The sequence below is a fragment of the Vibrio sp. SNU_ST1 genome, assembly GCF_030563405.1.
GTDB lineage: Bacteria > Pseudomonadota > Gammaproteobacteria > Enterobacterales > Vibrionaceae > Vibrio.
Map to the genome: position 1 here is coordinate 576,714 of NZ_CP130749.1, position 230,686 is coordinate 807,399.

Annotated in this window: 204 protein-coding genes, 9 tRNA genes and 4 pseudogenes (2 of these 217 only partly in view); 124 read left to right on the top strand and 93 right to left on the bottom strand. The window is 43.0% G+C overall.

Annotation, left to right across the window (positions count from 1 at the left end; translation table 11 throughout):
- Positions 1 to 900, bottom strand: partial view of an AraC family transcriptional regulator gene (locus Q5H80_RS16915; protein ID WP_304570568.1) — the 5' portion only. It extends 204 nt beyond the left edge of the window; 900 of the gene's 1,104 nt are visible here — the first part of the coding sequence; the start codon lies at positions 898 to 900; the stop codon falls past the left edge of the window.
- Positions 901 to 920: 20 nt separating this feature from the next.
- On the opposite strand from Q5H80_RS16915, the gene Q5H80_RS16920 reads away from it, so the two are divergent.
- Positions 921 to 2,927 (top strand): TonB-dependent siderophore receptor, encoded by a 2,007-nt coding sequence (locus tag Q5H80_RS16920; protein WP_304570569.1) that lies wholly within the window; start codon positions 921 to 923, stop codon positions 2,925 to 2,927.
- Between the two features lie 220 nt (positions 2,928 to 3,147).
- On the opposite strand, the gene Q5H80_RS16925 is transcribed toward Q5H80_RS16920, so the two are convergent.
- The 6 genes from Q5H80_RS16925 to Q5H80_RS16950 all read right to left on the bottom strand — a co-directional run bounded on the left by Q5H80_RS16925 (position 3,148) and on the right by Q5H80_RS16950 (position 9,128).
- Positions 3,148 to 4,092, bottom strand: a complete 945-nt coding sequence (locus tag Q5H80_RS16925) for an ADP-ribosylglycohydrolase family protein (protein WP_304570570.1) — start codon at positions 4,090 to 4,092, stop codon at positions 3,148 to 3,150.
- Positions 4,093 to 4,284: 192 nt separating this feature from the next.
- Positions 4,285 to 5,211: an amino acid ABC transporter permease gene (locus Q5H80_RS16930; RefSeq protein WP_304570571.1), complete on the bottom strand. Its 927-nt coding sequence runs from the start codon at positions 5,209 to 5,211 to the stop codon at positions 4,285 to 4,287.
- 177 nt (positions 5,212 to 5,388) lie between these two features.
- Entirely contained in the window at positions 5,389 to 6,198 is an 810-nt protein-coding gene (locus Q5H80_RS16935; RefSeq protein ID WP_017093706.1) for a transporter substrate-binding domain-containing protein, read from the bottom strand.
- A 12-nt stretch (positions 6,199 to 6,210) separates the two neighbouring features.
- Complete coding sequence (locus tag Q5H80_RS16940; RefSeq protein ID WP_304570573.1) at positions 6,211 to 7,008, bottom strand: amino acid ABC transporter permease; 798 nt, start codon at positions 7,006 to 7,008, stop codon at positions 6,211 to 6,213.
- A complete protein-coding gene (locus tag Q5H80_RS16945; protein WP_304570574.1) occupies positions 7,008 to 7,754 on the bottom strand; it encodes an amino acid ABC transporter ATP-binding protein in 747 nt (248 codons plus the stop codon). The genes Q5H80_RS16940 and Q5H80_RS16945 overlap by 1 nt, the downstream gene beginning before the upstream one ends.
- Before the next feature lie 225 nt (positions 7,755 to 7,979).
- On the bottom strand, positions 7,980 to 9,128 hold the full coding sequence (locus tag Q5H80_RS16950) for an iron-containing alcohol dehydrogenase (RefSeq protein ID WP_304570575.1): 1,149 nt from the start codon (positions 9,126 to 9,128) through the stop codon (positions 7,980 to 7,982).
- Between the two features lie 193 nt (positions 9,129 to 9,321).
- On the opposite strand from Q5H80_RS16950, the gene Q5H80_RS16955 reads away from it, so the two are divergent.
- From Q5H80_RS16955 to Q5H80_RS16980, 6 genes are all read left to right on the top strand, one after another.
- The gene (locus Q5H80_RS16955) at positions 9,322 to 10,206 is read left to right on the top strand and encodes an AraC family transcriptional regulator (RefSeq protein ID WP_304570576.1); all 885 of its coding nucleotides are present in this window, start codon (positions 9,322 to 9,324) and stop codon (positions 10,204 to 10,206) included.
- A gap of 649 nt (positions 10,207 to 10,855) precedes the next feature.
- Positions 10,856 to 12,103: a RidA family protein gene (locus Q5H80_RS16960; RefSeq protein ID WP_304570577.1), complete on the top strand. Its 1,248-nt coding sequence runs from the start codon at positions 10,856 to 10,858 to the stop codon at positions 12,101 to 12,103.
- Positions 12,104 to 12,318: 215 nt separating this feature from the next.
- Entirely contained in the window at positions 12,319 to 12,732 is a 414-nt protein-coding gene (locus tag Q5H80_RS16965; protein WP_304570578.1) for a lysozyme inhibitor LprI family protein, read from the top strand.
- A gap of 101 nt (positions 12,733 to 12,833) precedes the next feature.
- Positions 12,834 to 13,190, top strand: a complete 357-nt coding sequence (locus tag Q5H80_RS16970; protein WP_304570579.1) for a hypothetical protein — start codon at positions 12,834 to 12,836, stop codon at positions 13,188 to 13,190.
- A gap of 94 nt (positions 13,191 to 13,284) precedes the next feature.
- The gene (locus tag Q5H80_RS16975; RefSeq protein ID WP_269334780.1) at positions 13,285 to 13,434 is read left to right on the top strand and encodes a hypothetical protein; all 150 of its coding nucleotides are present in this window, start codon (positions 13,285 to 13,287) and stop codon (positions 13,432 to 13,434) included.
- A 292-nt stretch (positions 13,435 to 13,726) separates the two neighbouring features.
- The gene (locus Q5H80_RS16980) at positions 13,727 to 14,203 is read left to right on the top strand and encodes a GNAT family N-acetyltransferase (RefSeq protein WP_304570580.1); all 477 of its coding nucleotides are present in this window, start codon (positions 13,727 to 13,729) and stop codon (positions 14,201 to 14,203) included.
- A 105-nt stretch (positions 14,204 to 14,308) separates the two neighbouring features.
- On the opposite strand, the gene Q5H80_RS16985 is transcribed toward Q5H80_RS16980, so the two are convergent.
- A complete protein-coding gene (locus tag Q5H80_RS16985) occupies positions 14,309 to 14,755 on the bottom strand; it encodes a DUF417 family protein (RefSeq protein ID WP_304570581.1) in 447 nt (148 codons plus the stop codon).
- Between the two features lie 249 nt (positions 14,756 to 15,004).
- Between Q5H80_RS16985 and Q5H80_RS16990 the strand changes: the two genes are divergently transcribed.
- On the top strand, positions 15,005 to 15,367 hold the full coding sequence (locus Q5H80_RS16990; protein WP_304570582.1) for a RidA family protein: 363 nt from the start codon (positions 15,005 to 15,007) through the stop codon (positions 15,365 to 15,367).
- Between the two features lie 144 nt (positions 15,368 to 15,511).
- Here the strand turns inward: Q5H80_RS16990 and Q5H80_RS16995 are convergent, their stop codons facing one another.
- Positions 15,512 to 17,098, bottom strand: coding sequence for a BCCT family transporter (locus Q5H80_RS16995; RefSeq protein ID WP_304570583.1), 1,587 nt, complete (start codon positions 17,096 to 17,098; stop codon positions 15,512 to 15,514).
- Between the two features lie 450 nt (positions 17,099 to 17,548).
- Here Q5H80_RS16995 and Q5H80_RS17000 point away from each other — a divergent pair, with 450 nt between their 5' ends.
- Positions 17,549 to 20,707 (top strand): glycosyl hydrolase family 18 protein, encoded by a 3,159-nt coding sequence (locus Q5H80_RS17000; RefSeq protein ID WP_304570584.1) that lies wholly within the window; start codon positions 17,549 to 17,551, stop codon positions 20,705 to 20,707.
- A gap of 291 nt (positions 20,708 to 20,998) precedes the next feature.
- A complete protein-coding gene (locus tag Q5H80_RS17005; RefSeq protein WP_304570585.1) occupies positions 20,999 to 22,462 on the top strand; it encodes a sensor domain-containing diguanylate cyclase in 1,464 nt (487 codons plus the stop codon).
- Between the two features lie 90 nt (positions 22,463 to 22,552).
- Here Q5H80_RS17005 and Q5H80_RS17010 read toward each other — a convergent pair whose 3' ends face one another.
- Positions 22,553 to 22,807 carry a YgjV family protein gene (locus Q5H80_RS17010; protein ID WP_009845500.1) on the bottom strand — a complete coding sequence of 85 codons (255 nt, stop codon included), beginning with the start codon at positions 22,805 to 22,807 and terminating at the stop codon, positions 22,553 to 22,555.
- Between the two features lie 268 nt (positions 22,808 to 23,075).
- Here Q5H80_RS17010 and Q5H80_RS17015 point away from each other — a divergent pair, with 268 nt between their 5' ends.
- From Q5H80_RS17015 to Q5H80_RS17025, 3 genes are all read left to right on the top strand, one after another.
- Positions 23,076 to 23,660: a DUF4136 domain-containing protein gene (locus Q5H80_RS17015; protein ID WP_304570586.1), complete on the top strand. Its 585-nt coding sequence runs from the start codon at positions 23,076 to 23,078 to the stop codon at positions 23,658 to 23,660.
- Between the two features lie 178 nt (positions 23,661 to 23,838).
- Positions 23,839 to 25,023, top strand: a complete 1,185-nt coding sequence (locus Q5H80_RS17020; RefSeq protein WP_304570587.1) for a D-alanyl-D-alanine carboxypeptidase family protein — start codon at positions 23,839 to 23,841, stop codon at positions 25,021 to 25,023.
- Between the two features lie 205 nt (positions 25,024 to 25,228).
- Entirely contained in the window at positions 25,229 to 25,522 is a 294-nt protein-coding gene (locus tag Q5H80_RS17025) for a YkgJ family cysteine cluster protein (RefSeq protein ID WP_369809724.1), read from the top strand.
- Positions 25,523 to 25,711: 189 nt separating this feature from the next.
- On the opposite strand, the gene Q5H80_RS17030 is transcribed toward Q5H80_RS17025, so the two are convergent.
- The 6 genes from Q5H80_RS17030 to Q5H80_RS17055 form a co-directional block, all read right to left on the bottom strand.
- Positions 25,712 to 27,394 carry a pseudouridine synthase gene (locus tag Q5H80_RS17030; RefSeq protein ID WP_304570588.1) on the bottom strand — a complete coding sequence of 561 codons (1,683 nt, stop codon included), beginning with the start codon at positions 27,392 to 27,394 and terminating at the stop codon, positions 25,712 to 25,714.
- A gap of 151 nt (positions 27,395 to 27,545) precedes the next feature.
- A complete protein-coding gene (locus Q5H80_RS17035) occupies positions 27,546 to 28,166 on the bottom strand; it encodes a glutathione S-transferase family protein (protein WP_304570589.1) in 621 nt (206 codons plus the stop codon).
- 34 nt (positions 28,167 to 28,200) lie between these two features.
- Entirely contained in the window at positions 28,201 to 29,232 is a 1,032-nt protein-coding gene (locus Q5H80_RS17040) for an NADP-dependent oxidoreductase (RefSeq protein ID WP_304570590.1), read from the bottom strand.
- A gap of 135 nt (positions 29,233 to 29,367) precedes the next feature.
- On the bottom strand, positions 29,368 to 29,958 hold the full coding sequence (locus tag Q5H80_RS17045) for a TetR/AcrR family transcriptional regulator (protein WP_304570591.1): 591 nt from the start codon (positions 29,956 to 29,958) through the stop codon (positions 29,368 to 29,370).
- Positions 29,959 to 30,172: 214 nt separating this feature from the next.
- Positions 30,173 to 30,646 (bottom strand): FKBP-type peptidyl-prolyl cis-trans isomerase, encoded by a 474-nt coding sequence (locus tag Q5H80_RS17050; protein WP_304570592.1) that lies wholly within the window; start codon positions 30,644 to 30,646, stop codon positions 30,173 to 30,175.
- 42 nt (positions 30,647 to 30,688) lie between these two features.
- Entirely contained in the window at positions 30,689 to 31,315 is a 627-nt protein-coding gene (locus Q5H80_RS17055) for a thioredoxin domain-containing protein (protein WP_304570593.1), read from the bottom strand.
- A gap of 271 nt (positions 31,316 to 31,586) precedes the next feature.
- On the opposite strand from Q5H80_RS17055, the gene Q5H80_RS17060 reads away from it, so the two are divergent.
- A complete protein-coding gene (locus tag Q5H80_RS17060) occupies positions 31,587 to 32,180 on the top strand; it encodes an OmpA family protein (RefSeq protein WP_304570768.1) in 594 nt (197 codons plus the stop codon).
- Between the two features lie 106 nt (positions 32,181 to 32,286).
- Here Q5H80_RS17060 and Q5H80_RS17065 read toward each other — a convergent pair whose 3' ends face one another.
- Positions 32,287 to 32,646, bottom strand: a complete 360-nt coding sequence (locus Q5H80_RS17065; protein ID WP_065679986.1) for a glutaredoxin — start codon at positions 32,644 to 32,646, stop codon at positions 32,287 to 32,289.
- 89 nt (positions 32,647 to 32,735) lie between these two features.
- A complete protein-coding gene (gene norR / locus Q5H80_RS17070) occupies positions 32,736 to 34,328 on the bottom strand; it encodes a nitric oxide reductase transcriptional regulator NorR (protein WP_304570594.1) in 1,593 nt (530 codons plus the stop codon).
- A 349-nt stretch (positions 34,329 to 34,677) separates the two neighbouring features.
- Here norR and hmpA point away from each other — a divergent pair, with 349 nt between their 5' ends.
- Complete coding sequence (hmpA, locus tag Q5H80_RS17075) at positions 34,678 to 35,874, top strand: NO-inducible flavohemoprotein (RefSeq protein ID WP_304570595.1); 1,197 nt, start codon at positions 34,678 to 34,680, stop codon at positions 35,872 to 35,874.
- A gap of 141 nt (positions 35,875 to 36,015) precedes the next feature.
- Here the strand turns inward: hmpA and Q5H80_RS17080 are convergent, their stop codons facing one another.
- Both Q5H80_RS17080 and clcA read right to left on the bottom strand, forming a co-directional pair.
- Positions 36,016 to 36,996, bottom strand: a complete 981-nt coding sequence (locus Q5H80_RS17080; RefSeq protein WP_304570596.1) for a TDT family transporter — start codon at positions 36,994 to 36,996, stop codon at positions 36,016 to 36,018.
- A 300-nt stretch (positions 36,997 to 37,296) separates the two neighbouring features.
- Positions 37,297 to 38,703 (bottom strand): H(+)/Cl(-) exchange transporter ClcA, encoded by a 1,407-nt coding sequence (clcA, locus tag Q5H80_RS17085; RefSeq protein WP_304570597.1) that lies wholly within the window; start codon positions 38,701 to 38,703, stop codon positions 37,297 to 37,299.
- A 542-nt stretch (positions 38,704 to 39,245) separates the two neighbouring features.
- Here clcA and Q5H80_RS17090 point away from each other — a divergent pair.
- The 3 genes from Q5H80_RS17090 (at position 39,246) to Q5H80_RS17100 (ending at position 42,483) form a co-directional block, all read left to right on the top strand.
- Positions 39,246 to 40,229, top strand: a complete 984-nt coding sequence (locus Q5H80_RS17090) for a GTP-binding protein (protein ID WP_304570598.1) — start codon at positions 39,246 to 39,248, stop codon at positions 40,227 to 40,229.
- A 182-nt stretch (positions 40,230 to 40,411) separates the two neighbouring features.
- Positions 40,412 to 41,698, top strand: a complete 1,287-nt coding sequence (locus Q5H80_RS17095) for a DEAD/DEAH box helicase (RefSeq protein ID WP_012600498.1) — start codon at positions 40,412 to 40,414, stop codon at positions 41,696 to 41,698.
- A 164-nt stretch (positions 41,699 to 41,862) separates the two neighbouring features.
- Positions 41,863 to 42,483, top strand: a complete 621-nt coding sequence (locus Q5H80_RS17100; RefSeq protein WP_304570599.1) for a LysE family translocator — start codon at positions 41,863 to 41,865, stop codon at positions 42,481 to 42,483.
- A gap of 263 nt (positions 42,484 to 42,746) precedes the next feature.
- Here Q5H80_RS17100 and Q5H80_RS17105 read toward each other — a convergent pair whose 3' ends face one another.
- Positions 42,747 to 44,774: a PhoX family phosphatase gene (locus Q5H80_RS17105; protein WP_304570600.1), complete on the bottom strand. Its 2,028-nt coding sequence runs from the start codon at positions 44,772 to 44,774 to the stop codon at positions 42,747 to 42,749.
- 252 nt (positions 44,775 to 45,026) lie between these two features.
- Between Q5H80_RS17105 and Q5H80_RS17110 the strand changes: the two genes are divergently transcribed.
- On the top strand, positions 45,027 to 45,368 hold the full coding sequence (locus Q5H80_RS17110) for a YggL family protein (protein WP_004731398.1): 342 nt from the start codon (positions 45,027 to 45,029) through the stop codon (positions 45,366 to 45,368).
- 267 nt (positions 45,369 to 45,635) lie between these two features.
- On the opposite strand, the gene Q5H80_RS17115 is transcribed toward Q5H80_RS17110, so the two are convergent.
- Both Q5H80_RS17115 and Q5H80_RS17120 read right to left on the bottom strand, forming a co-directional pair.
- On the bottom strand, positions 45,636 to 46,109 hold the full coding sequence (locus tag Q5H80_RS17115; RefSeq protein WP_304570601.1) for an exoribonuclease R: 474 nt from the start codon (positions 46,107 to 46,109) through the stop codon (positions 45,636 to 45,638).
- A gap of 151 nt (positions 46,110 to 46,260) precedes the next feature.
- On the bottom strand, positions 46,261 to 47,190 hold the full coding sequence (locus Q5H80_RS17120) for a DMT family transporter (RefSeq protein WP_304570602.1): 930 nt from the start codon (positions 47,188 to 47,190) through the stop codon (positions 46,261 to 46,263).
- 149 nt (positions 47,191 to 47,339) lie between these two features.
- On the opposite strand from Q5H80_RS17120, the gene Q5H80_RS17125 reads away from it, so the two are divergent.
- Positions 47,340 to 47,798, top strand: coding sequence for an Lrp/AsnC family transcriptional regulator (locus tag Q5H80_RS17125; RefSeq protein ID WP_009845472.1), 459 nt, complete (start codon positions 47,340 to 47,342; stop codon positions 47,796 to 47,798).
- A gap of 235 nt (positions 47,799 to 48,033) precedes the next feature.
- Here Q5H80_RS17125 and Q5H80_RS17130 read toward each other — a convergent pair whose 3' ends face one another.
- Positions 48,034 to 48,276 (bottom strand): hypothetical protein, encoded by a 243-nt coding sequence (locus tag Q5H80_RS17130; RefSeq protein ID WP_017062621.1) that lies wholly within the window; start codon positions 48,274 to 48,276, stop codon positions 48,034 to 48,036.
- Positions 48,277 to 48,545: 269 nt separating this feature from the next.
- The gene (locus Q5H80_RS17135; RefSeq protein WP_304570603.1) at positions 48,546 to 49,121 is read right to left on the bottom strand and encodes a hypothetical protein; all 576 of its coding nucleotides are present in this window, start codon (positions 49,119 to 49,121) and stop codon (positions 48,546 to 48,548) included.
- A gap of 96 nt (positions 49,122 to 49,217) precedes the next feature.
- Between Q5H80_RS17135 and Q5H80_RS17140 the strand changes: the two genes are divergently transcribed.
- From Q5H80_RS17140 to Q5H80_RS17165, 6 genes are all read left to right on the top strand, one after another.
- On the top strand, positions 49,218 to 49,898 hold the full coding sequence (locus tag Q5H80_RS17140; protein ID WP_304570604.1) for an SH3 domain-containing protein: 681 nt from the start codon (positions 49,218 to 49,220) through the stop codon (positions 49,896 to 49,898).
- Between the two features lie 567 nt (positions 49,899 to 50,465).
- Positions 50,466 to 51,206, top strand: coding sequence for an SDR family oxidoreductase (locus tag Q5H80_RS17145; protein WP_304570605.1), 741 nt, complete (start codon positions 50,466 to 50,468; stop codon positions 51,204 to 51,206).
- A gap of 26 nt (positions 51,207 to 51,232) precedes the next feature.
- Positions 51,233 to 52,444, top strand: a complete 1,212-nt coding sequence (locus Q5H80_RS17150) for an acetyl-CoA C-acetyltransferase (protein ID WP_304570606.1) — start codon at positions 51,233 to 51,235, stop codon at positions 52,442 to 52,444.
- Between the two features lie 131 nt (positions 52,445 to 52,575).
- Positions 52,576 to 52,923 (top strand): phasin family protein, encoded by a 348-nt coding sequence (locus Q5H80_RS17155; RefSeq protein WP_304570607.1) that lies wholly within the window; start codon positions 52,576 to 52,578, stop codon positions 52,921 to 52,923.
- Positions 52,924 to 52,997: 74 nt separating this feature from the next.
- Positions 52,998 to 54,809, top strand: a complete 1,812-nt coding sequence (phaC, locus tag Q5H80_RS17160; RefSeq protein ID WP_304570608.1) for a class I poly(R)-hydroxyalkanoic acid synthase — start codon at positions 52,998 to 53,000, stop codon at positions 54,807 to 54,809.
- A 258-nt stretch (positions 54,810 to 55,067) separates the two neighbouring features.
- Complete coding sequence (locus Q5H80_RS17165) at positions 55,068 to 56,030, top strand: DUF2860 domain-containing protein (RefSeq protein ID WP_304570609.1); 963 nt, start codon at positions 55,068 to 55,070, stop codon at positions 56,028 to 56,030.
- A 180-nt stretch (positions 56,031 to 56,210) separates the two neighbouring features.
- Here the strand turns inward: Q5H80_RS17165 and Q5H80_RS17170 are convergent, their stop codons facing one another.
- The 12 genes from Q5H80_RS17170 to napF form a co-directional block, all read right to left on the bottom strand.
- Entirely contained in the window at positions 56,211 to 57,518 is a 1,308-nt protein-coding gene (locus tag Q5H80_RS17170) for a HAMP domain-containing sensor histidine kinase (RefSeq protein WP_304570610.1), read from the bottom strand.
- 2 nt (positions 57,519 to 57,520) lie between these two features.
- Complete coding sequence (locus Q5H80_RS17175; RefSeq protein ID WP_304570611.1) at positions 57,521 to 58,201, bottom strand: response regulator transcription factor; 681 nt, start codon at positions 58,199 to 58,201, stop codon at positions 57,521 to 57,523.
- On the bottom strand, positions 58,191 to 61,346 hold the full coding sequence (locus tag Q5H80_RS17180) for an efflux RND transporter permease subunit (protein WP_369809731.1): 3,156 nt from the start codon (positions 61,344 to 61,346) through the stop codon (positions 58,191 to 58,193). The genes Q5H80_RS17175 and Q5H80_RS17180 overlap by 11 nt, the downstream gene beginning before the upstream one ends.
- A complete protein-coding gene (locus tag Q5H80_RS17185) occupies positions 61,336 to 62,562 on the bottom strand; it encodes an efflux RND transporter periplasmic adaptor subunit (RefSeq protein ID WP_304570613.1) in 1,227 nt (408 codons plus the stop codon). Before Q5H80_RS17185 ends, Q5H80_RS17180 begins: the two co-directional genes overlap by 11 nt.
- Before the next feature lies 1 nt (position 62,563).
- Positions 62,564 to 63,772, bottom strand: a complete 1,209-nt coding sequence (locus tag Q5H80_RS17190) for a TolC family protein (protein WP_369809732.1) — start codon at positions 63,770 to 63,772, stop codon at positions 62,564 to 62,566.
- Between the two features lie 406 nt (positions 63,773 to 64,178).
- Positions 64,179 to 65,378 (bottom strand): HD-GYP domain-containing protein, encoded by a 1,200-nt coding sequence (locus Q5H80_RS17195; RefSeq protein ID WP_304570615.1) that lies wholly within the window; start codon positions 65,376 to 65,378, stop codon positions 64,179 to 64,181.
- A gap of 578 nt (positions 65,379 to 65,956) precedes the next feature.
- Positions 65,957 to 66,094, bottom strand: a complete 138-nt coding sequence (locus Q5H80_RS17200) for a TIGR02808 family protein (RefSeq protein WP_304570616.1) — start codon at positions 66,092 to 66,094, stop codon at positions 65,957 to 65,959.
- Positions 66,095 to 66,105: 11 nt separating this feature from the next.
- Entirely contained in the window at positions 66,106 to 66,687 is a 582-nt protein-coding gene (locus Q5H80_RS17205) for a NapC/NirT family cytochrome c (RefSeq protein ID WP_304570617.1), read from the bottom strand.
- Between the two features lie 29 nt (positions 66,688 to 66,716).
- The gene (locus Q5H80_RS17210) at positions 66,717 to 67,178 is read right to left on the bottom strand and encodes a nitrate reductase cytochrome c-type subunit (RefSeq protein ID WP_004731324.1); all 462 of its coding nucleotides are present in this window, start codon (positions 67,176 to 67,178) and stop codon (positions 66,717 to 66,719) included.
- A 125-nt stretch (positions 67,179 to 67,303) separates the two neighbouring features.
- Positions 67,304 to 69,793, bottom strand: coding sequence for a periplasmic nitrate reductase subunit alpha (gene napA / locus Q5H80_RS17215; RefSeq protein WP_304570618.1), 2,490 nt, complete (start codon positions 69,791 to 69,793; stop codon positions 67,304 to 67,306).
- Positions 69,790 to 70,095, bottom strand: a complete 306-nt coding sequence (locus Q5H80_RS17220) for a chaperone NapD (protein WP_304570619.1) — start codon at positions 70,093 to 70,095, stop codon at positions 69,790 to 69,792. Before Q5H80_RS17220 ends, napA begins: the two co-directional genes overlap by 4 nt.
- 23 nt (positions 70,096 to 70,118) lie before the next feature.
- Positions 70,119 to 70,598: a ferredoxin-type protein NapF gene (gene napF / locus Q5H80_RS17225; protein ID WP_304570620.1), complete on the bottom strand. Its 480-nt coding sequence runs from the start codon at positions 70,596 to 70,598 to the stop codon at positions 70,119 to 70,121.
- A gap of 253 nt (positions 70,599 to 70,851) precedes the next feature.
- On the opposite strand from napF, the gene narQ reads away from it, so the two are divergent.
- Both narQ and Q5H80_RS17235 read left to right on the top strand, forming a co-directional pair.
- Entirely contained in the window at positions 70,852 to 72,582 is a 1,731-nt protein-coding gene (narQ, locus tag Q5H80_RS17230) for a nitrate/nitrite two-component system sensor histidine kinase NarQ (RefSeq protein ID WP_304570621.1), read from the top strand.
- A complete protein-coding gene (locus tag Q5H80_RS17235; RefSeq protein ID WP_017076057.1) occupies positions 72,569 to 73,201 on the top strand; it encodes a response regulator in 633 nt (210 codons plus the stop codon). The genes narQ and Q5H80_RS17235 overlap by 14 nt, the downstream gene beginning before the upstream one ends.
- 221 nt (positions 73,202 to 73,422) lie before the next feature.
- On the opposite strand, the gene dcuC is transcribed toward Q5H80_RS17235, so the two are convergent.
- The 3 genes from dcuC to Q5H80_RS17250 all read right to left on the bottom strand — a co-directional run bounded on the left by dcuC (position 73,423) and on the right by Q5H80_RS17250 (position 76,936).
- Positions 73,423 to 74,790, bottom strand: coding sequence for an anaerobic C4-dicarboxylate transporter DcuC (gene dcuC / locus Q5H80_RS17240; protein ID WP_009845449.1), 1,368 nt, complete (start codon positions 74,788 to 74,790; stop codon positions 73,423 to 73,425).
- Positions 74,791 to 75,226: 436 nt separating this feature from the next.
- Positions 75,227 to 75,517, bottom strand: coding sequence for a putative quinol monooxygenase (locus Q5H80_RS17245; protein WP_304570622.1), 291 nt, complete (start codon positions 75,515 to 75,517; stop codon positions 75,227 to 75,229).
- Between the two features lie 276 nt (positions 75,518 to 75,793).
- Positions 75,794 to 76,936: a fatty acid desaturase gene (locus Q5H80_RS17250; protein WP_304570623.1), complete on the bottom strand. Its 1,143-nt coding sequence runs from the start codon at positions 76,934 to 76,936 to the stop codon at positions 75,794 to 75,796.
- A gap of 166 nt (positions 76,937 to 77,102) precedes the next feature.
- Between Q5H80_RS17250 and Q5H80_RS17255 the strand changes: the two genes are divergently transcribed.
- Positions 77,103 to 77,648 (top strand): GNAT family N-acetyltransferase, encoded by a 546-nt coding sequence (locus Q5H80_RS17255; RefSeq protein ID WP_304570624.1) that lies wholly within the window; start codon positions 77,103 to 77,105, stop codon positions 77,646 to 77,648.
- Between the two features lie 185 nt (positions 77,649 to 77,833).
- On the opposite strand, the gene ylqF is transcribed toward Q5H80_RS17255, so the two are convergent.
- The 3 genes and pseudogenes from ylqF to Q5H80_RS17270 form a co-directional block, all read right to left on the bottom strand.
- On the bottom strand, positions 77,834 to 78,769 hold the full coding sequence (gene ylqF / locus Q5H80_RS17260) for a ribosome biogenesis GTPase YlqF (protein WP_139684926.1): 936 nt from the start codon (positions 78,767 to 78,769) through the stop codon (positions 77,834 to 77,836).
- A 611-nt stretch (positions 78,770 to 79,380) separates the two neighbouring features.
- A pseudogene (locus Q5H80_RS17265) lies at positions 79,381 to 79,640 on the bottom strand (transposase); the annotation flags it as partial.
- Positions 79,636 to 79,781 (bottom strand): annotated as a pseudogene (locus Q5H80_RS17270) (IS110 family transposase); the annotation flags it as partial. The pseudogenes Q5H80_RS17265 and Q5H80_RS17270, both read right to left, overlap by 5 nt.
- 116 nt (positions 79,782 to 79,897) lie before the next feature.
- Between Q5H80_RS17270 and Q5H80_RS17275 the strand changes: the two are divergent.
- Positions 79,898 to 80,557, top strand: a complete 660-nt coding sequence (locus Q5H80_RS17275; protein ID WP_304570625.1) for a hypothetical protein — start codon at positions 79,898 to 79,900, stop codon at positions 80,555 to 80,557.
- Between the two features lie 95 nt (positions 80,558 to 80,652).
- On the opposite strand, the pseudogene Q5H80_RS17280 reads toward Q5H80_RS17275, so the two are convergent.
- Positions 80,653 to 81,087, bottom strand: a pseudogene (locus tag Q5H80_RS17280) (transposase); the annotation flags it as partial.
- Positions 81,088 to 81,177: 90 nt separating this feature from the next.
- Between Q5H80_RS17280 and Q5H80_RS17285 the strand changes: the two are divergent.
- Positions 81,178 to 81,504 carry a hypothetical protein gene (locus Q5H80_RS17285; RefSeq protein ID WP_304570626.1) on the top strand — a complete coding sequence of 109 codons (327 nt, stop codon included), beginning with the start codon at positions 81,178 to 81,180 and terminating at the stop codon, positions 81,502 to 81,504.
- A gap of 205 nt (positions 81,505 to 81,709) precedes the next feature.
- Here Q5H80_RS17285 and Q5H80_RS17290 read toward each other — a convergent pair whose 3' ends face one another.
- The 10 genes from Q5H80_RS17290 to Q5H80_RS17335 form a co-directional block, all read right to left on the bottom strand.
- Positions 81,710 to 82,024 (bottom strand): cytochrome c, encoded by a 315-nt coding sequence (locus tag Q5H80_RS17290; protein WP_304570627.1) that lies wholly within the window; start codon positions 82,022 to 82,024, stop codon positions 81,710 to 81,712.
- 351 nt (positions 82,025 to 82,375) lie between these two features.
- Positions 82,376 to 83,059, bottom strand: a complete 684-nt coding sequence (locus Q5H80_RS17295) for a response regulator transcription factor (RefSeq protein ID WP_304570628.1) — start codon at positions 83,057 to 83,059, stop codon at positions 82,376 to 82,378.
- A gap of 95 nt (positions 83,060 to 83,154) precedes the next feature.
- The gene (locus Q5H80_RS17300) at positions 83,155 to 84,036 is read right to left on the bottom strand and encodes a hypothetical protein (RefSeq protein WP_304570629.1); all 882 of its coding nucleotides are present in this window, start codon (positions 84,034 to 84,036) and stop codon (positions 83,155 to 83,157) included.
- A complete protein-coding gene (locus Q5H80_RS17305; protein WP_304570630.1) occupies positions 84,026 to 86,518 on the bottom strand; it encodes a fimbria/pilus outer membrane usher protein in 2,493 nt (830 codons plus the stop codon). The genes Q5H80_RS17300 and Q5H80_RS17305 overlap by 11 nt, the downstream gene beginning before the upstream one ends.
- Positions 86,502 to 87,188 carry a molecular chaperone gene (locus tag Q5H80_RS17310; RefSeq protein WP_304570632.1) on the bottom strand — a complete coding sequence of 229 codons (687 nt, stop codon included), beginning with the start codon at positions 87,186 to 87,188 and terminating at the stop codon, positions 86,502 to 86,504. Before Q5H80_RS17310 ends, Q5H80_RS17305 begins: the two co-directional genes overlap by 17 nt.
- A 2-nt stretch (positions 87,189 to 87,190) precedes the next feature.
- Positions 87,191 to 87,916, bottom strand: a complete 726-nt coding sequence (locus Q5H80_RS17315; protein WP_304570633.1) for a molecular chaperone — start codon at positions 87,914 to 87,916, stop codon at positions 87,191 to 87,193.
- A 112-nt stretch (positions 87,917 to 88,028) separates the two neighbouring features.
- The gene (locus Q5H80_RS17320) at positions 88,029 to 88,526 is read right to left on the bottom strand and encodes a hypothetical protein (RefSeq protein ID WP_017076027.1); all 498 of its coding nucleotides are present in this window, start codon (positions 88,524 to 88,526) and stop codon (positions 88,029 to 88,031) included.
- Between the two features lie 78 nt (positions 88,527 to 88,604).
- On the bottom strand, positions 88,605 to 89,129 hold the full coding sequence (locus tag Q5H80_RS17325; protein WP_304570634.1) for a hypothetical protein: 525 nt from the start codon (positions 89,127 to 89,129) through the stop codon (positions 88,605 to 88,607).
- Between the two features lie 764 nt (positions 89,130 to 89,893).
- Complete coding sequence (gene ltaE, locus Q5H80_RS17330) at positions 89,894 to 90,898, bottom strand: low-specificity L-threonine aldolase (protein WP_304570636.1); 1,005 nt, start codon at positions 90,896 to 90,898, stop codon at positions 89,894 to 89,896.
- 39 nt (positions 90,899 to 90,937) lie between these two features.
- On the bottom strand, positions 90,938 to 91,453 hold the full coding sequence (locus tag Q5H80_RS17335; protein ID WP_304570638.1) for an NUDIX hydrolase: 516 nt from the start codon (positions 91,451 to 91,453) through the stop codon (positions 90,938 to 90,940).
- A gap of 553 nt (positions 91,454 to 92,006) precedes the next feature.
- Here Q5H80_RS17335 and Q5H80_RS17340 point away from each other — a divergent pair.
- The 6 genes from Q5H80_RS17340 to Q5H80_RS17365 all read left to right on the top strand — a co-directional run bounded on the left by Q5H80_RS17340 (position 92,007) and on the right by Q5H80_RS17365 (position 95,826).
- Positions 92,007 to 93,662, top strand: coding sequence for an ATPase RavA domain-containing protein (locus Q5H80_RS17340; RefSeq protein ID WP_304570640.1), 1,656 nt, complete (start codon positions 92,007 to 92,009; stop codon positions 93,660 to 93,662).
- A 12-nt stretch (positions 93,663 to 93,674) separates the two neighbouring features.
- Complete coding sequence (gene viaA / locus Q5H80_RS17345; protein ID WP_304570641.1) at positions 93,675 to 95,120, top strand: ATPase RavA stimulator ViaA; 1,446 nt, start codon at positions 93,675 to 93,677, stop codon at positions 95,118 to 95,120.
- A 198-nt stretch (positions 95,121 to 95,318) separates the two neighbouring features.
- Positions 95,319 to 95,392, top strand: a tRNA-Cys gene (locus Q5H80_RS17350).
- 52 nt (positions 95,393 to 95,444) lie between these two features.
- Positions 95,445 to 95,520, top strand: a tRNA-Gly gene (locus Q5H80_RS17355).
- An 80-nt stretch (positions 95,521 to 95,600) separates the two neighbouring features.
- Positions 95,601 to 95,687: transfer RNA gene (locus tag Q5H80_RS17360), tRNA-Leu, on the top strand.
- A gap of 65 nt (positions 95,688 to 95,752) precedes the next feature.
- A tRNA-Cys gene (locus tag Q5H80_RS17365) sits at positions 95,753 to 95,826 on the top strand.
- A 74-nt stretch (positions 95,827 to 95,900) separates the two neighbouring features.
- Here the strand turns inward: Q5H80_RS17365 and Q5H80_RS17370 are convergent.
- Entirely contained in the window at positions 95,901 to 96,689 is a 789-nt protein-coding gene (locus Q5H80_RS17370; protein ID WP_304570642.1) for a lipase, read from the bottom strand.
- Positions 96,690 to 97,038: 349 nt separating this feature from the next.
- On the opposite strand from Q5H80_RS17370, the gene Q5H80_RS17375 reads away from it, so the two are divergent.
- The 5 genes from Q5H80_RS17375 to Q5H80_RS17395 all read left to right on the top strand — a co-directional run bounded on the left by Q5H80_RS17375 (position 97,039) and on the right by Q5H80_RS17395 (position 97,713).
- Positions 97,039 to 97,125: transfer RNA gene (locus Q5H80_RS17375), tRNA-Leu, on the top strand.
- Positions 97,126 to 97,207: 82 nt separating this feature from the next.
- Positions 97,208 to 97,281, top strand: a tRNA-Cys gene (locus tag Q5H80_RS17380).
- 51 nt (positions 97,282 to 97,332) lie between these two features.
- A tRNA-Gly gene (locus Q5H80_RS17385) sits at positions 97,333 to 97,408 on the top strand.
- A gap of 80 nt (positions 97,409 to 97,488) precedes the next feature.
- A tRNA-Leu gene (locus Q5H80_RS17390) sits at positions 97,489 to 97,575 on the top strand.
- 64 nt (positions 97,576 to 97,639) lie between these two features.
- Positions 97,640 to 97,713: transfer RNA gene (locus Q5H80_RS17395), tRNA-Cys, on the top strand.
- A 79-nt stretch (positions 97,714 to 97,792) separates the two neighbouring features.
- On the opposite strand, the gene Q5H80_RS17400 is transcribed toward Q5H80_RS17395, so the two are convergent.
- Both Q5H80_RS17400 and Q5H80_RS17405 read right to left on the bottom strand, forming a co-directional pair.
- Positions 97,793 to 98,980: a hypothetical protein gene (locus tag Q5H80_RS17400; RefSeq protein WP_304570643.1), complete on the bottom strand. Its 1,188-nt coding sequence runs from the start codon at positions 98,978 to 98,980 to the stop codon at positions 97,793 to 97,795.
- Between the two features lie 206 nt (positions 98,981 to 99,186).
- Positions 99,187 to 101,142 (bottom strand): hypothetical protein, encoded by a 1,956-nt coding sequence (locus Q5H80_RS17405; protein WP_304570644.1) that lies wholly within the window; start codon positions 101,140 to 101,142, stop codon positions 99,187 to 99,189.
- A 203-nt stretch (positions 101,143 to 101,345) separates the two neighbouring features.
- Between Q5H80_RS17405 and Q5H80_RS17410 the strand changes: the two genes are divergently transcribed.
- From Q5H80_RS17410 to Q5H80_RS17430, 5 genes are read left to right on the top strand one after another with little or no spacing between them, the layout of a single operon-like run.
- A complete protein-coding gene (locus tag Q5H80_RS17410) occupies positions 101,346 to 102,419 on the top strand; it encodes a cytochrome-c peroxidase (protein WP_304570645.1) in 1,074 nt (357 codons plus the stop codon).
- Positions 102,406 to 103,572 carry a cytochrome-c peroxidase gene (locus tag Q5H80_RS17415; RefSeq protein WP_304570646.1) on the top strand — a complete coding sequence of 389 codons (1,167 nt, stop codon included), beginning with the start codon at positions 102,406 to 102,408 and terminating at the stop codon, positions 103,570 to 103,572. The genes Q5H80_RS17410 and Q5H80_RS17415 overlap by 14 nt, the downstream gene beginning before the upstream one ends.
- Positions 103,569 to 104,153: an arsenate reductase (azurin) small subunit gene (locus Q5H80_RS17420; protein WP_304570647.1), complete on the top strand. Its 585-nt coding sequence runs from the start codon at positions 103,569 to 103,571 to the stop codon at positions 104,151 to 104,153. Before Q5H80_RS17415 ends, Q5H80_RS17420 begins: the two co-directional genes overlap by 4 nt.
- Positions 104,154 to 106,880 carry an arsenate reductase (azurin) large subunit gene (locus tag Q5H80_RS17425; RefSeq protein ID WP_304570648.1) on the top strand — a complete coding sequence of 909 codons (2,727 nt, stop codon included), beginning with the start codon at positions 104,154 to 104,156 and terminating at the stop codon, positions 106,878 to 106,880. It abuts the gene before it with no gap.
- Between the two features lie 9 nt (positions 106,881 to 106,889).
- Complete coding sequence (locus tag Q5H80_RS17430) at positions 106,890 to 107,333, top strand: CopD family protein (RefSeq protein ID WP_304570649.1); 444 nt, start codon at positions 106,890 to 106,892, stop codon at positions 107,331 to 107,333.
- A gap of 174 nt (positions 107,334 to 107,507) precedes the next feature.
- On the opposite strand, the gene Q5H80_RS17435 is transcribed toward Q5H80_RS17430, so the two are convergent.
- Positions 107,508 to 107,963 carry a plastocyanin/azurin family copper-binding protein gene (locus Q5H80_RS17435; RefSeq protein WP_304570650.1) on the bottom strand — a complete coding sequence of 152 codons (456 nt, stop codon included), beginning with the start codon at positions 107,961 to 107,963 and terminating at the stop codon, positions 107,508 to 107,510.
- A gap of 565 nt (positions 107,964 to 108,528) precedes the next feature.
- Between Q5H80_RS17435 and nirB the strand changes: the two genes are divergently transcribed.
- The 4 genes from nirB to cobA all read left to right on the top strand — a co-directional run bounded on the left by nirB (position 108,529) and on the right by cobA (position 113,471).
- Entirely contained in the window at positions 108,529 to 111,102 is a 2,574-nt protein-coding gene (gene nirB, locus Q5H80_RS17440; protein WP_304570651.1) for a nitrite reductase large subunit NirB, read from the top strand.
- 14 nt (positions 111,103 to 111,116) lie between these two features.
- Positions 111,117 to 111,440 carry a nitrite reductase small subunit NirD gene (nirD, locus tag Q5H80_RS17445; RefSeq protein WP_304570652.1) on the top strand — a complete coding sequence of 108 codons (324 nt, stop codon included), beginning with the start codon at positions 111,117 to 111,119 and terminating at the stop codon, positions 111,438 to 111,440.
- A 123-nt stretch (positions 111,441 to 111,563) separates the two neighbouring features.
- Positions 111,564 to 112,379, top strand: coding sequence for a formate/nitrite transporter family protein (locus Q5H80_RS17450; RefSeq protein WP_304570653.1), 816 nt, complete (start codon positions 111,564 to 111,566; stop codon positions 112,377 to 112,379).
- Between the two features lie 315 nt (positions 112,380 to 112,694).
- The gene (cobA, locus tag Q5H80_RS17455) at positions 112,695 to 113,471 is read left to right on the top strand and encodes a uroporphyrinogen-III C-methyltransferase (RefSeq protein WP_304570654.1); all 777 of its coding nucleotides are present in this window, start codon (positions 112,695 to 112,697) and stop codon (positions 113,469 to 113,471) included.
- A gap of 68 nt (positions 113,472 to 113,539) precedes the next feature.
- On the opposite strand, the gene Q5H80_RS17460 is transcribed toward cobA, so the two are convergent.
- Positions 113,540 to 114,136, bottom strand: a complete 597-nt coding sequence (locus Q5H80_RS17460; protein ID WP_304570655.1) for a DUF4174 domain-containing protein — start codon at positions 114,134 to 114,136, stop codon at positions 113,540 to 113,542.
- A gap of 195 nt (positions 114,137 to 114,331) precedes the next feature.
- Here Q5H80_RS17460 and Q5H80_RS17465 point away from each other — a divergent pair, with 195 nt between their 5' ends.
- The 3 genes from Q5H80_RS17465 to Q5H80_RS17475 all read left to right on the top strand — a co-directional run bounded on the left by Q5H80_RS17465 (position 114,332) and on the right by Q5H80_RS17475 (position 116,933).
- Complete coding sequence (locus Q5H80_RS17465; protein WP_304570656.1) at positions 114,332 to 114,805, top strand: NYN domain-containing protein; 474 nt, start codon at positions 114,332 to 114,334, stop codon at positions 114,803 to 114,805.
- 80 nt (positions 114,806 to 114,885) lie between these two features.
- Positions 114,886 to 115,551 (top strand): response regulator transcription factor, encoded by a 666-nt coding sequence (locus Q5H80_RS17470; RefSeq protein WP_304570657.1) that lies wholly within the window; start codon positions 114,886 to 114,888, stop codon positions 115,549 to 115,551.
- Positions 115,548 to 116,933: a sensor histidine kinase gene (locus tag Q5H80_RS17475; protein ID WP_304570658.1), complete on the top strand. Its 1,386-nt coding sequence runs from the start codon at positions 115,548 to 115,550 to the stop codon at positions 116,931 to 116,933. Before Q5H80_RS17470 ends, Q5H80_RS17475 begins: the two co-directional genes overlap by 4 nt.
- A 194-nt stretch (positions 116,934 to 117,127) precedes the next feature.
- On the opposite strand, the gene Q5H80_RS17480 is transcribed toward Q5H80_RS17475, so the two are convergent.
- A complete protein-coding gene (locus Q5H80_RS17480) occupies positions 117,128 to 118,432 on the bottom strand; it encodes a dicarboxylate/amino acid:cation symporter (RefSeq protein ID WP_304570659.1) in 1,305 nt (434 codons plus the stop codon).
- A 558-nt stretch (positions 118,433 to 118,990) separates the two neighbouring features.
- On the opposite strand from Q5H80_RS17480, the gene Q5H80_RS17485 reads away from it, so the two are divergent.
- The 7 genes from Q5H80_RS17485 (at position 118,991) to Q5H80_RS17515 (ending at position 126,218) form a co-directional block, all read left to right on the top strand.
- Positions 118,991 to 121,120, top strand: coding sequence for a TonB-dependent siderophore receptor (locus Q5H80_RS17485; protein ID WP_304570660.1), 2,130 nt, complete (start codon positions 118,991 to 118,993; stop codon positions 121,118 to 121,120).
- Between the two features lie 178 nt (positions 121,121 to 121,298).
- On the top strand, positions 121,299 to 122,066 hold the full coding sequence (locus Q5H80_RS17490) for a DUF3450 domain-containing protein (RefSeq protein WP_304570661.1): 768 nt from the start codon (positions 121,299 to 121,301) through the stop codon (positions 122,064 to 122,066).
- Entirely contained in the window at positions 122,066 to 123,442 is a 1,377-nt protein-coding gene (locus tag Q5H80_RS17495) for a MotA/TolQ/ExbB proton channel family protein (protein WP_304570662.1), read from the top strand. Before Q5H80_RS17490 ends, Q5H80_RS17495 begins: the two co-directional genes overlap by 1 nt.
- Positions 123,442 to 124,002 (top strand): MotA/TolQ/ExbB proton channel family protein, encoded by a 561-nt coding sequence (locus Q5H80_RS17500; protein WP_304570664.1) that lies wholly within the window; start codon positions 123,442 to 123,444, stop codon positions 124,000 to 124,002. The genes Q5H80_RS17495 and Q5H80_RS17500 overlap by 1 nt, the downstream gene beginning before the upstream one ends.
- Positions 123,999 to 124,403 carry a biopolymer transporter ExbD gene (locus Q5H80_RS17505; RefSeq protein ID WP_004731145.1) on the top strand — a complete coding sequence of 135 codons (405 nt, stop codon included), beginning with the start codon at positions 123,999 to 124,001 and terminating at the stop codon, positions 124,401 to 124,403. The genes Q5H80_RS17500 and Q5H80_RS17505 overlap by 4 nt, the downstream gene beginning before the upstream one ends.
- Positions 124,404 to 124,422: 19 nt before the next feature.
- On the top strand, positions 124,423 to 125,043 hold the full coding sequence (locus Q5H80_RS17510; protein ID WP_304570669.1) for an energy transducer TonB: 621 nt from the start codon (positions 124,423 to 124,425) through the stop codon (positions 125,041 to 125,043).
- Positions 125,040 to 126,218, top strand: a complete 1,179-nt coding sequence (locus Q5H80_RS17515; RefSeq protein ID WP_304570670.1) for a lipopolysaccharide assembly protein LapB — start codon at positions 125,040 to 125,042, stop codon at positions 126,216 to 126,218. Before Q5H80_RS17510 ends, Q5H80_RS17515 begins: the two co-directional genes overlap by 4 nt.
- Positions 126,219 to 126,406: 188 nt before the next feature.
- Here the strand turns inward: Q5H80_RS17515 and Q5H80_RS17520 are convergent, their stop codons facing one another.
- Positions 126,407 to 126,724, bottom strand: a complete 318-nt coding sequence (locus Q5H80_RS17520) for a hypothetical protein (protein ID WP_304570671.1) — start codon at positions 126,722 to 126,724, stop codon at positions 126,407 to 126,409.
- A gap of 369 nt (positions 126,725 to 127,093) precedes the next feature.
- Here Q5H80_RS17520 and Q5H80_RS17525 point away from each other — a divergent pair, with 369 nt between their 5' ends.
- The 9 genes from Q5H80_RS17525 (at position 127,094) to Q5H80_RS17565 (ending at position 133,865) form a co-directional block, all read left to right on the top strand.
- Complete coding sequence (locus tag Q5H80_RS17525) at positions 127,094 to 127,723, top strand: PepSY-associated TM helix domain-containing protein (RefSeq protein WP_304570672.1); 630 nt, start codon at positions 127,094 to 127,096, stop codon at positions 127,721 to 127,723.
- A 70-nt stretch (positions 127,724 to 127,793) separates the two neighbouring features.
- A complete protein-coding gene (locus Q5H80_RS17530; protein WP_065680035.1) occupies positions 127,794 to 128,312 on the top strand; it encodes a DUF2271 domain-containing protein in 519 nt (172 codons plus the stop codon).
- Positions 128,313 to 128,425: 113 nt separating this feature from the next.
- Positions 128,426 to 129,262 carry a DUF4198 domain-containing protein gene (locus Q5H80_RS17535; RefSeq protein WP_304570673.1) on the top strand — a complete coding sequence of 279 codons (837 nt, stop codon included), beginning with the start codon at positions 128,426 to 128,428 and terminating at the stop codon, positions 129,260 to 129,262.
- 115 nt (positions 129,263 to 129,377) lie between these two features.
- Positions 129,378 to 129,713, top strand: a complete 336-nt coding sequence (locus tag Q5H80_RS17540; RefSeq protein WP_304570674.1) for a hypothetical protein — start codon at positions 129,378 to 129,380, stop codon at positions 129,711 to 129,713.
- A complete protein-coding gene (locus Q5H80_RS17545) occupies positions 129,710 to 130,270 on the top strand; it encodes a hypothetical protein (protein ID WP_304570675.1) in 561 nt (186 codons plus the stop codon). The genes Q5H80_RS17540 and Q5H80_RS17545 overlap by 4 nt, the downstream gene beginning before the upstream one ends.
- Before the next feature lie 124 nt (positions 130,271 to 130,394).
- Complete coding sequence (locus Q5H80_RS17550) at positions 130,395 to 131,330, top strand: metal ABC transporter solute-binding protein, Zn/Mn family (RefSeq protein WP_304570676.1); 936 nt, start codon at positions 130,395 to 130,397, stop codon at positions 131,328 to 131,330.
- Positions 131,330 to 132,064: a metal ABC transporter ATP-binding protein gene (locus Q5H80_RS17555; RefSeq protein ID WP_304570677.1), complete on the top strand. Its 735-nt coding sequence runs from the start codon at positions 131,330 to 131,332 to the stop codon at positions 132,062 to 132,064. Before Q5H80_RS17550 ends, Q5H80_RS17555 begins: the two co-directional genes overlap by 1 nt.
- Positions 132,064 to 132,939 (top strand): metal ABC transporter permease, encoded by an 876-nt coding sequence (locus Q5H80_RS17560; protein ID WP_012600593.1) that lies wholly within the window; start codon positions 132,064 to 132,066, stop codon positions 132,937 to 132,939. The genes Q5H80_RS17555 and Q5H80_RS17560 overlap by 1 nt, the downstream gene beginning before the upstream one ends.
- A gap of 2 nt (positions 132,940 to 132,941) precedes the next feature.
- Positions 132,942 to 133,865, top strand: a complete 924-nt coding sequence (locus tag Q5H80_RS17565) for an ABC transporter substrate-binding protein (protein WP_304570678.1) — start codon at positions 132,942 to 132,944, stop codon at positions 133,863 to 133,865.
- 126 nt (positions 133,866 to 133,991) lie between these two features.
- On the opposite strand, the gene Q5H80_RS17570 is transcribed toward Q5H80_RS17565, so the two are convergent.
- A complete protein-coding gene (locus tag Q5H80_RS17570) occupies positions 133,992 to 134,222 on the bottom strand; it encodes a DUF2986 domain-containing protein (RefSeq protein ID WP_304570679.1) in 231 nt (76 codons plus the stop codon).
- A 97-nt stretch (positions 134,223 to 134,319) separates the two neighbouring features.
- On the opposite strand from Q5H80_RS17570, the gene Q5H80_RS17575 reads away from it, so the two are divergent.
- Both Q5H80_RS17575 and Q5H80_RS17580 read left to right on the top strand, forming a co-directional pair.
- A complete protein-coding gene (locus Q5H80_RS17575) occupies positions 134,320 to 134,835 on the top strand; it encodes a GNAT family N-acetyltransferase (protein WP_304570680.1) in 516 nt (171 codons plus the stop codon).
- A 2-nt stretch (positions 134,836 to 134,837) separates the two neighbouring features.
- The gene (locus Q5H80_RS17580) at positions 134,838 to 135,233 is read left to right on the top strand and encodes a nitrous oxide-stimulated promoter family protein (protein WP_304570681.1); all 396 of its coding nucleotides are present in this window, start codon (positions 134,838 to 134,840) and stop codon (positions 135,231 to 135,233) included.
- Positions 135,234 to 135,353: 120 nt separating this feature from the next.
- Here the strand turns inward: Q5H80_RS17580 and Q5H80_RS17585 are convergent, their stop codons facing one another.
- Entirely contained in the window at positions 135,354 to 136,751 is a 1,398-nt protein-coding gene (locus tag Q5H80_RS17585) for an MATE family efflux transporter (protein WP_304570682.1), read from the bottom strand.
- 50 nt (positions 136,752 to 136,801) lie between these two features.
- Between Q5H80_RS17585 and Q5H80_RS17590 the strand changes: the two genes are divergently transcribed.
- The 3 genes from Q5H80_RS17590 (at position 136,802) to Q5H80_RS17600 (ending at position 138,697) form a co-directional block, all read left to right on the top strand.
- On the top strand, positions 136,802 to 137,695 hold the full coding sequence (locus tag Q5H80_RS17590; RefSeq protein WP_304570684.1) for a helix-turn-helix domain-containing protein: 894 nt from the start codon (positions 136,802 to 136,804) through the stop codon (positions 137,693 to 137,695).
- 144 nt (positions 137,696 to 137,839) lie between these two features.
- Positions 137,840 to 138,190: a winged helix-turn-helix domain-containing protein gene (locus tag Q5H80_RS17595; protein WP_369809726.1), complete on the top strand. Its 351-nt coding sequence runs from the start codon at positions 137,840 to 137,842 to the stop codon at positions 138,188 to 138,190.
- A gap of 171 nt (positions 138,191 to 138,361) precedes the next feature.
- On the top strand, positions 138,362 to 138,697 hold the full coding sequence (locus Q5H80_RS17600) for a helix-turn-helix domain-containing protein (RefSeq protein WP_304570688.1): 336 nt from the start codon (positions 138,362 to 138,364) through the stop codon (positions 138,695 to 138,697).
- A 155-nt stretch (positions 138,698 to 138,852) separates the two neighbouring features.
- Here the strand turns inward: Q5H80_RS17600 and Q5H80_RS17605 are convergent, their stop codons facing one another.
- Positions 138,853 to 140,004, bottom strand: a complete 1,152-nt coding sequence (locus Q5H80_RS17605; RefSeq protein ID WP_304570689.1) for an MFS transporter — start codon at positions 140,002 to 140,004, stop codon at positions 138,853 to 138,855.
- On the opposite strand from Q5H80_RS17605, the gene Q5H80_RS17610 reads away from it, so the two are divergent.
- Entirely contained in the window at positions 140,004 to 140,189 is a 186-nt protein-coding gene (locus Q5H80_RS17610) for a hypothetical protein (protein WP_304570690.1), read from the top strand. The two genes, Q5H80_RS17605 and Q5H80_RS17610, sit on opposite strands and share 1 nt — an antisense overlap.
- A gap of 226 nt (positions 140,190 to 140,415) precedes the next feature.
- On the top strand, positions 140,416 to 142,065 hold the full coding sequence (locus tag Q5H80_RS17615; RefSeq protein WP_304570691.1) for a GMC family oxidoreductase: 1,650 nt from the start codon (positions 140,416 to 140,418) through the stop codon (positions 142,063 to 142,065).
- A gap of 131 nt (positions 142,066 to 142,196) precedes the next feature.
- On the opposite strand, the gene trxC is transcribed toward Q5H80_RS17615, so the two are convergent.
- Positions 142,197 to 142,631, bottom strand: coding sequence for a thioredoxin TrxC (gene trxC / locus Q5H80_RS17620; protein WP_304570692.1), 435 nt, complete (start codon positions 142,629 to 142,631; stop codon positions 142,197 to 142,199).
- A gap of 122 nt (positions 142,632 to 142,753) precedes the next feature.
- On the opposite strand from trxC, the gene Q5H80_RS17625 reads away from it, so the two are divergent.
- The 4 genes from Q5H80_RS17625 to Q5H80_RS17640 all read left to right on the top strand — a co-directional run bounded on the left by Q5H80_RS17625 (position 142,754) and on the right by Q5H80_RS17640 (position 146,298).
- The gene (locus Q5H80_RS17625; protein WP_304570769.1) at positions 142,754 to 143,851 is read left to right on the top strand and encodes a ketoacyl-ACP synthase III; all 1,098 of its coding nucleotides are present in this window, start codon (positions 142,754 to 142,756) and stop codon (positions 143,849 to 143,851) included.
- A gap of 120 nt (positions 143,852 to 143,971) precedes the next feature.
- The gene (locus Q5H80_RS17630; protein ID WP_304570693.1) at positions 143,972 to 145,204 is read left to right on the top strand and encodes a glycosyltransferase; all 1,233 of its coding nucleotides are present in this window, start codon (positions 143,972 to 143,974) and stop codon (positions 145,202 to 145,204) included.
- A 201-nt stretch (positions 145,205 to 145,405) separates the two neighbouring features.
- Positions 145,406 to 145,867: a YeeE/YedE family protein gene (locus Q5H80_RS17635; protein WP_304570695.1), complete on the top strand. Its 462-nt coding sequence runs from the start codon at positions 145,406 to 145,408 to the stop codon at positions 145,865 to 145,867.
- Positions 145,867 to 146,298 (top strand): YeeE/YedE family protein, encoded by a 432-nt coding sequence (locus Q5H80_RS17640; protein ID WP_304570696.1) that lies wholly within the window; start codon positions 145,867 to 145,869, stop codon positions 146,296 to 146,298. Before Q5H80_RS17635 ends, Q5H80_RS17640 begins: the two co-directional genes overlap by 1 nt.
- Before the next feature lie 97 nt (positions 146,299 to 146,395).
- Here Q5H80_RS17640 and Q5H80_RS17645 read toward each other — a convergent pair whose 3' ends face one another.
- Positions 146,396 to 147,274 (bottom strand): endonuclease/exonuclease/phosphatase family protein, encoded by an 879-nt coding sequence (locus Q5H80_RS17645; RefSeq protein ID WP_304570697.1) that lies wholly within the window; start codon positions 147,272 to 147,274, stop codon positions 146,396 to 146,398.
- Positions 147,275 to 147,577: 303 nt separating this feature from the next.
- Here Q5H80_RS17645 and nrdD point away from each other — a divergent pair, with 303 nt between their 5' ends.
- A complete protein-coding gene (gene nrdD, locus Q5H80_RS17650) occupies positions 147,578 to 149,698 on the top strand; it encodes an anaerobic ribonucleoside-triphosphate reductase (RefSeq protein WP_304570698.1) in 2,121 nt (706 codons plus the stop codon).
- Between the two features lie 171 nt (positions 149,699 to 149,869).
- Entirely contained in the window at positions 149,870 to 150,340 is a 471-nt protein-coding gene (nrdG, locus tag Q5H80_RS17655; RefSeq protein WP_304570700.1) for an anaerobic ribonucleoside-triphosphate reductase-activating protein, read from the top strand.
- A 161-nt stretch (positions 150,341 to 150,501) separates the two neighbouring features.
- Here nrdG and Q5H80_RS17660 read toward each other — a convergent pair whose 3' ends face one another.
- The gene (locus tag Q5H80_RS17660) at positions 150,502 to 151,887 is read right to left on the bottom strand and encodes an MATE family efflux transporter (RefSeq protein ID WP_304570701.1); all 1,386 of its coding nucleotides are present in this window, start codon (positions 151,885 to 151,887) and stop codon (positions 150,502 to 150,504) included.
- A 132-nt stretch (positions 151,888 to 152,019) separates the two neighbouring features.
- Between Q5H80_RS17660 and Q5H80_RS17665 the strand changes: the two genes are divergently transcribed.
- The 4 genes from Q5H80_RS17665 to Q5H80_RS17680 all read left to right on the top strand — a co-directional run bounded on the left by Q5H80_RS17665 (position 152,020) and on the right by Q5H80_RS17680 (position 156,890).
- A complete protein-coding gene (locus tag Q5H80_RS17665; RefSeq protein WP_304570702.1) occupies positions 152,020 to 152,856 on the top strand; it encodes an AraC family transcriptional regulator in 837 nt (278 codons plus the stop codon).
- Positions 152,857 to 153,110: 254 nt separating this feature from the next.
- The gene (locus tag Q5H80_RS17670) at positions 153,111 to 154,295 is read left to right on the top strand and encodes an amino acid aminotransferase (protein WP_304570703.1); all 1,185 of its coding nucleotides are present in this window, start codon (positions 153,111 to 153,113) and stop codon (positions 154,293 to 154,295) included.
- An 11-nt stretch (positions 154,296 to 154,306) separates the two neighbouring features.
- Complete coding sequence (locus Q5H80_RS17675) at positions 154,307 to 154,990, top strand: RimK/LysX family protein (RefSeq protein WP_304570704.1); 684 nt, start codon at positions 154,307 to 154,309, stop codon at positions 154,988 to 154,990.
- 292 nt (positions 154,991 to 155,282) lie between these two features.
- Positions 155,283 to 156,890, top strand: coding sequence for an ABC-F family ATPase (locus Q5H80_RS17680; protein ID WP_369809727.1), 1,608 nt, complete (start codon positions 155,283 to 155,285; stop codon positions 156,888 to 156,890).
- A 250-nt stretch (positions 156,891 to 157,140) separates the two neighbouring features.
- On the opposite strand, the gene Q5H80_RS17685 is transcribed toward Q5H80_RS17680, so the two are convergent.
- The 3 genes from Q5H80_RS17685 to Q5H80_RS17695 form a co-directional block, all read right to left on the bottom strand.
- Complete coding sequence (locus Q5H80_RS17685) at positions 157,141 to 159,027, bottom strand: methyl-accepting chemotaxis protein (protein ID WP_304570705.1); 1,887 nt, start codon at positions 159,025 to 159,027, stop codon at positions 157,141 to 157,143.
- Between the two features lie 256 nt (positions 159,028 to 159,283).
- Positions 159,284 to 159,808: a hypothetical protein gene (locus Q5H80_RS17690; protein WP_304570706.1), complete on the bottom strand. Its 525-nt coding sequence runs from the start codon at positions 159,806 to 159,808 to the stop codon at positions 159,284 to 159,286.
- Between the two features lie 112 nt (positions 159,809 to 159,920).
- A complete protein-coding gene (locus Q5H80_RS17695; RefSeq protein ID WP_304570707.1) occupies positions 159,921 to 160,334 on the bottom strand; it encodes a YgiW/YdeI family stress tolerance OB fold protein in 414 nt (137 codons plus the stop codon).
- A 262-nt stretch (positions 160,335 to 160,596) separates the two neighbouring features.
- On the opposite strand from Q5H80_RS17695, the gene Q5H80_RS17700 reads away from it, so the two are divergent.
- The 4 genes from Q5H80_RS17700 to modC are packed head-to-tail and all read left to right on the top strand — an operon-like array spanning position 160,597 to position 164,690.
- Positions 160,597 to 162,063 (top strand): cobyric acid synthase, encoded by a 1,467-nt coding sequence (locus tag Q5H80_RS17700; protein ID WP_304570708.1) that lies wholly within the window; start codon positions 160,597 to 160,599, stop codon positions 162,061 to 162,063.
- A gap of 57 nt (positions 162,064 to 162,120) precedes the next feature.
- Positions 162,121 to 162,879, top strand: a complete 759-nt coding sequence (gene modA, locus Q5H80_RS17705) for a molybdate ABC transporter substrate-binding protein (RefSeq protein WP_304570709.1) — start codon at positions 162,121 to 162,123, stop codon at positions 162,877 to 162,879.
- Positions 162,880 to 163,578 carry a molybdate ABC transporter permease subunit gene (gene modB / locus Q5H80_RS17710; RefSeq protein ID WP_012600622.1) on the top strand — a complete coding sequence of 233 codons (699 nt, stop codon included), beginning with the start codon at positions 162,880 to 162,882 and terminating at the stop codon, positions 163,576 to 163,578. It abuts the gene before it with no gap.
- Positions 163,579 to 163,583: 5 nt separating this feature from the next.
- A complete protein-coding gene (modC, locus tag Q5H80_RS17715) occupies positions 163,584 to 164,690 on the top strand; it encodes a molybdenum ABC transporter ATP-binding protein ModC (protein ID WP_304570772.1) in 1,107 nt (368 codons plus the stop codon).
- A gap of 469 nt (positions 164,691 to 165,159) precedes the next feature.
- On the opposite strand, the gene Q5H80_RS17720 is transcribed toward modC, so the two are convergent.
- Positions 165,160 to 165,597 (bottom strand): DUF3069 domain-containing protein, encoded by a 438-nt coding sequence (locus tag Q5H80_RS17720; RefSeq protein ID WP_304570710.1) that lies wholly within the window; start codon positions 165,595 to 165,597, stop codon positions 165,160 to 165,162.
- 152 nt (positions 165,598 to 165,749) lie between these two features.
- Between Q5H80_RS17720 and Q5H80_RS17725 the strand changes: the two genes are divergently transcribed.
- Together Q5H80_RS17725 and Q5H80_RS17730 are read left to right on the top strand one after the other, a co-directional pair.
- Positions 165,750 to 166,700 (top strand): diguanylate cyclase, encoded by a 951-nt coding sequence (locus Q5H80_RS17725; protein ID WP_304570711.1) that lies wholly within the window; start codon positions 165,750 to 165,752, stop codon positions 166,698 to 166,700.
- Between the two features lie 101 nt (positions 166,701 to 166,801).
- Positions 166,802 to 167,788, top strand: a complete 987-nt coding sequence (locus tag Q5H80_RS17730) for a Solitary outer membrane autotransporter beta-barrel domain (RefSeq protein ID WP_369809733.1) — start codon at positions 166,802 to 166,804, stop codon at positions 167,786 to 167,788.
- Between the two features lie 81 nt (positions 167,789 to 167,869).
- On the opposite strand, the gene Q5H80_RS17735 is transcribed toward Q5H80_RS17730, so the two are convergent.
- Positions 167,870 to 169,111, bottom strand: a complete 1,242-nt coding sequence (locus Q5H80_RS17735; protein WP_304570712.1) for a GGDEF domain-containing protein — start codon at positions 169,109 to 169,111, stop codon at positions 167,870 to 167,872.
- Between the two features lie 392 nt (positions 169,112 to 169,503).
- Here Q5H80_RS17735 and Q5H80_RS17740 point away from each other — a divergent pair, with 392 nt between their 5' ends.
- From Q5H80_RS17740 to Q5H80_RS17780, 9 genes are all read left to right on the top strand, one after another.
- Positions 169,504 to 169,872: a late competence development ComFB family protein gene (locus Q5H80_RS17740; RefSeq protein WP_009845358.1), complete on the top strand. Its 369-nt coding sequence runs from the start codon at positions 169,504 to 169,506 to the stop codon at positions 169,870 to 169,872.
- 38 nt (positions 169,873 to 169,910) lie between these two features.
- Positions 169,911 to 170,192: an HlyU family transcriptional regulator gene (locus tag Q5H80_RS17745; protein WP_012600627.1), complete on the top strand. Its 282-nt coding sequence runs from the start codon at positions 169,911 to 169,913 to the stop codon at positions 170,190 to 170,192.
- A 391-nt stretch (positions 170,193 to 170,583) separates the two neighbouring features.
- The gene (gene pntA / locus Q5H80_RS17750; RefSeq protein ID WP_304570713.1) at positions 170,584 to 172,131 is read left to right on the top strand and encodes a Re/Si-specific NAD(P)(+) transhydrogenase subunit alpha; all 1,548 of its coding nucleotides are present in this window, start codon (positions 170,584 to 170,586) and stop codon (positions 172,129 to 172,131) included.
- Between the two features lie 10 nt (positions 172,132 to 172,141).
- A complete protein-coding gene (pntB, locus tag Q5H80_RS17755; RefSeq protein ID WP_304570714.1) occupies positions 172,142 to 173,539 on the top strand; it encodes a Re/Si-specific NAD(P)(+) transhydrogenase subunit beta in 1,398 nt (465 codons plus the stop codon).
- A 345-nt stretch (positions 173,540 to 173,884) separates the two neighbouring features.
- Positions 173,885 to 175,357: a sensor histidine kinase VxrA gene (vxrA, locus tag Q5H80_RS17760; protein ID WP_017101861.1), complete on the top strand. Its 1,473-nt coding sequence runs from the start codon at positions 173,885 to 173,887 to the stop codon at positions 175,355 to 175,357.
- Complete coding sequence (gene vxrB / locus Q5H80_RS17765; RefSeq protein WP_009845363.1) at positions 175,332 to 175,991, top strand: response regulator transcription factor VxrB; 660 nt, start codon at positions 175,332 to 175,334, stop codon at positions 175,989 to 175,991. The genes vxrA and vxrB overlap by 26 nt, the downstream gene beginning before the upstream one ends.
- Positions 175,991 to 176,869 carry a DUF2861 family protein gene (locus Q5H80_RS17770; protein ID WP_304570715.1) on the top strand — a complete coding sequence of 293 codons (879 nt, stop codon included), beginning with the start codon at positions 175,991 to 175,993 and terminating at the stop codon, positions 176,867 to 176,869. Before vxrB ends, Q5H80_RS17770 begins: the two co-directional genes overlap by 1 nt.
- Before the next feature lie 59 nt (positions 176,870 to 176,928).
- Positions 176,929 to 178,083, top strand: coding sequence for a conjugal transfer protein TraF (locus Q5H80_RS17775; RefSeq protein WP_304570716.1), 1,155 nt, complete (start codon positions 176,929 to 176,931; stop codon positions 178,081 to 178,083).
- Between the two features lie 41 nt (positions 178,084 to 178,124).
- Positions 178,125 to 178,277, top strand: coding sequence for a YoaH family protein (locus Q5H80_RS17780; protein ID WP_004731009.1), 153 nt, complete (start codon positions 178,125 to 178,127; stop codon positions 178,275 to 178,277).
- Between the two features lie 708 nt (positions 178,278 to 178,985).
- Here the strand turns inward: Q5H80_RS17780 and Q5H80_RS17785 are convergent.
- Positions 178,986 to 180,263, bottom strand: coding sequence for a GGDEF domain-containing protein (locus Q5H80_RS17785; protein ID WP_304570717.1), 1,278 nt, complete (start codon positions 180,261 to 180,263; stop codon positions 178,986 to 178,988).
- Positions 180,264 to 180,670: 407 nt separating this feature from the next.
- On the opposite strand from Q5H80_RS17785, the pseudogene Q5H80_RS17790 reads away from it, so the two are divergent.
- The 6 genes and pseudogenes from Q5H80_RS17790 to Q5H80_RS17815 form a co-directional block, all read left to right on the top strand.
- Positions 180,671 to 180,862 (top strand): annotated as a pseudogene (locus Q5H80_RS17790) (hypothetical protein); the annotation flags it as partial.
- Positions 180,859 to 181,017: a hypothetical protein gene (locus tag Q5H80_RS17795; protein WP_155494328.1), complete on the top strand. Its 159-nt coding sequence runs from the start codon at positions 180,859 to 180,861 to the stop codon at positions 181,015 to 181,017. The pseudogene Q5H80_RS17790 and the gene Q5H80_RS17795, both read left to right, overlap by 4 nt.
- Before the next feature lie 517 nt (positions 181,018 to 181,534).
- Positions 181,535 to 181,720, top strand: coding sequence for a hypothetical protein (locus Q5H80_RS17800; protein ID WP_304570719.1), 186 nt, complete (start codon positions 181,535 to 181,537; stop codon positions 181,718 to 181,720).
- A 473-nt stretch (positions 181,721 to 182,193) separates the two neighbouring features.
- Positions 182,194 to 182,466 carry a hypothetical protein gene (locus Q5H80_RS17805; RefSeq protein ID WP_304570720.1) on the top strand — a complete coding sequence of 91 codons (273 nt, stop codon included), beginning with the start codon at positions 182,194 to 182,196 and terminating at the stop codon, positions 182,464 to 182,466.
- A gap of 236 nt (positions 182,467 to 182,702) precedes the next feature.
- Positions 182,703 to 184,412, top strand: coding sequence for an ATP-dependent endonuclease (locus tag Q5H80_RS17810; RefSeq protein WP_304570721.1), 1,710 nt, complete (start codon positions 182,703 to 182,705; stop codon positions 184,410 to 184,412).
- 8 nt (positions 184,413 to 184,420) lie between these two features.
- Complete coding sequence (locus Q5H80_RS17815; RefSeq protein WP_304570722.1) at positions 184,421 to 186,028, top strand: UvrD-helicase domain-containing protein; 1,608 nt, start codon at positions 184,421 to 184,423, stop codon at positions 186,026 to 186,028.
- A gap of 171 nt (positions 186,029 to 186,199) precedes the next feature.
- Here Q5H80_RS17815 and Q5H80_RS17820 read toward each other — a convergent pair whose 3' ends face one another.
- The 4 genes from Q5H80_RS17820 to Q5H80_RS17835 all read right to left on the bottom strand — a co-directional run bounded on the left by Q5H80_RS17820 (position 186,200) and on the right by Q5H80_RS17835 (position 189,282).
- Positions 186,200 to 186,622, bottom strand: coding sequence for a phage protein (locus Q5H80_RS17820; protein ID WP_304570723.1), 423 nt, complete (start codon positions 186,620 to 186,622; stop codon positions 186,200 to 186,202).
- Positions 186,623 to 186,945: 323 nt separating this feature from the next.
- Positions 186,946 to 188,292: an ISNCY family transposase gene (locus tag Q5H80_RS17825; RefSeq protein WP_304570774.1), complete on the bottom strand. Its 1,347-nt coding sequence runs from the start codon at positions 188,290 to 188,292 to the stop codon at positions 186,946 to 186,948.
- A 302-nt stretch (positions 188,293 to 188,594) separates the two neighbouring features.
- Positions 188,595 to 188,906: a stress response translation initiation inhibitor YciH gene (yciH, locus tag Q5H80_RS17830; protein WP_304570724.1), complete on the bottom strand. Its 312-nt coding sequence runs from the start codon at positions 188,904 to 188,906 to the stop codon at positions 188,595 to 188,597.
- Between the two features lie 4 nt (positions 188,907 to 188,910).
- Positions 188,911 to 189,282, bottom strand: a complete 372-nt coding sequence (locus Q5H80_RS17835; protein ID WP_304570725.1) for a DUF3319 domain-containing protein — start codon at positions 189,280 to 189,282, stop codon at positions 188,911 to 188,913.
- Between the two features lie 100 nt (positions 189,283 to 189,382).
- Here Q5H80_RS17835 and Q5H80_RS17840 point away from each other — a divergent pair, with 100 nt between their 5' ends.
- Entirely contained in the window at positions 189,383 to 190,351 is a 969-nt protein-coding gene (locus Q5H80_RS17840; protein ID WP_304570726.1) for a tyrosine-type recombinase/integrase, read from the top strand.
- Between the two features lie 158 nt (positions 190,352 to 190,509).
- Here Q5H80_RS17840 and Q5H80_RS17845 read toward each other — a convergent pair whose 3' ends face one another.
- Together Q5H80_RS17845 and Q5H80_RS17850 are read right to left on the bottom strand one after the other, a co-directional pair.
- A complete protein-coding gene (locus Q5H80_RS17845) occupies positions 190,510 to 191,505 on the bottom strand; it encodes a D-alanine--D-alanine ligase (protein WP_304570727.1) in 996 nt (331 codons plus the stop codon).
- A gap of 179 nt (positions 191,506 to 191,684) precedes the next feature.
- On the bottom strand, positions 191,685 to 192,248 hold the full coding sequence (locus tag Q5H80_RS17850; RefSeq protein WP_304570728.1) for an SPOR domain-containing protein: 564 nt from the start codon (positions 192,246 to 192,248) through the stop codon (positions 191,685 to 191,687).
- A 216-nt stretch (positions 192,249 to 192,464) separates the two neighbouring features.
- Between Q5H80_RS17850 and Q5H80_RS17855 the strand changes: the two genes are divergently transcribed.
- Positions 192,465 to 195,146, top strand: coding sequence for a bifunctional acetate--CoA ligase family protein/GNAT family N-acetyltransferase (locus Q5H80_RS17855; protein ID WP_304570729.1), 2,682 nt, complete (start codon positions 192,465 to 192,467; stop codon positions 195,144 to 195,146).
- Here the strand turns inward: Q5H80_RS17855 and Q5H80_RS17860 are convergent.
- The gene (locus Q5H80_RS17860; protein ID WP_304570730.1) at positions 195,138 to 196,025 is read right to left on the bottom strand and encodes a LysR family transcriptional regulator; all 888 of its coding nucleotides are present in this window, start codon (positions 196,023 to 196,025) and stop codon (positions 195,138 to 195,140) included. The two genes, Q5H80_RS17855 and Q5H80_RS17860, sit on opposite strands and share 9 nt — an antisense overlap.
- Positions 196,026 to 196,249: 224 nt before the next feature.
- Between Q5H80_RS17860 and Q5H80_RS17865 the strand changes: the two genes are divergently transcribed.
- Positions 196,250 to 198,388: a TonB-dependent hemoglobin/transferrin/lactoferrin family receptor gene (locus Q5H80_RS17865; RefSeq protein ID WP_304570731.1), complete on the top strand. Its 2,139-nt coding sequence runs from the start codon at positions 196,250 to 196,252 to the stop codon at positions 198,386 to 198,388.
- A 425-nt stretch (positions 198,389 to 198,813) separates the two neighbouring features.
- On the opposite strand, the gene galE is transcribed toward Q5H80_RS17865, so the two are convergent.
- The gene (gene galE, locus Q5H80_RS17870; protein WP_304569431.1) at positions 198,814 to 199,827 is read right to left on the bottom strand and encodes a UDP-glucose 4-epimerase GalE; all 1,014 of its coding nucleotides are present in this window, start codon (positions 199,825 to 199,827) and stop codon (positions 198,814 to 198,816) included.
- Positions 199,828 to 200,278: 451 nt separating this feature from the next.
- Between galE and Q5H80_RS17875 the strand changes: the two genes are divergently transcribed.
- The 3 genes from Q5H80_RS17875 to Q5H80_RS17885 all read left to right on the top strand — a co-directional run bounded on the left by Q5H80_RS17875 (position 200,279) and on the right by Q5H80_RS17885 (position 202,910).
- Entirely contained in the window at positions 200,279 to 201,022 is a 744-nt protein-coding gene (locus Q5H80_RS17875) for a 5-oxoprolinase subunit PxpA (protein WP_304569432.1), read from the top strand.
- A 177-nt stretch (positions 201,023 to 201,199) separates the two neighbouring features.
- Positions 201,200 to 201,967 carry an allophanate hydrolase subunit 1 gene (locus tag Q5H80_RS17880; RefSeq protein ID WP_304569433.1) on the top strand — a complete coding sequence of 256 codons (768 nt, stop codon included), beginning with the start codon at positions 201,200 to 201,202 and terminating at the stop codon, positions 201,965 to 201,967.
- Positions 201,960 to 202,910 (top strand): biotin-dependent carboxyltransferase family protein, encoded by a 951-nt coding sequence (locus Q5H80_RS17885; RefSeq protein WP_304569434.1) that lies wholly within the window; start codon positions 201,960 to 201,962, stop codon positions 202,908 to 202,910. The genes Q5H80_RS17880 and Q5H80_RS17885 overlap by 8 nt, the downstream gene beginning before the upstream one ends.
- Positions 202,911 to 203,055: 145 nt before the next feature.
- On the opposite strand, the gene Q5H80_RS17890 is transcribed toward Q5H80_RS17885, so the two are convergent.
- The 3 genes from Q5H80_RS17890 to Q5H80_RS17900 all read right to left on the bottom strand — a co-directional run bounded on the left by Q5H80_RS17890 (position 203,056) and on the right by Q5H80_RS17900 (position 208,157).
- Entirely contained in the window at positions 203,056 to 204,510 is a 1,455-nt protein-coding gene (locus Q5H80_RS17890; RefSeq protein ID WP_304569436.1) for an FAD-dependent oxidoreductase, read from the bottom strand.
- 532 nt (positions 204,511 to 205,042) lie between these two features.
- Positions 205,043 to 207,481: an ABC transporter permease gene (locus tag Q5H80_RS17895; protein ID WP_304569437.1), complete on the bottom strand. Its 2,439-nt coding sequence runs from the start codon at positions 207,479 to 207,481 to the stop codon at positions 205,043 to 205,045.
- 1 nt (position 207,482) lies between these two features.
- Positions 207,483 to 208,157: an ABC transporter ATP-binding protein gene (locus tag Q5H80_RS17900; RefSeq protein WP_102572472.1), complete on the bottom strand. Its 675-nt coding sequence runs from the start codon at positions 208,155 to 208,157 to the stop codon at positions 207,483 to 207,485.
- On the opposite strand from Q5H80_RS17900, the gene Q5H80_RS17905 reads away from it, so the two are divergent.
- The 5 genes from Q5H80_RS17905 to mrdA all read left to right on the top strand — a co-directional run bounded on the left by Q5H80_RS17905 (position 208,156) and on the right by mrdA (position 216,059).
- Positions 208,156 to 208,773, top strand: a complete 618-nt coding sequence (locus Q5H80_RS17905) for an arylesterase (protein WP_065679012.1) — start codon at positions 208,156 to 208,158, stop codon at positions 208,771 to 208,773. The genes Q5H80_RS17900 and Q5H80_RS17905 overlap by 2 nt on opposite strands.
- 81 nt (positions 208,774 to 208,854) lie before the next feature.
- On the top strand, positions 208,855 to 210,054 hold the full coding sequence (fabV, locus tag Q5H80_RS17910; RefSeq protein ID WP_304569438.1) for an enoyl-ACP reductase FabV: 1,200 nt from the start codon (positions 208,855 to 208,857) through the stop codon (positions 210,052 to 210,054).
- A 178-nt stretch (positions 210,055 to 210,232) separates the two neighbouring features.
- Positions 210,233 to 212,140 (top strand): GGDEF and EAL domain-containing protein, encoded by a 1,908-nt coding sequence (locus Q5H80_RS17915; RefSeq protein ID WP_304569439.1) that lies wholly within the window; start codon positions 210,233 to 210,235, stop codon positions 212,138 to 212,140.
- A 118-nt stretch (positions 212,141 to 212,258) separates the two neighbouring features.
- On the top strand, positions 212,259 to 213,920 hold the full coding sequence (locus Q5H80_RS17920; protein ID WP_304569440.1) for an ABC-ATPase domain-containing protein: 1,662 nt from the start codon (positions 212,259 to 212,261) through the stop codon (positions 213,918 to 213,920).
- Positions 213,921 to 214,160: 240 nt separating this feature from the next.
- Complete coding sequence (mrdA, locus tag Q5H80_RS17925; RefSeq protein WP_304569441.1) at positions 214,161 to 216,059, top strand: penicillin-binding protein 2; 1,899 nt, start codon at positions 214,161 to 214,163, stop codon at positions 216,057 to 216,059.
- 184 nt (positions 216,060 to 216,243) lie between these two features.
- On the opposite strand, the gene Q5H80_RS17930 is transcribed toward mrdA, so the two are convergent.
- Both Q5H80_RS17930 and Q5H80_RS17935 read right to left on the bottom strand, forming a co-directional pair.
- Positions 216,244 to 216,864: a DNA-J related domain-containing protein gene (locus Q5H80_RS17930; protein ID WP_304569442.1), complete on the bottom strand. Its 621-nt coding sequence runs from the start codon at positions 216,862 to 216,864 to the stop codon at positions 216,244 to 216,246.
- 301 nt (positions 216,865 to 217,165) lie between these two features.
- The gene (locus tag Q5H80_RS17935; protein ID WP_041473100.1) at positions 217,166 to 218,005 is read right to left on the bottom strand and encodes an isopenicillin N synthase family oxygenase; all 840 of its coding nucleotides are present in this window, start codon (positions 218,003 to 218,005) and stop codon (positions 217,166 to 217,168) included.
- A 199-nt stretch (positions 218,006 to 218,204) separates the two neighbouring features.
- Here Q5H80_RS17935 and Q5H80_RS17940 point away from each other — a divergent pair, with 199 nt between their 5' ends.
- Entirely contained in the window at positions 218,205 to 218,813 is a 609-nt protein-coding gene (locus tag Q5H80_RS17940; RefSeq protein WP_304570775.1) for a DUF2238 domain-containing protein, read from the top strand.
- A gap of 74 nt (positions 218,814 to 218,887) precedes the next feature.
- Here the strand turns inward: Q5H80_RS17940 and Q5H80_RS17945 are convergent, their stop codons facing one another.
- From Q5H80_RS17945 to Q5H80_RS17965, 5 genes are all read right to left on the bottom strand, one after another.
- Positions 218,888 to 219,139 carry a hypothetical protein gene (locus tag Q5H80_RS17945; protein WP_304569443.1) on the bottom strand — a complete coding sequence of 84 codons (252 nt, stop codon included), beginning with the start codon at positions 219,137 to 219,139 and terminating at the stop codon, positions 218,888 to 218,890.
- Between the two features lie 21 nt (positions 219,140 to 219,160).
- Positions 219,161 to 220,069 carry a DMT family transporter gene (locus tag Q5H80_RS17950; RefSeq protein WP_304569444.1) on the bottom strand — a complete coding sequence of 303 codons (909 nt, stop codon included), beginning with the start codon at positions 220,067 to 220,069 and terminating at the stop codon, positions 219,161 to 219,163.
- A gap of 30 nt (positions 220,070 to 220,099) precedes the next feature.
- The gene (locus Q5H80_RS17955; RefSeq protein WP_304569445.1) at positions 220,100 to 221,791 is read right to left on the bottom strand and encodes an SgrR family transcriptional regulator; all 1,692 of its coding nucleotides are present in this window, start codon (positions 221,789 to 221,791) and stop codon (positions 220,100 to 220,102) included.
- 154 nt (positions 221,792 to 221,945) lie between these two features.
- Positions 221,946 to 222,179: a DUF3389 domain-containing protein gene (locus Q5H80_RS17960; RefSeq protein ID WP_009845322.1), complete on the bottom strand. Its 234-nt coding sequence runs from the start codon at positions 222,177 to 222,179 to the stop codon at positions 221,946 to 221,948.
- A gap of 73 nt (positions 222,180 to 222,252) precedes the next feature.
- Positions 222,253 to 222,678 carry a hotdog fold thioesterase gene (locus tag Q5H80_RS17965; RefSeq protein ID WP_304569446.1) on the bottom strand — a complete coding sequence of 142 codons (426 nt, stop codon included), beginning with the start codon at positions 222,676 to 222,678 and terminating at the stop codon, positions 222,253 to 222,255.
- Between the two features lie 221 nt (positions 222,679 to 222,899).
- Between Q5H80_RS17965 and Q5H80_RS17970 the strand changes: the two genes are divergently transcribed.
- Positions 222,900 to 223,688, top strand: coding sequence for a M48 family metallopeptidase (locus Q5H80_RS17970; protein ID WP_304569447.1), 789 nt, complete (start codon positions 222,900 to 222,902; stop codon positions 223,686 to 223,688).
- Positions 223,689 to 223,803: 115 nt separating this feature from the next.
- Here the strand turns inward: Q5H80_RS17970 and Q5H80_RS17975 are convergent, their stop codons facing one another.
- Positions 223,804 to 224,886, bottom strand: a complete 1,083-nt coding sequence (locus Q5H80_RS17975; RefSeq protein WP_304569448.1) for a site-2 protease family protein — start codon at positions 224,884 to 224,886, stop codon at positions 223,804 to 223,806.
- 357 nt (positions 224,887 to 225,243) lie between these two features.
- Between Q5H80_RS17975 and Q5H80_RS17980 the strand changes: the two genes are divergently transcribed.
- The 3 genes from Q5H80_RS17980 (at position 225,244) to Q5H80_RS17990 (ending at position 229,733) form a co-directional block, all read left to right on the top strand.
- Complete coding sequence (locus tag Q5H80_RS17980; protein WP_012600660.1) at positions 225,244 to 226,503, top strand: outer membrane protein transport protein; 1,260 nt, start codon at positions 225,244 to 225,246, stop codon at positions 226,501 to 226,503.
- Positions 226,504 to 226,516: 13 nt separating this feature from the next.
- Positions 226,517 to 228,955 carry a VolA/Pla-1 family phospholipase gene (locus Q5H80_RS17985; RefSeq protein WP_304569449.1) on the top strand — a complete coding sequence of 813 codons (2,439 nt, stop codon included), beginning with the start codon at positions 226,517 to 226,519 and terminating at the stop codon, positions 228,953 to 228,955.
- Between the two features lie 220 nt (positions 228,956 to 229,175).
- Positions 229,176 to 229,733, top strand: coding sequence for a PhnA domain-containing protein (locus tag Q5H80_RS17990; RefSeq protein WP_009845316.1), 558 nt, complete (start codon positions 229,176 to 229,178; stop codon positions 229,731 to 229,733).
- A gap of 80 nt (positions 229,734 to 229,813) precedes the next feature.
- Here Q5H80_RS17990 and Q5H80_RS17995 read toward each other — a convergent pair whose 3' ends face one another.
- Positions 229,814 to 230,686, bottom strand: the 3' portion of a protein-coding gene (locus Q5H80_RS17995; protein WP_304569450.1) for a DEAD/DEAH box helicase. It continues 414 nt past the right edge of the window; 873 of the gene's 1,287 nt are visible here — the last part of the coding sequence; its start codon lies off the right edge, out of view — the gene reads right to left on this strand; its stop codon occupies positions 229,814 to 229,816.

Below are 230,686 nucleotides of genomic sequence, written 5' to 3' on the forward strand. Positions count from 1 at the left end.
AATGTTGGATACACTCATCGAAAAGTGTTCAGCAAGCATTTTTAGACTCAGTTCTTGATCTAAGTGGATTTCAATAAAGCAGATTATTGCTTCAATCCGTTCGTCATAACTTTGATGTTCAATCATAGCTGCCCGCGAGGTTGAGCTTGTGGCTTTTTGTTTAGTTTGGTATGCATAACAGCATGTCTGTGGTAGTTGGCATAGAGAATTAGCAAGGATCTGCTGAGTTAAGGATTCTATATGTAGCTTCTGATGGAAGTTATTTGGTGAAGAACAAGTCGTCAATTCTTGTGTAAGCTTCAAGATTTGTTCCGTCACTTCTAATTGGTAGTTGGCATTATGGGTATTGATGAAATTTCGGCAGGTACACTCTTCGGTCACTCGAGACTCGAACCATTTCGGTTTAACTAAAATGTTAATTTTGTTGAGTTGATTATTTGCTGACATCACTCGGCGGAAATTAGCGGGTTTGGTGAGGTTTACCACCACGCCTTGAGGTTGATGGGTTGCATCGAGATTAAATTCGAGATCATCGTAACCAAATGACAGCTTACCTTCCAAAAGAATTGTGATCAGAACTGAAGCGTGGGCTGTAGAGATTAGCTTGGTATCTACGAGCTCAATACAGCGGCCGCCGTGGATAAATATTAGTTCATTATATTGATAAGAAAGAAATTTCCCTTCAGCCAGTGACGTCTGTTTAGTCTGACCTTGTGTCACAATAACTTGCTTTTCTGTTTGCTCTAACTTTTTAGTCAGAGTGACTTTGCCAATTTTAGCGTGTTTAGAAGCTACTTCACTCATTTGACCGTTCCTAATAACAGCTGTGCGTTTTTGCATAAGCAAATCATCTGTGCATTTATAGGCTACAACTCTATCATGATTGATAATTATTATCATTTACAACTAGGATTGAATTTATGGAAAGCCCAGTTAGCTCAACAATTAAGCTTTCAGCCCTCTGCATTGCAATTGCCAGCGCGTTTAGTAGCTCCGTTATTGCTGAAGAAAATACATCGCACTTCGATGAAGTTGTGGTGTGGGGAACGAAAGTATCAAGCAACACTGAATCGATCATTGCCGATGACATGTCACTCAAGCAAGCTGACCATATGTCAGATCTGCTGCGTGAAATCCCCGGTGTTGATGTTGGGGGAACACACTCGGTCAACCAACGAATTACTATCCGAGGGTTAAGTGAAACTGATTTAGACATTCGATTAGATGGCGCTTCTCAGCACGCGAACATGTTCCATCATATTGGTAACTTGACACTTAACCCCGACATATTGAAATCAGCTGATATCCAAGTGGGTAACAACTCGGTGACGCAAAATGGACTGGGCGGTTCAGTACTGTTTGAAACCAAAGATGCGAAAGATCTACTGCGTTCCGATGAAAGTTTTGGCGCTCGCGTTTATGGTGGCTATGCGACTAATGCAAGCCAGCAAGGTTCATTAACAGTGTACGGTTTGTTGTCAGATAACGTTGATGCCATGCTTTACAGCCATTACATGAGCCGTGATAACTTTGAAGACGGTGATGGTAAGGAAACCTTTGGCTCAGAAGGGGATGTATACAATATTTTAGGTAAGATTGGTTTTGAGCCAAGTGACTTGCACCGTTTTGAACTCTCTTATGATTTATATCGTGATAGCGGTGATTACAGCCCACGTCCTGATATGTCGGGTGGTACGAATGTAGGTTTGTCGAAAAACATCCTCATTCCTACCGATTACGACCGTGACACTATAACGGCTAGCTATGAGCTGCGTGGCGAAAGTCATCAAGGTAACGTGACTCTATACAACACGGAAACAGAGATTAAGCGTGATGAAAGTGTAATGGCACCACGTTGGCCATCTAATCGCTTATCCAAAAACACGGCTAAAAACCAAAACTTTGGTCTTAATGCAAAGTTCCAATCAGATTACCGCCTGATGTCGTTTGACAATACCGCGACCTATGGCTTTGACTACATGGACAAGTCGTCGAGCAGCTATTATGGCAGCAGTAAGTTTATGGATGAGTCGGCTATCTCTACCGCTCTTTTTGTTGAAGACCAGTTCTACTTTACTCAAGCATTTTCGGTTACAGCGGGGCTTCGTTTTGATGATTACCAACGCAAAGCCGCGATCGGTAACGATGACTTTGACGACGTAACTTGGTCTCTGGCAAGCCAATTGGACGTGACTCAAGATTGGACGCTCTTCGCGAGCACACGTTCGTTGTTTAAAGGTCCAGAGTTGATGGAGAGCTTTATTGCTTATCAAGATGTCGCTTATTTGGCTAACGATCTGAAGGCAGAGACTGGTCAGAACACGCAAGGTGGTGTCCGTTTCGACAAACGTTTAGATAACCACTTTATTGGTGCCAACCTGACCGTGTTCCAAACCAATATCGATGATTACATTGCCGAAAAGTACCAACGTGCGAGTAAGAGTTATTTGATTTATAACTTAGGTGACGTTGAGATAAAGGGCTTTGAGGCAAGCTTATCTTATGGCTACGAGATGTTTAACAGCAAACTCTCTTATGCACGCTCAGATACCAAAAATAAAGACACAGGCGGCGCTGTCGCTGGCGGAAATGGCCGCAGTATTGATATGGGTGACAGCATCACGCTAACGTTGGATTATCAGTCAGAAGCCCTTGAAACGATCTTTGGTTGGAACTCTATGTTTGTTAAAGACGAAGACAACGTATTCGATGGCCAGCCAATCAAAGAAGGTTATGATGTTCATAACCTCTACGCACAGTGGGTGCCTTCGAATCTTGATGGATTGTCTGTCACCTTTGGTATCGATAACGTGTTTGATGAGCAATACACCTCACACGCTTCTCGTTCGGGCACGGCGAGAGGATTTACCTTGGATGACTATGAACCAGGCCGTAACTACAAGCTTTCTGCTGCTTATCAGTTCTAGAGAAGGCTTTAGCGTTTAGGTTTGGTTAGCGCAATAAACTGGCGGTCGTAGGGATCCGCAAAGTTTAGCGCCCAAAGCTGAAACTATCCGTTTAAGTCGGTCGTTTAAAGCATTCATTTAAGTCATTCTTTTTAGTGATTACTTTAAGTGATTAGTGAAAGAAAAGCGCCTCTCAAGCAAGGAATCGAGAGGCGCTTTAGTTTTATTATTATTGTTTGAATCACTCAATAGGCAAAGACAATACACCGCCATTGAGTTCGACTTGTTTTAGCCATTCGGTTGGAATTCTGTCATCTTCTTCGTAGAAACACGCCGCTAATACCGCGCCAATCACAATCGCACGCCCGCAGCTGTCACCACCACATAAGATGTTGTCGCGAATGCCTTGTTTGTAATTCTGAGCACCCGCAATGATGCGAATCAGCAGTGGAAACGCGGCACTTAGTTCACAATGCAATCCGAACTTTTTCGCGGCATCTGTTATTGAAAGCTCGGGATCAGCCAGAGCCATGTCGATTTGGTCGTGTATAAACTTGCTACAGGTTTGTCGCACCATCTCTACCGACAGCAATGGCGAGTTGCCTTGAATCGCTGCTTGAATCAACAGGGTGATGGCTTGCGCCCATTCCACGGCTTTGTCGTTATTGTTAGTAACTCGTACCGCACTCTCTACCATGGCAGGCAAAGTGTGAGAGGTGTAAGTACAGGCTACTAATGGAATGATCTTTGAAACTGCGGGGAGCTGCGTATCGTCTGCGCCACAGGCAGTAATCGAGGCGCCCTCTAGTTCTAATTGATGGATGTTCAGCAAGCTCATGCGCGTCGCTTTATCAATGTAGCCTTGCCAACTACCACCGAAATCAAACCAGTTGCGGAAATGTTGAATATAGCTCGCTTCATCATATTTTTGATTGTCGACTAAACTGTCGACCATCGCCAATAACTGAGCACCGTATTGCGATTGCTCACCGGACGTTTTTCCTTGGTGAGCAAAGTAGCCTTTGTCTTGATAATCGAACTGATTCGGTGAGCGAAATTCTGGCTCGAAACCAGCCACGTGTAAGATCCTCTCTTGGTCATACAGCCAGTGCAGCCCCATGGAAGCGGCGTCTCCAACCAATGCGCCAACAACGGCGTAAAAAGCTCTTTCTTTATGATTGTCCATGTTGAGTGATGTCCTTGAGAAGAGTCAACGTAGTTCGATACTTTAAGTATAGTGATTCGGCGAGTATTTTGCTGTGTTTCTAAGAAGGAATATAAAGGGATAAATCCTGATTGGTCAATAACTTAAACCAATCAGGTGGAATTGATAAGGGCAATGAATGGTCGGGCGAGTCGATACTTTTGATTAATGGTGTTACTGATGGTTAAGGTAGGCGCTAGAACGCTGCTCAATCACTTTGAATAGACGCGAAAGTGCAAAGCACAAAGTAAAATATACGAAGCCAACAATCAGCCAGATCTCGAAGATCAAACCTGAAGAGTTTGCCATCTCTGTGCCAACAAACGTCATCTCTTGGATCGAAATCAGAGACACAATCGACGTGTCTTTAACCAAGGAGATTGCTTGGCCAGCCAATGGTGGGGTGATGGCAGTTAACACTTGTGGGCCCACCACAAATCGATACTTAGACAATGCAGACAAGCCAAGCGAATCGGCCGCTTCCCATTGGCCTTTAGGAATACCTTCTAAACCCGCTCGAATCACTTCCGCAATATAAGCCGAAGAGAGCAAACCAATACAAATAACACCAGACGCTAAGTTTTCCCAAAGGTTAGCTGGGCCGAACAGGAAATCTTGAACTGCGTTAATCTCACCATTGTGTTCACGTAAGATACTTTCTAAACCAAGTAATGGAATCAGTTGGTTAGAAACAAAGAAATAGAAGATGAATACAAACACCAGTGGCGGAATATTTCGAACTAACTGGATAAAAATCAGTGCAGGCGTTCTGAAGAAAGCGATTTTAGAGTGTCTTGCGATACCGAGTAATGTCCCAAAAGAAAGAGCTAACACCATGCTCCAGACACTCAAGCGCAGTGTAGCGATCAAGCCTTGGAAAAAGTAGGGAATACTGCCTTGAGAAGGTGGAATGAAAATTAGGGTAAACGCATCTTCCCAGCGCCACTGGTAGTTAATACCAACAGCGGAACGATAATAGAGCCAGCCAGCAAACGCACAAATGACGGCGAGTAACACGCCATCTAAAAGAGTAAGACGTTGATACCAAGGCTTCATATGAATGTTGGGCTTAGGTGTTGTTAATGCGCTAGTACTACTCACGTCATTCCTGTTTGAACATTAATTATTATTGGGTTGTTGCTTGGATCTAAAACAAATCAAATAAAGCTATTTAAAAAGGCTACTTAAATCGTCGATGAGAAGGCAGTGCAAACAGTGCACTGCCTTGATTTAGATTCACAGAATAGCTCATATTAGCAAAGTGAGCTCAACTTCAGATTACTGACCTTGAGCTATCTGGTCTTGCCAATCTAGAGTAGAGAACCAGTACTCGTAACGCTCTTTCAACCAACCGTCTTCAGTACGTGCTTTGATCCATTCGTTGAAGAATTCTGCCTTGTCAGTTTCACCTAGGCGAACTGCAAATGCTTCGTTACCTTTGGATAGACGCTCTTCAAATGGAATAAATAGCGTGTCTGCGTTTTTTATCGCTTCATGTTCTGGTTTCGGGCTAGACGCGATAACTGCGTGCGCGTTGCCGTTTAACACTTCTTGGAATGCTTGAGCATCGTCATCGAACTGTAGAACTTTCGCTTTAGGAAAGGTTTCACGAGCCACTTGAACTGTGAACGCACCACGACGAGCAGCAATTTTCACGCGACGAGAATCAAAATCAGAGATCTGAGTAAAACCTTCCGCTAGCTCTTTATTAGCGGCCAGTTGAACACCAGAGTGCGAGTAAGGTTCAGTGAACAGTACGCTTTTGGCACGAGCTTCAGTAATAGACATACCGCCGATGATCACATCAAATTTCTTCGACAGTAGAGAAGGGATGATTCCGTCCCATGCTGTGGGTACAAATTCGACTTTCCAACCAGAATCTTCGGCAAGGCGTTTCGCCACGTCGATTTCAAAGCCAACGAGATCACCTTGTTTGTTACGCATCGCCCAAGGAACAAATGTCGACATACCAACGCGCAGTGAGCCACGTTCGTTGATTTTATCGAGGTTAGGCGTTTCAGAAGCAAGTGCAGGCAAACTTACGGCAAGCGCAAGTAGGGCTGTAATTGCGGTTTTAAATAGCTTCATGCTGATAAATCCTTATTGTGTTCGCCAGTTAGCCCCGAGCTTATGCTCAAGCCAAGCAGCAACGGCAGAAAGTGAAAGTGTAAGAGCAAGATAAATGATCGCCACAGAGAACCAGATCTCGAATGGCATCGCGGTTTCAGAAACGATGTTTCTGGCTTCAGTCGTCAGGTCAAAAATAGCCATGACACTCACAATTGAAGAATTTTTAATAAGAGAAATCACTTCATTGCTCAAAGGTGGCAAGGTTCGTTGCACCACCTGAGGGAGAATCACATCCCAGTAAGTATAGATCTTTGATAAGCCCAAGGATTGAGCTGCTTCAAATTGCCCTCTCGCAATACCATTTAAACCGGCACGAAATATCTCGGCAGTGTAAGCGCCTTGGAAAAGTGCCAAGGCTAAAACGGCAGTACTAAAGCGATCCAGCCCCAGTACAGGGCCAAACACAAAATAGAGCAAATAAATTTGTACTAATAACGGCGTGTTACGAATCAACTCGACATAGCTGGTGGCTAAGGTGCGACCGACTACTGAATTGGAGTTACGTAATAGGGCTGTGGTTAAGCCAATCACCAGTGTTGCAACTAAAGAAATCAGAGAGATATTGATGGTAACGAGTAGTCCCTCCATCAATTCTGCAGGCCACCATTCACCATCTTCATAGAAAGCGATGTAGTCAGGTACTCGATCCCATTGCCAGCTGTATCCCATCGCCTGTGCACCAGAATCGAGGACCCAAACAACGGCTGCCGCAAGCACCACAATTTGTACTAAGGCAGATAGGGCGGGTTTAATAATTCGAATCAACATCAATAAGTCAGGATCTGATTTAGGAACGCTTGAGTACGTTCATGTTGAGGATTTTCAAAGAGCGCTTGTGGGGTATTCGATTCCACAATTTGTCCTTCATCCATGAAGATAACTCGATCAGCCACTTGCTTCGCAAAGCCCATTTCGTGGGTAACACACACCATAGTGATGCCTTCGCTCGCTAGTTCAACCATCACGTCGAGCACTTCGTTGATCATCTCCGGATCAAGCGCTGAAGTCGGTTCATCAAAAAGCAGTAATTCAGGCTTCATGCACAGTGAACGGGCGATAGCCACTCGTTGTTGTTGGCCACCAGAAAGTTGTACAGGATACTTGTTGGCTTGTTCTGCAATGTGCACACGCTCGAGGTAATGCATTGCTATCTTCTCTGCTTGTTGTTTGCTTTTTTTCAGCGTACGTATTGGAGACAGAGTCAGGTTTTCAAGCACAGTAAGATGGGGGAACAAATGGAAGTGCTGAAACACCATTCCGACTTGACCTGGTGTGTTGAACCTGCACGGAAGCGCTTGTTCTAGCACGGAAAGCTCACCACTTTCGAAGGGTTCTAGCTGATTGATACAGCGGATCAAGGTTGATTTACCTGAACCAGACGGCCCGCAAATCACCACTATCTCTCCCTGTTCAATATTTAAGTCGATATCCTTTAGGGCATGAAAATCACCATACCACTTGTTAAGTGACTTAAACTTAACCATTTCCTTGAGATTGTTCAAATCGTTATTCATACCTAGTAAAGAGACAGGTTTACCTTAACAATATGGAAATATGATTGCACATAAAATTAGGGACTTAAGAGAATTTAATAGCATCTTGTCGGGCCAATTAAAAAGCAGCGCCCAAAATGAACGCTGCTTCTGTTGTACGAAAGAAAAAAGCAATAGGTTCAGTCAGATGTGAAAATTCATCTTTGTATGACCGCTACCTTTGCTTTCTCTCTATGTTAGCGGCTCTTATTGAATCGCAGACTCCAGAATCTCACGTGTTTTCTCTGGCGTAATTGCCTGGTTCTCACCAAGTTGCAGGTAACCGTGTGATTCAAGCTGAGCAACAACGTTGTCGATTGCTGCCGCTTTGGTTGCTTCGTAGCCGTCGAACATAGTTGCAACGTCTAGGCTGTGGTAGAACGCTTCGATTGCATCGATAGTACGCTCTGCTAAGTCAGCACCTGCTTCTAGGCCAAATACGTTACGACCCATTTGCTCTAACTTGCCACGCTTCGCTTCTATTTGGTTGCGAAGTAGTGAAGGTTGAACAATCGCAAGTGAACGTGCGTGGTCTACGTGCCATAGTGCTGTGAACTCATGGCCAATCATATGTGTTGCCCAATCTTGAGGAACACCTGTGCCAATCAGACCGTTAAGTGCTTGGTTTGCTGTCCACATTAGATTTGCACGCCATGCGTCGTTATCACGCTCGTCGTATTGCTCACCCAGTACAAGTAGGTTTTTCAGTAGTGTTTCTGAGTAACCGTCTTGAACCATCGCGTTAGCAGGCATAGTGATGTATTGCTCACACACGTGGACCCAAGCATCAACTAAACCATTTACTAATTGGCGCTCTGGTAGAGACTTCATTACATCTGGGTCCATAACCGCAAACTTAGGCTGTACCGCAGGGTTCATGAATGCCAGTTTCTCTTGAGTCTCTTTACGAGTGATTACCGCACCCATGTTAGATTCAGAACCCGTCGCAGGAAGTGTCAGTACTGCACCAATAGGAGTTGCTTCAGTTACTTGGTGTTTGCCCGCTAGGATATCCCAACCATCGCCGTCGTATTTAGCCGCTGCAGCAACGTATTTAGAACCATCGATTACCGAACCACCGCCAACAGCGATAATAAATTCTACGTTTTCTTCTTTAACAAGAGCGACTGCTTTATCTAGCGTCTCTTTCGTTGGGTTAGCTTCAACACCAGCGAACTCAATCCAAGCGTGATCTTTTAGAGAAGCGACAACTTGGTCGTAAACACCGTTGCTTTTGATTGAACCGCCACCGTAGATGACTAGTACTTTCTTCGAAGTATCAACCGCTTGGCTGATAGCGTTAATTTGGCCTTGGCCGAAGTGGATAACTGTAGGGTTAACATAAGTGAATTGCATTAGAGATTCCTTGTGTAAAGCTCAATTTGTTATTTTATTTGATTGCTCAATTTCTATATTTGCATATTAGTACAGTAACCTAGGGTGATGAAGAGCTGATCCTCCAAATAAATTGCCTATTTCTACAAACTTGATATTCTTTCTCTGCTTTAGCTTACTTACTCCTAGCACTTGGAATGGAAAGTCGCCACTTATGAAAACACTCGCGCAGTTATTACAGTCTTATGTAGAACACAAAGGTTGGGATGATCTCGAAGGGATCAGAGAAACAGAGATTGAAGGCGTGTGGTTGTATAGAAGCAGTGGCGGGAATCAGCGTCAGCCATTCACTTACCAGTCGGGTATTATCATGCTCGGGCAGGGCAAAAAGAATATCTACATTGGCGACAGACCCGTTACTTACGCTGCAGGTGATTACCTTGTGGTAGGTGTACCAATGCCATTGGAATGTGAAGCCTTGCCTGTAAATGGCGAACCTTTGCTTGGTTTATCTATCAATATTGACTCTCAACGTTTGCACAGCTTGGTAAAAAAGTTAGAAGACCAAGGCTTTCTTGAGAGCTACTGCAATAAGCACAAACAGAATTCTAGCGGCTTAGAGTCCACGCCGATGGAAGAGCAAATGCTAGAAAGTTTTACTCGATTGGTGAAAATGCTGCATTGCGACATCGAAGCCAACATATTGGGTGATGCCATGGTCACCGAAATTGTCTACCGCGCCCTAACCGGTACAGAAGGGCGAGTGCTGTTTGATTTGGCCCATCATGACGGCCATTACGCACGTGTCGCTAAAGCGCTGTCCAAAGTGCATGAAGAGTACGACCAAACCATTACTGTTCAATCGCTTGCCTACGAAGCAAACATGAGTGTGTCTGCCTTCCACAATGCATTCCGTAATGTCACCTTTGAATCACCTCTTCAATATTTGAAGAAGGTAAGACTCAACAAAGCCAAAGAACTGATTCAACTAGAAGGCCTGCGAATTAGCGATGCTGCACGCCGAGTCGGCTACTCCAGCCCATCCCAATTCAGTCGTGAATTTAAGCGCCACTTCAATATAACCCCAAGAGCGGTTTAGTTCTTCTTTCAACGAAACTATGTGTTGAGAGCTATGGTGCCAAAAGCTATGGCGTCTCGTTCATCGTTGACGCCATCGTGATTCCTGAAAGTCCCATTTCTTGGCTGAACAACCATACTTATGATGTCATCACCCCTGAGCCTCATATTTGTTGAATTATATGAGTAAATGTATCTAATAATAGGCATTGTCAGATTGTAGGTATTTGATTCTCGAATATATTATTAACGTACTTATATAAAATAAGCTCTCGAAAATAATTAATTAAATAGCCTAAGAGTTTATGCACGGGTATAAGGGGTAAAGTTACTAACCTAGCTAGTAACGGAGTTTTAGTGTGAACAACCTATCAAATATCATCTAAATTTGGGGAATTATCCTTCCAATTATCTGAGAGAGTATTCAGGATTATTGAATAGACTTAAAAATAAAGAGAATTTAGCAGTTGATAAAGCCAAGTGTGACGGATAATTAGTCGTTTGATGACTAATTATTCTGTAACTTGCTGATTTATAGTCAACTGAGAGTCTGATGGATATCACGTTTACCCTCAAATAATTCACTTAACATTGCGCTACTTTAATCATTCTTTCCAATACGATTGTTAAATATAAATACGTATTCCTATATTATTAAAAGGATAATTCCGATGAGTAGCGATATCATTAAAATTTCAAGAAATACTGAAAACGCACCAATAAACTCTGTATCTACACAAACGGTCGCTTTTTCTCATTATAATAACTTTTCTGCTCAATTGCCTGTAGATCCTAAAACAGGTGAAGTAGTGATTGGTGATATTAAAGACCAAGCAGTACAATGCTTAAATAATATTAAGGCCATTGTTGAAAGCATCGACCATGTTATGGATGATGTCGTAAAGATTAATATTTTCGTTAAGAATATTTCTGATATCGATGCTATTGATGAAGTTTACACAAGCTTCTTCAACAACAGCCTGCCGACACGTACAGTCGTGGGTGTAGCTGCACTGCCAAATAGCGATGCGCTAGTTCAAATGGATGCGCTTATTTCAAACGGCGAAGGTACTAAACCACAAGCACCTTGCGCACTAGTTAAGGTCTCAAGAAATACGGATAATGCGCCTCAAAGTGCTGTGTCCACTCAGACTGCGGCTTTTTCTCACTACAACAATCTTTCAGCTCAGTTACCTATAGATGTAACCACAGGTGAGTTGGTTGATGGTGGTATCGAAGTGCAAGCGGCACAATGTCTATCAAACATTAAAGCGGTTCTAGAAAGCATCGGTCATGTCATGAATGATGTGGTTAAAACGACTATCTACGTAAAAAATATCGCAGATGCGGAAGTGGTAAATGAAGTATGTACTAAATTCTTCCCAAGCTACGTTCCTGCTCGTACCGTTGTTAACGCAGCTGAATTACCAATGGGCGCTTTAATTCAAATTGATACATCCGTTTCACATGGCGACGGCACACCGCCGCAATTACCAGAAGACACTCGCTTACTGGTTATTGAAACCAATAACACTGGTGCCGCACCATTCATGCCTTATTCGCATACTGTTGCTTTTTCTCACTACAATCATATCTCAGGCCAATTACCTTTAGACCCGAAAACAAATCAAGTGGTTGCTGGTGGTGTAAAAGAGCAAGCTGAACAATGTTTGAAAAATATTAAGGCGATCATTGAAAGTGTTGATCATAGTATGGACGATACAGTGAAGATCAATATTCAACTTAAAAATGTTTCAGACATTGATGCGGTGAACGAAGTTTATACCACATTCTTTAACGCTGACTTACCAGCAAGAACGGTGGTTGGGGTTTCAGAGATCCCTATGAATGCTCTGATACAAATTGATGCAGTCGTTTCTAACTGCGAAGGAACACCACCACAAGACCTTACTGTGTAAACAAAGTTAAACCCACTTCAAGCTAAGCGATCAGATTGTCGGTGATGATCTGATCTGCTCCTTCTTTAAATTGTTGGCTTGTACAGCACATTCTCATACCGTTAGAAATAATTAGTTAAACGTTTGGCTAGCCTGAGCCCGAAGAAATGATCAATACTGGTGATTCGAACTACTGCTTGTAGAGTAGATATCGCAGATTTTGAACTGTATTGGAGGTGCTTTTGAAAAAGTCATTAATTGTACTGGCGTTAGTTACTACATCTTCTTTCGCTGTTGATGATGAAGACCCTTGTAACGTTGAAGGTGGAGGGGTTACTGCGGGTTATCTGTGTGTCGAAGAGAAAATGAAACTAGCAAACATCGATCTCAATAAAACATATCAAGAAGCCATTATGCGAATAGCCGAGGAAGAAGCCGAATTGCAAAAAATCGAGTTTCAAATCGATCTAGAAGAACCTTTCCGGAGAGCTCAACAAGCTTGGTTGAAATACAGAGACGCAGATTGTGAATTTATTGGTCAAGCGTATACGCCTTCTCCTTGGGCCGGGGTTCAAATCGAAGAGTGTAAGCTAAGGATGATTTTAGAGCGTATCGAGTATTTTAAAGGTACATATTCAGTTCCAGATTGAAGAAGCTTAAACTTGATTCTGGGTAATTAAGTTGGGGTTCATAGAAGCGATGTACCAAGAACCGAAAATAGAATTAGAATGCGAGAAAGAAAATTAAGTGTATGAAATTTCGAGTTATTTTATTGTTGTGCCTAGCGATAGTGGGGTGTTCATCCAATCAAGAGCTAACACCTGATCCGACAACTATCACGCTTTTTTATGGTGAGACGTCGATCTCGGCGGGTGTGTTAGAAGATAAAACATTTAATTCGGTTCTAGCCGATAGAAAAGAGAGTGTTACTTTCTCGGGCTCACTATCAAAGCAAAACTCAGGTTACTTAGTTGATATGTTAGTAATCAGAGAAAATAGAGCACCACGTTCAAAGCGCCAATTAAACACCTTACTTCTTATGAAGCCGGGCGAGTTAGTGGATGTTGGCGGTGTGAACAATGATGTGTTCAGAGTCATTCTAGAGTAACAATCCCGAAGTAATCAATTAATGTAAAATTTTTCTTTACCTCAACCTAACTTCAAGTCTTAAGCTTCTCTTACCCAATAAGAAGGAGCTTATTATGCAAAATAACTACGTAAAAGAACTCGCCGTTAAAACTTACCAAGAAGAACTTCAGAAAGAGTACGTTAAATCTAAAGCTAGACCATTCCACGGCCCGAGTTTTATCGGTGGCGTACTGCTGTCAGTCGTGTTGGTTGGACTGTTTTAGCTATCAGGTTCATGGAATCTTTGATCCACTACCAACTCTCTTTCTTACAATTTGCTTGTACTTAATTGCTTACGGCACAATTGCTTAGGTTGATATATGGTGTTGATGTTAGAGGAAGTATGGCAAGCCAAGAGTATTAAAAGCGCAGATTACTGATATTACCTGTGGTGAGAATGTCACTGTCATCGAGCCAAGAAATTAACAGGTTTACCATAGGTTAAAAGAGACAAGCTTGCTGTTGATGATTCATAATATATGGCATCAATAGTGGTTGTTAAAAAGAGAGTTACTTATGAACATTGTGACAGTCTATAGTGGTAATCAGCAGGTATATGCGAATTTGTATCAGGGCTATGCGGCCGAATTTTCAAAGATCATCGGCGATAAACCTGATGAGTACGGCTTGTTCGAGATTTATCCGACGCTTGGCGATACCGTAACGGGCTATTTACTCTACATTGATGGTGTCCCTGCTGCGTTAACAGCCATTGAAACCAAAGCGCCAAGCGAGTTTGAGATTTGCGACTTCTATGTGGTGCCTTATTTTCGAAAAAACAAAGTAGGAAAACGGTTCATCTCTGAACTGTTTGAACATCTAAAAGGCAGTTGGGAGATCAAGCAAGTAGTGGGTGCAGACCATGCTGTTAAGTTCTGGAGAGAGGTCGTTAACGACTACACCTCAGGTAACTACGTGGAAGACCAATATCAGGACGAAAAATGGGGCTTGGTAACGAGACAATGCTTCAATCACGGTGCTAGTGCCGAGTAAAAGCTTATATATTGAAGCTGGCAGCGTCCTTCTAGCCAGCTTCGAGTCTTTTTATTTCAAGGTTTAAGGTTACTTATAGATTTGCGGTGACTTTTAGATTTACGGTTACTTCTGAGATTTATTACGTTCGATTACGCTAATAGCGATCGCCAAAAATAGAATATCTTTCACTAGGAAGAAGTTAGTGACTAAGATGCCATCCGATACTTTCCAAGCGTTTGGCGTTGTAATTAGGAAGCTAAGTGTCACAACAAAGATAGCCGCTGCAGCAATGCCTGAATAGAAAGCAATTGTCGGTTTCTTAAATCCAACGATCAGTCCAATCGCGACAATAATCTCCGCGGCACCCACCATGTTAGAGACAGCTTGTACTGAGAACAGATTGTAAAGCCAGTTCATTGCAGGATGATTCGCGATTAGCGGTTCAATGAGCATCGCTTCGGTTGGCGTAAACTTATAAATACCAATCCAAGCTAGCACTAGTGCTACGCCAACCACACCAAGGTTATACCCCATATTACTCTGTTTTAAATCATAGGTTTGAACATGCATAAAAGTACTCCATTTAATAAAATCTCTGAATATGACCGCAAGAGTTCAATTTAAATTTCGCGTTGAGAATAATACTTAATCTTTTTAGCGAATTCAGGTTCGAGCTCTGAAAAATCGAGTCGCAAGATGCTTGGTAGAGAAGGGGAGATTTTGTACAAGAAGAGGTGGTTTCTAATTTTTGTTTTCAATATTAGGAATTTGGATTAGATTACGTTGACGTAAATCCTAATTATAAGAAGAGAATCGCTCGTGAAAATCCATAGAATTAACCCGACCAAACGTTGGTCAGATGTAACTGTATTTAATGGTATCGCAAGTTTTGTTGAGGTACCAGAGACGGATACATCTGCAGGAATTAAGAGTCAGGTTCAGCAAATCTTCGAACAAGCTGAAGAAATGATGAGTTTGGTAGACAGCGATAAATCTCGTGTATTGTCAGTGACTATTTACCTAACGGATTTCGCTAACTTTGATGCACTAAATGAAGTGTGGGAAGCGTGGTTCCCTGAAGGCTGCGCGCCAAGCCGTGCATGTGTGAAAGCAGAACTTGCTAACCCTGAGCTATTGGTTGAGATGTCTTTCATGGTTGCTGCTGGTGAAAAGTTTCAATAAGCCGAAATATCGGTAGATATAAGCGCTAGTCGACGTAACTATTAATAGAGTCGACAGCGAACAGATAAAACAAAGCCACTCAGGTGAATCACTTGAGTGGCTTTTTAGTGTTCTACGCTATCCGAAACTAAATCGGATTAGGTATTAAGCGAGGCCTTGATCTCTTGCCATCTGCTTCGCGATCTTAGGTGCATGCCATAGACATGGCAGCAAGATAAACGAAACAGGAACGGCAGTGATGACAATGAACGACTGCAAAGCTGAGATACCGCCAGAGCCCATTGAGATAAGCGCGATAGCCACTGCCCCCATAATGACGCCCCAGAATGTTCTAACTGCTGAGTTAGGTTCTGTTGTACCAGTCATTACTACACTGATGGTGTAGGTCATTGAGTCACCTGTGGTCACGATAAACGTGGTCGTCAGGATAAGGAACAGGATTGCAATCAGAGTCGGGAACGGTAGTTGCGAAGTAATAGCCAGTAGTACAGCAGGAAGGTTGAAACCTTCGAATGCGCTAGATATTACGCCTGGGTTCTCTAATTCAAACGCTAAGCCACTACCACCAACAATGCTGAACCAAAAACAAGTCACTAGCGGTGCAACGATGCTGATAGAAACGATCATTTGGCGAATAGTTCGGCCACGTGAGATGCGAGCAATGAAGATAGCCATCATTGGGCCGTAACCTAAGAACCAGCCCCAGAAGAATACTGTCCAGCCACCTAGCCACGCAGTATCTTGGCGGTATAGTGCCATTGGAATGAAGTTGTCGACCATTTCACCGATGCCTTGTAGGTAACCATCAATGATAAAGCTGGTTGGGCCAACAAGGAGAATGTAAACGATTAGGCACACCGACAAGATGATGTTGTAACGACTAACCAGTTGGATGCCTTTACTTAGACCACTTAATGCCGACAGCGTATACATTGCAATAGCGAATAGAATAACGACGCTTTGGGTAGCAAAGCTGTCAGGAATTCCAAACAGTTCGCTCAGTGCGTAGCTGATCTGTAGGCCAAGGAAGCCGATAGGGCCGATTGTACCTGCGGCTACGGCCACAATGCTGCACGCATCAACGACGTTACCAATCCAGCTGTTGATTGCCTTGTCGCCCAGTACCGGGTAAAGCAGGGTGCGTGGCTTAAGAGGAAGGCCTTTTTCGTAGTGCAAGTACATAAGCACAATCGAAGAGAGACCACCCAAGATTGCCCATGCAAGGAAACCCCAGTGCATGAAAGATTGTGATAGTGCATTGAATGCCATCGCTTGAGGGTCTGCGTTGCCATACAGTGGTGGAGCTGAAACAAAGTGAGCAATTGGCTCTGCTGCTGCCCAGAACACGCCACCACCCGCAAGGAGTGTACATAGGACGATAGACATCCATTTAAACGTGGTCATTTCTGGTAGGGCAAGCTTCCCTAAACGAACATGGCCTGTGCGACTTAGTGCAAGCACTAAACCGATAATGAAATTGAGTAGAAGTAGAACCTGCCAGAAAGCACCGAACCATTTAGTTGAGTAACTAAAGCCGATGTTGACAAGTTCGGACAATACGGAGGTGTTGGTGAAAGCAAGGATGACAAAGAGGGTCAGGAAACTGCCACTCAGCCAAAAGACTGGGTTTCCGAGTTCCAGTTTTTCACCCAAAGATTGAGCTTTATTGAAATCGATAGAAGTAGATTCTGCGTTGATGTTTTCGTTGGCGACTTGCGTCAAGTTGGACATTATTTCTTCGCTATATTTGGCTCTTTCAAGCCTATGTATTTCTCCCACATTCGGATAAAAATGTGAGGCTCGTCAAAAAAGCCGCTGATACTAACATATCTGTTATCAAAAAGTGGGCGATTTCATAAAATAATCCCAAATCGCCAATAATTCCCTACTTTTTGGTTAGTTTTGATACGAATTCTCATCGAATCTAAATCATATTTCTAAATTTTTAGACACTATTTTTTTAGCTTTCCGAAATAAATTAATATTAGTTGTTGGTGCAAAATAAGTGTCGAGTCATTGCATGCTATAAACAAATTAATGCGAGTCATTTTATAAATAAAGAATATTTTAGGTGTTTAATTGACACTGTTACCTACAGTTGTTTTGCGAAGGAATTTAAGTGGCGGAAAAAGTGTCATTTACTTTAAATATCTTAAAACAACAACTTAAGGGACTGCTAACATGCACCTAAATCAAGGAAGAGTGGCCAAAAAGGTTTTTACACTCAGTACTCTCACTGCGTCATGCTTAATGGCGTTCAATAGTTATGCGGCTGTTGATTGTTCAACATTAGAAGCGTGGGATTCTGCCACGGTTTACACTGGTGGCGATCAAGTTTCACATGACGGTAGTGCTTACAAAGCCAATTATTGGAATCAAAATAACAACCCTAACCAATTCGAAGGTGACCATGCACAATGGAAGAAGGTTGATGTGTGTAGCGGTGGTGGTACGCCCAATGAAGTGCCAACGGCTTCGTTAACGACTCCATCAGCCTCTGACATGATCACTGAAGGCGATAACGTGATGTTGAGTGCAACGGCGCTAGATTCCGACGGCAGTGTTACTTCGGTTGAATTCTTCATTGATGGAACTTCAGTCGCGGTTGTTACAGCTGCACCTTTCGAAGCGACTTGGGCTGCAACGTCTGGTAACCATCAGGTTTCGGTTGTTGCTACGGACAATCAAGGCGCGGCTAGCTTAGCGAGCGCGGTCTCTATTTCTGTCGATTCAGTTACACCTGGAAATGAAGCGCCGACAGTTTCGGTTGCGCTTTCAGCAGCTTCGGTCGATGTTGGTGGTGTGATAACGCTTACCGCAACGGCAGCAGACAGTGATGGCACGGTTGATAAGGTTGATTTCTATGTGGCAGGTTCTCTTGTTGGCACTGCTGCAACTAGCCCTTACACGTTAGATTACAAAACGACTCAAGCCGGCACGTTATCTGTTTACGCTAAAGCAACAGACAATCAAGGGGCGACAGCAGACTCAGTGCTAGCTTCTGTGACAGTAAATGGCGCCCCAACAGTGAGTACATGTCGTCCTGATGGCTTGTATCAAACTCAAGGTGTCGATGTCCCTTATTGTACGATTTACGATGATGAAGGCCGTGAAAAAATGGGCGCCGATCATCCACGTCGTGTTATTGGTTACTTCACAAGTTGGCGTGCAGGGGAAGACCCACAGGCCGCTTATTTGGTTAATGACATTCCTTGGGAACAACTCACACACATTAACTACGCTTTCGTAAGCATTGGCTCTGATGGCAAAGTAAACGTGGGTGATGTAAACGATCCAAATAACGCCGCGGTTGGTAAAGAGTGGCCGGGAGTAGAAGTTGATCCTGCATTAGGCTTCAAAGGTCACTTCGGTGCGTTAGCGACAGCGAAGAAAAAACACGGTGTGAAAACGTTAATCTCTATTGGTGGTTGGGCTGAAACCGGTGGTCACTTCGCGACTGATGGTAGCCGAGTTGCTGATGGTGGTTTCTATACCATGACCACTAATGCCGATGGCTCTATTAACCATCAAGGTATCGAAACATTTGCGACTTCAGCGGTTGAAATGCTTCGCAAGTACCAATTTGACGGTCTTGATATTGATTACGAATACCCGACCTCTATGGCGGGCGCAGGTAACCCATACGACAAAGACTTTATGGAACCACGTCGTCAATACCTGTGGGCTTCGTACCAAGTGTTAATGAAAGTGCTACGTGAGAAGCTTGACGCAGCATCTGCGCAAGATGGTAATCACTACATGTTAACGATCGCGGCGCCTTCGTCTGGTTACCTACTGCGCGGTATGGAAACATTCGACGTAACCAAATACCTCGATTACGTAAACATCATGTCTTACGACCTTCATGGTGCGTGGAACGATCACGTAGGTCATAACGCAGCCCTGTTTGATACAGGTAAAGATTCTGAGTTAGCACAGTGGAACGTATACGGCACAGCGGCTTACGGCGGTATCGGTTATCTGAATACGGATTGGGCCTACCACTACTTCCGTGGTTCTATGCCAGCAGGTCGTATTAACATCGGTGTGCCTTACTACACACGTGGTTGGCAAGGTGTAACTGGTGGTGAGAATGGTCTTTGGGGGCGAGCAGCACTGCCAAACCAAGCTGAATGCTCAGCAGGTACTGGTGAAGGCGAGAAGAACAACTGTGGTCATGGCGCAATTGGTATCGATAACATGTGGCACGATACTGATCCGAAAGGCAACGAAATGGGTGCAGGTTCAAACCCAATGTGGCATGCGAAGAACTTAGAAAAAGGCATTTGGGGTTCTTATGCAGCAGCTTACAAGCTTGATCCTGTTAACGATCCTTCAGATGTTCTAACGGGGACTTACACGCGTAACTATGACAGCGTGGCTGTTGCTCCTTGGTTGTGGAACGCAGAGAAGGGCGTATTCCTTTCAACGGAAGATAAAGATTCTATCGATGTGAAAGCCGATTACGTTATCGACAAAGAAATCGGTGGCATCATGTTCTGGGAACTAGCAGGGGATTACAACTGTTACGTACTCGATGCGAACGGTAACCGAACTTCAATCGATACAACCGAACAGGCGTGTAATAGTGGAAACGGTGAGTTCCACATGGGTAACACTATGACGAAAGCTATCTACGATAAGTTTAAGTCAGCTACTCCATATGGAAACAAGGTTGCAACGGGTGCTATCCCAACGGAAGCATTAGATATTACTGTCTCTGTAGGCGGCTTTAAAGTCGGTGATCAAAACTATCCAATTAACCCTAAGATCACGTTTACAAACAATACAGGTCAAGCGCTTCCTGGTGGTACTGAGTTCCAGTTCGATATCCCAGTGTCTGCACCTGATAACGCAAAAGATCAATCGGGTGGTGGTTTATCCGTTATTGCTTCTGGTCACACTCGTGCCAATAATATTGGTGGTCTAGATGGCCCGATGCACAGAGTAGCGTTTACGTTACCTGCATGGAAAGACCTTCCTGCTGGTGGTGTGTATGAACTCGATATGGTTTATTACTTGCCAATTTCTGGCCCTGCAAACTATACAGTGAATGTGAATAGTGTCGATTATGCGTTTAGTTTTGAGCAACCGGATCTACCACTGGGTGATATCAGTACTGGTGGCGGTAATCCTGGTGATGGCGGTACTAACCCAGGTACATGCGATACTGCGGGTTTAGCGGTTTACCCCGATTTACCTCAGAAAGATTGGGCGGGTAACCCAAGCCATGCAAACACCGGTGACCAAGTGGTTCATAACGGCAGTGTTTACCAAGCAAACTGGTGGACAAGTGCCGAGCCGGGGAGTGACGGCAGTTGGAGCAAAGTGTGTTCTTAATTTAATGCTAAGCAATCTATTTATAGGCAATAGAGTGTAGTAATAGGTAATAAATGCGAATGATTTTAAGTCTATTTATCAGTGATTTAGTATGAATTAAGTCATCAACTTAAACGTAAAATCAAAACGCCGAACTGAATCCAGTTCGGCGTTTTTGCTATAAGTCACAGAAAGTACATAGAAAGCTCTCAAAATATCGACACTCGTTCAGTAAAATTAATAAATATGATATAAACAAGCCATTAATTATAAGAAATGCGTTACCTAGAATTAGAATAATATGGGGTAAATTTGAAAGTCAGACGTAAATATATCCTCAACTTTTCCATTGTGTTGGCCCTAGTATCTTTGGTCCTCTCTGCTATTCAATTTAACCGAACGAAAGAATCACTATTAGAATCTAACCAATTGTTTTTCCGTACTATTGTGAATGCAAGCTACGACATCGTAGACACTACTGTTAATGAAGCAATTAAAACTTACCTTAAAGGTGTTACAGATACTGTGGCTTTTCACAGGTTAAGTATTACTCCAGAACACGAAGTCAAAGAAATCAGCCGAATTGCCAATGAATTAGTGATTGGAGAGTCTGGTTATATCTATTTGATGTCACCTGAAGGTGTCCACCTGTATCACCCGTTTCTACAAGGGAAAAACCATTCCTATCTAAAGCATCTTCAACAACAATTGAACTCAAAGGAGAGAATGACCCAGTATTCTCATGCTAACCCACATGAAGTCGGCAAGCGTGCGAAGGTCGCGTATTCAGTGAGGCTACCGAGTGGCAATACATTGGTGGCGACCACTTATAAAGATGAACTCATGTACTTGGTCGATCTTGAAGCGCTTAAAGATAAACTAAGAAAGTATTCATATGGCGATAGTGGTTATGTATATATCGTTGATTTGCAAGGCGAGCAAGTCCTCCGGCCCAACTTTGAACACGAACACTTGAAAGCCTTAATTGGTTATTCATCAGAGTTGCTAATCGATAAGGTCGTTGCTGAACCTGAAGGGCATTTTAGTTACTCAATTTCAGATGAAAACGGTACGACAAGCAAAAACATTTTCTATAAGTTCTACCCATATCTGAATTGGATCATTTCTGCTGGAGTTCTGGAGCAAGAGCTGAACAAGAACCACAGTTTATTGCTAGTAAGTTTGATGACCCTGGTGATAAGTTTGCTTAGCATCATAGCCGTTTTGGTGCTTTACCTGCGGCACCGTCATTTAAAGATCTTAGATGTAGCTAGCTTAGATTATCTTACGGGGTTGAGTAATCGGCGAGACTTCATTTCTCAGGTCAAGATGCGAATTTTAGAGTGCTCGCCTTATCCGTTAAAAGGTGTTGGTATCATTCTTCTAGATATTGACCATTTTAAATCGGTAAATGATCTACACGGACACGCTGAAGGCGATAGGGTGATCTGCGCCGTTGCAAAAGTATTGAAGCAATTTGCAAATGAAAATCGTCTAATTGCTCGCTATGGCGGTGAGGAATTTATCTTTGCGACTTTTGATTGCAATGAATATCAATTGTACGAGTTGTCGGAAGAGTTGAGACGTAGCGTCGAAAAAATTGAGAGGTTAGTGTTACCTGTAACGGTCAGTGTTGGGTGTCGCTATGCAAATGCACTGTTCCATATAGAAGGCACGATAGACCAAGCTGACAAAGCACTTTATCAAGCAAAAGAGAATGGACGCAATAACACACAGGTATACAGAGAGAGTCAATATCGTATTGTCTGTAATTGAAGTTTTCTAAAACTGATAAGCATGAAAAAGCCCAAATAGAACGTTCTATTTGGGCTTTTTTAGAATTGTTTGAAAGTGCTAGCCGTTAATCTAAGCTTTTGCTGCTTTCATCGCTTCATTTTTTTTTTCCTTTTGCATTTTTGCAAGGAAGTAGATGTTCACACAAGCGATGAAACCGTTGGTTGCAACCACTGGCCATGCGTCAATCATAACGCCGTATGCTGTGAATAGAGTACAGCCAACAAAGTTAAGGACACGCAGACGCACGATATCTTTCATTGTTAATGAAATTGCGACCATAATAGATGCCGCGTAACCTAAAATTTCAACCATATTGAATTCCATTGTGTGACCCTCTTAAATTTGCCGATGCTTTATCGGTACCAATTCTTCTCTTCATGAGATGATTGAGGAAGCTCCGTGCCCCGAATGGTTTGGTTATCTTTAACTAAGTTTACTATACCGAGTCTATTTCTGTGGTTAAACCCCCAAAATGAGTAGAAGTGAAGGTTAGCGATTACGCAAACGTTTAATGATCTTTCTATTAATATAATTACTGTTTATGTTGAAGGTCAAATTGATAGTTATTCTTGTATAGGAAAGGAAGCCGCGAATGATAAAACGATTCATATGTGCAACAAAGGGCGTAAATAAAGTCGCGTTGTTGGCTTTGATAGCGATTGGACTGACAGCGTGTACAACCAATGAAACGACTCCAACACACAATTATGGCGTGGTGACCAGTGGTGACTTTGATTTCATGAGACATGGAGTCGTCACGTACTCATGGCATCCTGAATCAGAGCAAGTGTACCTTTCTGAAAAATATGACAAGACGGTCGTCACTGATCTTGTACGTGAAGCGATTAAAGAACAACTTTCATTGAAAGGTTATCAGTTGAAATCCGGGACTGGTGATGTCGTAGTGGGTTTTGGGTTAGCTGAAGAATCTGAACTGAACGATGAATCGATCTTTGATGCGATTCAGCTATCTACAGGTGTGCCATTTTATAGTGATGATGGAAAGGTAAGCGAGAAAGGATCTTTGTATATTGCTTTTTTTGTTCCTAATTCGGAAGTTATACAGTGGCAAGCACTGGCGCAGTCGAGTATCCAACCTGATTTAGAGCCGAGCGAAAGCAAACCGCGGGTTATGGGCTTTGTTGAGATGTTATTTAGACGTGTGCCTGAGAGGTAAAGGGAAGTGTTGAATGCATTCATTGAGTCAATCGTTCTTGTGTGAAAAACAGACAGGTCGCAGATTATACTTTTTTATTTGTAACGAACCGTACAAATACGTAAAGCAACGTAAAGTTCGCGCTTCTTTTGCTAGCATTTGTCTATACTGAACAAAACGTTAACTTAGGCTTGATTCAATGAAACTGTTCTCAAAATACTCTCTCCCTCTATTAAGTATGTTCATTGTAAGTAACGCAGCGATGGTAACTAATAATGCTGTCGCGGCACCTTCTATAGTACCAAGTCCACCTAGCCTAGGCGCAAAAGGCTATGTGTTAATTGATTTTAACTCTGGTGATGTGCTGGTAGAAAAAAACGCACACACTAAGTTAAACCCAGCGAGTTTAACCAAGCTTATGACCAGTTATGTGGCTGGACAAGAGATGAAACGAGGTAACATCTCTGCTGATGATCAGGTGCGAATCAGCGAAAACGCATGGGCGAAAAACTTCCCTGATTCTTCAAAAATGTTCATCGAAGTGAACACTGATGTCGCGATGATGGATCTTTACCGCGGTTTGATTATTCAATCTGGGAACGATGCGAGTGTTGCGATTGCAGAACATGTTGCAGGTTCACAAGATGCATTTGTTGACTTGATGAACTCTTGGGCGGCTTCGCTAAAACTGGAAAATACCCATTTTGCGAATGCACATGGTTTAGATGCGGACGATCTCTATTCAACTCCTTATGATATCGCTCTATTAGGCCGTGCAATTATTCGCGATTTACCGGATGTGTATGGTTTATACAGCGAACGCTCGTTTAGCTACAACAAGATTACACAACACAACCGCAATGGCTTATTACGTGATAGGAGCTTGACGGTCGATGGAATGAAAACAGGTTACACCTCTGGTGCAGGCTACAGTTTAGCGAGTTCGGCGACACAAGGTGAGATGAGACTTATTGCGGTTGTGATGGGCGCATCAAGCGTTAAGAGCCGTGAGTCAGACAGCAAACAATTGTTGAGCTATGGTTTTCGTTTCTTTGATACGCTAAATCCTCATCAAGGCGGTGACCAAGTCGCTGAAGAGAAGGTGTGGTTTGGTGACCAAGATACGTTGAAGCTAGGCGTTGCAGAAGATACGTTTATTACGCTGCCTAAGTCAGACAGTAAAAAGTTAACGGCATCTATTGAACTAATCTCTGAACTGAAAGCCCCAATTTCAGAAGGCCAAACCTTAGGGGTTGTTCATTACACCGTTGATGGTGAAGATGTTCAAACTCAACCTTTGATCGCGTTGGAAGCGGTAGAGCAAGCCGGCTTGTTCAAACGCTTAATGGACTACGTAAAGCTATTTTTCGCTAGTCTGTTCTAAATCGAGATAGTGACGACAAGTAGCGATGGAAAATCTAAATAGTATGGGCGTTGTGAGTAAATCACAGCGCCTATTGTTTTTCTACATCTATGAAAGCACCATTACCCACTATTTTTATTACCCACAATTTTATTGCTTACTATCTTTATTAGCCGTAGCGGTCGGTTTCGATTACTATACGCAAAATTTAGCAGTGTAGTCACTTATGACCATAGAGATAAAGAACGTCACCGAATCGGAAGTAACTTGTGCCAATTGCCAGGCGTGCTGTTGTCGTTTAGAAGTTATGATCATCACAGATACGGGCGTACCGGAAGAGCATATTGCTTATGACGAATGGGGTGGGGAAACGATGTTGCGACTAGACGACGGTTGGTGTTCTGCTGTAGATAGAGAAACTCTGATGTGCACTATTTACGAAAACCGGCCTTGGATCTGTCGTGAATTCGAAATGGCCTCTTTTGAATGTGTTGATCAGCGCAAAGATGTAATGGGTTAGGGTTAGGCGTCTGCAACATTGAAGGTTGTAGCGAAAGTACGCTACCGAGCTGTGATAAGTACATTAAAAAATTAAATTTCAGGGTTCTATATCTCAGCAGATTTAGAACCCTGATGCGTCTAATGAGACAAGAATCTTAATGGGACAAAAATTTTAGCGCGGTAATAGTTTTAGCAGGATAAGAATAGCTTAAAACTCAGAAGGCACTTCAAATTCCATCCATTCACCGGTTGTTGGGTGAATCAGTTTTAGGTAGCCAGCGTGCAGGTGTAAGCGCTCGCGTTTGTATCCGTATAAGTCGTCACCACGAATCGGTACACCAAGGCCTAATGGATGAGCGCAATGTACGCGTAGCTGATGGGTGCGGCCTGTCTTAGGGTACAAGTGAACCTTGGTTTTGCCATTGTTGGTGTAGACCGCTTCCCAGTGAGTTTTTGCATTACGTCCATGTTCATGGCAAACCAGTTGTCTTGGTCTGTCTGTGATGTCACCACGCAAGGGCAGGCTGATATCGCCAGATTCGCCCGTTATTTCACCATCAAGCAGAGCGGTGTAACGCTTCTCTACGGTCCTATCGATGAATTGCTTCTGAATGTGTTTATTGGACTCCGCCGTGAGCGCCAAGATCAATAAGCCTGACGTCGACATATCTAACCTATGGATAATCAAAGGGCCTGTTGCATCGGGATAACGCGCTTTAATACGGGTATAAACAGAGTCTTCGATAAACTTACCAGGAACTGACAAGAACTCCTCGGGTTTATTCACCACCACGATCTCGTCATCTTCATAGACAATATCAAACGACTTACCAACCGCAGGATTCACGATAAGTGGGTTATCTTCTAATTCGATGCCGTTTAGCTGGTGGTCGAGGATCTCGAAGCTTTTACTTTGGCAAACCGGGTACAGGTTTGCGTGCTGGCGAATGACAGCCGTTGGAGGCAATCCCCACCAAAACTCAGACAAAGCTAATGGTTTAAATCCGTGTTCAAAAGCAAAATTAAGTAGCTTAGGTAGACAACACTCGCCAGAGCCTTCAAGAGCGCCTTTGCCATCTAACAATTCAAGCAGGTTCTTTGATTCGAGTGTTTGGTTGATAAACCGATAATGAGACAAACGTTGCGCTTCTAATTCGGCTGAGATCGCTTGGTACTCTTGCTTGCGGCTCGTGAGTTCGCTTTCGATAGCATCAACTTGCGACTGGCGTTCTGCGATCTTTTGTTTCCACTCGATTCTAAGTGCTTTTAAGTCGCGTTTCTCTTGGCTGCTTTGATTGCCCAGTTGTTTGAGCAAATTCGCTGCTGACTCTAGATTCCCCAATGCCTTTTCTTGATTGGCTTGTTCTCTGAGTTCGTTACGCTGAGATTTGTTTGCTGCCATGGCTAATTGAAAGGCTTCGATAGATTGTGCTGATTCGATTTTTAACTCTTCAAATTCAGCCAATAATGCGTCTAGGTTGTGCGACTGTTGTAGTTTTTCAATGTCATCCGCTAGTTGCGATTGGCGAGCGAGGGTTGCACTGTTGTGAGATTGAAACTGTTCTGAATCGAAGGCTGATGGAACAAAGTTAATGTTGTTTAACTGAGAGGCCAAAGACGGATCTAACTGCAAACCTGAAAACGCAGAAAGGTAGCCTAGCTCCTGAGTTGTTGGATCCTGAACAAGAAGCACGGCATAGAGGTTGCCTTGCGATGTTTCATTCACACTGCAGTCGAGTAATGACTGCTGAAGTTGCTGCATGGCAAACTCACACGTTGGATGTGGTGTGTAGTAGTACGGAAACGTAAAACGAGTCGATAGCGGTAAGTCTACATTCGTATTGTTGTTTGTTAGGTGCAGTGGCGTGTATTGAGCAAGGTTTGCTGACATGAAGATCAAACTCTATGGCTGTTCAGTTAGAGTTCGGTATTGTTGTCGAAATGAAAGTAAATGAGAAGCCAAAGCGAAAGATAAATCGGCTTTGGCTTCATTTAGTGGCTTGTGCTTATCCTAAGCGCGCACGAGCTTGATTGAAACTCGATCAGTTCGAGTGTTCTAGCTCTACTTGCTCTGCTTTTTGGTAAGCAGGGTGGCTCGTTAAAAGCTCACCGTATTTAGCGATGTTCGGGTAGAGCGCAGTTGCTCCAAAATTACCAACGATTTCTACGATGAACGACATCATAAAATCTGCGCCTGTTAGTGTGTCTGCGACCAAGTAGGTCTTACCTTCAAGTGCATTATTCACGTAAGTTAAGATCTTTTGGTTTTCATCGTCAGCATAACCGCCTAGAAAGTTAGTTTCACAGCCGTCTTTCATCACAAAGATCTTAAGCAACATTGGCAAAATACCTGAACTCTCAGCGAAGTGAAGCCATTGTGAGTATTCCACGTAGTCAGCTGTGCCGCGCACTGGTGCGAATTTACCTTGACCGTATTTGTCGATTAGGTACTCGGTGATAGCACCAGATTCGCTGATAACAACACCATCGTCTTCAATAACCGGAGATTTACCAAGAGGGTGAACGGATTTCAATTCTGGTGGTGCTAGAAACGTTACACTGTCTCGTTGGTACGGTTTGATTTGGTAATCTACTCCAAGCTCTTCGAGTAGCCAGATGATGCGTTTTGAGCGAGATTTGTTTAGGTGATGCAAAGTAATCATGATTTTACCTAGTTAACTGGTTCAGTTTTTGAATTTATTTAGCTTCGTTTGTTTTGATAACAAGCTTACCGAAGTTCTGACCTTCTAATAGACCCATGAATGCTTGTGGCGCTTCGTCTAGACCTTCAATTAGGTGCTCACGGTAATGCATCTTGCCTTGAGACAACCATTCTGTCATTTGAACAGTAAACTCATTGTAACGGTGTGCGTAGTCATCAAAGATAATGAAACCTTGCATCTTAATACGCTTGACCAATAGGGTACCAACGAGGCTAGACATGCGATCTGGGCCTTCAGGAAGTGATGTCGCGTTGTATTGTGAAATAAGGCCACAAACAGGAATGCGAGCACCAGTGTTAAGCAATGGCATTACCGCATTGAACACCTTGCCGCCAACGTTTTCAAAATAAACGTCGATGCCGTTACTACATGCTTTAGCCAGTTGCTCCGCGAAGTCGTCGGCTTTGTGGTCGATACATTCATCAAAGCCCAGAACCTCTTTCGCGTACTGACACTTCTCTTGACCGCCCGCAACGCCAATTACACGACAGCCTTTTAGCTTACCGATTTGGCCAACGGTTGCGCCTACTGCACCTGTTGCAGCCGCAACGACTAGAGTGTCGCCTTCTTTAGGTTGGCCGATATCAAGTAAGCCCATGTACGCAGTAAAGCCTGGCATCCCCATGATGCCCAGTGCGTAAGAAGGGTGTGTTGGCTCTTTACCTAGTTTGATTAGGCCTTCACCATTAGACACACCAAGATCCTGCCAACCTGTGTAAGCCAATACCCATTCGCCAACTTCAAAATCGCTGTTGTTTGACTCTTCAACCTGACAAACGGTTGCACCGACCATCACTTCGTCAATTGAAACTGGATCAGCGTAAGATTTTGCATCGCTCATTCGGCCACGCATGTAAGGGTCTAGAGAAAGGTAGACTGAGCGAAGTAACATCTCGCCGTCTTTAATTGTTGGTGCGGCTACTGTCTCTAAACGGAAGTTGTCTTGAGTCGGTGCGCCAACTGGGCGAGAAGCCAATACGATGCGGCGATTGTCTTGTTGAGTCATTGGATGTCCTTAATTTAAATTATATATTTAGAATTAGACCAGTCGTCTAGTCTTATTATCTAAAAATCCCGCCGTCATCAAATTGATAAGAGGGCGGGTTATCTGTCGTTAATAAAAACTAAACACAGTACGTGGTTAGTTTTTACCTTTTAAAATCTGTTGGGTTAGGTTTAAAGCTGATTCTAAGCTGCGTGAGCTCTGGCTTAGTTTGCTCAATAAGCTTGCGCCCAACCACATAGAATATAGATTTTGAGCGGTTTCTTTGCTGTCTTCAACCTTAATGGAGCCATCTTCAATACCACCAGCAACACAGTGTTGTATCGTAGAGGTCACTTTTTCAGCCCCTTTTAGTAAAGCTTGGCGCATAGGATCAGAAAGATCAGACACTTCGGCGCTGAGCTTAACTACTAAGCATTTATGAGCGTTACAGGTACCGTTTTCAATCTGTGACCATCGAGTGAAATAACTGATAATTCTCTGGTAATGGTTGCCTTCACCATGAACCAAAATAGTTTCAACTCTGCTGATGTAGGTCTCAAAATAGTGCTGGATCAGAGCCTCGCCAAATTGCTCTTTAGATTTAAAGTAGTGGTAAAACGATCCTTTTGGAACATCTGCTTCTTTAAGCAATTGCGACAAGCCAACGCCCGTAAAGCCGTTGTTCACTATTAGTTGATAGCCTACATCTAAAACATGCAGGCGTGTGTCGTTCATTTTATCGTTCATGGGTGTTACTATAAGTTAAATTAGACCAGTCGTCTAGTTGTTGGGTTTCGATAGTGTTATTTGCTCTTTCTATTCTCTGGGGTGTCATTTCGGAAGAGGTTAGCTTTTGAAGGTATATTTCGTCGTTGCAAAAGTGGCTTCAACTATTCAAACGTTCACATATAAAAAAGCCCCAACATAGCTCGTATGTTGGGGCTTAAATCAGTCTCTTCAATTATTTGATAGAGATTAACTCAACATCAAAAATCAAAGTTGCTGATGGTGGGATAGGGCCTGAACCACCTTTACCGTAAGCCAATTGGCTTGGGATAAACAGGCGAACTTTTTGGCCTTCGACCATGTAAGTCAAACCTTCTTGCCAGCCTTTGATCACTTGTTTAAGAGCAAATGAGATTGGCTCACCACGCTCAACAGAGCTATCGAACACTGTGCCATCAAGCAAAGTACCGTGGTAGTGAACCGTCACTTTACTGTTCTTCGTTGGGTGCTCTGTACCTGTACCTTCTTCAAGTACAAGGTATTGAAGGCCGCTTTCAGTCGTTACAACCCCATCTTTAGCGCCGTTTTCGATAAGGAATTGTTGGCCTTGCTCGATATTTTCTTCGCCAGATTTATGGTTCATCCAAGTGCGGTAGATCATGAAGCCAGCCAAAATAAAGACAATGACCGGGATGATAAATTTAGACATAGTAAAACCTATTTATTGTTGATTCTTTATAGAGAAAAGCCGTTACGGATGAGTCAAAAGGTAGTTGATCGTTTTTGCGATACCTTGAACATCTTGGTGACCTGCTGTCAGTACTTGGTATTTACCGTTGATGATAAATGTTGGTACTGAGTTGATTTGACCTTTTACGGAGATCTCTTCTGCTTTCTTAACGTAGTCAAATAGAGCAACTTGTTGTTCTTTGTTCAGTTGGTATGGGCTAACCAGACCGCGAGAAGTGAACGCAGTCTCTAGAGCTTGTTGACGTTGTTCAGGAGTTGCATCTGCACCCATTTGAACCGCACCAAATAGGTCGTCCATGAATGCGTGGTCAGGTGTCGCCTCAAGTTGCATCACTGCTGTGTAGTAGATCATTGCGCTGATTTGAGCACTTTCATTGAACGTAACGTGCATCTTGCCAATAGTTTGGTTCGTTAGAGATTCGATCTCTGGAATTGCACTTTCCATTTGACGGCAGTGACCACAATTTAGAGAGAAGATTTCAGTGATCGGAGTCAGGTTAAATTCAGTTAGAGCAGTAGGCAGCGCTTCGTATTGAACGCCTTTCTGTGGCTCGTCTGTTTCACTACAACCCGCGATAATCAGTACGGCAGCAAGTGCTGTGATGAATTTAGTAAATGGTTTAAACATAATGTTTGCTCTAGCGTTGAGAAGTCGTGAGATTCTAACTATTTAGTACGAATTGGAAAACAATTATAAGGTAAATAAATGCAAACAGTTGGAACTGGCGGGCGATGACAGGCGAGTTGACGGTTAACTGTGATCAAAAACACTTTTTTTGGACGTGCTTTCTTTTCGTATAAAGTTTTTGTCTAAAGTTTTTCTCTCAGTGCCGATATAGACATTAGTGAATGGTTTATCTACATAAGTGGTTGGTGAAGTAATGAGATATTTAGCGATAATGTTAAGCATAGCTTTGGCTGGGTGCGAAACTACGTTACCAACAGGGTTATTCGGTGAGGATATGTTACAAACTGCACCGAAAACTGATTACGACATTATGTACCCTGAATGGGGGGTGGTTCAAACCACTCATCAGCAAGGAACTATTACTACTAACTACGGACGTGGTGTTTCGACCAATGATCCACTGGAAGTCTTTTTAAGACAAAACCGTATCGATTTTGAAGTTTTACCTGGCAACCATGTGATGGTAAAGCTTGTACAGCATGTGAACTTTAAAACAGGTTCGACATCTCCTGAACCCGCTTACAACCATTGGTTGGACACGTTAGGCAGCTATCTTTCTCGACGCCAAGACATTGATGTCGTCATCGAAGGACACACGGATAATACAGGCAGTGATCGTGTTAATGATCCGCTCTCTGAACAGCGCGCAAAAGAAGTGAAAGCTCGCTTAGAAAGTAACTATGTTTCGAGTCGTGCTATTTACACCCGCGGTTTTGGTGAGTACGTTCCTGCATGTAACAACGCTTCAGCACAAGGTAAAGCCTGTAACCGCCGTGTTGAGTTGATGCTGATTGTGTCGAAATAGATGCGAGAAGCTTGATTTTTTGAATCGAAAGAGCGTATCGATTACAGACATAAAAAATCCCTCATGAAGAGGGATTTTTTGTATTTGGCTTGTGTTGCTTTTCCGCTTATGCGAACTGTTTCTCTAAGTAAGATACGATATCTGAAGACTCGTACATCCACTCAGTTTTGCCGTCTTTCTCTATACGTAGACAAGGCACTTTCACACGACCGCCGCCAGCTTCAAGCTCTGCACGGTGTTGTTCATTATTTTTTGCATCACGAAGTTCAAATTGAACTGACTGACGTTTCATCGAACGTCGCACTTTTACACAAAATGGACATGCTTCGAATTGGTACAACGTGTGCGTTTTTGCCTGCTCGTTCACTTTGCTTTGTTCTTCTTGAGAACGCTTCACACCGCGTGGGCTGAAAACAAAATTCAACAGCAAGATGACGCGACCTAAGAACCAACGGATAAACTTCATAAATCTCTCTACATCTTTAAAATTAGCGTTACAATTTGCAGCATTATATACACAAGTTTTGTCAGATGCTCGCAACAAACCGCTAATATCTATTTTGTCCGTTCGATCGTGTGAGACTTCGCCACATTTAGCCCTAAACGTTTGGACAGTCGAGTCAGGTTTGCTCGGTCTGTTTTCAGAACTCGCCCTGCTTGCGCCCAGTTAAAGTTGGCATCTTCCAACACCTCAGTGATGATGCTGCGTTGAAAATCATCGGTAGCGCCACGTAAACCTGCGGATAGGTCGATCGTTGGTGTTGATAACGGTGTGTTTTTTACCTGTGTCGTCGCTATAGGTTGATCTTGGTCGAGTGGGCCACAATCTTCTTTAGTGATTGTCACGAGATTTTTGTTAGTGCTACGAGCTAATGCTTTTAGTGCTGAACGACTGATAACGTGTTCAAGCTCACGTACGTTACCTGGCCAACCGTAACGGTTTAGAAATACCAGTACATCAGAGCGGAATTTAACTTGGTTGATACCGAGTTTACGACGTGCTTGTTCTAGGAAGAAGCCTGCTAGCAAGCTGATGTCGTCACCTCGGTCTTTCAGAGCTGGCACTGCGATAGGGTACACACTCAGTCGGTGGTATAAATCAGCTCTGAATCGACCGTCTTCAACTTCTTGCTTTAAGTCTCGGTTGGTTGCAGCTAAAACACGAACATCAATAGTTTGAATGTTGTCTTGGCCTACAGGTTGAATTTCGTTGTTTTGCAGTGCACGCAATAGCTTACTTTGTGCAGCCAAAGGCAACTCACCAATTTCATCTAAGAATAGTGTGCCGCCATCGGCTAAAGCAAATTTACCTAAGCGGTTTTTGTCTGCACCAGTAAACGCGCCACGAACGTGACCAAATAGTTCACTCTCTACCAAGTTCTCAGGAATAGCAGCACAGTTGACGTAGACCAACGGATTACGTTTACGCTGGGATTGGTGGTGCAGGGTACGAGCAACGAGCTCTTTACCAACACCAGTATCACCATGAATCAGAATATTAAATTCAGAGGGTGCGACAACCGCAATATCGTTTTTAAGCGCGACCATGGTGTCACTATTACCAATCAATTCGCCGCCGTCACGTTCCCACGCTTCAACATTCAACTCTTCCAGTAATTGCTTTGACTGTTTTGCTTGATGTTCAAGTTGCGAGAAAGTCATCGCCATTTGCATCGTAGAGGCAGCAATAGCGGCGAGAACTTCTAGGTTCCGAGCCGGAATATTCGCGAAGACATCAGGTTTTAGGCTGTCGAGGGTTAGTACCCCTAACAATTTGTCACCAAATAGAAGAGGCAAACCCATACAGGCATGCATGGGCAAATCGCCATCGTGGTCGATCAGTAAGCCATCGAAAGGATCAGACAATGAGCTATCCGCATCAAAACGAACTGGAGAACGCGATGCACAAATCGCATCAAAACGCGGATGTTCTGAAATAATAAAGCGGCGACCGAATGTATCTCGACTGAGCCCTTGCATTGCGATGGGTACTAGCGTGTCACCTTGAAGGCTTAAAAGTGCGACACAATCACACGTTATGGTTTTACGAATGGCATCGATTAAGCGATTGAAACGGTCTTGATCGTTCACACCGCTGGCTAAACCAATGGTCATTTCCATGAGAGTGGATGCTGAGATATCTTGCATAAAGGGCTCATACTGTTTGTATTTTCATACATGGTAGAGTCTTTATGACATAAAAAAAAGGTCTTTTTGACTAAAGTTTGAAGAGGTTTTTTGAAGGAATGCTAGGCACAACAAGCTTTCGCATGTTGGCATCGTTTGTGCAGTGTGTCCATTGCGTGTTGTCTATATGACTGAATAACTGACCTATCATTGATTTGAATCAATTAATGCGAATTTATCAGCCCACGTAATTCTCATAAAAATAGTAGCCAAAGAGCTCATTGAGAAAGAATTAATATAAAGTCATCTTTAAATAAAATTAGTCAATTTGACATGAAAGGTCAAAAGACTAAGTGTTCGGAGTAAATCAATGCTAAACAATCTACATATCAACATCATCAAATCGACGATTCCTCTTTTAGAAAGCGCAGGCCCTGCTTTAACTCAACACTTCTATCAACGTATGTTTACACATAACCCTGAGTTGAAAGATATCTTCAATATGACTCACCAAAGAACAGGTCGCCAAGGTGTGGCACTGTTTGAAGCTATCGCGGCTTATGCTAAAAATATTGATAACCTAGCAGCGTTAACCACTGCGGTTGAGCGTATTGCACAGAAACACACAAGCTTTAATATTCAACCAGACCATTACCAAATCGTTGGTCACCACCTGATTGAAACATTACGCGAATTGGCGACAGCGGCGTTTACTTCGGAAGTGGAAGAAGCGTGGACAGAAGCTTATTTGTTCTTAGCGAAAGTATTTATCGACCGTGAAGCGGACCTCTACCTACAACGTAAGCATGCAGTAGGTGGTTGGGAAGCTGCACGTACGTTTGTGATTGCAGATAAAATCGAAGAGTCAGCATTAGTTACAAGCTTTATCTTACAACCAAAAGATGGCGGTGACGTTCTGGATTACACGCCAGGCCAGTACATCGGTATCGAAGTGCATCCTGAAGGCGCAGAGTATAAGGAAATGCGTCAATACTCACTATCAGATAAACCTAACGGTAAATATTACCGAATCTCGGTTAAGCGCGAAGGGCATGGTCAAGAGACACAAGGGGTGGTTTCTAACCATCTTCATGATGATGCTTCTATTGGTCAAGAGGTAAACCTATACGCACCTGCGGGTGACTTCATGTATCAAGAGCGTAACAAGCCAGTCACGTTGATCTCAGCTGGTGTAGGTGTAACACCGATGCAATCTATGCTTGAGTTTTTAAGCGGCGAACAGAAAAATGAACCTGTTCTTTACCTTCATGCATGTGAAGATGTTGGTCAACACTCTTTTACTACCCGAGTTAAAGACATTGTTGCCGACAAAGGCTGGGAAGCGAAAACGTGGTACATGAATAAGGGAACTTTAGAGTGCGAAAATACGTACGAGGGCCCAATGGATTTAGCGCCTCTTTCTAATACTCAAAGTTTCCTTGAAAGTGACTTTTATATTTGTGGGCCAGTTGGTTTCATGAAGTACATCGTTGAGCAGTTAGACGCACTTAAAGTTGATCGTTCACGCGTACACTACGAAGTATTTGGCCCTCACGCTGATTTCTAATCGTAGTCGCCTGATCTATTAACTCCTTGCCTATTCAAAGGCCTCACAGTGTGAGGTCTTTTTTTCGTTTGGTTTGTCCAGCGAGAGACCATTGGATATTGGAGTAGGGGGTGACCAAGGTAAGATCTTCTGGCGTTCGTTTTAAGAACGCTTAACTTTTTTGGATATGTCATCAGAATCAAAAAACTCAGGCCAGTACATTTTTACATAACCACCTGCCACCCAAATCACTAGGATGGTCGCGATGGTTAATTCAAAGAAGCCGAATTTATGCAGCCAATACCATTGTGGGTATTCCTCGCCGAAAAACGTGGTTAATCGATGCATGGCAATAGCGCTGATCACGGATGGGAAGGTGACGGCAGCAATTGAAGGTTGGAACTTCAGACGCATTAGGCGGATATAACACAAGTAGATCAGCAGTGTCATGGTGATAGCAATGCCAGCCAATGCGCCTGTCAGAATCGGGTCTGGGTTGTCGAAGTTAACCAAGTAAGCGGCTAAAGATAAGTTAACCGGAGCCGCCATGATAGCGAGTGTTGGTCTTGCTCGGCGTGGCAGGTTTCCTTCGAACACCAAGCGATACAACACCACTGGCAGCATGAGGAAATAGATACCGATACAAGTGGCCGCCAGTGTCTCTGAAAAAACTGTGTGTCCAAACTGTGTACCTGCTAAGGAACTGCTGATTAACCCCACGGGATACAGGAACCAACTCGGCACAATGTTCGACATTTTGAAATTGAGGATCTGGAAACTAAAGAACAACACCATCATGGTAAAATGCAACAACAACGCGCAGAACCAGACTGGATAGGCGATTATTGGAGATATCTCGGCGAGATAGTCACATAGAATCAATAACGCCATGCTCATCGGCGCCATTAAGCTTCCGCTAAGTGGATGGCGAATGTCATTGATGAAAGTATCAAAACTGGTGATGTAACGAAGTAAAACGGGCAGTAATAACAGTGCGCCAAACGCAGCAAGGTAAGGTCGAATGATCTCACCAACCCCTGGCAGATATAATGCCCAAGCTTGCCCCAGCCCGATAACGCCAAGTGCTAAAGACGCCTGAGATGGTGGAACATTTTTTACTTGGGTTAATCTTCTCCAGTTCAACGACTTGCTCCACTCAGTTAAATGTAGAACGTATACTCTAATCAAAACGTTCAGTCATGCTCACAATCGGTGTTGTTAGGCATGTAAATAATTTCGTGGATAATAGCAAGTTTAACGTTTGCTTTTAAGGTTTTGATTCGAAATTGATATATAAAGCGCGATGAAAGTGTTTTTGATTTTCTTGAGTGTTCTATAAATATTGAGCTGGGTTTGCTCATGTATCCGTGGAACTTGACTGTATTAGTGGAACTTAACGAGTTACGTTTAAGTCCCACATTTGAACTGACGTTTTCAATGCAATTAACGAACTTCCTCTTGCTGAGGGAGATCTTGCTGTCTTAGTTTTTCGTTTTTCAGCGTGCGGTTAAGTAGTTGGCTGTAAATTGGCTGACCACCTAACATCTGAGCAATGATTACAGCGCCCAAGCAGGTGATGATCAACGGTAAGATGAGGTAGTAGTTATTGGTCATTTCAATAACCAACAGTATGCCAGTGATAGGCGCTCGCACGGTGGCGGCAAATAAGGCGCCCATGCCGGCAATCGCAAACATACCCGGCTCTATGTTCAGTTCAGGGAAGAATGCCGCCGCGATAAGCCCAAACGCGTATCCAAAGAGTGTTCCTAGGGCAAGCATTGGTGCAAAGATACCTCCAGGTGCACCAGAGCCGAAACAAAGTAGCGTGGTGAGCACGCGCCCTAAGAAGATTAACAGCAGCACGCTTGCGCTGTAGTTGCCATTAGTGATATTCGGGATGATACCAATACCACCGCCAGTCAACTCCGGTATATAGAGCAGCAATAAGCCAAAGCAACCGCCCAATAGGGAGCCTGTCATTAAGTAGCGTTTACGGTCATTCTTGTGTATTGCCACAAAAAGGTCTTGGGAAAGCGTAATCAGCTTATTGAAAATCACACCAAACAGGCCGAACAACACGCCTAACAACAGGAATAACCACAGAGCATCCAGTTCAGGCGGTTGGTATTGAGGCATTGTGATAACGGCAGATTGGCCATTGATCGAACGAAATACAATATTGGCTGAAACCGCCGAGATGATGACGGCTTTGATTGAAATGAGTGAGTAGCGAAACTGTGGTCTCATTTCCTCGACTACAAACATGATTCCGGCTAGTGGTGCGTTGAATGCGGCGGCTAAACCACCTGCGGCACCCGAAGCTAATAGTGAGTGGCGAGTGTCGTCATCTTTGACTCGAAAGATATCGGTGACCATGCGACCAATACTGCCGCCCATTTGAACGGTTGGTCCTTCTCGACCTAAAACCATACCAGAACCTAATGCGCCCATACCGCCAAAGAATTTTACGGGCAATACTCTCCACCATCGAACAGGGCGCATACCGTCCATCGCACCTTCAATTTCAGGGATGCCTGAGCCTGCAGCCTCTGGAGCAAAGCGGTGAACGAGGAAGTAACCAATAAAGGCAAATGCAGCACTAATAAGGAAAGCGGCAAGCCAAAGGGGTAAATAGCTACCGATTTCATCTTTAAGCCAGTCGGTACGAGTTTCTGTGATGAAATGAACCGCGACTTCGAAATAGGTACCCACTACGCCAGCAAGTACACCTACAATACAAGAAAGAAAGAGAACGGAAGCGGGGGTCTTATCTCTTGAGAGAAATTGATTAATAGTATCCCTTGGCATTTTGGCTAATAAGGATTGCTTAATTTTCTCTCTTCTGGTCATTGAGATAAGGCTCCTGAATGGGTTAAGGCCGGGTTGTCATAAATTATACGCGTCCTCTGCATATCCTATAGCAACAAAGATGAAAAGTTGAATTTCATTTATGGAATGTACGTGTTACATAAATGGAGTCGATGGATAATTGTGGAATCGCTGTCACAATTTTGATCGATTCTATGGCTGTGGCTTGAATATCCCCAAAAATGAACCATAGTTAAATCGTAAAGCAACATAACGAACCGCAAGGAGAAGTGAGGTTTTACACACAATTTGGATGGATTCAGAAACAAAGTTTTAGTTCCTCGTTAAATGTTCAGGTCGATATTTAAGGCTTCCTGATTCGCGAACTCACGATTGAGTAACGAGGGTGAGGCGTACTGAGTAAGTACGCCTTTAGTTCGTCTGGAGCATTCCTTTTTCATCGTTCCCCCCCCTTTCTAATGACACTCATACTACATCTGGCTTAAATCATTCTCCGTATAAACAAGCGATTGGGGTCAATTTCTCCGTGATTGTGTATATACTCCTTAAAAAGGAGAACTGATATGACCAAAAAAGTTCCTACAAACATAATTACGGGTTTCTTGGGTGTTGGCAAAACGACAGCTATTTTGAACCTGCTGAAAAATAAACCTGAGAATGAAAACTGGGCTGTTCTGGTTAATGAGTTCGGGGAAATTGGCATCGATGGCGCATTGATGACAGATCAAGGTGCTTTGATTAAAGAAGTACCGGGTGGCTGCATGTGCTGTACCGCTGGTGTGCCTATGTCAGTGGGTATTAATGCTTTGCTGCGCCAGAAGCCGGACCGTTTATTGATTGAACCTACAGGGCTTGGTCACCCTAAACAAGTGATTGCGACACTGACTTCAGAGCAATACACACCTTACGTTGACCTAAAAGCGACGCTAGGTTTGGTTGACCCAAGAAATCTGTCGATTGAGAAATATACGTCTAATCAGAACTTCAATGATCAATTAGATAGTGCTGACGTGATTATCGGAACCAAAGTAGATTTGGTTCACTCTGAAGATATCGACGCATTCAATGATTGGGTGACGGATCAAACACCCGCAAAAGTATTCCATAAGCTGATTCACGATGGTGAGGTGCCATTGGAAGTGTTGGACATTGAAAGGGTTTACGGCAGTGCTTCCTCTCATCTTGAAGCACACCATCACGATCACGCTGAACAAGAGCCTCAATTCCAACTGCCTCCCGGTGAAGCGTTTATCCGTAAAGAGAATAAAGGGCAAGGCTACTTTAGTTGTGGCTGGTTGTTTGGCGCTGAACACAAATTTGATTTTGATGCGTTGTTCTCAATGCTGTCGGATCTGACGGCTGAACGTGTAAAAGCCGTAGTGAACACCGACCAAGGTTGCTACGCATTCAATGTGGCGAATCAAGTCGTGTCTGTGAACGAAATTACACTGGATGGCTTTGAGTCTCGACTGGAAGTGATCGACTCGCAGCTCATGCCGTGGAGCGATCTCGAGCAGATTCTACTCAAGCTGTGTGGCATCAAATAGCCCTGTTTTTGCTGTTTGAATCAAGGATCTTGGTGTTTACCTCGTTGAAGGCGGGGTAAACACCAGATTAAATGAGAAAGTTTGCGTTATATCACGATAAATGTGAGATAAATCACTCTAATTACTTTATAGTGCTCGGCTGAAATAAGAATGTAGGCTGTCTGCTTAAGGAACCCGTAACAATGTCATTTTCCTCTCAAGGTTTTGCTCCTGAATTAGTCAAAGCGTTGACTGAGTGTGGTTATGAAAAACTCACTCCAATTCAACAAAAAGCGATTCCAATGGCTCGTAAAGGCCATGATATTTTTGCTACTGCTCAAACCGGTACGGGTAAAACAGCGGCATTTTCATTGCCTGTTATCCAACACCTTTTGAACAGCGGTAAAAAGGCGTCTAGAGGAACGGCTCGCGGCCTTATTCTTGCTCCAACTCGTGAGCTTGCTGCGCAGATCGCTCAAAACATTAAAGACTACGTTAAATACACGGAACTAAGCGTTTCTGCGGTTTACGGTGGTAACAAGATGTCTTCACAAGTTCGTCAACTAGAGCTGGGTGTGGATATTTTGGTTGCAACACCTGGCCGTTTAGAAGAGCACTTAGAAGCGGGTAACGTGTCTATCGCAAACCTAGAATTTCTAGTATTTGATGAAGCTGACCGTATCCTTGATATGGGCTTTATCAATGCCGTTCGCAAGATCATGTTGGATGTAGAAACATCACCGCAAATCATGATGTTCTCAGCAACAACATCAACTCAGTTAAACCAACTGTCCGTTGATATTCTGCGTAAACCAAAACGTATCAGTGTTGAGCGTGAAAACTCAACGGCTGCAACTGTTGGTCACGTGGTGTACCCAGTGGATCAAGAGCGTAAAACAGAGCTACTTTCTGAGCTTATTGGCCGTAAAAACTGGCGTCAGGTTCTTGTGTTCGTGAACTACAAAGAAACAGCAAACGATGTAGTTAAAGAGCTCAAGCTTGACGGCATTAAAGCGGTACTTTGTCACGGTGATAAAGCGCAAAGCGCTCGTCGTCGCGCATTAGATGACTTCAAAGAAGGCAGAGCACGTGTGATGGTAGCAACCGACGTTGCGGCTCGTGGTCTTGATATCGAGGACTTACCGCACGTAATTAACTACGACATGCCTTTCCTTGCGGAAGATTACGTTCACCGTATTGGTCGTACAGGCCGTGCTGGTAAACAAGGTCACGCAATATCTTTCGTTAACCGCGAAGAAGAGCTGACTGTTGTTCAAGTTGAAAAACTGATTCAACAACGTATTCGCCGTGTTGAACAACCGGGTTATGAACCGAAGAAACGTGATGCTTACATCGAGAAGCTGAACACTAAATCGGCGTACAAAAACCGTCAGGGTCGTAAGAACAACGCGAACGAAGAACCACAAGATCAAGCAAGCGCTGAACGTCGTTTGACTATGATGAAGCGAATTAAAAACCGTCGTAAGTAATTACGGTTGGTGATTGAAAAGAGCCACTGTTATGTGGCTCTTTTTGTTTGTATTGTACGCAATATTGGTTATTGTCTTCATTATTTCGTTTCAACATCGCTTCATTTCAAGTCCGATCAAGAAGCAAAAGCCACTAAATAAAAATAAGCCAGTAAGGTAATAATATGGATAGCGCACTACTTTGGGCTTTTATTCCCACGTTTTTCTTTGTGTCAATCACGCCCGGAATGTGTATGACTTTGGCGTTGACACTTGGAATGAGTGTTGGATACAAACGTACATTATGGATGATGATCGGTGAACTGGCCGGTGTCGCTGTGGTTTCCATTGCCGCGGTATTGGGTATTGCATCTATTATGTTGAACTACCCATGGTTATTTGCGGGTTTCAAGTTTGTGGGTGCAGCTTACTTGTTCTATTTAGGTGTTCAGATGTGGCGTTCGAGAGGAAAATTAGCGATCAGCACTGATAACCAAACAACCAAAGTCAGCAATGATTGGGATTTGGTGGTTCAGGGCTTCGTAACGGCAATCGCAAATCCTAAAGGCTGGGCGTTCATGATTTCGTTATTGCCTCCTTTTATTAACAGTAATAAAGATTTAGCCCCGCAGTTGTTGATTTTAGTGTCTATTATTCTGGTTTCTGAGTTCGTGTGTATGACTCTCTACGCTACTGGCGGTAAGAGCTTAAAACATATGCTAGGTAAGGCAGACAATGTGAAGTTGATGAACCGTATTGCAGGTACATTAATGATGGGCGTAGGTGTGTGGTTGTTCGTGAGTTAACTGTGATTAACGGTATTGCGATCAACGATAACGGTTAGAGATCCCCGACTCAGTCGTTCCTCCTTCTCGAGGGTGACGCGTACTTGGTATGGCTTTTGGGAAAATGATGAGCTGAAGGCTCAGATTCTTACTTAAATCCAAGATTGAATAGAATATAAAAAGAGCGATAGGGCATTTAGCCTTATCGCTCTTTTTGATTTTACTTAGCTAGCGAACAGAAAGTAGATAACAGTAAGATTGCTGATCTTAGCTAGATTTGCGTATTAAACCGCGATTTCACCGCCGTCTTCACGGCGAATCACAACCGTAGATGCTCTTGGACGAACATTGCCTTGAGTTTGTGCCGTTGCATCTTCAGACGATGGCCAGTTAGCAGGGTGTTGAATGTTTACGAATAGCGATTTGAAATCTGGGCTGATGGTAAAGCCTGTTACTTCACAACCGTTTGGACCCACAAAGAAGCGTTTAAGCTGTGCTTGGTTGTTTGCATCAATCACTGCGCTGTTACCGTTGTCATCCGTTAACTGAGATGGAACCACTGCCAGCATTTGGTCATTGGTGTAGCCCGTTACTTCGTCTGCGCCGTTATCTGTCTGAATCCACAAAATGCCGCGAGCATCAAACGCTAAGCCGTCAGGGCTAGCGAATTGGTTCATGTCTGTTAGACCTGAGCGGTTAATTGACTTGTCTTCCACTGCTGGAGAACCGAAGACAAAGATATCCCAATCGAATTCACTTGCGGTTTTACCTTCATCCCAACGAATAACATGACCGAACTTGTTGTCGACGCGAGGGTTCGCAGAGTTCGCTTCTTTACGCTTGTTGTTATTAGTTAGCGTTAGGTAAGCCGTACCTGTCATTGGGTCAACAGAGCACCATTCAGGACGATCCATAGGGGTTGCGCCTACAAGGTCGGCTGCACCTGCTGTATTAACGATAAGTGCCGCTTGAGAATCAAATGAATCACCTAGCTTACCGCCTTTTGTAGTCTTGCTGCTCAGAGTCAGTGGTAGCCAAGTACCTGAACCGTCATCGTTGAACTTAGCCACATACAATGTGCCTTTGTCCATGTACTTATCACCCGCACTTAGACGGTTGCTCGGCTGTGCGTCACGTGAATCCCACTTTTCTTCGGAAACGAACTTGTACAGGTATTCAAAGCGAGAATCGTGACCAGAGTAGAATACGATTGGCTCGCCTTCGGTTAACTTACCGAACGTACAGCCTTCATGACGGAAACAACCCAGTGCAGAACGTTTCTTAGCGCGAGAGTTCGCTGTGTATGGGTCGATTTCAACAATGTAGCCGTGACCATGTGCTTCGTTACGGTAGTCATCCATTGCTGACTCACCTGTTGGTGTCACGTCAAAGCGCGTGAACTCGTCTAAGCGTTCTTGTTTGTTACCTGAAAGCGTATCCCAACCGTAACGTGTTTTATCGGTTGCGATACCAATACGTTCTTGTGCTGGCGTTGTCTCGCCTTTGTTCACGAAATAACCCGGCCAGTTCTCTTCACACGTTAGGTAAGTGCCCCATGGTGTGTAGCCATTACCACAGTTGTTCAGCGTGCCGCGAGCTTGGCTGCCGTCTTGTGAGAATTTGGTTTTGGTAAATTCACTGTGAGCAACAGGACCAGAGAGATCCATTACGGTCGCGCCCGTGTAGCGGCGGTTAAGTGGATCGTTATCCACCATTATCCATTGATTGCCTTCAAGTTTGATGCGCACCACACTCACGCCGTGCGCGTTGATCTCTTTACGTACTTCATCAATGTTAGGGCGAGCGCCTTCATTGTATGTAGGGCCATTAGCGTGCAGTGCTTTTTGGTCAATGTACTCGTGGTTGATCACCAACAAGCCGTCGTTACTGTTGCCATCAAGCGGGAAGAAGTGCATGCCATCGTGGTGCATTCCCAGTGCGTTAGCTTGGTCTTGTGCGTTGTTGGTTCCATCTTTTAACCAAGCCTTGCCTTGCTTGTTGAGTGGAGTACCCCAAGGAACCAATACTTGCGCTGTATAGCCTTTTGGTACAACGACACTGTCTGTCAAAGAGCCTTTGACCGATTCGAAGGCAAGTGTTGCGGTGCTTTTGTGCGCGCCCGTTGCTTGCATTGTCGTAGCGTTAGCCGTGCTGTGACCCGCTAAACCAAATGCGCCAAAGGCGGTCATTGCACTGATGCCAAGACCGCCTTTCAGAACGTTTCTTCTTGAAAGGTTCGCATCTAGAACTTCTTCGAAGGGCTTGTTGTTACTCTTGTTAAAACGAGTGCTATCAAATGTTTCCTTGCTCATCGGGACTGCTTCCTGTTGGCTGACTTTATTATTCGTTATTCACGTGTAACCAAGCTATTTCTAATGAGTTAATAGTTGGTTCAATGTGTGACCAATCGTGAAGCAGTTAAGTGACAGATTTTTATAGTTTTGATTAAGGTTTTGTTTCTGCAGCACGATTTTTCCCGTTAAGCCTCTCGTGTAATACAAAACTCTTGGGAATTAACGAGGAACTGTGTATAAATGCTTTATCAAACGAAAAGAGAGACAGTTATGAAATTAGATAAAATCGAAAACAAAAATCGTCGCCTACGCAAGAAATTATACCTAGGTGAATTCGCTATTTTAGGTTTTGAAGTAAGCTGCACGACTTCGATTGCTGATTTTGACCAGTACGATGTGTTTATTGACGAATTCATCGATTTTATCGATAGCATCGGTCTGTGCTTTGGTGGCGGTGGCCTTGAGCTGTTTGAAGGTTTCTTATGTTCTATTGAGCGCTACCGTTCAGTAACAGAAGCAGAACAACTGCAAGTAGCGCAGTGGCTTGAAGCTCGCGCAGAAGTAAGCAAAGTTGAAGTAAGCGAACTTGTTGACGCAAACTACGCATTCTAATTTGGTGGTGTATGGTTCGCTCAGCTGAAATCGATTGAGCTTTCGTGAGAGAACTTTGACACATCAAATAAAAGGCCCAGTCGGTATGTCGATTGGGCCTTTTGCGTTTGGTTAGCTCAACACCAGACCTCGGATTTCAGGTGTTGTAGTTTTCTTCGATTTAGAATCTGTACGACTTGTCCAAGGGGGAGCGAGCAACTTGTTGGAGTGTTTGAAGAAGAATTGGAAATATGCGCTTTTTCAATTCGTCCCGTGACTTAGTGCTCTTTACTTAGCGTCGTTTTCTTCGTTGCCTTTATTGCCTTCATTTACCTCAGCATAGAAGTGCAGCAACTCTGTTAATTCTTTTACCCAACCAAATGCTTCTGTCGGTGCTTTCAACAAAATCTTCTCGACCTTGTCACAGTGAGTTTTAAGGCTGATCGCTTGCTCAAGATTGAACGACATTGCATAGAAGTGCCAAAGCAATAGTCGAGTCATGCGCTCGATGTTTTGTTGTGAGTTATCCGAATCACTAAACGCAAGATTCACTTCACTCAGCGCGATTGCTGTCATTCGCAACATCGCATCAAATTTCGCTGACTGCATACGCTCTTCACTGACCACTTCTTCCTGCTCGAACGTAAACAGTTCCGTCATTGCATCTTCAGGAACAAGGCGATGAATCATTCTTAAACTAAATTCTTCTAGTTCTTCACGAGGCATGTTGTTTAAGCAAGTTAAAGTGTAATCGCGTTGCATGGTGTTCTCTTGGATGAGCAAAAAGGTCGGACAGTTTAATGGAGAAGCGACCTTAGAAAAAGCAGATTTTAGATAAGCCCACGTTTGTAGGCTTATCTGTGTACTACAACTCTTAAAATCACGGCTTAGGCTGGTAGGTTTGAACGCAGTATCAGGCTTTGCCATGGCTTGGCGGTTGATACTGCATAGATTGGTCGTTTCTCATGAAAATGTTGCTCGCGACCAAGCTGCCGATGCAAATTGAACCAAGCGCTAACCAAGTCATCGTATCCGGAATTTCATTGAACAGTGGGATCGCCAACAAGGTTGCAACAGCGGGTGTTGCACTGCCAAAAGCGGCTGAGCGTTCTGCTCCTAGTGTATTAACAGCATATAGATAAGTGAATGCTGCTATTAAGCCTGCACCTACGCCTTGCACCGCAGAATGCACGGCAAGCTCTGTAACTGGCCATTGAGCAATTGGTGTATCCATTAAATGGCTAGGGAGGGTTCCTGTAAAGATAAGAATCAGCAATAGCAAGGTGGAACAGAATGAAATGAAACCCGCACTGACAAGCGCATTAAGATTGGCAACTCGTGCTGAGATGGTAAAAGTCGCCCACATCAAGCTGCCAAACAAAAACAATAAGTGACCTTTGGTGTATTCAAAGTTGAAGTTGCTTAAGCTACTTCCCAGAAACAACAATATCCCAAGCAAAACCAGACCTAAACCAACGACACGGTGTCGGCTAAGCGGCTGCTTAAAAAAGAGTACCGCGATCCCTGTTACGAACAGAGGAAGTGTTCCCGGAACCAAAGCACTCCCATGTGATACAGGAACAAACTGCATGGCTGTTCCTGCAACGAGTAAATAAGGTAACCCGCACCCCACAAACATACCGGCCAAGTATCGATTCGGGACAGCAGCGATCGTGCTACGTGCTTTCCACACCAAAGGTAATAGCGCCAATGCTGGTATGAGGAATCGAGTCAGTGCGATGTCTGCAGGTGTTAAATCTGAATTTGCGCCGCCTTTAAGAGAAAGGAAAAAGCTCGCCCAGATGAGCAGAGTGACAGTAATAGATAAATAGCCAAGCTTCATAATAAACAAGGAAAGTGAATGATGATTAATTATGGGGTACTTGGTGTGCCTTAGGTTGGCAAATTTTGTTCTAACTTAAGTTGTTGTTGATGATTTCTGCTAATATCTTGTCAATTATTAACGAATTTAACCAATAATTGGTATTTGCTATGGATAGGATTGATAGACATCTTCTTGAGTTGCTTCAGAAAGACGGCAGGCTAACCACAGCTGAGTTAGCTGATGAAGTTGGCTTATCGGCTTCACCGTGCGCGAGGCGCATCAAAAGACTGGAAGAAAAAGGCATTATTGATGGTTATCGTGTGAGCCTGTCACGAGAACAGGTAGGCATCGCAATGAGTGTGTTTGTTGAGGTGAGCTTGAACAACCACCAAGAAGTGTCGATTGATAAATTTGAAAGTGCAGTTGTCGAGATGGAAGAGGTCATCAGCTGCCACGTTGTATCTGGGGCTTATGATTACTTGTTAGAAGTTGTCAGCCCTAACTTGATGGCATACGAAGCATTTACCAGAAAGCTGCAGCGACTCTCCAACGTAAAAGACATACATACCCATCTTGCGATTAGGCAAGTGAAAGGCAATGCGCCACTTCCGGTTTATACGGACTGACTGTTTATAGAGCTAACGGTTTATATGAACTAACTGTTTATACGAACTAACTGTTTATATCGACTAAGCCGTAGGTAGGTCACACGCTGCCTGATGAAATGAGCTGAAAAAGAAATGATTTTATGACTAATAGGAAGTATGGTCGCTATTAACGGCTATCTGACGAATGCGGATACGCAACAATAAAAAACGGAGCACCTCGTGAAAGGTACTCCGTATATGATAGGTGCAAAACTTAGTGATACTTAAAGTTAGAGATTGAACAATCCCCGGTTTGAGCGTTGATTCTGAATGAAAATGCATGTGAGTGATAATCCACACCGTCATTCCAAATTGTCTCTCCAAATATCTTACATAGCTCTAGCTCACTTACTGAACCGAACTCTTCCATGTGTTTAGCGACAGATAAAAGTTTACCTCTTATCTCTGCAGTCCATTCCGTGTTACTCAAGCAGTTGAAAGCCATAGTTTTTTGCATATTACCTAGCCAAAATATTTCTTGTTATTAAGTTATATGAATAATCATGATAACAATTTTCTGGCGTTTGTAAATCTATTTTGTGATGAATATCTCACATACTCACTTGCATTGGTCGGAAAATGAACATCATTGTTGATAGTTAGCACATTAGTTTTACAACTTATTGAAAAGGCGCTGATCAATTAGTTATCTGAATATTATGGGTAGGGTCAAACATACTTTTCGGAAAACTCCAGTCGAATAGGTGAGTAAACCTAGTAATCATTTCAGTTTTGTACATCGTTTATCGGTTGGTTTGTGTGGCGCGCTTCGTCTATCATCGTTGCTTCTTTTCGGTATTTTGAAGACAGCTGGCGGAATTTTTTACTGAGTGTATGAAGATCTTGCGAGAGCGATTGTGAGCTTTGTACGTGTACTTGTGCACTTTCTGTTTGACGCGGTAGTCTTGCTTTAGCGCAGTGTTTAGCTGTGGTTTGCCACGAATTCGTTAGAGACTCCGCCCCATCTAGTTCTGTAGACACAATGTACGCCTGTTTTAATAGAACCTCAGATACATCATAAGCGGTATTCATATGACTATTGAGCTGCACATTAAATCTTTGTTCGTACTTTGCCCAAAGCGCAATGATCTGCTTTTCGTTGAAATGTTTAGATAGCAACGTTTGTGATTCATAGGTCAAGAGAACTTGGTTAAATTCTTCAGTGTATTGATTATAGCGTCCTTCAAGTGAGAGCTGGCGATCTAACAGTGTTTGCCAGTTTTCACGGTCACAATGGTCTGCAAACGCGATATCGGCACTCAGAGGTACACTTATAATGACAACCTTCACTAAAAAATTCATGATTTACCTCTACTTAACTCGCTCTCTATTAAGAGTATAGATGAGCAGCAACATGAGTTGATGTACACTTGAAACATACCTAAAACGGAAGAGCTGGTGGATTTGATGAAAAAAGCGCTGATCGCTTTACTTGTGTTATTAATATTGGGCGGAGGAGGGGCTGCATACTACTTCTTCGTCATGAAAAAAGACTCTACTCCACCAGAGAAAAAAGAAGCGCCGGCTATTGAAGTCGCGCCGCAATCTGAATCTGACCTTGCATCCCTCACTACTCCTCAGCCTGAGCCAGAACAGACTGAGTTCTACGTTTTGGATAGAAAACTTAAAGTAGTCGAGCAGCCCGAAATTGATGGTTTGATAACCGACTATCTTTATAAGGGTGAAAAGGTCGAACTACTAGAGAAGCAAGGCGAATGGGCTCGTATCTCTGACTATATTGTTTTAAAGGAAGGTGGTCCACAGACGGCGGAATGGATTTCAATGTCTGGGCTATCTAATGATGAAGTGATTATCTCTGAGCAAGAAAACAGAGAGATATTAGATTCATACTTGGCTAAATCCGATGATCTGAAGGTCCATCAAGAGAAATTCCGCAACACGGTAGCTAAGCTTATCTCTGACGGGGAGTGCGACCCAAGTGATTTTGAAGAGTTAGGCGGTTGGGTTAAATCAGTTAAATACAGCAACCGAGACGTTTATTTTATTTATTGTGGTGGGTTGTCTCTTGAAAATAAAATTTATCTTGATGTAGAGACTAATGAAACATTCACGAAGTAGGAACCGATTACTATTTAATATGGGTATTCGTTACTGACTTTTAATTACTCTATTTTTCCAAGACATTAACTAAAGCCTACTCATAGATTGAGTGGGCTTTTTTATGCTACCTATAATACTGGCTTTTTCTATTTGCCCTGAAATTCATATTGAAGATTATATATAACCATCATTAAATATTTATTAATGGGTAATAAGATCTTTCCTATTATTATCATGATCAATCATTTCAAATTCCTACATTGCATTCTTCTTGAAACAAGCTAAGAGATATGGATTTATCTCGTATTAACAAAGACTTATCTACTTGATGATAAAGTTAAAATTAAATAAACCTTATTAATATCAGCACCTTGCATCGGTTTACATGTGTGTAACATTTCACGGGTTTTGGTAGGTAAGTCACGTTTTTAATCATAAGACAAAAATATTTTCTATTTGTAATAATACTTTTTGTATTTGAGTTGTAGGGTTTAATGAAAGAAAACGAAAATCTTAATTATCAACTAAGACATTATGTTATTAACATCGTTGTTATTTAATTGCTTGTAAGGGACGGAACCATTAATGAAAAAACTTGCTTTAATTACAGGGTCAAAAGGCGGTATCGGCTCAGCTATCTCCTCTAAGTTAGTTGCCGATGGATATCGTGTGATCGCGACTTATTTTACTGGAAATTATCAATGCGCATTGGAGTGGTTTAAGGAAAAACAATTTACTGAAGATCAAGTGAGGTTGTTTGAATTAGATGTCACCAACACAGCAGAGTGTGCGCTGAGCTTAAGCAAGTTGTTGGAAGAAGAAGGCACGGTAGACGTCTTGGTTAACAATGCAGGTATTACACGTGACAGTGTTTTTAAAAAGATGGATGCCGAAGCATGGAAAGACGTGATTGAAACTAACCTCAATAGCCTTTTCAATGTCACTCAACCACTGTTTGCACCTATGTGTGAAAAGGGTAACTGCCGAGTCATTAATATCTCGTCAGTCAATGGCCTTAAAGGCCAGTTCGGACAAACCAACTACTCTGCAGCCAAAGCCGGAATGATTGGTTTTTCAAAAGCGCTAGCTGCTGAAGGCGCTAGAAGTGGCGTGACAGTAAACGTTGTGGCCCCTGGTTACACAGGCACGCCTATGGTTGAGCAAATGAAGCCTGAAATTCTTGATTCAATTAAGAACCAAATCCCAATGAAACGTTTAGCGACGCCTGTTGAAATTGCAGACGCAGTGGGCTTTTTAGCGAGTGAGTCTGGTGCGTACATTACAGGTGAGACATTGTCTGTGAATGGCGGCTTGTACATGCACTAGTTAGCGAAACAGAAGGGATTTAAGTAATGGAAAAAGTATTTATTGTAGCGGCAAAGCGTACACCGATTGGCGCATTCACAGGCTCGCTAAAAAATGTATCAGCAGGTGAATTGGCTGGGGTTGCGATCAAAGGGGCGCTTGAGTCTGCAGATCTTTCGTTAGATGCGATTGATGAAGTGATCGTCGGCAATGTGATTTCGGCAGGTCAAGGTATGGGGGTTGCTCGTCAGGCTTCAATTTATGCAGGGTTGCCAGAGCAAACCCCGGCATATGGCGTGAACATGATTTGCGGTAGCGGCATGAAATCAGTGATGGATGCCGCGGCACACATCAAAGCACAAGATGCTGAAGTCGTTATTGCTGCTGGCGTTGAAGTGATGTCTCAAATCCCTTTTGTGGTACCAGCGAGTGTTCGTAATGGTCACAAAATGGGTGACATCTCAATGAGAGACTTACTGGTTAGTGATGGCTTAACGGATGCGTTTAATCACTACCACATGGGTATGACGGCTGAAAACATCGCCAACGCGTTAAATATTTCGCGTCTCGCACAAGATAACTACGCGTTAGAAAGCCAACAGAAAGCCGTAGCCGCAATCGAAGCGGGCAAGTTCCAAGGTCAAATCGTCCCTGTAGAAGTTAAGCAGCGCAGACAAACCGTCACTTTTGATACCGATGAGTATCCTAAGTCTGATGCGACGTTTGATGCTTTGCAAAAACTTCGTCCGGCATTCGATCGAGAAGGAACTGTTACGGCAGGTAACGCTTCGGGCATCAATGATGGTGCGAGTGCAATTATCTTAGCGTCTGAGTCGGCGGTAGCGAAATATGGCCTGACACCTTTAGTGGAACTGACCAGTTACGCACAGTCAGGTTTGGACCCAAAGATCATGGGGTTAGGACCTGTAGAAGCGGTTTCTAAAGCGCTTGATAAAGCGAATCTCACTCTCGAAGAAATAGATTTGTTTGAATTGAATGAAGCGTTTGCAGCACAAGCTCTTGGCGTAATGTACCAATTGTCAGAGCAGCATGATTTACCGCTTGATGCGTTCAAGCCAAAGGTCAATGTGAATGGTGGTGCAATCGCGCTTGGTCACCCTCTAGGTGCGTCAGGCAATCGAATCATTGTTTCACTCATCCATGAAATGCTTGAACAGAAAACGACTTATGGCGTTGCCTCACTCTGTGTGGGTGGAGGAATGGGAACCGCTGTTTTGCTAAAAGGTATTGAAGGTTAGACCCTAAGGTATCGGTAGCAAGCTTAAAACATCGGATCAGCTTTTCAAAGCATCACGAGCTTATAGATGAACGTTGGCTGGAACGATGGTTATACAAATTTACTAAACTATGTATTCATCAGGAGTTACTTATGTACACGGATATTTTCAAAACAATTACAGACCAAACAGAAAAGCAATTTGAACCGTACTTAAAGTTCAACAAGTTGGTTGCAAAGAACATTCAAACAATGACAGAACTGCAAATGAATGCGATGCAGACTTATACGGATATGGGGCTTACTCAAATGAAGGCAGTAAGCGAAATCAAAGATGTAAACAGCCTGACAGCTTTCAATAGCCAGCAACTAGCGGCGTTAACTCAACTTTCTCAGCAAATGATGAGTGACAGTTCAAAACTGCAAGCGGCTGCAAAAGAATTCAAAGACGATGTTGAAACACTGACAACTGAAAACTTGAAAACAGTTACACCTGCATAAATTTAATCGCCACCGAGTGGGTGCAGTTCTACTGTGACATTCGGTGGCGATTTTCCGATTATTGGAGTCATGTTATGTTTCAACACTTCTTTTCGGACTACCTTGTTAAACTTCAACAAACAAACCAGCAATGGTGGGATAACTTTGAACAAAACAAGGAAGCCGCACAATCTCCCCTAAATCAAGCTATGCAAGAATTGAATTTTGATGATGCGTCAAAAATCTTCGAGCAAGCCGCTAACCAACCAGCCGTCCTGCTTCAGCTGCAATCTCAGTGGTGGGAACAGCAGTTAAAGATCTGGCAAAACGCCGCGCTGATGGGCAACACCGAAAGTGTCATCGCTGAAGATCGCAGTGATAAGCGCTTTATTGATGATGCCTGGAAAAACGACCCGTTCTACAGTTTTATCAAGCAATCCTATTTGTTATTCAGTAAAAGCTACATAGACACCATCAACTCGATCGAAGGTATTGACGAAAAAACCAAAGAGCGCGTGGCGTTCTTTTCACGTCAGGCTATTAATGCGCTGTCGCCAAGCAACTTTATTGCGACTAACCCAGAGTTGATGAAACTGACGCTTGAGCGAAATGGTGAAAACCTGCTTGATGGGTTAGAGCAGTTACAAGCAGACGTTGAAGCGAGTGCTGATATACTCAAGATCCGCATGACCAACAAAAACGCTTTTCGATTAGGTGTTGATGTTGCTAACACGGAAGGTGATGTTGTTTTTCAAAACGAGTTGTTTGAACTGATTCAATATTATCCCAAGACATCGCAGGTCAATGCGACGCCTTTGCTGATCGTCCCGCCATTCATCAACAAGTACTACATTCTTGACCTTCGTGAGAAGAACTCAATGGTGCGCTGGTTACTTGAGCAAGGACATAGCGTATTCATGATGTCTTGGCGCAACCCAGGTGAAGCGCAGAAGGACACTGAGTTTGGTGACTATGTCACGGAAGGCGTGGTTAAAGCCGTTGCTGCGATTGAAGACATCACAGGTAAAGAGCAAATCAACGCGGCGGGTTACTGTATTGGCGGTACGGTGTTGGCTTCAACGGTGGCTTACTACGCTGCGAAGCGCATGAAAAAGCGCATCAAAACAGCGACCTTTTTTACCACCTTGTTGGATTTCTCGCAGCCGGGTGAGGTGGGCGCGTACATCAATGAGACAATCATCAATGCTATTGAGAAGCAGAACGATGGCAAGGGCTATATGGATGGTCGTTCGTTGAGCGTGACGTTCAGTTTGCTTCGAGAGAACAGCTTATACTGGAACTACTATATTGATAACTACCTCAAAGGCAGTAGCCCGATGGAGTTTGATCTTCTGTACTGGAACAGTGATAGCACTAACGTCGCGGCTAAATGCCATAACTTCTTGCTGCGAGAGCTTTATCTTGAAAACAAACTGATTCAAGACAAAGGCGTGAAAGTGGGCGGCGTATGGATTGATTTGAATAAAATTAAGATACCAAGCTACTTCATCTCGACCAAAGAAGACCATATCGCGTTGTGGCAGGGGACTTACCGTGGTGCATTGAACACTGGTGGCAACAAGACGTTTGTTCTGGGCGAGTCTGGTCATATCGCGGGCATTGTTAACCATCCAGAGAAAAAGAAATACGGCTACTGGTTGAACGACAACTTAGACGACTCTGCTGACGAATGGCTAAACAACGCAAGTCACAACGAAGGCTCATGGTGGACACACTGGGATCAATGGTTACAAGGCTTTGAAGCTGACGAGAAAGTCGAACCTTTCAATCAAGGTTCCGAGCTTCACCCTGTGATTGGCAAGGCACCGGGTAACTATGTAAAACAGGTACTTCCTATCGTCGATAAAGAAGTCGTTGATGTACAGGCTCCGAAAAACGACGCTTAGCTTGTTTAACGTGAGTGGTTGATACCTATTTCTGCTAGGGTATCAGCCACTTATATCAGAGGTGCACTGATCAAACGCATCAATACCCAAACGCCCAATACCACTTGGGGTGTATCAATACAAATCGGCACAAAAAACGGCTCTACTTGTGCTGTTGCATATACTACCGGTATGTTCCCGCAATGAAGCATCTCTATTCACCCTAAATTTACCTTCGAGTTGGCAAACTATTCGCTACTTTCATAAGGAGAAGTAGCGATGAATTACCGCATGTTAATGACTCTAGGGGTTTTGTTTAGTGCAAATGTATTGGCTGAACTTGATGAACCAGGCTGGGGAGGCGAAGTTGGAGTATTGGTCGGCTTTGGTAGTGAAACCGATGACTCAGAGGCTGTAAAAAAAGGCAGTTTGAACAGCAAGAGAGAATCGGACTCGAGTGCGCTTGTTGTACCATTAGGACAGTTGCGCTACACATTTGGTTCAGATAACGACCAACAGGTCTTTATGGGGACCTCGCGTGGCGATATCATTGAAGGTGTTTTTGCTTTTGAATTTGGCTACGCACTGGAATATGGCAACGAATCGGTTGTATCGTTCTCTTACCTTCCAACAATCGCAAATGGTGAAGTATGGGAAGATCCGTTCATAGCCAATACTGCGAGGACTAAAACCGATATCTCTGGTGATACCTTTCGTGTACAACTCGACAACTTGTTAGACATTGGTTTATCGGGTGATTTCGCTGTATACAAGCAAGACATTAAAAATGACAAATCGGGCGTTCACCTAGGAGTGCCAACAGGTGTACTCCAACGTGACGCTAAAGGCTATTATGCAAGCCTATCTATGGAGATGCCTGTTAGTGAGAGCTCTTTTATCGAACCATCGTTGTCTTATCAAAAACACCTTGCAGACGGTGAAGCAGTTTCTTTCTCTCATTACTCTGGCTCGTTGACCTACATAATGATGGTGGATGATCATGCATTCTCGGTCAATGCAGATTACAGTCACCGCTCATACGATGCATCTAATCCAGTATTCAAGAAAACACGTGAAGACAATGGATATAGCGCAACGCTTGGCTATGAATATATGGACGTTATGGGTTGGGAAGACTGGGGATTCAACGCGTTAGCGGGTTATTCTAGTAACAATTCCAATATCGCATTCTACGATACCAGCGGATATTTAATGAGTGTTGGTGTTAGCTATCACTTTTAAGTAATTGACGACTTAATCACGATGAGTTGAGGGCTAGCATATTTGTTAGCCCTTTTTACTGTTTACTTTTTCGGATAGAGGCTGCGACTGAATATGAGTGATGAAGCTTAAATTCAGTCAATGGCGACCAAAACGCCCGGTCGGATTGCCCCGAGGCTTTGTCATTCAACTTAAACGAAGTTAAGCATTGGTATTTGATTTTTCTTCGACCGGTAAATGAAGCTGAGCCAACAAGCCTCCCTCTATTTCCTCTGCTTCAAGGTGCCATCCTAGCTTCTTACATATTTTCTCGGTTAAATCCTGCCCAAGGCCAAAGCTATCTTGAAATGGCAGATCAAGTTTCTGTGTGTTGATGTTCTTGATTACTATGCTGTTTTTTTCGAAATAGATATGGATCGTACCGCTATGTGTATATTGGAAAGCGTTACGAATGAGGTTACCAACGACAATTTTGATTGGAGTCTCTGGAAGTTCCACTGTGGGGGCATGAAGGTAATTGCGGATGATGTCGATCTCTTCACCTTGAATTAAATACTCCAACTCTTCTATCAAATTATCTAATAAAGCGACTACCGAAACTAAGCTCTGATTCGGTGGAGTTTCACTCTTTCGGACTAGCCAGAGCATGGTTTCGGTAATTTGCTGCATGTTGCTGCTCGCGCGGTCGATACGATTGATCGGGCGCTGTAAATCTGAGGGCAGGGAGATGCGCTCTAAGATCTCCATATTTGCTCGTATGATTGCAATAGGCGTTCTCAATTCGTGACTAGCATGAGATAGAAAACGTTGTTCTCTTTCTACCAAATGCGCATTCTTACTTAGTGCCTTTTCGAGATAAAGCGCAACTCGATTGTATTCACTGAATTTAAAGTTGGGAGCGGGGTTCGCCAATAGGTCGTTGGACGCGCTTTCTGACCATTTGACGAGTTGTTCGGTTTTTTTTCCTACTCGATAACTGTAGAGCCAAAGCGCTAATACAATAAAAAATATATAGCCAAGAGCAATGTAGATAATCAGGTTGAAGCGATGATCGAACCACACGTCTAATGTGTCGCCAATCAGGCGGTAGTCGTACCGAGCGACTCCGAATACCAGTCGTCCGTCTTCGAGAGCAAAACGGTAGACACCAAAGACAGCCTCTTTCTTGATGTCATTGGTAACCGTTTCATCAACGAAGACGACAGTGAACTCATCATTAACCAATGTCACATCCTGAAGTACGTCTTTACCATCGACCTTTATGTTAGGCAATTGGTCATAATAAAATGACACTACGTAAGATTTAGGTAGTTTGGCCTCGGGATTTATAAGGCGTACTTCGTTAAAGCTCAACCATTCACTGGCGAGTCGCATTTTTACTGAATCTTCTATTCCATATTCAAAGTGACGGATTAAAAGTTCTCCGAATAGCAAGGCTGTCAGAAGTGACAAGCCCAAGAAAAAGGTAGTAAGGTGCCCCCGTATTGGGAAGCTCTTTTTAATGCTCATGGTTACCCTTTGATCCTCAGACCTTGGCCAACGACGGTTTCAATTAACTTAGATTCAAAAGGCTTATCGATTTTTTGTCTCAGTTGATAAACCTGCACTTTTATGTTGTTACTTTCTGGTGCGTCATGTGGCCATAAACACTCCTCTATCTCTCTACGAGTAACCACTTGTGGACTTCGGCGCATGAGGAGCTCCAAAAGCATTAGGTTGAGTCGATTTAAGTCCAAGACTTGCTCTGATCTTGATACTTGATGGCTTTCTAGGTCATAGACTAAGTCACCTTGTACTAACCTTTTATGTTGGCTACTTCTTCGCTTAGAGAGCGCCTTGATGCGTAAGGCGAGTTCTTTCATTGCAAATGGCTTGATTAAGTAGTCATCGGTGCCAGCATTGAAGCCGGCTTCTTTGTCTTGCAGCGTATCTTTTGCCGTCAGCATCAAAATAGGCGTATCGTCACCGTTGTCTCGAAGTCTTTCACAGACAGTAAAACCATCTATTTTGGGTAACATTAGGTCAAGGAGAATAACGTCGTAGTAGTTTTGTTTTGCGAGTGTAAAACCACTTAACCCATTGTAAGCATGATCGCATTTGATGTTTTCAAACTCGAGAAACTCTGCAACTGAAGCGGCGAGCTCCTTGTCATCTTCAACTAATAACACGTTGATAGATAAGTTAGATTTCATTTTTCTTAACCCCAGTAAAAGAAACGGATTGTTGGGTAATCATGTTGTGATACAGCTGCTTGATATCTTGTTGAACCATTAGTAATACGGGTACCAAAAGAAGTGTTATTACCGTTGCGAATAAGATGCCATACCCCATTGACGTAGCTGCTGGTATTAAAAACTGAGCTTGAGGAGAGGTCTCAGACAGTAAGGGTACTAAGCCAAAATACGTGGTTGCAGAAGTCAGCACAATAGCCCTTAAGCGTCCAGTTCCTGATTCAATTAACGCGTCGTATACGGTATCACCGCTCATTATCTTGGTATTAAAGCGTGAGATAAGTAACAGGCTATCATTCACGACGACCCCGGTTAATGCAAGCATTCCAAACAGAGAAAGTATACTTATGGGTATCCCTTGGATTAAGTGTCCCATCAAGGCGCCCACAATACCAAATGGAATAGTGCACATGATCAGCAGTGGCTGGAAATATGAGTTGAGCGGTATTGCAAGCAATGCGTAGATGCCGATAAGAGCGATAGCAAACACGCTATACAGTGAATTTGATATTTGTTCCTGCTCTTGTTGCTGTCCAGAAAGGACAATGTTCAGGTCACGATACTTATTCTGCAACTCTTTAAACAGGTCGCTATCTAGCTTATCAATGATCTCTTCTGGAGAGGCGATCGTTTTATCAACATCAGCTGTTATCACATTGACTCTGTTACGATTCATTCGTTCAATGTTTTTGGACACATATCGAGTCGATATATTGGCTACCGCATTGAGTGGTACTAACTTACCATTGCTCAAGCGAATTTGTGCGTATTTGAGATTATCCAGTGTTTGTCTTTTTGCCCGTGGATACTGAATTTTGACCTTTATTTCATGCGAACCTTCTTGAAATTGTTGCACTTCATAACCTTGATAGGCCATGTTGAGTTGTTGTAAGAGATTCGATGTGGTGAGCCCCATCGTTAACCCCATTTCGTTAACTTTAATATCAACTTGGGCTTGTGTATTCGCGAGGCTACTTTTTATGCCATGCACACCTTGTACATTATTGAGATGATCTGTCAGTTCACGAGTTGCGTTGCGGATCGTTGCTTCATTTTGACTTCTTAATTCTACGCTTATTGCTTTATCGCTGATCATATCGGCTAAGAAATTGGCGCTGTCTATGCCTTCAAGTGTTGGGACCATGGATTGCCATTCTTTAGCGATAGCACCAGCGCTGATTGGGCGTTGAGTGTTGCTCGAAAGGCCAACAATGATTTGCGAACTGTTATTGGTGGTTTCTACCAATACACTTTGGATTGGCGGTACAGGCAGCGCATATTGGCGCACTAATGAATCATTCAATGATGCCGCCATTTGTTCAACTTTAAGTGTTTCACGTTGTACTAACCCGTAACCAGCGTCATCTTCAAAGGCGAGATCTATAGTGATGAAGTTATTAGAAATCTCTGGGAAAAATACCGACTTAAGTTTGCCTGTTATTAGCGAACCGCCAACTAGAATACACAGAGAAAAAAAGCCACAAATTACAGCATAACGATAGCGTATAGCCAGTTGTAAACAGGGTTTGTAGAGATGCCAAGTGATGTATTTGAAACCTCGTAGAACACGCTGTTGAATATAGTGCCATACGGCAGGAATACCACGCGCTGAGGTCGGTTCCATTCGAACTCGAGCAAGGTGAGCAGGGAGAATTAATTTGGACTCGATGAGTGAGAAAATCAGACAGAAAGTTGCAGCCATGGCAAATTGCGCAAAGATCTTACCTAGTTCCCCTTCGATAAAGCTGAGAGACATAAAAGCGACGATGGTCGTTAATACGCCAAATGTGGTTGGTGTCGCTACTTTTTGTGCACCAGTGATGGTCGATTCAATGGAGGCGCCGCGCTTCTCTCTTTGCTCGTAAATGCTTTCACCAATGACGACTGCGTCATCGACGACAATGCCGAGTGCCATGATGAAGCCAAAGGTGGTTAATTCATTAAGGGTGAGTCCAAAGAAAGAATCCCCCATAAGTACCATAGCACCGGCGAACGTAACTGGTAGGCCAACGGCAACCCAGAAAGCCACACGTATGTTTAAGAGCAGAGCCAGTAAAATAACAACGAGAGCGATACCTTGAGCACTGTTCTTAAGTAGCAAAGATAAACGGTTTTTAATCGGCTCACTTTGATCATTCCATTGGGTCAGGTGGATACCGTTCGGCAGTGTCAATTGGTAAGCATCAACGATGGATTTGGTCTCTTGGGCTAGCTGGTTGATGTTTGATTGACCATACATTTTCACCGTTAAGCCTACTGATGGATGGCCGTTATAACGAGTAATGATGCCGTCGTCGTCAAATCCTAATTCAATATGTGCAACATCCGACAAGAGTATGGTTTGCCCTGTTGCTGTGCGTTTAATTGGCAGCGAAGCGAACTCTTTCGTACTTCGATGTTGTTGGTCCGCTTTAAGAACTAACGTCCCTTGAGAACCTTTGAGTTGGCCGGCCGTTTGGGTTAATGATTCTGCTCTAATTTGGCTGACGATTTGCTCCATCGTGAGACTGAAAGCTTGCAATTTGGCCTCGTCAATTTCAATCGAGACCTGCTGAGATTTTCGGCCAATGTAATCAACCTTTTGTATTAAAGGAGAGTCTAGGAGCTTGTTTCGTAACTCGTCTAAATAACGCTGTAATGCACCGATAGGCACGTCACCAAACAGGTTAATTGAAACAACCTCTTCAAGGTCGGCTTGACGCGTGATCACTGGTTTTTTTGCTTCACTAGGTAAATCGCCAATAGCATCAACCACACTTTTTACATCTTGTTGCAGTTTGTCGAGTGAATAGCCACTCGACTTAGTAATGGTTACGGTTGCGCCGTCACTATTCGAACTGCTGTGTATCTGTTTGATGCCTTCTACACCTAACAATGAATCTTCTATTTTTATCGCAATGCTTTCTTCAGCCGAGCGGGCGGAGCCACTTTGATATTCGACGCTTACCGTAATATTGGTTGGGGGGAGTGAGGGGAAGCTTTCTACCCGTGATTGGATAACCGAAAAACCACCCGCGACTATGATCAAAACCATTAAAAGATTTGCGGCAACAGGGTTGTGAACAAACCATGCGATAACACCATGAGTTTTAAGGTTATTGTCCATCATTCACCTCTTTAAGTGGTTTGTCCCCAGTGGCAGGATCCGGGAGGATCCGATTTGATGCGAGTTTGTCCGTATCGTCTGCCTGAGGGCTATCCGAAAGTGCTAATACTTGCATTCCCTCCACGTAGCTAGACAGCGGCTTTACAACCAAAGTGATGTGTTGATTTAGGTTGCCCTGTTCAAAACCAATCGCATCGATATCTTGAAACAGTGATTGAGTCTTGTGACGGTGAAGTTGACCTTCTTTGACGTACCAAATATTCCCGTCCGCAGTAATGGAGGAAGATGAAACTACAAAACTATTTGAGTAGCTCTTACCTTGAATGACAACTTTAATAAAGCTCCCGATCAGCAAAGGCTCTGGCTGTTGAAGAGGGGAGTCTATTTTTAATATGAGGTTACGCATACGTGTTGATTGTTCCACCAGCAGTGAAAGGTGACTCGCCCGTGCTGCCCATTGTTGCCCTGAGTCTGAATCTGATGCTGACTGTATTGTCACCGACAGTGCACTCAAATCGGAGGGGAGCTGTTGCCAGTCGCGTTCCGTGAGCTGAAGATGTACTTCAGCAGTTTCTATGGATTTGATCTGTCCCAACGAGGTTCCGGATGCAACAACACTGCCTGTGGTGACGTTGCTTTGGCTGACAATGGCATCAAAAGGAGCATGGATGTTCGTGTTGCTTAGTTTTTGCTTAGTATCTTCAACCGCTTGTTGTGCGGCGTTTAATCGTGCCTTTGCTGCTTTAAACTGAGGTTCTCGCAAAGCGAGGGGACTCGGTGCCTCTTTTATACCTGAAGTTTTCCACTCTTTTTGAGCACGTTGATGTTTGCGTTGTTCTTGGAAAAATGAAAGTTGTGCGTTAGCTAGCTCCTTTTCTGCGTTAGCCAATAGTACTTGGTAACTGGAATCGTCAATGCGAAATAGCAGGTCACCTTTAGATATTTGTTCACCTAGTCTGAAATTTTTCGCTTTCGAAAGAATCACTCCTGAAACCTGGCTCGTGAGCGTTAAAGTCTCTTCTGGAATTACCTGCCCGTAACCTTCAATGGTAGAGCGATGTTGCCCGGAAGCAATGTCGACTGTTGTGACTTTGATATATTGGCGAGGCTGAGCTTCCAGCGCTAACGTTGTTTCTTCGGGGATTGACTTTACGATGTACATCGCAGTGGCAACAATACTGAGTAAGCCCAAAGCCGTAACAAGTACCTGTTTCATTTTAAACCCCCATTCCTAATGCTAACCCTAAGGTAATTCTGTTTGAGAGCCGAGTACGCTGAGTGTTAAGCAACTGGATTTTAGATTGGTAAATAGATTGTTGGGCGATAAGCAGTGCCAAAACGTCACTGGCTCCTTCCTGGTAAAGGTTTTGATAGTTTTTCATACTAGCCTTGGAGAATGTAAAAGCATCTCGATAATGCTGTTCTTGTTGTCTGAGGTAGAACTCTTTGTCTAGTGCATTTCCTACCTCATTGATGGCAACCAATAGTTTCTTTTGGTAATCAACAAAGCTCTCTTCTGCTTGAAGCTGAGCTATTTTTGCTTGGGTTTGTAGTGATGATTGGTCAAGAAGAGGTGCGCTGATCCCCCCAACGAGATTCCACAGGGAAGGATTGTCGATAAGCTGGTTTGGTGTTGAGCCGCTACGATAAACAGAGGCAGACAGCGTGAATTTAGGCAGCAGATCTTTGTAAGCAACTGCCGCGCTTTTGTCGGCGGCTAGCACTTGCTGATAAGCGGCAAGGAGGTCAGGACGTGATCCAATCATTTCTCCGGGAAGACGTAATGGCGGAGCTTCAACTTCTGGGATCGTGAAAATCGTTTGGTTGAGCTGGGTGTCGCTCTTACCTCGTAAGGTATTAAGGCCTCTGATTGCGATAAGTTGATCTTGTTCTTTAGCGGCTAAACTCGCTCTTACTCTGGATGTTGCAGCACGGGCGGTGTCGAGGTCTGCTTGTTCTTTAAATCCATCGAGCACTTGTTCTAGTACAATACTTTCAGTGTCTGAAAGGCTTTGTAGCCAGCGTTGCTCGACCCCTATCACTCTTGCTCTGTAAGCAACATCAAGCCACGTCTCTATTACGCGAGCCGCGAGAGAGTTTTGTGCGTAAACATAGTCAAGTTGCGTTGCCTGTTGTTTCGCGTTAGCTGCGCTTGCTGTGTCAGCTAAGCGTCCCCAAACATCAAACTCCCAACTTAAATTCAAAGACAGTTTGTGACTGTTCTGAATCTGACTTGTTTTTTGCCTAGAGGCTTGAAAGTCTGTATTTAAAGAAGGTTGAAGGTATTGATCACTTTGCGCCGCTAATAGTTCAGCTTGCTTCAAGCGAAGTGCAGTTTTATGTAGATCGTGGTTATTGGTGAGGGCTTCTTGAACCAGATCGGCGAGAGTTTGATTGTTGAACAGCGAGAGCAATTGTGTCGACATCGTCGTGTTGACGTATCGTTGAGAGCTTTCCCATTGCTCGGGAATCTGGGTTGTATTGTTCAAACTGGTTTGTGGCGTTGGTGATAGAGAAGCGCAACCCGTGAGATAGGTCAGACTACCCAGTAGTAATAACGCGGATAGGGGGCGGTGTGTGTTCATGCTGTCTTACTCTAAGGTATTTATCTTTAGATATACCTAACAGCGAGTAAATTGGAGGTGAAATGAGTGTTTGGTTATTGATTAAAATTGGATATGGATATGGATATGGGCTGATAAAGGATTTACGAAAGAACTTCTGAAAACAGAAAAGCCACTGAAATCAGTGGCTTTCTAGGCTCGTCCGTTTTATCAAATCAGGCCATGCATGGAAAGTGCTGACCTCTTAACCCTTGATTAGCTGGCTCTATTAAAAGAAAGGGGAGACATCAATTTCAGCCTTCGTAGGAGAAATTGCTTTTACAATCGTATGCCAGCTATGTTTTAAATCCACATACTTGACGTCAATGAAACGTTTATTCTTTCTTGAATAGAAGCACTTAACGACAGGCTCAACAGGAGCATCATCATTCGATGACCATACAATTCCAAGATGACCATTGCTCAGCTCAACGATGGCCCCAATAGGGAAAATACCAATGCAATTAATAAATTTGTACACCAATTGCCGGTCTAAGTGATTAGGTGTCATACCTAACATGATTTTAAACGCTTCCGCTGGGCTCATTCCACGTTTGTAGCAACGGTCAGCCGTTAATGCGTCATAGATATCGACGATACAAGCCATTCGGCCGTGCAGCGGAATTTGCTCACCTTTTAGTCCATTAGGGTAACCTGTACCATCTAATTTTTCATGGTGCATTAAACATACATCACGGCTAATGTGACTTAAGCCTTCGATTTTTCTGATGATAGGTTTAGCGAATACTTGATGTTGTTTGATATGCGCAAACTCCTCCTCGGTTAAACGAGAAGGTTTGTGCAAAACATTATCATCGATATGCACTTTACCGACATCATGAATAATCCCACCAATAGCCAATGGCTTTAATCGGTCTTTGCCAAAACCCAAATGCTTGCCAAATGTGACCAAAAGTGTGGCTACATTGACTGAATGTTCAAGCAGGTATGCATCCTTCTTACGCAACGCAGAAACACATTGCAAAGCGTCTGAATTAATCAGTGCTGATTCAATCAGCTCATCTGCCCAACCATCCAGTTCATCCGCAACAAACGTATGCGAATCAAATGTTGCCGTAATAATTTTCTGAGCAAGACCACGCGCTTCTTGGATGATTCGCTCGGCATTTTTTTGTCTTACTTCTCGAGAGGCTAATTTACCTGAGGAGTTTTTACTGCTTTTTTGTGGCCCCTCTGTCGTTTCATCATCAGGAACTGGGTGGAATTTACAACCTTTAGCAGAGAGTTTCTTGTCAACCCAGACATACTTAATGCCTTTATTAACTAATGTATCAATGCCTTTTTTTGAAGACACGCGTCCAGCGTTAGATAAATAAACACGCTCACTTTTCTGAATTGATGTAACAAACATTCCCACAACCAATGTGTTTATGGAAATTTTTACTGAGTCTTTAAGGTCGAACTGCATTACATCCAATTAAGTGTTGTCAAAAACAGTGTGATTCTAATCCAATTTCGCGACGAATCTAGTCAAATTATTGATTTATTTACGCTAAATGGCCAAAGTTAAGAATTGGAGACCAAAACTTCACCGACTTATGCCTTTATCTTGATACTATTGCTTACTAACGGTTAGGAGGCTGTGTCGTGCTTAGCAATGAGTTGTTCGTTACTCGCAGTTCGTTTCTTATACCAATCACAGTAAGTAAGTGATCAAACATAGCGTAGGAAAAAAGCTTGAGAACAAGGCAGAATTTTTCGATAAGTAGTTATTCTACAATCAAAAATTCTAACGAAGTTATCGAGGTTTTTAACAAGCTAGGGTGACCAGTTATTTACTACGATTGGTATTAGCCCAACGGCGATATAGAAAGGAGCTTTACATCGTGGATGTCGGTGAAGAGGTTTGGTGGGGGAACTGATACTTGTTAGTCATAATACAAAACATCAGATAATAAAAAAGCCACTGAAATCAGTGGCTTTTTAGAGTCAACCCATATCAGAATGGATTAAAATTAGCTGATAAAAGTTGACGTGTATCGATTGTTAGTCGATTTCTTTGTCTTTACTCATAGATAAAATCCAAAGAGATACGGCTGCAACACCTGCAAAGCCACCAAGTACGATAACTGGCATAGCGGTGTAACCTAGGATGTGCCAGATTACGTTCTCTAAAGTACTCATTCAATTGCTCCTTATTGCCAGCCTTCAACGCCGTGCATGTCTGGTAGTTTATGTGCGATACCTTTATGGCAATCTACACATGTTTTTTCACCAGAAGCCAATGCAGTAGAGTGCTGTTTCGCACTACGAGGGCTTTGCTCTGAGAAGTCCATGTAATCGAACTGGTGACAGTTACGACACTCAAGTGAGTCATTGCCTTTCATACGTTTCCACTCTCGTTCAGCAAGGTGAGCACGACGTGCTTTGAACTTCTCTTCAGTACCTATGGTGTCTAAAATGAAGTATGCGAACAGCTCTTTTGATGCCTGAACTTTACGTACGATTTTATCTGACCATTCATGGGGTACGTGACAATCTGAACAGATAGCACGAACACCAGAGCGGTTAGAGTAGTGAATTGTTTCTTGGATTTCAGCAACGATAGGAGCGTGACAACCAGAACAGAATTCTTCCGTATTGGTTGCTTCCATACCCGTGTTGAATGCCCCCCAGAATAAAAGACCGCCCGAGAAACCCAAGAATAAAACAACGCCTACTGCTGCTTTACTTGGTGTTGCGAGTCTTTTCCAAAACGCTTTAAGTAATTTTATCATATATAGCCTCTCTTACAGTCCGGCTACGATTAACGCAGTGAATCTACAGGTTTGAACTCGTTCTCAACTAGTGGCTTAGCATTAGCTTGAGGTACGTGACACTGTAGACAGAAGTAACGACGAGGTGAAACATCAGCAAGAACCGCATCTTCACGGTTCATGTAGTGAGTTACACTCACTTTAGTCGCACCCATTTCTTTTGCGTTTTTCCAGCTATGGCAAGAAAGACACTTGTTAGCGTTAAGAGAAACTTCATAGCTACGAATAGTATGAGGTACTAAAGGTGGTTGATATACGTAGTCACTTTCAAGCACTTGGTCACGAGGGAACTTTTTGAAGTCATCTGCTGCGCGAGTTGCTTCAAGTTCACTTGCACCACGTAGAGATTCTACGCCACCAATGCCGCCTGGGTTATCTAGCTCAGCTTGAGCTTGAACTGCACCAGCTAGCAAAAGACCAGCTGATAGTAGGGCAGTAATCAGTTTTTTCATGGTTAATTTCTCCGCCTAAAGGCTAATTCTTTGAGTGGACTACTTTTTTCAAAAAGTGATGAAAAAAGTAGTCGCAATATTAAATACGTTAGATCTTGTATCTAGGTTCTAAAAGCAATTGGCGCTTAAGAAACCTTAGTGATCTTAACTGGACACTTCTTGTAATCCGTCTGCTTAGACAGAGGATCTGTTGCATCCAAGATCAACTTGTTGATCAGAATTCTTGCATCAAAGAATGGTACGAATACCAAGCCTTGTGGTGGACGGTTACGACCACGAGTTTCAACACGAACGCGTACTTCACCACGTTTGTTTTCGATAAGAACTTCATCACCACGGCGAAGGCCACGAGCTTTGGCATCAGTAGGGTGCATGTAACAAAGTGCATCCGGTACTGCTTTGTAAAGTTCTGGTACACGACGAGTCATAGTACCTGTGTGCCAGTGCTCAAGAACACGACCTGTACATAGCCACATGTCGTACTCATCGCTTGGTACTTCTGGTGGTGCTTCGTAAGGTGCATTGATGATAAGAGCTTTACCATCTGGCTTGCCGTAGAAATCCCAACCAGAACCTTTTTTAGCGTATGGATCTGACCCTTCTTTGTAGCGCCATAATGTTTCTTTACCGTCAACAACGGGCCAACGTAGACCGCGCACTTTGTGGTAAGTATCGTAAGGTGCTAAGTCGTGACCGTGGTCGCGACCAAAGGCAGCGTATTCTTCGAATAGGCCTTTTTGAACGTAGAAACCTTGAGCTTGTGCATCGTCGTTAAGCTCTTGAGCTTCAGACAGCGGGAATGCATCAACGTTGCCGTTTTTGTACAGCACGTCGTACATCGTTTTACCACGATGCTCTGGTGCTTTAGCAAGAAGTTCTTCGCCCCAAACTTCTTCAACAGTGAAGCGTTTAGAGAACTCCATGATTTGCCATAGGTCAGACTTCGCATCACCTACAGTTTTAACTTGTTGATACCATGCTTGTGTACGACGTTCAGCGTTACCGTAAGCACCTTCTTTTTCGATCCACATTGCTGTCGGAAGGATAAGGTCAGCTGCTTGAGCTGTTGCTGTTGGGTACGGGTCAGAACATACAATGAAGTTGTCTGGGTTACGGTAACCTGGTAGACGCTCAGTGTTGATGTTTGGACCAGCTTGCATGTTGTTATTACACATTACCCAGTACGCGTTGATCTTACCGTCTTTGAGCATACGGTCTTGAACAACAGCATGAGCACCTGGCTTAGCAGGGATAGTGCCTTCTGGAAGTTTCCAGATGTCTTCTGCAATCTTACGGTGTTTAGGGTTCTTAACTACCATATCTGCCGGTAGACGGTGAGAGAACGTACCTACTTCACGAGCTGTACCACACGCAGACGGTTGACCAGTTAGTGAGAATGGGCTGTTACCTGGGGTAGAAATCTTACCTGTAAGAAGGTGGATGTTGTACACAAGGCTGTTCATCCATACACCACGAGTATGTTGGTTCATACCCATAGTCCAAAGTGACATTACTTTGATGTTTGGATCTGCGTATTGCTTAGCCAGCTTGATAAGGTCATTTTGAGATACACCTGACATTTCAGATGCTTTTTCAACTGTGTATTCAGCGACAGAAGCTTTGTAGTCTTCGAAGCTAATATCAGTCATTTTACCTGAGTTAGGGTTCGCAGCTGCTTTCTGTAGCGGATCGTCATCACGAAGGCCGTAACCGATGTCAGTCGTTGCTTGTTTGAAGTTCGTGTGCTTATTAACGAAGTCCCAGTTTACAGCATCGTTTTGGATGATGTAGTTTGCAATAAAGTTTGCAATCGCAAGGTCAGATTGAGGTTCGAAGATGTAACCTGTGTCTGCAAGCTCGAAAGAACGGTGGTAGTAAGTAGACAGTACGTTTACTTTAACGTGTGGGTGGCTTAGACGACGGTCTGTAATACGAGTCCATAGTACTGGGTGCATTTCTGCCATGTTTGAACCCCACAGCACGAACGCATCTGCGTGTTCAAAGTCATCATAACAACCCATTGGCTCATCGATACCGAAAGTACGCATGAATGCACCTACCGCAGAAGCCATACAGTGACGAGCATTTGGATCGATGTTGTTTGAACGGAAGCCCGCTTTCATCAGCTTAACCGCTGCGTAGCCTTCCATTACTGTCCACTGGCCTGAACCGAACATACCAACGCCTGTTGGACCGTTCTTCTTCAGAGCGGCTTTCCATTTCTCAGCCATTACGTCGAAAGCTTTGTCCCAAGATACTGGTGCAAAATCACCATCCTTGTGGAACTCACCATCTTTCATACGAAGAAGAGGCTGTTCAAGACGGTCTTTACCGTACATGATTTTTGAAAGGAAGTAGCCTTTAATACAGTTAAGGCCTTTGTTTACAGGTGCTTCTGGGTCGCCTTGAGTCGCGACCACTTTACCGTTTTGAGTACCAACTAGTACCGAACAGCCCGTACCACAAAAACGACAAGGCGCTTTATCCCACGTGATTTTTGTTTGATCAGAGCTAGCAATCAGGTTGGTTGCTGTTGCTGGTAGAGTTACACCTGCAACGGCTGCCGCTGATGCAGCTGCGTTTGCTTTCACAAACGCGCGTCTTGTCATTTTCATACTTCACCCTCAAGTTGAGAATTGTTGCTTCCAGTTTCTAAATCCGTTTCGTCCAGTCCAGTCTCGATTTGGTGATAAACCAAAGCTGTCCCTAAAACGTTCGTAATATTATTAATTTCTTCGATGGTGTCCGTAACAAAACCTTGGTTCTCGGTTTCTAGGACCACGATGATTTTGCCTTCAGGACTGCAGCCGTAGATCTCTGCGTTATCGAACTGCTCGATTTGTGCTTTGATCTCGTCTAGATGCTCTGGGCTCACATGCACGACTAAACTTGATATATGCACTTCATTTAGTGCCATAAATTGCTCTCGTTATTTTTGTTTTATGCATTACTCACAAGAATAGCCGAAGTAGGGCAAACTGCTACGCAGGCTCCACATCCGCTACACTCATCTAACTTGATTTTTGGTAGAGCAACACTGCCGGCTCTAAGTTGAAACTGAATCGCCATAGGTTCACACATGTCACCACAGCTTCGGCATTCAACATTTTGTTGCGCTAAGCATTTATCAGAGATAGTTGCTTTGGCTTGCCAAGGTTTTTCTTCCTTGGACTTGAAAATTGGTTCAGGACAAGCGTCAGCACATTGATAGCAAAACGTGCATTCATCTTTCGAAAAGTCGACAGTAGGAAAACCACCGTCGCCGATAATGATGATGTGAGTCTCGCAACTTTCGATGCATTTACCACAACGTGTACAGTCATCTGCGAAGCTTTCTAGACTTTTAATCCAAGGCAATCGAATTTGGCTTGAATCTACTTTGCGCCTAGAAAATAGGCGTCGTCTCGATAGGTCTACCACTAAATACCTATTAATGTTGCTAAGATGTTGTAATTGTAGGTCATTGGTTCGTTAATATCTTGTCATTTATCCTCACAAGTAGTGTAGTTTTAGAAATATTTGTATAAATACCCCTTAAGGGCTAAATAGGATCCTATATTGTCTTAGATCAATAAATTATGAAGCGTTTGCTCACATATTGAATGGAGCTCTGTTTTTTGATGTGTGACAATAGGTTCCCGATAGCCACTTTATATACCTCAGGATATTGATTTTGCTTATTAAACCTGTTTCATCTGTGACGAGTACAATAGCGAAATCATTGCTATTAATATTGCTCCTTTCAGTTGCCACTACTGGTTTTGCTATTTTTACATTAGCGTCCAGCCTTAACGATGCCGAGGCGGTTAACGTGGCAGGCTCAATGCGTATGCAAAGCTACCGTTTAGCGCATGATATTCAAATAGAATCAATCGATTACGATTCCCACATTCGTGAATTTGAAAGTTCTCTTTATTCCACATCAATGACTAATTTGGTGAGTTGGGAAGTACCAAGTGATATTACGAATGATTATTATTTAATTATTGGTCGTTGGCATGAATTGAAGCAGGTTTTAAATAGTGAAGACCGAAAACACTACCTTGTGTTAGTTAAGAACTTTGTTATTGAAATCGACAGCTTTGTTTTTAAGTTGCAAGAGTTTTCAGAAGATAAATTAATTAAATTGGCATGGGCTGGAGGTATAGGTCTAGGTGGAATACTCGTCATATCTCTTTTTGTTGTTCATTTTGTACGTAAACAAGTTGTTAAACCTTTGCATGCACTTGTTCGAGCAAGCCAAAGAATAAAAAATAGTGATTTTGAGGTTAAATTAGAGGTTACGAATAATAATGAACTGGGTATTTTGACCAAAACATTTAATTCGATGGCGAAAGATCTTGGGGTGCTGTATCGAAACCTTGAAGGTGTTGTTGATGCTAAGACGGTTGAGTTACAAAATGCCAATCAATCATTACAGGCTCTTTATTATTCTTCTCAAGAGCTCACGGTAACGCGCATTGCACCGGAAAATTTCCGTGCTATTTTGCAACATTTGGTTAGCTTAGAAGGGATTGAATCTCTAAGGTTAGAGATAGTCGATAATTCGGGACGTTCTTTGATAATGGATGAAGGGTATGATTCGAACTTAGATTATGAAAAGTTTGAAATGAAGCTAGATGATAACGAACTTGTCTTGGGGTATCTGTATTGCTCATATCATCATGGTCATTCAACAAAGGCACTAATTGAGAGTTTTATCCAACTATTATCGCGAGCTATCTATTATAATCGCGCGCAAAAGAAAGCTGAGCAGCTTATTATTATGGAAGAGCGTGCGACGATTGCGCGTGAACTGCATGATTCATTGGCTCAATCTCTGTCGTATTTGAAGATCCAAGTGACATTGTTAAAGCGTGTCATTGGTAAGCTTCCCGAGCACAAACATCGAGAGCAGTCAGAACAGATAGCCTCAGAGATTGGGAATGGTTTGGCTGATGCTTATACTCAATTACGAGAGCTGCTTACTACATTCAGGTTGACTATAAAAGAGAGCAACTTTGGAGATGCTCTGAGCACCATGCTTGAAGAGCTCTCCGAAAGAACCGATGCGAAGATTAATTTAACCAATAATCTCTCATCGTTAGAGCTTGATGCTCACAGTCAGGTTCACTTGCTTCAATTGATTCGTGAAGCAACAATAAATGCAATAAAACACGCCAATGCCGATTTGATAGATGTATGCTGTATCGATGAGGACGGAGAAGTATTAGTCGTGATTAAAGATAATGGAGATGGCTTTGACCCAAGTAGTTCGAAGATGAACCACTACGGGATGAGCATTATGCAGGAGCGTGCGGCAAGACTGAATGGCGACTTAACGATTGAGGCGGCTCAAGGTGAAGGCTGTACAGTCATATTGAAATATAAAAGTTTGAAGGAAGTTAAAGTTGACGATTTGTAAAGTGATGCTGGTTGATGATCATCCATTGATGCGCAGAGGTATAAGCCAATTACTGAGCTTTGAAGATGAATTTGAAGTGATTGCAGAAGCAAGTAACGGTACTGAAGCAGTCGCTCTTGCCCATGAAGAAGAACCTGATTTGATCCTATTGGATCTTAATATGAAAGGCATGTCTGGATTAGATACCTTGAAAGCACTTCGCACTGATGGCTCAAGCGCTAACATTGTTATTTTAACCGTTTCTGATAGCCCTGCGGATATCGAAGCGATTGTTAAGGCGGGCGCTGATGGTTACTTATTGAAAGATACTGAACCCGATGAGCTGATTGAACTGCTTAAGCAAGCACATAGCGGTGACAAGGCTTACAGCAGTGTAGTCTCTCGTTACTTGAATGATGCTGATAGCCGAAATGATATTTTTGACCAACTGACTGAACGCGAAATGCAGATCCTGCAAGAAGTCGCAAAAGGTTACCGTAACAAACAAATCGCTGATCATCTGTTTATCTCTGAATCGACAGTTAAGGTGCATATGAAGAGCTTACTGAAAAAATTACAAGTGCCTTCACGTACTGCTGCAACGGTTTTGTATCTAGAACGCTATGGTGACATGAAGTAAGGCTTGCTCCTTTGAAATAAACTATTTCAAGCCGTGCCGATTAAAGCTTTTGTGAAGATTTTTTAGAGTGACACTCCAACGGATAGAGTTTTGAATATTCTAAATTAAGATACAATAAAAAAGGCGCTGAACTTACTAAGTTCAGCGCCTTTTTGTTAGGGCATTTTATATCGGCATCTCTATCTTAGCTTGTATCAGTCTAGATAGAGTGTTTCTTATAGTTAAGCTGCCATTGGAACCAATACCAGCGTACCAAAGATAACCGTGATAAGACCACAGATTACTGGAACAGAAGTACGTTTAACAACTTCAAACGGGCTGATTTTTCCCATACCAGATGTCGCAACAATTACGCCAGATACTGGAGAAATGGTACGGCCTAAGTTAGATGCTTGAAGCATAGGGATGATTAGGAACGCAGGGTTCAAGCCCATTTTCGCCGCCAGTGATGGAGCCAGCTCTACGAATGCATAGAAAGGCGCGTTACCAGAACCTGTCGCGATAGCTGCAGCAACCGTTAAACCTGTTAGGATAAGCATCAATGCGATACCGCCAGCGCCTGCCGATTCAGCAAGACCGATTAGGTTATCAATTGCACCGATAGACATTAGACCTTGAGCAAATACGCCCGCCGCAACCAACAACATTACTACGCCTTTGAACGCGTCAGCCATGCCTTGGTAGCAAGAATCTAAATCTTCTAATGTTTTCTCACCGTCAAACTTCTTAACAACGTAATCGATAACTGCACCCACGAAGATTGAACCTACCACAATGGTGTAGATATCAAGTGAAAGCCCTGGAATTGTGCGGCCGTTGAATAGGAAAACACCGATGATAGGTAGGAATGGAAGTGCAGCGTAGAAAGCTGGTGCTGTTGTTTCGATTTCAGAAACGTCAACTTTTTCCATAGGTGTGTTTTCTTTCTTATCTAGATATTTGTTCCAGAAGAAAGCGGCACCTGCCATTACGATGATCGCACAGATAGAAACTGGCAGTACCGTTTGAACGGCAAACACATCTAGAGACATGCCTGATTTTTCTGCTGCGATAACCACATCACCAGAAGTTGGTGAAAGAATGATGGCTGCAGGTGACGCACAAACTGCAACCGCTGCCGGGCGTGAAATACCCATTGCCGTCATCATTGGGAATAGGGTCGCCATCAATAGCACACCAAGGCCTGTTGCAGAACTTACTGCTAGAGACATTAGACAAGCTACGATGTAGGCCGCAACAAGAAGTACGTATGGAGACTTGATAGCAGCAAGCGGTTTAGAGAATTGTTTCACTACCACGTTGTTTGCGCCGATGTGGGTCATGTAAGAAGCAAAACCACAAAGAAGCATGATTTGCATGCCTAGGCCACCACCACGGTACTGAAGCATGTACTTAACAAATTCTAGTGAGTCGGTAACCATGTTACCTGTTGAAGCGACCTTTGCTGGTAAGACTGTGTGACCGATAAGGCCAGTAATAAGAAGTAGGGCAAGGCCTGCAGTTAGTAACACGCCTGCGGCTTTATAGCCTTTTACAATAAAGTAACCAACAGCGATGGTAATTACTAATCCGATCAAGAGCTCTAACATAGAAATCTCCACAAAGTTTAAAAAATATAAGAAAGTGTTTCAGAATATGACAATGAATGTACAGAAAACCGAACTGTGGCACGAGACAAACTTGACTTTGGTATGATCTAAGACAAACATTTTTTCCTATGTTAATTGTGGTTGTAAATATTGATTAACTACTGTTGTTTGGGTGTTAATAAACAAATTTTGCAGCTTGCTAGAATATAACTTGGATCACCTTTGTTTGTTTTAGTTGCATATAGAGACGTTGTTTTATAAATCGTGAGTGGTTTTTGTATGTTGAAAGGAAACATTTAACGAAATGGCTGTTTTTGAGTAAGGCGATGATAGTGGTGGATTTCTTAATTGTCAGAATGAGCGGATAAAAGTTTCTTGAAAAGACAAACCCTGCGTTAAGAGCAGGGTTTTTATTGAATCAGTTCTGAGTGACTGGTTAGGCGATATGCGTCATTTTATTAAGCACAAAGGTTTCAATACAGCCTTCAGTCGCAGCCATATACTCAGCGATGTGTTGGCTCGCTAAGTGTTTGTCTAGATGAGCTTCAGATTCCCAGTTCTCATGAAAAACGAAGTGGGCAGGGTTACTGTTATCTTGGTGCAGATCGTAATTAATACAGCCGTCTTCAGCACGGGTTTTATCGATCAATTTAATCATCTCTGATTTAACAAGATTAGTTTTGTCTTCTTTAGAGACGATCGTTGCAATAATAGTCAGTTTACTCATTTTTAATTCCTTAGCTCTAAACTCAGTAAGTTAAAGTAATATAAGTATAAATTCAGATTGAAGAAAGAGTTCTGGAATCCAATAACTATGGTTCTTGAAGTCCACAATTTAGACTTGACAGTATTTGGCTAATGGCTAATGGCTAATGGCTAATGGCTAATAGGTTACGCTCATAAAAAAGCCCTCATAGTAATATGAGGGCTTCAAATAAGAGTTAAACAGTGTCATTACTGGTGCATTAAGCGGATTACCCTGCCTTAAGTCTATTATTCCACCTTAAGCATACTGTTCCACAGTCATTGCCCAATTTTTTTTCTGTTGCTCAAAATTCATTTTGATTTGTTGGTAACGAACTTTAAGCAGAGAGTGTTCGTACTTCTTCACAACATCTTCGCGTTTGCTTTCAAGTAGCTGCTTTTTTACTTCGTAATACTCATTCATGTTTGATACTAGAGCATCGAATTCTTGTTGAAGCTTGTCTGCGATTTGTTGCTTGTCGGCACGATGCATGATCTTTTGCTGCGTGAGTTTAAGTAACATTGATGCTTCTGCTTTTTCAATACGAGCTTGAGGGGTTTTCTTTAGCTTACTTGCCAGTCCCATCAACGAAGCACTCTTGATCAACCACTTTGTTGGATCGTATTGCCACCAGTAGATGCCGTTACGGTAGTCGTTCTCAAAGATGTGGTGGAAGTTATGGTAGCCTTCGCCAAAAGTAAGAACCGCTAGCACACCATTATCACGGGCCGTGTTTTTGTCGGTAAAAGGTTGGCTACCCCAGATGTGAGCAAGAGAGTTAATGAAGAATGTTGTGTGGTGGTTAAGTACCAAACGAACAGCGCCTACGACTAACAACATGCCAAGTACGTCACCGTAAATAATACCTAAAGCGATAGGAACACCGAAGTTCATTAGCAATGCCAACAGAACGTAGTGCTTGTGCTGCCACATAACAATTTTGTCTTTCTTTAAATCTCGACAATTTTCATAATTTTCATACATCGAGGTGCTGTAGTTGCGAATCATCCACCCGATGTGAGAATACCAAAAACCACGTTTTGCTGAGTATGGGTCTTTGTCGTTGTTATCCACGTGCTTATGATGCACACGGTGATCAGAAGACCAGTGTAGCGCGCTGTTCTGCAGGGCAAACGCGCCACCTAGTGCAAACAGGAATCTTAGGCTTGAATGCGCTTCAAACGCTTTGTGTGACCATAAGCGATGATAACCCGTCGTGATTGAAAGGTTACAGAACGTAAAGCAGATCGCTAGCCATATCCAGTGCTCCATGCCATAGCCGAAAAAGTAGCCATAAACGGGAGCTGCAACAACAGCAAGCAGCATACTAAAAGAGAATACAAAAATATTGAGCCAGATTAATGGCGGCTTTTTTGTAGATTGTTTGTCGGCACTATTCATTAGCAAATTCCCATTGAGCTTACATCTGTGCGCTAGAATATCAGCGTACACGTGTAAGTCAATATTGAAAGTGTAAACGTGTATTAGTATGTTTTGCTTAAATATTGTATAAAGGTAGTGTGAAATGTAGTAGCAAGTCATAAATGGAAGTACTAAGGGCTAATAAATGGAAATTAAGGTAGCTGAATATAAAGATTATGAGCGGATTGCCCAATTACACGCGGATAGCTGGAAGCTATATTACCGTGGCATTCTTGCTGATGATTACTTAGAAAATGATGTTTTGGAGGACAGATCTGTTATTTGGCAGACTCGTTTGATTAACCCTCCTTTTAACCAACATGTTTTATTGCTTGAAGAGGGCGGTTTACTGGTTGGTTTCGTCTGCGCGTTTGGTAATCACAATTTTGAGCGTGGCACGTTCATTGATGCGTTACATGTAGACAATAATTATCGCGGTAGAGGTGTCGGTAAGCGTCTATTGTCTGAATTATCGAAGTGGTTGCAGCAATACTATTCGGATTCAGGTCTATACCTAGAGGTGATGTCTGAAAATCACCAAGCCATTGCTTTTTATCAAGCGATTGGTGGTAAAGAAGAACTAGAGCAAGTGTGGGATGCACCGTGTGGAAGTCAAGTGAATGAGAAGGTGATCTCTTGGAGCTCTCCCGTTGAACTTGAACAGAAAACAGCAAGCATTGTGTATTCTTAGTCACTTCAAGTTGAATAATCGTTCCTTGCTCAACAGCTGCCTCGTACTGAAGTTGCTTTAAAGCAGAAGAACAAACCAAAAAGCCCCGAGCATTAAATTGTTCGGGGCTTTTTTGATTAGAGTAGACGCTTCAATTATTTGGCGCTTAGTCGCACCATGTGATTTTTTCTTAAAACGAAGAGAGATTAACGCTTGTTCTTCAAGTAACGCTTACGGCGTTCTTCTTTCTTCTTAATTTGTTGTTCAGCTTTCAGTGCCGCTGCTTCTTCAACTTCAACCAACTCTTTGGTGATCATTTCTGGTAGTTCCAGAGTAACTTTGCCTAAAGTACCGTTGCGCAGTTCGTGAAGCAAGATCTCAGAACACTTGTGGATGTCGATATGACCACCCGCACGAAGTGCGCCGCGCTTACGGCCAATCGCTTCCATCAACTCAATATCAGACTCAGGCAGCTCTTCAATTTGGTAGCGTTCTTGCAAAAGGTTAGGGTATTGCTTTGCAAGGTACTCGACTGTGTAGAATGCCACTTCATCGTATTCCATTGCTGTATCTTTTACCGCGCCAGTTGCAGCCAGGCGGAAGCCACTGTGTGGGTTTTCTACTTTAGGCCATAGGATTCCAGGAGTGTCTGAAAGGATCACGCCGTTTTGCAGGTTGATACGTTGTTGACGACGAGTTACCGCAGGTTGATTACCTGTAACTGCAATCGTACGTCCCGCTAAACAGTTGATGATGGTCGATTTACCCACGTTCGGGATGCCCATGATCATTGTACGAATGTTCTTACCCATCTGTTCACGGTGCGGTGCTAACTTACGTACTAGCTCCATAACGTGGTTAACTTCTTCTTTTACGCTAGTCGTAATCGCAATCGCTTTAACGCCTTGCTCTTTCTCGAAGTGCTCAATCCAACGTTGAGTCAGTTCAGGATCCGCAAGGTCACGCTTGTTCAACACTTTTACACAAGGCTTATCGCCGCGCAGTGAAGAGATCATTGGGTTTTCACTACTGAACGGGATACGAGCGTCCAGTACTTCGATGATCACATCAACCTGTGGGATAACTTCTTCGATTTCTTTACGGGCTTTATGCATGTGACCCGGAAACCATTGAATAGACATAGAGATAAACCTTGATAAATATATTTGCTGCACATTGTAAGGGTTCGCTAGGGCGTGTAAAGCGCTATGTTAGTTAGAAGCCTTTCGTTAAAAGCTTAAGACCAAGTTTTTATCGGGTTCTTTTAAAGTTGAGGGCAGTCTTGCTGTGTACGTTTCGTGTGGGGTATTTGTTGTATCGCTGCATTATAGTGTTGTGAATGCCTGTTAGTTAGGCTGTACGCACAGACAGTTTATTGCTTGTTGAATAATGAATGACTTAAAAAAGAGTGGTTTTTAACTCTGAATGAGCACGAGTTTAACGAGGGCGTTAATGTTAAATTGTTAATTAGTAAATTAATGATTGGTTAAAAATGATAACGTGCCTTACATCGGCGGCAATATGTGCTTGCACGTTTTCACACTGAATGTTTAGACCCACTTTTACATTAAATGCATAGCATTCAGTTGTTTATGGGCGACATGCTCGGTTAGAGAATCCAAAAGTTCACGTCAGTTCCATCAGCATTTGTACAACGATTTTCACAGTACTAAAATACGTTTTACTACACGCTCTTAAATTAATGATTTTGTTACGGAAACAGCATGCTAACAAACGACTATGGCGTCGATAGTTAATTTTTGGCGCTGTTTTCATTCCATATAACACCATCTCTGAGCATTGAATTTAAGATTACAACCATCTTGTGCACGCATGCAATAATCGCGACTTTATTTGACTTTCCAGCGTCTAAAAGTCGTTGATATGTCGCTTTCAAACGGGGTTACATTGCATGGCAGACAGCATCGCCATGTATAATATTATACGAACTTGAGCACCTCCACCTTGTATCACTCGCTTTCCTTTGTAGCGTCCGCTTTCTTTAATGTTTGGCAAATTTAATTAACGCAGACTTATTAGATTTAATAGGTCAATGTGTTGCGGATTTTCTCCTCGATGTTCTTGCAAAACAGCGACTTGAATAAATGACTTATGCGTATCTAAGCCAATGAAGATTATGCTATCTTTACTCATGCTAGCATCCAAATTTAGTTGTTTTACACACTAATTATGGTTATAAGCTAATCCACGATATTGGAGGCTAGCACCTTTCGTGGGCGTCATTGTGTCTAGGGCAATAGGAGTATATTTTGAACAGTGATGATATTGGTTCGATCATTGAATGTTTTATATCGAAAGAGAGTGCGCTAAACGATGTTAAGAACTTTTTTATTGACAATAAAATGGAAGCACTCTCATTTCTGGCGGGAGTTGTATCTTTAGCTATTGCTTTGATTGCAGCTTTATTAGGAGACGCTACCACTTCTTACATATCGCTATTTGCTTTTTTTGCATTTCTTGTACTGTATTCATTGTCCTCATTCATTTCTACAGTTCGCTTCTTTGTGGGTGCAACAAAAGAAACTTTAAAAAATATAAATGAAAGATACCGGACGGACTATATAGTCGCGGAAGAAATTTCAACCTTCGGTGATGACAGCATAGACTGTGTTAAGGTCCTCTTTGAGGATCGCATTAGGTATTTAGAATCGAGGGTAGGTTTCCTTGTTGGAATCGTTGATAAACTCGGTATTGTTCCTGCTATCATCATGATCTACTTGGCATATATTAAAGCATTGGGTTCCGAAGAAATATTCAACTTATCACCTTTAATCACAGGCATCGTTTCTGGAGTTTATTTAGGCGCAATTACAGCTCGTATTGTAATTGATGCTTTGCGAGAAAAAATAAGTATCTTAGAGCTTTCGAGAAAAATATCTCAAAAGCGCAAGGGATTCAAGTTGCCCTAACAAACGACTATGGCGTCAATAGTTAATTTTTGGCGCTATTTTCATCCCATATAAAATCATTTCTGAGCATTGAATTTAAGATCACAACCATCTTGCGCACGCATGCGATTCATAAGCGCGGTGCGTTCACGAACCCAATGCTCTCTTATTCTATGTACCGATAGGATGGCTTGTTGCTCGGGGGATTTTATTGGCACAAAGCGAGTCGATGGACGCTGAACAGCTTCAGCTTCGCAGATAGCGACTGCATCATTAAGGTCGCTCTTTCCCTTAGCTCGATAAGGCATCACGTATTTAACGGCCATAATACGGGAATCGTGACCGAGTGTATTGAGTGTTCTTGCCCAATAATGTGCACCACCACACGCTTCAACGCCTATACGCATGAGTGGCATATTTGCTATTGTAGTCAGCAGTTTAGAGCGGGTTACTGACTTATGAAGTAAGACTTTACCATTTTGGTCTACGGCATGAAGACTTAAGTGGTTTTTAGCTAGGTCGATACCGCAGAAATAATAATAATCAGACATGGTGCCTCCGGTGCAATTAAGTACCACATAAGTGTGGCAGATCCTCGGTAGGGGGAATCCATGTCATTCGTTATGTTCTATGGAGGGAATATGCAACTAGAGTGGGAAGTCATAAATGGAGTAACAGGCATAGTTAGTGCTATCTGTTCCATTTTGGGTGTGGGGTATTTTGGAACAAAGCGTAAATCTGAAATTAATTCAAGTGATCGAATGTTATCTCTACCGATGTTTATGGCTTTTATCTTTAGTAGTGGCGGTTGGGGTCTTTTGTGCTTGTGTGGGTTATGGGTATTCGAGCCATTTGGCCCATATGTGAGTAGTGATGATTACTTACAGTTTTATGGTGTGGTGTTAGCTTTACCTGCATTTATGATTTTTAGTTTTGGACTCAATACTCTAAAAGAGCTTCGAACATAACTAATAAGGATTAAGGTGTTGCGCAGCCAACACTAAATCCCGAGTGTTGAACAAGCCCGAAGCCACTTTATTAAGTAAATTGTACGATTGCATTTGAAGGGCACATCGTTTTGGTTCTACTCTACGGACGCGCAATTGGATAATCGTAATTCCATTAACCTTGTACACTGCATTTTCAAAGCTAGGTAACAATCATCGAAGGTGTTTAGGGCTGAGATGAATAAAAAGCCGCAATATCTTTCAAGTCTTGATCATTAAGTTTACTTAGTTGTGTTTGCATCATCTCAGCGTAAGCGCCTTGTCTATCACCGTTTTGGTAAGCTTTCATTGTGTTATAGAGGTATGTTGAATCTTGGCCAGAAAGTTTTGGGTAAGCAGTGTTACTTGTTTCACCCGTGGGGTTATGACAGAAAATGCAACTTGGTGACTTCATTTTACCCAGTTCAGGATCGCCAAAATTAGAGGCATGAAGGCTAGGGGAAAGAGTGAGTAATAGTAAAGCGAAGGATCGGTAAGTCATGCTTTTGCTCCGGACAAAACATTACGATAAAGCTTACCCCAAGGGGAAGCTCAAGTCTGAATTGCTATAAAGCCAAATATTTAAGTACTCAGCAGACTTTTGCTCTGCTAGGGAGATCGAGGGTTTCAGACGTGATGTTTTGTGAGTTCACAAACTCTACTCGTGTCTTAGAGGATAGAATGTAATTAAGTCACTGATGATATTATTTAAACTGCTTTGTTCAGTCTAACTGTGATTCTATGATGGAGGGGGATAATAGAAGCACACCTTTTTAAGGGCCTAAATTATAATACGATCTATTATAAAAATCACTGCAATCCGCTGCCTCTATATTTGTGACTCAAATATTAACTACATGCCTGGTTGTATAATGGTCTCTAAGCTATTGATAAAATTTGCTTTTCTTATTGCTTCTTTTCGGTTGGTTACGTTTATTTTTTTATATATATTATATACATGTGTCTTCACAGTACTTTCTGAAATAAATAGTTCTCTTGATATCTCTAAATTTGTATCTCCTCTGATAACTCGTTTAAATATTTGAGCTTCTCTTTTTGTAAGAGTAGATAATATTACCTGTGACTTGAATGTATGGGAGCGCGCATTGGATAAAATATGCGACATTAACTTCCTCGGTAACCATAGATCGTCATCACAGACCGTTTTCAAGCAACGTGTAAGGTGTTCTACAGGAGCATCTTGATAGATTATGCCCTTTATATTAAACATGTTGAATAATTGTATTACGGTAATACTCTGTCCGGTAATATCAGAGGGAACGTCATAGATTACCCATTTATTGGACTCTACTTTTGATAAGGTAATGTAGACATCTTGGATGTCAGCTAAGAGTAAGTAACTAATGATAATGACATCGAACGTCTTGCGATGATTCGAACGTTCAATACCTGAAATACATTCGCGACTAAAAGAAAAGTCACTATACTTCTCTATTTCTCGTTGAATAAACTGGTTATTTATACCGTTGTCGCCAATTAGGAGCATGTGCTTTAAATTATTTTTTTGGTTATGCATAACGTACTCCGAAACTGACAAACTAAGTTTTGATTATATGATGTGTCGTTTTATATAATTGCGTTGCATATCTCAGGATTTATATAATTACATATTTACGGCTGCTGTGAAAGGAGAGGTTCTATAGAAATTTGTAATGTGTCGTCATATATTCCTCCCGGTTTGTTCTCTGTTTCCCCAATAACAAAACTCAAAGGAATAGGTTGACCAGTCGTAGCTGAAAGACGCTGAATTTTTGCATCAAGTTGATTGAGGTTTACTCTATCGTTATCGAGGGACAGTTGGTATGGAATATCCCATTTTGCCTCATCAGATTCGTGGCGTAACATCCCTTGATGGGATGATTCCAATACGATGGTATACGCTGTATTGCTTTGCACCCATAGGTTCGGTGCCGAACGAATAATCTTGTTTGAATATAATGGCCCAAGATCAAGATCATAGTGCTGTTGAGTTAACCCATAAAAGTGAACTTTTGCAGCTGGTGGCACGGTAACGGATACTGGGAGTGAGCTAGGGCTGATCTCTATTTGTTGATTGTCTGAGGTATAAGAGGGCGATACTTCTAAAAGCCCCCGATAGGTTCCTGACGCTAGCCACTGTTTGCTTGGGAAACGCATTTGTATGGTTGTCGAAGGTTGACTGTCGGTTAATGATAAATGCCACTGATTCGCGATTGGCACACCCACTTGTCCACTCCACTCGAAGTTGAGTTCGTCTTGGTTTAACCCTTTTAACGTCCGACTGGTATCGTTAAGTTGTAAAACCAAACTCAATTTACAGGCTTCTCCAATTATATTCGCATCGATCCTATAAGTATTAATTGTTGCGTAAGTACCTGTGTTGAAAACGTCGTATTGCGACTGGGATGAGACGGGTTGAATAGTCAATGCACTAGCTTCACATGCTAATACAGAGGGTATCGAATTCATGGCGATGAGGAACCACCCTCCCCACCGAAGTTGTTTAATCCACATACACATCTCCTAGTCTGATCAAGTTGTCACTGCGCTCGCTGAGAGTAATGACGGCTGACTCTTGTTCTTTAGTGTCAAGAATCAGTTGATATTTCCCTGGCTTTAACCCGGATATCGCAAATATGCCACTCCGATTGGTAAAGAAGTCAATCGGTAACTGTTTGGCTTCACCAAGGTAATGTGCTACACCAGCGACAAGTGAAATTGGATTGTTACTTTGACGGTCATATAGCTTGCCAATCACGGTTAAGACCGCATCGGAACCAATTTGTAGTTGGAAGCCCCGCTTATAGTCAGGCTTAACCCAAAAAGCACCATCACCCAAATCATATCCCGGTGGTAAGTTATCGACCTCATAACCGATGACTTGGCTATTATAAGCAACAAGATCAGGGACCATGGCACTGGCATCTCCGTTAAGGTAAACGCGTGCGTACTCTCCGTCTTTTGTTGGGTCTAATGCCACGTCATTCTCTGCGAGGCTTTCGTGCTTGCTGACAATAGCAAATGCTTCACGGACCGGTCTGCCGATCGTTACCGATGAACCTGCAAACGCAAGTGCGCTGCTGATGGTCACGTCGGTACTGTGGTTTCTTGTGTCACCACTAATGTCGTCAAGACGAGAGGCATGGGTCGCACTCAATTCGTAACGGTTTGCCGTATAGTTAATACCAGCGTCCATATCGGCGTCCGTTTCTTCATTCGTAATGACACTCGCAAACCCTGATATCCCTCCGGTGTTACCTATATTATTCTGATAGCTGTAATCTAAGGCGGCTTCTCTTAGCTCTGTACTGTAACGACCGACGACACGAGTTTGTCGGCTAAGAGGCCAACTTATGGTGAGCGTAGTGCTGATGTCATCGTCTTTACTGGCGTGATCTTGATAGCTAACACGGGCACTCCAAGTCGCGTGAGTATCAAACAGTCCGTCCGATAAACTCGGGCTAATTAGCCAATAGTCGTTCTCTTTGTCTATTCCTGAACGGTAATTGACTGTCATGGCGGCACGTAAAGATCGACTTAGATAAATAGAACCGAATGCAGAAGCATAGTGAGTGGTTAAGTTGATGTCTTTGTCGGAGGCGTCAAACCCGGCAACACCAGTAAAATTGTTGCTCAGATACTCATAAGTAACACTCAGTTGTGGAGCCGGTGTATTTTTACTGGGAAATTCCGCATCAAATGCAAATTTGTAAGCATCGCCAGTTCCAAATACAGGATGTTTGCTACGTGAAGCATTGAGTTCAGTGACTCCCCATCTAGAAGCGATGAGTGCGGTAGTACCATATTGGTATAAATCTTCACGGGTTTGAAAGTTGGTACCTAACGTTAACCAAGGGTTAATACCCACGTCGACATAACCATGGAAAATACGCTCATCGGTTAGGTATTCTAATTGTCCATTTTGGAGTTCAGAGGGTGCTCCGTACATAATGCTATATTCAAACTCACCGCTATTGAGTAAGTCGTTACCAGTCGCAATAGAAAACTCGATACGCTCTTCATTCCCAGAACGATCGGTAATGACGAGTACAATATCGTTACTACCTTGCGCGAGAGGTATATCACTCAGGTTGTAGCTACCAGCGCCTAAAGTTAATCGTTGGACTGCAATCCCATCTATATAGACATCGACATTCGAGGCTCTTTGAAGTGTGAATGATTGATTGGCTCGTGGTCGTGCATTTCTGGTTGGAATCAGTGTGAAATCTCGAGTTAAGCCAATACCAAGTATGTCGGTGCTGTCTTGAAAAGATTGGCCACTGTTGTACATATCGCCGAGCACAAGTCGTGTACCTTGCTGTGCAAAGTCAATATTAAGACGAGTTCCTTCTCTCACATATTGTGACTTTTGTGATGAACCATTTTCTAAATAGGATTCATATTCAAAATTGAAAAAACCAATGTTAAGTGCAGAGTCGAATTGACTTCGATAAAGATCTTGCCTTGACGATTTTTGGTCGACATATTGGCTCTCATTGGCGGAAAGGGCCACGTTAACGTATCCGCTTAATAGACTTGGCTCAGCATAGTTATAAAAATCTTCTGCGCCGTTCATCGATAGTTGTTGGGTTAAGCTAAATTCTGGCGGAACCGTCACGATACATTCCAATGAAGAAGAGTCGAAATTAAGTTCCAGCCCTACGCTCTTAAAGTGGTGTTGCGACAGCATCTCATCGTCTGTCGTGTCATGGAGCTTACCAATACCTTCTTGAGTGACGACAGACGAAAGGAGAGACAGCGTACTTTCCTTTGGTAAAAGAATTTCGTTGTTTGCGGTAATGATAATATCCGCTTCACCAAGTATGGTGTCACTTATTCTTAGTAAAGAGGTAAGTTGAATATCGCGTCCTGTCGGGTTCAATACCATTTCCTGCCCCCAAGCTACAGGGCTTAAGGCGGTACAATAAAACAGTACTAATCCCAAGACATAGAAAACTTGCCACATCTTGTGAGAGGTTTCAGTTTTCATATCCATGATAAGTGCCTACTGGTAAGTGATTTAAAGAAGAAGGCAAAGTAATAGTCGAGCGTGGTGGAATAAACTGTTCACCTAAAGCCTCATGTACCTTTTGGTTCTGAGATTCGAGCCCCTTAAAATGAAGTAACGATGTATAGGTAAATCGCGACCCTGAATTAGTGAGTGTTAGTTTTCCTTGTTCATCTATATGTAAGTTCACGTCAGGCTCTAGCGAGGATGAATGAATGTGCAGCAACGCATTGTAGTGAACTTGCAAATTGATACCAGTTGTTAAACTGGTAGGACTGTCCACTTTTCCGTTGTTTTGACCAATATTTACGGTACTGAAACGAACAAAGTAACTTTGGGAAGTTTCGAGTGAGCGGTTTCCCAACCATTGTATACGGAATACTTGACGTTCACCGGGGGCCAACATAGCGGCAGGTGGAAACACAAACATCACCTCACTCGATAGATCTGATGTTTGGAACGTGCCATCAGGTAAGAATTTCAAACGACGAACGTTAGCTTCAAGTGGGAGATCCCGCGTTGAGTTGTTAGTCACAACCAGTTGCGATGTTGCCCTGTGATCGGTATTGAGTTCAATGACGGTTGGAAACAGTGTTATGCCAAACGCTTGTGCACACAGAAAACAAGAAATTAACCCACCCAAAATATAACGTCTCATTGCTACTGATCCTGCTCGATTTCAATCGATAGAGTGTCTACATTGTAATTTTCAAGTGGCTGCATTTCGAAAAAACGAGTGGAATAGGGAAGAATTAAAGTTCCCGGAATACGTTTGGCGATTTCTACGCCTTTTAGATATGTTGATCTTGTACCGTCAGAAATTTTCCATGTCGTATTGGTCAACCGACCATAACTATTACCGCTGTTCAGTACTTCAAGGACCCATTTGTTATTTTTGTTATTTGGTTCGATACTTTTAATTTCTAGTTGAGAGGCTGTGTTCTGAGGTCGAACGTTGATAAGCGTATTAAACTGAAGTAACAGACTCACTTGCCCTTGGTTGCTGCTTGCTCTTTGAACTTTCACTTGCTTAACAGCAATACGAAAAGCTTTTGACTCTGTGATGGAAGGATCACCTAAATATCGAACCATAATGGATTGCGATCGTCCTGGCTCTATGATTGCGGTTACTGGGATTACTAATAGCTCGTCATCTGCAGGCGTCGTTGTCTCTTTTCCGTATTCATTCATAGTCATAAATACTGGAGACAGTTCGACTGTGAGTGGTTCGGTAGACGAATTTTCAACCCTCATCGTCATTTGAGCTCTTTTACCAAGTGGTGTCATCTCCATAGACATCGGCTCTACTTTGAACGCATGAGCTGACAAACAAGTGAGTGACAATAATAAGAGAACAGTCCATTTATGCATGATCCATTTATACATCGCGATGAGCTCCAAATTAAACTAGAGTCGGTAATACAACTGAGGTTAAGTTTTAATACAACTAAGGCTTAATTGAAGTCGGAGGCCAAATAATAGCCCCCGACTTTAACCTCTAGTTTGAGGTGATATTTACGGTTAATGTATCTGAATAACCACCTGCCCATGGGGAGGTTTCTGTTGTCACAATATCAATGGACGCGGCAACACCAGTCGCCAATACTCCAGAACCACCATAAGAGTTACTGACTGAAACGTCATTTTGACCAGGGCCCCCTGGCGCATTTAGTGTGAAAGGTGCTAAGCCTGAAGGGTTAAATGTTGCATCGTAGGTAAGAGCGTAGTCTTCGCTATCATCGGACTCTAGACCACCCTCTGCACTCGTCAGTGTTACAGTTGCACCATCGACGTCGTTACATTTCATGTTAAGACCACTAACAGAAAGGTTTTGAATTTGAGATACATTACCGAAGTCCATCAGTTGTGTTGAAAGACCAGTAACTTCACATACAGGTGAAACAAAACCAACTAGCTGGACATCACCAGGAGCGGCTTGAACTTGAGCACCAAAAATAGCAGTGACTGTTGCTGCGTAGAGTGTTAGCTTTTTCATTAGAAATTCCTTTATCTTAAATGATTGGCTCGAATACTGCTGAGCGTATTTAGTATCTGCAGATACATTGCAGAGTTTTTACTTGGTCACGCTATGAATCGAAGGGTAAACTTCGATCTCAATAACGTCTTGATAATAACCCGCGAAACGCAAGCTATTTTCGAGTGCTACCCTAAGGCTTCCCTGTTGAGAGAAAGGAATAACACCAGAACTGTTTATCATTACTGGTGAAGTAAGTTGGCTGCTGTGCCTACTTTCATAAAGACGAAGCTCGTCTATTTGTAATGACATATTATAACTTTCAATAATATCAACCCCTTGGTGCTGATATTTTAAGCCTCCATATTTTGAATTAATCGTTATACCCAACGGACGGTTACAATACATATTAAAAGGCAATAGTTGCACATCACGGTGTTCCGTAAAATTCATGACATTGCCAGAAAAGAAATTTATTTCGCATCGATCTTTGATCTGACCGTTAATTCCTAACGTTAAGGTGTTAGCACTGGTGTAGAATGAAAGTGACAGACTAAAAATTAACGTTGAGACGATGAAGTTGTGAACAATTCCGAATAATCTAATCATCATTTCACCTCTCATTGATTGAATGTAACCTGTTGCTTAACTTTCAAAACTATAAGTGCTTTAAAAAATGGTGAAGTAGTAAAAAAAGTTTATTATTTAGATGAAGTATGAGTTTTAGTATGAGTTTAAGGTAAGGTATAGAGAGTACATTTTTAGATAATAATTTTATTTTCAATTAGATAGGAAGTTTTTGACCCACAGTTATATTTACGAGTGAATTTTTCTTAATTGATAAAATTAGAACTATGGTCTACGGCGTGATTTTTGGTGAATTTTCCGTGGATTATTCTTCCAGGGATATTTTGTTTTTAGTTTTATTCACTGGTTTATAATTTGAATGTAACGAATATTAATGATAATAGTGAACCATAGCTATCTATATTGGTTGGTGATTTTCTATTTAAATTAGCCTCTTACGAAGATTTTTTAGAGTTGATGTGTTTTGTTTCTAAATATCGTACGTGTGGTAAATAGAAATGAAATTATTACTACTAAATTATTTGACTTTATCGGGCATGAAAAATTTCATATAACAAATGAAAGTCGAAATTTCACGATAAGTGAATACTTAAACGCAGGTTTAATACATAGAAGGTATTCACATAGGCCAAAACAAGATTGCGTTCTGCGCAGTTGATTTAGTGGAATCTATTAGGCAGATTAGTAGGTGAAGTGAAGTGGCAATTTTTCGGTGGAATAGATGAATGATTTTTTGAAAGACTAAAGCTTCGTAAGGGAAGCTTTAGTCTTAATTGCTTTAATGCGAATCTTGTTCAGCGTTAAAGCGCATTTTCCAACTTAGTTAGGAAAGTCGCGATGTCTTCTGAACTGATATCTCTATGAGTAACGAAACGTACAGGGTTACCTGGTGACATAGTAATACCTTGCTCTCCTAACTCCCGTGCGATGCGGTTAATATCAACCGACTGGTCTAACTTCGCAAACACAATATTAGTCTGAATGAAATCAGGGTTAACAGAGAAACCTTCTAACTTGCTTAAACCAATCGCTAGGTTTTTTGCGTTTTCATGGTCTACTTTAAGTTGAGCCACGTTCTCCGTGATCGCCATTTTACCTGCTGCAGCAAGAATACCAGCCTGACGCATACCGCCACCGACCATTTTACGCAGTCGACGAGCTTTAGCGATGTACGCTTTGCTACCAAGAAGTAGAGAGCCAATCGGAGCACCCAAACCTTTTGATAAACAAATTGTCATCGAATCGAAGTGTTGTGCGATCTCTTTGATGTGTACATCCAGCGCCGCTGCTGCATTATAGACACGCGCGCCATCTAGGTGCATTTGTAGGCCGTGTTGGTTTACGAACTCACGCGCCTCCGCTAGGTAAGACATTGGCAGCACTTTACCATTGATTGTGTTTTCTAAACTAAGAAGCTTAGTACGAGCAAAGTGGCTGTCGTCTGGCTTAATCGCCGCGGCAAGCTTTTTAAAATCTAACGTACCGTCAGGGTTGTTCTCGATTGGCTGAGGTTGAATCGAGCCTAATACTGCAGCGCCGCCAGCTTCGTATTTGTAGTTGTGCGCCTGTTGGCCACAAAGGTATTCGTCACCACGCTCACAGTGCGCCATTAAACCAAGAAGGTTGGCTTGTGTACCGGAAGAAGTGAACATAGCCGCTTCAAAACCGGTTTCATTGGCTGCCCACTGTTCCAATTCGTTTACGGTTGGGTCATCGCCATAAACATCATCGCCCACTTCTGCATTTGCCATTACTTCACGCATAGCTTGCGAAGGTTTAGTTACGGTATCAGAACGAAAGTCCATGCTTCTCTCCTAGAGTACTTTAGGTAGTCATATAATTGGCTATAGATAACCACATAGTTGGGCTTTGCTTAAACAAGCGATAGTTTTTGTATCGGTGATTTCATCGTGTCGTATTTTGTTGTGCAGCTCTTCTAAGCTCAGCTCTATCACTTCTATGACTTCATCTTCGTCGCATTCAAAGCGGGTAGTAAGGCTTAAGTTTTTTGCGATGAACAAGTGTTGGATCTCATCACAGAAGCCAGCTAAAGGGGTAACTTGTCCTAAGCTCTGAAAATAAGTTGCACTGTAACCAGTTTCTTCTTCCAGTTCGCGTTGTGCACATTGAAGAGGTGTCTCATCAATTTCCATCGTGCCAGCGGGGAGTTCCAAAAGCCATTTCTTAAGAGAAGGACGAAACTGGTTAATGAGGATGATTTTTCCAGACGAAGTGATAGGAAGAATAACAGCCGCGCCGGGGTGGTTTATTGTTGTATGTTTTACCACGACGTTCGTAGGGAGCGTCACGTTCTCTTCTATAAGAGAAATACTTTTCCATTGATGGATAATTTTACTCATGCAGTCTGGCCACTTTCCTTGCCAATTTTTCGTATAACTAGGGCGTGTTGACCTTTCGTGGTTAAATTTTGTTCGAGATAAAAGCGTTTTAATCGCGGCGAGGGGGAAGTAGCCTAGTCACTCTAAGCAAATCTCCCTCAACAAAGAGTAAAACGCTTTTAGCCGAACCCTTCGGGCAGCGTTTGCTGGTCATTTCTACTGCGTTATCGGCTTCTCATGTAGGCTAGCTACACATCGACGCCTCTGCCTTGTATAAATACCCAGCAACTCGTTGCAAAAATCAGCTCGAAAGATCAACACGCCCTAAAGACAAGCTCCACCATAACGTCTATGGTGTCGAAAATAAAAGAAAAATTAGGGTTAGTAATAGATTTAGTTTTACGCCGTTCGTGATGTTACTCTCATAATTGAAATCTATGATTGCGCGAAAATTGCAGCGTAACCATCTGATATAAAGGCAACTCAATAATAAAAGATACTTGTAACAAAGTGCTAACAAATGTATAAAAACGTATCTACACTCTCAACTGTTCAAAGATTTTCGGAGTAACGCATGAACCCTTCTATTTCCTCACATGCTGACAAGGCGCTACTCTCTGAAAGAATTAATAAATTAGCGCATGCTCTCTCTGATGGCGTTTATGAAAGAGAAGACACCATTAAGCTTTGTTTGCTGGCAGCTCTTGCCGGCGAAAGTGTGTTTCTATTGGGCCCTCCGGGTATCGCAAAAAGCCTTATCGCTAAACGCCTCATCCAGGCTTTTGACAATAGTAGCTACTTCGAATATTTGATGACACGTTTCTCTACTCCTGAGGAAGTGTTCGGCCCACTAAGCATTCAAGAATTAAAAGACAACGGTCGTTACGTAAGGCTGACCGAAGGCTACCTACCAACCGCACAAGTCGTATTTCTTGATGAGATCTGGAAAGCCGGCCCAGCTATTCTCAATACGTTACTGACAGTGGTTAACGAAAAGACATTTAAAAATGGCGCAGACATTGAGCGTGTGCCGATGCGCTTGTTGGTTTCAGCGTCTAATGAACTTCCAGACGAAGACAGCGGACTAGAAGCACTTTATGACCGAATGTTAGTTCGCGTGTTCGTCAACCGTATTCAAAACAAACAAAACTTCAAATCGATGCTAACGACAGGCACTCCTCAAGAAGCCGTTATTCCAAAAGGGTTAGCGATTACAGACATTGAATATCATCAATGGCAGAAAGAACTCGATAATCTGGAGCTGACGGATAATTCGTTTAACAAGTTATTTGAGCTAAAAACCATGCTTGAAGACACGGTTAAGAAGCAAGGCTCAGCATCAGAGTCGGATTTGTATGTTTCGGACAGACGCTGGAAGAAAGCGGTCAAACTATTGAAAGCGAGCGCATTCTTCAGTGGCCGTGATAGCGTTAACCCGCTCGATATTATGCTTCTTCAAGATTGTTTGTGGCATAGCCCTGAATCTCGCGATGTGGTTCGTAGCGTTGTAAAAGATTTTGCGTTGAACCGAGCGTTTGATCAGCAAGAATCGAAATCTCAAATCGAAATGTCTCGTGAAGAGCTAGAAGAGATTCAAGATGATGTTGAATCGACTCTGTCGGTGTCGCTCTCTGTGGAGTCAACCAGTGGCTTACGACGTAAAGACGTTTACCAACATGATATCAAGAACGCGAAAATGTACAGCGTCGGTAGCGCATACAATCTTATTAAATTGGTTATGCTGCAAAGCAACATGTCGGTGTCTGAATCTGAGAAAGGCGATAGTCGTTGGGTGTATGTAGCTAAAGATGATTTTGACCGTGTTTTAAAAGAAGGTCATGGCGACATTTACGGTTACGTAAACGAAAACAAAAATCTATGCCGCTTAAAGCTCGACTTGGATGCATCGAATCAATTAGTGATCAAAGACATTGCTAATCGTTCCGTATTGGTGAGTGTGGTTACTACTGACGGTTTAGATCAAGAACTGTATAACAAGTGGTTGAATGGCGCTGAGAAAGTCCTAGAACAGTTAACTGAAGCTGAATTCAAGTTAAAAAGAGTACGCACAGAATTCCATGATGCATTACCGCATAACTATATTGACCCTGATTTACCGAAAGCGATGGAATCAAGCTTACAGGCGGTAACACAAGATCTTGAAACGACAAAAGTGAAGAGTAGCAAGATCGCACAACGAATTAAGTTTATGAGTCAGTACTTTGAGTAAGGGAGGGAGCATATGTTAGGAGCTGACGGCTTAAACCTCGCTTTGATGGTGGCTGACTCAGGTATCATTGATACCGCGATGAATGATCTTATCGCTCGTTCTCAAGTGATGATGGCTGCTGAGAATAAAGGTGTGAAAACATCAGTCAAAAACCACTTAGTTAAATGGCGCGGTAAAGTGAAAAAACGCGTCACTAAAGTGTGTGAAACCGACCGTTTCCAAGAGGAAATCGCACTTTACCAAGAAGTGATTTACTGGGATGAATCACAGTTCTTTGACGAGATTGATAGCGTTATCAAGAAGCTGGAGTGGCACTCAGCATTTTATCTACAAGCAAGACGTTTGATGGAAAACAATAAAGGTGTTTATAACGCGATGTTTCCACATTACTTTTGTGATCAATGGTACCAATCGCTGTCAGATGCCATCAAACAAGCTCAAGTAACCGAGCTTGAAACAAGCAAAGAAAAAGTCTTAGCCGACCTTTATCAACGCATGGAAACCATGAAAAACATGGATAAAGTGACGGAGTCGGGCGATGAAGGCAGTGTAGGGCGCTTGTGGGACATGGCATCTGCCAAGTTAAGCAAAACAGACCTTACCATCATGAAGCGTCATGCTGAGTTCTTGAACAAGCACAAGGGCTTGCAAGAGATCGCAGAAAAACTAGGCCGTATGGCTGGTGAGGAAGATGATCCTTCACTACACAAAGCCCCTGTAGAAGAATTGCAGATGGTTGAAGAGAAAAGCGATGAAGCGGTTGATGATATTGTTGGGATCCACGAAAGTGATGATCTCAACAAGATGCTGCCAAACGAAACCATGTTCCTCGCTTACCCCGAACTTGAGGTTATCTTTTATAAGCACTTGGCCGACAAGCGTTTACTGAGCTATCGCTCGCAAGGTAAATCACGGACATTACGTAAAGTGAAAGCGCAAAAGCCGGATAGGAAGAATATCGATATTGAAAAGGGCCCGTTCATCGTCTGTGTCGACGCTTCTGGTTCTATGAGCGGTTTCCCTGAGCAGTCTGCCAAAGCAATGGCTTATGCCTTGATGCAGATAGCTCTAGCCGAAGAGAGAGACTGTTACGTGATTCTGTTCTCTTCTGAGCAGATCACCTATGAATTAACAAGGCAAGATGGCCTACGTGAAGCGAGTGACTTTTTAAGCTACTCATTCCATGGCGGTACAGATTTAGAACCTGTTCTGATGAAGTCGATTGATTTGATGACGGGTGACAAATACAAGAACGCAGATTTGATCGTGCTTTCTGACTTTATTGCTCCTAAGCAATCTGATGAAATGATTGCTCAGGTCGAAAAATTGAAAGAGCACAAAAACCGTTTTCATGCGGTTAGTCTTTCGAAGTATGGCAACCCACAACTTATGACGATGTTTGACCATTGTTGGGCTTACCATCCAAGCCTAGTCGGTCGTTTTATGAAGAAGTGGTAACGTCGAATTCCTTAATTTGCTCTATTTTGCTGCGTGTTTATTGATTGAAGAGATCGAACATGCAGCAATTTGATTTAAATGTCAGCAAACGGAATTGAAATTCATTTTTTTGTTTGACTATCTCCCCTCGATCCGTAAAGTAGGCACCCGAACACAGCGGTGTGGCTTTCTTTAGTCCCTAACGTGTTGAATTGAAAAGGCGCCTTGGCAGAGTGGCTATGCAGCGGATTGCAAATCCGTGGACCTCGGTTCGACTCCGGGAGGCGCCTCCATTCTCTTTCTCTCTTTCATGAATAAGAAGAGATAAGCAAGAAGAATGAAATTGCGATACTAGCTCAGTTGGTAGAGCGCAACCTTGCCAAGGTTGAGGTCATCGGTTCGAACCCGATGTATCGCTCCAAATTTTGTAATGTTGATTCATTTTGACATTAAGATGGTGTTTTACTTTTCAGTAATCGGCGTCGCAATAAAGAATTGCGTGCCCTGGTGGTGGAATTGGTAGACACAAGGGATTTAAAATCCCTCGACGTTCGCGTTGTGCCGGTTCAAGTCCGGCCCGGGGCACCATCTATTTGATTGTTACCTTATTGGGTAGTAATCAACAGAGTCGTTCTCTTAAAACACGACTTGAAGGCGCCTTGGCAGAGTGGCTATGCAGCGGATTGCAAATCCGTGGACCTCGGTTCGACTCCGGGAGGCGCCTCCATCATTCAGAAAAACCAGCCCTAGTGGCTGGTTTTTTCGTTTCTGGCTTCTTCATAAGCTTCCAACATACTCATTTCAATGTTTATCAAAGAAATCCTTATTGCGAATATATTTGCTCATTAAGTGGTAAGAGAAAGGCCGGATCAACCAACTGAATATTGACCGCCCGAGGCGTATTAACGTCGGGGTGTTTTCGTAGATTCGTCCGTTATAAAGCCAAAGCACTTTACCTACATGCCAATACAATAAAGGTACGGGTGGCATGAAGGTAACGATGTCGATGTCACAACATATACGGTAGGTTTTCTTACTCAAACGATAGTGCTTTCGAAAATTCCAGTCCCCAATCGCAGGTTGGCCAAAGGTCACTATTCGCTTAACACAGCCTGGATACTTTTGAGCTAGGTAATCAGCGAACACGCAGCCAATTGCACCACCAGAAGAGTGGCCGGTTATAGATATCCTTTTTCCTTGCTCTAACAAAGGTATGAGCGTAGCTTCTAAGCGCTCGATAACGTTTAACCCTAGCTTATCTTCATTGCGGCTCGGTTGGCTTTCTTGAAACATCAAATGATAGAAACCCGCATGTACCCGGTAGTTGAGCCCAATTCTTTTACAGCTTTTTGTCCATAAAGCAAAGGTAAGTAACCAATCTGAGATACTATGCGATCCTTTGATAACCACAACCACTTCATCTTTGTCACTACCCCATAAAACTCGAATCATGGTTTTGCCAAACTGGTTCTTTATGATGCGCTGTCCATTAGGATCAAAACCGTAACGAGTATGTTTAAAAACTCTCGGGTAGGCGAGGTTACAAAGAACTGCGTAGCGTTCATATTGGTATCGTTTTAGTGACTTCACGTTTTAATTTCGTAATTATAGTTACGTAAAACTTTAGTCTTTGAATGTGAAAAGCGCATGAAAACGAAGGAGTGTTTCTTTCATTCAACTGAATCAACAGCATTTAGTGAATCTGAAAATTGTAATTCGAGCCGTTATTCCCCGCGACAACTCAAGATCTACGTATAAGAACCGTACAAGCTGCACTAAATTTATTCTGTAGAGTTCGATAATTAATCACTTGAATTAAATGATAAAATTTATTGTTGACGAATTTTTTTCATCCGTTAAAGTACACCTCGTTCTCACGGCTTAGGTCGCGGAGAGATGGTGTTTTACTCTTCAGTAATCAGCATCGCATGATTGCGTTGCCCTGGTGGTGGAATTGGTAGACACAAGGGATTTAAAATCCCTCGGCGTTCGCGCTGTGCCGGTTCAAGTCCGGCCCGGGGCACCATCTATCTAGTTTCTACTTTTAGTAGAGTGTTGAACAAAGAGTGGTTCTCTTTAAACACTTCAATATATTTTATGTTGATAAAGGCGCCTTGGCAGAGTGGCTATGCAGCGGATTGCAAATCCGTGGACCTCGGTTCGACTCCGGGAGGCGCCTCCATTCTCTTTCTCCTTTCATGAACAAGAAGAGATAAGCAAGAAGAATGAAAATGCGATACTAGCTCAGTTGGTAGAGCGCAACCTTGCCAAGGTTGAGGTCATCGGTTCGAACCCGATGTATCGCTCCAAATTTTGTAATGTTGATTCATTTTGACATTAAGATGGTGTTTTACTTTTCAGTAATCGGCATCGCAATAAAGAATTGCGTGCCCTGGTGGTGGAATTGGTAGACACAAGGGATTTAAAATCCCTCGACGTTCGCGTTGTGCCGGTTCAAGTCCGGCCCGGGGCACCATCTATTGGATTGTTACCTTATTGGGTATTAATCAACAGAGTTGTTCTCTTAAAACACTATTGAAGGCGCCTTGGCAGAGTGGCTATGCAGCGGATTGCAAATCCGTGGACCTCGGTTCGACTCCGGGAGGCGCCTCCATCATTGAGAAAGCCCGATCAGAAATGATCGGGCTTTTTTACGTCTGTTGGAAAGTGATTTGGCTTTTGAATGTTGCTAGTCACAAAGTCCAAATCTGATCAGTGAACTGCACTTTTTCGATACTAGACAGAACGTTCAAGCCATCACGTAAAGCAACGGTATCATTAAGTTGAATTTTACCATTCCCCAGTTCATGGAGCTGGTATTCACTTTTAGGGCCATGGGCGATCACTGTATTTACCCCCGCGTTTCCGGTTACGCGGTTGTCATGCTCGTTGATCTCAATATTCGCATCATTGTTGCCCGATAGCGTTAGTTTAGTTAGATATTGAGAGTGATGAGTATAGGACGTTGCTGGGTCATACCTCATTTTAAATGTTCCGGTGAATGTATCGGCAAGGTATGCATCGTAAGTCAATGTTGGAGAGAAAATCTGTTCTACTATCGCTCGCGCATCGGGGTCTTCTTTTGAGAAATCGTCGCGGGTTTTAACTTGGTATAACCCCCACATACCTTTGTCGTTGTATGCTCCCCAAAGCCCGTAGTAGCTGTCAATTACAGCGGCAAAGTATTCTTGATCAACGCTGACTTCTTCTTGCCACTCTTCTAAAATATCACGGGGTGGCGTGTAAGCATGGTGTAATGCTTGTCTCTGTATCGCATTAAATTCTTTTTGAAATTCTGGTAATGCGGTTACTGCATCTTCAGGCGCGTTAAAAACCCCGATGCCATAGTCATGAACTAAATGCAGTATTTCCTCATAAGAGGCGTCACGATGCTCTTCATAATCTTGTTGGACATACCATTCACCGCCTTCAACCTGAATCTCTTCTTCGAACAAGGGTTGCCCGGGCAAGTCATCGTTGTATCGTGGCTCATCGTAATAATTCATTAGCTTTAGTATTACGCCATTGTTAGCCATCGCGTTTGCAATCTCGCGTTTTGAGTCAGTGCTCCCATACTTAGTGCCATTAACAGGGGTTAGATAGTGGTTGAGAACATTGACGGCTTTGACTATTTGATAATCGCTCAGGCGATCCATAATCAAAATATGGATAGATTTTCCATTCGGGGCATTGACCGCCACATATCGGTTGTAGCCTGCTTGAGAGTATTCAGCGAATTGAGAGGGAACGGCTTCAATCGTGACTCCATGTACAACTGACGGTGCTGCGTTTGCCTGATTGAATAGCGATTTACTTTGATTTGAACCGCATCCAATGAGAAAGATAGCTGTCGCTAAGGTAGCTAAAGATAGAGTTTTCATGACACACCTTATTATTCATACGAAGTATCAATATACGGAACTGCAGTGCGTTGTTTAGTGACAGAAGTTGCTGTTAGACAAACCCATACAATACCTTACAAAGCGAGGCTTAATTCGTTGCTACTAACTTTACCGGCTGCGAGTGAAGTAAAAATGAAAGCCTCAAATCAATGGGCTTGGTTTTGCTACCAGATTTGAATTCTTTGTTAGGGGGGATTACTTGTCGTTTCAAGATACGTGAGAGTGGCTTGAAGAGTCGTTGAGGATCGGCGATCGAATTCACTTTCAAGTATTTCATAAACCGTATGTGCTTCAAAGTTTGCCAACTGTGGATAAAGTAACGGCTCTTCCAAAAGCAACCCGATCAGTTTCTTATGGGGACAAACACCATTAAGCGCAAGTTGATTGAGCGCTGCGTGCTGAATGCCGATATACGAATGTTTGATCAATTCTAATAATTGTTGCTCGTCATTGATGTGTTTTATTAAGCCGACTCTTAAAGATAAGCAGGGTGATGACATCAGTGACAAACGGTTCTGTTGTATCCAATCATCACCAAGCCAGTTAAGGATGTCGTCGATATTTTCGGATCGCTCATCTAGCAAGAGTTCTAATGTGAGCTGATTAAAGCGTGGTGATTGTACATCGGAAAAGCCTATATTGTGTTTACATAAGGCATGAATCAAGGCGTGAAATGCCGCTTTGGTTAGATGACTTATTTTGTCGTCAGAGCAAAGGCTGCGCAGCCATGTTTTGTTTGAGCAAAACTCTAGAGCGATCGCTTGATTTTCCAGGCGCTCTATTTTTGCTGATCTTTTCGATCGCTTCTTTACTGAAGTAGAAGTAGATGCGACGGTAGAGTTAGCGTTAGAGATAGCAGGTGAGTGAGCTTGTTTTAATGCATCAAGTGTTGATGTAATAAGTGCTGGTTGAGTATTAGCGTCAATGATTTCCGCGTTAATCATTTCATTTATAGGGGCTGTGTTCGTTGCTGTTCTACTTTTTACTGAAGAATCCACAACTATGATACTTGATGTCCCTAAAGTGAGTTCTTTGAAATAGCTCTGATGGCTAGTTTTTGGGTTTTTCGAGAGGTGTTCAATCAGCAGTCGCTTGATTGAGTTACTGCAAGCTTCCTGCTGAAGTTGTTGCCGAATAAAGGCAACGCTAAATTGTTCGGAAGTTTGAGTTAATAGGCTGTTTAGGCTGTCGAGTTGTTCTGACTCTTCCAACTTTGAAAACACTTGGTAGAAATGGGGCATAAAGTGGGCAAGTTGCAACTGTTTGTGCTGAGGTTCCAAATTTGAAATGAGCAGAATAACCGCTGCAGTTGAATGGGCTACATTCGATTTATTTTCAAGGTGGGCGATGACATCCAGTTTAGCTTTGTTACTCAGCAGCCCTGTTAGTGTATTGAGCGGCATACCAGATAACAGAAATTCAAAATTAAGATGCTTTATATCTACTAGGTAATTCCATTTCGCTAATTGATGTACGGATATTTTTCTGATTGATGCCTCTGAATGAGACAGTCCGCTTAAAAATATCTGCAAGTATTCGCGGCAATTCATTTCGGATAGGCGCTGAAATGCCACTTTTTGGCAGCTAATATCAGGGTGTTGTGTGGCTTTGTACAATACCACTTTATCTTGAGTACCTTTCAAAAACATCCGGGTCTCAGCGATGCTTCCGAGTGCGTAGTTTTCATTGAGCAGAGTCGGTGAGTGACGAGAAAGTAACGCTATGAGTCTGCCTTTTAGATCTGGCTCGGGGTCATTCTGAAGTCGGTGCAGTAAACGCTGAGACTGTTTGTGATCTAACTCGTGCTTGTGATTATCTAAAATCCGCGCAGCAATCAAACTGATGTCATCACCATCATTCCAGCCACCATCCCAGTAGTCATTTTCATCGCATATCGCTTCTAATAATACCGGAACAGCTAATAGAGAGTGTCGGTTGCTCTCAATTGCCATTAATGATGCCAATTTAATTTCGCTGTCGTCCCAGTATTGATAGCAACGGAGGATGGGATCAATAGGCGCTTCATCATCTAAAGCTAAGCATTCAAGGCTAGTGAGGACAAGGTCGGGAATCTGGGACTCTAACCCTTCTATAATCAGATGTTTAGTGTCTTGAAAACGGCTTAAAATTTGTGCTGCCAAAATCTGTTCGGATAGGTTTCCAGTCAAGTAGATGTGTTTAATCTTGTTAAGTAATTTATCTCGAGACATTTATTCAAGTACCACTGAATTAACAAGTTTGAATAATAACTCTTATCACTTCTAATTGTATGATCCTAATCATATCTTTAATGTTTCATGTGTTAATAATAGGGGTAGATGATAGTAACCCCGAAGGAATGCCGATGAGCATCGCACTAAAAAGCTTGGTAGGAGTGTGTGCCCTTTTCTCTGCAACTCTATACGCCGCTCTGCCCCCAATGAGTATAAATACGGCGAAGGCAGAACTCGGTAAACGACTGTTTTTTGATACGCGCTTGTCCGGGGATGACTCGATATCGTGTTCCAGTTGCCACATTCCGGCGAATGGCTTCTCTTATCCTGAACCTTTAAGCCCTGCGTATACGGGGAGTGATGGGTTTCGTAATGCACCCACACTCATTAACACGGCTTATAAAGAGGTGTGGTTTCACGATGGCCGCATTGGCACCAACCTAAACGATGTGGTGCGGGAAAATATCACTGAAGACTGGCTGATGAATATGGACATGCGTTTGATGCAGGAACGCCTCAAACAAGATCCTATATACGTCGAGATGTTTAAAGCGGCTAAGCTAGGGGAGCCTTCAAATGGCGGAGTGCGCAAAGCCTTGCCTGAATACCTAAAAACACTGACTTCGAAGAACGTCCCTTTTGATAAAGGTGAGCTTAGCGACTTAGCGATCCAGGGAGAAAAGCTGTTTACAGGTAAAGCGGGGTGTAGCCAATGTCATAGTGGCGCTCTGTTTACAGATGGAAAAGCACACAATACCGGAGTGCCCGAAAATTATGAGATATTTTTAGATCCAATGCGGCATCAATCTTTTCTTGCTTACAACATGTTTATGGGTGTGCAAGATTACTTAACGTTAAAGCGTGATGTTGGTGCGCATGTTCAAACTCATAAAGCGGATGGTAGCGATCGCGGTAAGTTCATTACGCCAACGCTGCGAGAGCTCACTCAAACTGCGCCGTATATGCACAATGGCATGCTTGCCACGCTTGAAGATGTGGTTGAGTTTTATAATCAAGGTGGTGGCGAAGACTCAAACAAAGACTCTCGACTCACCACTCTTTCTCTAACGGACAAAGAAAAAAAGGCGCTGGTGACTTTTCTGGAATCGTTATCTGGAGACGCCCTTATAGGCGAAAAGTACGAATGGTTAGATTATGACTTCGGCTACGAATACACGGAGGATTGGTCAAATGCTCGAAACTAAATGCTCTGTATCAAAGGCGGCACTCTTTATTCTTAGTGGGATGATGGGGTTTCCTAATGTTGTTTATGCAAAGGTAAAGCTTGAGCCTCTAGGGAAAGTGCCTGTGCCTGCGGACAATAAACAAACGCCTGAAAAAATAGAGTTAGGAAAGATCTTATTTTATGACGGTCGGCTAAGCGGTGATACGACGAGCCCATGTGCTGGTTGCCATATTCAATCTCAGGGCTGGGGTTTTCCGGATGATCTTTCTATGGGGTATCCGGGTACAGTGCATTGGCGTAATAGCCAAACGATTATTAATGCGGCTTATTACGACAAATTTTTCTGGGCGGGCAGCGCTATGTCATTGGAAGCGCAAGCCAAAGATGCAGCGAAGGGCGCGGTCGCGGGTAATGGTGAAGATGACATCATGGAAGCACGTTTAGCCTTAGTACCTGAGTATGTTGAACGCTTTAAGCGAGTGTTTGGTGATGATACTCCAAAAATACATAACGCTTGGCGCGCTATAGCGGCCTTTGAACGCACGATGATTCAACGTGATACCCCAATAGACAACTATTTACTCGGTGATAAAACCGCTTTGTCCGAGTCCCAATTGAAGGGCAAAGCACTGTTTGAAGGTAAGGCGAATTGCATTGCTTGTCACAATGGTTCTTTGGCATCCGATCAAAAATTCTACAATATTGGCGTACCGCCAAGCCCCTGGTGGAGTGATGATGGCTTAGCACAGATAACGTTTCGATTTGAGCTTTATTCTAAAGGTGTAACCGAAGAAATGTACCGTACCACCAAGGCGGATCCCGGTGCTTACTTTCGAGCTAAACGCAAAGAGATGTTAGGTAAGTTCCGTACACCGAGCCTACGTTATACAAAGTACACTGCGCCATACATGCACAATGGCACTATTCCAACTTTAGAAGCGGTGATCGATTTTTACGATCGAGGTGGTGTAGCGGATGACGGGCGCACTACAGGGTATCCTCAGACCAAGTCTGCTTTGATCCAACCTCTCGGTTTAACGGAGCAAGATAAAAAGAACTTACTGAGTTTTATCGAAGCATTTTCAGGTGAACAGATTTTTATTGAAGAGCCAACCATTCCAGAATACCAACCGCTATTTACTAAAGAAGAACTTGCTGGAGCAGAGAAATGATCGCCAACTCAGAGCAAAATTCGAGTAAACGACACAACAAATGCATGATGTCACGACGTGATTTTTTACTTTATTCCGGCGCGGCCACTGCCGTATCAATGGTTCCTCTGACCTTATTTGCAGGGACTGATTCTGAAACTCAGGTAGAAGGTCGTATTGTCGGTTACCCGCGTAAGAAAATTGCAAACTTAAGTCAACTCATTAACCACACTCCGGTTCACTTTCAATATCCAGATGAGGGAAAAAACTCGATTGCGATGTTGGTTAAATCTGACATTGAATGTGGCGGTGGGATAGGGTTACAGCGCGATATTGTGGCGTACTCGATGACGTGTACTCATCAAGGTGGACCTTTAACTGGAGCTTATAAAGCAAAAGGAGCGCATCGCATTGTCGGGCAGTGTCCATTCCACCTGTCTACATTTGATTTGCGCCGTCATGGAATTATGGTATCTGGTCAAGCCTTTGAGAGCTTGCCTCAAGTACTGCTCGAGCTCGAAGGTGACGATATCTATGCGGTCGGGGTTATGGGGTTGATCTTTGGTCGAATGGAAAACCTGATCGATGTGGAGGTAATCTAGATGACTCAATCTCCTGCAAACAATCAATTTAATCAAAACCATTCATACCTTCAACCGAGCAGTACTTTATTGCCGCCTGCTGGTGCGGAAGTCATCACAACAGCGTGTGACTATTGTATTGTTGCGTGTGGTTACAAAGTCTATCGTTGGCCTGTGAGTAGCCCTTCAGGTAGGCCTGCTGCAAGTGAAAATGCATTTGGTGTCGATTTCCCGGTTCATGCTCTGCAAGCTTGGGTTTCGCCACAGCAACATAATATTATTTCGCATAATGGCAAACCACACCATGTGGTGGTGGTAGCGGATAAAGATATCCAAGTCGTCAATAAAGGCGGTGATTCTTCGGTTCGTGGTGGACTGCTCGCAAGAAAGCTCTATAACCCAGAAACACCAACCAAAGATCGATTGAAGCAACCGCTTGTTCGAATTAATGGACAGTTGCAACCAGTTGAGTGGGATTTCGCATTGGATATCGCGGCCCAAGTCGGCCGTCATGTGATTGATATGCACGGTTCAAACAGTTACTGCGTGAAAACCTATTCTTATCAGTATATTGAAAACACCTACGCGATAACAAAGTATGCATTACGTCATGTTAATACCGCGAATTTTTCATTTCACGACACGCCGTCAGATGTCACCGCAACCCCGGGGTTTCGAGATGCGGGTTTTGATAATTTTGCTCCAAGTTATGATGATTGGGGTGCGGCAGATACTTTGATGATATGCGGAACGGATCCGTATGAGACAAAAACCATCATCTTTACGCAGTTCATTATGCCTGCGGTGCATCGTGGAATGAAAACTGTGATTTTGAACCCTCGTGAAACCGCTGGAATAGCGTGGCTTAAAGCTCAAGGTGGATTGCACCTCGATATTAACCCTGGTAGCGATAATCTTGTGATTGGTGCAATTGCTCGAGTGATCTTAGAGCAAGGTTGGCAAGATAACGAGTGGATTGAAAGCTGGGTTAATAATAAATGGGAATCGAGCTCAGGTTTTGGTCAGGGTACTCGTAATACGCCATGGCAGTGGAGAACCACTTGGGGCAAGTTCCAAACCGACGGCTTTGATGATTATAAGCAATGGAATTTGGAGCAGAAAGAATACGCCCCTGAGTATGCCGCATCAATCGCAGGTATTGATGTCGAGAAGATCCACAAAGCCGCTGAGATGTTGGCAAAGCCCTTAAATGGTAAACGAATCAAAACCTCGATAGGCATCGAAAAAGGTTTTTATTGGTCGAATAATACAGGGAATACCAACGCCATTGCCTCCCTTGCAACGATTATCGGTACTGGTGGCCGAGAAGGGCGTGTTATTGGTCGATTTGGTGGGCATCAACGCGGTGGGCTAGCGGGTGGGAAACTACCAAGGAATAAGTCACCTGAAAAAGTGGCAGGTAGGCGTCGACGCTCAATAGACACCGACAGATATCTTTATTCCGGGCATACCCGTATGGCCCATGTCATTGGTACGACATGGATTCAAGCTATGTGTGGTAGTTATGGGTTGAAAGAGAAATTTACCGATTTAACAACACGTAACCCTCACCAAGCGACGCGACGTGATAAACAGCACATTATAGATACTCTCAAAAAACGAGCAGATTCCGGTGGAATGGTCGTCATCAATCAAGATATTTATTTACGTGATCCTATTGGTAAACAATTCGCTGATATCATCTTTCCGGCCGCGACTTGGGGGGAAGTGGATTTCATGCGCGCTAATGGTGAGCGTCGTTTACGCCTTTACCAAAAGTTTGCTGATGCGCCGGGTCAGGCTAAGCCAGACTGGTGGATTGTTGCTCAAATGGCTTCGCGAATGGGGTATGACGGGTTTGATTGGCAAAACTCGAATGACGTAGCCGAAGAGTCATCGCGATTTAGCCGTGGTAGCCGTAAAGATTTCAATATGATCAAAGTTGCGGCACATGCTGAAGGAAAAACGCTTCATCAAAAGCTTGCTGAATTTGGTACGGAAGGGATCCAAGGCCCTGTATTTTATAACTATGACACGAAAAAGCTGATTGGTACTAAGCGCTTGCATGACACTGAAATGAGTTGGGAGGATCTTGTCGACAAAGGACTGCAAGACGGGCCTCAAGGCGCAAATATTATGCGTAAACAGCTCACTCAATTTAATAGTCAGACGGGAAAGGTGAACCTTCAAAAGCACCCTTGGGATCTGTTCAGTGATTTTCATACTTGGCTTACTCCCCAAAAGGACGAGTTGTGGTTTTCAAATGGACGTATTAACGAGATTTGGCAATCAGGGTTTGATGATACCGAGCGCAGGCCTTATATCACTCATCGTTGGCCTGAAAACTGGATTGAGGTACATCCAGAAGATGCGGAAAAACGGGGTATAGAAGCTGGAGATGAAGTACTGGTGTATTCGGAGCGGGTGGCCAATTTTAAAGATACGATTCTGGGTATCGAGTCAGACGATTTTCAGTTTAGTAACCTAATGAAAAATGGTCACATTCAGTTGGATTATGCAGAGATTAAAGCCGTTGCGATTGTCACTTCAGCCACGAAAAAAGGTGTGTTGTATTGCAATATGATGGACATGAAGAACCCAGCGAATGCTTTAACAACAAGGGTAGTTGACCAAATCAGTGGTAACTACAACTACAAAATGGGCGTCGCCAAAATAAAGAAAATTGGTGAATCAAAATATAAGCGTGAGTTTGAAGGATTCTCCTTTGCACCACGTAACATTGTGTAAGGGAAGTTTATGTTTGGCGTATTATTGGTTTTGCATGTATTGGCTGCCACCATTTGGACGGGAGGGCATATTATTCTCAGCGTCGTTATCCTTCCTAAAGTCTTGAAACACCGTTCTCCAGAAATGTTATTGGAATTCGAGCAAGGGTACGAAAAGGTGGGAATGCCGGCTTTGGTTGTTCAAGTGGTGACCGGGTTGATGCTCGCTTATCACATGTTGCCGGACATTAGCTTATGGTTTGATATGTCAATTCCACTGGCTCATGGTATTGCGGCTAAATTGACGTTGCTGTCTCTGACGGTATTGTTAGCCCTAGACGCACGATTTCGCGTGATTCCAAAATTATCGAAGGACAATCTAGTTGATATGGCACTGCACATTGTGCCAGTGACCATTATTTCTATTTTGTTTGTGGTTGTCGGAGTTTCATTTAGAACGGGTTGGCTGATGTGATATTTTTGTACGTTTAGTGCAGAATATTTGACCATGTCTAAGTCTAAGTAGATAAGAAGAAACAGCGCCAATTCGGCGCTGTTTCTTCTTGTTACTGACCCTTTAACCTGCCTTCAGGCTGGCATTCCTATCACACATCAACAGAGAGCAGATGCTTCAAGACAGGGACAAAGGTTATTGAACTTTTTGCTCTGCTTGATCGAGCAAGCCTTGCATCTTTTTCTGAGCTCTGCGACTCACACGTTTTTTGGCCGCGGTGCGAGCTTCTTCTAAGTTAACACTTGGATCACCAACAACCACAAGTGCCACCATTCCGTGTCTGTGATGTACTTTACATTTTATGCCATAAACTCCGGGCTTATCAAAAGTGACTTCCTGAACATTTGACCCGGATATCATAAGAGGTTTAGCTCCGTCAGGAAGCATCCCTTGAATGCTATGAGCAGTATGAGATCCAACAGTCCCTTTGAAGAGCACTTTGTCTCCAGGTTCGATTTCGACGTAATCAGGAATAAATTGATACATCTTGTCGATATTCTCAGAATTCATGTCCATCACTTGTTTGATAACTTTGGTTTCAGCAAGCGCTGGGGTGGCAATAATAGATAGGATTAGTAAAAGTACGCGCATGGTATTCACTCAGTAAATTAGAATTATTTTCATTAATGCTAATTTATTCAGGGTTTGGTTTAAAGTTGATTTTTACATCAATACGATGAATTGAAAGGGTTGTTGTGTTAGATCAAGCAAACCAACCGACGCCCCAAGCTATAACCTGAGTTCATCTCGACATTAAAGGGCGAACAGCTTTGTTTACATTCCGAATAGGTAGGAGTGGTTTTCACAATTACACATAGTTTTTCACGCAAACGGTGTTCTACATGTATTTATAGGCTTCTATATATATTTATAAGAACCCAAATGAAAATGATTGTCATTTGCTTACGTTATTGGTAACCTATTGTGAAACTTTACAACATCCCGCTTAATGCACTGATGTGTATATAAAACCCCGCTAAACCCTATCTGAACTGTGGTTATTCGTTTGCTTTGCTTGATAATTAAGCATCTCTACCTCTTTTGTTCTACCCCTTTAGGGTAGTTCGTTTTCGTAATTGATTTACATCATATTTTCATTTTCTTTCATAATTCATTATTCGCTCAGTTAAGAAATATATAACCTTCAGGAATTCTTATGAGCAAGATGAAGCTAGTCGTAATCGGTAACGGGATGGTCGGTCATCGCTATATCGAAGATTTAGTCGAGAAGACAGATGTTGCAAATATGGACATCACGGTGTTCTGTGAAGAACCACGTGTTGCGTATGACCGTGTGCACCTTTCTTCTTACTTTTCACACCATACTGCATATGAACTTTCTTTAGTAAAAGAAGGCTTCTACGAAAAACACGGCATCAATATGCTGATCGGTGAACGTGCTATCAACGTTAACCGTGAAAAGAAAACAGTTTATTCCAGCACTGGCCGTGAAATTCAATACGACAAACTTGTTCTTGCTACTGGTTCTTTCCCGTTTGTACCGCCAATTAAAGGCCACGAAGGTAAAGACTGTTTTGTTTACCGTACTATCGAAGACTTAAAAGCTATCGAAGCGACGGCAAAGAATTCTAAATCTGGTGTTGTTGTTGGTGGTGGCCTACTTGGCCTTGAAGCGGCTGGTGCTCTAAAGGCATTAGGTGTGACGACTCACGTAGTTGAGTTTGCTCCCAAGCTTATGGCAGAGCAGCTTGATCTAGCTGGTGGTAACCAACTTCGTCAAAAAATCGAACGTATGGGCGTAAACGTTCATACAAGTAAGAACACGCTTGAAATTGCTCCTGAAGGCACTGAAGCTCGTAACGTAATGCGTTTTGCCGATGGTACAGAGCTAGAAACTGATTTCATCGTATTCTCTGCCGGTATTCGCCCACAAGACAAACTTGCTCGTCAAATGGGCCTAGGTATTGCGCCTCGCGGTGGTATCGAGATTAACGATCACTGTCAAACGACAGACAAAGATATCTACGCTATCGGTGAGTGTGCGTCATGGAACCAAACGTTCTACGGCCTAGTGGCTCCTGGTTACAAAATGGCGACAGTGGCGGTTGACCACGTTGTCGGTAACGAAAGCACATTTGAAGGTGCTGACATGTCTGCGAAGCTTAAGCTTCTAGGTGTGAAAGTAGGTTCTATCGGTGATGCTAACGGCCGCACTCCTGGTTGTAAGAGCTACGTTTACCAGAACGAAGAGCAAGAAGTTTACAAGCGTCTAATCGTTTCTGAAGACAACAAGAAGCTGCTTGGTGCAGTAATGGTTGGTGACACGTCTGACTACGGCGATCTTCTTCAGCTAATGCTGAACGAAATCGACCTGCCAGAACACCCAGATGCTCTAATTCTTCCTGCTCATGCAGGCGGTGAAAAGCCAACACTTGGCGCAGACTCGCTTCCTGAATCTGCAGTTATCTGTTCTTGTTTCGATGTGACTAAAGGCAAGATCGCTCAAGCGGTTGCTGAAGGTCATCACACAATCGGCGATATCAAAGCAGTAACCGGTGCAGGTACTGGCTGTGGTGGTTGTATTCCACTAGTGACTTCAGTGCTAAACGCTGAACTTGCTAAAGCCGGTGTTGAAGTGAAGAACGATGTATGTGAGCACTTTGCTTACTCTCGCCAAGAGCTTTTCCACCTAATTCGTATCGAAGAAATCAAAACATTCGATGAACTACTAGAGAAATACGGTAAAGGCTACGGCTGTGAAGTATGTAAGCCTCTAGCGGGTTCTATTCTTGCTTCATGCTGGGGTGAGCACATCCTTAAGCCTGAGCTAGTGAAACTGCACGATACCAACGATAACTTCCTAGGTAACATGCAAAAAGACGGTACTTACTCTGTTATCCCTCGTATGGCGGGTGGTGAAGTAACACCTCAGGCACTGAGCGTTCTTGCTGATGTTGCTGCAGAATACAACTTGTACACCAAGATCACGGGTGCACAACGTATCGGTCTATTCGGTGCTCAGAAAGATGACTTACCAGCAATCTGGAAGAAGTTAATCGCTGCAGGTTACGAAACGGGTCAAGCTTACGCAAAAGCACTTCGCATGGCGAAGACATGTGTGGGTTCGACTTGGTGTCGTTACGGCGTTCAAGATTCAGTTGGCCTAGGCGTGATGATCGAGAACCGTTACAAAGGCATCCGTACTCCTCATAAGATGAAGTTTGGTGTGTCTGGCTGTACTCGTGAGTGTGCTGAAGCTCAAGGTAAAGATTTAGGTATTATCGCAACTGACGCTGGTTGGAACATGTATGTATGTGGTAACGGTGGTATGAAACCTCGTCACGCAGACTTACTTGCAAGCGACCTAGACCAAGAAACGCTGATCAAATACATCGACCGTTTCATGATGTTCTACATCCGCACGGCTGCTCCACTGCAACGTACTTCGGTATGGATGGACAACCTAGAAGGTGGTGTTGATTACCTACGTGAAGTGATTGTAGACAACAAGCTTGGTATCAATGACCAACTTGAAACTGACATCGCTGGCCTAGTTGATAACTTTGCTTGTGAATGGACAGATACAATCAACGACGAAGCTCAACTTAAGCGCTTCGCACATTTCATCAATGCTGATGACCGCGATGAAAACGTAGTGTTTGTTGAAGATGGCCGTGAACAACACCGTCCAGCGACTTTCACAGAGAAACACCCTGAAGCCATTACTTCAAGGCTCCAGGGCGACATCATTCACGTAGAAACTGTTTAAGGGGAGACGACATCATGGCATTTACCAAAGTTTGTAAGATCGAAGACATTACTCCAGGAACAGGTGTTTGTGCGTTGGTTGCTGGTGAGCAAGTGGCAATCTTCCGTCCAACTAAGGCTGAAGAAGTACTAGCGATTAGTAACACCGACCCATACTTTCAATCTAACGTATTATCACGCGGCTTGATTGTTGAGCACAAACAAGAGCTTTGGGTGGCAAGCCCACTTAAGAAGCAGCGCTTTAACCTGACAACAGGTGTGTGCATGGAAGACGAGAACTTCAACGTGAAAGCGTATAGAGCTCGTGTTACCAAAGGCGCTGTTGAAATCTCAGCATAACGGTTTACTTAGCAAGATTTGATAGTTCAAGGGTTCTAGTTATCGACATTGCCTTAATTCGGCAACTAGAACCTTTTCCTATCCGATTTTAACTTTTAATTTAAACTTTTTAAGGACAACCTTATGTCTACTGATTTTAAACCGGCAGAATTCGTTCAAACTATGATCGATGTAGGTGAAGCGAAAACGAAAACAAGTACTCGCGATCTTCTGATTCGAAGCACTATGGCTGGTATCATCCTTTCTCTTGCTGTTGTTGTGGCAATCACGACTATCGTGCAAACAGGCATTGGTATTGTTGGCGCTCTTGTGTTCCCAGTGGGCTTCGTCATTCTAAGTGTAATGGGCTATGACCTAGTAACAGGTGTATTTGGTCTTGCTCCTTTAGCGAAATTTGATAACCGTCCAGGTATTACTTGGGGTCGTATCCTACGTTGTTGGGGTCTTGTTGGTCTTGGTAACCTTATCGGTTCTTTAATTGTTGCAGTGTTAGTGGCAATTTCACTTACAGGTAACTTCTCTTTAGAACCAAACGCAGTTGCTCAAAAGTTCATTGCTGTTTCTACTGCGCGTAGCCTAGGTTTTGAAAATATGGGCATGGACGGTTGGATCACATGTTTCGTGCGCGGCATCTTCTGTAACCTAATGGTTTGTCTAGGTGTGATTGGTAACATGACGGCACGTACTGTCGCTGGCCGTGTAGCAATGATGTGGTTCCCAATCTTCATCTTCTTCGCATTAGTATTTGAGCACACAGTAGTAAACATGTTCTTATTCCCACTGGGTATGATTCTTGGCGCTGACTTCGGTATCGCGACATGGTTGAACTTCAACCTTATCCCAACAATCTTAGGTAACATCGTTGGTGGCCTACTGTTAACGTGTGTTCCTCTATACCTAACTCATGCTAAAACAGCTCCTTCTCTAGGCGCGAAGTAATACGGTAAACGTAATTTAGTATGAGATTGAAAGCCCCAACAAAGTGTTTGGGGCTTTTTTAGTTTAAAAACTGTCAGTTTATTCTCGGGCAGACACCCCCTTAGTTATCATAGTGCGTTGTTTTCTATTGAGTAAAACATCTGCAATAGATTGTTTTGTTATAATTATTTCTATCTTCGTTAGTATTTAGACAGAATATTTATTTCAACACCTGATAGTCTAAGAGTTAAGGATTTTGATAAGTCATCATGAATACAGTGACTTATCACATAGATTGAAGCTTGAGATAAAACAAGCAAACCTTCGGAGCGCAGAATGTCAGAAGTATCGTCATCGAATGTTAAAGAAATAAGCAATGGATTTGTTTCATTGGTAGGTGCAGGTCCGGGTGACCCGGATTTACTTACACTAAAAGCGGCGCGAGTGATTCAACAAGCAGACGTTTTGGTTTATGACCGCTTGGTATCAAAAGATATCTTAGCGATGGCTAACCCAGAAGCTGAAATGTTGTATGTGGGTAAGAAGCTCGATCATCACTGTGTACCACAAGATCAGATCAACCAACTATTGGTGACCAAAGCACAAGAAAACAAGCACGTTGTGCGTCTAAAAGGTGGTGATTCGTTTATCTTTGGCCGTGGTGGCGAAGAGTGCGAAACGTTAGCTGAGAATGACGTGAGATTTGAAGTGATTCCTGGCATTACTGCAGCCGCAGGAGCGACCGCATATGCGGGAATTCCATTGACTCACCGTGACCACGCGCAAAGCGTACAGTTTATTACGGGTCATTTGAAGAAAGATGGTGAAGATATTGACTGGCGTTCTCTTGCTCAACACAATCACACGATCGTGTTTTACATGGGCTTGAAAGAGAGTCCGAATATTCAGAAGAATTTACTCGATAACGGTATGCGAGAAGACATGCCAGTTGCGATTATCGAAAATGGCACTCGCCAAGAGCAGAAAGTGTTTAGAGGTGGGCTACGTGACCTAGCTGATCTTGCTGGCGTTGCAAAGAGCCCCGCACTGATTGTGGTTGGAAGTGTTGCTCAGCTCCATGAAAAACTGGCTTGGTTTAACAAGCCAGCTTAAGTGATTGATGATCAAGCTTAGCTTGTTAGCTTGGTTGATGGTTAACCAAAGGCTTAGCTGACTAAGAATTAAATACTGCAGCGGCTACTTTGTCGCTGCATTTCTTGTTGGCGCATGGGCATTTCGTCAATGATATTGGTGATTAATACCCAATCTGTTCTACCACTCCACCTGTGTTTCTCTTTCCCGTCTTTACCAATCAACACGGCAGTGTGTGAACCTTTGGGTATTCCATAACTGTTAGTCACTGCATCTAAATTAAACTCTTCAACGAACCATGCAGGAACGGTGTAGCCGCTTTCGGCGATGACCATGATAACCACATCTCGCTCGTCCAATTGACAATTGTTAATCAAGACTTCATTGAGAAACTCTTTTACGATCGAATCTTCTGTTGGAGCGAAATAAATAACACTGCGGTGTGGCAGAGCTTTGGAATGAGAGTAGGCTGGGTAGGCGTGTAACGAGTTGACTGACAGAATCATAAACATAACCGTGCTTGTTATTAGAGCGTTCAGTGGTTTGGAAATTACGTTTGTTACCGATGCCTTAGTTACCGATGCCTTAGTTATGGCTGCGTTAGTTATTGCCGCGCAGCAACGTATCAATACTGAGTAAATGGTGTCGCTGCCAAGGCATGATCTGATTATTTGTCGGTACTGCATGTTCCACCTTCCTCGAAAAACTTAAACAAGCTCTAAGTTAAGTTCATGGCAACTACGTTAAGCTAACACTAGCCACGTTAAGCCAATAACAACTACGTTAAGCATAGCTAATGAGTTCATTTTTATTAAAGAAAGCGACTCGCATTTTAGAAGTGAATAGAATAGGGTATACGGAAAATATAAAGGTATGAATTTATGGAAAACATAGCAATTTTGGTCGACGTTCAGAACGTTTACTATACAACACGCGATAAATACCGTTCTAACTTCGACTATAACCAGTTTTGGTATGTTGCCACGGAAGGACGTAACGTTGTCGAAGCCAATGCTTACGCGATCTCAAGTCAAGATCCTAAACAGCGCCAATTTCACCATATCCTTCGTGGTGTTGGTTTTAATGTGAAGCTAAAACCGTTTATTCAGCGTCGAGATGGCAGCGCAAAAGGTGACTGGGATGTAGGTATCGCACTAGACGCGATAGAGCTAGCAGAGACGGTTGATACAATTGTTTTGGTATCTGGAGACGGTGATTTCGAAATCTTGGTACAACGAATTAAGGAGCGATTTGGAAAGCCTGTTGAAGTGTATGGCGTTCCTGGGTTAACCGCTCAAAATCTTATCGATTCTGCGTCAAAGTTTGTACCGATTGAAAAAGATTTTCTTCTATAGAGGAAATCACGCACTTTATAATTGAAATCAATAATAACGATAATTAGAATGCAAACAGTTCTTATTTATCGGTGTGTGAAATGTCTCGTGTTTTAGTTGTTGATGATGATATTCAGTTGTGTGAGTTACTGGGTGAAGTGTTGAAAAATGAAGGGTATCACGTTGATACCGTTCATTGCGGTGAATCCGCTTTAGAGTTTATTCAATCGAATCCCGTTGATTTGGTTTTACTCGATGTGATGCTCCCTAATTTAAGTGGTATTCAAGTCGCAAGACGTATTTGTCAGCGTTTTGCTACTCCAATCCTTATGCTAACAGCCCTTAATGACGATGCCTCCATGCTCGATGGCTATCAAGCTGGAGCCGACCAGTACATCGCCAAACCTTTCAATGTTCCTGAGCTTCTGACCCGGATTAAGGTGATCTTGCGTCGAGTTGGGTTTGAGCGTCAAAGACAATCAATGGCTTCATCTAATCAAGGTTTGTGTGAGCAACTTACCCGCTTACCTTTAACGGGCACTGAAAAAGAGTTACTCGATTATCTGATCAAAAATAATGGCATCGTTGTATCAAAATCTGACCTGCAAGTACATGTATTGAAGAAAGAGCTGTGTCCATTCGACCGCAACTTAGATATGCATATCAGCAATATACGTCGAAAATTGGTGCAGGCTGGCTTATCTAAACAACATATTAAAACTGTGCGCGGTCAAGGCTACAGCTACCTAGAGTCTGCCGGAGCATGAGTGCTAAGTTGGTACGCTGCCCTGAGTTCATTGCTAAACGCAAAGACGGGCTCACTTTCCAACTGTTTAGCTATCTCACGGTTATCTTAGTCAGTATCTTGATCCTTCAAGGCGTGGCTGAAAGAGCGTTGATGAAAGCTCTGCTAAAAGTCCCTGAGTCCGTTAAGGCTGAAATGTTGGATCTTGCTTATCAAGCGAATGTGTTGATCGAAGATGGAGACATGGATGAACTCGCGGATTGGGGTAATGCTCAACAGTATTATCTGTTCGTTATCGATGAAGATAATCGACCGATCACGCACCGTAACATGCATCCGCATTTTGAATTCAAATTGAAGTACTTGCGTACCTTAGATCACCAGTTGAGTGATCGTGTTAGTAAGCCTATATTCGGCCTACCTCTGAACAATGGCAACACGCTCGTAATTCAACTACCGCACCAGTTCCATCCGGCTAAATCCTTTGCTCCATACTCCTATATGATCAAAGCTTTGATTGCTCTGGTCGTATTGTCGCTGTTCTCAATTATTATGGCGAAGAGCTTGCAGCAACCGCTGGACAGATTGAGGGAGGCCAGTCGAAGGCTCGCACAAGGAGACTTTTCAGTGAGTGTTGTGTCTGAGTTGGATTCAACTACACGTGAATTCAATGAGCTTGCCAATGATTTTGACCATATGACCTTTGAGATTAAATCTCTGGCTGAAAAGCAGCGTCGTTTGATTCGTGATGTATCACATGAGTTGAGGACACCACTAGCAAGGCAGAATCTTGCACTTCATTTATTGCGCAGCAAAGTTGATGAAAAAAGTATGGGTTTACTCGAACGGATGGAAAGCGAAACGGAAGAGATGAATAAGCTGGTGGGTGAAATTCTTGAATTCAGCCGCCTAGAAACCTCTCGCTATGATTCTAAGTTAATTCCAATGCATCTTGAGCATTATTGCTCAATGCTAATTGTGCAGATGCAAAATGACTTGAAACCTAATCAAACTTTGACTGGTGATTTGGAAACGGCGACATCAATGGTTAATGTTGATGAGAGGCTACTTTTGAGGGTGATCAGTAACCTTGTAGGAAATGCGATCAAATACGCAGGGGACAATGCGGATATTGTCGTCAAGACCTACGGGCAGGTCAATGATAAGCGTTACAGTGTCATTTCTGTGGAAGATGATGGTGAGGGCATTCCAGATAACAAGATTGCAGATATCTTTGACCCGTTTACCCGCATTGAGTCAGCCAGAGATAAACAGTCTGGTGGTTACGGTCTTGGACTCGCGATCGTTAAGGAAGCCATGGGAGTGATGAATGGGCATGTTACCGCTGAGAACAGAGAAGGTGGGGGACTTAGAGTGAACCTTATGTTTCCTATCGTAGATTAAGCGTTAGGCTCAGCACTAAGCCCCTGCAATGAGAGGATAGATGAGAGTTGAATCGTATCGGCTCAAGGAGAACCCAATAAAAAACGCCACTGCATCAGCAGTGGCGTTTTTGTTTACACGCTTTTCATTATCAGGCTAAGGCACTGCCATTAATTGCGCCTTGGCTTGAAAGTAAGAGCACCAGAGAAGCTAGATTATGCCTGTTGGCGTGCTAGCTTTACTTCTTCTTCTTTCTCACCGGCTGCTGGGTCATTGAAGCGAGCTTCGTCAAAAGAGCCTTCAGACTTAGCCACAATGATAGTTACAGCACTATCACCAGTGATGTTTACGGCAGTACGGATCATGTCAAGAAGACGGTCAACGCCCATGATTAGCGCGATACCTTCGAGCGGCAGTCCAACTTGGTTCAATACCATCGCCAACATAACAAGACCAACACCAGGAACACCTGCAGTACCAACAGAAGCCAATGTCGCTGTTAGGATAACCATTAGGTAATCACCCATAGTCAGGTCGATGTTGTACGCTTGTGCGATGAATGCCGTTGCAACGCCCTGCATGATAGCAGTACCGTCCATGTTGACAGTTGCGCCTAGTGGAACTGTGAACGAAGCGACTTTGTTGTCTACGCCCATGCGGTTTTTAGCCGTTTCCATTGTAACTGGAATCGTTGCGTTTGAAGATGCTGTTGAGAATGCAAACATGATTGCATCTTCCATCTTACGTAGGAACGTAATTGGGCTAAGGCCTGCAAACCCTTTAAGCATCGCACTGTAAGTTACTAAACCGTGTAACAGTAGAGTACCAGCTAACACTAAGAAGTATTCCGCTAGGTTCCAAATCGCGCCCAAGCCAAGGCCTGAGAACAGTTTAGCCATCAAGAAGAACACGCCGTAAGGAGCAAGGTTCATCAGCAGCGCAACCAGCTTCATGATTACTTCGTTTAAATCAGAGAAAACCGCTGCGATACGCTCACCTGGTTTACCTGCTGCACTGATCGCGATACCAAACAATACGGCAAATACGATAACTTGTAGCGTTTTGCCTTCAGCCATCGCCTGAATAGGGTTGGTCGGGAACATATCAATGATGACTTGGCCCAAAGAAGGGGCGTCGGCTGATTTGAAAGAGCTCGCAGCCGTAAGATCCGCACCTGCTCCAGGTTGGAACAAATTACCGATAGTCAGTGCTAGAGTGATAGCTACAGCAGTTGTACCGATATAAAGTGCAAGTGTTTTGCCCCCCATACGGCCAAGAGTTGATAAGTCTTTAAGAGAGCTTGTACCGCACACGAGTGAAACGAAGACGAGTGGTACAACAAGCATTTTTAAACTGGCGACAAAGATCTGTCCGCCTACTTCAAAGAGTCCGTTAACGATGTAGTTGTTAACAAATCCGCTGTCTGCAAAAAGGGATTGAATGGCAAATCCCGTTAATATACCTACGACCATACCGAGGATAACTCGGCCAGTCAGAGACATAGGTTTCTTGGTATTCATTTAGAACACTCCTTATTATTTATAACTTTGATACCTTTCCAAAGTGAGCAGGAGATTAGCAGTCGGTTGATTAAATCGAAAAACAAAAAATGAGTTTGGAATTACAGATGTGATCATAATCACTGATAATCGTTCAAATAAAACAAATTAAAACAAAATAATTCACCAATCATTTACATTTATCGAGTGTTTTATACAAAAAATCATCGTTCTAAAGGTAATAAATAAGATAAGAGGATTTTGTTATAGATGTTTGCTTATTACATTGACTGCGCAAATAGCGGTATTTCAAAAAGTTTGGCGAAGAGAACCGATTTTTAATTCAAGTGCTCGTTAAATGATTGTATTGAATTGGTTTCTTTTAACTGCAGGTTAACGACTCGTCAGCTCGTCTTTACAAAACCTTACGAATGCAAAGAATGTAAATTCAATGCAAATAGTAATAGTTATCACTTATATTCCCCCTCGAAATAATTCAGTGGTACCGGAAACGGTCTAACGGACACATCGAATAAATAACAAAGTGTTCGTCTAAAAGAATAAAAGTGGAGAAAGGACATGTTTTCAAAAAAGCCATTGGCTTTAGTGATCGGCGCAGTATTAGCTTCACCAGCAGTATTGGCAGAAGCAGTAAAAACTGACGAGCATATGGTTGTTGAAGGTCGTGATTACGGTTATAAAGCCGACACGAATACAACAGCAATGCGTATGGAGGCGACTCAATTAGAGACTCCAGGACAAGTTACGATTATCAGTGAACAAATCATTGATGAGCAACGCGCAAGCACGCTTGGCGAAGTATTAAAAAATGATGCGTCAATTTCAGCGGGTTCTAAATCAACGAACCGTGAGCGCTTTAACCTACGTGGTTTCTCTCTAGGAAGCAGTTCTGGTTACCTGCGCGATGGCGTTCAACACTGGTCTCATTACCGTCAACCGGTAGAACTACTAGAACGTGTTGAAGTACTAAAAGGCCCTGCAGGTCTACTCTACGGTAAATCAGCACCAGGTGGCCTTGTTAACATGGTTGCTAAGAAGCCTACGTATGAAACTCAAGTTAGTGTAAGCCAAGACATTGGTTCTGACAGCTACACACGTACTACCGCTGATGTAAGCGGATCATTGAACGATGATCAAACTCTACGTGCTCGTCTTATTGTTTCACAAGAAAATCAAGATTCTTACCGCACACGTTTTGACGGCACAGATGTAGATACTGACCGCTTTGTAGGTGGTCTATTTGTTGATTACGACATCAACGAAGATGTGATGCTATCTGCGCATTACGACCGTACTCAAGAGTTGGGTGATCTAGATAACGGCTCAAAGATTGATACGAAAACAGGTAAAGCGATTACCCCAAATACGGTTAATGACCAACGCTTCGCACAAACGGACAACGACGTAGCAAACTACGGCGTGGCTGTTACCGCAAACTTGAGCGATACATGGTCAGTTAAATCGGGTATCAGTCGCCAGTTTTACGAGCGTCGCCGTACTGAATCAGATAACGTTATTGATTCAAAGAAAGACAAAAAAACCAAGCAAACACTAGGTTATGGTTACAAAGTGTCAGACCGTCATGATGAGTGGACGTTTGATACGGCTTACGTAGATTTTACTGGTGATGTTGATGCATTCGGTGTGAACCACCGTCTGTTGGTGGGTGCAAATGGGCTGCACTACGATTACAAGCGCCTGTACGTATCAGATTACGCTTGTTTTAACGCTTCAGAAGCAGACACAATGAAAGAGTGTGGCAAAGGCTTTGATATGCCTGCAGACATTCACTACAACAACGATGATTCAGTATCACACTCAAAGAGCCAACACTACGGTCTATACCTTCAAGATTTAGTGACGTTCAATGAGCAGTGGCAAGCGCTTGCTGGTGTTCGTTTCGCTTACGATGATACGACGAGCAGTTCTGGTAAAGAAGAGAGCTACAATAACATCCTACCTAAGTTCGGTGCGATTTACTCTCCGGCGCCAAACGGTTCTATTTACGCGGTTTACTCTGAAAGTTTTGAACCTGTAAGTGAGATTTCGGATAAAGATGATGTGAACTTCGGCCAGTCTCAAGATGCAAAGAAAGGTACACTTTATGAGCTAGGCTCAAAGTGGGAACTGTTTGATGAGCGTTTATTTGTATCAGGAGCAGTATTCCAGATCATACAAACGAACATGCAAGTTACAGAAGACCTTCCTGCATCTCATGCAAAAGATACTCGTACTACACAGGTGGGTGAACAAGTTCACACCGGTGTGGAGCTGGCTGCGACAGGCTACGTGACGGATGCGTTCTCTGTAAGTGCATCAACAATGTTCTTAGATGCTGAATATAAGAATGACCCTGCTCTTAATGGTAAAACACCGGCAGATGTTCCTGAATTTACTGCAAGCATCTGGTCTACTTACGCATTCAACAACGGTACTGATGTAAACCTAGGTGTGTATCACGTAGGTGAGCGTTACACTGAAAGTGCTAACACATTTAAGAAAGACGCTTACACTCGTGTAGATGCAGGTGTTGCACATACTATTAAGTACGATGAGAACTTAGATTTTGTTGCACGCTTTAATGTAGAAAACCTGTTTGATACAGATTACCTAGAAGGCGGCAGCACTCGCGGCGTTGTTGTTGGCGAAGGTCGTAACTACATGGCTACGTTACAGGTAAAATACTAATTTGTTAGTAGGGTACTATTGGTAGCTTAAATATTAAGGGGAAGGTTTCGACTTTCCCCTTTCTTGATTCTGCTATTTAGTAAAAATACCCCTAGCAATGCGAGTGGTTTTTAATGATAATGAGACTGCTTATCAATAAAACTCATTTGTTCTTCTTCTATAGTAAATGACTACAATTATGAATCTTTTAAAAACTAGCCTAGCACTTGCCATCAGTTTGGTTGCAACGTCATCGATGGCAAACAGCTTGGATCAAGCTCAATCAATTCAAAACAAGACCAATAACGCGTCGGCTTCGAGCCAAAAGGTTATTGATAAAAGCTCACAAGCAACATTATTGCTGCAAGCTGAGGTTGAGCGTCTGCAAGAAGAAGTGAAAAATTTAGAAATCTATCACGATCATCTTGCCTCATTGGTTAAGAGTCAAGATCAAGAAGCGCAGAGCATTGAAGGGCAGATCGACGAAATCAAATACACACGTCAAGGTGTTGTACCTCTGATGTATCAGATGATTGATGGTCTTCAGCAGTTAGTTGAGAAAGACGTACCAATCAAGAAAGAACAGCGTTTAGAGAGAGTTGAAAAGCTTCAAGCGATGATGACTCGTGCTGACGTAAGTGATGCAGAAAAGTATCGTCGTATCCTAGAGGCATACCAAATTGAGATGGACTACGGCATCAAGCTGGGTGTTTATCAAGGTCGTGTAGCATTGACCAGTGAAAAAACGATTGAGGCTGATGTACTGCACCTAGGTCGCATCTCTTTAGTCGCTCGCAATCTAAATGGCAGCCAATATTGGTCTTGGGATCAAACAGAAGATCAATGGCAAGAGCTTGACTCTTCAATGAAGTCCGAGCTAGATAAAGCCTACGATATTGCTGGTCAACAAGCGGCTCCAAGCTTGATTACTTTACCTGTTTCTTTAACTGTTGCGGAGGTCAAGTAATGAACTTAAAGCCATTAGCAGCATTGCTTTGCATTACGTCAATTTCATTTTCTGCTTTCTCTGCATCAGACACTACTGCTCAGCTTGTTAATAAAGCAAAATCAGAGAGTCGCACGCAAGCGTCTCATAACGTAATTCGTGAAGCTGACTTTAAAAAGACAGAACAACAACTCAAAGCGATCAAAGCACAGCTTGAAGCTAAACGTAGCTCTATTCAAGCTGCGACCGATGTTCTGACTCAGACATTCAGTGATAACGAAAACAAACTTGCTCGTTTAGAAGAGAAGTTACGTTTAGAAACAGGTAGCCTTGGTGAGCTATTCGGCGTCGTTCGTCAGAACGCAAAAGAATTGGGCGCAGAGCTTAGCTCAACAGTAAACAGTGTTGATCGTGCTGAGCATACTGCAACCGTTGAGCAAATTATCGATGCTAAATCACTACCATCAATGCCACAACTTTCTGGCTTGTGGATGAGCATGGTTGAGCAGATTCAAGCGAGCTCAGAGCTTAGCAAATCTCAAATCGCCTTCATTAACGGTGAAGGCATTACACAAACAGTTGACGCTTACCGTCTAGGTTCAATCGGTCTAGTGACAGGCCAAGGTTACGTTAGCTGGAATACTCCGCGTGAAGATGCAATTGCGTATCTAAAACAGCCATCAAATGGTCCAACACTGGCATCGCTTTCTTCACTTGTGAATGGCGAAATATCTAATGTTGTTGTCGATCCTTCTCGTGGATTCATGCTTGAACAACTAGCGCTAACCCCAAGCATAGCTGATCGCCTTCAAGCGGGCGGTGTCGTTGGTAAAGTGATTCTTGGCCTGCTGGCTATTGGTCTCATTATCGCATTGGTTCGTGGTATTTCTTTGGCTATCGCTCGTCAGAAGATTCGTGCACAGCTTAAGAACCCAAAACAAGCAGGTAATAACCCTCTGGGTCGTGTTCTTGCGGTTTACAGCAAAGAGAAAAATCAAACAGTAGAAGCATTAGAACTGCGACTTTTAGAAGCGGTAGTGGATGAACAAACTCACTTAGAGAAAGGTTTATCAATGCTGAAGCTTCTAGCTGCTTTAGCACCAATGCTTGGCTTGCTAGGTACCGTAACCGGCATGATCGAAACATTCCAAGTGATCACACAGTTTGGTAATGGTGACCCTAAAGTAATGGCGGGCGGCATTTCGATGGCACTTGTTACAACGGTACTTGGCCTTGTTGCTGCAATGCCACTGCTATTGGCACATAACATTCTGAGTACTCAGTCAGAGAACATTCGCAATATTCTGGAGAAGCAGGGCATTGGCCTTGTTGCTGAGCAGGCAGAGAAGTCTATTGAACCAAGCGCTATTGTTTCACAAGTTGGGACTGCCGCGTAATGGGTATTTTGTCGGGTTCTCTATTACCAGTGAGTTGGTTAACGAGTAACTGGCTGCTGTCTTTATCAAACTTTATGGATCAGGGCGGTTTCGTCCTGTGGTGGCTAGCGGCTGTCGTCCTCGTTTTTTGGGTACTTGTGGTAGAACGTGTGCTTTATCTCGCGTTCTACTTTCCAAAGCAGCGTCAAGCTTGGATTAAGCAGTGGCATGAAAGAGAAGATCACTCTTCTTGGCATGCTAAAGCCATTCGTGAAGGTTGGTTAGGGCAAGCGACTATCTTACTTAACCAAAACTTGAACTTTATTAAGCTGTTAGTCGCTATTTGTCCGATGTTGGGTTTACTCGGTACCGTAACCGGTATGATCTCCGTTTTTGACGTCATGGCGACTCAAGGAAGCAGTGACCCTAAATTGATGGCCTCAGGTATCTCGTTGGCAACGTTACCAACTATGGCGGGTATGGTTGCTGCATTAGCGGGCATGTTTGTTCATGCTCGTTTAGCGAAAGTGTGTAACCGCTTAGAATTGAAATTAGAAAAATCTTTAAGGAGTCAACGATGAGACTCGGTCGACGTCATTCTAAAAACGAAGAGGCTCAAATAGACCTTACTTCGATGCTTGATATCGTATTCATCATGCTTATTTTCTTTATTGTGACGAGTTCATTTGTTCGTGAATCTGGTGTTGAAGTCAATCGCCCGCAAGCTTCAAATGTAGTGAGCCAAAAAGATGCAGGTATCTTTGTCGCGATTACTTCTGCGAATGACATCTTCATAGACAAGCGTGTTGTTGATGTTGAACGTGTTCAAGCGACGTTAGAACACTTGTTGCTAGAACAACCTGATGCTTCTTTGGTTATTCAGGCGGATGAGCATGCTTATAACGGTACGGTTGTTAAAGTGATGGACGCTGCTAAAGGTGCGGGTGTTAAAAATATTGCGCTTGCAGCTGAAAAGCGATGATCTTGGAGGATCTTAATCAATGATTCGCCTATTTCTTGCATTACCTTTAGCGGGAGCGTTGGGTTTAGCTCTATTTTCTTTCATGGCTTGGATGGTCGATAATGGGCACCAACGTTCGCCAGAAAATGGTGAGACGTTAAGTTTCAACATGGTGATGGTTGAACAAGAACAAGAAGCACAGAGAAGACAACGTGCAGTCCCGGAACAACCCGAAATGCCAGAGCCGCCACCGCAAGCGCAAACGTCTCAGTCGCAAGCTGAAGTAACGCCTCTGAATTCAATGTCTTCACTGTCTTCACTGGATTTGAATACTTCAATTGAAGGCCTAGCGATTAACGCTCCAACATTTTCTGATTTTGGGTCAAATCAACAGGTAATGCCGCTTTATCGAGTTGAACCTCGTTATCCAGCAAAAGCGCTAAAGCGTGGCGCTGAAGGGTATGTCATTTTGTCTTTTACAATTGATGAAACAGGACGTTCTGTTGATATTCAAGTTACGGATGCAAATCCACGTCGTATGTTTGAACGTGAAGCGATAAGAGCACTTAAAAAATGGAAGTATCAACCCAAAGTCGTCGATGGAAAAGCGGTAGCTCAGGTTGGTCAAACCGTGAAACTAGAGTTTAAGTTGGCAAAATGATGAAACAGATATGGATATTAGTGGGCTTGTTGATACTGCCCCTTACAGTACCGGCAAAAGAGCTTACCCAATACACCGTTATTCGTGTTCAAAAGGCGAATAAACTTGCTCAAGAGGAGCAGGTTAAACAGGCGATTGAGGTTTTGGCTAGTTTGGAGTTATCTAAAGGCTATGACAAAGCCTATGTCGCTCGCATGCTTGGTGTGTTTTACTGGCAAGATGGTAAAACAGAGACGGCAATCAAGCAGCTTACTTATGCTGTGGATAGTGGCTTATTGGTCGATGAGCAAGCTTGGGTAACGAAACGTATGTTAGCTGATTTACTGCTTAGCGAGCAGCATTTTAAAGCGGCATTACCACACTATTATGAGCTCGTTAAAACAGCACCGGAAACTGAAAAGAAAGACACGCTTTGGATGCGAATTGCTCAAGCTGAATACCAAATTGAAAACTGGACGAAAGTACTGGCAGCGATAGGTAATCATAACAAGTTCAATTCAAAATCACAGTTGTCGCCTCTCTCGTTAAAGCTGGGTGCGCAACTACAGTTAAAACAATGGAAGCAATCAATTCCTACGTTAGAAAGTTTAGTTGAACTTCAACCCGAAAAAGACAACTGGTGGCGCCAACTTGTTGGGATTCAGTTAAGGTTAGAACGTAGCCGAGATGCGTTGAATACCTTAGCGCTTGCTGAGCTACAAGGTGTTAAACTGAATCATTCAGACCGTAGGCTGCTTGCTCAATTGTACGCGAAACGAGGCATCCCTGAGCGCGCTGCGCAAGAAATTAGCAAGTTAGATGATGCAAACAGCGATGTTCAACTTCTGGCTGATCAAGCAACTTACTGGCAACTCGCAAAAGAGTGGGACAATGCCATTGAAGTGTGGACGTTAGCGTCGAACATGAACACTCGATACCATTGGAATGTTGCTCAATTATTGGTTCAGCAAGGTTACTACAAGCGAGCTCTGGTTGTTTTAGACAAAGTAAAAGACAAAAACAAGCAAGCCGACGTTGCATTGGCGAAAGTACGCTCATGGTATAAGTTGAAGAACCTAGATAATGCTCTCGCTCAAGCTAAGCGTGCGAACAACATTGAACCGTCCCCTGAGGCTAAAGGGTGGATCAAATATTTGACCCAGCTAAGAACGGTAAGCGAAAGCGGAAACGTCTAATCACCTATAGTTAGAAGTTAGAAAGCAGAGTATCAAGATAAGATAATGAAGGGTGTCATTTGAACGTTCAAATGACACCCTTTTTTGTATTCAATAGACTTAAACCTTAAACCTTAAACCTTAAACCTTGGTGCTTGAGCGGTGCGGTTGTTTGACTGAGGTAAGAATAACGATAAATAAAATTCAAGTTAAAGGCTGCACATCTCGCCACTGTGTGATCCCGCAATGATCACTCCGCTTTGGTCTACAATCCAGTTAATGGTGCAGTCACGATAGGGGTTTTTGAAAGAATGTTGTATTTCACCATTCTCGAGTGACGTTTGAGTTTCTACCCAAGCAAATGTGCGTGACTCCCAAAATGTAACGGCTTGAGAGTGGGGCGTTAAATACAACGTTTGAGCATCTGCAATATTGGAACCGATGTAACTCTCGATATGTTCGTCAGTACTAACAATCTGGCTAGTACAAGCCGTTGCCAATACAGCCAAAGCTACAATAATACGCATTTCTAAATCCTTTTAAACTTGCATGGTTATGTCTGTTTTATAGTTAATAAGCTTAAACCACTCTTGAGCTAATCGTCATACCAATGCCCTTGATAGTGATCTCTGTTTTAAATAGCTTCAACATTGCTTTCTTAAATGCACGGAACTCTTACCAAACAGGGCCCATTCTATAAGCTCTAGAGCTCAGGATATCAACGTTTCCCACTTATATTGCCGCGATCCTTATACGTATTCAGTTCGATTGTTCTTCAGTTGATGTTATGTGAACTTCCTTGCGACGCGCGAGAAACGTAAACAATGTAAATTGAATGCCAATACGAATTATTATCAACTAAATTATCGCCATAAAATCTATAGGTACTGGTTTGTATGTCGTTAAAAAGTAGGGCAGTTCAATCATGGGCTCGTCGACTTCATGTTTATATTTCTATGGCGCTGTTGTTTGTTGTTCTTTTTTTTTCAGTGACAGGCATCACTCTTAATCGCCCTGAGCTATTTGAATCCAGCCAACCCAATATCCAACACTCTACGCTAACGCTTCCCACTAGTTTGTTTACGATCCAAGACGGTCGACTGAAAGCCGACGAGTCTGCTTTTGAAACGTTTTTATTTGCAGAAGCAAACCTATCTGGCGTTCCTTCGGGGTTAGACATCTATGCAGAGATTGAAGACGGTGAGTTGCTCATCGGTGAAGTGTCTATGGACTTCAAAGGACCTGGCTACAACGCTTCTGTGTTTGTCGATGTGACTTCTGAAATGGTGGAAGTCGAAATAACGAATTATGGCGTTATTGCATTGTTGAATGACCTACACAAAGGGCGTAATAGCGGTGAAGTGTGGAAGTGGTTTATCGATATCACTGCGCTGCTGATGATCTTCTTTGTACTGACTGGCGTGTGCTTACTGTTACCTAAGAAAAAGACACTGAATACTTCCATCAAATGGACGGTGTTTGGGTCTGCAATCTCACTTGCTATCTATTTTGTTGCCGTGCCTTAACTTTTAGAAGATTGATGAGTCGACAAGATGAATTAATTAAAGGTTAAACGGATTTAAAAGGTTGTTAAACATGAAAAAAATGAATTGGAGTAAGGCGCTTTTGGCTTTGTCTCTTTTGCCTAGCCTTGGAATGGCACAAGCGATTCCTGATACGGCGAAATTGGATGTGAATTTAGAGTTACCCAAGATTGATACCTCTATGTATGCGCGTCCTTACGTGGCGGTGTGGGTAGAAAACAGTGAACGAAAGTCAGTGAAAACCATTGAGCTTTGGGTCGGTAAAGACGAATGGCTAAAAGACTTACGCAGTTGGTGGAGAAAAGTTGGCCGTTACGATCGTGAACTTGTTGATGCTGTGACTTCTGCAACACGTCCTGCTGGTCAATATCGTTTCGTTTGGGATGGCAAGAGCGACAGCGGTGAAACCCTTGAACAAGGTGAGTATACGGTGCATGTCGAAGTCGTTCGTGAACACGGTGGCCGTAACTATCTTCGTCAAAAAGTATCACTAACAGATTCAAACGCCTCTTATGAATTAAAAGCAACGGAAGAGACGGGGAAAATTATCTTGAGCTACATTGCAAAATAATTAGCACGTCGGATAACACAAGCTGTGCTTTACAAGCGACAGAAAAATCAAAGGTTGGAATCGTAGGCGCCATTGAGCGACACGGTTGAAGATTACAAATAATGGAATTGAACATGATGAAACAGACAAAAATAAAGGCTCTTGCTCTTGCGGGTGTAATGGCGTTCGGTCTAGCAGCAACGACGACTGCACAAGCTCACCCTCGTTGGGTTTTGCCTTCTCATTTCACCGTTTCTAAAGAAGGTGGTGACTGGTTAACATTTGATGTGACGGCATCTCACGGTACGTTTGTTTTTGATAAGCCAGCAGGAAGTGATAAAGCATTCGTTATCATGCCTGATGGCCGTAACGAGCGTCCTAACTTCGTTGTAAAAGGCAAGCGTCGCTCAATGTTTGATTTCTATTTTGAGGAGGAAGGTACGCACAAAGTAGCGATCAACAACGAACCAACGTACTGGACACAGTACAAAGCGGGTCGTCGTGACACAGTAAAATGGATTAAAGCGACCAAAGCTGAGCGTGATGCATTACTACCTGCAAAATCACGTGACGTGGTAACTCAAGTTGGTTTCACTCGCGCAGAAAGTTACATCACAGTAGGCAAACCAACGGATTCAGTTTTCAAAATTGAAGGCAAGCTTCTTGAAATGAAGCCTGTTACACACCCTTCAGACATCGTTGAAGGCGAACCGGTGACATTCCAATTCTTCTACAACGGTGAAATCCAGAAAGACGTGAAAGCGGAAATTACTCGTGAAGGTACGCTTTACCGCAATCACCAAGAGCAGATTGATGTAGTGAGCGATGAAAACGGTGAAATCACGTTTACTCCAGACGTAGCGGGTCGTTACGTAATGAAAGCGAACTACAAAGGTGAGTTGGTTGACAACCCACTGGCAGACAAAGCAAGTACGAATGTGCATCTGACGTTCGAAGCATTACTTCAATAGTCGGTTTTATCGGGAGAAAGCTCCTGATTATTAGATAAAAAAGACAAGGGCTCATTAGAGCCCTTTAACGGTCAGTATACCACTGAAAATTTGTAACGTGGCGAGGGTACGAACGATGAAAATAACAATAAAAGCAAACACCATAATTGCCCCGAGCTTGGCTCTGGGGCTTGGTTTAGCGGCATTACCTGCGCAAGCACACTTTCCATTGATGAGCTGTTGGTTTGAAGGCAAAACGGTTGCCTGTGAGGCGGGTTACTCTGATGGTAGTAAAGCGATAGATTACGCAGTCGCGATGTACGACTATGAAGATAACTTGATAGCGAAAGAGATGACAGATAAACGCTCTATTGTCGAATTTCCAAACCCAAATTCTGAGTTTTACCTTGTGTTTGATTCAGGTCACGAGTTTCCTGTTGAAGTCGACGTTGTAGAGATCAAAGAAAAATGATGATTCAAAGTGTACGCGCTGACACAGGCGGAAGAGAGGGCAAGTGGGTTGGCCTAATCATTATATTCATCCTTTGTTTTGCGACGGTTGCTATTCCGTTTAATCAAGCAGAATCTCATATCGAAGTGACCCTTGATCACCAAGTCTTAGTGACTGATGTTGAGCAAGAAAACTTGGCGATGCTGTCAGAACTCCGTTTAGCTCATGAAGAGATTCGAGATCTTCGTATGGACTTAGACGGCGATTGGCCAAGTGTTATGTCGCTGAAAGGCGAATGGGTCGCGCCATTTGTTGAAGACCAGAGTTGGAAGCGCAAAGGTTCTCATGCTTGGCTATTGGACGAGCGTGGTTATTACTTCTCTACGCCAAACACTCATGGCTTCGCGGACTCCTTTATTTTGAACGCGAACAGTGTTTCTCCGGAAATCTGGATTTTCTTCGGTGGTGTCGCAAGCCAACCTACTCAATTTGATGAAAACACATTGGAATCCGCAGGCTGGAAACTGGTGGTGAACGAGTCAGAAGTATCTGAACAACATGACGCTGCTTCTCATTAAGCAATGTTTCAAACTTTAGGTTCTCATCAGCAATATGTTCAAAAAGAAGATGTTCACAAAATCAAGATGCTTACGGACTAATCAGCTCATTGACCATAAGTTCACAAATAATAAGAGATTTACTATGCGATTCATGACTCTATTGATGTCGTTAATGGCGGTGCTATCGACACCCAATGCATTGGCAAAAGAATACACAGTCGACAGCGATAAGTTGACGATAGGTATTACCCTACAGCCTTACTATAGCTACGTAAAAGCAGTGGTCGGTGACAAAGTGAACATCCTTCCTTTGGTTGATGCTGGCTTTAACCCGCATAATTACTTGCCACAACCGAATGACTTGAAGCGATTGAGCCAGATGGATGCAATCGTGGTAAATGGTATTGGCCATGATGACTTCGCATTAAAAGTCATTTCAGCTGCGCAACGTGATGATTTAATGGTTATTGAAGCGAACAAAGAAGTACCTCTACTTCCTGCATTAGGCCAGTCTGTTGGCCAAGGGGCGGTGAATCCACATACGTTTGTTGGACTTTCTACAACAATCCAAAAGGTGTACACCATCGCGAGTGAAGTTTCTAAACTCGATCCAAACAACGCGGCGTTTTATCGCAAAAACGCACGTAAGTACGCCAAGCAATTTCGCTTTATGAAGCGTGATGCGATGTTGTCATTAGGTGAACTCGATACATCAGGTATGAAAGTGGCGACCACGCACAATGCTTATGGTTATATCCTTCAAGAGTTTGGTGTGGATGTCGCGGCGGTGATTGAGCCTGCACACGGTGTTGAACCAAGTGCGAGCCAACTGCAAGATACGATCGAGAAGATCCGCGCATCGGGCATTGATGTCCTGTTTTACGAACTGAACATGCCTAATCGATTTGTGGATACGATTGAAGCCGAAACGGGTGTGCAGCTTTACCGTTTTTCTCACATGACGCACGGTGAGTATGAAGACGATAAGGTGGAAGTCGAAATGAAGAAGAACTTAGAAACGTTAATCGAAGCCATGAAATTTGCTGCGGCTAACCAGGCTAAAAGCGGGAAGGCATAATGCAAGGTCCATCGATTTCAATCAACCAACTCGGTCTGCAATACGACAACAACGTAATTCTGGATGATATCACGCTAGAGCTTAAAGCGGGTGAATGCCATGTGATCATGGGGCCAAACGGCGGAGGCAAAACCTCTTTGCTGCGTTCAGTTCTTGGTTTGACGCCTTTCTCTGGTCAAATCAATATTCATTGGCCAGAAAAGCCAAGCATTGGTTACGTTCCTCAAAAAGCGACCTTCGAATCGAGCTTACCTCTGACGGTAATGGACTTTGTACTGCTCAACCAAACAAGAATTCCGCTGTTTTGGCGTCGTAAGTCCAAGCAATTAGATCTTGCATTAGCACAACTCGATCGTGTGGGAATGGCGTCTCGTAGCGACCGCCGTATGGGCCAGCTATCGGGTGGTGAGCAGCAACGTGTGTTGTTTGCTCAAGCGTTGTTGGACAATCCAAGTTTATTAGTGTTGGACGAACCCACTACCGGCATGGATGAACAAGGCGTTCGTTATTTAGAATCGCTAGTTCGTGAATGCGTTAATGAAGGGCGTACCATTCTTGCTGTTCACCATGATGTAACCGCAGTACGTCGTCTTGAAGCGAATGTACATGTTGTGAATCGATTCTTGGTGGATAGTGGTTCACATGAACAAGTACTACACCCTACTAAAATCGAGAGTCTGTTCCAGCACTATAGCAGTGGATCTGCCATCACCAAATCGAAGGAGGTTGCGTAATGGAGTGGTTACGACAACTTGCCATTAGTGGCGTTGAAGCGGGTTGGTTATCAGACAGCTTCATGTATGCGTTTATGGTGAATGCACTCGTTGCCGCATTGTTACTTGGCCCGTTATTAGGTGGCCTTGGTACTTTGGTTATTGCAAAGCGTCTGGCATTCTTCTCTGAAGCGGTAGGTCACGCAGCATTAACCGGTATTGCTATTGGTGTTTTGCTTGGCGAACCACCAGAAAACCCAATTATTGGTCTGTTTAGCTTCTGTATGATCTTTGCTTTGCTTCTTCACTTTGTAAGAAACAGAACCAACGTGCCATACGATACCTTAGTCGGCGTTTTTCTTGCGCTCGCTTTAGCGGTCGGGGCGGCATTGTTGATGTACGTGGCACGTAAGATCAACATCCACATGCTTGAGAATGTGCTGTTTGGTTCGATTCTGACGGTAACAGATCAAGACTTAGCGATTCTCGCAGGTAGCTGCGCACTCATCATTTTGCTCTTGATACCGACGTTTAACCGTATTCTTCTCACTTGTATCAGCCCTGATATTGCGAAGGTTCGAGGTTACAACACCAGTTTCTACGACTACCTGTTTGTCATGATGATCACGTTAGTCACGATTGCTGCCGTTAAGATTGTGGGTGCAGTTTTGGTAGGCGCGTTGTTATTGATTCCAGGTGCAACGGCTCGACTATTAACCAAGCGCATGGGTAGCTTTGTGTTGTTATCAGCATTGCTAGCGACCATTGCGTGTTTGGTTGGCACGGTATTACCAATGGAACTTAAATTGCCAGTACCGTCGGGTGCTTCAATCATCATCGTTTCTGCAACGTTTTTCCTAGCGGCAACGCTATACCGAATTATAAGAAAGGCATAACTATGACTCCTTTAATGAATCGTATTTTAAGCTCAGTAAAAACAGCGGCTCAAGTGGGTGTGCATGGTAGTGTCTTAATGGCTGGATCTGTGGTGTCACTGAACGCTAACGCAGAAGACATCTTAACGAGCACACCTGTGACTTATGCATTGGCAACAGAGCTAACCAAAGGCACTGACATTACGACTGAATACCTACCACCAAAACGGTACGGTATTGATCGCTTACCTAACTGGTTTGGCACTAAGGGTGAAAGCAAGGTGCTTAAGTCAGGAGAGAAGGCGACCGTTGCGTTAACGCTGTCATCTATTTGGCAAGCGGATCCTACATTTGTATACGCAAGGCAAGGCAACATCCGTTTGGTTGAGGTGGATGCCGCTCAAGCGATTACACCGCGCGCACAAGGTGTTGCCGCGTTGACGCTATCGAGTGGTGATGTGTCTAAGTTCGCGTGGTTAAACCCAACTAACTTAACGCGCATGGCGGCAATTGTGGCTGACGACTTTAAGTTATTGTGGCCAGCGCAAGCAGAGACGATTGATAGCAATTTACAGCGTGTGATGCTTGATGTACGTGAACTGATTAACAAGCAACAAGCGGTATTATTGGATAACGACGTAGATTCAGTATTGTTGCTTTCAGAAAGCTTGGAAGATTTTGTTTCTGGTAGCCAACTGTTTGTTGAAGCACGTATGTTCAAAGCTGAATTGGAATGGACAGAGCAAGACAAGGCCAAACTCAAAGCGATGTTTTCTGAAGATAACGCGCTATGGTTAGTTACAGCGAAAAAGCCTACGACTTTGATTAAGTCGCTGGTGCCTAATGAGCGAATTCTTGTTGTTGACTCGGTAGACCGCTGGGGAAGAGCGGGGATTAATGCAAAAGCGCCGTTCGCACGTTGGGAAGTTAAACCATTCAAAGGTTAATTGAATAGCTAAGTCGCTAGGTTAATACGGTAGGATCAAAAAAGCAGCCCAAATAGAGGCTGCTTTTTTTGTTCTTGTTCGTTGCCTCTGGTCAGAGTGCCTGGCAAGAACACTGCGAGTTTAAACTTACTCTGCAGCTTTTGTTTCTTTAGTTTCGATACCAGCTTCTTCGGCTTCAACCGTTGTCTCTACTGAACCCTCAGCTTGCTCTAGAGCGGCTTTCGCTTGTTCTTCAGCTTCCATTTTTGCGCGATCAGCTTTAGAGATATAGCGAGGCTTGTTGCTACCATGCAGTTTAGAATTCGCCTGTTTCTGTCTTTTCTTTAGAATTTGATTGATTTTTTTCTTACGGTTCATTGCTGCATAGCCTTGTATTTAGTTTATGCGGTGGAGGATAATCATTTTAGATCTAGAACTCAATATTTACATGGTATTCAGCAAGGAAAATATCACTATGCAGGCCGTCGAGACCGCACGTTTACGATTAAGAATGATCACCCCTCAAGATGCGGCGTTTATCCAGAGATTATATAGCTCAGAAGATTTTCAGCGTTACATCGGAGACAAGGAAATTTCAGATACTGACAAGGCTGTTGAATACATCGAAAACAACATTCTGAAGATGCATAAAGAGAAGGGCGTGTGTTTACTGATGGTCGAAATTAAAGGCTCCTCAACAGCAATTGGTGTCTGCGGACTCATTAAAAGAGATACCTTAGAGTCTCATGATATTGGTTATGGTTTTGTCCCTGAAGTCTATGGGCAAGGTTTTGCATTGGAAGCGGCACAAGCGATAATTGAACAAGCTAAGCATAATGCTGATATCGATCATTTAGTTGCCATCACTACCTCTGATAACATTCGAAGTATCGCACTACTGACTAAATTAGGTTTTGCGTTCGAACGAGTTGAAGAGGCGATTAATGAAAGCGTCAATCTCAACCTGTACGGTCTCTTATTAGGTAATTAATCATGTTCCAACATAACAACCTTCTACAAGGCGAACTCGCAACGGAGTACAAAACCGTTATTGCGATGGTGCACATCTACTGCAAAGATCACCACGGTGCGGTTCGTCAGAATAACGCGTTATGTGAAGAGTGTGAGCAACTGTTGCGTTATGCAGAGACACGACTTGATAGATGCCCTTATGGCGAAGCAAAGCCGACCTGTAATAAGTGTCCGATTCATTGCTATAAACCAGACCCGAAAGAGCAGATGCGTTTAGTGATGCGCTATGCAGGGCCAAGAATGCTACTTAAGCATCCGATTTTATCGATTAGGCATTTGATTCATGAGAAACGGAAAGTGCCAGAGAAGCCACTGCCGAATGTGTCGAATCGCCATATCCGAATGAACAAGAAGTAACAGGCGCTTTAAAGTGGTCGCTGAAGAAACGAAAAAGGTCTGATTGCTCAGACCTTTTGTGTTTCTGCTAACTGCATTATCAGAAGGCAGTCTTGTAGGAAAAATACTTTATGTGTAAAGCTACACTGCTTGAGGCTCGTCGTAGGTCACTGTGAGATTGTTGATCCAGCGTCGGCTCAAGTAGCGGTGCGAGCATATTGCCAGTTTCACCACTTCTTCTACCAACATCAGACCATAGATGTATTTGAAATCCCATCCAGCGACAAACGCGCCGTAAACACACACTGGAATGCCAACCATCCACATAGCAATGAAATCCATGCGCAAGCAAAAAGCGTTATCACCACCAGCACGAATAATACCGTTAATGATCACCATGTTTAGCATACGAATCACCACTGCAAAACACATGATCATCATTGCTGGCGAAGCAAGCGGGTACAATGCATCTGTAGAAAGGTTTAACCATGATAGAACATGTTCTTTACCCATAAACAGTAGCAAACCAACGATAGCGCCAAAGCCAACCACGGCTTTAATGAATGTTAGACCCATGCTCATTGCTTCATCAAATTCATCACGGCCTAGCGAATGGCCAAGCAACACTGAACACGCTACGGAGATACCAAAGAAGATCGAGTAACACAGCGACTCAAAAGGCGCGAGCATCGAAAACACGGCAAGTTCAGTTGTGCCCATGTGACCGAAGATCATTTGATACGCCATCGTTCCCATTGCCCACAACACGGCATTCATCGTCAACGGTAAAGCAATACGACGATAAGACAGCCACAGTGACGGACGATGCGGTGAGCTTGGGGTGGTTAACAGCCAGTGCTTACGCATACGCATGTAGCTATACATCAAGCCCACTTGAATCAATCGCGCTAAAGTTGTCGCTAATGCCGCGCCTGCTACACCCATCGCAGGAATACCAAAGGCACCTTTAATAAGAACAAAGTTAAGCGCAATGTTGAGTGCAATAGTAACACCACCTAACAATAGTGGTGTTACGGTGTCACCTGATGAGCGCATGCTTGCCTCTACAACTACAACAATGTGAGTTAGAAGTAGAACAGGGAACCCATACCATAGGTAAGTCGCTCCAAGCTCAATCACGGTTTGATCGCTAGTTTGCAACATCATTAAAAACTGAGAACCAAGAGTGATGATTGCTGTAACAGGCAGCAGAACTTTTAATCCAAACATCATAGCGATGGAGGATACGGTTCGCGCGCTTTTTCGGTCATTCTTTCCCCAGTATTGAGCGACTAAGGTTCCGTTTGCTGAGGCTAACCCTGCCATAATCATAATCGCAACGAAGTGCCATTTTGATGCAATTCCCACAGCCGCTGCTGCTTCCATACCAAAATCACTGACCATCAAGACGTCAGCAAGGGCAAGAATAGCAACCAAGGCACTTTGCAAAGCAACAGGTAAACCAAGTTTAATGATACGAGGTAATATGCTATCTGGCTTGTTATTCATAGATGAGTTAGGGTTGATGTTAGTTGTCATAAGCTCTCCGGTTTATGGCAGAACTATAGTGATTTGAGTGAAGTAATAACATGTTTAAAAAACAACAAAACCTGTGCAAATCCGTCATCGATACCATGAAGCCTAAATCAACGTGGCAAGATGAGGTGTTTCTCGCAGAGCAATGTAAAGAACGTTTTTTGACCGTTGAAGATATCCCAGAGATGAAAAGCTTTGGTGTATATATGGGTGGCATGGCAAAGCTGTATGATGCGTATTGGGTTGAACGCGAATCAGTGAATGTTCATACCCTGATTTTTACTCAAGAAGGCGGCGGTATCTTAACAACCGCGACCTCAGTAAAAGCCATCACACCATACACGCTGGTGGTTCTTCCTGCAGAAACCCCATTTCGTTTTGAACTCGAGCCTCAATATAACTATTGGAAAATGGCCTGGATGCTGACGCCCGACACCCCGCAGTGGCAGCACATAGCAAGTTTAGGCCAGGGGATTGTGCCTTTCGGAGAGTGTGAGCAAATCTGGTCACTGATGAACTTGGTTTACTTTGAGATAGGGGGCCGAGCCAGTTACCGTAAGTTGCTCTTAAGTGAAATTATCCGAACACTGACGGGGTTTGAACCAAAATCGACCAGCACCACCGCACGTGTTCAAGCACTCTATAACGAGATTGAAAGTAGTCTTCACCAACCATGGACCGTCGCAGGTATGGCTGAAAGGGTCTTTATCAGTGAAGAGCAACTTAATCGAGTCACCAAGACGCTATTCGATCTATCACCACGCAGCAAGTTGATTCAATTACGGATGGATAAAGCAACCAGTCTTCTGAAATACCAAGATTGGTCGGTTTCTATGATTGCCAACCGACTTGGCTACAAAGACCCTTATAATTTCTCACATCGTTTCAAAAAGCATTTTGGCTTATCCCCAAGCCAATATCGAAAAAGCCATCGACTTACCGGGTAGTGCTGGTTGTATACTAAAAATTTGTTTTTTAGAACAATTCCACAAGATCAATTTTGCAGTAAATGTACGGTATTAAGTGATCCATCAATTTAGTATTTTTCTATTATTCGATAATGTTGGAAGTATTTTAGGGGACGGCGGTTTATGAAACATGAGGAATCCATGAAAAAAATAGCGAATTACGTAGACGATTTTAAACTTCCGTCTAAGTGGATTCTAAATAATAAAGAATTTCAATCAGGTACGAAAATCGTACGAAATCAGGAGTGTGGGACGATTATAGGAACGCTTGCTGAACCTCATCGTAAGGTGCTTTTTTACTTGTATCAAAACAAGGGGACAGTGATCAATAAGCAAATTTTGAAGCGTATAGGCTGGATGGGCAAAGCCGTGACATGTGCTTCAGTACTGGTTGCTATCTACGAGATAAGAAGGATCTTAGACTGTCATTGTATACAAACGGTTTCCAACGAAGGGTATGTAATGGAGGATTAATTATCTTCCATTTATATCCTGTTCATATATTAATAATAAAAATTTAATCTCTTTACCGTACGGGTTCCATTGATTATCGTCAATTTTAAACGTCCACTTATAAGCGACGTTATATAAAAATGACGGAATCTAACTTTGTCGCTGGCTATATCGTAAGGGAAATATATAAAAATGGACACCTATCCTGTAATAGAAACAAACCACTCTGAAAGCAACGCAATACTTGAGCTAAACGGTAAAATTGTTGAACTCAACACTAAACTCATTCGCAATGTTGAAAATGGCTACGTTTTGGCTACCATGCCTTTAGCATACCGTAAGATCATTCTATTTATGAATCGACATCGTGGTAAGTTGCTTAGTGTCAGCCAATTAAAAAAGATTGGTTGGGGAAGTGAGAAAGTGACTAATTCATCTGTAATTGTCGCTATATCAGAAATAAGAACATTATTCGGAGACGGATTAATTATTACCATTACTGGTGAAGGTTACGTATTTCAGCCTTAACCTAAAGAGCACCTCGATTTTTATTATTGATGATTTTTGTCGACTTTTGCTCAGAAGTCATCAAACAAAAAGAGCTCTTCGTAAGACGGAAAGTCATAACTAAGAGCCCTAGAGGCAACTATCCTACCAGAGGGGGGGATAGTTGTTATTCGAGCTTACTCGCCTGCAATCTGTAGAGGAGAGCGTTTTAAGCTAGCAATCAACATGTAGATCGTTGTAGCGAGTAGAGACGCGAACAGGTAAGTGAATAATCCCGCTTGTGAATCCATAAAACTATCCGCGACCAATGGGCCAGCGACTGAACCGATGCTGTAACACAACAACATAACCTGAGTCACTGACACCAAGTAGCTCGGGTCTAAGTTACGACAACCCAAGTTAATTGCTATTGGGTAAAGTGCAAAAGTCGCCATACCTAACACAAACAAACTCATACCAAGAACATAAAAATCATGGTTGATAGTAAGTAAGCCAATGCTTGCAACCCCTAGTAAGCAGAACAAAGCCATTAATAACACTTGTCCTATGTGATGAGACAACCATGTCACCATTGGTTGAACAGCCATACCACCCATAATCACTAACGCCATCAAACCGCCAATATCTTGGTGTGCGATGTTGCGCTGAGCAAGCTCAACAGGCATCAGTCCGTAAATAGATCCAAGTGTTAATCCAGATACAATACAGCCAATCAAAGCGCTGTGGCTCAGTTTGCTGATTTGCTTCAGTGACAAAGACTGCGCATCGTGAATTTGTGGTGCTGTCGCTTGTCCGTACATCAACACAATAATTGCACCAAACAACAAGGTGAACATTGCAATGAAAGGTACGCCACCTGTAATACCAAGGTAACCGATGCCAAGTTGACCAACGGCAGAGCCGCCGTATAGCGAACACATATAAACGCCTAAACGTTTAGCGCGCTGAGATTCGTCACCGCTCATTAACCAAGACTCTACAATCACGAAGATACCTGCAACCGCTACACCAGCGACAAAGCGGGCTAATAACCATACTGCTTGATGTGGGATTAGTGGCAACACAAGGATCGTTGCGATAAAAATAGCCAGTGCGAAGACGAAAGCGTCTCTGTGACCAACACGTGCAATAGCACGTTCAATCAATAACGTACCTGCTAGAAGTCCCGCGTAGAATGCACTCGCCAACCAACTCGATAGATTTTTGTCTAAGCCATACTCAGACAGCATTAATGGTAATGAACTCATTAAGTAGCCTGAAGCGATCGCGTAAAAAGACAATGCAATAACCGGAACAGTTATGCGAGTTGATGGTTGGATATTGTCCAATGCAGGAGCCTCTAAATAGTGAAAGAAACGATGAATTTTCCGCGACTATGGGGGAGAAACTGAATTGGGTAAAACGAATAAAAATGGTCGTGAAGATAAAAGAAATTTATCGCGACCCCGAGCTAAAATACCATTGCGATATTGATGGTTTGGCAAGGTTTTATGCGGGCGAAACCGGGGGCTAGACACGTTAGCGATGGTAGATAAGCTTCATGATTATTTAAGCTAATATTTCAGTACTCATATAAGTGTTAATGGATATGTTAGATGTAAAAGTTTAGGATTAGTATTGTGCCTAGTTGGGCAACTTGCTGATTACAAATGCTTGCGTAAAATGTTCATTCATAAGAGTGTTACCAATGACGGCATGGCATTGTTTAAACGAGACTTACACCCACTGGAGATAGGTAAATGAATAGTTATGATTTTATTGTTGTTGGCGGTGGCTCGGCAGGATGTGTAATGGCTGCGAGGCTGTCTGAAGATCCCAATGTCACGGTTTGCCTATTGGAAGCCGGTGGTAAAGACACAAGCCCATTCATCCATACACCCATAGGTATGGTCGCTATGATGCCAACTAAGCTAAACAACTGGGCCTTTGAGACCGTTGAACAGCCGGGTTTGAATGGGCGTAAAGGTTATCAACCAAGAGGCAAGACACTTGGTGGGTCTAGTTCTATCAATGCCATGATGTACGCTCGTGGGCACCGCTACGATTACGATACATGGGAAAGCTTGGGTAACACAGGGTGGGATTATGAATCGTGTCTGCCTTACTTTAAGAAAGCAGAAAACAACGAAGTTCACCAAGATGAGTTTCATGGCCAAGGTGGTCCTTTGAATGTGGCCAATCTTAGGTCGCCAAGTCCAATGCTGGAACGTTATTTAACGGCTTGTGAATCGATAGGTGTGCCTCGTAACGAGGACATCAACGGTGCCGCCCAGTTTGGGGCGATGCCGACGCAGGTAACACAGCTGAATGGCGAACGGTGCAGTGCTGCCAAGGCTTACTTAACGCCAAATCTTTCGAGATCAAATCTCACTGTCGTGACAAAGGCAACGACGCATAAGGTCTTGTTTGAAGGCAAGAATGCGGTTGGGGTCGAGTATGGTTCTAACGGCAAGCGTTATCAGATCCAATGCAATAAAGAAGTGATTCTCTCTGCTGGCGCATTTGGTTCTCCTCAACTGCTGTTATTGTCGGGTGTCGGCGCGAAAGCTGAACTAGATATGCATGGCATCGAACCGGTTCACGAGCTACCAGGTGTCGGCAAGAACCTTCAAGACCATATCGACTTAGTACATTCGTACAAATGCAGTGAAAAGCGCGAAACTTTTGGTATTTCGTTGCAAATGGCGTCTGAAATGACCAAAGCGTTGCCTTTATGGCATAAAGAACGCACTGGCAAGATGAGCAGCAACTTTGCAGAAGGGATAGGCTTTCTCTGTTCGGAAGATTATATCGCTGTGCCGGATTTAGAGTTTGTATTTGTCGTGGCGGTGGTGGATGACCATGCCCGAAAAATCCATACCAGTCATGGCTTTACCTCCCATGTCACCTTGCTGAGGCCAAAAAGCCATGGCACCGTGACGCTCAATAGTAATGATCCTTATGATCCGCCTAAGATCGATCCTGCGTTTTTCAGTCATCCTGAAGACATGGAGGTCATGATTAAAGGCTGGAAAAAGCAGTATCAGATGTTGGAGAGTGAAGCGTTTGATGATATCCGTGGCGATGCTTTTTATCCGGTCGATGCCAATGATGATAAGGCTATCGAGCAAGACATCCGTAACCGGGCTGATACCCAATATCACCCTGTTGGAACCTGTAAAATGGGCCCAAATAGTGATTCATTAGCAGTTGTAGATAAAGATCTTAAAGTTTATGGGTTGAATAATCTAAGAGTCATTGATGCTTCTGTGATGCCGACACTGATTGGGGCAAACACCAATGCGCCAACCATTATGATTGCAGAGAAAGTCGCAGAGCAGATAAAACAGGAATACGGGTTAGGTAAGCAAGAAGCTGGCATTCAAGCGAAAGGCGAAGCTGTAGTTTAATTCAAGAAGTTAAGTGATAACCATAAATCAACAGTAGGTTAGGGAGTCTTATTTTGGTAAGTCTCTCTAACCTATTTTTTTGTACGTTTCTTCAAGAACAAGCTAAATCACAAGCGATATAAAATACGGGTCTATTTGGTCAGAGCTTGATTAAGCCATTGATCAAATTGGCCTTTTGGTAACGCACCGTTAATCGTATCGACACGTTTGCCATCTTTAAACACCATCACCGTGGGAATACTTCTGATTTGGTACATCGCGGCAAGCTGTTGCTGAGCTTCAGTATCAATCTTAACGAATCGAACATCTCCAGAACGCTCTTTTGCGACGTCACAGAACACTGGCGCAAAGCCCACACATGGGTTGCACCATGTCGCCCAGAAATCGACAACCACAGGCTGTGAACTGTTCAAAATAGATTGGAAATTAAGTGACGTTCCCTCGATAGGAGCGCCATCGAGCAATGCTGTTTTGCATTTACCGCAGGTTGGGCTTTCTGAAATTCTTTCTGAAGGAACTCGGTTTACGCCATTACAAGAAGGGCAACGTGTGTTGAATGTAGACATAACTTTCTCTTTTTATTGTAACTCCGTGTCTAACGCGATTTACGAATCACGCACGGAGCGCTTATACTGTTTAGAACTAGAATACGATACTTAAATAAAAACAAACAATAAATAGGTAAATGATGACAAAATTTTACGCCGAGATTACGGGCTGGGGAAAGTGTCTGCCACCAGCCGTGTTGTCCAATGATGATCTAAGCACTTTCATTGATACGTCTGACGAGTGGATTCGAACTCGAACTGGTATCGAAAACCGTCGTATCAGTCATGTAAATACCTCTGAACTTGCGACCGTTGCAGCGAAACATGCAATGGCGTGTGCAGGCCTAACGGCTGAAGATATCGATCTTGTTATCATCGCGACGTGCAGCCCAGACTCACTTATCCCAAACACTGCATCTAAGGTTCAACAGAACCTAGGCATTAAAAGCGCAGCGGCTTTCGATCTTAACGCAGCGTGTACCGGCTTCATCTACGGTGTTGAAACGGCGACTCGATTGATTCAAGCGGGCAACTACCGCAATGTTATCGTTGTCGGTGCAGAGCGTCTTTCATTTTTCATCGACTGGACCAAGCGTGATACTGCGGTTCTATTTGGTGATGGCGCTGGTGCTGTGGTTCTATCTCGCACTAAAGAACAAGTTGGCCTACAGGAAGCTCAGATCGGTTGTGACGCCGAAGGCCGCGATATTCTAGCAGTACCAAAGTTCGGTACATCCATGGATCGCTTCGCTGCTGACAACGGTTACTGGGACTTTGATTTCGTAGGTAAAGAGATCTTCAAGCGTGCTGTTAAAGGTATGGGTGCTGCAGCGCACACAGTATTGAGCCGTACAGGGATCTCGACAGACAACATCGATGTTGTGATTCCACACCAAGCAAATATCCGAATCATTCAAACTCTGTGTGACATGGCGGGCATTGAACGTGAGAAAGCGTTTGTGAACATTCAAAACTACGGCAACACGTCGGCTGCGACTGTGCCAATTGCATTGTGTGAATCGTTAGAGCAAGGCTTTGTTAAACCTAACTCAAACATCCTTGTGGCGGCATTCGGTGCCGGTTTAACTTGGGGGGCTGGGCATATTAAATGGGGCAGCCGTGTTGAACCGCTAGGTCAATCGGATGCTAAACTTCCTGAAGCTGATAAATCTGCTTTGGAGCTTCTAGAAAGAGCCATTTTACACTGTAAAACGCGGCCTAACTCAGAAAGTGAGTAGCGGAGTATGGTACGAGTTCGCCTTTTAAGTCGGATTCGCCCCATGATATAAATCGACCACCATAGTGCTCGTTTAATTAGGGACTGATCTCGTCCCTTTTGTTATTTCTTAGGAAGTGTTTTGAAGAAAGTTTTAGCAATTGGCTACGTTTGGCCAGAACCGAATTCATCGGCGGCTGGCAGCCATATGATGTCACTTTTACGTCTATTTAAGAGGCAAGGTTGGTCCGTTGAGTTCGCAACGCCAGCTCAAGAAACTGAGCACATGATTGATCTCTCTGAAGAGGGCATCACAAGCCAATCTATTCAGCTAAATTGCGATAGCTTTGACCAGTACATCGAAGAGCTGCAGCCAGATGTCGTGATGTTTGACCGCTTCATGATGGAAGAGCAGTTTGGTTGGCGTGTTGAGAAGGTATGTCCGAACGCGTTTAAGCTGTTGGATACTGAAGACTTACAGTTTCTGCGTAATGCGCGCCATGAAGCGGTTAAGAAAGAGGCTGAACTGACCAAAGCACACTTGTACAGTGACTTAGCAAAACGTGAAATTGCCGCGATTCTGCGCTGTGATCTTTCGTTGATCATTTCAAGTTTCGAGATGGAATTACTGCAATCTGAATTCAATATCGATCCAAAACTGCTTCATCATCTGCCGTTCATGGTTGATCTTAATACGCTTCCTGAAAGCACGAAAAGCTTTGAAGAACGTAAGCATTTCATGACGATAGGTAACTTTAGACACGCACCTAACTGGGATGCTGTGCTTCAGTTGCAAAAGATTTGGCCGAAGATTCGCAAACAACTGCCTGACACTGAACTTCATATTTATGGATCGTACCCGCCGCCGAAAGCGACGGCTTTGCATAACCCTAAAACTGGCTTCCATATCAAAGGTTGGGCTAAAGACGCTCAAGAAGTGATGGAACAGGCTCGTGTGTGTGTAGCACCTCTACGATTTGGCGCAGGCATTAAAGGTAAGCTGCTAGATGCGATGAAGCTACAGACTCCGAACGTGACCAGTGAAATCGGCAGCGAAGGCATGTTGCCGCAAGGTGAACTGCAATGGCCGGGCGCAGTGACTGATGATATCGATGAGTTTGTCGAAGCTGCGGTTACACTCTATAAAGATGAAGAGAAGTGGCTTAAGGCACAAAGCCAATGTCATTCAATCCTTGAAGCGCATTACGAGCAAAATCAACTGGGCGACACATTGATTGAGCGATTAACTGCGTTAGAGTCTGATCTTGAATCTCATCGACTGGATAACTTCTTCGGTTCAATGCTTAAGCACCACAGCATGGCAAGCACCAAGTACATGTCGCAGTGGATAGCTGAGAAGAACAAGAGCAAATAACGGTTCTTTAGGAAAAGACAGAATAAATCTTAAGCCCTTAGGTTAACGCCTAGGGGCTTTTTCATGCAGGGCGTTTGTTAATTCCAAACTTACAAATCGAAATATAACGCATTACATTAGCATTGACTAATTTATATTTATTAGTAAACTCTAATTTAAGGGTTGTTATGAGTTTATGATGTTCGTGAATAGGAGAGGCCTGTGCTTAGTTTGATTCCTTGGGATGCGTTTTTCGGTGGCATGTTGTTAGGTGTGTCGGCCATTGTTTTAATGTTGGGCATTGGTCGAGTTGTAGGTATTAGTGGCATTGTTAGCCGTTTATTACCAGTTGGCACCAGTAACAAAGAAAGCAAAGGTGTGGATACAGATAAAACTGACAAGCATTGGCGTATCGCATTTGTTGTTGGAATGGTCGTAAGTGGTTGGTTGTTAATCCCTACCGGTTACCAACTCCCTCAACTGGAAGAGATGAATGTCGTGGTGGTCGTTATTGCTGGTTTGTTAGTCGGCTTTGGTACTAAAATGGCGAATGGGTGTACCAGCGGACATGGCATTGTGGGAATGGCGCGGTTGTCTAAGCGCTCGATTATCGCAACGTGTGTATTCATGGGTGTCGCAATAGCAACCGTGCTTATCAAGAACTTGATGGGATTGGGGGCGTAATGAAAAATTCTTCATTTATTATCATTGTCGGTTTATTGGCTGGAGTCTTGTTTGGCTCGGGTATGATCATCTCAGGTATGGTTGACCCAAATAAAGTACTTGGCTTTTTAGATATTACTGGCGATTGGGACATCAGCTTGGTATTCGTTATGGGCGGTGCGCTACTGGTGTTCGCTCCGTTTTATCACCTAGTCATTAAAAAGCGCGCTAAAGCATTCAATGGCGAGCCGTTAGATAGCCGTAACAACCCGCTAATCGACAGAAAGCTGATTTTAGGTTCAACAGCGTTTGGATTAGGTTGGGGGCTTGCAGGTTTTTGTCCAGGACCTGTGGTGACGAGTCTCAGTGGTGGTAACCCAATTGTGTGGGTGTTCATGATAAGCATGCTGGCGGGAATGTGGTTGGCAGGTCGAACGAATAAAACTTGCTAGCGCTAAACTGATCGCTATATCGAATAGGCTTGATATGAGCATTTGAGAGGCTAACGGGCTTTAATAAGAAAGCCCGTTAGCCTTTTTACATTTATATCTAGTATTTGATGGTCGTTGATACTGGGCAGTGGTCGCTGAGTTTGTAATCCAACACATCTTGCGTTTCAAATACCTTTTGCTTCGCAGGTGACGTACTTAATGAATCGCTAACGACAATGTGGTCTATTACTGAGCGGAATTGGTGCGTGCGATGGTTATTACGGTTTGAGCGAACCTTACAATCTGCACGGGTCTTTCTTGTCGCCAAACGAGCATCCGTATTTTCAGTTAAATCCTTCCACATCCAATCTCTTGAGTAGGATAGGTTATGGTTGAAGTCCCCCAGAATCGCGTAGTCCTCACCGTTACGTTCTCTTTGTTGTATCCACTTGTTGAGTTGTTGAGCTTGGTCTTTTAGGCGTGAGCAATCACGGTTCGACTTATACGCTCCACTGCAGCCTGCCTTTAAATGCACAGACAACATGTGAATTGGTTTTGAGCCTGTTTCAACGACCACATAGCTGGCAAACCTAAGCTTGCTGTTAGAATTCGATTCCAGAGGAAAGTCAGCGTAGTCGGTGAGTGTGATTCCTTTACGAATCGCGAAGCCTGTGTATTGGTTCACTTCTTTGAATTGATGGTTACTATTCTGGGGTAATGAACGGTCAGACATCAATATCTTGTATTGATCACCTGCGATGCGCTGAATGGCATTGATGTCATCGACTTCTTGGAAAGCCACCACATCCGAGTTTAAGGATTGGAAATACTGTTCGAGTTTATCAAAGTCCGCTTGATCACGTTGGTCAGAAAACTTATTCACATCCTCATTGGTTGATAACCATTCGATATTCCAACTGGATATGGTTAAAGGTTCGCCAAATGCTTGGCTACTGAGTAAGCAGCCTAACATTATCCAGTTTTGAAGTCGTTTCATACCAAATATCCCTAATTTTGGTGTGCAATATAGTTGAGCCGTTATCCTACAACACTTACCGAAAATTCAACTCTTTTTAGCAGTTTTTTTATTGTTACATTGTTTCTTTTCGACTTGAGAACTCACGTAATAATATTGGATTTATCTTGTTCGACGTACGTATTTTATTGATCCAAATCAATACTCAATGTTGGTGGTTCTCGTTAAATACGCCACAATATCTAGTGTTAGTTAAACGATAAATCGCTCTATATAGTGTGTTTGTGGATAAGTCTGTGAATAGCTCAAGAGTAAGGAGAAGTGGTGAAATCAATCGTAATCAAGCGTGATGGCTCAAGGGCTCCATTCAGTAGAGATCGCATCCAAGCTGCAGTGGAAGCAGCATCAGACAAAGCCGATAAGGAAATTGCTATTTATGCACTGAATGTGGCATTAGCAGTTGAGTTGAAGCTCGAAGACTACGATGAAGTTCATATCTCTGAAATTCAAACCATGGTCGAGAACGAGCTAATGCAGGGACCATACAAGTCTCTGGCTCGTGCTTACATTGAATATCGTCATGACCGCGACATCGCTCGTGAAAAGCAAAGCGCTTTAACTCGTGAAATCGAAGGTTTGATCGAAGAAAGCAATGTTGATCTGATCAATGAGAATGCCAACAAAGATGGTAAAGTTATCCCAACTCAGCGTGATTTGCTGGCGGGTATCGTGGCTAAGCATTATGCAAAAACTCACATTTTGCCGCGTGATATCGTACAAGCTCACGAGTGTGGTGACATTCACTATCACGATTTAGACTACGCACCGTTCTTCCCAATGTTTAACTGTATGCTTATCGACCTGAAAGGCATGTTAACGCATGGCTTCAAGATGGGTAACGCGGAAATCGACACACCTAAGTCTATTTCTACGGCAACAGCGGTAACCGCGCAAATCATCGCGCAAGTAGCGAGCCACATTTACGGCGGTACTACGATTAACCGCATCGATGAGGTTCTTGAACCTTACGTTATGGCGAGCTACGAGAAGCACCTATCGCTAGCGAAAGAGTGGGACATTCATAGCCCAGAAGCTTTTGCTATCGATCGTACAGAGAAAGAGTGTTACGACGCGTTCCAATCTCTGGAGTACGAAGTAAACACGTTACATACGGCTAATGGCCAAACACCATTCGTGACGTTTGGTTTTGGTTTAGGTGAAAGCTGGGGTTCAAAACTTATCCAGCAATCTATCTTGAAAAACCGCATCGCAGGTTTGGGTAAGAACCGCAAAACAGCTGTGTTCCCTAAACTGGTCTTTGCAATCAAAGATGGCTTGAATCACCAGAAGCAAGATCCAAACTACGACATTAAGCAATTGGCGCTTGAGTGTGCATCTAAGCGTATGTACCCAGACATTCTTAACTACGACAAAGTAGTAGAAGTGACAGGGTCATTTAAAACGCCTATGGGTTGCCGTAGCTTCTTGAATACTTATGAAGAAAATGGTGAGTTGATTCATGAAGGACGTAACAACTTAGGTGTTGTTAGCCTGAACTTACCACGTATTGCTATTAACGCGAAGCAAGATATGGCTAAGTTCTACGAACTGCTTGATGAAAAACTCAAGCTAGCTCGTCGTGCTCTAGAAACTCGTATCTCGCGTCTAGAAAACGTGAAAGCACGTGTTGCTCCAATCTTGTACATGGAAGGTGCCTGTGGCGTTCGCTTGAAAGCAGACGACTCGATTGCCGATATCTTCAAGAATGGCCGTGCGTCTGTTTCTCTTGGTTACATTGGTATCCACGAAGCAATGACAGCACTTTACGGCACAGATGTTCACCTGTATGACGACGGCGAAATGCGTACAAAAGCGCTTGAGCTGGTGGAGTACATGAAGCGTGAAGTGGAATCTTGGACCAAAGAAACAGGTTACGCGTTCAGCCTGTACGGCACACCAAGTGAAAACCTATGCAGCCGTTTCTGCAGCATCGACACCAAAGAGTTTGGTGTGATTGATGGCGTAACAGACCGTGGTTACTACACAAACAGCTTCCACTTAGATGTGCAGAAGAAAGTGAACCCATACGACAAGATCGATTTCGAGATGCCTTATCCTGAAATCTCTAGCGGTGGTTTCATCTGTTACGGTGAATTCCCGAACATGCAGAAGAACATTGAAGCACTAGAAAACGTATGGGATTACAGCTACACACGTGTTCCTTACTACGGCACCAACACGCCGATTGATGAGTGTTACGAATGTGGCTACAACGGTGAGTTCGACTGTACAAGTAAGGGCTTTACGTGTCCTAAGTGTGGCAACCATGACTCAACTAAAGTATCGGTAACACGCCGTGTTTGTGGTTACCTTGGTAGCCCAGATGCACGACCATTTAACTTCGGTAAGCAAGAAGAAGTTAAACGCCGTGTGAAGCACCTTTAATCTAACAAAGGCTCTTCGTTAGGTCAGCGATCTTTAGCTAGTTTACTTAGAAGAGCTGCGTTTCAAGAAATAAGGTTGGTATCGGCGCTATGTCGATACCAGTTCTTTTGTTTCAGTTGTTACAGCATTTCCTTCAAACTATTAAGCAATAACGAGTTTCAATACTGCCTTATGAATTATCATCAATATCACCCAATCGACGTTGTAAACGGCCCAGGAACACGCTGCACTTTGTTTGTGTCGGGTTGTGTACACCAGTGTCGCGGGTGTTATAACCAATCGACGCAAAGGTTGGACTCAGGGCACTTGTTCACTCAAGAACTGCAAGACCACATTATCGCTGATCTGAACGATCCGCGAATCAAGCGTCGTGGCTTGTCGCTTTCTGGTGGTGACCCAATGCATCCGGCAAACGTGTCTGAAGTGCTTAAGCTTGTTCAACGTGTAAAAGCGGAATGCGAAGGTAAAGACATCTGGATGTGGACGGGTTACGAGCTCGACGAACTCGATGAAAATCAGAAGCAAGTGCTTGAATACGTCGATACTTTGATTGATGGTCGCTTTGAACAAGATAAAGCGGATCCAATGTTGGATTGGCGTGGTAGCTCAAACCAAATCATTCATCGATTTACCGACTTATAGATTTACGAACTTAATAAATCTTGTCCTGATTCAGGACTCTCGTAAAAAGGAACAGGAACAAAAGAAAGGGCTTCATCGTTAGCGCAATGCCACAAATCAGCCCTTGGGTGTGAGTTCTTTTGAATCTATCGCCCGTACGTCAGTGTCAGTTTGGCACCTGTTTAAATAGGAATGTGCTCAGGTTCTTCTATTAGGTTGTTAATCCACTTCTTAGACTGAATTCGTTGGCTGGTTAAAACTATCTTGGCCAGTTCTTCCAGCAGCACAATCATCAAAACCCATTCTAGCGGCCAACCCAACACCAACGCAGTAAAGTAGGCAAGGGGAATACCGATTGCCCATTGGCCAAACAGGTCGATGAAGATGCTGTAGTTGATGTCTCCACCACTTTTCAGCACTCCGCCTACACCAACCATATTGAAGACTCTTAGTACCATACCGAGTGCCATTACTAAGGTAACGTTAACGGCCGTATCTTTGAGCTCTAAGTGAGTAAGACCGATCATGTATACGATCGCGGGTTTGGCGATAAAGCAAATTAACGCTAGTAAAGCAGCAAGCCCACAACTCACTAACACATAACCCCAAGCTGTATTCTCGACACGTTGATAGTTCTTCGCACCGATTTCGTTACCTAGAATGATCGAAGCCGCGACTGCAAACCCCATGAACGCCGAGATCAAGATGCTTTCTACTGGCGATAACAATGAGATTATCGCAAGCTCGCCAACGCCCATCTGACCAACAATAACGTTATAAATCAGTATTCCACCAGCCCAAGCCGTGTCATGAACCAACATAGGTATGGCTATCGTAAAGTACTTCTTTCTATGCTTCGGTAATATCGCATCTCGCCAATTACTTAATGTTGGGAATAGATGCGCATAGTGTTTCTTCGCGATGATAAGCAGGGCAATCGTTTGAAAGAATCGAGAAATTGTGGTGCCGATCGCCGCGCCAACCACGCCTAGCTCTGGAAAGCCGAATAAGCCGAAGATAAGCAATGCATTGAGAATCGCATTGACGACGATCGCCCAAATACTGATTTTGGTTGGTAGCTTAGCTTCGCCGACCGATCGCAGTGCACTTTCTAGCGGCACAACTACGGCGGTACCAATAAGGCTGGCTCCTGTTATCCAAAGGTAATCCGTTGCCAATCGGACGTAATCAGGGTCTGAGGCCACCACAGACACCACTGATTCAGGAACCAATGTATAGATGAATACAAAGGGGGTGATGGCAAAGATCGACAGTGCCCATGATTGCGCTAGTGTGCGTCGAATTCCGTTGAAATCTCCCGCGCCAAAATATTGCGAAGCTAGCACACTGACGGCTCCACTAATCCCCGACACCATGATCAAGTTGAAGAAGAAGATACGGTTGCCAACGCCAACCGCGGCGGTTGCTGAATCACCAAGCTGATTGACCATAAAAATATCGACCACGCCAAGCAGTGAAAACAACATGGTTTGCAACGAGACTGGTAAACCGACGTGTAATAATTTTTGCCAAAATTCTTTGTCTAAATGACGATATGTCGAGAGCATCGCATTTCCCCTCTAGTGAATATGCGAGAAGTTTATCGGCATTTGATTTCGCTGTATTGTTCAGACTCATCACAAACTTTTGCCAAGCTATCCACTTTGATGAGTTGGCCAATTGAATGAGTTAGCAGTGACATGAGTGATAAACAAGAAAGGTATGAGATCTCTGAAAAGACGCATCAGGAGTTTGTAGATCAAAGCCACGTATTGGCATTCGAAGAGCTCGGTATCGTTCAGTGTGGTACGGCGTCGTGTCGTGATTTCTTTTCGGTGTACCGGAAAAACCAACAAAAACACATGTTGCTGTATACCGTGAGAGGTAAGGGTTGGCTAGAAAGCGAAGGATGTCGCTACATTCTAGAACCAGGTTCTTGCATTACTGTTCCTGCTGGCGTTGAGAACGGTTTTGGTATTGAAGAAGAAACATGGGAGATAGCCTGGATCTTTCTCTCGCCTAACAAGCTATGGGAAAATGTCGTCAATGATGAGGTTAGTTATACACTATCACCAGCAGCAGAAGTGGTTTCGTCCTGTATTCATACGTTGTTGAGAAGCATTGCCTTGCCCATCGATTTGGGAGGAGCGATCGCCACTCACAGCGTAGCCCAAATAGAGTTCATGATTAATGCGCCCGTCCCACAGCAGCAATCTCGAAATTTGATTCGCTTGAGACGTGTGTTCGATAACGTGCAAAAGCAGCTCCACAAGGAATGGAACGTTCATGAACTGGCTGGATTATTCCCTTGCTCAGAACCGCACTTCCATCGTTTGTGTCAGCGCTATTACAAACACAGCCCAATGACCCATATTATGCGTATGAGAATGGAATACGCTGCGCGGCTACTTAGATCGAGTGATTGGTCGATTCAACACATTGGTGAGATAGTCGGATATCCAAATGCCGCTAACTTTAGCACTCGATTTAAGGCGTGGTCAGGAATGACACCAAGACAATTCAAACAAAATGCCTAATAGCAATCTTAATAAGGCGCATGGAAACATAAGACACATAGAGGCATAAGATACATAGAATAAAGCGCTTTGAATTGTGTAATTGGTTATTAAGTGTTTGAAATTTGCACTATTTATTCGTTTGAAATGACTAATCTCTGATTACTTCTAATTACTTATGGTAACTAAGCGCTTCTATTAAAAAATGTTTCTGATTTGTCTACGATAATGTTAACGTGAAACTCATACTTGAATTTCAAAGGGTTGTGACTTTCATGTTTTCACATCTACCAAAACCAACTTTAGATCCAATTCTATCTCTGTCTGTCGCTTACCGCGGCGATACTCGTACTGATAAAGTCGACTTAGGCATTGGCGTTTACAAAAACGACCAAGGTGAAACACCGATCATGAAAGCCGTCTCTAAGGCTCAAGATATCGTTGTTGAAACACAGAAAAGCAAAGCTTACGTTGGCCTAGCAGGCTGTGAAGAGTTTAACCAGAGCATGGTTGATCTGTTGCTTAAAGGGACTTCTGCAATAGGTCGTGTTGCTGCGATTCAAACACCAGGTGCAAGTGGTGCACTTCGCATGTTGGGTGACTTGATGAAAGTCTCTCAACCAGATACAACGGTTTGGATTTCAAACCCAAGCTACGTTAACCATAAACCGGTGATGGAAGCGGCGGGCTTAAAAGTTAGATACTACAATTACTTCAGTCCTGAAACGAAGCAAGTTGATACGGCTAAAATGTTGGACGACCTTTCAAAAGCGGGTCCATCAGACGTGGTACTACTACACGGTTGCTGCCATAACCCAACGGGTGCTGACATTGATTTTGAAGCGTGGCAGGAAATTACTAAGTTATCGCAAAAGAATGGTTTCTTACCGTTTGTTGATATTGCGTACCAAGGCTTTGGTGATGGCCTAGAAGAAGACGCAAAAGGTCTTCAACACATGGCGAACAACGTAGAAGAGATGTTGATTACGACGTCATGTTCGAAAAACTTCGGTTTGTACCGTGAAAGAACGGGGGCCGCGATTGTTATCGGTAAGAACAGCGAACACGTAGGCAATGCTAAAGGTAAGCTACTGACGCTGGCTCGTTCAACTTACACAATGCCGCCAGATCATGGTGCTGCGTTGGTTAAAACAATTCTTCAGAATCAAGAACTAACGGCGATTTGGAAACACGAGTTGAGTGAAATGCAGCAACGTTTGTTAAATCTGCGCCAAAGTTTATGTAATGAATTGCGAAATACTTACAACACGTCACAATTTGACTTCATCGAAAGCCATAAAGGCATGTTTAGTGTACTAGGCTTTAAAGAAACTCAAATGAATCAACTACGTGAAGAATATGGAGTCTATGGTGTTGGTGATGGACGCATCAATATCGCAGGCCTTTCTGAATCCCATATTCCTTATGTGGCTAAAGCGATAGCCAACGTTTCAAAATAGAAGGTGACTGAATGTATAATTGGAAAGCGATTGTAGTTTTAATGCTAAGTGGTGGCCTGTTTGCTTGTTCGACGACTCAAGTTCCTGTCGAGCCAGAGCAAAAGCCTCAAGTAGAACAACCTGTTGTGGATGAATCTTCTAAGACTGACGCAACGGAAGGCGAGAAAGTAACAGAACCTACAGAGAAGCCTGAAGAAGTAAAACCAACGGAACCAGAAGCGAAACCAAAGCCTGAACAAAAACCGACTGCAAAACCAACGAAGACAAGTGATGGCAAACTGATTCTTGGCGAAGAGGAGTGGGTGTTTGTTCCTGGTCTTAAAGAAGCGTTTAAAGCACGAGTTGATACAGGTGCAACAACATCATCAATCAGTGCGGTTGATATTGTTGATTTCGAACGTGACGGTAAAGATTGGGTTAAGTTCAAAATTGAACACGACGGCATCACAACTAAAGAGATCAGCTTGCCGGTAGAGCGTTGGGTTAAGATCAAGCAGTCGAGCGCAGAAGGTACTCAACGACGTGCTGTTGTTGTCGCTTCAATTCAAATCGGCGATCTAAAAGATAAGACTGAGTTTACGCTAGCAGATCGAACGCATCTTTCTTTCCCAATTCTGTTGGGGAGAAGCTTCTTTAGAGATGTTGCCGTTGTCGATGTTGGTCAAAAATACGTTCAGAAAAAAGTAACTAAATAGCGTCAATCGGTATTCATTCGAATTAGAGTCTGATGCTTTTATTGATGAGAAATGAAATCCCTACTAATGGAATTAGTGGGGATTTTTTCTTTTTATGATGTAATAACCGACGAAATACACTTTATTGTGCGTTGTTCTTCATTCGTTCACTGTTTAACCTCGACAATGTGATCCTGATCTCTATATAATCCGCGCTTCGTTTTATGTTTAATCCATACTTTCGTACTTCTTATTTTGGCTAATTGAAATAGCCAAATAATTATCTGTCAGTACACGCTTAGGAATTAGTTCTTTGATATCTACCGCGAACATCACAATGCAATTTGGCGCAGAGCCGCTGTTTGAAAACATCTCTGCTAAATTTGGTAACGGAAACCGTTATGGTTTGATCGGCGCCAATGGTTGCGGAAAATCAACGTTCATGAAAATCCTAAGTGGCGCATTGACGCCAAGCTCAGGCAACGTTTCGATAACTCCTGGAGAAAAGCTGGGTGTGCTAAGCCAAGATCAGTTCGCTTTTGAACAGTATAGCGTTATCGATGTAGTGATCATGGGTGACAAAAAACTGTGGGAAGTAAAACAAGAACGTGACCGTATTTACTCTTTGCCAGAAATGAGCGAAGACGATGGTATGAAAGTCGCGGAGCTTGAAAGTGAATTCGCGGAAATGGATGGCTACACAGCAGAAAGCCGTGCTGGTGATATCCTAATCCAAGCGGGTATTGAAGAAGAGTTTCACTTCGGCCTGATGCAACAAGTTGCTCCGGGTTGGAAACTGCGTGTGCTATTGGCACAGGCACTGTTTGCAAACCCAGATATCCTGCTTCTTGATGAACCAACCAACAACTTGGACATTCACACGATTAACTGGCTTGCTGAGGAGCTAAACCAGCGTAAATGTACAATGATCATCATTTCGCACGATAGACACTTCCTGAACTCTGTATGTACACATATGGCGGATATCGACTACGGCGAGCTACGTGTTTACCCGGGTAACTACGAGTACTTCTTAGAAGCGTCTGGTTTGATTCGAGAGCAACTTCTAGCGAGCAATGCTAAGAAAGCGGCTGAGATCAGCGAGCTTCAAGATTTCGTAAACCGTTTTGGTGCTAACGCATCTAAAGCAAAACAAGCAAGTTCACGAGCTAAGAAAATGGACAAAATCACGCTTGATGAAGTGAAGTCATCGAGCCGTATGAGCCCATCTATTGATTTTGGTGAAGGTAAGAAACTGCACCGTCAAGCGCTTGAACTTCAAGACCTTGGTCACGGCTTCGATGGCGAAACACTGTTTACTGGTGGTAACTTGCTGCTTGAAGCGGGTACACGTCTTGCTGTTATCGGTGAGAACGGTGTGGGTAAAACAACACTATTGAAATGCCTAGTCCAAGAGCTAGAGCAAAACGAAGGTATCGTCAAATGGTCTGAAAACGCATCAGTAGGCTACTGCCCGCAAGATAGCACGTCTGACTTTGATAACGACCTGAGTATCTTCGATTGGATCTCACAATGGCGTACAGTGAAGCACGATGACCTTATGGTACGTGGTATTCTAGGTCGTCTATTGTTTACTGCTGATGATGCGAACAAGAAAGCGCGTAACTGTTCTGGTGGAGAGAAAAACCGTCTGTTATTCGGCAAGCTAATGATGCAAGACATCAACGTACTTGTGATGGACGAACCAACGAACCACATGGACATGGAAGCAATCCAAGCCCTGAACGACGCATTGAAGGTTTACACGGGCACGCTTATCTTTGTAAGCCATGACCGTGAATTCGTTTCTTCACTAGCAACACACATCATTGATGTAAAAGACCAACAGCTAGTGAGCTTCCAAGGCACTTATGAAGAGTACTTAGATCATCAGAAAAAGATGCTGATGGTTAGCTTATAACAGTATTAGGTGGTCTATACCCGTATTGGTTGACCTATCGTTGCATTAGTAAATTAGTAAATTCTAAATAGGTAAACGGCTAGCAGCTCACCGTTTACTCACTATAATAAGAAAGCAATGAGAATAAGAAAGCCCCCGAACACAATAGTGGTCGGGGGCTTTTTGTCGTTCTGAGGTTGGCTCTAATTTCAAACGCGGTTAAACAACATTATTTAACCGCGCTCAAGAACTAGACGAATTATCCGTACGTTTAGTATTTAAACAATTGAACTTGAGTATTCAACTGTTGAGCAATACCGCGCAACTCTTCAGACAAGTGACGAGAGTTATCAGCTTCAGTCGACATGTTTTCTGATACATCATTAACCAACTGAATATTCTTACTGACTTCCCCGGTTACCGATCTTTGCTCAGAAGCCGCATTCGAGATATGTGAAGCCATCTCCGAGATCTGTTGAATCGATGTCGCTATCTCTTCTAATGCTATAGTCGCATTGTTTGCATCAGCGACACTTGATTGCGCCAAATCTTGGCTACGTTGCATTGATTCAACCGCACTGACACTGTTTTTCTGCAGAGTCTCGATCATTTCGCGAATCTCGTCTGTAGAACTGTGAGTACGTTGAGAAAGAACACGAACTTCATCTGCCACAACCGCAAAACCGCGACCTTGTTCACCCGCACGTGCCGCTTCAATCGCTGCGTTTAAGGCAAGTAGGTTAGTTTGTTCTGCAATATCAGAAATGGTTGATAGAATAGTGTTGATGTCTAGCGCATTTTTCTCAACTTCTTGAATGATCCCTGAAGCGTTTTCAACTTGTTGAGCAAGGTTGGTGATCGAATCTTGGTTATTAATGATCACTTTCTTACCTTGTTCACAATTCTCTGTTGAACTGATCGCTGAATCAGCCGTCATTTGCGCGTTGTTGGCTACTTCTTCTGCTGTTGCCGACATCTCATGTACGGCTGTCGCAATCTGAGAAATTTCGTGAAGTTGGACTGATAGACCTTCACTTGTTTGACGAGCGACATTGGTACTAATTTCAGATTGCTGATTAAGCTGGTTTGAAGAGCCCGCAATATCACGCACTATCTCTTGAAGTTTTGCTATGAACGCGTTGACGTGATGCGCTAGGGTGCCAATCTCGTCTTTACTATGAACAGTCATACGTTGTGTTAAGTCGCCGTCACCTTTGGACAATGCTTCCATTGCCGAGCTTAGTGTCGTTAATGGCGACAGTGCTTTCTTGATGATAAACATCGCAACAAATGCGATTACAGCAAGTTGTATTAGACCAAATATTACCGACTGACGAACTAATGAATAGTAAGAAGCAAAAGAGTGGTCTTTATCGATAACAACAGTGAAGTACCAGTCTGTATGAGGAACTTTCTGAGCAGAAAGAAGGGAATCGGTACCTTTAATCGTTAGCTCTTCAAATTCTGGATTTTGCGCAAGTGATTTGATTTTCTGAGCAGAAAGGTTGTTTGAAATATTAGAAACAGGCTTTAGCGTTAGGCTACGGTCTCTATGGGCAACAATGTTACCTTTACCATCGACAAGAAAGGCGTAAACACCAGGTTGCTCAATACTTACAATATCATTGATGAGGGTGTTTAAGTTTAGGTCTGCACCAATAACGCCAGAGAAACCGTTGGTATTGAATGGACTTGCAATTGTTACCACTAGGTCATTCGTAGCCACATCAACATAGGGTTCAGTGACGACTGTTTGACCTGCCGCCATAGGCGCTTTGTACCAATCTCGAGTACGTGGGTCGTAGTCTTGCGGTACTGGCAAATCACCACCTAGAAGAAAGCGACCGTCAGAAAGTCCTGCGTAGGCAATTTGGAATTTACCAGCGCTCGTACTTTGAGTTAAATAGCTAGTTGGGTCATCGGTAAAAGTAAATGAATTTTTGGCTGCATTTACAACGTTGATTCGGCCTTCAATCCATTTCTCTATACCCGATACAGTCGTATCAGTTAGTGTATTTGAATACTGTTGAATGGAACGATACGTTTCGTTAAGAAGTTGCTTACCTGTTACATAAGTCTGAATCATAGTCATTGCGAAAATAATGACAACAAACATCAATGTTAATTTGTTCTTGATTGAAATGTTGCTAACACCCATTTGCAGTACTTCACTCTATTAAAAATTTGGGAGAGACTAGCAGTGCGCTGTGTTGGGGTAAAGATATTTTTATCAATAGATTTTAATTAATAAACTAATTATATAAATGGCTTACACCAAAGTATTAGAGAGTAGGTGAACCCAGCGGGTTTGCACCAAACCGCAAGGCAATATGGGGAGTATTTGTTAAGGCTAAAACCTATTGGCCTCAACGATGACATGGTAAGAGGCCGCTATAAATTCAATAGTGTAAAGCTTAGAATCCAAATCGCGCTGACATTAAGAATTGGTGCCCGTAAGTACCATTATTTCGAAGGTCAATACCTACTGAAAGTTGATCGGTCGAGTGGAAGCGAGCCCCAACACCGATAATTGAACTCGTGTCGTCGCTGTCGACGAGTTGTCCAAGACGAGCGTTAACCTCAATGTTCGACAGCAACCACGCTCTTAAACCAATATTGATTTCGGTTTTAATGTGGTTACCATCATTACGTTCGATGTTGTGCAGTAACATCTGTCCAGTAATATCAGCCAACTGATTAATTGGGCCGTTGAACCCCATACCTACAGCCGCATCCCAATCTCCTTCAAATTCAGAATCGATTCGTGCAACAAAGTGTGAGTTCTGAGTGAATATCGTTGTGACTTCGCCACCAAATGTACTAGGGCTAATGCCTGTGCGCAGCTCAAATGTGTTGTAGTCAAAGTTGTTTGCAGATGCAGAGAATGAACACAGTGTAACTAAGCCTAAAAGGACCGTCTTGTTTGCGCTACCTAGCATGGTGACTCCATATTAATTATATTTTTCGGCATTATAATGCCAAAAGGCCTGCAATATGCAGGCCATTTGTTATAAATCATGTCTTTGAAGTCGACGGTACGGAGTTTGTATCTTACAAAACTTGAATATGATCTACTTCGATCTCTGGCGTTTTACCACCTTCGTATTCGCCAAATATGCGAACTTTTGTATCTGCGGTCAGTGGTTGCGCTAGAAGGATATCGTCATCCAATTCGATTTGAATTTCACTCTGACCATCAGAGAAGATAAATGTATCATTCTTTAGTTGACGAACAATCTTGCCATCTACAATCGCTTCTTGCTCTGCGAACATGCTGGTGTCTGCTAGTAGAGTCGCAACTGAAACGGTTTCAATCGGTCCCGTGTACGCAATAGCGCTCTGATGCTTGTGGTTACTGTCGCTATTGTTGTGATTACTGTTACTGTCGCTGTGATGGTCACTAGCCATTGCGAAAGTAGGAGCGAGGATAATAGTAGATGCGATAGCTAATACAGTTTTTTTCATGGTGAATCCCTTAATGTTGTTTTTAGTAGAAACGTTTGTCTGAATTTGAAACGTTTCTTTTCGTTAGTGCGCTTATTTTGTTTGTAAGCTTCGTTTCGATGGAGCTATTAAACAACACTGGGGTTGAATCCAGAGTGAGTAACATATTCATTTTCCATTCATTTTATTGAGCATCTACACGACAATGACGGTAAGATGGAAGCAGAGAAATATTGCCCACAGCTATAAATTGAAAATTAAGAAATAAAGGATTTAAGTACAGATGCGATCACCGTTAAACGCCCTTATGGTTCAAGGGACAACGTCAGATGCCGGGAAAAGTGTTTTGGTGGCAGGTTTATGCCGTGTTTTGGCAAGGAAAGGCATCAAAGTGGCACCTTTTAAGCCACAAAATATGGCGCTAAATAGCGCAGTGACAAAAGATGGTGGCGAAATTGGTCGTGCTCAAGCGGTTCAAGCACAAGCTTGTAATATTGAACCTACCGTTCATATGAATCCTGTATTGTTAAAACCCAATTCAGATACAGGTGCGCAAGTGATTCTACAAGGAAGAGCACTGACGAATATGGAAGCGACCGGATATCACGACTACAAGAAAGTTGCGATGAATTCGGTTATCGATTCGTTTGATCGACTTTCCGAAGAATACCAAAGCGTGATGATTGAAGGTGCGGGCAGTCCCGCAGAGATCAATCTTCGAGAAAACGATATCGCGAACATGGGCTTTGCTGAAAAGGCAGACATCCCAGTGATCATCGTTGCTGATATTGATCGTGGCGGCGTTTTTGCACACCTCTACGGCACATTAGCTCTATTATCTGAATCTGAACAAGCGCGCGTGAAAGGCTTTGTGATAAACCGTTTTAGAGGCGATATTGCGCTTCTACAATCTGGTTTAGACTGGCTAGAAGATAAAACAGGTAAGCCAGTGATAGGGGTTTTGCCTTATCTACATGGTTTTAACTTAGAGGCGGAGGATGCGATAACCTCTGCTCAAGAGTCTGATGGAGAAGCTAAACTCAAGGTTGTGGTGCCAGTACTAACTCGAATCAGTAACCATACAGACTTTGACGCTCTGCGACTTAACCCGTCGATTGATTTACGTTACGTAGGCAAAGGCGAGCGCCTGAACAACGCTGATTTGATTGTATTGCCGGGAACAAAATCGGTAAGAGCCGATTTGGAATACCTAAAACAACAAGGTTGGGGCAAAGATATTCAGCGTCATCTTCGCTTGGGCGGGAAGATGATGGGTATTTGTGGCGGTTATCAGATGCTAGGGAACATCATCCACGATCCAGATGGCGTTGAAGGGAAACCCGGAAGCAGTGAAGGGTTGGGGTATCTTGATACTGAAACGACATTAACACAGCAGAAAACTTTAACTAACGTGTTTGGAACCATGACACTAGATGGTAAAACTGCACAAGTAAAAGGGTATGAAATCCACGTAGGTAGGACTGATGTCAATGAAACGGTATTACCGGTTCAGTTAGAATCTGGCAGTGTTGATGGTGCTGTGAATCAAGATAACTCAATTTTTGGCACTTACCTGCATGGCGTATTCGATAACAGTGATGCGTTGTCGCTTATTTGCGAATGGGCGGGAGCCAATGATGTGACAGCGATTGACCATGAACAGCTTAAAGAGTTGGGTATCAACCGAATCGCTGATGCTATCGAAGATCACTTGAACCTTGACCTGCTTTGGCCAGAGTTAACAGCTTAGGCCATAACTTAGAAGTTAGCTCAAGAATTTAAACGAACAATAGATTAAATGAGAATAATGAAAAAACGAGTCATCCTTTTAACTATCGTCTTAGCTTCGGCACTGAATTCTACTCATCTTTTGGCTGCTGAAAAACTACGAGTTTATGCTGCATCGTCTATGACGAATGCGGTTAACTTGTTGGTTGAAGAGTTTGAGAAAGATCATTCTGTCGATGTTATTCCAGTGTATGCGAGCACGTCGTCTTTGGTGCGCCAAATTGAACGAGGCGCGCCAGCAGACATTTTTATCTCGGCAAACGAAAAATGGATGACGCATTTAGTCGATCGTAAGTTGGCTTTTAGTGACAATGTCACAAACTTGTGCGAAAACGAACTCGTGCTAATTTCCCCGAAAGAGACGCCAATATCTTTGGACCTCTCAAACGGTGACCAATGGGCTAAACTTCTAATGAATGAAAGACTTGCAGTTGGCAACACCATGTCGGTTCCTGCGGGTATCTATGCGAAAGAAGCGCTAGAAACGTTAGGTGTATGGGACGATGTGAAGACTCGATTGGCACCAAGTAACAATGTACGTATGGCATTGGCTTTGGTAGAACGCAGTGAAGCTAAGCTTGGCATTGTCTACAAAACAGATGCGTTGCTTTCTAAAGAAGTGAAGCTAGTGTCGACGTTCCCAGCCGATCTACACACACCAATACGTTACCCTGTAGCGATATTGGGCGATAAAGTCGTCGCAGAAGAGTTCTACACTTTCCTAAAGAGCGAAAAAGCGAAGAACACATTAAACAGTTTTGGATTTGAAGTGCGCTAAATGATGTATTTATCGGAATACGAATACCAAGCCTTAATGCTGAGCTTGAAAGTCGCTGGGTTTGCAATCTTGTGGCTTATTCCTATCGGCATCGGCTTAGCGTGGCTACTCGCTAGAAAACAATTTCTAGGCAAAAGCGTTGTAGAGAGCATTGTCCATTTGCCTTTGGTGCTTCCACCCGTGGTTATTGGTTATTTACTACTAGTGATGATGGGTAGACAAGGTGTTATAGGCTCTTGGCTTAATGACGTGTTTGGTATTGTATTCAGTTTTAGCTGGAAGGGCGCTGCTCTAGCGTGTGTGGTCGTAGCATTGCCTCTGATGGTACGTTCTATACGACTGAGCTTAGAAACCGTAGACAGTAAACTTGAAGAGGCCGCTGCCACATTGGGTGCTTCACCTCTTCGTGTGTTTTTCACCATCACTTTACCTCTGATGATCCCAGGGATCATTACTGGCACCATGCTTTCATTTGCGAGAAGCTTGGGTGAGTTTGGTGCGACCATCAGCTTTGTTTCCAATATCCCTGGAGAAACTCAAACCATTCCTTTAGCCATGTATACCTTTATTGAAACCCCTGGAGCTGAAATGGAAGCGGCTCGTTTGTGTGTCATCTCTATAGTGATCGCACTGAGTTCACTGATACTTTCTGAATGGCTTAACAAAAAGTCAGCAAAACGTTTGGGGGGCAACGCATGAGTCGCATGAGCGCTTTGGTCCTCCAATATCAGCAACAGCTTGGTGAAACGTTTTTTGATATTGACTTAGAATTGCCAAGTAGCGGCATTACGGCAATTTTCGGTCGTTCTGGTGCAGGTAAAACCTCACTTATCAATGCCATTAGTGGTCTCAAACAACCAGATAATGGCTTGATCAGTGTATCTGGAACCATTCTGTTTGATAGTGAAAATGGTATCAACTTACCAACTCACAAACGCAACGTCGGCTATGTATTCCAAGAATCGCGATTGTTCCCACACATGAAGGTAGCGGCGAATTTAAAGTACGGCATGAAATGCGTCGATAACGCGCACTTTGAACAAATAGTCTCGCTGCTATCGTTAGGCTCGCTGCTTGATCGTTATCCTGCCCGTTTGTCTGGTGGTGAGAAGCAGCGCGTGGCGATTGGCCGCGCACTGCTATCAAAGCCAAGCATTTTGTTGATGGATGAGCCTTTAGCGTCTCTTGATTTGCCTCGTAAGCGTGAGGTGATGCCTTTTCTGGAAAACTTATCTGAAACCGTCCAAATACCGATTATCTATGTCACCCATAGCCTCAATGAAATATTACGCTTGGCAAATCATCTTGTGATTATTGATCAAGGCAAAGTCATTTCATCGGGCGTGACGGAAGAAGTATGGGCATCGAGAGCCATGCAGCCGTGGCAATCCTTCTCAGAGCAAAGCTCATTGTTTGAAGCGACATTAGCGGAACATAATGATGATTATGCGCTATCGCGTCTAACGCTAGGTAAATCAACGTCGCTTTGGGTTCAGAAGGTGTCGAGCGAGCTTGGCGCTACGGTTAGGCTACAAGTGAGGGCAAATGACGTCTCTATCGCGCTACAACAGCCAGAAGGGACTTCGATACGTAATATCCTTCCTGTCACCATAAAAAGCGTAGAGACGCACCAACAAGGCTCGAATAAGCAGAGTGTCGCTGTCGAGTTAGAACTTGAGTCCGGATGCTACCTATGGGCAACCATTACATTGTGGGCGCTGGATGAGCTGAATTTAGAAATTGGACAACGTGTCTACGCACAAATTAAAGGCGTGAGTGTCGCGCAAAGAGATATCGCGATAACGCACTAAGCTTATGCACTAAATTTATGCAGCAAGCTCATGCGGTAAGATATTCAGACCTAGCGTTAATACATTAAGATCTAGTGGTAACACGTTAAGATCCCACGGCGTACTTGGTTTTTGGTTTCATTTTTGAATGGGTAAAACTCGATCTTGATTTCGTGACTCGATCTTGATTCCATAAATGATTACATGCGTCATTTTTATACGGTATAACTGCCAGTTTTGCGCCACACTGTATAAGTGTTAATGCATATTGTACGTGCAGTGATAAAAGTTAGAATTATAATAGCTGCAATGACAATCCGTGCGGTCACAAGAACACAGGCGTTACGTTCGAATAATAGAAGAAGTGAGCAGAAAAAGAACGTATAGAAAAAGCTGCAGGTACAAAAAAGCCGCATGTTTTAAATAACATACGGCTTAATCATTAAGTTTTCGTTAAGCATTCAACCTGAATTTAGGTGTGATGAATAGCTTAGCGGATGAAAACTTCTTTGAAATCACGCTTCAAGATAGCATCACGACGCGCTTTCTTGATTTGTTTAACCATGTCTTTTACACAGTTGTGTAGAACTTGGTCTAGCAGTTGAGCTCGGTACTCTTCTTTTTCTTCATCAGTCATGTCTTCTGGAAGTTTAAGAGTAGGGAACTCTTCCATCACGTTAACACCAGCGAAAGCTTGGCTAACTGAGATTAGAGCGTGGAATTGCTCGAAGTTGTCTAAAACATTTTGTGCGCTTGCTGGCAGGCTATCCCAAGCTTCGCGTACTGCTTCTTCAGACACTTCGTGAATTGACGTAACCATAAAGTGCATCTCTTTTGGCACGCCATCAAATTCGATAACTTGACGAAGTTCTGGTGAGATAGTGGTTAAATCGATTTCTTGTTGGTCGTTGTTTGTAGCGTCTGACATAGTATTTCTCTTTTAAAAGAAACAATGCTAAAAAGATCTGTAAAAAAGTCAATATAATATAGAGATTAGGGCATGATTTAAGCTCAAATTTGAGCTACTTTGAATATTCAACACTAGATAAAGGTGATGTGATGATAGAAAAGGGATCTTCGATGCGCATATTGCTGGTTGATGACGTTCAACTGGATAGGATGCAACTCGCTATTCGACTCAAGCAACTGGGTCATGTTGTAGAAGCTGTTGGTAGCGGAAAAGAAGCCCTGAATGTTTATTCTGATTTTGATCCTGAACTCGTGTTACTGGATATAAGCATGCCAGACATGGATGGTTTTGAGGTCGCTAACGAGGTTCGTCGGCAATTCCCAGAATGGGTTCCGATCATCTTTTTGAGCGGTCATGAAGAGCCTGAAATGATCGCAAAAGCGATTGATGCCGGCGGCGATGATTATTTAATCAAACCGGTAAACAAAGTTGTTTTGAACTCTAAGTTGATTGCGATGCAGCGTATTGCGCACATGAGACGAGAGTTAAAACAGAGTACCGCCAAACTCGAAGAACTGAATATTTTACTGCAACAACAAGCCAACGAAGACGGCCTAACCAAATTGTACAACCGTCGATATATGGATACTAAGCTTGAAGAGAGCATTGCGTGGCACGGACGACGTAATATATCCATGACCGTCATACTACTCGACGTTGACTTCTTTAAGCCTTACAACGATAACTATGGCCACATTCAAGGGGATAAGTGCCTGCAAGGGCTTGCCAATACTCTGAAAGAGCTCTTTGTTCGAGCTGGAGAGTTTGTCGGTCGTTACGGTGGAGAAGAGTTCGTCATCATTCTGAGTGATACCGACAGCTCTGGGGCTAATTTACAGGCCAATCGTGTAAAAGAAGCACTGCATCAAATGAACTACGCCCACGACTACTCAGCAGTGTCTGACAGGGTGACAGCGTCACAAGGTGTGTTGTCATTCGTACCTGAAGGTGGTGAAGCTATCGCTTCTATTTACGAAAAGGTTGACCAAGCACTGTATCAGGCCAAGCAAAGTGGAAGAAATACCTACATACAACGCGATATTATGGAGCTTGAGCAATAGTTGACGAGCTTCGGTAGTAACCTGAATTATACTTCTAGTAGCTTATAAGCTAGGAAGTGACTTAAGTGATAAAAGAAATGCAGCATTCCAAGTCATTCGTCATGACTAACTCAAACAAAGGTCTTGTATTAACTCTGTTTGTTTCCGTGTCTCCAACAGCTGTTAACGCAGCTTCACTCTCTGAACTGGTCAGGAAAGACATTGAACAAACCTTCGCAACGAGTGTTTTGCTCAATGATACGGACGTGTTTACCTTTGGCATTAATAATTTTGATCCCAACAAAGTCTTTAGTTTGGACAATGAAGATATTGGCTCTAATGACTCAGTAAGTCGCCGACAAAATATCGCGTCCCTCAGCCTTCCTTATACCTTTGAAGTGCCAAGTTATATTGAAGACAACCATCAAGAAGTAACACTTCGTTTATCTGCGTTGCGGATAGAGAAGGATGTTCAATATGCCAGTTCAACGATAAGCGACTTTCAAAAAGAGTCTGTTGTTTCTGGTTACGTTGAATATGCGAACGTATCCCAATTAAACGAATACTGGAGTTTTAGTTCTGCAATTGGTAACCATATTTCCTATTATCGAAACGATTTTGAATACCGTTCTTCGTTGCTTGCGCCAATTCAAGGTCAACTGGATGGTCTTTACCTGAACACGGATGCTTGGGCATACATAATAGAGCCTAAGATAAAGTTGATGTTTGAAGATAAGAATGACTGGGGAAAATATAAACTCAGTACCAGTTGGCATTACTTTAATGGTGTCGGTTGGGGTGAAGCCAATAACGGTAACATTGGTCACCCAGAAGGTTGGTACATAGCAAATGAAGCTAAGATCTTCTATGACTTAGTTCGTTGGGACAAAAACATCACATCCATGTATTCGAGTATAAGAAGAATAGATATTGGTGGTGATACTGTCGCGTCTATGGGCACTACAGCTTACTACGAAGGTAGTGTAGGTTGGTTGCTTAACCCAAATCTGTTCAATGACTGGGTCGACAATGTAGGAATAGGGTTTACTATCAATTACGGAAGTAGTTTGAAAGGAGGGAGCTTAGTCATCTTCTTTAACCAAGACTAGTCTAAGCACCAACGCTTTTTCGATGTTTACACCGTTAAATTACGATGTTCAGAGCTTAACATTCCACGACTTTCAACGTCTTTAAATATCGACACACAGTTTGTTTCTGCCAGTTTCTTTTGCTTTGTACAGTGCGTTATCGGCAAGTTTCAAGACTTCTACGGGTTGTTTAGTAGTTCTACTATCGGACAGCCCAATGCTAACCGTTACATTTACGACTTCAGTTGATTTGTTGCTCTGACCACGCTTTTTAATGCCGACTTCATGGTCGTCAGGGCGATCGTTGCTATTTCGAATCGTCATATCGTAGTTTTGTACTTCGGAAATGAGAGCCTGTAGGTGTTCTTTAACCTGTTCCGAGTATTTGCCTTTAAAAATAATCGTAAACTCTTCACCACCATAGCGATAAGCTTTTGCACCACCGGTTGTTTCACTCAATATACGTGCTACCAACTTCAACACATCGTCGCCAATGTCATGTCCGTAGGTATCGTTAAATTTCTTGAAGTGGTCTATATCAACCATCGCCATTGAGTATTTTCGCCCTAAGTGCTTCATATCTACTTCTAGTGCGTGTCTGCCCGGAATATTAGTCAAGCGATCATTAAAGGCCATGTCATGGCTAGCAGAGACGACATAGATAATGAATAACGTACCAGACAGCGAGAACATCGTACTAGAGATGTATTGCACATCAAAAAATATGAATGTACTAGTAGAAAGTAAAATTGCGCTGTATACGACAACATCAATCGCGCGGTTGTATACCAGAACTAAAATAGAAGTAAGGCCAAGTAAACAAAGGCTATACAGCACTAAAACGAAAGGCAGCCTCGAGAATCCGTTAACGATAAACAGGATACCTTCGCTCCATGACTCAAATCCACCTGACTGGAAGTGAGAAACAATTAATTGCGCCCATACCGTAAACAGAACGAGAACCAAAGCATATAGGAACATGGATTTCGAGTTAACGCCGTTATCTGGGAAGGCATACACCAGTAAGCACGTTACAGGAACTAAAGCGGTTAACAGAGACAGTTCTAATAGAGTGGTGCCTGTGTTGAGTGGCGTTTGTAAACGAACTTGAATGATGAGGTATGCGACGAGCATGGTTAAGGACACCATGGCCATACGGCCTTGCTTAAATGTGTGGCACAGCAAAACCGCAACGCTCAGTAGAATGTATGGGAGGTTGCTAGCAAACCCTAAGTTTGAATCCGTCACTAAGATGACGTTGTTCATACCTGCAAGTAATATTGCTAATAGAAGTAAGGGAAAGCAAAATCGAAATATGCTCGACGTGACGAAAGAAGATGTCATTTATGTGGTGAGCCTAACTATAATGATGATCTTATATTTTAATTTTATACGTAGGATACGGGTAAACAAGCAATTGCCAAGCTTTTTCACTAAATTATAGCAAAAACATGATCATAGCTCGCTAATTGTACAATGAAATTTATATGTATTTCAGTTGCTATTAACCATAGAACGAGCTACACAGTATATATGATAAATGGAACAGCCGTTATTGATACTTAACTAAATTTAGATAGTTTGTGCTTAAGGGGTAGGTGGTTAGCTGAGTAGCAATGAACAGATGTTATAACGACTAGCTACAGAAGCGGTTAGCTACAACGGCGATTAGTTACAACAATGATTAGCTACAACAACGATTAACTAGAAACAACCGCTCAACATGGAGGTGTATTATGCAAATCAGTGTCGATGTCCATAACTATATGGAAACTTTGGTGGGAAATGTATTAGCGACAGAAGAGTATGTTTCTGGCTATACCAACGAGCAGTTAGCCGATCTTGCGTGTTTGGCTTTAGGTCAGCTTAAACCCATCTATATTCGCTTCGATGTCGATTTTCTGTCGGCATTGCCAGAGGATAAATTGGTGCTGTATAAACGAAATAGTGAGATCGCGGTCAAAAATGCAGAAAGTATGATCATTGACGACAGAAGACGCGAGCGTGACGACAATGTACCCGTAATCTTTAGTCAACATAATTTTGATGATGACGTTGAATTACAATGGTATGAAAAGCCATTGTTGAGCGGTAAACAGTCATGATAGTTTACGGTTAATTCGGTCATTTAAGGAGTAAAAACGTGGGATTCTTTTCTAGATTATTTAGTGGCAAAGAAAAAACCGAACAAAAAGTAGAAATTGAGCCTGTCGAATATAAAGGTTTCAATATCTATCAAGATGCCATTGCAGAATCTGGTCAATACCGTGTAGCAGGGCGAATCGAGAAAGAATTCGATGGTGAAATCAAAACTCATCGTTTTATTCGTTCTGATGTTGTTTCAAACAAACAAGACGCCGATGAATTGATGCTTAAAAAATCGCAGATGTTCATCGACCAAATGGGCGATAGCATTTTTAGCTAACCAAATAGGGTTAGAATTGATGTTGGTCATAATTTAGAGAGCTTTCAGTCTATATGCTGAAAGCTCTTTTTAGTTTTAGGGTTTAAGAACAGCTAGTAGGTTGTTATTTAAAGGATTATTTCAAAGTGGTTTGACCTCTCAGTTCGAGAGGGGCGTGATTTCTTCAAATAAAACGCTCAAATTCCGTCCAAATAGTTATAAGTAATAACTTTTCCTGTTCTTTAAACAAAACGCTTGAAGTATTTGTTGTCGTTAGATACAAACGAATAAGTCATTGTGCCGATAGTCAAAGAATAGCTATGCAAGTTGGTGTGCCCAAGCGCATTTAGTCATCCTTTGATTATTTTTTGGTAAGGATTGTATTCACAAATTGATACACAAGGAGTTTAATTTGTTGATAGGTGTACCAAGAGAAACACTCGCAGGTGAAACGCGAGTAGCTGCTTCGCCGAAATCGGTAGAACAGCTTCTAAAATTAGGATTTGAAGTTTGTGTTGAATCACAAGCAGGTGCGTTAGCAAGTTTTGAAGATGCAGCTTATGAACAAGCTGGAGCAAAAGTTGTCACCGCAGATGAAGCTTGGAAATCCGATATTATTTTTAAAGTTAACGCTCCGATCGTTGATGAAACTAAAAATGAAATCGATTTACTTAAAGATGGCGCAACATTAGTCAGCTTTATTTGGCCAGCTCAAAATCCAGAATTAATGGAACAATTGTCCACGCGTAACATCAACGTGATGGCGATGGATTCTGTACCACGTATTTCAAGAGCTCAAGCGTTAGATGCATTGAGTTCTATGGCTAACATCGCGGGTTATCGTGCTGTTGTTGAAGCGGCGCATGAGTTTGGTCGATTCTTCACAGGTCAAATTACGGCGGCAGGCAAAGTTCCACCAGCGAAGGTACTGGTTGCTGGTGCGGGTGTTGCTGGCCTAGCAGCAATTGGCGCTGCGGGTAGTTTGGGTGCGATCGTTCGTTCGTTCGATGTTCGTCCTGAAGTAAAAGAGCAAGTCGAGTCTATGGGCGCTGAATTCTTGGAAGTGGATTTCAAGGAAGATACCAGCGCGGGCGACGGCTACGCAAAAGAGATGTCTGAAGCATTCAATAAGAAAGCTGAAGAACTTTATGCAGCTCAAGCTAAAGATGTCGATATCATCATTACTACGGCGCTGATTCCTGGTCGTCCGGCACCTAAGCTGATTACCAAAGAGATGGTAGACAGCATGAGTGCAGGTAGCGTGATTGTTGACCTTGCGGCAGCCAATGGCGGCAACTGTGAATATACCGTCGCGGATCAAGTCATTACAACTGCTAACGGCGTGAAAGTGGTAGGTTACACAGATATGGTTGGTCGACTACCGACTCAATCATCTCAACTGTATGCAACGAACCTAGTTAACTTACTTAAACTGCTTTGCAAAGAGAAAGATGGCAACATCAATATTGACTTTGAAGATGTCGTGCTACGCGGTGTTACTGTGGTTAAAGAGGGGGAAGTCACTTGGCCAGCTCCGCCAATTAAAGTTTCAGCTCAACCACAACAAGCTAAGCCAAAAGCGGCCAAACCAGAGCCTAAAGTTGAAGAGCCGGTTTCTCCAATTAAGAAAGTGGCGGGTATGGCGGTTGCTGTTGGTGCATTCGCTTGGGTAGCGTCGGTTGCTCCTGCTGCGTTCTTATCTCACTTTACCGTTTTTGTACTCGCTTGTGTGGTGGGTTATTACGTCGTTTGGAATGTAAGTCATTCTCTGCATACGCCGTTGATGTCGGTAACTAACGCGATTTCAGGAATCATTGTAGTCGGTGCACTGTTACAGATAGGACAAGGAAGTGGCGTTGTCACGTTCTTATCATTTATTGCCGTATTAATTGCAAGTATCAATATCTTTGGTGGCTTTACCGTGACCAAACGTATGCTTGAAATGTTCCGTAAAGACTAAGGAGTGACAGATGTCTGAAGGATTAGTACAAGCAGCCTATATTGTTGCTGCTGTATTCTTTATTATGAGCTTGGCTGGGTTATCGAAACAGGAATCTGCTCGTGCAGGTAACTATTACGGTATCACGGGTATGGCAATCGCGTTGATCGCGACGATCTTTGGCCCACATTCTGCAGGTATTGTATGGATCATCATTGCTATGGTGATCGGTGGTGGTATTGGTATCCACTATGCAAGAAAAGTAGAAATGACTGAAATGCCTGAGCTGGTGGCAATTCTGCACAGCTTCGTAGGTATGGCAGCAGTACTTGTAGGTTACAACAGTTACATTGATCCACCTGCTGCTGTTTCTATCAACCCAGCAGATATTCATGCTGAACATGTTATCCACCTAGTGGAAGTGTTCCTTGGCGTGTTTATCGGTGCGGTGACGTTCACGGGTTCTATTGTTGCGTTTGGTAAGCTTCGCGGCGTTATCTCTTCGTCTGCATTGAACATCCCTCATAAGCATAAGTGGAACCTAGCGGCGATCGTAGTTTCTACACTACTGATGATCATGTTCGTTAAAGCGGACGGCAGCATGTTCGCGCTAATGGTGATGACTCTTATCGCATTCGCATTCGGTTACCACCTAGTGGCATCGATTGGTGGCGCAGATATGCCAGTGGTTGTCTCTATGCTGAACTCGTATTCTGGTTGGGCAGCAGCAGCGGCAGGTTTCATGCTTGCGAACGATCTGCTTATCGTAACAGGTGCATTGGTTGGTTCGTCAGGTGCGATTCTTTCTTACATCATGTGTAAGGCGATGAATCGCTCTTTCATCAGCGTTATTGCTGGTGGATTCGGCCAAGACGTGGTTGTGTCTGATGGTGATGAAGAGCAAGGTGAACACCGCGAAACATCAGCTGAAGACGTGGCTGACATGCTGAAAAATTCAAAGTCAGTCATCATCACTCCTGGGTACGGCATGGCAGTAGCTCAAGCTCAATACCCAGTGCATGAAATCACTGAGAAGCTACGAGCGCAGGGCATCAATGTTCGATTTGGTATCCACCCAGTTGCTGGTAGGTTACCGGGTCACATGAATGTGTTACTTGCTGAAGCAAAAGTACCTTACGATATCGTTCTTGAAATGGACGAACTCAACGATGACTTCAATGAGACAGATACTGTTTTGGTTATCGGTGCAAACGACACAGTGAACCCTGCAGCACTTGAAGATCCAAATAGCCCAATCGCTGGCATGCCAGTACTTGAAGTTTGGAATGCTCAAAACGTTATCGTATTCAAACGTTCGATGAACACAGGTTATGCAGGTGTGCAAAACCCATTGTTCTTCAAAGAAAATACGCAGATGTTGTTTGGTGATGCGAAACAGAGCTGTCTCGGCATTCTAGAGCATCTATAGGAAAAACTTTTTAAGTATTTTCTAAGCAAAAGCATTAGGCAATAACTAAACAAGGAGCTCATTAGAGCTCCTTTTTTTGTTCATCTGAAAGTCGCTGTATCTTAAAGCAATAATCTATGACCCATAAGCAACAATCTATGACACACAAGTAATAAGCACAGTCCGATAAACGGACGTAAAACTCATTCGAATGAAGTTATGACTACTCAAACGATTAGCGAGTACAGCTGTGCAACATAGCCCTAATATGATCGAATTTGTCGCTATAACTCGTCATTAGCACGGTTTTTCATGCGGTTATAAATTTATCTTTGATAACGAATGGTATATATTTGATTGATCTATCTGAATTTGCGTTGGTTTGTGATCATCAAAAGAACATTTACTCTGCTTATCGCTACATTATCAGTTTCAGTGAACGCGTTTGCTGACTCTTTACCTGAGCGTATCGATAACTTCACTAAACTTTTTGATCATGAAATGGCAATTGAATCTTATGATATTCGACTGCTTCAGGCTGATTACCCGACTCGCTTGATCATGCCGTCTTCTATGCTGCCGCAAACTGCTGAATACCCACTAAAAGACATCCAACGCTTATACCGATTATCAAAAACATGCAGCGGAAAGTTGCCTTTAAGCCCTCTAATAACAGAGCCTTTGGTCTTTACTCGTGCAATGTGTAAAGGAACTAAACTTTCTGATCGTTGGTTTACTCGAAGTGGTTTGATTCATCCCGGTGGCGGTTCATATGCCGCACGCTACGTTGAGTTATACCCAGAGAAATTTGACTCGTTGAAGCGCTACATGCACATTCAAGAGCGACCGAACACTGAACACGACGAACTACTGTCTCGTCTACAGAAGATGGACAACGAAGCCATAACAGCTTTGCTAGCGGGTGCGAGTATGTTTGTTGAGCTTGATGAAATGTGGGTCAAGCGCGGTGATAGATATTACCTGTATAAAGAATCAGTTTGGAACGAAAACGCTACGCTCGCGGGTTTAGCTTTTAGTTTGTCCTCAGAAGGCAACAGCTGTTTTGTCCAACGCGGCAATGTATGTTGGGAAATAGAAGATCATTCAGAACTTCTGCAGATCGCCATGTTTATTTTGGTGATTGCCAATATCCTACTCGTGTTGGGGTGGGCGGTTTACCGTTGGAACAGTAAAAAACAAGAGATGAAGAGCCGCATGCTGGTTCTTCAAATTCTAACGCATGAATTAAGAACACCGATTGCGAGTTTGTCATTGACGGTTGAAGGGTTTAGGCGAGAGTTCGAACACTTGCCAGAATCGGTATATGATGAATTTCGTAGGTTGTGTGAAGATACACGCCGTTTAAGGCAGTTGGCAGAAGCAAGTAAAGACTATTTGCAATCAGACAACCAACCGCTTGCAACAGAGTGGGTGCCAAGTGTTGAAGAGTGGCTTCAATACAAAGTTGAAGAAGACTTTGCTCCGGGCATTGAACTTCGCGTAAACAAAGATATTGCTGCAAAAGTAAACGTATATTGGTTAGGAACGTGTATCGATAACCTGATCAGAAATGCCGTGAAATACGGTGTTGCCCCAGTGATACTAGAACTGAATACTTCTGACAAGAAGCTGACATTCAAAGTTATAGATAATGGAGACTTGTCTCGTAAAGATTGGGGGCAACTAAGAAAGCCATTCGTAAGTAAGAGTGGACTCGGTTTAGGTCTGACGATAGTAGAATCTATGGTCGGAAAAATGGGCGGTCACATGACGCTTATCGGCCCCCCAACAACATTTATTTTGGAGATACCTTGTGAAACAGACATTGCTTCTCGTTGAAGACGATAAAAATTTAGCTGACGGTTTATTAGTTAGCCTTGAGCAAGCTGGATATGAATGTTTACATGCCGAGCTGATCTCTGAAGTTGAAGGCTATTGGGAACAAGCGGATCTTGTGATCCTAGACCGTCAACTTCCTGATGGTGACTCAGTAGATTCACTTCCCGGTTGGAAGAAAAAGAAAGACATCCCAGTTATTTTGCTAACGGCTCTCGTAACAGTAAAAGATAAAGTAGCCGGCCTAGACTCAGGTGCGAACGACTACCTAACGAAACCATTTGCAGAAGCCGAACTGTTTGCTCGAATTCGTGCACAGCTACGCCTACCTGATGCTGAAGATCAAGATGCATCAAAAGTGATGGCTCAAAACCTTGTAATTGACAAAGCAACACGTGAAGTGTTTTTTAATGAATTGGAAGTTACGTTAACGCGTACGGAATTTGATTTACTATTATTCTTGGCAAGTAATCTTGGTCGAGTGTTTACTCGTGATGAGCTACTAGACCACGTTTGGGGTTACAACCACTTCCCAACAACTCGTACTGTAGATACGCACGTTCTGCAACTAAGACAGAAGTTGCCAGGTTTAGAAATTGAAACCTTACGTGGCGTTGGCTACAAGATGAAAGCGTAATGAAAAAAGCCTTACTTCCACTACTCATTTTATCAAGCGTCATCAATACTGCACACGCAGCCGATTGGTTTAAGGACAGTGATGCACTGACACAAGTGCACAAGCACCTGCTAGATAACGATTTAGCATTGATGTTTGATTCACTAGTGGAAGTTTGGCAAATCAACGCTTCGCAATCTCGCGAAGATCATCTCAATCAACTGTTCGAGCAAGCATTGAACAAAGATTGTGGTAAAACGCTCACCAAAAACACTTTACCGGACTGGATAAGTTCGGTCGTCGTGAAAAGACACATTATTCAAAGCCCAGGCAGGGAAACATTCCGTGTAGCGATTGATGTTGAATCGGAAAGCAACATCCAAGATATCACCTTTGAGAAGTGGGTCGACAAGGTCGTTTCGTCTGATAGTGAGTTCACCAAAGGTAACCCTGTAATCAATAACACTTCAGTGAGTGTATACAGCAAACGTTATAGCTTAGCGTCTCAACTTGATTCAGGACTTTATCGCCTGACTGTAAAAGGAAACAGCGGTAATTCCTGGAGCACTTGGATCATTCTTGGTGAAGTGGTTATGCGTCAACAAGTTCGTTGGGCATCTAAAGACTCTTGGTTGATCGATAAAAAAGCACTGCTGAACCCATACTGCCCCTTACCAAAGCTAGACGTAGGTTTGTACGATTATGTCGATGAACGATATAAGCAGGTGTGGGGTAAAAGTTATGAATCCGACTATCCGACCAATTTAACGGGTGAAGAACTGCCCAATGATCGTTATGTTTTAGCCGTTTCGATGGTACATTCGCGCTGGCAAGGTGACATAGCGATAGAGCAAGCACAAACTATCAGTAAAACTTATGATATTTCTAGCGAAGAGTAGCTAAAGTAATTTAGAATTGAGCCGTTAATAATGTAAGGGATCTAACAAAGATAAACGGCATGAAAAATACAACTAAACTACTCGCAGCATCAATTGCATTCGCCAGTCTTCCTCTTTCAGCAGCAAACTACGCCATTGAAGCGCGTGGTGATGCGATGGGTGGTGTTGGTGTTGTTTCAGCAAACTTCCTAACAGCTCCATTCTATAACCCAGCACTTGTTGCTATTTATCGTCGTAACGATGATATGGGTATGATCACGCCAAGTTTTGGTGGTAGTTATAATGACCCCCAAGACATGAAATCAAATATTGATTACGCTCTGGCAGCAACAACGACCGAAGATTTAGACGCAGCTCTTAAAAAACTCGATGGTAACCAAGCAAATATTGAACTTGGTGGTGTTGTCGCATTCGCTATTCCAAATCAATTTTTAGCGGCAAACCTTTTCGGTAAAGCCTATACAGAATCGTTCGCTACACCAAATGTTTACGGTGAAACAGCAGCGACAGATGCCGATAAACTTGAGTTGTCGACGGTAGAAGCCGTTGCTATTGGTGTTACCGAAGTTGGTTTGACTCTGGGTAAATACCAGACTTTTATGGGGCAGCATATTTCATTTGGTATTACGCCTAAACTTCAGCGTATTTATACATATAATTATGTAGGTTCGGTGAAGAGTTACGACCTGTCTGATGCAAAAGATGATGGCCAAGGTGACACTTCATTTAATATGGACGCGGGTGTGCTTTGGTTCACTGGTCCATTTAGAATAGGTGTTTCTGCAGTTAATTTGGTGTCTAGAGGTATCGTTACCAAAGATAACTCTCAAACGCTAAAAAGTACAACTACAAGTGCCACTCATAAAGTTGGTGGTCAATACACTTACAAACTTGAGCCTGTTTATACCGTAGGTGCTGGTATCGTAGCGGACTACTTCACGCTTAGTGTCGACTATGACTTAAATGAAACCGAGAAGTTTACTTCGTTCAAAGATAACGAACAGATGATTCGCGTTGGCACAGAAATCGATGTTCTACGTCAGCTTCAGCTAAGGGCAGGGTACTACAAGAACTTGGCGTACTCTGGTTCAGACGGCACAGTCACTGCCGGTATTGGTTTGTCGCCACTCAATTTGTTCCAGTTAGATTTAAGTGCTAACTACACAAATGAAAATGCAATGGGTGCTTCAATCAATTTCCTTGCTAGTTACTAACAGTCCTTATATAGTTCTGCTCCTAAATAAAGGAGCAGACTATGCTAAACGACTTACCAACCCTTTCTCACGAAGAACAACAGAAAGCTGTTGAACGAATTCAAGAAATGATGACCCAGGGCATCAGCACAGCACAAGCTATCAAAATCGTTGCTGAGCAAATTCGTGAAGAAATGAGTAATAAAGAAGAGTAGGGCATCAGCCCTTCTTTTTTAACACCTTAGTGCACTATAACTAAATGTATTACCCTCTAGTATCTTATCTCGTACATACCAATCCTTGAGCTAACCTGATTCCTCAGTCTTTACGAAACCATTAAGCTTAATTTATTCAATAGGTTACGTTGGAGTAATCGACTTTCCGGGCTTTCTTTGGTTTCTACTTGTAATTAAATTACAGTAGATTCTGAAAGTAAAACAGTTGTTATTTTTGGTGTCAGCATTTGTGTCACTGCGTCTAAGTGGTTAAATATGTGACGTTTTTTAAGGCTAGTGACGTTGTGACTTCTATTTCTAGTGGATACAAGTGCATGAATGTTCGAAACCAGGTGAATGAGGTTTCATTCAAGAAAAGAACAAAAAAGTAACCAAGTTATCTTTCGTGACAATGACTTGAATGATTTGCCAGCGCTTCTTCCAAGCTTATTTGGCAAACAATGTTCGATTCGCAATAAGGTTTGGGACAGCACGTGAAGGAAAGATATGCGTGGAGAGCGGCGTTAGCATGGGGTTGGGATACAGGTCATAACAGGCATGCAGTTATGACCTGTACTTAGTTAATAAAATGGTTCTATAGCAAGTCTGGATGTTCGTAGAGTTGGATTAGCGTGAGAAAGCGCAGAGAATCAAATAGATGATTGGTATGGCGTGAGTAGCGATCCAGAAGAGCTAAGGGCGTGAAGTTTAACAAGTAATGACTTGGTTTCGTCCGTTGTCTTTCGCTTGGTAGAGTGCCTTGTCTGCACGTTTAATTGCAGAACGTATCGATTCATGTTGCTTAAGCTGTGTTACTCCAGTCGAAGTCGTTACTTTAAGCGCTTTAGGCCAAACTCTTTGGTCAATTGCTAGGTATAGATTATTGATAGCTTCGTTACACTGTAGCGCAGTTTGTTCCAGGCAAACTAAAAGGAACTCCTCACCACCCCAGCGATAAAGTAAATATTGCTCACCAAGACTCTCGTTAGCCGTTGCGACAAACTGAATAAGTACTTTGTCACCCACTTCATGGCCATGTTGATCATTGATTTGCTTAAAATGGTCTAAATCAAACAAAGCGATGTGAATGGTTTTTCCTTGCTGAGCTAACCATTCAAAATCATAGAAAGCATCTAAAGCTTCAGTTCTGTTCCTACAGCCGGTCAACGGATCGGTTGTAGCCTTTATCTTTAGCTCTTCAATTTCTTGAGTCAACAAACGTTGTTGCTGTGCGGCATCTGTTCTTGTTCTTCTGGCTAGATATAACGCACAAGATATATAGTAAATCGCATACAGCACCCATAAACTAATTAAGAGTTTTCCTAGTACAAACTTGTCCATCGTCTTGCCGTGAAAAACGATGCTTTGTACTGTTAGTTTATGGTGCCCATCAAGTGTGCTAGCACCAAGCCCTAACTCAACCGACACTGCGTTGGTAATGTCTACGGCGCTATTAGTAATAGGGTGGTTGTAATAGTCGATCCACCATAAAGGGACATTGAAATAATCTAAGTCGATGTGTTTTCTATCGGGTAACGAGAAATCTAAACGATTGAACTTATTAGACATAGCGTCACCTTGAACGCTGTAATTCTCGTCGTAATTTCGAATGTAAAAGCGAAACCTTGGCTGTTCTTGGCCTTCGTAATCCATATTGATGGTCACTGAGTCATACACTGAGAGATCCAGACCTTTACCTTCCGTAGAGATAACGAACTCAATCTCACAGAATGGCGAGCTATAGGTACGCTTAAAGTCACACTGTAACTCAATGGTGTCTTCTGACTTATACAGCACCCCTTTGGTGCCACCATTATGTTCTTGGTCAGTGTTAACGAGTGTAGGGAATCTGTCTGGAGTGATAACGTAGTTTTGATCCATGATCATATGGTAAGAGATAAGCGACAGTAGAGTGGCAGCCAGGCAAAAAACCGAAAGGAATATATTGATTTGCCTGAATACGTTGTCGCTCAAAATGTTAATCATCCATACATGTAACTTTGTGGTTATGCGTGATGTCACCGCAAACAGAGATTCTATCGAGCATTCACATTCGTACCCAATAGTTAAAATTGAATTGAAGATTATACAGAAAAGTTAACGATTAAACTGATTTTTAGAACAAATCCTGTACGCATGGCGTTGGTTTTGAATGCTATTCGTGCGATAAGTGCGATTTTTACGGGGGTAATAATTTAACTGTATATTTATACAGTTAAATTTGAAGTGGCTCGGTTTGTGTAATCAGAGCTGTGTGTGCGAGTTTTATGGCTTGCTGTGATAACGAGGCACGAGGCCACTGTTTACTGTTCATCAATTAAAGTGGAGGGTAATTATGTTGCAGTGTCACTTTTTGGAGCTCGTTTTATCGAAACACTCTGTTGTTTATGAGAGCGTTCGTACCACTCATTTTGTCTTTCATTCCCAATTACGCACCCTATGTTGAGCAAGGCTTTAACGCGTTGCAGAACATTCCAAATCCTTACTGGTTTGTAGTCGGTGCTGTTGTGGTCGATACGCTGGGCATGCGCGCCATGGTGCGATACCTACTTGAATACTTCGCGTCTCGATGGAAAACGAAGTGATGGCGTTTCTTGATGCGTTAATCATTGCACTTATTACAGGTGGAGTCTCAAGCCTTGGCACGATTGCGGCTCTGAAAACGGACATCAATTGGATCAAGCGAGTGCAACAAGACCAAGAGCAACGGATACGAAAACTGGAGGATCCCAATGGCTAAGAAAAGTTAATTATCAATAAATTAGAGAGCTGATTTTTGTAACAGCCCTCTAAGATGCTTTATTCAGGTTTCTTTTTTTGAAAGCAACTAGGCGTGGATGTATAACCACAATCATTACACTTTAGATCTCCTGACTGAGCATGCGCTGCGTCTCCGCCTAATTGGAAGGCGTTTGGAAAGGCTTCGTGCCACTTTTCTTTGCTGATACTAGTAGACTCACATTTTGGACATTGCTTCATTACAGCCTCACTTGGATTGATTGTCATGGTTAGTGTGCGGTATGGTATTCCATAAACAAAAGATAAGCAATAGAGTGCATCTGAAATACTCTAGAGAGACTCTCGATACGTGGCATCTAGTTAGCACCACGTGTTTAACTAGGCGATGGTGACAACCTTTTGTAACAAAGGTTAGCTCTTGACTTTGTCTAAGTAGTTGAAATTAATTAATGAAATTACTCTCATAGTGTAATAGAATAGCCTCACTGTTCTTATTTACAGTAACTTTGGAGTTAAAAATGATCACAGAAAAACTTGAATATACTTTAAAAGCCGTTGTTGCAGGCGCTGGTGCAGGTGTTGCAGCTACTGGTGGGTTATCATTTATCCCAGCTTTTTCAGTAACACTCCCTGTAGTCGCTTTTTTCGCTACATTTTCTGCTGCTGCGTTATCTCTATATACTTATTCAAAAGCACGAGGTTAAGCACTCGTGCTCGATAATTTTACCTTTCTGTTAAATCCTCAAAATACTACAGAGCTTGTAAGGTTTTACTTTGTTTGGATTGTAGTTCTATTTATTGTCCACTTAATTTGGGATAAATGTAGCTCTAGATCCTCAAGTGATAGTTGGAAAAATATTAAAGATAAAGTATCTGAGCTGTACTCCGCTGCGACCGTATCTAGTTCGGTTCTTCTCGGTGTGATACTTGCCTCTGGTTTCAAAAATCACCCGTTATTTAGTTCAGACTCAATCCTCATACCTCTTATCTTATCAGTTTTTACTGGCGTGATTGTCGGCTTTACTGGTTTGGTTCCAAAGAAATCAACTCAACAAAATGTACAAAACGCATAAAACCTTAAGTTTGGTATTTATAGTTTCGAGTTACACTGGCTAATCACAACCTCTCATTCTTTTATCATATTTTTGCTATCTATAAGGTTGAGTAATATTACCTTATGGATACGAAAAATACTCTTCTAACACTGATTCAACATTCACGTTCAAACTGTGACGCTTCTTTATGCGAATTACTCGCGTTGATACAAGACGCCGTCATTCAAAGCAAAGAAGACGATATTGATTGGTATATCACAAATGATATATCAGAAAGTGATGTGCTTCTTCTCATCGTAATGAACGATATTGACTTGTCTATAAACTTCCACGAGTTAGTGCTATTTAAAGCCGTGCAGTATATTTTTGATTGTGCTGTTTTACAGTATAGCTAAGATGAAACCCTATACTTTTCCTAGTTACTTCTAGAGTTATAGCCATCATATAAAAGACTGATATATATCAATTTTCACGCCACTAGTTAGGTAATTATTAACCAGTCTATGACATTCGGTGTATATTGTTTGAGAGGGTGATTTGAGGCTAGATGATTAGAAATCCGCGTCGTTTTAAGTCTTCATTATTAATCTTCAAGAAGTAAGACCTTTCAAACTTATAGGCATAAAAATAAATGATTATTGATAAAGTAAAACTAAAGGGTTTTCGTAACTTCGCTGATGCAGAGGTTAACTTTAATGGAAATTCCCTGATCATGGGAGCAAACGATGTAGGTAAAACTAATTTGATATTCGCGTTACGTTTGTTACTTGATAAGTCTTTATCTGAAAGGGACCTTGAACCACTTTCAACAGATTTCCACGTTAACGCTTCTGGTTCTCAAGTCGAAAATTATGAAATTGTGATATTTTTCAAAGATATAGTTAAGGATTCAGCTCGCTCAATACTAAAGGGATATGTATCTGAGTCTGATTCTACGGTGTTTTGTTTAAATGCCAATATCATGGGTGAATATCAAGTGTCTTTAGGGCCGGACTTAGAACACTTGGAAGTAGTGCAATCAAGATTCTACCTTAAGTACATTAACTTGAAGTATGTTCAATCGCGTCGAGATCTAAAGAAGTTTATAGATTTAGAGAAAAAGCACTTGTTAAAAATAGCTAAAGATGAACGTTCTGAAATGGAATCACAGAGCGATGCAGATCAAACTGCATTGATATCCAAAAGCTTGGCTACGGTTAATCAACAGATTAAACAATTAAACTACGTGAAAAGCTCAACTTCTTTGGTAAATGCGGAACTAAAATCGCTATCTCATATAAATGACCAATACTCAGTAAGGTTGGATACGGGGTCAATTCAAGTCGACCAATTTATCGACAACTTACAGTTAGGTGCAGAAAAAAATGGCTCAGCACTAGCATTGGGTGGGGATGGTCGAAATAATCAAATTTTGTTGGCGTTGTGGAAAGCAAAAAGTGAAAGAGAATTCGATCCGAATCACCATGTTACTTTTTATTGTGTAGAAGAACCAGAAGCACACCTTCATCCGCATCAACAACGTCGATTAGCAACCTATTTGAATGAATCGTTATCAGGGCAAGTATTCATCACCAGCCACTCACCACAAATTGTAGAAAAATTTCAGCCGAGTTCAATAGTCCGACTATTAACAAAAGCAGGGCATACTATTGCAGCATCAGATGGTTGCTCAAACTGTATCGATACTGCATGGGATGAACTTGGTTACAGAATGAGTATTTTGCCTGCAGAGGCTTTTTTCTCTTCTTGTGTTTTTCTAGTCGAAGGTCCATCTGAAGAGCTTTTTTACCATGAGCTAGCTAAAGCCATAGGGATTAAGTTAGATTTTTACAACATTTCAATTTTATCTGTGGATGGAGTTCAATTTCGAGTTTATGCAAATATCCTTGAAGCTTTAGAGATCCCTTACGTAATACGCACCGATAATGATGTATCAAAAGTTCCTCGTAAGGAAGAAAAGCGCCTCGCTGGAATAATCCGCTGTACGGAGATCGCAAAAGTTAAAGGGCTAGATTGTTTTCCAGTAGCGCCAGTGACTATGAATGCCACACCGGAAAGTATTGTAGAGACAGGGATATGGTCAAACTACAGCTCTAAATACAACCCGTTAGGCCTGTACTTAGCTAAAGTAGATCTTGAAACCGATTTATACGATGAATTACCAACTCAAATGAAAGAGTTTTCTGATAAACAGGATAAAAATGAAGTAATAGAATACCTGAAATCTAAAAAAGCAATTAACATGAGGAAGTTTATTAAAAGTTATCAGTCTGATTTCGCTGGTTTGAGTAGCGGATTGCTAGCACAGCCTTTGTTACAAGCAATTCAGTTTGCTAAGTAGGTATGCACATGAAGTTTGATTATACAGATGAACAGTTACAAGCTATCAATACACAGGGGAATCTTGTGATTACTGCTTGTCCTGGTAGTGGTAAAACGACCGTTCTTGTAAAAAAAATAGAAGATGAAATGGCAGACCTTCAGTCTTACCAAGGAGTGATTGGTATAACATTTACAAATAAGGCGAGCAGTGAACTAAAAACAAAAATAAAAAAACTAGGGCTATTTATCAATTCAAGCTTTATAGGAACTATAGATCAGTTTTGTTTGAGTGAAATTATATACCCATTTGCAAAAAATATTTTTGGTAAAGGGCCTAGTAAAATTGAATGCGCTAAGTTTAGTGAACTTCCGAATGATCTTTTGAAAGAATTAGAAGATGAATTTGGGGAGGTCGATGATGTAGTAATTCAAAAATCATTCCCAAATATAACTAAGTTTTTATACTTAAAAGGCTTTGTTGTCCTATCGATGACTAGTCAATTAGCGAGTTTTATTATCTCAAATTCTAGTGCTTGTCAAAATTATATTCGCTCGAAATACAAAACGATTTACATTGACGAATATCAGGACTCTTCGGGTAGCCAACATTGTTTGTTTAAAGATGTAATTAGACTTGGCCTTAAAGGCGTTGTAGTGGGGGATATAAATCAATCTATATATAAATGGCGAGACGGAGACCCTAAGCATTTAATTGAACTAGCTAGTAGAACAGATTTTACTCACCTTTCAGTACAGCAAAATCATAGGTGTCATCCGTCGATAACTAATTATGCGAATCGACTTTTAGATGCTAACGCTGAATTGCAAGTTTCTGATAAAAAAAGAGTTTACCATTGCAGCTTTCAAGGGACACAAGTTAATGCGCTAGATAGAATAGCTGATGTCATAGCGAAAATCATGGATCTATACACAGAACTTAAATACTCGGATATGGCTATTTTGGTTCGGAATAATGCTACTCTTGATCTTTGTTCGAGCCATTTTTCACTGCCATCTATTATATACAAAGACAACCCATTAAAGTCTTCTAACCAGGAAAGCCAAAAGATATTTGATGACTTGCTAAAGTTTAAATTTTTTGAAGACTACACCGCTACAGATATTATTGATAAGTATATTAAAAAGATATATAAAAATGAGAAGTCAAAACTAATAGAGGTAATAAAACAAATAAGAGTTCTTTCTATTAAGGAACTCGAATCCTATATTCCTAAAGCTGCTTCACTTATATCAGGGTTAGAGGTTACCACGAAAGATGTAGATTTATTATTAACGGTAATGAATGATAAGGATATTATAAACAGCTATTCAAACCCCGATTCTATTAACATTATGACTATTCATAAGTCTAAAGGATTAGAGTTCCAAACAGTTTTTGTCATGGATCTTTACAAGTATATCTTTCCCAAATACAACTTTGACACTTGGGAGGTTGATGATTATGAACAAGAATTGAACTTGTTTTATGTTGCTGTGACTCGCGCTATTAAACACTGCTTTTTAGTTACGTCTGATAACCGATTAAATTCATCACTCCAGCAAAAAGTAGGAACGGATTCGGAGTTTTTGGCGTTGGATGGGACGCAAAATCTATATCAAAACTATCGAAAATAATAACGTAAGCATCTTGGTTCTACTTGATGTGCTCGGTCTCTTTACTTTGTTTGTTGATAAAAGAGTAGGGAATTGCAAGTAGAGAGACCGACCTTAGTAAAGCGAATAACATTGTTATGGACATTATTGTTTTAATATTTTACTAAGTGGCAGATCAATTTAAGACTCGGATTATTTAAACTTAGTCGGCACCCAAGGTTTCGCTGGCATACGGCGACCGCCACGAAATGGTAAAGGATGCTCTTTAGGTGGGTAGAACTTTGGGGAATCAATTCGACCGTGACGTTCGACGAGCTGACGATGTTCGTCGCGCCAATACGCAAAACTGAGCAATTCTTTCGGATTAAACTCGCGTCGTTCAGGCGTGATCAAGGTGGCACGGTCAAAGTGAACCCTAAATCCATTCCAACGATGGTCTAAAGGCAAGTAACCGCGAGCGTGGATGTTTATCAATTTTTCGGCCATCGGGTTCACAGGGACTTCACCTGAGAGCCAACGTTGGACCGTGATCGGTTGAACGTGAAAAAAGGCCGCGGCGTCGTGGATACCATCAAAGTGATGATGCACGAGATCCGCAAAGTGTGGCGTGAGCATGTGATCTCCTTCAAAAATTAAGACAAGCGCGCAAAGTTTTTTTCCTCCTCATAAAGTGTGTTTGTAGTAGAAAGTCTCTGGAAACGGCGACACGTCAGCGTAAAAATCAGAGACACGAAAACCAAGTATAGCCAACAATATTGGACTCAACATGCATAAACGTGCAGCTAAAATCCATAAAACCAACGACATTAAGGACTTAATCCGGCACCGTGTGCAAAATCTGCAAAGACTAAGGTGCTGAAACCTCTCAGATTTTAACCTCCTTTTGTCAATCCCATTTTAAAATGTCCTTATTTGTCCCCAATAGAAATGTCCCCTTGTTAAGTCTTTCGACTGGAAGCTTTGAAGGGTTCGGTGAGGACGGGGTTGATGGCTCGAGGCGTGGTTTGTAAGGCTCTTTGTTGTGCACGGCGCTTGGGGGCTTTCTTGCTGCGGGTTCGTTGCTGTTGTTGTTCGAATTCTTCTTGTTGTTGCTGAGCAAATTTTAAAACTTGGCCGAGGCGTTTGTTGTCGACGATTTGGGTTTGTTGAACGTGCTCGAGTTTGTCGAAGGTTTTGAATTCGAGTTTTCGATGCCCGTATTGGATGGCGATTTCACCGTTTGGGTAGTCGAGTACCTTCACAGTTTCGTGCGTTAATCGGCTGTTTTCTTCGGTGGGTTCAATGAGATAAATTACTTTATCGTATTGAAATGTCAGTGATTTTGAGAGCTTGCGGCTTTCTTGCCAACTGAAAATATCGTCGAGTTCTTGCTTGGACTCTCGAACCGGACGATGCATGTCTTTTGGGTATTGAGCGGGCTTAGCAAAGCGATGGTTAAAATCGGCGATGAAGTAGGGAAGCCAGGCGTTGGCTTGTTCGATGGTGTCGATACCTTGTAAGCGCATCTCTTTAACCAGTCGGTCTTGCAACGTGAGATTGGCTCGCTCAACACGGCCTTTGGCTTGGGAGCTGTTGGCACAAATGAGTTCTATCGCCAACTCTTTCAGCACGCGCCCGTATAGGGTTTGGCCAACTTGTTTGTGTTTCTCCTGATTCACTCTAAATATGGAGTGTTTGTCGCTGTAAAATGCGATGGGTTTACCGTGCTCATTGAGGTATTCACGCGTCGCCAACATGTAGTCAAATGCGGATTCCGTCTCGCTGAATCTTAGGTTCATCAAGCGGCCAGTCGCATCGTCAATGAACATCAATAGGCAGCATTTGTCGCTGCGGCCTTCAAACCAGTCATGATGGGAGCCGTCAATTTGGATAAGTTCACCCAAGCAATCACGACGGTAACGAGGCTGATAGACCCGAGGTTTTCGTTGCGCATGTGGAAGCCACAGTCCGTCAGCGATCATCCATTGACGGAGTGTTTCTTTAGAGACTGATAGATTGTGCAGTTCAGTCAGTTTTTCCAGAGCGAACGTTGGTGAGAAGTCAGAGTAATGCTCACGAATAAGCTTCAGTATTTCAATTCTGAAATGTCCTGAGTAGCGTCGATTACTTGGGCGGCCACGCGCTGCGTGTGTAAGACTTTGCGCGCCAAGAGAGACAAGTTTGTTCACCAAACGTCGGATATGACGCGCAGACAGATTCAAAATGACAGCAGCGTCAACTTGGCGTAGTCGTTTTTCACGTACGTCAGTCAGAACCTTGAATCGATGAATATCTTTTTCACTCATAGTAATAAGCATCCGGATAACTCCTAAGCAGACCAATATAGGTAAGCTTAGGAGGACATTTTAAAATGGCTCAAACCGGACATTACTAAATTGCTCTAACAGCCTTAGTGCGTATTATGTACGTTATGTTAAATTGGTTTCGGTGTTTATAAGGCAGGTATCTTTATGTGATGCCCTGCCTTTATTTCGTATCTGTACTCTCTGAATTCTACTGTGTATTTAACCATAGTGGCTATTTACCATAAAATACCTAATAACCAGTGATAATAATCTTCGATTTTACCCCTGGCATTAGTTAGAGCTTAACCGCCAGCAAATTTAACTTTGTAGCCTTTCTTTTCAAGATGCGCTTTGAGCTTGTCACGAGCGTCACCTTGAATCTCGATGTTGCCATCTTTTACTGAGCCGCCACAGCCACATACTTTTTTCAGTTCCGCAGCCATGAGTTTTAATGCTGCGTCATCTAGGTCTAAGCCTGTTACGATAGAAACGCCTTTGCCTTTACGGCCTTTTGTTTCTTTTTGGATTCGAACAATACCATCGCCTTTAGGGCGCTGGATTTTCTCTTCTTCAGGTTTAATACGACCTGTTTCAGTTGAATATACTAGGCTCATAATTTTACTTCTTTTGCTGTGCTGCTTTTTGTTTTGCGAGTAAGAAAGCCTCTATATGACGCTGGATTGCAATTTTGCCGCCTTTAATTAGGCGCCCGTTAAACATGCAATACCAAGCGTTGGGCTCACCGGTATCATTTTTAATCTGGTAACCATGGAAGTTTTCAGTTAAGCCGCCACCAGACGCTCTCGACTTGTTTAACGCTGTGAATTCTTTCGGGTCAATAAGGGTCGCAGTATCAATCCACCAATCAATACTCTTTTTCACAGCAGGTAAATTGCCTTGAATAATGTTGTTTTTTAGCTTGGCACGCCAAACGGTGTTGTTTGCATCCGCTGATTGTAGAGGAACGCCTCGGTAAACTGAATTTGCCATATCCATTGATCATCGTTTTGTTTTCATTACGTTAATCATAAGTATACTTCTAATGATATCAAGCATAATATGGCAAAAACACCTGTTGAGGTACGGTAATTTGAGAAAAAAAGTCCCTATTTTATCGGACTCTGTGATAATTAATTCATTTGTTGAAAAATTGAACAGCCACGCGACAATTGAAATTATAGATGAGTTAACAGGATATCAGTACTCTCGAAACTCCTTGTTGGGTATCTACAGTGATTGGAATCGCTACCATGCGTTCTGTACTAAAAATCGTATCAACACACTCCCTGCATCCATTACTGCTGTTCGGCGCTTTCTTGAGACTGAGTCCAGTGAAAGAAAATTTGCGTCTTTGAAACGTTACACTGCAACACTTAGTTTGTTACATACTGTGTTGAGCTTTGCTAACCCAATCAAGCATAGGCAAGTTCGCTTTACCCTGCTCCACTTACAAGCCAGGATGGCGGGTGATGCGAAGCAAACCAATGCCATGACATCCGCACACCTCACGGAGTTAAACACGTTACTTTCTCATGAGAAATCGAGCTTAAAAGAGATCAGAGATATCGCGATTTATAATGTGATGTTCGAGTGTGCTTTAAAGCGATCAGAACTAAAGGCATTGTCGATGGATAATGTGAAGAGCGTTGAGAATGATTACCAGATTACAATAAAAGATTCAGTGTATAGGCTATCGCGAGTAGCAAGCGCCGCACTTGAGCGTTGGTTTTCGTTTACTGGAACACAAGACGAGTTGCCTGTATTTCGTGCGATAGATAAACATGAAAATATCAGTCTGCAACCTTTAAATGATTCGTCGATTTACAGAATATTGAGAAGAGCAAGTGACTTACTTCAATTGGCTGACAACCACCATTTCTCCGGGAACTCTATTCGTGTAGGTGCCGCACAAGAACTGTCGAAACAAGGCCTTAAGGTGAGAGAAATCCAAGATTTTGGTCGTTGGCTCAGCCCTGCAATGCCTGCGCAATATGTGGGTTATTCGGGTACCTCTGAGAGTGAGAAGATGAAATTTAAAGCACTAATCCCTTGGCAATGAGCTGATGGCTTTGTTAAGAGGCGGCTTGGTCAATCAAACAACTGACTTTAAAACGAAAAACTTCCTACTTAAAAACAAATAGCGCCTTGGCAGGTAAGCTCAAGGCGCTATTTGTTATCTAATGAGTTATATAAAACTGCTAAGATATTTTGGATGAACTAAGAAATGCTTGTTCTCACGCAGTTCTCTAAGAACTGGCTGAATTTGTGCCCATCATGTTCAACCATTTTTGGAAACATGGAAATTGGCGTCATACCTGGGAAGGTATTCACTTCGTTCAGGTAGATCTCATTGTCTTGTGTTAAGAAAAAATCGATACGAGACAAGTGACGAAGCTTCATCTGCGTGAATACCTTGCGGGCGCTGTCTGCAATCAATTCACGCTGTTCGTCGGTTAAGTTAGTTGCTTCAACTTCAGTAATTGAGTGGCTGTCTGCACTGTACTTCTCTTCGTAAGAGTAAAATGCGCCATTAGGTGCAATCACCTCACCTGGCTTACTTATCTGTAGCTCGCCATCGATTTCATAAGCGGCAACTTCTAGTTCTCTTGGCACCACAGATTTCTCAATAAGCACTTGATCAGAGAAGGTAAATGCTTTGTTGATTGCTTCACTTAATTCTTCTACTTGATTGACTTGGTAACAGCCAACGGAAGATCCCTGACGAGCCGCTTTGACGAACACTTTCCCCCAACTTTCAAAGGCTTGTGTCGCTTGCGCATGAGCTTGTTCAGTGTTGTCGGATAAGAACAGATACGGCGTATTTGGGATACCTAGAGCGTCGTACCAAAGTTTTGATGTGATTTTATTGAAGCTGTTGTTGCTTGCTTCAGAACCACAACCTAGGTACGGAATCTTTGCCATTTCAAACAGTGATTGAATGTCACCGGTTTCGCCAGGGAAACCATGAATACAAGGAACAATGAAATCGACTTTAGATTCTAAGTTGTCGCCACGCAAGGTTTGATCGTTAATATCAAGATAAACCAACTCACCAGAATCAAGACACCAGCCTTCGTTTTTAATTTCAACTCTCACAACGTTAAAATCTGCAACGCTATTAAGTTGTTCAAAAAGGTAATTGGCTGAAACGATTGACACTTCATGCTCTGAAGATCCACCGCCGCAAAGTAGAAGGATGTTTGTGGTGTTCATGGGTAAATTCGGTCCTTGAAACTAGGAATACTGACTTCAATGATAAACAAAAGTCGAAATAGGTACAGTGTTTTGAATGCTAAAATCGTCATCTAAGGAGTGAGCGATTAACTATTAAACAAAACTAACCGTCATAAAACAAAAGAAGGAGCATTTGCTCCTTCTTTATGACTTAAAACTTAGTTTAACTTGTTAAGCGTTGGGTATTCAGAGTTCTTGATATCATCAATGCTCTTAACGAATGGCTTTAAGTTTTGAAAACTGCTCGGCAAAGAGGAAATCGCCTTTTTAGCGTCTAAGCGTGTCGCGTAGTCACCGTAAAGTACAGTGAACCACTTGGTGCCGTTAACCATTTTGTAGTTTTCCCAAATTGGCTGGGAAGTGGTTGGTAGCATTTTTACAAAAGAATCGACTTTGGCTTGGCTACCAACAGCAACAACTTGAACTGTGTAACCAAAGCGTTGGTTCATGTCTTGTTGCTTCTTGGTTGGAGCAGTAATTGTTGCAACCGGCTTAGCTCTAGTCGTGTGAGTGATTTTTTGCTCTACAGGTGCGGTTCTGACAACGTTGGCCACGTTCTCTTCAATAACAGCATTCTGCTCTGATTGAGATACAACTGGAGCTTCAACTTTGGCTGTTTTGAATTCTTCTTGATAGCTATCTGACGTTACATTGGTAACGTAGTTGTCAGATACACATGCAGCCAAGAGCAGTGGCAAAGTGACAATTGCAAGTTTTTTCATGGAAAGCTCTATATCCTTAATAATAATTACTATAAATCATGCCGATACGTCGGTTTAGAATCAAGTTAACTTTGAGATTATACACCATTAGTGGGTGACCTATTTCACAAACTTTATGCAGTGTTTGCTTATTCATCTTAATTCGGTGAATTTGCCATCAACCCGTGAATGAAAAGTAAGTTACGATGAACTTACGTGCATTGCTAGGATATGTCTATGAATCATCTTGATCCCCTACTTAAACCCCGTTCAATCGCTGTTGTTGGTGCATCTCAACGAGAAACGCGTGCAGGATATATCGTCATGAACAATCTGTTGCACGGGGATTTTAAAGGTGCGGTGATGCCAGTAACACCAAAATACGATTCTGTCGCGGGCGTCCTCTCTTACAAAAACATCTTGTCGCTACCTATCGTTCCTGATCTTGCTATTTTGTGCACTAATGCGACACGCAATGTGGCTATTTTTGAAGAGTTGGCCGAGAAAGGCATCGCTTCAGTCATTGTGCTCTCCTCCGACATGCAACAGCAAAGTGATAGTGGTGAAACATTTGATGAGAGATGTATTGCAATCGCCAAAGCAAACAATATACGGGTACTTGGTTCCAATAGCTTGGGAGTTATTGTCCCGTGGTTAAATTTGAATGCCTCTTTTTCTCCGGTGACGGCACTGCCAGGTAAAATCGCCTTTGTTTCTCAATCCGCTGCAGTGTGTACAACGATTCTAGATTGGGCGAACGATAAAGAGATCGGCTTCTCGGCGTTTATCTCGATAGGTAATGGCAGTGACATAGAATTCTCGGAGCTATTGGATTATCTGAGTACCGACTCTCACACCGAAGCAATATTGCTTTATGTCGATAGTATTAAAGATGCGAGGCGCTTTATCTCTGCGGCGCGTGCTGCATCACGTAATAGACGAATTCTGGTGTTAAAAGGCGGACGAACCGCTAAAGGCCGGGCGGCGGCAATGCTACATACTGGCGGTGCCGATACGTTAGATATTATCTATGACTCAGCGATCCGACGCAGCGGCATGTTACGAGTTAAGAACTTACATGAACTGTTTGCAGCGGTAGAGACTCTGACTCATTCAGTGCCACTACGTGGAGAGCGCTTGGCTATTGTGACCAACGGCGGCGGCCCTGCGATCATGGCGGTGGATACCCTTTTTGACCGTGGTGGTAAGCTTGCCGAGTTTTCTGAAGATACGCTAGAGAAACTCAATAAGGTTTTGCCATTGAGTTGGTCTCAGAGTAATCCAATCGATATTGTTGGCGACGCCGGTGAGCAACGCTATATCGATACGATAAACATCTTGCTAGATGGTGATGAAGCGGATGCGATTCTTATCATGCACAGCCCTTCTGCGATCGCACATTCAGCTAAAACAGCTGAGCGAATTATTGAAGCCATTAAAAAGCATCCTCGCCACAAGCGATTTAACATCCTAACTAATTGGTCTGGCGAGCTAACAGCAAAGCCAGCACGAAAGTTGTTTACCGAAGCGGGTTTTCCAACCTATCGAACACCTGAAAGTTCAGTGGTCGCATTCATGCACTTGGTCGAGTACAGACGTAACCAGCGTCAGTTAATGGAAACACCAACCACGGCAGAAAAAGTCCATATTGAAGATCTAGCAGATGCAAAAAATTGGATAGAACGACAACTACTGGATAAAGATACAGTTAACCTTGATACGCATCAAAATAGCCAATTTTTCAAGCACTTCAACCTAGATGTATTGCCAACTTGGATAGCTTCTGACCCAAGTGAAGCGGTACATATTGCCGAAACGATTGGTTACCCAGTCGCAGTTAAACTGCGCTCGCCAGACATTGCACATAAGTCGGACGTGCAAGGAGTTATGCTTAATTTAAGAAACAGCAATGAAGTCGCCAATGCGGCTCAGGCGATTCTCGATCGCTCTCAACTGTCATTCCCTACCGCGCATATCCATGGCTTGTTAATTCAAGGAATGGCCAAACTCGCCGGCGGGCAAGAGCTACGAGTAAAAGTGACAACGGACGAAACCTTTGGTCCTATCATTTTACTTGGTCAAGGAGGTTCTGAATGGGATGAATCCATTGACGCTGCTGCAGCCTTTCCACCACTCAATATGACACTGGCACGTTACTTGATCATTCGGGCGATAAAAAGTGGCAAGATTCGTCTGCAAAAACTACCTAACCCGATTGATATTGAAGGTCTCTCTGAATTGTTGGTGCGTATATCTCAGATGGTAGTGGATTGCCCTGAAATACATGATTTGGATATCCATCCAGTACTGGCCAATGGTGACAAGTTCACGATATTAGATGCCGATATCATCTTGAAAGCATACCAAGGCGATCCTCAAGAACGTCTTGCGATTCGCCCTTATCCAGTCGAATTGGAAGAGAATATCGTACTTAAGGACGGCACTGAGGTGTTGTTACGCCCGATCCTTCCTGAAGACGAGCCGCTTCATGCTGATTTTATTCATCGTGTATCCAAAGAAGACCTTTACAAACGTTTCTTTAGTGATGTGGGTGAATTCAATCATGAGGCATTGGCTAACTTTACTCAGATTGACTTTGATAGAGAAATTGCGTTTGTGGTCGTTCGAAAGGAACAAGGCGTACCCGCGATTATTGGCGTATCGAGAGCGCTGATTAACCCAGAGAACACCGATGCAGAGTTCGCTATTCTGATACGTTCCGATCTGAAAGGCGTTGGATTAGGTCGCATTTTGATGACTAAGGTTATTGACTACTGTCGTACCAAGCAGACCAAGCAGATGTCGGGCATGACGATGCCGACCAACCGAGGGATGCTGACACTAGCCCAGAAGTTGGGTTTTGAGCTAGATATCAGTTTTGAAGACGGTACTGCAGATATGGTGTTGCCGTTACTTTAACGCCCATGTTTTTTTTAGATGTTGAATACACCAAGACTTGGCGTCGCCCATTTTGTTACGTCGCCAAGCCATTACGATGTCGATAGGCTGTGGTTCGGTACCCGAAATCTGTTGTAGAACGCCAGATTCAATCAAAGGTTTCGCAATACTACTCGGCAAGGTGCCAATTCCTAATCCTGCAGTTAGAGCCTCTACCTTGGCAGGGAAGCTTGTTACGGTCAAACGTGGCTGTTTTTCTAGAATATTGATGCTTAATGCAGGTTGATCGCGCGCTGTATCTGCAATTGCGACAACCCTGTAACTTTCCCTCGCCTTTTGGTCGAAATCACCAGATCGCTTATGAACGTAGTGGTTTGATGCTGCGACCCATACCATTTCCATCTTACCGATAATGTCACTTTTCATATCGTTTGGTATGGTTTCAACCTTTGGGCACACCAATAAATCAGCTCGGCCGTCTGAAAGTGATTCCCAACAACCAGCTAGAATCTCTTCTTGTAATCGAACCCTAGTTTTACTTATTTTTCCGAGTTCATCGACTAATGGGAAGAAATTAGCAATCGGAATAATGCCATCAAAGGCAATTGTTAAATCCAACTCCCAGCCATTAGCAAGAATACTCGCGTCATTAACGAGTTGTTCAGTAGCACCAAGAATGATCCTTCCTTGCTCTAATATTAACTGCCCCGCTTCCGTGAAATTTGCACGGTGGCCTGAGCGATCAAAAATCATAATATCTAAGTCTTGTTCTAGCTTCTGGATTTGATAACTCAATGAAGAAGGTGCTCGGTCCATTTCATTAGCCGCTGCCGCAAAGCTTCCACGACGATCAATGGCATCTAATATGTGTAAGGCTTCAAGTGTTATTGGGCTATGCATAACTTTCCTACTTTGTAAGTGAGATCTAGATCACAAAAAGAGAAGCATTCACGGAGTGAATGGAACTGAAAAACTCTTTTCAATACATGTGTTTAATAACGCTAATTATGAATTAGTTGATAATATTGAAAATTATTTAAATGCAAATAATAGTAATTATCATTTAGATCCAATATCATCTTTCGCAAATCAAGATGATATTATGGAACTAAGGTAACTATCAGATGTATAAGCAATCCCTACTCTCTGCTTCAATCGTTTTAGCGCTTTCATCAACATCAGCCTTTGCTGAAGATTATGCCCTATTTGACGAGGTTGTTGTATCAGCAACGCGTACCGAACAAAACAAAGAAGACGTTTCAAGCTCAATTGAGTCTGTATCTGCAAAAGATATTGATAATCAAATGTCTAGCGACATAAAGCAAGCTCTTCAATACACGCCAGGAGTAGAGGCTCAAGGCGGTGGCCGTTTTGGTATTTCAGGCTTTAACATTCGAGGTGTTGAAGGTGATCGCGTTAAACTTATGGTAGATGGAGTTCAACAACCTACACCATATAACCCTGGCGCTTCTGAGCAACGTAAATATTCGAATGCGATCGAAGTCGATACATTAAGTGTCATAGAGGTGAATAAAGGCCCTGCTTCTACGCTTTACGGTTCAGATGCCATTGGTGGTGCAGTACTGCTAAGAACTAAAAATCCAGAGGATATGCTTAGAACTGACGGGGATGAAAACCGTTTTGGCATCAAATCTACCTATACATCTGCAGATGAACAGTTCAAGAACACAGTTTCTTGGGCGATGCGTAAAGATAAGTTAGAAACGATCGTTATGGCGACATACGCTCAAGGCCACGAGACACAGACTCATTCATCAGGAAGCGAAGTTCAAGGTCCAGATCGTGGTGCAGAGAACCCGGCAGATACGGAATTAAGTAATATATTAGCGAAAGCATTCTACAATGTATCAGATTCAAATAAGGTTGGTATTACGGTTGAACATTACCAACGTCAATATGATGAAGATGAGCTAAACTACAATGGCTATCAGCTTATGCCGGGCTTTGTATACACTGATAATTACAACAAAGACACCAACAAACGTTTTCGTGCAACATTGGAACAACAGCTTAAGCTAAGCTCTTCAATTGCCGACTCTTTAGACTGGTCTCTAAGTTACCAAGACTCAAGTACTTTGAATAAAAACTACGATACAACTCGCTACAACGGACGTCGACTTCGTGAGCGTAATGCTTCTGATGTAAACATGCAAGTTGATACACAGCTTTCTAAGCTAGTGAATATTGATGGTGCGGATCACGAATTCACATATGGTTTCACATACCTGCAGAATGACTTTGAATTAGAAAACTACGACCATAAATTTGATAGAGGCACTGTTACACCGGGTAGCACTGGTATCCCTGATGCAGAAATAACGCAATGGGGTGTGTTTGTTCAAGACCAAGCATTTTTCATGGAAGACAAGTTGATTGTAACTGGCGGTCTTCGTTATGACTCATTTGTTGCTGACCCATCAACGGATGAAGGCTACAAGACTCAATATGAGAAGAATAAAGATGACGCCGTCACAGCTAAGCTAGGTTCAGTTTACCACATCAATGACAACCTATCGGTATTTGGTCAAGTTGGGCAAGGTTTTAAAGCACCTTCAGTTTACGACCTCTACTACTTCTACACTCGAGGTGCCATCATTGAAGCTAACCCTAACTTGAAAGCCGAAAGAAGTCTCTCTTACGAACTTGGCCTTCGTGGCAATAATGAACATGCTCGCTTTGAACTAAGCACTTTCTATACAGATTACTCTGATTTCATTAACCAGACGAAAACGGGCAAGCAAGGCGGTAAAGACGTATACACCAAAGAGAACTTAGATAAAGTAACTATCTATGGTGCAGAGCTTTCGTCAACGATTAATCTTGACACCCTGTTAGACGCACCATTTGGTACCTACACTCGTTTAGCTGTGGCTTATGCTGATGGTGAAGATAAATCTACGGGTAAATCCATTGATTCAGTAGCACCACTAACGGGTACGCTAGGTCTTGGTATCGAACGCGAGACTTTCGGTTCAGCTTTAAATGTTAAGATGGTTGCTGCGAAAGATGAGTGGAACTCCGATGACAACGTAAACGTGGCTGGATACACAGTTGTTGATTTGACTGCTTATTACCGCCCTGTCACGGATTTAACCTTGCGAGCGGGTCTATTCAACGCATTAGACAAAAAATATTGGCTGTACAATGACATGTCAGGCCGTGGGCACGATTCTAAGTTCAACACCGATATTAAGTCTCAACCGGGTCGTAACTGGGGTATATCTGCAAACTACGAGTTCTAACTGGTTAGAAATCTAGTTCGTTGTAGAGCTAAGTTTATTGAAGACCTAGGTCATTAAAGATCTAGGTCGTTCCAGAATAAAGCCATACAAAAAAATACTGTAGAAACTAAAAAGCCAGCTTACTATAAGCTGGCTTTTTGTTATTTCACTAAAAGTTGTATCAAAAAGGGGTAAAGTGAAATTATTTCTCTGCCATTTCTTTCTTAACCATTACTGCAGCAGCAATGATGAAAGTGATGATTAGGCCTAGTTCCATGATTAACTCCAAAGAAAATTAACATTAAACATATAATTCGCGAGCATGATAACAACAACCGATACAGAATGATACTTTTTAACCACCAAATCACTTTTTATTCGATTTAGATCAAAAAAGATGCCCTAGAGCATCTTTTTGTACGTTAACTATTCATGAAATTACTCAATCAACCAGGAAAACCATCAGGATTTGTTGATTGCCAGCGCCATGTATCTTCAGTCATTTCAGCCAGTGTGCGTGTCGCATTCCACCCCAGTTCTTTCTGAGCTTTCGCTGGGTCGGCCCAACACTCAGCGATATCACCAGGACGACGCGCAACGAGTTTGTAAGGTATCGCTTGACCGCTCGCTTTCTCGAAGGCTTTAACCATATCTAATACACTTGAACCGTTGCCAGTACCCAGGTTATAGATGTGAAGACCGTCTTTACGCCCTACTTTCTCAAGTGCTGCAATGTGTCCATCAGACAGATCCATAACGTGGATGTAATCACGAACACCAGTGCCATCCTTTGTTGGGTAGTCACTACCAAATACGGATAGAAATTCACGTCGGCCAACTGCAACTTGAGATACAAATGGCATTAGATTGTTTGGAATACCTTGCGGGTCTTCACCGAGTTCACCACTTGGGTGTGAACCTACGGGGTTAAAGTAACGTAATAATGTAATGCTCCAATCGGGGTTAGCCTTTTGGAAGTCAGTTAAGCACTCTTCAACCATGAGCTTACTACGACCGTAAGGATTGGTTGCGCTTGTGGGAAAATCTTCTGTGATAGGAACACTAGCAGGATCGCCATAAACCGTTGCTGAAGAGCTGAATACTAATGTTTTTACGCCAGCGTCACGCATTGCATCGACAAGGACTAACGTGCCATTTACATTGTTGTCGTAGTATTCGAGGGGCTTGGCAACAGATTCGCCTACCGCTTTCAGGCCCGCAAAATGAATAACGGCTTCAATATTGTGTTGCTTCATGGTTTCAGTTAAAAGCGCTTTATCACGAATATCACCTTCAATGAAATCAGGACGAACGCCAGATACTCTTTCGATACGTTCTAAAACGCTTGGTTTACTGTTATACAAGTTATCGAAAAGCACAGGTGTCATACCTGCGTTAATCATCTGGATACTTGTGTGGCTACCAATGTAACCCATGCCACCTGTAACTAAAACATTCATGTTTAGCCGACCTTTAATTAAAACCACTTAACGTATCGCTTATGATACAACAGCTTAGGGTTGGGTCACAAACGGCTATGGCAGATACACTACACGAGAGAGCAAAAATTGACCGTTCCGTTCGCTTGACAATTCCCTCATCGCCAACCTTCAGAATCACATCAATGTCACCGTATGATTCATTACCCTACATTTGCTCCCTAAACTGGAAACAAAATAGATGGAACGCTGTTTGTCGATCGCTTCTTTTTCAATTATCTTTAACCATAGTTTCTATACGTTATTGATGAAAGGAAACATTTGTCACAATCCGCTATTTAGCGAGTTGATACATGCCGTGACATTATAGTGAATGCAGCTTTTGGTGTCGAAAGTTTGAGTTAGGTCACTGTTTATTTATGGTATTTATAAGACCGTCATTACTTACCTCAACGTAAAGGATTAGCACCACGTGACAACGAAGATTTTGCTTAATTGCGACATGGGAGAAAGTTTCGGCAATTGGAAGATGGGCGATGACGAGTCGGTCATGGAATGGATCGATATGGCAAACATCGCTTGTGGCTTTCACGCGTCTGATCCGCACGTTATGTCTAAGACTATTAAACTGGCACAGCACTATCACACCCAAATTGGTGCTCATCCCGGTTATCAAGATTTAATCGGGTTTGGTCGCCGTTCTATTCCACACACCATGGACGAAATCAGTGAACTAGTGTGCTATCAAGTAGGTGCACTACAAGCGCTTTGCCGCTATCACCACACCTCTGTTGGTTATGTGAAACCTCATGGTGCCCTTTACAACGATATGATGGCGAACATTGATGTATTTAATGCCGTTGCCCAAGCCGTCGCTGAATTTAACATCCCCTTGATGATTCTCTCTTCGTCCGACAACCAACAGTATCTAGATATTGCAGACGACCATGATTTACCACTCTTGTTTGAAGCGTTTGCCGACCGTGCCTATTTGAATAATGGGCAGTTATCGCCGCGAACTCAAAAAGGCTCGGTTTACGTCAACCAAGACGACATCTACAACCAAGTCATGCAAATCATTAACTATGGCTCTGTTACGACTTTAGAGGGCGAAAGACTGCCTATTGAAGCCGATACCATCTGTGTTCATGGTGATAACCCCCAATCCATCGCATTAATTAGAAAAATCAGACAAGACCTCAACGCTTTTAATTAGTATGAAGCGTGTGATTGGTATGACGCATGGTCTAATCGCTCGCCTAACCGAGCACCAAATCAATCGCTCGTAAGATCTAATTGCCTTGTATTGGTTTAGACACGGAAGTTAAACACGCCAAATAAGTAAACGAAAGGCAAGAAAGCTAATAAAGGCAAGCAAACGTATGGAAACGAAATGACGACGAATCAAATTGAATTCAATATAGCGCCAGTCGCGGAATGCAGCGTTTTGGTCACCTTGACGCTATCGCCTTCAAATAATCAATCTAGCGGCGAATATGCGCAGTACATGGCTCATCTTTCCAATGCCATTCGTCAAAACTTGGCATCTATATTGATGAATGTGACACCGGCTTACCACACCATTCTGGTTGACTACTTACCTTATCGAATTTCCGAAAAGCAGCTCATCGAACAACTCAGCACCTTGTTGAGCCATGCTATTTCGTCCTTATCTAGTGTTAATTACACGAGTAACACCATCGAGCTTCCTGCTTATTACTCACCAGAAACAGCACTCGACTTAGACCGATATCAATCCAAAGGCATGTCGCTGGATGAGATCATTCAACATCACACCTCACAGACATACAGCGTCAGTGCCATTGGGTTTACGCCTGGCTTTGCCTTTATGTCTGATGTGGTCGCCGAGCTTGCGTTGCCTCGTCATTCAACCCCACGTTTAAGTGTACCGAAAGGCAGTATCGCCATCGCGGATACGAAAACTACTGTGTACCCCTCAGAATCACCGGGCGGCTGGAATATTATTGGTAATTGCCCGCTAGCGCTGTTTGAGCACAGCCAACTGAAGAACGCTGATACCACGCAAACGCAGCTGTCACTACTTAATGTCGGTGACACCGTTCGTTTCACCGCGATATCAAAACAAGAATTTGTTGAGCTTAGTCTTATGGAGATGAGTGGAGGTGTCGCTAATGGTTAAGACAAAAGCCAAACCAACACTGACAGTCATTAAGCCCGGCCCGTTGAGTTTGATTCAAGACTTCGGACGATTTGGTGTCGCTCATCTCGGATTGACACAAGGCGGCCCTGTTGATGATTACTCGTATAGCTGGGCCAATCACCTGCTCGGAAACCCAGTCAACCAAGCAGTGTTGGAAATCACGCTTGGGCAATGCGCGTTACGAATCGATTTTGATTGTGAGATGGCATTATGCGGTGGCGATTTACAAGCGAAGCTCGATGGTAAACCACTGTCGAACTGGCGTACTTTTCAAGCTTTCGCAGGGCAAGTCCTCTCATTTGGTTTACCTAAAAATGGTCTAAGGGCGTATTTAGCCGTTAAGGGTGGCTTCGATGTTCCATCAACTCTTCGTAGCTGTTCTACGGTGACTCGTGAAAAGATTGGTGGATTAACGCAAGATGGACAGCCATGCCAGCAAGGGCAACAAATTGCTTTTACCCAACACCAACTCTCTCGCCCGTTTAAAGCGTTGAGTGTCACCTTCCGATACACGCCTAATTACAACCTACCAGTGAACCTGCGAGTGATAGAAGGCTATCAAAGCGAGCTGTTCTCAGAGTCAGCAAAAGCGACTTTGTATAACGCACAGTATCATGTTGACCAAAATTCTAATCGTATGGGTTATCGACTCAGTGGCGACCCCGTGGACTCGCCTGACATTTCGCTATTGTCAGAAGGCATTGCCTTAGGTTCGATCCAAATCCCCCAAGATGGGCAACCTATTGTGTTGCTTAATGACAGACAGACTATTGGTGGCTATCCCAAGATAGGATGTGTCGCCAGAATCGATTTACCGCGCTTAGCACAAGCCAAACCTGGACATGAAGTCTCGTTTAGTAAAGGCGATCGCTTAGGGTTGCAAGATGTTTGGTGCCAATGGGCTCAGTTTTTCGGCTATTAGTTTTTGCTCTGTAGCTAAGAGTAATTCCTAGAGATGTAGTTCGGATGATTTTCGGTATCTTAGCTGGCGTTTGAATGAAGGTTCGGCTTACCTGTCAAAGTGAGCCGAATTGAAGATGTTCAGCGTAGTAGATTATGACTGAGTATTAAGCGTGATCTTGGCCTGATACCTTTGCAAGGGCTGCTGGGTATCCGCGTTCTTGTGTCAAATATATCGCTCTATTCTCAATATCACTTAGATTAAGTGACATTGTCACTGAGTGTGTATTTTCAATCGATACCGCCTCTGATACATCAAACCATTGCTCAGCGACCTTTTGCGCAGCCTCTAGGGTTGAAGATGCTTTGACTACTTCAAGTCGAGCATAGCGATCACCACAGAATGACACGTCTGAAGCTCTTAAGCTCGGATCGGTTCCCGGAATTTGCTGTGCACCGAACAGAGGCTTACCACCTACCAGTGCAGAGCTAAAACTTGGGATGAACTGAGACATATGTGTTATCGCAGCGCGAGTTCTTAATTCAAGCTGCTCTTCACTCCAACCCGATACGATTTTCTTAAGAAGCTTCGAAGGCAACTGTGGTTGTGACGAGTCTGTTGACGATGAAACAAGCCCCCCCTCAAACAGAGTAATCCCTTCTGTCATACCGTGAAGTTGGAACACACCATCAGCATACGGTGTTAATTGAGCCATGCCTTGTGGTGTGCCTCTCGGGCCATGGAAGATAACCTCTGGCCACTCTTCCTTACATTCTTGCGAATACGGCCACTGCGTAACGTATGCGGCTTTGAACTCAACAAGCCTTTGTTGCTTAGAACCGACAAAGTCATCCACGATGCCCGTTTCAAAGCCACTTGCATTAATCAAGTAGTCGGTCGTTAGGTGACAACTTTGGTTCTCAGCGTCTGTATAAGTCAAAGACCAACCTTGCTCTAACGATTCAACAGATTGCAATCGGCTGTTGGTTAACACGGTACAATTAGACTGTTGCCCCAAAGAGAGTTGAGCAGTTGCAGAAAGTCGGAATACACTCCAGCCATATTCTTGAACCATAGCAACAGGATACTTAAGGGTTTCTAGATCCGTATGTTTAGCGAAAGGAATACACCAATCATCAAGCGATGTTGGTTCCAGAGGCTGTGTTTGGGTAGCAAGTGCTAGTAACTCTTCTTTACTATACAGCTTGTAATACTCTTCCGGTTTACCAAGCACTTGGTTGCTTTTATCTTGACTAACAAGATCAGCATAAGCGTTCTTGATTATCTTTAGACGCGGAAGTAGATCCAACGGCTCTCCACCATCACTGTGTGGAACAGCGATAATTGTCGGACGAATATTGATCGTATGAGGAAACAAACGAACGGTATCAATTGACTGCTTGAGCAACTGAAGGCACTGCTCTACAGAAATATCTCTATACAAATTGCCACCAGCGTGCAGATGGCAAATTGGTGGACCATTAACCAAGCTCGGTCCTTTTTCCAAGATAGTGACCTTATAACCCAACTCACTAAAATGAATCGCGCTTGTCGTTCCGGCAATACCACCACCAACAATGGCAATAGAAGGCTGATTTGTATCCGTTTTGTTGTGGTTCATCGTGTTCTGTAGAATATGATTAACTGCCGCTATTCTACTTTTGTTCTGCTACGAATTAAAACACATTTTTATCAAGGTCTTAGATAGGCAGTATTTAATATCCATGTAAAAAACCTAAATAATCTCTTGACTCAATAACTCCAGATTGAGTTTTAAAGGTTATTATAACCGTCACATTTGTCCTAAGTGACGCCACATAAAGGCTGCCTCAGTACTCTTAAAACATAGAGGTTAACTTATCCCTAAAGTTATCCACCGTTTTTGTGGATAACTGTTGATAACGTTCTTGCTAAGTTGCGCAACCCCTTTGTTTACAGGGACTAACCGCTGTTCATTAAATCGGCATTATTGCGCAATTAGTTTTAAAAAAGACTAAAAAGTTGGAAAATAAAGGTGAGATATTTGCCACTTGTGCTACGCATTGGTCAAATAAAAAACGGTCTAAAGCGACGCCTTATAAATAGTGCATGACTAAATACAAATAATCTCACTTTTAGACCGTTTTAAGCATTTGGTTAGATCACGCTAACGACTAACCAAAATCCTTGTTTACTGGTGCCAACAAACGTTTGATTAAGCTATTCACTACCGCGGCTAATGTGATGAACGTTAGCACAGGTAGTGCTATCCAGAGCATCGGGTGGAGTGAAGGCTGTAACTCAAAGCCAAAGTTCATTACCCCTGCAACACTGAGCTCAGAACCAAGCGCAGCAATTGAGCCTGCTACTAACGCCATCACCCCGTATTCACACCAAATAGTATTGAGAATTCGCTTCTTACTCGCGCCTAGCGTTCGGTACAAGCGTATCTCTTGTTGTCTTTGAGATAAGCTCAATCGCAACAGAGTGAAGATAAGCAATAGCCCCGCCACCACACCTAACGCGGCAAGTACGGTTATCGACCAAACAATCTGTTTGAGCAACTCCTGGATCTTACTGCCCATTTTACGAATGTCCATCAAACTCACGGTCGGGTGATTACGCGAGAGCTCATTGAGCATTTGATCGTGCTTTTCTTCTAGTCTGAAACTCACGAGCCAAGTAGAAGGAATTGAGCTCAAAATATCGGGAGTAAAAATGAAATAGAAGTTTGGCTTCATTTCACGCCACTCGACTTTGCGGATGCTATTCACCTTGGCAGAGACGTTCTGGCTGTTGATTGTGAATGAAAGATCATCGCCAATTTTCAAATCAAGTTGCTCTGCGACATCGGATTCCACAGATACGCCCTGCTCTTGTGTCCAGCTGCCTTCTAATACTTCATTGTACTCAGGCAGGCTATCTCCCCAAGTGAAGTTAATCTCTCGGCTTAATACGTCTGTTTCTTCTGAGGTCTCGCTGTATTTCGCCGCCTCAACGCCGTTAATGGTTGTGAGCCTTCCTCGTATAATTGGAAACGCTTGAGTACGCTTTACTTCGTTTGCATCAATCGTCTCGAGATAACTGTCTTTCTCATAGCTTGCAATATTAAGCGCAAACGCATTAGGTGCGTTCTCGGGTAAGGTTTGTTGCCAATCTGACAACAAGTCACTTCTCACTAGCCATATGATTGATAGCAGCATCAAAGACAGAGCTAAAGAACCAAATTGAATCCCTGTTGCTAATGGTGTGCGATTAATTCGGCTCAATGCCAAGCGCATAGATGTCGACGTCGGCAGCTGACCCACCAAACGCAGAACAAGCGTACTGACAATCGCGAGCACTAAGAACAGACAAGCGATACCAGCTAAAACTATCCATACCAATAGATTGTTACCATACATCAGCATCATTGGAATAATCGGTACCAGTAACAATGAGTATTTCTTGTAGCTTTCATTAGACTGATGACTTGATTGAATAACGCTGATTGCTGAAGTGTTGACCAACCCAATTAACGGGATGCCAAGAGCCGGAACACCAATTAAGATGCTTGATAAAATCGCCAAGATAGCCGGTTCAATACCATAGCTAGGAAGTGGCGTTGGTAATAAGTCGCCCAGAGGTATACGAAGCAAAAACTCTAAGCCGATACCGATGGTAATTCCCAGCACTGCACCGATAACCACTAACAGAGACACCTGTACAGACAACCATTTAACGATCCACTGCTTGCTCGCACCTAAACTCTTAAGCATCGCAATGGTTTTACGACGACTCGCAACATAATGTTGGCAAGTGAGTACCAAAGTGGTCGCAGCCATGATCACAACGATAGCAACGGTTAGCGAAAGATACTGAGTTGTGCTCTCGAACATGTCATTAGTGCGGCTCGCAGAGTCTTGCGTGCGCCAACGATCGCTTGGTGTTAATTCTACACTGTCTTGTACGGCTTTCAGTTTATTATCATCACCATTTAGAAACAGCCTAAAACTAACACGGCTGCCCGGTTGAATAGCGCCAGTGGCATCGATGTCATTTGTATGAATCAGCACCGCGGGCATTTGTTGGAAAGGGTTAAAACTCAAGCCCGGTTCTTGTGTGAGACGTCCAGTGATTGTTAAATCAGCATCGCCTATCGTGACATTGTCACCTATATCAACTTCTAATTGCGAAAATATACGCTCATCAAGCCACAATTCACCCGGCTCAACATGATTGCTTACCGTGCTATCTGCACCTTCCAGTATCATTTCGCCGCGTAAAGGATAATTGCTTTCAACCGCTTTCACCGTCACTAGCTGCATCGAGTTATCACTGAATGCCATGGTTGAAAAGCGGGTCAACTGAGAGCTTTCAAACTGTTCAACTTGAGTGAGGTCTAACAAAGATTGCGGGATTGGGTTTGCTGAGATAAACACGCTATCGGCGGTAAGCGCATCTTTGCCTTGCTTAACAATTACCTGTTCCATACGTTCGGCTAACGCCGACAATGCAAAAACACAAGCAATGATCAGTGTTAATGCGATGGAAACTGGCCACAACTGACCGTGTCGTATCTCTTCGATGCTCCATGAAAACAGTCGTTTGTTCAGTCCGTGTGATGAATTCAATTTAGACTTCCTCTATCTGACCGACATGCATCTTAAGTGTTCGTTGGCAACGCTGTGCGAGCTTAGGGTCGTGCGTGACAAGAACAAGCGTGGTGCCGTGCGATGAATTGAGTTCAAACAACAACTCGACGATTTTCGCTGCCGTTTGTTGGTCTAGGTTACCTGTGGGTTCATCAGCAAAAAGGATTTTTGGCTTGATCATAAAAGCACGAGCTAAAGCGACCCTTTGTTGTTCACCGCCTGATAGTTGAGACGGCAGGTGATCAAGCCTGTCTTTCAAACCCACTGATTCAAGCAAAGCAGTCGCACGTTCGATGTCTTCGTCTTCACCTTTCAACAAACAAGGTAGCGTGACGTTTTGCAGCGCAGAAAGGCTTGGGATCAATAAGAAGCTTTGGAAAACAAACCCAACGGATTCACTGCGGATTTTGGCTCTCGCTTCGTCATCCAGCTGTGATAGAGGTTGGCCTAACAAACTGATTTCGCCAGACGTTGGCACATCAAGCCCTGCAAGCAGTGTCATTAGGGTTGATTTACCTGCCCCTGAAGTGCCGACAATCGCGACGGTTTCTCCTTCACGAATATCGATATCAACATGCTCTAAGATTGTTAAATGTTCTTGATTAGTAGACACTGTCTTGGAAACAGCTTCTGCTTTAATGATGGATGTATGCATGACTCGACTAATTTCCTTTTTATTCTTAATTATATTTTCAACCGCTTCTTTGGCTCAAGATACCGAGTTAGATTCTAAGTTACTGGTACTTGGTGATAGCTTGAGTGCTGGTTACAATATGGACATCAAACAGAGTTGGCCAAGTCTATTGCCAAACGCATTAGCGAAGCATGACAAAACAGTTACTGTGGTTAATGGCAGTATTTCGGGTGACACAACCGGCAACGGGTTAGCTCGTTTACCACAATTGCTTGAAGAACACGCTCCAGACACTGTTCTTATCGAACTCGGTGCGAATGATGGTCTTCGTGGATTTCCACCTAAGCTGATGTCTGCGAATCTTGATCAAATCATTAAGCAGATAAAAGCTGCAGGCGCGAAACCTATTATGATGAAGATTAAAATCCCACCGAATTACGGTAAGCGTTACAACCAGCAGTTTGAATACGTCTTTGCAGCGCTTGCTGATCAACAAAATGTACCGCTTTTACCTTTTTTCCTAGAGCATATCATCCTTAAACCTGAGTGGATGATGAACGATGGACTGCATCCAAAACCAGAAGCTCAGCCTTGGATTGCTGAATTTGTCGCCAAAGAATTATATCAGTATCTTTAAGTTTTAATGGTCTAGCTCAATAAATTTTACACAGCTTTACGTTAGCCTGAGTGCATATCACCGTTATCTGTAAGGTTATTTATGCTGATCGAACCTATTATTAAGGGTGTGGTGGCCAAAAGCGCTCACCCTCTAGGCTGTCAAGAAGCCGTAAAGCAACAAATCAAGTTTGTTAAGTGTGCGCCGCAGATCAAAGATGGCCCTAAGCGAGTGCTGATTATCGGTGCTTCATCTGGCTTTGGCCTTGCCGCTCGCATTGCCCTTACTTTTGGCGGTGCAAAAGCTGACACCATCGGCGTCTCATTCGAGCGCGGTCCTAACGAAAAATCCCTAGGTAGCGCTGGTTGGTACAACAACATCTACTTCAAGAAAGAAGCCGAACGAGAGCAACGCACTGCTATCAACATTGTTGGCGACGCATTTTCACAAGAAACACGTTCACAAGTTGTCGAAGCCATTGAAACCTACTTCGAAGGTGAAGTAGATCTGATTATCTACAGCTTAGCCGCTGGCGTAAGACCCAAACCAAATACCGAAGAATTCTGGCGCTCTGCCATTAAGCCAATCGGTGAAAGCGTGACTGGAGCGACTATCTCACTAGAGCACGACAACTGGGTGACCAACACACTTGATGCTGCAACGGAAGAAGAAGCCGAAAGCACACTTAAAGTCATGGGCGGCGAAGATTGGGAACAGTGGATAGATGAGCTGATCAATGCTGAGTCTATTGCCCCAGGTTGCAAAACCATTGCTTTTTCTTACGTTGGTCCAGAAGTCACACACGCTATCTACTTAGACGGTACTTTGGGCCGCGCTAAAATAGACCTTCATCAAACAAGTCACGCACTTAACCTTGAACTAGCAAACTTTGGCGGTAATGCTTACGCGACCGTGTGTAAGGCACTCGTCACCAAAGCCAGTGTATTCATTCCGGGGTTAAGTCCTTACCTACTCGCTTTATATAAAGTGATGAAAGAGAAAGAGACGCACGAAGGCTGTATCCAGCAAATGCAACGCTTATTCAGCAGCAAACTGTACGGGCAAACCAAAGTACCACTTGATGGCGAGCGCCTAATTCGGATGGATGAATGGGAACTCGACCCAGAAACCCAAGCTCATGTGACTGAACTACTTGAAGCTATGGATGAAAACAACTTCCAATCAATCGGTGACTATCAAGGTTTTAAAGAAGAGTTTTTACAGTTGAACGGTTTTGCTCAACCATCGGTAGACTATAAAGAGAAACTTAACACTGATGATTTTATAAAGTTAAAGCCTTAATCGAAACTTATCTCATTACTGAGATCCAGATTCACATTTGAAAACCTTCGCAAAATTGCGGAGGTTTTTTTGTGCAACATTTCTTATACTTAGTTAATGTAATATTCACAGTTTATTTGGTTCATCTTAATTAACACAGGATGTGTTGATGCATTTAGCATAATTGACTCGGAGTCATATGAAGAAGATAAAAACGATAGACTTAGATATCCCTGACGATATGGCCTCCAGCTGGCAGAATATTGTCGACCTCTTGGCTCAAATCACTCAAGTGCCTGCCGCACTTATCATGCGTGTTCATACCAACTACATTGAAGTTTTCTCTACCAGCCACAGTCAGGATAACCCTTATAACAAAGGCGATTCTGAAACATTAGGAAATGGGCTTTACTGCGAAACAGTGATGGAGTCTCAGCAGCAGCTTTTAGTACCCAATGCGCTTGCCGATGTTGATTGGAAAAACAACCCCGACACAAAGCTTGGCTTAATCTCTTATTGTGGCATTCCGCTATGTTGGCCTAACGGCGAATTGTTCGGCACCATTTGTATCTTGGACTCGAAAGAAAATCACTACACGCCTACTTATATTAAGCTATTAGACAGCTTTCGCACCTCGATAGAATCTCAACTAAAAACCTTGTTTCAACACGCGAAGCTCACTCAAATGAATCGTGACTTAAAAAGCCGTGTTGCTAATCGCACAAAAGACCTCGCGAGTCTTAATTATTCATTAAACCAAGAGATTGATAAGCGAAGAGCGGCAGAACAAGAGATCAATTTCCAAAAAAATCATGACCTCGGCACGGGCTTTTTGAACCGAAGTGCATTTGAGTCGCGCTTAGATCAGAAGTTGGCGTCACAACAAAGGTTTACAGGTGGCTCACTCGCGGTAATCCATATTGGATTTACTAATGGCAGGCGCATTCAAGCTCGATATGGCTACAACGCGTTAGACCAAGTGTTGGTTGAATACCGACAACGCATCGACAGTATCTCTGATATTGAGGTGCTAACTGCGCGCCCTACTTCGGTTGACCTTGTGTTGGCGTTCAGCGTTAAAGATTTGCACCAGCGTATCGAAGAACTATGCCAGACATTAGTAAAAGTGGGTCATTCAGAATTTGACATCGGTAGTGACAAAGTTCATCTGCATGCCTTTATAGGGATTGCGATTACTGATCACGACGATGGTGCTGACAGCATTATCCAAAAATCTTCAGAAGCGATGCTGGCATGTAAAGATTCTGGACAGAAGTTCGCTTACTATTCTCAGTCTCATGCTGAAGAACAAAGTCATATTAATAAGATTGAAGGTTATTTGCTCCAAGCGGTTCGTAATGATGACCTTATGCTCTATTTTCAGCCTAAAGTATGCCCGTTGACTCATCGCTGGGTTGGTGCAGAGGCTCTACTGCGTTGGCGACATCCCGTTCTGGGAGACGTCTCTAACGAAACCTTAATACACATGGCCGAGCAAAACGGGTTGATTTTCGAAGTGGGAAATTTTGCTCTGCGTAACGCGATTGAGCAAGCGAAAGAGTGGTCCGAATACGTTGAAGATTTCAAAATAGCCGTCAACATATCTGCTATTCAATTAAAGAATGTTGATTTCGCAGACCAAATTATTCACCTGTTGGAGACCTATCACCTAGAACCTCATTTCTTAGAACTTGAAGTCACGGAAAGTTGCCTCATAGCAGATGAAGTCGTCGCGAAAAATACATTGGAATCGTTACACAACATTGGCATTACATTGTCACTGGACGACTTTGGTACGGGCTATGCCTCATTTAGTTACCTTAAGAAATTTCCATTCGATACGATTAAAATTGATAAGAGCTTCATCGACCAAATGCTCAATTCACAGGAAGACACGGAGATCGTTCGGTCCATAGTCCAAATCGCGAAAAAGCTCGACTTAAAAGTAACAATTGAAGGCATAGAATCGGAAGTTCAGGAGCAATTTATCATCAATGAAGGTTGTGATGTGGGACAAGGTTACCTTTATGGCAAGCCAATGCCGAGCCAAGAATTCGAACACAGCTTAATCAATCAAAACTATTTGGGGACAACTCGTTACGCTTAAAGCGAAAAAGAGCACTTTGTTTTGGATTTAGGCCTACTTTCTCTTTACTCTATAGGTGGTGATTTTTATAATCGCCGCCTTTCTGTTTTATCTTCCCTTTATATAGGCATTCCTCGTTATGGATCAGTTGACTGCAAAGCTTAAAAAGCTCGAAAAACAAAACTTCCGCGCATATCAACAAATTAAAGGTCAATACGACTTTGCTGATTTCGAATTACACATCGACCACGTTCAAGGTGACCCATATGCATCTTCTTCACGTTTTCGCGCAACACGCGCTTGGTCGTTAACAGGGTTAGGTTGGCTGAAAGAAAAGTCTTACGAATACCAAGTAGCAGCTCGTGATTTTATTGCACGTAGCTTCTCTGAATTTGCTAAGCAAGAAGCGACCGTGTCTATCGCACTAACGGGTCAGACTGTGTTGGATAACACATCTGTGGTTTTCACCGAGCACGGTATCGAAATCCGTTTTCGTATCAACCTACCTGCTGATGGTCGTAGTATTCTTGCAAAGAAAGCAATCAACATCATTACGTTCTATTTACCTAAGTTTATTCGTCGTGCAACGCTTGAACGCGAACTTAACATTGAAGCGATGATTAAGCATTGTGAAGCGATTGAAGACCAAGATGCATTGCGTGCTCAATTGGAAGAAAACAACCTAGCGGCATTCGTTGCAAATGGCAGTGTATTACCTCGTATTGCAGGTAACTGCGACCTGCCAATGAAAGGCGCGGTTCCTTTTCTAGCACCAGAGTCTTTAAGTGTGACGCTAAACACGCCAAACCAAGGTGATGTGACTGGCCTAGGTATTCCTAAAGGCATCACGCTGATCGTTGGTGGTGGTTTCCATGGTAAATCTACACTATTGAACGCCGTTGAACGTTCTATCTACAACCATATTCCTGGTGATGGTCGTGAAGGTATCGTGACTGCGACTGATACGATGAAGATCCGTGCTGAAGATGGCCGATGTGTACATAACTTGAATCTTTCAAACTACATCAACCATTTACCAATGCAGAAAGACACATCTAATTTCAGCACACAAGATGCATCAGGTTCTACATCGCAAGCGGCTTGGCTACAAGAATCGATTGAAGCAGGCGTTCAAACACTACTTATTGATGAAGATACGTCAGCGACTAATTTCATGATTCGTGACGAACGTATGCAAGCGCTAGTATCAAAAGGTGCTGAGCCAATCACTCCACTTGTTGACCGTATTGGTCAACTACGTGAAGAGATGGATATCTCTACCATTGTTGTAATGGGTGGTTCTGGCGATTACCTAGACGTGGCTGACACTGTGATTCAAATGCACGACTACCAAGCAGTAGACGTAACTGATAAAGCACAAGAAGTGATAGCTCAACACCCAACTCAACGAACTAACGAATGTGAGACCGCATTAGAAACGTTTGTTCCTCGCTCGTTAAACCGCGCTGCATTGATGAACATTCTTACTGACGGCAAATTCCGAGTTAACGCGAAAGGCAAAGAGTCACTGCGTTTTGGTAAGGAATTCGCGGACCTTTCTGCATTAGAGCAGTTAGAGTCAACGTCAGAAGTGAACGCGATTGGTTGGGCATGGTTCCAGTTTGCACAAACTCCAGGTTGGTCAAACAACCCTGCTAAAGAGTTTAGCGCTATCTTAAGCGATGAGTGGCACGTGAACATGCCAAACTACGGTGACTTAGCGAAACCAAGAGTATTGGATGTAATGGCCGCTCTAAACCGTATGCGTAAATCTCAGTTCAAACCTTCGAACTCGAACTAATACCTCGCGTTAAATTAATCTTTATTATTACGGCTCTCATTTATGCGGGCCGTTTTTTTTCGTTCAATTCTTATATTTCTACCTGATTCGCCCACTCTTTACGTGACTACATTGTTGGTCAGCGCTTTAATCATATAAATCCCAAAAATCATGACACAGCTTTTACAAAACTATGGCGATATTCAGATAAAGTTCCGACTCGATAGGTGTAACTAAATGTAACAGACTCTTGAGGCTTCAATGAATCATAAACGCGTTAAGATGCGTGACCATAAAATCGAAGTAAACCTATTCAAAAACCGTGTAATCGTGGCGTTTTGTGGGATCTTACTGTTCACTCTCGTCTTAGTCGCCAACCTGTACCGACTTCAAGTCGACAATTTTGAAAGCTATCAAACTCGTGCGGATGGCAACAGAATCAAAGTATTGCCTATCGCCCCTACTCGCGGGCTAATTTACGATCGTAATGGTGTGTTGCTTGCCGAGAACAAGCTTGTATTTAATCTGACGATGATTCCCGAACAAACCGATGATGTCGATACCATGCTCGCCAAGCTAGACAAATATATCCCGCGTGATGTTGAGCAGATCGCTCGATTCAAAAAACGTTATCACAACACGCGCCGTTTCAAATCTGTCACTATATTAGAGAACCTAAGTGAAGAAGAGATTGCTAAGTTCTCGGTGCACCAGTACCAATTCCCCGGCTTATCGATTGATACTAACTTAAAGCGCTTTTACCCAAATGGAGAGGTGCTGACGCATGTCTTAGGGTATGTGGCACACATCAACGATAGTGACCTAAAGAAGCTAGAAGAAAAAGGCATCGAAGCGAATTATCAAGCGACTACTATTATTGGTAAGCTTGGTGTAGAACGCTATTACGAAGATATCCTACACGGAACCAAAGGCTATCAAGAAGTTGAAGTAAACAGCCGTGGCCGTGTTGTTCGGACTATTGAGTATGTGCCGCCGGTTGCAGGTAAAGACATCGTGTTAAATATTGACCTTAAACTGCAAAAATACGTATTTGAACAACTTGATCACCGAACCGGAAGTGCGGTTATCCTCGATCCAAAAGACAACAGTGTATTGGCGATGGCATCTAGCCCAAGTTATGACCCTAATCTATTTGTCGATGGCATTTCGAGTAAGAACTACCAACGTCTATTAAATGACCCTGCTCACCCGTTGGTAAATCGCACCACACTGGGCGTTTACCCTCCAGCATCCACCATAAAACCATTTATGGCGGTTGCTGGATTACAAGAGCATGTTATATCAGAAAACACCATTCGTGATGATCACGGTTCATGGCAAATTCCCGGTTCCAAACGCAACTCTAAATCATGGCGAGACTGGAAACGCTGGGGTCATGGCCCGGTCGACGTAACTCAAGCCATTGAAGAGTCGGTGGATTCATTCTTCTATCAAACCGCCTTTGATTTAGGTATCGACCGCATCTCAAGTTGGATGAATCGCTTTGGTTTTGGTGAACCTACGGGCATCGATATCTATGAAGAAAGCACCGCCAATATGCCAACTCGAGAGTGGAAGATGATGCGTTATCGTACCCCTTGGTATCAAGGTGACACCGTCCCTATTGGTATTGGCCAAGGTTATTGGACATCCACGCCAATGCAACTTGCCAAAGCAACCTCGGTACTGATTAACCATGGGAAGGTAATGTCACCTCATATCTTGAGAGCGACCTTAGATCACGGTGAAGATTTTGATACGCAAAAACTTGTTGAACCTGAGCCGATGCTATCGATCACTGAAGTACCAGACGAGATATGGGATGTACCTATTAATGCGATGCGACTCGTAAACCACGGCAGTCGAGGTAGCGGCAGACGTGCATTTAAAGGAACTGACTACACTAGCGGCGGTAAATCGGGTACAGCCCAAGTATTTGATCTTGCAAAAGATCAGGTCTACAACTCCAAGAAACTGGCTCGGCATTTACTCGACCATGCGCTTTACACGGCCTTCGCACCTTACGAGCACCCTGAATATGTCGCGACTGTGGTCATCGAGCACGGTAATGGTGGTTCCAAGGTAGGTGCTCCTTATATCCGTAAAGTACTCGACTATGCATTCGAACATAAGAGTGGCGGAAGCAAAGATCACTCATAGCACAATAAATGAAGTAAGGACAACGCTAAACCTGGTTACAACGTATAACCTAGTAACAACACAAGCGTAATGACGACAAAGCCCCACTTGTGTCACTCACAACATGGGGCTTTTCAATTTTATATATAGGGCTTAAATTTCACTCTAAAGGGTCAATAAACAGCGCAGTAAGAGTTACGTTCGATTATGAACTTCGTAATACATGCCACGCTTCACAAAGCGTCTGGAATTTTGCCGTATTGCCCTCGTCTCTATCGGGATGCCACCTCAACGCCAGCTGTCGCCAACGCTTTCTTATTTCCTTATGCGTTGCGTCTAAAGGGAGACCAAATAACTTCAATGCACGGTTTTTATCTAAATTGAGCGTATCAGCGCCAACAAACTTTCTGTACCGAGTCCAAAACTCGTTCAGCAGCCTTTTGACTTCACCTTCATCCGCTTCATAGTTAGTCCAATTCGTATAGTAGTCTCGAAGTGGATCTTGATGATCAATGCTGTGGCTATTTCCATGATAGCTTCCATTCATCAATTCAATATCCATTGCTTGAACTTGAAGCCAACCATCAGGGTGCAACGTTTCTTGGAGCTGATACAGCGCATTCATAATGAGAAAGTTCTTTTTAAATAATTCCTTCTCGGGTGCAGCATCTAAAACAGGCATAAACCCAAGGTCGTTTAGATGAGCCGCCAGTGTGTGTACTTTCCATCCACTTGGTTTTCGCTTAAGCACTTCCATAATGGGCCAAAGCAAAGGGTTCTCCATATGGCTATGAAAGCTTGCTCTCACACCTTGATTATTCGACATAGTTGGCTCATTTGCGTTATTAAGTTGTTAGCTTGTTAGCTTGTTAGCTTGTTAGGCATGATGAACAAGCCCTAGGTCAGTGGGCTGACTTCTCTTAATTGAAAGCGATTTTCTACGATTTGTCGAGCTTAATGGAACACCACATTCAATTGCTTGGCTCAAGAGCCCGTTATCCATCAAAATTACGCAGCTAAGGTGACCAGTAATTGACTATGATTGACTATGATTGACATTGCTCTTTGGAAAAACAAAAAAGGCCAGCAATTTTGCTGACCTTTCAAAGACATATCAGTAGCTCTAACTACATAACGCCAAGCTCTCTTAAACGTTCGACTAGGTACTCGCGAGCTGTGTACTTTTCAGACAAAACCACTTCTGGTTTCGGGTGAAGAAATAGAGGTAAAGAAATACGAGATTTCTCTTGGCGTTCACCTGATGGATTAATTACACGGTGACTTGTCGATGGGAAGTAACCATCAGATGCTTCTTGAAGCATGTCACCAATGTTAATGATCATGCTGCCAAAGTCACAAGGTACGTCTAGCCAATCACCATTTTGAGATTGAACTTGAAGACCCGGCTCGTTTGCTGCTGGAAGAATGGTAATCAGGTTAATATCTTCATGAGCTGCCGCACGGATAGCACCTGGCTCTTCATCGCCTTGCATTGGTGGGTAATGAAGGACGCGAAGTAGAGTCTGATCACTTCCATTGATCATTTCTGACAATGCAATAGAAAATTTCTCTTGTACTTCTACAGGTGCGTGTACTTCAATCCAGCCTAGTAGCTCTTCTGCAAAAGCGTTCGCACGTTCATAGTAATCTAGAATCTGCTCTTTCAGTTGCTCAGGGATTTGGCCCCAAGGATATACATGGAAGAACTCTTTAATGTCTTTTACCGTGTTGCCTTTTGCAACTTCAGACACTGAAGGCGGAAAATATCCATCTTGAGTGTCAACATTAAATTGGAAGTTCTCTTTCTCTTTTGTAATGAAGAATTGGTACCAGTTTTCGTAAATAGACTCAACAAGCTCTTTCGGGATTGGGTGGTTCTTAAGAACACCAAAACCAGTTTCACGTAGAGAGCGAACAAATTGTTCTGCTGCGTCGTCAGCAAGGTAATCGACAGTTTCCAGTTTCATGACTTTCTTTCTTGTTATGTAGTAATAGAGCGATTTTAAGGATCGCTTTGTTGTAAATCAAACTTTTGTGAAACTCTAGCAACCGTTTGTCGAGATACTGGGCGATAACACTACTTTTCAACAAATCTGGTGATTAGATCTCAATTGAACACTGTTCATTATTATGTAACTATACAAAAAACTTATAAAGGATCTGATGATGACAATTACGCCACTTGCTCAAAATAGACCTCTACTCTCACTAACTGCTGTCTATCTTGTTATCTTTCTGTTTTCAGCCTTTGCACCATCTTCAAGAGCCGTTTGGATTGCTGAGATCGTCCCTGCTCTCGGTATTCTTATCGGGATATGGTGGTTATCCACCAAGCTCACCTTATCTAAAACAGCTTATGCTCTGATGTTTATCTGGCTTATTTTGCACACGATAGGCGCAAAATATACCTTCGCAGAAGTGCCATTTGATTGGTTCAATAACCTTATTGGCTCTGAGCGCAATAACTTTGACCGAGTAGCCCATTTCTCTATTGGTCTTTATGCCTATCCACTCGCAGAGTATTTGATTCGCAAGAAACTCGCTCAACCGATACTAGCCTGTTTCTTTGCCCTATTTGCGATCATGAGTGTAGCAGCTGGCTACGAGATTATAGAATGGTGGTATGCAGAAATTGCAGGTGGTGATGAAGGTATCGCGTTCCTTGGCTCACAAGGTGATATTTGGGATGCACAGAAAGACATGCTGTGTGATACAACGGGGGCGATAGTCGCGTTATTACTGCTCAAGCTACAAGGGCGAGTCAGAGTTTACTAATTCAAAGCCTTCGCTTAAACCTAAATTACAGATCTTAAATGCCACAGCACATATTGCATGTACTGTGGCATTTTTTATTTCATCGTTACCTTGCCACCCACAAACTTGTAGGCTGGCGTACCTCGAACCAAAGTATCTCGCGCAAATTCAATCCCGCATTCAGGGCATATACAAGGAACTTTTGTGAAATCTTCAACGATCCGTTCCTTAAAACACTTTACGAGCGCCCCTTTGCCGCCTTTTCGATACTTGAAAAGTTGTGTCTTGCATTTAGCGCAGAATATCTGAACCGTTTTAGTCGGTTGTTTCTTGTTAGGTTTGGCCATAGAAGTTAATGATTGAACTCTTTATTTCTTAAGTTTAGGTGCGATAAGAACCAAGCTTATCCCGAGTAAAATAACGGTCGATGAGAGAATAAATTGCATCGTAACAGGTTCAGATAACAACAAGACGCCACCGAGTGTCGCGATAACTGGAACAGAAAGCTGTGCAATGGATGCGACCACGGTATCCAGCTTTTTCACCACGTAATACCACAAACTATAACCCACACCAGAAGCCACTGAGCCGGACAATATTGCGTAAATCAAGCCTTGTTCTGTGATGGATATTTGCGATGCCACATTAGGGATAACAAGTAACAGGCTTACTAACACAAAGATCACTAACGAGCTAAATGCAAAGTTGGCAGTAGTGGATTGCAACGCGTTCGTGGATTTCTTACCCGCAAGTGTATAAATCCCCCATCCAACCCCGGCCATAGTCATCAAGATGATAGAAACTAAGTCCGGTGCCTGTGTCGACTCCGTTGGCATAAGTAAGTAAACAAGCCCGGCGACGGATAGCAAACAACCACACCACTCTAACAACGACATTCTATTGCCAGAAAATAAGTGCGCGGCAATCATCGTAAATTGAACCGCGACAAACAGAACCAAAGCACCGAGACCTGCACCAAGCTCTAAGTAAGCAAACGAGAAGCCAAACATATAAACGAGGAGTGACAATATTGATGTGAATTGAAACTGTGATTTGAGCTTTGTCGTTACCGATGTGTCGTTGTTTACTAGCTCCTGTTTAGACTTAGAGTGGGAAGACAAAGTTAATAAAATTAGAAGTGTAAGCGCACCAGACAAAATCCGAATGATCGAAAAGCTTAAAGGATCAATGGTTTGATCCATCAAAGCCCAACGACACAACACTGAATTGGCAGCAAACGCCACCAGCGTTATAAATGTGATCATCACCGTTTGCATCGTGTTGTCCTAATCAAGTTATCTCTGGTCTTAGTCAACGTCCGGTTTTACCCAAACTTGGCTAAAGTCAAACCAACCCAGTGCATTGCACTTGGCGTTTTGCAGCGTACCGCATTGATCTTTGTTAACCCCTAACCAACAGTGGAACATTGGAATCAATTGATTGCTTTGCACCAATTGTTTACCTAACTGTCGTGCTGGGAATTGCTCAAACTCGCCCGAGCGCCAACGATCGATCATGTGACACCATTGATCGAAGTCTTCTGCCGGACTAGATTCATCGAGAAAGCTGTAATCCATCAACCAACCCGCTAACGCGTCATCTCTATTGTTGGCGATACCCATTGGATTAATCCAAATATCGACATTATCGGCGTATGGAGGATCGGTTTCGTAACCATAAAGTTCAACGTCGACGTCATATTGCTTCAACACAGTAACAATAGCCTTCGCAAGTGTTGGAAACATTGGGTGCTGGCATTGGTAAGCCAATCTAATGGTTGGTTTCGCATTCGCTGGTGGACAAACCGGCGTGTTCAACTTGATATCATACCAACCGGGCTTTATCCCATAAGCATGTAACACTCCCAAATCGATAACAGTTTCTTTCGGAATGTGTACAAACAGATCGGCCGCATTCAAAGTATTAGATAAAAATTGCGCCCATGCAGGATCTTGTGCGATGCCCTTTTTTCGATTCAACAGTAAATAAGTACAACCGGGGTCAAGTTCAACTTCGTCGCTATCGCCACGGTCAGCCATTACAGGCTTAGAAAGACTTGGGTAAACCATTGAAGAGTACGCCTCATCAACAACCCAAACCTCAACACGATCAATCAATGGCCTAAAACCAAAGTATCCGTTGAAAGCCGTTAATACGAGTTGTTTATCATCATTCTTTTCAATGCAATACGGGCCTGTACCAATCGGTCGAATATCGTAGTCTTCGCCACGTAAAATCACCGGTAAGGTGACTTTGGCAACCGATTCAGTCAGAGCGAGTGGGAAGTGTTTATCTGGTCGCGTTAAAAAGACATCAACCACACAGTTTGCCGGAGAAGACACGTCTTTTATATGTGAGAACATATTGAGAGGTTCCAGTGCTAGCAGCGTATCCACAACATGGTTGGTTAACAGAGGCTCTCCGTTATGAAAACGGACTCCGGGTCTCAAGAAGAATCGCCATTGATAATCGCTGATTTTTTGCCATGAATGAGCAAGATCAGGCTGCAATTGATCGTTTTCATCCAGTCGCGTTAACCCACTGAATACCTGACAGGTAATATGCTGTTCAGATCGTCGCATCGACTTTGTTGGGTTAAGCATAGAAAGCGGTCGGTAATAAGGTAAACGAATAACCTGCTCACCTTCCTGGTATTGCACACCCAAGTAATTTTGAATAACCTGAGTCAGCTTAGCTGCATTGTGATCAAGCACTGACAGCGCTTGTCCAATTTTACCTTCTTGTAAGTAGCGTCTTGCTAAGTTTTCACTGACATCGCAACGATTCTGCTTAAAAATAAGTTGAGATAACTTGCCTCGCCCAGCCGCTGGTAACCACTCAACCCATCCTTCTTCTTCAAGCTTATTGAGTACCATCCGGGCATTACGACGGGTACAACAAAGCACATCCGTAATGTCATCGAGCTGAACATCAGAATCTTTACCATCGAAGTATTCAAACAGGGTTTCAAATTGAACGCGAAGTCTTGGGCTGCTCATAAAGAGGAAAACTTATTCAAAGGACATTGAATTCAGTTTCCCTATTTTAAGACTTAAAATCAATCTTACTGATGTGATTTTCTTGCGATTTATTAGGTATGGTGTCCTAAGATTTGATTCAAATAGAAGGTCTAAGTACTTTTGCAGTATACGATTACATCACATCGCAGCCGATTTCATTGGCAATATCTCGAAGCTGCTGTTCGTTGTCCAATTTTATCGACCACTTGCATTCAGAACCATTGGCTGAAATGACATTTGCCCCTTTTCCTATCAGTTGGATTGCATCAACTTGAGCTTGTAGCGTTACTCTGTGCTCACCATCCAAACGAACGACAAGCTCATGTGCGGTTGCGATGATTTTTCCACTTTTAAACGTTATGACCATGGATTTCCCGGACTATTTTTAAATACAGACTAGTTCTTATAAATACAAACACAGCCAACTAATGCTTAATCTATTATCGCTTATGTTTCTTAACGGCAATAGTTAAACGGCTTGTACAGACTAAGCGTTGACGCTCATCAGTAATGTTTATCTGCCATACTTGGGTAGAGACACCCAAGTGAATAGGCTCAGCAGTACCGACAACATGACCTTCGCGCATGGATCTAACGTGGTTTGCGTTGATATCTAGCCCAACGCAATAGTAGCCTTCTGGAACGCAAAAATTAGCAGCCAATGAGCCAAGCGTTTCTGCTAACACAACCGATGCGCCGCCATGGAGCATACCTAAAGGTTGGTGGGTAAAATGACAAACCGGCATAGTTGCCACCAAAGAGTTGTCGTTGACCTCGGTGTATACAATACTGAGGTGTTCAATTAAGGTATTTTTTGAGGTCGCGTTGAAGATCTCTAGGTCAACGGGCTTTTTCCAAATACTCATGTAGGTTCCTTAATTATTGGCTTTGTTATCGCGTGTGCAGTTTTATTATCGCTAATCGCTTTTATTCGAGCTGATAGCTTTATCATCGTTAATAGGTTGATAAAACCAATAACGTTAGCATTACTGCAGGGATTACTCCCGAAAGAGTTATCTTACTGCTACTAGCTATTACACAAGTTGATGTTAACATGCATAAAAACCGAATACACAGAGGATATTGTATGACGTCATGGATGAAGTTTGCCTCGCTTCTTACACTCGCTGGGCTAAGTGCATGCAGCGCTTCCCCAACAGGCAGAAATCAATTACTGCTTTTTTCAGATAAAGATATGTCTCAGCTTGGAGCACAATCTTTTGAACAAATGAAGAAAGAACAACCCATCAGCAAAGATGCGAAAACGAACGCTTATGTACAATGCGTAGCGAACAGCATCACGCAATATATTCCTAAACAAGGTTTTAGTGAATGGGAAGTTGTTGTCTTTGACAGTGACCAAGTAAACGCATTCGCCCTACCAGGCGGAAAAATTGGCGTATATACCGGGTTGCTTAAGGTAGCGGTTAATCAAGACCAACTCGCGACAGTTATCGGGCACGAAGTGGCGCACGTTTTAGCAGATCACAGTAACGAGCGCCTATCTCAGTCTCAAATCGCTAACACTGGTTTATCGGTTACTAGCATCGCATTAGGCGCATCAGAATACAGCCAATATCAAGGTATGACGATGGCTGCTTTAGGTTTAGGCGTTCAGTATGGCGTTATTCTACCGTATGGGCGAACTCAAGAGTCTGAAGCCGATGTTGTTGGCCTAGAGTATATGGCTAGAGCTGGGTTCGATCCCAACCAAAGTGTCGACCTATGGCAAAACATGGCGAAGGCATCGGGTGGTAATCAGCCCCCAGAACTGCTTTCTACACACCCTTCACACAGTACGCGTATCAAAGATCTGCAAGCGACGATAAAAACGCTTCCCCAATCGGGTTCTCCAAGGCCAAATTGCAAAGTGTAATCCGAAGTTCTCTCCGTACCTCGAATACAAAAACGCCCTAAACATATTAGTTAGGGCATTTTAAGTTAATCAGCTTAATTAGTTATTCAAACTTCGAATAAAGATCATTAACTCATTAAGTGCCTAGAATTTGTAATGGTAGGCTTAATAGTTGATCACCCGTCGATGCGAAATACCAGATAACGCCTATCAAGCTGCTCACTAACCCGACATACCATACAAAAGACACAACTTGTCCATATTTATCTAACGGTAACAAGTGGCTATGATGTCGCCCTTTCCATTCGAACAGTATTTCCACACTACCCATAATCAATAAGAAGCCAAACAAGGTCAGATTCAACTGGTAACTCAACACGACGCCAGCAACAGCTGCCGCCACACAAAGTACAATACCAAGCACACTGTTCATTGAGAAGCTGATACTTTTTAGTACATGACCGCCATCGAGAGGCAAAATCGGTAATAGATTAAATAAGTTCAATAGCGCGTTAAATACCGCAAGCCCAGCAAAGAACATCTCGCCAGTGATCCAGTACAACACCATAAACACCAAAGACAATATCAATCCGAACAATGGTCCCATGATTGAGATAACTACATCTTGCCAGCGCGTATTGATCTTCTCATCGGATAACGCTAAACCACCAAGGAATGGTATCAAGTAGATGCCTTTGGTCTTCATGCCAAAGTATTTCATCGCTCTAATATGGCCGTATTCATGGAACATAAGGCAAGCGATTAGAGCTAAAGCAAATTGAATTGAAAACAGCCATGAATACGCAGCCAAGCTCGCTGAGGCAAGTACGACTTTGATTAGCTTGGCACTTTTTAATGCTTTCATACCAAGCGACACTAATCCAATTAAGCTAAAACGCTTCTCAGGTTTAGGTGCTACAACGGGAGTTTGTTGCTCGATGTCTTTAGTGTCGCGGTTACCTTCGGCAATCGTTTGACCATTGACGGAGGCTTTGTAATACATCTCAAATGGCTGCCATTGAACTGACGCTTCGACGTGACACTGCAACGCATCCTCGCCAGATTGCAACATGAATGAGTGAGTTCGAGCATTATCGTGCTCTGAGGTCGCATCCAGTTGAGACACAAGTGTATTATCCCAGAACAGCTGCTGCCAACCAGCCATTGAACCTTCTAAACGAAGCGGTTTTCCAAGAAACTCTATCGCGAGTAATTCCAAACTTAAATTCCAATTTAATGCCATCGTAAATGAAACCGTATTATGCCGATTTAGCGATTAACGGTAAACACAAACAAAGTTGTTACATATTTAAGCAATTGAACACTATTTATTCCGATAATGCGCATAAACATTCTGGTCACACCTCCAACCACGAATAAACCATTGATTGTATGCATATTATAAATGTTAAAGTCCCGCCCCTCAAAATTATAACTTCACAAAATGATAACTCATTCTTTGACTTTACATGAAACATGAATTTAACATGTTATTTACATTGGAGCATCACTAATAAGAATGCTCACTGTGTTTTCAACAATAAGAATGAGATTTGATGCCCTAGGAGGGTCAAGGATGAAAACAATACAACGCTCTCTCGTTTCGCTTTCTGTGCTATTTGCATGTAATTCACTTGCGGCTGGTTTCCAAGTTGCTGAGCACTCTGCCTCAGGCCTTGGACGCGCATTCTCAGGTGAAGGTGCAGTTGCCGACAACGCGAGTGTACTTGCGAGAAACCCCGCTGCAATGACCCTATTTGATACAGCCCAATTTTCAGGCGCGGTTTCTGTCGTTGATCCAGAAGTAGACATTACTCAAAACAATGTTCCAGGTTCTGGCGGGCAAAGTCAGACATCTAAAGACGTCGCTCCCCTTCAGATTGTACCTGGTGCTTACTACATTAGCCCAATCAATGAGCAATGGGCTTGGGGCATTGGTATGTTTTCCAACTACGGTGTTGCTACCGATTACCCAGATGATATCTACGCAGGTGATCTAGCCGGTGATACATCACTCATGTCTGTCAATTTAAACCCAAACGTAGCGTATAGAATCGACGACCAATTCAGCATCGGCGCTGGCGTAAACCTTGTTTATGCAGAAGCTGAACTCAACCGACACCAAGGTGCTATTTCAAATGTTACTGGTGATCCTTCGTCGACGAAGTTAATCAGTATGACTGGTGAAACATTCGCATTTGGTTGGAATGTAGGTGGTTTATATGAATTAAATGAAAACAATCGATTTTCTATCGCTTATCGTTCCGAAGTTGATCTTGATTTTGACGATGGTGATTTCAAAGATTACACCGGTGGAATAGTACAAGGTAGCGCAACTGCAACGACTGGCCGCTTAAAAATTACCTTACCTTCAATTATTGAAATATCGGCTTTCCACCAACTGACCGATCAGTGGGCTATCCACTACGGTTGGCAACAAACGGGTTGGAGCAGCTTTAAAGAACTTAAAGCGACCAGTCCAGATTGTAAAGATGGTGTGTGTTTTAAAAAGACAGAACACTACGAGGATAACAACCGCTACTCGTTGGGTGCGACTTATCAGTTGAATCAAGAGTGGACACTAAGAGCGGGTCTTGCTTATGACGAGCAAGCTGGTCAAGCAACGTTAAGCATCCCAGATAGCGATCGTTACTGGTACAGCACTGGCTTGACTTACCAATACAGCCCAGATCTTTCTATTGATGCTGGCTTTGCACTTGTACAAAGTAAAGATGGTGATTTCACTGAAACTAACGAACTGGGTCAAAAGCTTGAGTTTTCAGGCGATGCAGTAGCTTACCTATCTGCAATTCAATTGAACTACACCTTTAACTAAACGGAATTCAAACATGAAAAAGTTATTTAGTGTTTCGCTGCTTGCTTCAGCGATGTTTCTTGCTGGTTGTGGTGATGACTCTTCGAGTTCAGGTGCCTCAACCGCCGTTAAATATGAGCAGTACATTCAAGATTCACTTGCTCGCACAACGAGTATTAAGTTCCACCTAAGTGGTGCTAACAAAGCAGTTCCATTACCAAGCTTCGCTCTGATGGACACGACGGATGGCACTCTCGGGTTACCAACAGGTGGCAAAGATTCGTTAACTAATCCAATTGCGGCAATGAACACCATGGATGGTTGGTCTACTTCGATGCCAATCATTATGAATTTCGAAGGTACAGGCCTTGCCGACGGTGTCGCGACTGGCGGCGTTTACATTCTAAAACTTAGCAGTTCACTCACATCTACAACGCCACCAACGGTTACAGGCGTGTTGACTCTAGGTACGCACTTTAATGTGTTATCTAGCGCTGCAACGGATGCCTTTACTATTGTATTTAAAGATTCACTCGATGCATCAAGCGAATACGTGTTGGCACTGTCGAATGAACTGACCGATGTTAATGGCGACCCGGTAGGTATGTCGTCAAGCTACGCGGCTCTGAAATCAAGCTCAGTAACCTATACTGACGGTAGCTTAGATCAGGCACAAAAAGTAACTCAAGGTGTTGAGAAAATCTTTGCAGGGGCGAATGCCGCTGGCAAGGTTAGCCTTGATAACAAAGACATCATCTACTCTACGTGGTTTACCACCGAATCGGTTGGCGGTTCCCTTTTCGCAACAAAAGCAGCAACAGCGACCGGGTTGGCTTCTGCGAACCTAAATGGTGTATGGAAAGGCAGTGCAAACCCTAATTCGGTTGACCTAAAAGCCGCTTACACTATGTCGTTTCTTCCTGCGGTAACATTCAAAACAGCATTAGCAAATGACACTGATTTTGACAAATACATTGGTGGTGGTGACGCAACTAAGATTGCCAAAGCCAAATTTGCAATCGGGGCGATGTACGATGCATCAAGTGCAGATGTCAATGTAAGTCAAGGATCGGTTAAGTTACCTTACTACTTAGAAACAAGCAGCAGTAAATGGAATTCTCAGCCCTTTGAATCAGGTATGCCTAGCCTAGCTAAGGTTTCAAATGCCCTAAGTAATAGTGCAGAACAGGCGAACATGGCCGCTCAGCTTATTGCTGCTGGTATTGATGCAAGTATATTAGCGACGAGTCAAACAGAGCAGCTTAAACTCATTGGTTTAAACCTGACTCTAAAAGATGGTTCAGCAATTGATAGCGAGCGAGTCATCACCAAATACTCACCTGTTCCTCAAGTTAAATCATTAGAAGACGTCGAATTCTTACTGTTTACGCCAAATGGTTCTGATCCTACTAATGTTGTGATCTACCAACACGGCATCACCTCAGCGAAAGAAAACGCTTATGCGTTCGCTTACAACCTTGCAAAAGCGGGTGTAGCAGTATTGGCCATTGACCTACCGATCCACGGTACACGCAGTTTGGATGATACTCGTTCGGCAAATGCTGACGTTTTGGCTTATCTAAACTTAGCGAACTTACCCGTCGCTCGCGACAATGTTCGCCAAAGTGCACTTGATGTTATGGGCTTACGCGCAGCTTTAGCTGTTTCATCACAAGCAACATTGTTAGGCGCGTCACCACTTAAAGGTTTTGATTTAACCAAAGGCTCACAAGTGAAGTTCCTAGGCCACTCGCTCGGCGGTATTGTTGGAACGACTGCAGTTGCAGCCTCTAACCGTACTCTCGGGAGTGTCCCAGCTGATTCACTTTACTCATTCAGTGCGGCTGCTATAGAAAACTCTGGGGGGCAGATATCGAACCTTCTATTAGGCTCTACAGAGTTTGGCCCTCAAGTTAAGCACAGCGTTGCATTGAGCGCTTCAACTGAATACGCAGGTTTCGCAACCGCGAACTGTGGAAGCCTCTCTAGTAAACAGTGTTACACAACATTTGAAGCAAACGCGACTGCAGCACAGAAAGCAACCATGACAGCCGCTTTTCAACAGTTCGCTTACGCTGCGCAAACTGTGTTAGATACCGTTGATCCGTTTACCAATGCTGCTTATCTAGTTGCTTCTGGCTCACCTGTTCTGCCTATTTATATGGGGCAAGTACAAGGTGATGATACAGTACCAAACACAGTCGCAAACGCTCCATTCGCGGGAACCACGCCGTTAGCAACTAAGCTGGGCCTAACAGAGATTAATTCAAAAAAACTAACGGTTGATGGTGCTAAGAGCTTTGTTAAGTTCAGTGATGTTGCTGCGCACAGTACGTTTGTAATACCGCAAGATACCACTACACCAACGCCTTTGGACGCCGGTCATCATGTAAGCATGCAGACACAAGCTGTAGACTTCTTGATAGACAACGCGTTAACTTCAGCATCCATTACTGATTCCTTCTTGGAATAAGAAATAGTTGCAACTAAACAAATGCCAGCCTAACCGCTGGCATTTTTGTTTCTATCACCAACTAACCATCCCTAGTTAACCGTTTGCATAAAACGTTAAAACACAAATGGTTGATCTCGGCTAAAATTAATCAAGACAGAATACCGTACGACCTCTTTCTTTATTGTAAATAAAGTGGATAATAGCCCCGTAATTAATACCTAATAAATGTGAGTCCATTATGTCTTCTGAAGCTACTATGCTAGAACGCTGCCAATCTAAATGTGAACTATGTGGTTCTGATTCTTCTCTTACTGCGTACGCAGTGCCGCCACACAGCCACGTAACAGTGGATCACGGCATCATGGTATGTGACAAATGCCTTGGTGAGATTGACGAACCTAAAGATATCAACCACTGGCGCTGCCTAAGCGACAGCATGTGGAGTCAAGAGGCACCAGTTCAAGTAACGGCATGGCGTCAACTTACTCGTCTGAACACTGAAAGCTGGGCTCAAGACGCACTAGACATGATGTACCTTGAAGAAGAAACATCAGTGTGGGCACAAATCGGCATGTCTGCTGATGATAAGCCTCTTGATGTAAACGGCGTTGAGCTTAAAAAAGGTGACGACGTAACAGTAATCAAAGACCTGCCAATCAAAGGGACTAACCAAGTGATTAAGCAAGGTACTGTTATCCGTGGCATCAGCGTTGGTGACGATCCTAAGCTTGTTTCTGGTAAAACAAACGGCGGTCAATCAATGTACGTAATCGCTGAGTTCTGCCGTAAGAAGTAACTACTTTTTACTTTCGACAGATATTATAAAGGCGCTCTATTGAGCGCCTTTCTTGTATCTACTATCTAATCATTCTTAATTTAGTTATTTCTCAACCAAACGTCTTGGTTTTTAGGTGCTTTCTTCTTTTTCTTCTTGCCTGTACCAGCCGGTGGCGCAACGGGTTTTAATGCAGCCACAAGTGCAGCGGTTGCTTCTTCATCCACTTCAAAGCCTTCGATTTGCTCACGCTCAAGACGAATTTTGTTCTTCTTCTCGATGATAGTGAAGTGATGGTAGTCTTCGTGATCGATCAAAGATAATGCTAAACCAACCTCACCTGCACGACCGCTTCGGCCAATACGGTGCATGTAGTCTGATGGACTACGTGGTAAGTCAAAGTTGATTACTACAGGAAGCTTTTCAATATCCAGACCACGAGCTGCGATGTCTGTCGCGATCAGAACGTCAATTTCGCCAGATTTAAAATCTTCTAGGATACGAGTACGTGAACCCTGACCTTTATCACCGTGGAATACTTCCGCAATGATACCGCGCTTGTAAAGCTTATCAGCCAAATGCTCACAGCTGTTTTTCGCATTCACGAAGATCAGAGCTTGTCGCCATTCGTGTTGTTGAATCAGGTGAGCTAACAAAGCTGTCTTACGGCCTTTTTCGACTTCGAATACTCGCTGAACCAGTGTGCTCGCATTGGCACTTTGAAGTTGGACTTCAATTGGGTCGTTCAGTAATTCGTGAGTCAGCGTTTTAACTTGCTCAGGGAAAGTCGCAGAGAACAACAGAGTTTGCTTTTTGCTTGGCAGAAGTTTCAAGATCGCATCAAGTTCTTCTGTAAAGCCAAGGCTCAACATACGGTCAGCTTCATCAAGCACTAACGTTTTTACTTTATCGAGTTTGATAGCGTTGCTTGAGATCAGATCAAGCAAACGACCCGGCGTTGCCACCAAGATATC

Bases quoted from the DNA above. Each gene is read 5' to 3' on its own strand.
- yciH (WP_304570724.1), bottom strand. From the start codon at position 188,906: ATGAGCCTAGTATATTCAACTGAAACAGGTCGTATTAAACCTGAAGAA.
- Q5H80_RS17845 (WP_304570727.1), bottom strand. From the start codon at position 191,505: ATGAACACCACAAACATCCTTCTACTTTGCGGCGGTGGATCTTCAGAG.
- Q5H80_RS17820 (WP_304570723.1), bottom strand. From the start codon at position 186,622: ATGCTCACGCCACACTTTGCGGATCTCGTGCATCATCACTTTGATGGT.
- Q5H80_RS17960 (WP_009845322.1), bottom strand. From the start codon at position 222,179: ATGGTCATAACGTTTAAAAGTGGAAAAATCATCGCAACCGCACATGAG.
- Q5H80_RS17670 (WP_304570703.1), top strand. From the start codon at position 153,111: ATGTTTTCACATCTACCAAAACCAACTTTAGATCCAATTCTATCTCTG.
- Q5H80_RS16935 (WP_017093706.1), bottom strand. From the start codon at position 6,198: ATGAAGCTATTTAAAACCGCAATTACAGCCCTACTTGCGCTTGCCGTA.
- Q5H80_RS17850 (WP_304570728.1), bottom strand. From the start codon at position 192,248: ATGAAAAAACTTGCAATTGTCACTTTGCCACTGCTCTTGGCTGCATGT.
- Q5H80_RS17625 (WP_304570769.1), top strand. From the start codon at position 142,754: ATGACAAAATTTTACGCCGAGATTACGGGCTGGGGAAAGTGTCTGCCA.
- Q5H80_RS16960 (WP_304570577.1), top strand. From the start codon at position 10,856: ATGAGTAGCGATATCATTAAAATTTCAAGAAATACTGAAAACGCACCA.
- Q5H80_RS17575 (WP_304570680.1), top strand. From the start codon at position 134,320: ATGCAGGCCGTCGAGACCGCACGTTTACGATTAAGAATGATCACCCCT.
- ylqF (WP_139684926.1), bottom strand. From the start codon at position 78,769: ATGTCTATTCAATGGTTTCCGGGTCACATGCATAAAGCCCGTAAAGAA.
- Q5H80_RS17985 (WP_304569449.1), top strand. From the start codon at position 226,517: ATGAAAAAGTTATTTAGTGTTTCGCTGCTTGCTTCAGCGATGTTTCTT.
- Q5H80_RS17150 (WP_304570606.1), top strand. From the start codon at position 51,233: ATGGAAAAAGTATTTATTGTAGCGGCAAAGCGTACACCGATTGGCGCA.
- Q5H80_RS17570 (WP_304570679.1), bottom strand. From the start codon at position 134,222: ATGAACCGTAAGAAAAAAATCAATCAAATTCTAAAGAAAAGACAGAAA.
- pntB (WP_304570714.1), top strand. From the start codon at position 172,142: ATGTCTGAAGGATTAGTACAAGCAGCCTATATTGTTGCTGCTGTATTC.
- Q5H80_RS17780 (WP_004731009.1), top strand. From the start codon at position 178,125: ATGCTAAACGACTTACCAACCCTTTCTCACGAAGAACAACAGAAAGCT.
- norR (WP_304570594.1), bottom strand. From the start codon at position 34,328: ATGCAAGATATCTCAGCATCCACTCTCATGGAAATGACCATTGGTTTA.
- Q5H80_RS17825 (WP_304570774.1), bottom strand. From the start codon at position 188,292: ATGAGTGAAAAAGATATTCATCGATTCAAGGTTCTGACTGACGTACGT.
- Q5H80_RS17690 (WP_304570706.1), bottom strand. From the start codon at position 159,808: ATGCTAGGTAGCGCAAACAAGACGGTCCTTTTAGGCTTAGTTACACTG.
- Q5H80_RS17130 (WP_017062621.1), bottom strand. From the start codon at position 48,276: ATGCAAAAAACTATGGCTTTCAACTGCTTGAGTAACACGGAATGGACT.
- Q5H80_RS17040 (WP_304570590.1), bottom strand. From the start codon at position 29,232: ATGACTCAACAAGACAATCGCCGCATCGTATTGGCTTCTCGCCCAGTT.
- Q5H80_RS17185 (WP_304570613.1), bottom strand. From the start codon at position 62,562: ATGAAACAGGTACTTGTTACGGCTTTGGGCTTACTCAGTATTGTTGCC.
- Q5H80_RS17010 (WP_009845500.1), bottom strand. From the start codon at position 22,807: ATGGAATTCAATATGGTTGAAATTTTAGGTTACGCGGCATCTATTATG.
- Q5H80_RS17200 (WP_304570616.1), bottom strand. From the start codon at position 66,094: ATGAGTACTTTAGAGAACGTAATCTGGCACATCCTAGGTTACACCGCT.
- Q5H80_RS17290 (WP_304570627.1), bottom strand. From the start codon at position 82,024: ATGACTTACCGATCCTTCGCTTTACTATTACTCACTCTTTCCCCTAGC.
- Q5H80_RS17555 (WP_304570677.1), top strand. From the start codon at position 131,330: ATGCAAGGTCCATCGATTTCAATCAACCAACTCGGTCTGCAATACGAC.
- Q5H80_RS17640 (WP_304570696.1), top strand. From the start codon at position 145,867: ATGAAAAATTCTTCATTTATTATCATTGTCGGTTTATTGGCTGGAGTC.
- Q5H80_RS17600 (WP_304570688.1), top strand. From the start codon at position 138,362: ATGGACACCTATCCTGTAATAGAAACAAACCACTCTGAAAGCAACGCA.
- Q5H80_RS17295 (WP_304570628.1), bottom strand. From the start codon at position 83,059: ATGCATAACCAAAAAAATAATTTAAAGCACATGCTCCTAATTGGCGAC.
- Q5H80_RS17300 (WP_304570629.1), bottom strand. From the start codon at position 84,036: ATGTGGATTAAACAACTTCGGTGGGGAGGGTGGTTCCTCATCGCCATG.
- Q5H80_RS17145 (WP_304570605.1), top strand. From the start codon at position 50,466: ATGAAAAAACTTGCTTTAATTACAGGGTCAAAAGGCGGTATCGGCTCA.
- Q5H80_RS17905 (WP_065679012.1), top strand. From the start codon at position 208,156: ATGACTCGACTAATTTCCTTTTTATTCTTAATTATATTTTCAACCGCT.
- Q5H80_RS17685 (WP_304570705.1), bottom strand. From the start codon at position 159,027: ATGGGTGTTAGCAACATTTCAATCAAGAACAAATTAACATTGATGTTT.
- mrdA (WP_304569441.1), top strand. From the start codon at position 214,161: ATGAATCATAAACGCGTTAAGATGCGTGACCATAAAATCGAAGTAAAC.
- Q5H80_RS17930 (WP_304569442.1), bottom strand. From the start codon at position 216,864: ATGTCGAATAATCAAGGTGTGAGAGCAAGCTTTCATAGCCATATGGAG.
- Q5H80_RS17180 (WP_369809731.1), bottom strand. From the start codon at position 61,346: ATGGACAATAACCTTAAAACTCATGGTGTTATCGCATGGTTTGTTCAC.
- Q5H80_RS17155 (WP_304570607.1), top strand. From the start codon at position 52,576: ATGTACACGGATATTTTCAAAACAATTACAGACCAAACAGAAAAGCAA.
- Q5H80_RS17325 (WP_304570634.1), bottom strand. From the start codon at position 89,129: ATGAGAGGTGAAATGATGATTAGATTATTCGGAATTGTTCACAACTTC.
- Q5H80_RS17025 (WP_369809724.1), top strand. From the start codon at position 25,229: ATGACCATAGAGATAAAGAACGTCACCGAATCGGAAGTAACTTGTGCC.
- Q5H80_RS17315 (WP_304570633.1), bottom strand. From the start codon at position 87,916: ATGTATAAATGGATCATGCATAAATGGACTGTTCTCTTATTATTGTCA.
- Q5H80_RS16995 (WP_304570583.1), bottom strand. From the start codon at position 17,098: ATGTCCAACTTGACGCAAGTCGCCAACGAAAACATCAACGCAGAATCT.
- Q5H80_RS17340 (WP_304570640.1), top strand. From the start codon at position 92,007: ATGAACCCTTCTATTTCCTCACATGCTGACAAGGCGCTACTCTCTGAA.
- ltaE (WP_304570636.1), bottom strand. From the start codon at position 90,898: ATGGACTTTCGTTCTGATACCGTAACTAAACCTTCGCAAGCTATGCGT.
- Q5H80_RS17800 (WP_304570719.1), top strand. From the start codon at position 181,535: ATGATCACAGAAAAACTTGAATATACTTTAAAAGCCGTTGTTGCAGGC.
- Q5H80_RS17105 (WP_304570600.1), bottom strand. From the start codon at position 44,774: ATGAGCAAGGAAACATTTGATAGCACTCGTTTTAACAAGAGTAACAAC.
- Q5H80_RS17000 (WP_304570584.1), top strand. From the start codon at position 17,549: ATGCACCTAAATCAAGGAAGAGTGGCCAAAAAGGTTTTTACACTCAGT.
- Q5H80_RS17810 (WP_304570721.1), top strand. From the start codon at position 182,703: ATGATTATTGATAAAGTAAAACTAAAGGGTTTTCGTAACTTCGCTGAT.
- Q5H80_RS17175 (WP_304570611.1), bottom strand. From the start codon at position 58,201: ATGAAATCTAACTTATCTATCAACGTGTTATTAGTTGAAGATGACAAG.
- Q5H80_RS17645 (WP_304570697.1), bottom strand. From the start codon at position 147,274: ATGAAACGACTTCAAAACTGGATAATGTTAGGCTGCTTACTCAGTAGC.
- Q5H80_RS17470 (WP_304570657.1), top strand. From the start codon at position 114,886: ATGTCTCGTGTTTTAGTTGTTGATGATGATATTCAGTTGTGTGAGTTA.
- Q5H80_RS17285 (WP_304570626.1), top strand. From the start codon at position 81,178: ATGCAACTAGAGTGGGAAGTCATAAATGGAGTAACAGGCATAGTTAGT.
- Q5H80_RS17120 (WP_304570602.1), bottom strand. From the start codon at position 47,190: ATGAAGCTTGGCTATTTATCTATTACTGTCACTCTGCTCATCTGGGCG.
- Q5H80_RS17595 (WP_369809726.1), top strand. From the start codon at position 137,840: ATGAAACATGAGGAATCCATGAAAAAAATAGCGAATTACGTAGACGAT.
- Q5H80_RS17035 (WP_304570589.1), bottom strand. From the start codon at position 28,166: ATGATTACTTTGCATCACCTAAACAAATCTCGCTCAAAACGCATCATC.
- Q5H80_RS17940 (WP_304570775.1), top strand. From the start codon at position 218,205: ATGACAATTACGCCACTTGCTCAAAATAGACCTCTACTCTCACTAACT.
- phaC (WP_304570608.1), top strand. From the start codon at position 52,998: ATGTTTCAACACTTCTTTTCGGACTACCTTGTTAAACTTCAACAAACA.
- Q5H80_RS17720 (WP_304570710.1), bottom strand. From the start codon at position 165,597: ATGTCAGACGCTACAAACAACGACCAACAAGAAATCGATTTAACCACT.
- dcuC (WP_009845449.1), bottom strand. From the start codon at position 74,790: ATGTTAGAGCTCTTGATCGGATTAGTAATTACCATCGCTGTTGGTTAC.
- Q5H80_RS17535 (WP_304570673.1), top strand. From the start codon at position 128,426: ATGATGAAACAGACAAAAATAAAGGCTCTTGCTCTTGCGGGTGTAATG.
- Q5H80_RS17190 (WP_369809732.1), bottom strand. From the start codon at position 63,772: ATGTCGACACAATTGCTCTCGCTGTTCAACAATCAAACTCTCGCCGAT.
- Q5H80_RS17695 (WP_304570707.1), bottom strand. From the start codon at position 160,334: ATGAAAAAAACTGTATTAGCTATCGCATCTACTATTATCCTCGCTCCT.
- Q5H80_RS17415 (WP_304570646.1), top strand. From the start codon at position 102,406: ATGCTCGAAACTAAATGCTCTGTATCAAAGGCGGCACTCTTTATTCTT.
- Q5H80_RS17495 (WP_304570662.1), top strand. From the start codon at position 122,066: ATGAACTTAAAGCCATTAGCAGCATTGCTTTGCATTACGTCAATTTCA.
- Q5H80_RS16950 (WP_304570575.1), bottom strand. From the start codon at position 9,128: ATGCAATTCACTTATGTTAACCCTACAGTTATCCACTTCGGCCAAGGC.
- Q5H80_RS17125 (WP_009845472.1), top strand. From the start codon at position 47,340: ATGGATAGGATTGATAGACATCTTCTTGAGTTGCTTCAGAAAGACGGC.
- Q5H80_RS17675 (WP_304570704.1), top strand. From the start codon at position 154,307: ATGTATAATTGGAAAGCGATTGTAGTTTTAATGCTAAGTGGTGGCCTG.
- Q5H80_RS17335 (WP_304570638.1), bottom strand. From the start codon at position 91,453: ATGAGTAAAATTATCCATCAATGGAAAAGTATTTCTCTTATAGAAGAG.
- Q5H80_RS17050 (WP_304570592.1), bottom strand. From the start codon at position 30,646: ATGTCTAAATTTATCATCCCGGTCATTGTCTTTATTTTGGCTGGCTTC.
- Q5H80_RS17245 (WP_304570622.1), bottom strand. From the start codon at position 75,517: ATGAGTAAACTGACTATTATTGCAACGATCGTCTCTAAAGAAGACAAA.
- Q5H80_RS17110 (WP_004731398.1), top strand. From the start codon at position 45,027: ATGAAATTAGATAAAATCGAAAACAAAAATCGTCGCCTACGCAAGAAA.
- Q5H80_RS17095 (WP_012600498.1), top strand. From the start codon at position 40,412: ATGTCATTTTCCTCTCAAGGTTTTGCTCCTGAATTAGTCAAAGCGTTG.
- Q5H80_RS17855 (WP_304570729.1), top strand. From the start codon at position 192,465: ATGAATCATCTTGATCCCCTACTTAAACCCCGTTCAATCGCTGTTGTT.
- Q5H80_RS16980 (WP_304570580.1), top strand. From the start codon at position 13,727: ATGAACATTGTGACAGTCTATAGTGGTAATCAGCAGGTATATGCGAAT.
- Q5H80_RS17835 (WP_304570725.1), bottom strand. From the start codon at position 189,282: ATGGCAAATTCAGTTTACCGAGGCGTTCCTCTACAATCAGCGGATGCA.
- modA (WP_304570709.1), top strand. From the start codon at position 162,121: ATGAAAAAACGAGTCATCCTTTTAACTATCGTCTTAGCTTCGGCACTG.
- Q5H80_RS17060 (WP_304570768.1), top strand. From the start codon at position 31,587: ATGTTAAGCATAGCTTTGGCTGGGTGCGAAACTACGTTACCAACAGGG.
- Q5H80_RS17565 (WP_304570678.1), top strand. From the start codon at position 132,942: ATGACTCCTTTAATGAATCGTATTTTAAGCTCAGTAAAAACAGCGGCT.
- Q5H80_RS17970 (WP_304569447.1), top strand. From the start codon at position 222,900: ATGACGTCATGGATGAAGTTTGCCTCGCTTCTTACACTCGCTGGGCTA.
- Q5H80_RS17465 (WP_304570656.1), top strand. From the start codon at position 114,332: ATGGAAAACATAGCAATTTTGGTCGACGTTCAGAACGTTTACTATACA.
- Q5H80_RS16940 (WP_304570573.1), bottom strand. From the start codon at position 7,008: ATGTTGATTCGAATTATTAAACCCGCCCTATCTGCCTTAGTACAAATT.
- Q5H80_RS16970 (WP_304570579.1), top strand. From the start codon at position 12,834: ATGAAATTTCGAGTTATTTTATTGTTGTGCCTAGCGATAGTGGGGTGT.
- Q5H80_RS17430 (WP_304570649.1), top strand. From the start codon at position 106,890: ATGTTTGGCGTATTATTGGTTTTGCATGTATTGGCTGCCACCATTTGG.
- Q5H80_RS17700 (WP_304570708.1), top strand. From the start codon at position 160,597: ATGCGATCACCGTTAAACGCCCTTATGGTTCAAGGGACAACGTCAGAT.
- Q5H80_RS17965 (WP_304569446.1), bottom strand. From the start codon at position 222,678: ATGAGTATTTGGAAAAAGCCCGTTGACCTAGAGATCTTCAACGCGACC.
- Q5H80_RS17425 (WP_304570648.1), top strand. From the start codon at position 104,154: ATGACTCAATCTCCTGCAAACAATCAATTTAATCAAAACCATTCATAC.
- napA (WP_304570618.1), bottom strand. From the start codon at position 69,793: ATGAAAATGACAAGACGCGCGTTTGTGAAAGCAAACGCAGCTGCATCA.
- Q5H80_RS17585 (WP_304570682.1), bottom strand. From the start codon at position 136,751: ATGACAACTAACATCAACCCTAACTCATCTATGAATAACAAGCCAGAT.
- Q5H80_RS17880 (WP_304569433.1), top strand. From the start codon at position 201,200: ATGACGACGAATCAAATTGAATTCAATATAGCGCCAGTCGCGGAATGC.
- Q5H80_RS17195 (WP_304570615.1), bottom strand. From the start codon at position 65,378: ATGCAGTTCGACCTTAAAGACTCAGTAAAAATTTCCATAAACACATTG.
- Q5H80_RS16955 (WP_304570576.1), top strand. From the start codon at position 9,322: ATGAAAACACTCGCGCAGTTATTACAGTCTTATGTAGAACACAAAGGT.
- modB (WP_012600622.1), top strand. From the start codon at position 162,880: ATGATGTATTTATCGGAATACGAATACCAAGCCTTAATGCTGAGCTTG.
- Q5H80_RS16945 (WP_304570574.1), bottom strand. From the start codon at position 7,754: ATGAATAACGATTTGAACAATCTCAAGGAAATGGTTAAGTTTAAGTCA.
- Q5H80_RS17890 (WP_304569436.1), bottom strand. From the start codon at position 204,510: ATGAACCACAACAAAACGGATACAAATCAGCCTTCTATTGCCATTGTT.
- Q5H80_RS16920 (WP_304570569.1), top strand. From the start codon at position 921: ATGGAAAGCCCAGTTAGCTCAACAATTAAGCTTTCAGCCCTCTGCATT.
- Q5H80_RS17920 (WP_304569440.1), top strand. From the start codon at position 212,259: ATGGATCAGTTGACTGCAAAGCTTAAAAAGCTCGAAAAACAAAACTTC.
- cobA (WP_304570654.1), top strand. From the start codon at position 112,695: ATGTCAGAAGTATCGTCATCGAATGTTAAAGAAATAAGCAATGGATTT.
- fabV (WP_304569438.1), top strand. From the start codon at position 208,855: ATGCTGATCGAACCTATTATTAAGGGTGTGGTGGCCAAAAGCGCTCAC.
- Q5H80_RS17170 (WP_304570610.1), bottom strand. From the start codon at position 57,518: ATGAGCATTAAAAAGAGCTTCCCAATACGGGGGCACCTTACTACCTTT.
- Q5H80_RS17525 (WP_304570672.1), top strand. From the start codon at position 127,094: ATGTCGTTAAAAAGTAGGGCAGTTCAATCATGGGCTCGTCGACTTCAT.
- trxC (WP_304570692.1), bottom strand. From the start codon at position 142,631: ATGTCTACATTCAACACACGTTGCCCTTCTTGTAATGGCGTAAACCGA.
- Q5H80_RS17485 (WP_304570660.1), top strand. From the start codon at position 118,991: ATGTTTTCAAAAAAGCCATTGGCTTTAGTGATCGGCGCAGTATTAGCT.
- Q5H80_RS17165 (WP_304570609.1), top strand. From the start codon at position 55,068: ATGAATTACCGCATGTTAATGACTCTAGGGGTTTTGTTTAGTGCAAAT.
- Q5H80_RS17055 (WP_304570593.1), bottom strand. From the start codon at position 31,315: ATGTTTAAACCATTTACTAAATTCATCACAGCACTTGCTGCCGTACTG.
- Q5H80_RS17480 (WP_304570659.1), bottom strand. From the start codon at position 118,432: ATGAATACCAAGAAACCTATGTCTCTGACTGGCCGAGTTATCCTCGGT.
- Q5H80_RS17065 (WP_065679986.1), bottom strand. From the start codon at position 32,646: ATGAAGTTTATCCGTTGGTTCTTAGGTCGCGTCATCTTGCTGTTGAAT.
- Q5H80_RS17135 (WP_304570603.1), bottom strand. From the start codon at position 49,121: ATGAATTTTTTAGTGAAGGTTGTCATTATAAGTGTACCTCTGAGTGCC.
- Q5H80_RS17730 (WP_369809733.1), top strand. From the start codon at position 166,802: ATGACTAACTCAAACAAAGGTCTTGTATTAACTCTGTTTGTTTCCGTG.
- Q5H80_RS17015 (WP_304570586.1), top strand. From the start codon at position 23,076: ATGATAAAACGATTCATATGTGCAACAAAGGGCGTAAATAAAGTCGCG.
- Q5H80_RS17885 (WP_304569434.1), top strand. From the start codon at position 201,960: ATGGTTAAGACAAAAGCCAAACCAACACTGACAGTCATTAAGCCCGGC.
- Q5H80_RS17785 (WP_304570717.1), bottom strand. From the start codon at position 180,263: ATGATTAACATTTTGAGCGACAACGTATTCAGGCAAATCAATATATTC.
- clcA (WP_304570597.1), bottom strand. From the start codon at position 38,703: ATGACCAGAAGAGAGAAAATTAAGCAATCCTTATTAGCCAAAATGCCA.
- nirB (WP_304570651.1), top strand. From the start codon at position 108,529: ATGAGCAAGATGAAGCTAGTCGTAATCGGTAACGGGATGGTCGGTCAT.
- nirD (WP_304570652.1), top strand. From the start codon at position 111,117: ATGGCATTTACCAAAGTTTGTAAGATCGAAGACATTACTCCAGGAACA.
- Q5H80_RS17665 (WP_304570702.1), top strand. From the start codon at position 152,020: ATGAGTGATAAACAAGAAAGGTATGAGATCTCTGAAAAGACGCATCAG.
- nrdG (WP_304570700.1), top strand. From the start codon at position 149,870: ATGAATTATCATCAATATCACCCAATCGACGTTGTAAACGGCCCAGGA.
- Q5H80_RS17980 (WP_012600660.1), top strand. From the start codon at position 225,244: ATGAAAACAATACAACGCTCTCTCGTTTCGCTTTCTGTGCTATTTGCA.
- Q5H80_RS17540 (WP_304570674.1), top strand. From the start codon at position 129,378: ATGAAAATAACAATAAAAGCAAACACCATAATTGCCCCGAGCTTGGCT.
- Q5H80_RS17320 (WP_017076027.1), bottom strand. From the start codon at position 88,526: ATGAAAAAGCTAACACTCTACGCAGCAACAGTCACTGCTATTTTTGGT.
- Q5H80_RS16925 (WP_304570570.1), bottom strand. From the start codon at position 4,092: ATGGACAATCATAAAGAAAGAGCTTTTTACGCCGTTGTTGGCGCATTG.
- Q5H80_RS17610 (WP_304570690.1), top strand. From the start codon at position 140,004: ATGCAGGAGCCTCTAAATAGTGAAAGAAACGATGAATTTTCCGCGACT.
- Q5H80_RS17210 (WP_004731324.1), bottom strand. From the start codon at position 67,178: ATGAAAAAACTGATTACTGCCCTACTATCAGCTGGTCTTTTGCTAGCT.
- Q5H80_RS17500 (WP_304570664.1), top strand. From the start codon at position 123,442: ATGGGTATTTTGTCGGGTTCTCTATTACCAGTGAGTTGGTTAACGAGT.
- Q5H80_RS17945 (WP_304569443.1), bottom strand. From the start codon at position 219,139: ATGGCCAAACCTAACAAGAAACAACCGACTAAAACGGTTCAGATATTC.
- Q5H80_RS17400 (WP_304570643.1), bottom strand. From the start codon at position 98,980: ATGAAAACTCTATCTTTAGCTACCTTAGCGACAGCTATCTTTCTCATT.
- viaA (WP_304570641.1), top strand. From the start codon at position 93,675: ATGTTAGGAGCTGACGGCTTAAACCTCGCTTTGATGGTGGCTGACTCA.
- Q5H80_RS17955 (WP_304569445.1), bottom strand. From the start codon at position 221,791: ATGAGCAGCCCAAGACTTCGCGTTCAATTTGAAACCCTGTTTGAATAC.
- Q5H80_RS17045 (WP_304570591.1), bottom strand. From the start codon at position 29,958: ATGAACGATAAAATGAACGACACACGCCTGCATGTTTTAGATGTAGGC.
- Q5H80_RS16975 (WP_269334780.1), top strand. From the start codon at position 13,285: ATGCAAAATAACTACGTAAAAGAACTCGCCGTTAAAACTTACCAAGAA.
- Q5H80_RS17915 (WP_304569439.1), top strand. From the start codon at position 210,233: ATGAAGAAGATAAAAACGATAGACTTAGATATCCCTGACGATATGGCC.
- Q5H80_RS17250 (WP_304570623.1), bottom strand. From the start codon at position 76,936: ATGAATAGTGCCGACAAACAATCTACAAAAAAGCCGCCATTAATCTGG.
- Q5H80_RS17935 (WP_041473100.1), bottom strand. From the start codon at position 218,005: ATGAAACTGGAAACTGTCGATTACCTTGCTGACGACGCAGCAGAACAA.
- Q5H80_RS17815 (WP_304570722.1), top strand. From the start codon at position 184,421: ATGAAGTTTGATTATACAGATGAACAGTTACAAGCTATCAATACACAG.
- Q5H80_RS17490 (WP_304570661.1), top strand. From the start codon at position 121,299: ATGAATCTTTTAAAAACTAGCCTAGCACTTGCCATCAGTTTGGTTGCA.
- Q5H80_RS17590 (WP_304570684.1), top strand. From the start codon at position 136,802: ATGTTTAAAAAACAACAAAACCTGTGCAAATCCGTCATCGATACCATG.
- Q5H80_RS17515 (WP_304570670.1), top strand. From the start codon at position 125,040: ATGATGAAACAGATATGGATATTAGTGGGCTTGTTGATACTGCCCCTT.
- Q5H80_RS17520 (WP_304570671.1), bottom strand. From the start codon at position 126,724: ATGCGTATTATTGTAGCTTTGGCTGTATTGGCAACGGCTTGTACTAGC.
- Q5H80_RS17115 (WP_304570601.1), bottom strand. From the start codon at position 46,109: ATGCAACGCGATTACACTTTAACTTGCTTAAACAACATGCCTCGTGAA.
- Q5H80_RS17740 (WP_009845358.1), top strand. From the start codon at position 169,504: ATGCAAATCAGTGTCGATGTCCATAACTATATGGAAACTTTGGTGGGA.
- Q5H80_RS17100 (WP_304570599.1), top strand. From the start codon at position 41,863: ATGGATAGCGCACTACTTTGGGCTTTTATTCCCACGTTTTTCTTTGTG.
- Q5H80_RS17410 (WP_304570645.1), top strand. From the start codon at position 101,346: ATGAGCATCGCACTAAAAAGCTTGGTAGGAGTGTGTGCCCTTTTCTCT.
- galE (WP_304569431.1), bottom strand. From the start codon at position 199,827: ATGAATGTTTTAGTTACAGGTGGCATGGGTTACATTGGTAGCCACACA.
- Q5H80_RS17475 (WP_304570658.1), top strand. From the start codon at position 115,548: ATGAGTGCTAAGTTGGTACGCTGCCCTGAGTTCATTGCTAAACGCAAA.
- Q5H80_RS17775 (WP_304570716.1), top strand. From the start codon at position 176,929: ATGAAAAATACAACTAAACTACTCGCAGCATCAATTGCATTCGCCAGT.
- Q5H80_RS17545 (WP_304570675.1), top strand. From the start codon at position 129,710: ATGATGATTCAAAGTGTACGCGCTGACACAGGCGGAAGAGAGGGCAAG.
- Q5H80_RS17990 (WP_009845316.1), top strand. From the start codon at position 229,176: ATGTCTTCTGAAGCTACTATGCTAGAACGCTGCCAATCTAAATGTGAA.
- Q5H80_RS17550 (WP_304570676.1), top strand. From the start codon at position 130,395: ATGCGATTCATGACTCTATTGATGTCGTTAATGGCGGTGCTATCGACA.
- Q5H80_RS17305 (WP_304570630.1), bottom strand. From the start codon at position 86,518: ATGGATATGAAAACTGAAACCTCTCACAAGATGTGGCAAGTTTTCTAT.
- Q5H80_RS17530 (WP_065680035.1), top strand. From the start codon at position 127,794: ATGAAAAAAATGAATTGGAGTAAGGCGCTTTTGGCTTTGTCTCTTTTG.
- Q5H80_RS17020 (WP_304570587.1), top strand. From the start codon at position 23,839: ATGAAACTGTTCTCAAAATACTCTCTCCCTCTATTAAGTATGTTCATT.
- Q5H80_RS17030 (WP_304570588.1), bottom strand. From the start codon at position 27,394: ATGTCAGCAAACCTTGCTCAATACACGCCACTGCACCTAACAAACAAC.
- hmpA (WP_304570595.1), top strand. From the start codon at position 34,678: ATGCTAAACAATCTACATATCAACATCATCAAATCGACGATTCCTCTT.
- Q5H80_RS17725 (WP_304570711.1), top strand. From the start codon at position 165,750: ATGCGCATATTGCTGGTTGATGACGTTCAACTGGATAGGATGCAACTC.
- Q5H80_RS17770 (WP_304570715.1), top strand. From the start codon at position 175,991: ATGAAAAAAGCCTTACTTCCACTACTCATTTTATCAAGCGTCATCAAT.
- Q5H80_RS17735 (WP_304570712.1), bottom strand. From the start codon at position 169,111: ATGACATCTTCTTTCGTCACGTCGAGCATATTTCGATTTTGCTTTCCC.
- Q5H80_RS17560 (WP_012600593.1), top strand. From the start codon at position 132,064: ATGGAGTGGTTACGACAACTTGCCATTAGTGGCGTTGAAGCGGGTTGG.
- Q5H80_RS17435 (WP_304570650.1), bottom strand. From the start codon at position 107,963: ATGCGCGTACTTTTACTAATCCTATCTATTATTGCCACCCCAGCGCTT.
- Q5H80_RS17505 (WP_004731145.1), top strand. From the start codon at position 123,999: ATGAGACTCGGTCGACGTCATTCTAAAAACGAAGAGGCTCAAATAGAC.
- Q5H80_RS17310 (WP_304570632.1), bottom strand. From the start codon at position 87,188: ATGAGACGTTATATTTTGGGTGGGTTAATTTCTTGTTTTCTGTGTGCA.
- Q5H80_RS17805 (WP_304570720.1), top strand. From the start codon at position 182,194: ATGGATACGAAAAATACTCTTCTAACACTGATTCAACATTCACGTTCA.
- Q5H80_RS17580 (WP_304570681.1), top strand. From the start codon at position 134,838: ATGTTCCAACATAACAACCTTCTACAAGGCGAACTCGCAACGGAGTAC.
- Q5H80_RS17900 (WP_102572472.1), bottom strand. From the start codon at position 208,157: ATGCATACATCCATCATTAAAGCAGAAGCTGTTTCCAAGACAGTGTCT.
- Q5H80_RS17090 (WP_304570598.1), top strand. From the start codon at position 39,246: ATGACCAAAAAAGTTCCTACAAACATAATTACGGGTTTCTTGGGTGTT.
- Q5H80_RS16985 (WP_304570581.1), bottom strand. From the start codon at position 14,755: ATGCATGTTCAAACCTATGATTTAAAACAGAGTAATATGGGGTATAAC.
- Q5H80_RS17220 (WP_304570619.1), bottom strand. From the start codon at position 70,095: ATGGCACTAAATGAAGTGCATATATCAAGTTTAGTCGTGCATGTGAGC.
- Q5H80_RS17860 (WP_304570730.1), bottom strand. From the start codon at position 196,025: ATGCATAGCCCAATAACACTTGAAGCCTTACACATATTAGATGCCATT.
- Q5H80_RS17420 (WP_304570647.1), top strand. From the start codon at position 103,569: ATGATCGCCAACTCAGAGCAAAATTCGAGTAAACGACACAACAAATGC.
- Q5H80_RS17950 (WP_304569444.1), bottom strand. From the start codon at position 220,069: ATGCAAACGGTGATGATCACATTTATAACGCTGGTGGCGTTTGCTGCC.
- Q5H80_RS17615 (WP_304570691.1), top strand. From the start codon at position 140,416: ATGAATAGTTATGATTTTATTGTTGTTGGCGGTGGCTCGGCAGGATGT.
- Q5H80_RS17255 (WP_304570624.1), top strand. From the start codon at position 77,103: ATGGAAATTAAGGTAGCTGAATATAAAGATTATGAGCGGATTGCCCAA.
- Q5H80_RS17865 (WP_304570731.1), top strand. From the start codon at position 196,250: ATGTATAAGCAATCCCTACTCTCTGCTTCAATCGTTTTAGCGCTTTCA.
- Q5H80_RS17205 (WP_304570617.1), bottom strand. From the start codon at position 66,687: ATGATAAAATTACTTAAAGCGTTTTGGAAAAGACTCGCAACACCAAGT.
- modC (WP_304570772.1), top strand. From the start codon at position 163,584: ATGAGCGCTTTGGTCCTCCAATATCAGCAACAGCTTGGTGAAACGTTT.
- Q5H80_RS17660 (WP_304570701.1), bottom strand. From the start codon at position 151,887: ATGCTCTCGACATATCGTCATTTAGACAAAGAATTTTGGCAAAAATTA.
- Q5H80_RS17510 (WP_304570669.1), top strand. From the start codon at position 124,423: ATGATTCGCCTATTTCTTGCATTACCTTTAGCGGGAGCGTTGGGTTTA.
- Q5H80_RS17460 (WP_304570655.1), bottom strand. From the start codon at position 114,136: ATGCAGTACCGACAAATAATCAGATCATGCCTTGGCAGCGACACCATT.
- Q5H80_RS17450 (WP_304570653.1), top strand. From the start codon at position 111,564: ATGTCTACTGATTTTAAACCGGCAGAATTCGTTCAAACTATGATCGAT.